202 protein-coding genes and 3 tRNA genes (1 of these 205 running past the window's edge) are annotated in these 230,686 nt (G+C 33.3%); 90 read left to right on the top strand and 115 right to left on the bottom strand.

The genetic code is table 11. From position 1 onward, the window contains the following. Window positions 1-389: the 3' end of a hypothetical protein gene (locus B8963_RS03265; protein ID WP_084059964.1), read on the top strand. The gene continues 1,273 nt to the left of window position 1, outside the view; only the last 389 of its 1,662 coding nucleotides appear in the window; its start codon lies beyond the left edge, outside the window; it ends in the stop codon at window positions 387-389. A gap of 96 nt (window positions 390-485) precedes the next feature. On the opposite strand, the gene B8963_RS03260 is transcribed toward B8963_RS03265, so the two are convergent. Further along, the gene (locus B8963_RS03260; RefSeq protein ID WP_084059963.1) at window positions 486-3,992 is read right to left on the bottom strand and encodes a TraB/GumN family protein; all 3,507 of its coding nucleotides are present in this window, start codon (window positions 3,990-3,992) and stop codon (window positions 486-488) included. Window positions 3,993-4,306: 314 nt separating this feature from the next. Here B8963_RS03260 and hemH point away from each other — a divergent pair, with 314 nt between their 5' ends. Both hemH and B8963_RS03250 read left to right on the top strand, forming a co-directional pair. Further along, window positions 4,307-5,338 (top strand): ferrochelatase, encoded by a 1,032-nt coding sequence (gene hemH, locus B8963_RS03255; protein WP_084059962.1) that lies wholly within the window; start codon window positions 4,307-4,309, stop codon window positions 5,336-5,338. After that, window positions 5,338-6,723, top strand: a complete 1,386-nt coding sequence (locus tag B8963_RS03250) for an MATE family efflux transporter (protein ID WP_084059961.1) — start codon at window positions 5,338-5,340, stop codon at window positions 6,721-6,723. Before hemH ends, B8963_RS03250 begins: the two co-directional genes overlap by 1 nt. Here B8963_RS03250 and B8963_RS03245 read toward each other — a convergent pair. Then, complete coding sequence (locus B8963_RS03245; RefSeq protein ID WP_234989601.1) at window positions 6,720-7,556, bottom strand: EcsC family protein; 837 nt, start codon at window positions 7,554-7,556, stop codon at window positions 6,720-6,722. The two genes, B8963_RS03250 and B8963_RS03245, sit on opposite strands and share 4 nt — an antisense overlap. Window positions 7,557-7,656: 100 nt before the next feature. On the opposite strand from B8963_RS03245, the gene B8963_RS03240 reads away from it, so the two are divergent. From B8963_RS03240 to B8963_RS03210, 7 genes are all read left to right on the top strand, one after another. Continuing rightward, complete coding sequence (locus B8963_RS03240) at window positions 7,657-10,797, top strand: WD40/YVTN/BNR-like repeat-containing protein (protein ID WP_084059960.1); 3,141 nt, start codon at window positions 7,657-7,659, stop codon at window positions 10,795-10,797. Further along, entirely contained in the window at window positions 10,797-11,348 is a 552-nt protein-coding gene (locus tag B8963_RS03235; protein ID WP_084059959.1) for a CopD family protein, read from the top strand. The genes B8963_RS03240 and B8963_RS03235 overlap by 1 nt, the downstream gene beginning before the upstream one ends. Before the next feature lie 129 nt (window positions 11,349-11,477). Further along, a complete protein-coding gene (locus tag B8963_RS03230; protein WP_084059958.1) occupies window positions 11,478-12,893 on the top strand; it encodes a sensor histidine kinase in 1,416 nt (471 codons plus the stop codon). A gap of 96 nt (window positions 12,894-12,989) precedes the next feature. Beyond that, window positions 12,990-13,763, top strand: coding sequence for an enoyl-CoA hydratase/isomerase family protein (locus tag B8963_RS03225; RefSeq protein ID WP_084059957.1), 774 nt, complete (start codon window positions 12,990-12,992; stop codon window positions 13,761-13,763). Between the two features lie 36 nt (window positions 13,764-13,799). Continuing rightward, entirely contained in the window at window positions 13,800-15,350 is a 1,551-nt protein-coding gene (locus B8963_RS03220; protein WP_084059956.1) for a hypothetical protein, read from the top strand. A 30-nt stretch (window positions 15,351-15,380) separates the two neighbouring features. Continuing rightward, window positions 15,381-16,505 carry a PA0069 family radical SAM protein gene (locus B8963_RS03215; protein WP_084059955.1) on the top strand — a complete coding sequence of 375 codons (1,125 nt, stop codon included), beginning with the start codon at window positions 15,381-15,383 and terminating at the stop codon, window positions 16,503-16,505. Between the two features lie 79 nt (window positions 16,506-16,584). Further along, window positions 16,585-17,292 carry a DsbA family oxidoreductase gene (locus B8963_RS03210; RefSeq protein WP_084059954.1) on the top strand — a complete coding sequence of 236 codons (708 nt, stop codon included), beginning with the start codon at window positions 16,585-16,587 and terminating at the stop codon, window positions 17,290-17,292. A 61-nt stretch (window positions 17,293-17,353) separates the two neighbouring features. Here the strand turns inward: B8963_RS03210 and B8963_RS03205 are convergent, their stop codons facing one another. The 4 genes from B8963_RS03205 to B8963_RS03190 all read right to left on the bottom strand — a co-directional run bounded on the left by B8963_RS03205 (window position 17,354) and on the right by B8963_RS03190 (window position 20,760). Next, window positions 17,354-18,778: a Gfo/Idh/MocA family protein gene (locus tag B8963_RS03205; protein ID WP_084059953.1), complete on the bottom strand. Its 1,425-nt coding sequence runs from the start codon at window positions 18,776-18,778 to the stop codon at window positions 17,354-17,356. A gap of 68 nt (window positions 18,779-18,846) precedes the next feature. Then, window positions 18,847-19,524 carry an HD domain-containing protein gene (locus B8963_RS03200; RefSeq protein WP_084059952.1) on the bottom strand — a complete coding sequence of 226 codons (678 nt, stop codon included), beginning with the start codon at window positions 19,522-19,524 and terminating at the stop codon, window positions 18,847-18,849. Further along, window positions 19,521-20,258 (bottom strand): lysophospholipid acyltransferase family protein, encoded by a 738-nt coding sequence (locus B8963_RS03195; RefSeq protein ID WP_084059951.1) that lies wholly within the window; start codon window positions 20,256-20,258, stop codon window positions 19,521-19,523. The genes B8963_RS03200 and B8963_RS03195 overlap by 4 nt, the downstream gene beginning before the upstream one ends. Before the next feature lie 88 nt (window positions 20,259-20,346). After that, window positions 20,347-20,760, bottom strand: coding sequence for a BrxA/BrxB family bacilliredoxin (locus B8963_RS03190; protein WP_084059950.1), 414 nt, complete (start codon window positions 20,758-20,760; stop codon window positions 20,347-20,349). Between the two features lie 134 nt (window positions 20,761-20,894). Here B8963_RS03190 and B8963_RS03185 point away from each other — a divergent pair, with 134 nt between their 5' ends. The 4 genes from B8963_RS03185 to B8963_RS03170 all read left to right on the top strand — a co-directional run bounded on the left by B8963_RS03185 (window position 20,895) and on the right by B8963_RS03170 (window position 24,382). Beyond that, window positions 20,895-21,575, top strand: coding sequence for a tellurite resistance TerB family protein (locus B8963_RS03185; RefSeq protein WP_084059949.1), 681 nt, complete (start codon window positions 20,895-20,897; stop codon window positions 21,573-21,575). 34 nt (window positions 21,576-21,609) lie between these two features. Beyond that, window positions 21,610-22,194, top strand: a complete 585-nt coding sequence (locus B8963_RS03180; protein WP_084059948.1) for a HupE/UreJ family protein — start codon at window positions 21,610-21,612, stop codon at window positions 22,192-22,194. Between the two features lie 100 nt (window positions 22,195-22,294). After that, window positions 22,295-22,732, top strand: coding sequence for a deoxycytidylate deaminase (locus B8963_RS03175; protein WP_084059947.1), 438 nt, complete (start codon window positions 22,295-22,297; stop codon window positions 22,730-22,732). 15 nt (window positions 22,733-22,747) lie between these two features. Further along, window positions 22,748-24,382, top strand: a complete 1,635-nt coding sequence (locus tag B8963_RS03170; protein ID WP_084059946.1) for a S41 family peptidase — start codon at window positions 22,748-22,750, stop codon at window positions 24,380-24,382. Here B8963_RS03170 and B8963_RS03165 read toward each other — a convergent pair. Then, window positions 24,379-24,582, bottom strand: a complete 204-nt coding sequence (locus tag B8963_RS03165) for a hypothetical protein (protein WP_084059945.1) — start codon at window positions 24,580-24,582, stop codon at window positions 24,379-24,381. The genes B8963_RS03170 and B8963_RS03165 overlap by 4 nt on opposite strands. 29 nt (window positions 24,583-24,611) lie before the next feature. Continuing rightward, window positions 24,612-25,190 carry a MarC family protein gene (locus B8963_RS03160; RefSeq protein WP_084059944.1) on the bottom strand — a complete coding sequence of 193 codons (579 nt, stop codon included), beginning with the start codon at window positions 25,188-25,190 and terminating at the stop codon, window positions 24,612-24,614. A 102-nt stretch (window positions 25,191-25,292) separates the two neighbouring features. Here B8963_RS03160 and B8963_RS03155 point away from each other — a divergent pair, with 102 nt between their 5' ends. After that, window positions 25,293-25,862 carry a DUF3109 family protein gene (locus tag B8963_RS03155; RefSeq protein ID WP_084059943.1) on the top strand — a complete coding sequence of 190 codons (570 nt, stop codon included), beginning with the start codon at window positions 25,293-25,295 and terminating at the stop codon, window positions 25,860-25,862. On the opposite strand, the gene B8963_RS03150 is transcribed toward B8963_RS03155, so the two are convergent. Both B8963_RS03150 and B8963_RS03145 read right to left on the bottom strand, forming a co-directional pair. Further along, entirely contained in the window at window positions 25,855-27,825 is a 1,971-nt protein-coding gene (locus tag B8963_RS03150) for a tetratricopeptide repeat-containing sensor histidine kinase (protein ID WP_084059942.1), read from the bottom strand. The two genes, B8963_RS03155 and B8963_RS03150, sit on opposite strands and share 8 nt — an antisense overlap. An 8-nt stretch (window positions 27,826-27,833) precedes the next feature. Further along, window positions 27,834-28,574, bottom strand: a complete 741-nt coding sequence (locus B8963_RS03145) for a LytR/AlgR family response regulator transcription factor (protein ID WP_084059941.1) — start codon at window positions 28,572-28,574, stop codon at window positions 27,834-27,836. Between the two features lie 331 nt (window positions 28,575-28,905). On the opposite strand from B8963_RS03145, the gene B8963_RS16145 reads away from it, so the two are divergent. The 4 genes from B8963_RS16145 (at window position 28,906) to B8963_RS03130 (ending at window position 33,731) form a co-directional block, all read left to right on the top strand. Further along, window positions 28,906-29,031: a hypothetical protein gene (locus B8963_RS16145; protein ID WP_262487887.1), complete on the top strand. Its 126-nt coding sequence runs from the start codon at window positions 28,906-28,908 to the stop codon at window positions 29,029-29,031. A gap of 80 nt (window positions 29,032-29,111) precedes the next feature. Beyond that, window positions 29,112-29,603, top strand: a complete 492-nt coding sequence (locus B8963_RS03140; protein ID WP_159447271.1) for a hypothetical protein — start codon at window positions 29,112-29,114, stop codon at window positions 29,601-29,603. Window positions 29,604-30,144: 541 nt separating this feature from the next. Then, window positions 30,145-31,128 carry a ribonucleotide-diphosphate reductase subunit beta gene (locus tag B8963_RS03135; protein ID WP_084060704.1) on the top strand — a complete coding sequence of 328 codons (984 nt, stop codon included), beginning with the start codon at window positions 30,145-30,147 and terminating at the stop codon, window positions 31,126-31,128. Between the two features lie 122 nt (window positions 31,129-31,250). Then, window positions 31,251-33,731, top strand: a complete 2,481-nt coding sequence (locus B8963_RS03130) for a ribonucleoside-diphosphate reductase subunit alpha (protein WP_084059939.1) — start codon at window positions 31,251-31,253, stop codon at window positions 33,729-33,731. 314 nt (window positions 33,732-34,045) lie between these two features. On the opposite strand, the gene B8963_RS03125 is transcribed toward B8963_RS03130, so the two are convergent. After that, window positions 34,046-34,693: a gluconate 2-dehydrogenase subunit 3 family protein gene (locus B8963_RS03125; protein ID WP_084059938.1), complete on the bottom strand. Its 648-nt coding sequence runs from the start codon at window positions 34,691-34,693 to the stop codon at window positions 34,046-34,048. Next, a complete protein-coding gene (locus tag B8963_RS03120) occupies window positions 34,693-36,405 on the bottom strand; it encodes a GMC oxidoreductase (protein ID WP_084059937.1) in 1,713 nt (570 codons plus the stop codon). The genes B8963_RS03125 and B8963_RS03120 overlap by 1 nt, the downstream gene beginning before the upstream one ends. 135 nt (window positions 36,406-36,540) lie before the next feature. On the opposite strand from B8963_RS03120, the gene B8963_RS03115 reads away from it, so the two are divergent. From B8963_RS03115 to B8963_RS03100, 4 genes are all read left to right on the top strand, one after another. Next, entirely contained in the window at window positions 36,541-37,542 is a 1,002-nt protein-coding gene (locus B8963_RS03115) for a sugar phosphate isomerase/epimerase family protein (RefSeq protein ID WP_084059936.1), read from the top strand. A 17-nt stretch (window positions 37,543-37,559) separates the two neighbouring features. After that, window positions 37,560-38,006, top strand: coding sequence for a DinB family protein (locus B8963_RS03110; protein ID WP_084059935.1), 447 nt, complete (start codon window positions 37,560-37,562; stop codon window positions 38,004-38,006). A 28-nt stretch (window positions 38,007-38,034) separates the two neighbouring features. Next, a complete protein-coding gene (locus B8963_RS03105) occupies window positions 38,035-39,273 on the top strand; it encodes an MFS transporter (RefSeq protein WP_084059934.1) in 1,239 nt (412 codons plus the stop codon). Between the two features lie 182 nt (window positions 39,274-39,455). Further along, window positions 39,456-40,592 (top strand): Gfo/Idh/MocA family protein, encoded by a 1,137-nt coding sequence (locus B8963_RS03100; RefSeq protein WP_084059933.1) that lies wholly within the window; start codon window positions 39,456-39,458, stop codon window positions 40,590-40,592. A gap of 47 nt (window positions 40,593-40,639) precedes the next feature. Here the strand turns inward: B8963_RS03100 and B8963_RS03095 are convergent, their stop codons facing one another. Continuing rightward, window positions 40,640-41,101 (bottom strand): ASCH domain-containing protein, encoded by a 462-nt coding sequence (locus tag B8963_RS03095; protein WP_084059932.1) that lies wholly within the window; start codon window positions 41,099-41,101, stop codon window positions 40,640-40,642. Window positions 41,102-41,118: 17 nt separating this feature from the next. After that, window positions 41,119-42,822, bottom strand: coding sequence for a GMC oxidoreductase (locus tag B8963_RS03090; protein WP_084059931.1), 1,704 nt, complete (start codon window positions 42,820-42,822; stop codon window positions 41,119-41,121). 161 nt (window positions 42,823-42,983) lie between these two features. Between B8963_RS03090 and B8963_RS03085 the strand changes: the two genes are divergently transcribed. The 7 genes from B8963_RS03085 to nadD are packed head-to-tail and all read left to right on the top strand — an operon-like array spanning window position 42,984 to window position 48,056. Continuing rightward, window positions 42,984-44,036, top strand: coding sequence for a sugar phosphate isomerase/epimerase family protein (locus tag B8963_RS03085; RefSeq protein ID WP_084059930.1), 1,053 nt, complete (start codon window positions 42,984-42,986; stop codon window positions 44,034-44,036). A gap of 4 nt (window positions 44,037-44,040) precedes the next feature. Beyond that, a complete protein-coding gene (locus B8963_RS03080; protein ID WP_084059929.1) occupies window positions 44,041-44,793 on the top strand; it encodes a 3-keto-disaccharide hydrolase in 753 nt (250 codons plus the stop codon). 30 nt (window positions 44,794-44,823) lie between these two features. Continuing rightward, window positions 44,824-45,633: a 3-keto-disaccharide hydrolase gene (locus B8963_RS03075; RefSeq protein WP_084059928.1), complete on the top strand. Its 810-nt coding sequence runs from the start codon at window positions 44,824-44,826 to the stop codon at window positions 45,631-45,633. Window positions 45,634-45,643: 10 nt separating this feature from the next. Continuing rightward, window positions 45,644-45,991 carry an SdpI family protein gene (locus B8963_RS03070; RefSeq protein WP_084059927.1) on the top strand — a complete coding sequence of 116 codons (348 nt, stop codon included), beginning with the start codon at window positions 45,644-45,646 and terminating at the stop codon, window positions 45,989-45,991. Between the two features lie 40 nt (window positions 45,992-46,031). Next, the gene (locus B8963_RS03065) at window positions 46,032-46,889 is read left to right on the top strand and encodes a YicC/YloC family endoribonuclease (RefSeq protein ID WP_084059926.1); all 858 of its coding nucleotides are present in this window, start codon (window positions 46,032-46,034) and stop codon (window positions 46,887-46,889) included. After that, a complete protein-coding gene (gmk, locus tag B8963_RS03060; protein WP_084059925.1) occupies window positions 46,889-47,467 on the top strand; it encodes a guanylate kinase in 579 nt (192 codons plus the stop codon). The genes B8963_RS03065 and gmk overlap by 1 nt, the downstream gene beginning before the upstream one ends. Before the next feature lies 1 nt (window position 47,468). Continuing rightward, on the top strand, window positions 47,469-48,056 hold the full coding sequence (gene nadD / locus B8963_RS03055) for a nicotinate (nicotinamide) nucleotide adenylyltransferase (protein ID WP_084059924.1): 588 nt from the start codon (window positions 47,469-47,471) through the stop codon (window positions 48,054-48,056). Here nadD and B8963_RS03050 read toward each other — a convergent pair. The 3 genes from B8963_RS03050 to B8963_RS03040 form a co-directional block, all read right to left on the bottom strand. Next, entirely contained in the window at window positions 48,053-48,454 is a 402-nt protein-coding gene (locus tag B8963_RS03050) for a hypothetical protein (RefSeq protein WP_084059923.1), read from the bottom strand. The genes nadD and B8963_RS03050 overlap by 4 nt on opposite strands. A gap of 217 nt (window positions 48,455-48,671) precedes the next feature. Further along, complete coding sequence (locus B8963_RS03045) at window positions 48,672-50,951, bottom strand: inorganic phosphate transporter (protein ID WP_084059922.1); 2,280 nt, start codon at window positions 50,949-50,951, stop codon at window positions 48,672-48,674. A gap of 223 nt (window positions 50,952-51,174) precedes the next feature. Beyond that, window positions 51,175-51,558, bottom strand: a complete 384-nt coding sequence (locus tag B8963_RS03040; protein WP_159447270.1) for a carboxypeptidase-like regulatory domain-containing protein — start codon at window positions 51,556-51,558, stop codon at window positions 51,175-51,177. 165 nt (window positions 51,559-51,723) lie between these two features. Between B8963_RS03040 and dgt the strand changes: the two genes are divergently transcribed. Next, the gene (gene dgt, locus B8963_RS03035; RefSeq protein ID WP_084060703.1) at window positions 51,724-53,067 is read left to right on the top strand and encodes a dGTP triphosphohydrolase; all 1,344 of its coding nucleotides are present in this window, start codon (window positions 51,724-51,726) and stop codon (window positions 53,065-53,067) included. 8 nt (window positions 53,068-53,075) lie between these two features. Here dgt and B8963_RS03030 read toward each other — a convergent pair whose 3' ends face one another. Next, window positions 53,076-54,182: a DUF3078 domain-containing protein gene (locus tag B8963_RS03030; RefSeq protein ID WP_084059920.1), complete on the bottom strand. Its 1,107-nt coding sequence runs from the start codon at window positions 54,180-54,182 to the stop codon at window positions 53,076-53,078. Further along, on the bottom strand, window positions 54,172-55,950 hold the full coding sequence (locus B8963_RS03025) for a 1-deoxy-D-xylulose-5-phosphate synthase (protein WP_084059919.1): 1,779 nt from the start codon (window positions 55,948-55,950) through the stop codon (window positions 54,172-54,174). The genes B8963_RS03030 and B8963_RS03025 overlap by 11 nt, the downstream gene beginning before the upstream one ends. A 141-nt stretch (window positions 55,951-56,091) precedes the next feature. Here B8963_RS03025 and B8963_RS03020 point away from each other — a divergent pair, with 141 nt between their 5' ends. Then, entirely contained in the window at window positions 56,092-56,541 is a 450-nt protein-coding gene (locus B8963_RS03020) for a nucleoside deaminase (RefSeq protein ID WP_084059918.1), read from the top strand. 80 nt (window positions 56,542-56,621) lie between these two features. On the opposite strand, the gene B8963_RS03015 is transcribed toward B8963_RS03020, so the two are convergent. The 4 genes from B8963_RS03015 to aspS all read right to left on the bottom strand — a co-directional run bounded on the left by B8963_RS03015 (window position 56,622) and on the right by aspS (window position 60,757). Next, complete coding sequence (locus B8963_RS03015; protein ID WP_084059917.1) at window positions 56,622-56,816, bottom strand: cold-shock protein; 195 nt, start codon at window positions 56,814-56,816, stop codon at window positions 56,622-56,624. 87 nt (window positions 56,817-56,903) lie between these two features. Further along, window positions 56,904-57,161, bottom strand: coding sequence for a hypothetical protein (locus tag B8963_RS03010; RefSeq protein WP_084059916.1), 258 nt, complete (start codon window positions 57,159-57,161; stop codon window positions 56,904-56,906). 11 nt (window positions 57,162-57,172) lie between these two features. Further along, on the bottom strand, window positions 57,173-58,966 hold the full coding sequence (locus B8963_RS03005; RefSeq protein WP_084059915.1) for a chloride channel protein: 1,794 nt from the start codon (window positions 58,964-58,966) through the stop codon (window positions 57,173-57,175). Window positions 58,967-59,002: 36 nt separating this feature from the next. Then, window positions 59,003-60,757: an aspartate--tRNA ligase gene (gene aspS / locus B8963_RS03000; protein WP_084059914.1), complete on the bottom strand. Its 1,755-nt coding sequence runs from the start codon at window positions 60,755-60,757 to the stop codon at window positions 59,003-59,005. Between the two features lie 165 nt (window positions 60,758-60,922). On the opposite strand from aspS, the gene B8963_RS02995 reads away from it, so the two are divergent. The 3 genes from B8963_RS02995 to B8963_RS02985 all read left to right on the top strand — a co-directional run bounded on the left by B8963_RS02995 (window position 60,923) and on the right by B8963_RS02985 (window position 65,758). Further along, window positions 60,923-63,895: a SusC/RagA family TonB-linked outer membrane protein gene (locus B8963_RS02995; protein WP_234989600.1), complete on the top strand. Its 2,973-nt coding sequence runs from the start codon at window positions 60,923-60,925 to the stop codon at window positions 63,893-63,895. A gap of 18 nt (window positions 63,896-63,913) precedes the next feature. After that, on the top strand, window positions 63,914-65,221 hold the full coding sequence (locus B8963_RS02990; RefSeq protein ID WP_084059912.1) for a RagB/SusD family nutrient uptake outer membrane protein: 1,308 nt from the start codon (window positions 63,914-63,916) through the stop codon (window positions 65,219-65,221). A gap of 189 nt (window positions 65,222-65,410) precedes the next feature. Then, the gene (locus B8963_RS02985) at window positions 65,411-65,758 is read left to right on the top strand and encodes a toxin-antitoxin system YwqK family antitoxin (protein ID WP_084059911.1); all 348 of its coding nucleotides are present in this window, start codon (window positions 65,411-65,413) and stop codon (window positions 65,756-65,758) included. Between the two features lie 81 nt (window positions 65,759-65,839). Here the strand turns inward: B8963_RS02985 and B8963_RS02980 are convergent, their stop codons facing one another. The 4 genes from B8963_RS02980 to B8963_RS02965 are packed head-to-tail and all read right to left on the bottom strand — an operon-like array spanning window position 65,840 to window position 72,505. Further along, window positions 65,840-69,337 (bottom strand): efflux RND transporter permease subunit, encoded by a 3,498-nt coding sequence (locus tag B8963_RS02980; RefSeq protein ID WP_084059910.1) that lies wholly within the window; start codon window positions 69,335-69,337, stop codon window positions 65,840-65,842. Between the two features lie 12 nt (window positions 69,338-69,349). Beyond that, window positions 69,350-70,519, bottom strand: coding sequence for an efflux RND transporter periplasmic adaptor subunit (locus tag B8963_RS02975; protein WP_084059909.1), 1,170 nt, complete (start codon window positions 70,517-70,519; stop codon window positions 69,350-69,352). Between the two features lie 44 nt (window positions 70,520-70,563). Continuing rightward, window positions 70,564-71,898, bottom strand: coding sequence for a TolC family protein (locus B8963_RS02970; protein ID WP_084059908.1), 1,335 nt, complete (start codon window positions 71,896-71,898; stop codon window positions 70,564-70,566). 1 nt (window position 71,899) lies between these two features. Beyond that, window positions 71,900-72,505, bottom strand: a complete 606-nt coding sequence (locus tag B8963_RS02965) for a TetR/AcrR family transcriptional regulator (protein ID WP_084059907.1) — start codon at window positions 72,503-72,505, stop codon at window positions 71,900-71,902. 149 nt (window positions 72,506-72,654) lie between these two features. Between B8963_RS02965 and B8963_RS02960 the strand changes: the two genes are divergently transcribed. After that, window positions 72,655-73,629: a polyprenyl synthetase family protein gene (locus tag B8963_RS02960; RefSeq protein ID WP_084059906.1), complete on the top strand. Its 975-nt coding sequence runs from the start codon at window positions 72,655-72,657 to the stop codon at window positions 73,627-73,629. Window positions 73,630-73,650: 21 nt separating this feature from the next. Here the strand turns inward: B8963_RS02960 and B8963_RS02955 are convergent, their stop codons facing one another. From B8963_RS02955 to B8963_RS02945, 3 genes are all read right to left on the bottom strand, one after another. Next, window positions 73,651-74,793 carry a lycopene cyclase family protein gene (locus B8963_RS02955; protein WP_084059905.1) on the bottom strand — a complete coding sequence of 381 codons (1,143 nt, stop codon included), beginning with the start codon at window positions 74,791-74,793 and terminating at the stop codon, window positions 73,651-73,653. Next, window positions 74,793-75,788 (bottom strand): hypothetical protein, encoded by a 996-nt coding sequence (locus tag B8963_RS02950; protein ID WP_084059904.1) that lies wholly within the window; start codon window positions 75,786-75,788, stop codon window positions 74,793-74,795. Before B8963_RS02950 ends, B8963_RS02955 begins: the two co-directional genes overlap by 1 nt. Window positions 75,789-75,947: 159 nt before the next feature. Further along, window positions 75,948-78,230 (bottom strand): TonB-dependent receptor, encoded by a 2,283-nt coding sequence (locus B8963_RS02945; protein ID WP_084059903.1) that lies wholly within the window; start codon window positions 78,228-78,230, stop codon window positions 75,948-75,950. 83 nt (window positions 78,231-78,313) lie between these two features. Here B8963_RS02945 and B8963_RS02940 point away from each other — a divergent pair, with 83 nt between their 5' ends. From B8963_RS02940 to B8963_RS02925, 4 genes are all read left to right on the top strand, one after another. After that, window positions 78,314-78,967 (top strand): metal-dependent transcriptional regulator, encoded by a 654-nt coding sequence (locus B8963_RS02940; RefSeq protein WP_084059902.1) that lies wholly within the window; start codon window positions 78,314-78,316, stop codon window positions 78,965-78,967. 51 nt (window positions 78,968-79,018) lie between these two features. Beyond that, window positions 79,019-79,840, top strand: coding sequence for a ZIP family metal transporter (locus tag B8963_RS02935; RefSeq protein WP_084059901.1), 822 nt, complete (start codon window positions 79,019-79,021; stop codon window positions 79,838-79,840). A 66-nt stretch (window positions 79,841-79,906) separates the two neighbouring features. Beyond that, entirely contained in the window at window positions 79,907-80,308 is a 402-nt protein-coding gene (locus tag B8963_RS02930) for a DUF2141 domain-containing protein (protein WP_234989599.1), read from the top strand. A gap of 54 nt (window positions 80,309-80,362) precedes the next feature. Next, window positions 80,363-80,749 carry a DUF423 domain-containing protein gene (locus B8963_RS02925; RefSeq protein ID WP_084059899.1) on the top strand — a complete coding sequence of 129 codons (387 nt, stop codon included), beginning with the start codon at window positions 80,363-80,365 and terminating at the stop codon, window positions 80,747-80,749. Here B8963_RS02925 and B8963_RS02920 read toward each other — a convergent pair. The 5 genes from B8963_RS02920 to B8963_RS02900 form a co-directional block, all read right to left on the bottom strand. Beyond that, window positions 80,744-83,392 (bottom strand): DUF5916 domain-containing protein, encoded by a 2,649-nt coding sequence (locus B8963_RS02920; RefSeq protein ID WP_084059898.1) that lies wholly within the window; start codon window positions 83,390-83,392, stop codon window positions 80,744-80,746. The genes B8963_RS02925 and B8963_RS02920 overlap by 6 nt on opposite strands. A gap of 91 nt (window positions 83,393-83,483) precedes the next feature. Further along, window positions 83,484-85,019 (bottom strand): carboxypeptidase-like regulatory domain-containing protein, encoded by a 1,536-nt coding sequence (locus B8963_RS02915; protein WP_084059897.1) that lies wholly within the window; start codon window positions 85,017-85,019, stop codon window positions 83,484-83,486. A 364-nt stretch (window positions 85,020-85,383) separates the two neighbouring features. Beyond that, window positions 85,384-87,621, bottom strand: a complete 2,238-nt coding sequence (feoB, locus tag B8963_RS02910) for a ferrous iron transport protein B (protein ID WP_084059896.1) — start codon at window positions 87,619-87,621, stop codon at window positions 85,384-85,386. Further along, window positions 87,618-87,863: a FeoA family protein gene (locus B8963_RS02905; protein ID WP_084059895.1), complete on the bottom strand. Its 246-nt coding sequence runs from the start codon at window positions 87,861-87,863 to the stop codon at window positions 87,618-87,620. Before B8963_RS02905 ends, feoB begins: the two co-directional genes overlap by 4 nt. Window positions 87,864-87,950: 87 nt before the next feature. Next, the gene (locus B8963_RS02900) at window positions 87,951-88,625 is read right to left on the bottom strand and encodes an SCO family protein (protein WP_084059894.1); all 675 of its coding nucleotides are present in this window, start codon (window positions 88,623-88,625) and stop codon (window positions 87,951-87,953) included. Between the two features lie 162 nt (window positions 88,626-88,787). Between B8963_RS02900 and rseP the strand changes: the two genes are divergently transcribed. Continuing rightward, window positions 88,788-90,113 carry an RIP metalloprotease RseP gene (gene rseP / locus B8963_RS02895; protein ID WP_084059893.1) on the top strand — a complete coding sequence of 442 codons (1,326 nt, stop codon included), beginning with the start codon at window positions 88,788-88,790 and terminating at the stop codon, window positions 90,111-90,113. 93 nt (window positions 90,114-90,206) lie between these two features. Further along, a tRNA-Asn gene (locus B8963_RS02890) sits at window positions 90,207-90,280 on the top strand. 173 nt (window positions 90,281-90,453) lie between these two features. Here B8963_RS02890 and B8963_RS02885 read toward each other — a convergent pair. The 4 genes from B8963_RS02885 to B8963_RS02870 form a co-directional block, all read right to left on the bottom strand. Continuing rightward, entirely contained in the window at window positions 90,454-90,882 is a 429-nt protein-coding gene (locus B8963_RS02885) for a DUF6526 family protein (protein ID WP_084059892.1), read from the bottom strand. A gap of 235 nt (window positions 90,883-91,117) precedes the next feature. Continuing rightward, window positions 91,118-93,280, bottom strand: coding sequence for a cation:proton antiporter (locus B8963_RS02880; protein ID WP_234989598.1), 2,163 nt, complete (start codon window positions 93,278-93,280; stop codon window positions 91,118-91,120). A 176-nt stretch (window positions 93,281-93,456) separates the two neighbouring features. Then, on the bottom strand, window positions 93,457-94,998 hold the full coding sequence (locus tag B8963_RS02875; protein WP_084059891.1) for a vanadium-dependent haloperoxidase: 1,542 nt from the start codon (window positions 94,996-94,998) through the stop codon (window positions 93,457-93,459). After that, window positions 94,988-95,854 carry a transporter gene (locus B8963_RS02870; RefSeq protein WP_200810817.1) on the bottom strand — a complete coding sequence of 289 codons (867 nt, stop codon included), beginning with the start codon at window positions 95,852-95,854 and terminating at the stop codon, window positions 94,988-94,990. Before B8963_RS02870 ends, B8963_RS02875 begins: the two co-directional genes overlap by 11 nt. Before the next feature lie 398 nt (window positions 95,855-96,252). On the opposite strand from B8963_RS02870, the gene B8963_RS02865 reads away from it, so the two are divergent. The 3 genes from B8963_RS02865 to B8963_RS02855 all read left to right on the top strand — a co-directional run bounded on the left by B8963_RS02865 (window position 96,253) and on the right by B8963_RS02855 (window position 99,650). Next, a complete protein-coding gene (locus B8963_RS02865) occupies window positions 96,253-97,164 on the top strand; it encodes a sugar phosphate isomerase/epimerase family protein (RefSeq protein WP_084059890.1) in 912 nt (303 codons plus the stop codon). 304 nt (window positions 97,165-97,468) lie between these two features. Next, window positions 97,469-98,032 (top strand): type 1 glutamine amidotransferase domain-containing protein, encoded by a 564-nt coding sequence (locus B8963_RS02860; RefSeq protein ID WP_084059889.1) that lies wholly within the window; start codon window positions 97,469-97,471, stop codon window positions 98,030-98,032. A 94-nt stretch (window positions 98,033-98,126) separates the two neighbouring features. After that, entirely contained in the window at window positions 98,127-99,650 is a 1,524-nt protein-coding gene (locus tag B8963_RS02855; RefSeq protein ID WP_084059888.1) for a GH3 family acyl-acid amido synthetase, read from the top strand. A gap of 3 nt (window positions 99,651-99,653) precedes the next feature. Here the strand turns inward: B8963_RS02855 and B8963_RS02850 are convergent, their stop codons facing one another. The 3 genes from B8963_RS02850 to cls all read right to left on the bottom strand — a co-directional run bounded on the left by B8963_RS02850 (window position 99,654) and on the right by cls (window position 102,295). After that, window positions 99,654-100,304, bottom strand: coding sequence for a hypothetical protein (locus B8963_RS02850; protein ID WP_143312455.1), 651 nt, complete (start codon window positions 100,302-100,304; stop codon window positions 99,654-99,656). A gap of 4 nt (window positions 100,305-100,308) precedes the next feature. Further along, window positions 100,309-100,782 carry a hypothetical protein gene (locus B8963_RS02845; RefSeq protein WP_084059886.1) on the bottom strand — a complete coding sequence of 158 codons (474 nt, stop codon included), beginning with the start codon at window positions 100,780-100,782 and terminating at the stop codon, window positions 100,309-100,311. 91 nt (window positions 100,783-100,873) lie between these two features. After that, window positions 100,874-102,295, bottom strand: coding sequence for a cardiolipin synthase (gene cls, locus B8963_RS02840; RefSeq protein ID WP_084059885.1), 1,422 nt, complete (start codon window positions 102,293-102,295; stop codon window positions 100,874-100,876). Window positions 102,296-102,430: 135 nt separating this feature from the next. On the opposite strand from cls, the gene B8963_RS02835 reads away from it, so the two are divergent. From B8963_RS02835 to B8963_RS02820, 4 genes are all read left to right on the top strand, one after another. Continuing rightward, entirely contained in the window at window positions 102,431-103,999 is a 1,569-nt protein-coding gene (locus tag B8963_RS02835; RefSeq protein WP_084059884.1) for an AsmA family protein, read from the top strand. Window positions 104,000-104,083: 84 nt separating this feature from the next. Then, complete coding sequence (locus B8963_RS02830; protein WP_234989597.1) at window positions 104,084-104,467, top strand: arsenate reductase family protein; 384 nt, start codon at window positions 104,084-104,086, stop codon at window positions 104,465-104,467. Window positions 104,468-104,514: 47 nt separating this feature from the next. After that, window positions 104,515-105,618, top strand: a complete 1,104-nt coding sequence (locus tag B8963_RS02825; RefSeq protein WP_084059883.1) for a DUF748 domain-containing protein — start codon at window positions 104,515-104,517, stop codon at window positions 105,616-105,618. A gap of 110 nt (window positions 105,619-105,728) precedes the next feature. After that, window positions 105,729-106,217: a Dps family protein gene (locus B8963_RS02820; protein ID WP_084059882.1), complete on the top strand. Its 489-nt coding sequence runs from the start codon at window positions 105,729-105,731 to the stop codon at window positions 106,215-106,217. A 180-nt stretch (window positions 106,218-106,397) separates the two neighbouring features. Here B8963_RS02820 and B8963_RS02815 read toward each other — a convergent pair whose 3' ends face one another. From B8963_RS02815 to B8963_RS02780, 10 genes are all read right to left on the bottom strand, one after another. Next, window positions 106,398-107,426, bottom strand: coding sequence for a helix-turn-helix domain-containing protein (locus tag B8963_RS02815; RefSeq protein WP_084060699.1), 1,029 nt, complete (start codon window positions 107,424-107,426; stop codon window positions 106,398-106,400). Window positions 107,427-107,449: 23 nt separating this feature from the next. Continuing rightward, window positions 107,450-107,596 (bottom strand): lmo0937 family membrane protein, encoded by a 147-nt coding sequence (locus B8963_RS16225; protein WP_143312453.1) that lies wholly within the window; start codon window positions 107,594-107,596, stop codon window positions 107,450-107,452. A 2-nt stretch (window positions 107,597-107,598) separates the two neighbouring features. Next, complete coding sequence (locus tag B8963_RS15915; RefSeq protein ID WP_159447269.1) at window positions 107,599-107,748, bottom strand: hypothetical protein; 150 nt, start codon at window positions 107,746-107,748, stop codon at window positions 107,599-107,601. Window positions 107,749-108,000: 252 nt separating this feature from the next. Then, window positions 108,001-110,586, bottom strand: a complete 2,586-nt coding sequence (locus B8963_RS02810; RefSeq protein ID WP_084059881.1) for an ATP-binding protein — start codon at window positions 110,584-110,586, stop codon at window positions 108,001-108,003. A 14-nt stretch (window positions 110,587-110,600) separates the two neighbouring features. Continuing rightward, complete coding sequence (locus tag B8963_RS02805) at window positions 110,601-111,047, bottom strand: response regulator (RefSeq protein ID WP_084059880.1); 447 nt, start codon at window positions 111,045-111,047, stop codon at window positions 110,601-110,603. A gap of 7 nt (window positions 111,048-111,054) precedes the next feature. Next, window positions 111,055-111,618 carry a helix-turn-helix domain-containing protein gene (locus B8963_RS02800; protein WP_084059879.1) on the bottom strand — a complete coding sequence of 188 codons (564 nt, stop codon included), beginning with the start codon at window positions 111,616-111,618 and terminating at the stop codon, window positions 111,055-111,057. 98 nt (window positions 111,619-111,716) lie between these two features. Next, entirely contained in the window at window positions 111,717-112,040 is a 324-nt protein-coding gene (locus tag B8963_RS02795) for a hypothetical protein (RefSeq protein WP_084059878.1), read from the bottom strand. 85 nt (window positions 112,041-112,125) lie between these two features. After that, entirely contained in the window at window positions 112,126-112,308 is a 183-nt protein-coding gene (locus tag B8963_RS02790; RefSeq protein ID WP_084059877.1) for a hypothetical protein, read from the bottom strand. 40 nt (window positions 112,309-112,348) lie between these two features. After that, on the bottom strand, window positions 112,349-112,510 hold the full coding sequence (locus tag B8963_RS02785; RefSeq protein ID WP_084059876.1) for a DUF1328 family protein: 162 nt from the start codon (window positions 112,508-112,510) through the stop codon (window positions 112,349-112,351). A gap of 192 nt (window positions 112,511-112,702) precedes the next feature. Next, window positions 112,703-113,152, bottom strand: a complete 450-nt coding sequence (locus B8963_RS02780; RefSeq protein ID WP_084059875.1) for a ferritin-like domain-containing protein — start codon at window positions 113,150-113,152, stop codon at window positions 112,703-112,705. 409 nt (window positions 113,153-113,561) lie between these two features. Between B8963_RS02780 and B8963_RS02775 the strand changes: the two genes are divergently transcribed. Continuing rightward, window positions 113,562-114,836: a DUF2254 domain-containing protein gene (locus tag B8963_RS02775; protein WP_084059874.1), complete on the top strand. Its 1,275-nt coding sequence runs from the start codon at window positions 113,562-113,564 to the stop codon at window positions 114,834-114,836. A gap of 66 nt (window positions 114,837-114,902) precedes the next feature. Here B8963_RS02775 and B8963_RS02770 read toward each other — a convergent pair whose 3' ends face one another. Genes B8963_RS02770 through B8963_RS02760 form a run of 3 tightly spaced genes read right to left on the bottom strand, consistent with a single transcriptional unit; the run spans window position 114,903 to window position 115,792 of the window. Beyond that, window positions 114,903-115,109 (bottom strand): DUF6327 family protein, encoded by a 207-nt coding sequence (locus B8963_RS02770; protein WP_084059873.1) that lies wholly within the window; start codon window positions 115,107-115,109, stop codon window positions 114,903-114,905. Beyond that, a complete protein-coding gene (locus tag B8963_RS02765) occupies window positions 115,106-115,456 on the bottom strand; it encodes a hypothetical protein (protein ID WP_084059872.1) in 351 nt (116 codons plus the stop codon). Before B8963_RS02765 ends, B8963_RS02770 begins: the two co-directional genes overlap by 4 nt. Window positions 115,457-115,462: 6 nt before the next feature. Beyond that, the gene (locus tag B8963_RS02760; protein ID WP_084060698.1) at window positions 115,463-115,792 is read right to left on the bottom strand and encodes a YtxH domain-containing protein; all 330 of its coding nucleotides are present in this window, start codon (window positions 115,790-115,792) and stop codon (window positions 115,463-115,465) included. A 211-nt stretch (window positions 115,793-116,003) separates the two neighbouring features. On the opposite strand from B8963_RS02760, the gene B8963_RS02755 reads away from it, so the two are divergent. Beyond that, the gene (locus B8963_RS02755) at window positions 116,004-116,186 is read left to right on the top strand and encodes a hypothetical protein (protein ID WP_084059871.1); all 183 of its coding nucleotides are present in this window, start codon (window positions 116,004-116,006) and stop codon (window positions 116,184-116,186) included. A 75-nt stretch (window positions 116,187-116,261) separates the two neighbouring features. Here the strand turns inward: B8963_RS02755 and B8963_RS02750 are convergent, their stop codons facing one another. The 3 genes from B8963_RS02750 to B8963_RS02740 form a co-directional block, all read right to left on the bottom strand. After that, entirely contained in the window at window positions 116,262-116,867 is a 606-nt protein-coding gene (locus B8963_RS02750; RefSeq protein ID WP_084059870.1) for a nitroreductase family protein, read from the bottom strand. 121 nt (window positions 116,868-116,988) lie between these two features. Beyond that, window positions 116,989-118,017 carry an AI-2E family transporter gene (locus tag B8963_RS02745; protein ID WP_084059869.1) on the bottom strand — a complete coding sequence of 343 codons (1,029 nt, stop codon included), beginning with the start codon at window positions 118,015-118,017 and terminating at the stop codon, window positions 116,989-116,991. Between the two features lie 29 nt (window positions 118,018-118,046). Then, complete coding sequence (locus B8963_RS02740) at window positions 118,047-118,958, bottom strand: YihY/virulence factor BrkB family protein (RefSeq protein ID WP_084059868.1); 912 nt, start codon at window positions 118,956-118,958, stop codon at window positions 118,047-118,049. Between the two features lie 168 nt (window positions 118,959-119,126). Here B8963_RS02740 and B8963_RS02735 point away from each other — a divergent pair, with 168 nt between their 5' ends. Next, a complete protein-coding gene (locus tag B8963_RS02735) occupies window positions 119,127-119,759 on the top strand; it encodes a hypothetical protein (RefSeq protein WP_084059867.1) in 633 nt (210 codons plus the stop codon). A 40-nt stretch (window positions 119,760-119,799) separates the two neighbouring features. Here B8963_RS02735 and B8963_RS02730 read toward each other — a convergent pair whose 3' ends face one another. Together B8963_RS02730 and B8963_RS02725 are read right to left on the bottom strand one after the other, a co-directional pair. Then, window positions 119,800-121,401 (bottom strand): M56 family metallopeptidase, encoded by a 1,602-nt coding sequence (locus B8963_RS02730; RefSeq protein WP_084059866.1) that lies wholly within the window; start codon window positions 121,399-121,401, stop codon window positions 119,800-119,802. Next, on the bottom strand, window positions 121,401-121,760 hold the full coding sequence (locus B8963_RS02725; protein ID WP_084059865.1) for a BlaI/MecI/CopY family transcriptional regulator: 360 nt from the start codon (window positions 121,758-121,760) through the stop codon (window positions 121,401-121,403). Before B8963_RS02725 ends, B8963_RS02730 begins: the two co-directional genes overlap by 1 nt. A gap of 916 nt (window positions 121,761-122,676) precedes the next feature. On the opposite strand from B8963_RS02725, the gene B8963_RS02720 reads away from it, so the two are divergent. The 6 genes from B8963_RS02720 to rimK are packed head-to-tail and all read left to right on the top strand — an operon-like array spanning window position 122,677 to window position 128,487. Continuing rightward, on the top strand, window positions 122,677-124,077 hold the full coding sequence (locus B8963_RS02720) for a type III PLP-dependent enzyme domain-containing protein (protein ID WP_084059864.1): 1,401 nt from the start codon (window positions 122,677-122,679) through the stop codon (window positions 124,075-124,077). Further along, a complete protein-coding gene (gene speB, locus B8963_RS02715) occupies window positions 124,064-125,008 on the top strand; it encodes an agmatinase (RefSeq protein ID WP_084059863.1) in 945 nt (314 codons plus the stop codon). The genes B8963_RS02720 and speB overlap by 14 nt, the downstream gene beginning before the upstream one ends. After that, window positions 124,995-125,975 (top strand): deoxyhypusine synthase family protein, encoded by a 981-nt coding sequence (locus tag B8963_RS02710; RefSeq protein ID WP_084059862.1) that lies wholly within the window; start codon window positions 124,995-124,997, stop codon window positions 125,973-125,975. The genes speB and B8963_RS02710 overlap by 14 nt, the downstream gene beginning before the upstream one ends. A 4-nt stretch (window positions 125,976-125,979) precedes the next feature. Beyond that, a complete protein-coding gene (locus B8963_RS02705) occupies window positions 125,980-126,297 on the top strand; it encodes a hypothetical protein (protein ID WP_084059861.1) in 318 nt (105 codons plus the stop codon). Between the two features lie 5 nt (window positions 126,298-126,302). Continuing rightward, a complete protein-coding gene (locus B8963_RS02700; RefSeq protein WP_084059860.1) occupies window positions 126,303-127,088 on the top strand; it encodes an RMD1 family protein in 786 nt (261 codons plus the stop codon). Window positions 127,089-127,104: 16 nt separating this feature from the next. Continuing rightward, window positions 127,105-128,487: a 30S ribosomal protein S6--L-glutamate ligase gene (rimK, locus tag B8963_RS02695; RefSeq protein WP_084059859.1), complete on the top strand. Its 1,383-nt coding sequence runs from the start codon at window positions 127,105-127,107 to the stop codon at window positions 128,485-128,487. Between the two features lie 53 nt (window positions 128,488-128,540). Here the strand turns inward: rimK and B8963_RS02690 are convergent, their stop codons facing one another. Then, on the bottom strand, window positions 128,541-129,482 hold the full coding sequence (locus tag B8963_RS02690; protein WP_084059858.1) for an NAD-dependent epimerase/dehydratase family protein: 942 nt from the start codon (window positions 129,480-129,482) through the stop codon (window positions 128,541-128,543). A 251-nt stretch (window positions 129,483-129,733) separates the two neighbouring features. Here B8963_RS02690 and B8963_RS02685 point away from each other — a divergent pair, with 251 nt between their 5' ends. Both B8963_RS02685 and B8963_RS02680 read left to right on the top strand, forming a co-directional pair. Then, on the top strand, window positions 129,734-130,228 hold the full coding sequence (locus B8963_RS02685) for a hypothetical protein (RefSeq protein ID WP_084059857.1): 495 nt from the start codon (window positions 129,734-129,736) through the stop codon (window positions 130,226-130,228). Next, window positions 130,221-130,715, top strand: a complete 495-nt coding sequence (locus B8963_RS02680; protein ID WP_084059856.1) for a nuclear transport factor 2 family protein — start codon at window positions 130,221-130,223, stop codon at window positions 130,713-130,715. The genes B8963_RS02685 and B8963_RS02680 overlap by 8 nt, the downstream gene beginning before the upstream one ends. 54 nt (window positions 130,716-130,769) lie before the next feature. On the opposite strand, the gene B8963_RS02675 is transcribed toward B8963_RS02680, so the two are convergent. The 4 genes from B8963_RS02675 to B8963_RS02660 all read right to left on the bottom strand — a co-directional run bounded on the left by B8963_RS02675 (window position 130,770) and on the right by B8963_RS02660 (window position 135,246). Beyond that, window positions 130,770-131,504 (bottom strand): tetratricopeptide repeat protein, encoded by a 735-nt coding sequence (locus B8963_RS02675; RefSeq protein ID WP_084059855.1) that lies wholly within the window; start codon window positions 131,502-131,504, stop codon window positions 130,770-130,772. Window positions 131,505-131,672: 168 nt separating this feature from the next. Continuing rightward, the gene (locus tag B8963_RS02670; RefSeq protein ID WP_084059854.1) at window positions 131,673-132,047 is read right to left on the bottom strand and encodes a hypothetical protein; all 375 of its coding nucleotides are present in this window, start codon (window positions 132,045-132,047) and stop codon (window positions 131,673-131,675) included. A 111-nt stretch (window positions 132,048-132,158) separates the two neighbouring features. Further along, entirely contained in the window at window positions 132,159-132,968 is an 810-nt protein-coding gene (locus B8963_RS02665; RefSeq protein WP_084059853.1) for an NAD(P)H-binding protein, read from the bottom strand. Then, window positions 132,961-135,246: a M28 family peptidase gene (locus B8963_RS02660; RefSeq protein ID WP_084059852.1), complete on the bottom strand. Its 2,286-nt coding sequence runs from the start codon at window positions 135,244-135,246 to the stop codon at window positions 132,961-132,963. The genes B8963_RS02665 and B8963_RS02660 overlap by 8 nt, the downstream gene beginning before the upstream one ends. A 210-nt stretch (window positions 135,247-135,456) precedes the next feature. Here B8963_RS02660 and B8963_RS02655 point away from each other — a divergent pair, with 210 nt between their 5' ends. Next, window positions 135,457-135,918: a CBS domain-containing protein gene (locus B8963_RS02655; RefSeq protein WP_084059851.1), complete on the top strand. Its 462-nt coding sequence runs from the start codon at window positions 135,457-135,459 to the stop codon at window positions 135,916-135,918. Window positions 135,919-135,972: 54 nt separating this feature from the next. Here B8963_RS02655 and B8963_RS02650 read toward each other — a convergent pair whose 3' ends face one another. The 6 genes from B8963_RS02650 to B8963_RS02625 form a co-directional block, all read right to left on the bottom strand. Further along, complete coding sequence (locus B8963_RS02650; RefSeq protein WP_084059850.1) at window positions 135,973-136,323, bottom strand: hypothetical protein; 351 nt, start codon at window positions 136,321-136,323, stop codon at window positions 135,973-135,975. 2 nt (window positions 136,324-136,325) lie between these two features. Then, window positions 136,326-136,814, bottom strand: coding sequence for a DUF6265 family protein (locus B8963_RS02645; RefSeq protein WP_084059849.1), 489 nt, complete (start codon window positions 136,812-136,814; stop codon window positions 136,326-136,328). Between the two features lie 44 nt (window positions 136,815-136,858). Further along, entirely contained in the window at window positions 136,859-137,431 is a 573-nt protein-coding gene (locus B8963_RS02640) for a pentapeptide repeat-containing protein (protein WP_084059848.1), read from the bottom strand. A gap of 7 nt (window positions 137,432-137,438) precedes the next feature. Then, entirely contained in the window at window positions 137,439-139,061 is a 1,623-nt protein-coding gene (locus B8963_RS02635; protein ID WP_084059847.1) for a M28 family metallopeptidase, read from the bottom strand. A 178-nt stretch (window positions 139,062-139,239) separates the two neighbouring features. Beyond that, complete coding sequence (locus B8963_RS02630; protein WP_084059846.1) at window positions 139,240-139,452, bottom strand: YgaP family membrane protein; 213 nt, start codon at window positions 139,450-139,452, stop codon at window positions 139,240-139,242. A 116-nt stretch (window positions 139,453-139,568) separates the two neighbouring features. After that, entirely contained in the window at window positions 139,569-140,702 is a 1,134-nt protein-coding gene (locus B8963_RS02625) for an MBL fold metallo-hydrolase (protein WP_234989596.1), read from the bottom strand. A 178-nt stretch (window positions 140,703-140,880) separates the two neighbouring features. Here B8963_RS02625 and B8963_RS02620 point away from each other — a divergent pair, with 178 nt between their 5' ends. Continuing rightward, window positions 140,881-141,321, top strand: coding sequence for a hypothetical protein (locus B8963_RS02620; protein ID WP_084060696.1), 441 nt, complete (start codon window positions 140,881-140,883; stop codon window positions 141,319-141,321). 57 nt (window positions 141,322-141,378) lie between these two features. On the opposite strand, the gene B8963_RS02615 is transcribed toward B8963_RS02620, so the two are convergent. The 7 genes from B8963_RS02615 to B8963_RS02585 all read right to left on the bottom strand — a co-directional run bounded on the left by B8963_RS02615 (window position 141,379) and on the right by B8963_RS02585 (window position 152,399). Then, window positions 141,379-142,938, bottom strand: a complete 1,560-nt coding sequence (locus B8963_RS02615; RefSeq protein ID WP_084060695.1) for a M20/M25/M40 family metallo-hydrolase — start codon at window positions 142,936-142,938, stop codon at window positions 141,379-141,381. A gap of 79 nt (window positions 142,939-143,017) precedes the next feature. Further along, a complete protein-coding gene (locus B8963_RS02610) occupies window positions 143,018-143,920 on the bottom strand; it encodes a histone deacetylase family protein (protein ID WP_084059845.1) in 903 nt (300 codons plus the stop codon). Window positions 143,921-143,925: 5 nt separating this feature from the next. Continuing rightward, window positions 143,926-146,049: a Tex family protein gene (locus B8963_RS02605; protein WP_084059844.1), complete on the bottom strand. Its 2,124-nt coding sequence runs from the start codon at window positions 146,047-146,049 to the stop codon at window positions 143,926-143,928. Between the two features lie 319 nt (window positions 146,050-146,368). Next, window positions 146,369-146,887, bottom strand: a complete 519-nt coding sequence (locus tag B8963_RS02600) for a ferritin (RefSeq protein ID WP_084059843.1) — start codon at window positions 146,885-146,887, stop codon at window positions 146,369-146,371. A 21-nt stretch (window positions 146,888-146,908) separates the two neighbouring features. Continuing rightward, entirely contained in the window at window positions 146,909-148,993 is a 2,085-nt protein-coding gene (gene metG, locus B8963_RS02595; protein WP_084059842.1) for a methionine--tRNA ligase, read from the bottom strand. A gap of 175 nt (window positions 148,994-149,168) precedes the next feature. Beyond that, window positions 149,169-150,878 (bottom strand): DUF1501 domain-containing protein, encoded by a 1,710-nt coding sequence (locus tag B8963_RS02590; protein ID WP_084059841.1) that lies wholly within the window; start codon window positions 150,876-150,878, stop codon window positions 149,169-149,171. Between the two features lie 12 nt (window positions 150,879-150,890). Beyond that, complete coding sequence (locus B8963_RS02585) at window positions 150,891-152,399, bottom strand: DUF1800 domain-containing protein (RefSeq protein ID WP_084059840.1); 1,509 nt, start codon at window positions 152,397-152,399, stop codon at window positions 150,891-150,893. 196 nt (window positions 152,400-152,595) lie between these two features. On the opposite strand from B8963_RS02585, the gene B8963_RS02580 reads away from it, so the two are divergent. Together B8963_RS02580 and B8963_RS02575 are read left to right on the top strand one after the other, a co-directional pair. Continuing rightward, on the top strand, window positions 152,596-152,955 hold the full coding sequence (locus tag B8963_RS02580) for a YraN family protein (protein WP_084059839.1): 360 nt from the start codon (window positions 152,596-152,598) through the stop codon (window positions 152,953-152,955). 53 nt (window positions 152,956-153,008) lie between these two features. After that, window positions 153,009-153,668, top strand: a complete 660-nt coding sequence (locus B8963_RS02575) for an aspartate kinase (protein ID WP_084059838.1) — start codon at window positions 153,009-153,011, stop codon at window positions 153,666-153,668. 28 nt (window positions 153,669-153,696) lie between these two features. On the opposite strand, the gene B8963_RS02570 is transcribed toward B8963_RS02575, so the two are convergent. From B8963_RS02570 to B8963_RS02545, 6 genes are all read right to left on the bottom strand, one after another. Then, on the bottom strand, window positions 153,697-155,022 hold the full coding sequence (locus B8963_RS02570; protein ID WP_084059837.1) for a TlpA disulfide reductase family protein: 1,326 nt from the start codon (window positions 155,020-155,022) through the stop codon (window positions 153,697-153,699). A gap of 31 nt (window positions 155,023-155,053) precedes the next feature. After that, a complete protein-coding gene (gene mfd, locus B8963_RS02565; RefSeq protein ID WP_084059836.1) occupies window positions 155,054-158,437 on the bottom strand; it encodes a transcription-repair coupling factor in 3,384 nt (1,127 codons plus the stop codon). A gap of 83 nt (window positions 158,438-158,520) precedes the next feature. Then, window positions 158,521-159,153 carry a ligase-associated DNA damage response endonuclease PdeM gene (gene pdeM, locus B8963_RS02560; protein ID WP_084059835.1) on the bottom strand — a complete coding sequence of 211 codons (633 nt, stop codon included), beginning with the start codon at window positions 159,151-159,153 and terminating at the stop codon, window positions 158,521-158,523. A gap of 32 nt (window positions 159,154-159,185) precedes the next feature. Then, window positions 159,186-161,663, bottom strand: a complete 2,478-nt coding sequence (locus tag B8963_RS02555) for a ligase-associated DNA damage response DEXH box helicase (protein ID WP_084059834.1) — start codon at window positions 161,661-161,663, stop codon at window positions 159,186-159,188. Window positions 161,664-161,684: 21 nt separating this feature from the next. After that, window positions 161,685-163,313 carry an ATP-dependent DNA ligase gene (locus B8963_RS02550; RefSeq protein WP_084059833.1) on the bottom strand — a complete coding sequence of 543 codons (1,629 nt, stop codon included), beginning with the start codon at window positions 163,311-163,313 and terminating at the stop codon, window positions 161,685-161,687. A gap of 25 nt (window positions 163,314-163,338) precedes the next feature. Further along, a complete protein-coding gene (locus B8963_RS02545; protein WP_084059832.1) occupies window positions 163,339-164,355 on the bottom strand; it encodes a ligase-associated DNA damage response exonuclease in 1,017 nt (338 codons plus the stop codon). 174 nt (window positions 164,356-164,529) lie between these two features. Between B8963_RS02545 and B8963_RS02540 the strand changes: the two genes are divergently transcribed. Next, the gene (locus B8963_RS02540) at window positions 164,530-164,952 is read left to right on the top strand and encodes a tellurite resistance TerB family protein (RefSeq protein WP_084059831.1); all 423 of its coding nucleotides are present in this window, start codon (window positions 164,530-164,532) and stop codon (window positions 164,950-164,952) included. A gap of 74 nt (window positions 164,953-165,026) precedes the next feature. On the opposite strand, the gene fbp is transcribed toward B8963_RS02540, so the two are convergent. Then, window positions 165,027-166,034, bottom strand: coding sequence for a class 1 fructose-bisphosphatase (gene fbp / locus B8963_RS02535; RefSeq protein ID WP_084059830.1), 1,008 nt, complete (start codon window positions 166,032-166,034; stop codon window positions 165,027-165,029). A 187-nt stretch (window positions 166,035-166,221) separates the two neighbouring features. On the opposite strand from fbp, the gene B8963_RS02530 reads away from it, so the two are divergent. From B8963_RS02530 to B8963_RS02515, 4 genes are all read left to right on the top strand, one after another. After that, a complete protein-coding gene (locus B8963_RS02530) occupies window positions 166,222-166,701 on the top strand; it encodes a GNAT family N-acetyltransferase (protein ID WP_084059829.1) in 480 nt (159 codons plus the stop codon). Next, on the top strand, window positions 166,698-167,948 hold the full coding sequence (locus B8963_RS02525) for an aspartate kinase (protein WP_084059828.1): 1,251 nt from the start codon (window positions 166,698-166,700) through the stop codon (window positions 167,946-167,948). Before B8963_RS02530 ends, B8963_RS02525 begins: the two co-directional genes overlap by 4 nt. 98 nt (window positions 167,949-168,046) lie before the next feature. After that, window positions 168,047-169,876 carry a GNAT family N-acyltransferase gene (locus B8963_RS02520; RefSeq protein WP_084059827.1) on the top strand — a complete coding sequence of 610 codons (1,830 nt, stop codon included), beginning with the start codon at window positions 168,047-168,049 and terminating at the stop codon, window positions 169,874-169,876. Next, window positions 169,869-170,882, top strand: a complete 1,014-nt coding sequence (locus B8963_RS02515) for a carboxypeptidase-like regulatory domain-containing protein (RefSeq protein ID WP_084059826.1) — start codon at window positions 169,869-169,871, stop codon at window positions 170,880-170,882. Before B8963_RS02520 ends, B8963_RS02515 begins: the two co-directional genes overlap by 8 nt. 83 nt (window positions 170,883-170,965) lie before the next feature. On the opposite strand, the gene B8963_RS02510 is transcribed toward B8963_RS02515, so the two are convergent. The 11 genes from B8963_RS02510 to B8963_RS02460 all read right to left on the bottom strand — a co-directional run bounded on the left by B8963_RS02510 (window position 170,966) and on the right by B8963_RS02460 (window position 180,113). After that, window positions 170,966-171,412 carry an NINE protein gene (locus tag B8963_RS02510; protein WP_084059825.1) on the bottom strand — a complete coding sequence of 149 codons (447 nt, stop codon included), beginning with the start codon at window positions 171,410-171,412 and terminating at the stop codon, window positions 170,966-170,968. A 57-nt stretch (window positions 171,413-171,469) separates the two neighbouring features. Then, window positions 171,470-171,856: a VOC family protein gene (locus tag B8963_RS02505; RefSeq protein ID WP_084059824.1), complete on the bottom strand. Its 387-nt coding sequence runs from the start codon at window positions 171,854-171,856 to the stop codon at window positions 171,470-171,472. A gap of 3 nt (window positions 171,857-171,859) precedes the next feature. Next, window positions 171,860-172,318 carry a DUF1801 domain-containing protein gene (locus B8963_RS02500; RefSeq protein WP_084059823.1) on the bottom strand — a complete coding sequence of 153 codons (459 nt, stop codon included), beginning with the start codon at window positions 172,316-172,318 and terminating at the stop codon, window positions 171,860-171,862. Next, entirely contained in the window at window positions 172,319-173,260 is a 942-nt protein-coding gene (locus B8963_RS02495; RefSeq protein ID WP_084059822.1) for a 2-hydroxyacid dehydrogenase, read from the bottom strand. Window positions 173,261-173,268: 8 nt separating this feature from the next. Then, window positions 173,269-173,634 (bottom strand): cupin domain-containing protein, encoded by a 366-nt coding sequence (locus tag B8963_RS02490; protein WP_084059821.1) that lies wholly within the window; start codon window positions 173,632-173,634, stop codon window positions 173,269-173,271. Window positions 173,635-173,718: 84 nt separating this feature from the next. Further along, complete coding sequence (locus B8963_RS02485; protein WP_084059820.1) at window positions 173,719-175,242, bottom strand: carbon-nitrogen hydrolase family protein; 1,524 nt, start codon at window positions 175,240-175,242, stop codon at window positions 173,719-173,721. A 133-nt stretch (window positions 175,243-175,375) separates the two neighbouring features. Then, window positions 175,376-176,731 (bottom strand): magnesium transporter, encoded by a 1,356-nt coding sequence (gene mgtE / locus B8963_RS02480; RefSeq protein ID WP_084059819.1) that lies wholly within the window; start codon window positions 176,729-176,731, stop codon window positions 175,376-175,378. Beyond that, window positions 176,718-177,581 carry a 16S rRNA (adenine(1518)-N(6)/adenine(1519)-N(6))-dimethyltransferase RsmA gene (gene rsmA / locus B8963_RS02475; RefSeq protein ID WP_084059818.1) on the bottom strand — a complete coding sequence of 288 codons (864 nt, stop codon included), beginning with the start codon at window positions 177,579-177,581 and terminating at the stop codon, window positions 176,718-176,720. The genes mgtE and rsmA overlap by 14 nt, the downstream gene beginning before the upstream one ends. Before the next feature lie 18 nt (window positions 177,582-177,599). Then, entirely contained in the window at window positions 177,600-177,908 is a 309-nt protein-coding gene (locus B8963_RS02470; RefSeq protein ID WP_084059817.1) for a gamma-glutamylcyclotransferase family protein, read from the bottom strand. After that, the gene (locus tag B8963_RS02465; RefSeq protein WP_084059816.1) at window positions 177,898-178,209 is read right to left on the bottom strand and encodes a DUF4286 family protein; all 312 of its coding nucleotides are present in this window, start codon (window positions 178,207-178,209) and stop codon (window positions 177,898-177,900) included. The genes B8963_RS02470 and B8963_RS02465 overlap by 11 nt, the downstream gene beginning before the upstream one ends. Window positions 178,210-178,325: 116 nt before the next feature. Beyond that, window positions 178,326-180,113: a tetratricopeptide repeat protein gene (locus B8963_RS02460; protein ID WP_084059815.1), complete on the bottom strand. Its 1,788-nt coding sequence runs from the start codon at window positions 180,111-180,113 to the stop codon at window positions 178,326-178,328. Between the two features lie 335 nt (window positions 180,114-180,448). Here B8963_RS02460 and B8963_RS02455 point away from each other — a divergent pair, with 335 nt between their 5' ends. The 3 genes from B8963_RS02455 to B8963_RS02445 all read left to right on the top strand — a co-directional run bounded on the left by B8963_RS02455 (window position 180,449) and on the right by B8963_RS02445 (window position 184,204). Continuing rightward, window positions 180,449-180,706, top strand: coding sequence for a hypothetical protein (locus tag B8963_RS02455; RefSeq protein ID WP_143312451.1), 258 nt, complete (start codon window positions 180,449-180,451; stop codon window positions 180,704-180,706). Window positions 180,707-180,781: 75 nt separating this feature from the next. Continuing rightward, on the top strand, window positions 180,782-181,528 hold the full coding sequence (locus tag B8963_RS02450) for a GLPGLI family protein (protein WP_084059813.1): 747 nt from the start codon (window positions 180,782-180,784) through the stop codon (window positions 181,526-181,528). 6 nt (window positions 181,529-181,534) lie between these two features. Next, the gene (locus B8963_RS02445; protein WP_084059812.1) at window positions 181,535-184,204 is read left to right on the top strand and encodes a carboxypeptidase-like regulatory domain-containing protein; all 2,670 of its coding nucleotides are present in this window, start codon (window positions 181,535-181,537) and stop codon (window positions 184,202-184,204) included. 33 nt (window positions 184,205-184,237) lie between these two features. Here B8963_RS02445 and serS read toward each other — a convergent pair whose 3' ends face one another. Both serS and B8963_RS02435 read right to left on the bottom strand, forming a co-directional pair. Beyond that, window positions 184,238-185,509: a serine--tRNA ligase gene (serS, locus tag B8963_RS02440; RefSeq protein WP_084059811.1), complete on the bottom strand. Its 1,272-nt coding sequence runs from the start codon at window positions 185,507-185,509 to the stop codon at window positions 184,238-184,240. 46 nt (window positions 185,510-185,555) lie between these two features. Continuing rightward, entirely contained in the window at window positions 185,556-186,482 is a 927-nt protein-coding gene (locus tag B8963_RS02435; RefSeq protein ID WP_084060694.1) for a bifunctional riboflavin kinase/FAD synthetase, read from the bottom strand. 53 nt (window positions 186,483-186,535) lie between these two features. On the opposite strand from B8963_RS02435, the gene B8963_RS02430 reads away from it, so the two are divergent. Next, complete coding sequence (locus B8963_RS02430; protein WP_084059810.1) at window positions 186,536-190,306, top strand: reprolysin-like metallopeptidase; 3,771 nt, start codon at window positions 186,536-186,538, stop codon at window positions 190,304-190,306. Next, window positions 190,303-190,980: a hypothetical protein gene (locus B8963_RS02425; protein WP_084059809.1), complete on the top strand. Its 678-nt coding sequence runs from the start codon at window positions 190,303-190,305 to the stop codon at window positions 190,978-190,980. Before B8963_RS02430 ends, B8963_RS02425 begins: the two co-directional genes overlap by 4 nt. Here the strand turns inward: B8963_RS02425 and pth are convergent, their stop codons facing one another. The 3 genes from pth to B8963_RS02410 all read right to left on the bottom strand — a co-directional run bounded on the left by pth (window position 190,981) and on the right by B8963_RS02410 (window position 193,335). Beyond that, a complete protein-coding gene (gene pth / locus B8963_RS02420; RefSeq protein WP_084059808.1) occupies window positions 190,981-191,610 on the bottom strand; it encodes an aminoacyl-tRNA hydrolase in 630 nt (209 codons plus the stop codon). Between the two features lie 82 nt (window positions 191,611-191,692). After that, window positions 191,693-192,319 carry a 50S ribosomal protein L25/general stress protein Ctc gene (locus B8963_RS02415; protein WP_084059807.1) on the bottom strand — a complete coding sequence of 209 codons (627 nt, stop codon included), beginning with the start codon at window positions 192,317-192,319 and terminating at the stop codon, window positions 191,693-191,695. A 74-nt stretch (window positions 192,320-192,393) separates the two neighbouring features. After that, a complete protein-coding gene (locus B8963_RS02410; protein WP_084059806.1) occupies window positions 192,394-193,335 on the bottom strand; it encodes a ribose-phosphate pyrophosphokinase in 942 nt (313 codons plus the stop codon). A 144-nt stretch (window positions 193,336-193,479) separates the two neighbouring features. Here B8963_RS02410 and B8963_RS02405 point away from each other — a divergent pair. Continuing rightward, window positions 193,480-193,559 (top strand) — tRNA-Leu (locus B8963_RS02405). Between the two features lie 114 nt (window positions 193,560-193,673). Here the strand turns inward: B8963_RS02405 and B8963_RS02400 are convergent. The 3 genes from B8963_RS02400 to B8963_RS02390 form a co-directional block, all read right to left on the bottom strand. Beyond that, a complete protein-coding gene (locus tag B8963_RS02400; RefSeq protein WP_084059805.1) occupies window positions 193,674-194,585 on the bottom strand; it encodes a sensor histidine kinase in 912 nt (303 codons plus the stop codon). 300 nt (window positions 194,586-194,885) lie between these two features. Continuing rightward, a complete protein-coding gene (locus B8963_RS02395) occupies window positions 194,886-195,827 on the bottom strand; it encodes a DUF4382 domain-containing protein (RefSeq protein ID WP_084059804.1) in 942 nt (313 codons plus the stop codon). 127 nt (window positions 195,828-195,954) lie between these two features. After that, window positions 195,955-196,599: a hypothetical protein gene (locus B8963_RS02390; protein WP_084059803.1), complete on the bottom strand. Its 645-nt coding sequence runs from the start codon at window positions 196,597-196,599 to the stop codon at window positions 195,955-195,957. Window positions 196,600-196,788: 189 nt separating this feature from the next. Here B8963_RS02390 and B8963_RS02385 point away from each other — a divergent pair, with 189 nt between their 5' ends. The 4 genes from B8963_RS02385 to B8963_RS02370 all read left to right on the top strand — a co-directional run bounded on the left by B8963_RS02385 (window position 196,789) and on the right by B8963_RS02370 (window position 202,207). After that, the gene (locus B8963_RS02385) at window positions 196,789-197,310 is read left to right on the top strand and encodes an RNA polymerase sigma factor (RefSeq protein WP_084059802.1); all 522 of its coding nucleotides are present in this window, start codon (window positions 196,789-196,791) and stop codon (window positions 197,308-197,310) included. A gap of 49 nt (window positions 197,311-197,359) precedes the next feature. Next, window positions 197,360-198,259 carry a FecR family protein gene (locus tag B8963_RS02380; RefSeq protein WP_084059801.1) on the top strand — a complete coding sequence of 300 codons (900 nt, stop codon included), beginning with the start codon at window positions 197,360-197,362 and terminating at the stop codon, window positions 198,257-198,259. After that, window positions 198,252-200,789: a TonB-dependent receptor gene (locus B8963_RS02375; protein ID WP_084059800.1), complete on the top strand. Its 2,538-nt coding sequence runs from the start codon at window positions 198,252-198,254 to the stop codon at window positions 200,787-200,789. The genes B8963_RS02380 and B8963_RS02375 overlap by 8 nt, the downstream gene beginning before the upstream one ends. Window positions 200,790-200,902: 113 nt before the next feature. Next, window positions 200,903-202,207, top strand: coding sequence for a ComEC/Rec2 family competence protein (locus B8963_RS02370; protein ID WP_084059799.1), 1,305 nt, complete (start codon window positions 200,903-200,905; stop codon window positions 202,205-202,207). Window positions 202,208-202,380: 173 nt separating this feature from the next. On the opposite strand, the gene treF is transcribed toward B8963_RS02370, so the two are convergent. Then, window positions 202,381-203,973: an alpha,alpha-trehalase TreF gene (gene treF, locus B8963_RS02365; RefSeq protein WP_084059798.1), complete on the bottom strand. Its 1,593-nt coding sequence runs from the start codon at window positions 203,971-203,973 to the stop codon at window positions 202,381-202,383. A 157-nt stretch (window positions 203,974-204,130) separates the two neighbouring features. On the opposite strand from treF, the gene B8963_RS02360 reads away from it, so the two are divergent. Beyond that, entirely contained in the window at window positions 204,131-206,428 is a 2,298-nt protein-coding gene (locus B8963_RS02360; protein ID WP_084059797.1) for an FdhF/YdeP family oxidoreductase, read from the top strand. 22 nt (window positions 206,429-206,450) lie between these two features. Then, window positions 206,451-207,842, top strand: a complete 1,392-nt coding sequence (locus tag B8963_RS02355; protein ID WP_143312449.1) for a hypothetical protein — start codon at window positions 206,451-206,453, stop codon at window positions 207,840-207,842. 53 nt (window positions 207,843-207,895) lie between these two features. On the opposite strand, the gene B8963_RS02350 is transcribed toward B8963_RS02355, so the two are convergent. The 8 genes from B8963_RS02350 to B8963_RS02315 form a co-directional block, all read right to left on the bottom strand. Next, window positions 207,896-208,426, bottom strand: coding sequence for a lipid-binding SYLF domain-containing protein (locus B8963_RS02350; protein ID WP_084059795.1), 531 nt, complete (start codon window positions 208,424-208,426; stop codon window positions 207,896-207,898). Between the two features lie 94 nt (window positions 208,427-208,520). Then, window positions 208,521-209,699, bottom strand: a complete 1,179-nt coding sequence (locus tag B8963_RS02345; protein WP_084059794.1) for an acyl-CoA dehydrogenase family protein — start codon at window positions 209,697-209,699, stop codon at window positions 208,521-208,523. A gap of 57 nt (window positions 209,700-209,756) precedes the next feature. Further along, a complete protein-coding gene (locus B8963_RS02340; protein WP_200810820.1) occupies window positions 209,757-210,491 on the bottom strand; it encodes a tRNA1(Val) (adenine(37)-N6)-methyltransferase in 735 nt (244 codons plus the stop codon). Then, the gene (gene rimM, locus B8963_RS02335) at window positions 210,491-211,021 is read right to left on the bottom strand and encodes a ribosome maturation factor RimM (protein ID WP_084059792.1); all 531 of its coding nucleotides are present in this window, start codon (window positions 211,019-211,021) and stop codon (window positions 210,491-210,493) included. The genes B8963_RS02340 and rimM overlap by 1 nt, the downstream gene beginning before the upstream one ends. 16 nt (window positions 211,022-211,037) lie before the next feature. Beyond that, complete coding sequence (locus B8963_RS02330; protein ID WP_084059791.1) at window positions 211,038-211,601, bottom strand: 30S ribosomal protein S16; 564 nt, start codon at window positions 211,599-211,601, stop codon at window positions 211,038-211,040. Window positions 211,602-211,744: 143 nt separating this feature from the next. Next, complete coding sequence (locus B8963_RS02325; RefSeq protein WP_084059790.1) at window positions 211,745-212,368, bottom strand: hypothetical protein; 624 nt, start codon at window positions 212,366-212,368, stop codon at window positions 211,745-211,747. Window positions 212,369-212,418: 50 nt separating this feature from the next. Continuing rightward, window positions 212,419-213,366 (bottom strand): hypothetical protein, encoded by a 948-nt coding sequence (locus B8963_RS02320; protein WP_143312447.1) that lies wholly within the window; start codon window positions 213,364-213,366, stop codon window positions 212,419-212,421. A 12-nt stretch (window positions 213,367-213,378) separates the two neighbouring features. Continuing rightward, window positions 213,379-213,591 carry a hypothetical protein gene (locus B8963_RS02315; RefSeq protein ID WP_084059788.1) on the bottom strand — a complete coding sequence of 71 codons (213 nt, stop codon included), beginning with the start codon at window positions 213,589-213,591 and terminating at the stop codon, window positions 213,379-213,381. Between the two features lie 359 nt (window positions 213,592-213,950). Here B8963_RS02315 and dnaE point away from each other — a divergent pair, with 359 nt between their 5' ends. The 7 genes from dnaE (at window position 213,951) to B8963_RS02280 (ending at window position 223,561) form a co-directional block, all read left to right on the top strand. Continuing rightward, complete coding sequence (dnaE, locus tag B8963_RS02310; protein WP_084059787.1) at window positions 213,951-218,336, top strand: DNA polymerase III subunit alpha; 4,386 nt, start codon at window positions 213,951-213,953, stop codon at window positions 218,334-218,336. An 81-nt stretch (window positions 218,337-218,417) separates the two neighbouring features. Continuing rightward, window positions 218,418-219,287 (top strand): hypothetical protein, encoded by an 870-nt coding sequence (locus B8963_RS02305; RefSeq protein WP_084059786.1) that lies wholly within the window; start codon window positions 218,418-218,420, stop codon window positions 219,285-219,287. Window positions 219,288-219,446: 159 nt separating this feature from the next. After that, window positions 219,447-219,764, top strand: a complete 318-nt coding sequence (trxA, locus tag B8963_RS02300) for a thioredoxin (RefSeq protein ID WP_084059785.1) — start codon at window positions 219,447-219,449, stop codon at window positions 219,762-219,764. 138 nt (window positions 219,765-219,902) lie between these two features. Continuing rightward, entirely contained in the window at window positions 219,903-220,832 is a 930-nt protein-coding gene (locus tag B8963_RS02295; protein ID WP_084059784.1) for a DUF58 domain-containing protein, read from the top strand. 21 nt (window positions 220,833-220,853) lie between these two features. Next, on the top strand, window positions 220,854-221,873 hold the full coding sequence (locus B8963_RS02290; protein WP_084059783.1) for a glycoside hydrolase family 26 protein: 1,020 nt from the start codon (window positions 220,854-220,856) through the stop codon (window positions 221,871-221,873). A gap of 155 nt (window positions 221,874-222,028) precedes the next feature. Beyond that, window positions 222,029-222,102 (top strand) — tRNA-Asp (locus B8963_RS02285). Between the two features lie 283 nt (window positions 222,103-222,385). Continuing rightward, window positions 222,386-223,561: a site-specific integrase gene (locus B8963_RS02280; protein ID WP_234989595.1), complete on the top strand. Its 1,176-nt coding sequence runs from the start codon at window positions 222,386-222,388 to the stop codon at window positions 223,559-223,561. Between the two features lie 846 nt (window positions 223,562-224,407). Here the strand turns inward: B8963_RS02280 and B8963_RS02275 are convergent. Both B8963_RS02275 and B8963_RS02270 read right to left on the bottom strand, forming a co-directional pair. Continuing rightward, on the bottom strand, window positions 224,408-224,716 hold the full coding sequence (locus tag B8963_RS02275; protein ID WP_084059781.1) for a helix-turn-helix domain-containing protein: 309 nt from the start codon (window positions 224,714-224,716) through the stop codon (window positions 224,408-224,410). Window positions 224,717-224,765: 49 nt separating this feature from the next. Continuing rightward, a complete protein-coding gene (locus tag B8963_RS02270; RefSeq protein ID WP_084059780.1) occupies window positions 224,766-225,869 on the bottom strand; it encodes a Fic family protein in 1,104 nt (367 codons plus the stop codon). A gap of 181 nt (window positions 225,870-226,050) precedes the next feature. Between B8963_RS02270 and B8963_RS02265 the strand changes: the two genes are divergently transcribed. Together B8963_RS02265 and cas9 are read left to right on the top strand one after the other, a co-directional pair. Next, window positions 226,051-226,863, top strand: coding sequence for an endonuclease/exonuclease/phosphatase family protein (locus B8963_RS02265; protein WP_084059779.1), 813 nt, complete (start codon window positions 226,051-226,053; stop codon window positions 226,861-226,863). Between the two features lie 198 nt (window positions 226,864-227,061). Beyond that, window positions 227,062-230,436 carry a type II CRISPR RNA-guided endonuclease Cas9 gene (cas9, locus tag B8963_RS02260; protein WP_084059778.1) on the top strand — a complete coding sequence of 1,125 codons (3,375 nt, stop codon included), beginning with the start codon at window positions 227,062-227,064 and terminating at the stop codon, window positions 230,434-230,436. The last annotated feature ends 250 nt before the right edge of the window (window positions 230,437-230,686 follow it).

The following is a 230,686-nucleotide window of genomic DNA, read 5'->3' as shown; positions in this document are numbered from 1 at the left end:
GAAAAGAATACGATTGGTCTGCTAATAAACCAGTTGAATTCAGGCCTTTTATTAAAAAAATCGCAGGGCGTAAACGCATGTTTGTTATTGGAACTATTGCTGCAGTAAAAGAGGATAGTAAAAAGTTTGATGGAGCTGCAACTCCAGATTTAGCATTGGTTGATGCAGAATACCGCGATGTTATTTGGATAGATGCTAAACATCCATCTCGATGGACGAGTACCATTTTAAATCAGTTAGGGGAAACCTGGAAAGCATCGGAAAGACTAACCGATGATGATTTGTATCCAAACAGGTTAAAAACGGATGTACCCAGAGATACCATAATACTTGTGGATTCTATTCAAAAGGCGAAACCTGTGGAAGTAGTTTTGGATAGTGTGGAGTAGGTATTGTTGTTGTATATAAGAAGCCAAATCTTAATATATAAAAGTCTTAGTTTGGGACTTGGGAGGATAACGCAAAAACACTTGACATGTATTATTTTAATAATCATAATACCCAAAATCGAGTCCTTGATTTTCTCGAGTAACTTCAGCGCGTTCGCGGTCTTTTAGCATAAATTCTTCAATAACCATATCTAAAACTTCATCATCGGTATCTGTGTCTTCTATTCTAAATCCACTGTTGTTATAAAACGGTTTAGATTTTAAAGGTTTTGTATCTTCATATACCGCTAAGTACATTTTAAAATTTTTGTCATAATCACCGCCATCCCTGTACTTAAACACATAACCGTTGTATTTTTTATCGCGATAGGTAATGGTTTTTGATATTACAAAAGCAATTGAATCTTGTTCTTTATCATAATTTTTACGATCAAACAACTGTGCTTCTGCAAGTTGTTTTTGAGTTTTGTATTCCGAAGGAAACTGATTTAGTTTATTGGCTTCTTTTAATTTTTGAAATAATAAGTTTCTAGTATTAATATCGGCTGCTAACTCGTTTAATTCTGTAATATTTATGGTAGCTTCAGAAGATGCTAATAATGCTGCTTTGGTAGTTTGAATATTAGGGTCTTTTAACAAGTCTAATTTCTTAAAGAATACTTGCACCTCTTTTTCATTAATAAAAGGGTGTAATAGTTGAATATAATCTTCTAAAACAGATGCTTTTTTATTTACTGAAAAGTTATTGTACAGATAGTTATTTTGCTTAGAAGTTTTGCCGAGTTCTCTCTTTAATTGAATTTTAGCATCATTCAGCATTTGCTTGCGATACTTTCTGTAACTAGTTGCTTTTACTAAGCCTTCTGATTTTAATTTAGCCAACAACGAAAATATCGGCGATTTATATTCTTCAATAGCGCTGTAATCTAAAATTTCTGGATATAATTTTTTTGCCAATGGAAGACTGTCCATGTAAGGTTTAAAAATCTGATAGATTTCGAAACTGCTCGAAACTAATGGCAAATCTTTAGACATAAGATCTAAAAGTTGCTTAACCGAAGCTTGAGTTTCTTTTTTAGATATGGCTTGCAGAATTTTTGTTTGCGCAGAGGAGTTGTTATAAGATTCTTGATAAAAAGAGGTGTAAAAATCTATGGTTTCGGAATCATCAATCTGCGCTAAACGCTGTATTAGGTAGCTTTGAATGTTTTTTTGATTTTCTTTAAACTCAAATTCCGAAATGTAATACTTCAACGAATCTATATGTTTTTTATTGAAATTAATAAACTGATATCCATTTATAACAATGCTATCATTGGCTTTTAAAGCTTTAAAAAATTCACTAGTCTTATCCACCAGAATACTTTTGCTAATAGTGGTGTCTAAGGGTTTAAAATTATCGAAAAACTCCATTACAAACCTACTTGGTTTGTTAACGGTGTCAATAACCGCCTTAATTTCGTACAACAGACCATCTTTAAGCACATTTTTAATTAAAATACCTCTAGTGCTTGCTGTATCGGTAAGTGTTATCTGAAGCTCCTCAACACCTTCGGGTGTGGTATTTTGGCTTTCATTCTTTATTTGAAATTTTTTATTGGCATAGAGTTTTTTACGCAAAGTCCAGATAGAATCTATGCTAGGGAACATCAAAAGGTCGTGCGATTTGTTTAGTTGCACGGCAACAGCTTCGTTATTTTTATTTTGATACACCGTTTTCTTAGTATAGCCATTATATGATTTTTCATCTTTTTTGCTGTAAGTGTTGCTGTTTACAACAAACTTTGGGGGCTTTACAGAAGAGACTGTAGAAAAAAACAGTGCGGTATCTTTTACAACACTAAAGCTTTCATTATACTGAGGTGTTTTTATTTTAAACGAGTTGAAATACGCATCCGCTTTTTCATCGGTTTCCGAGACTATACCTAATAAGTAATAATCTTCACCTTTTAAATTGGTATATAAATGTAGTTTTTTAGCACTTAAAGTATCGATTTTAGCAAAGGATCTTAAGCTATTGTTTTTAAAATCATTATAATTCCCTTTTAGTTTTAAACTTTTGTAGAATTTTACTTGTATTTGTTTTAGTTCAAAAGTGTCTTCTTCAATAAAATTATAATCATGTAGTGTTACTTTTTTTAAAAACCGATAGGTATTATCTGTAGAATCGTAGCTTTGAATAATTCTATTTCCGCTTCTAGATTTGTTTGTAAAAGTATAGTTTGAAGGAAAATCTACTTCAAAATCTTCATAGCTAGATGTAACAGATTCCAGTTTATCCGTTGTAGATTTAAATTGAATACTATTAAAAATGGTATCGGAGTACTGACTAACAAAAGTGTCATGCCCGCCCATTTTAAAGATAATAATTTCTAAAGGGGTTATGTAAATTTGATACCGTTGGTATTCACCATTTTTAAGCAGATTTTTAATGTCTATACCTTCATGGCCATTTCTGGCAATTCTAGTTTTTTCGATAATCTTACCAGGAATATTTTCAAATAATAAATTATCTATAGCATCTAGGGTATACACATCATCTTTTTTCAAAAAGGCGTACGTTGGAATACGGTTTGCCGTAAAAAAACTACCATTGGCAAGATCTGGCGAAATGTAAAATGTGTTCGAAAATTCCGCAATAGGATACAATTTATTGGGTAACAACAACGAGAAAAAATTGTCATCAACAGATTCTCTGTTATAATTGTTTTCTTTTACTTTCCCCTCAAACTTTTCCTTTAATTCTGTTCCTTTATTGGTGGTTTTAGAGGTAAGAGCTTTAACGGTATAGCCTTTAGCTCGTAATAACGCAATTACACCATTTTTTCCTGGTAAATGAGCAGCGCCAATTCCACAAAACACTTTGGAATGTTGCATTACAGAGTCTAGTTTGGTAACCATATTCTGGTTTCGGATATACAACATGTTTTTTAAGTAATGCTCCGTATACATCCCTTGGTCTAAAGAATCTAATAAATTTATATTGCGCTCTCTATACGCATCTTGCAACAACTGTAACGGGTCCTGTTGTTGCATCTTTTTTTGCAACCATTCAGCGGGTTTTTCTCTAGTGCTGTTAAAACTTGCACGCCCTACAAGCGCGGTAGATTCTTCAATATCTTCTAAAGCAACAATAGGTTTGCCGTATTTTTTACCAGCTTGGTAAATAAACATATCTAGATAGGTGTCTTCTTCAAAATTTTGAGAGTATTCATTGGTACGATAAAGAATACTATTAATCATTTGATCTTCAAAACCTAGGTATGCAGCTATTTCTTCTTTTTTTGGGTTAGCAACAGAAAATGCACGAGAATAAAACCCCTTAGTCATAAAGCTTTCCCCATAGCCAAAACCCATAGCGTCATCACTATCTAACCATGTATTTGGGTCAGATTCTAAAGCAATTACTTCACTTTTTTCTAAAGCTTCATAAAACACATCGTCTAAACGAAAGGCGATTTTCTTGCTGACATGCATGGTGCCATAGAGATAAGAACTTTGATTTAATCCATTTCCAGATATTTCCCAAAGAAGGCTATTTTTTTCTTGTGCGTTTGTTTGCGTAATGGCAAAGATTAGGATAACAGTAAAGAATAATCTCATTAGCGGTTTTGGGTTTGAAATTCGTTTGGGAAACCTTGGTTTTAGTTTCTATAACGGTTGCAATGTAAATGTATTTTTTAAATATCGATTTTTTTCAAATATGAAGGCTATAATTTAATCATAAAATGTGTTCTTTTCTACTGAATTAAGCGCGACTAGAAAATAGGTAAAGTAGAAAAGTTAGCTTTTAGGTACCTTTTTTAATGGAATATTGAATTTAACTATTCAATCATAAATAAACTAATTGCTGCTTTTAAAGATTATAAATTCCGCATGTCTTATTTTTGTAGTTGAAAAAGAAAATTTAAACACTTATGAAAGGAGTTTTATTAGTTAATCTTGGTTCCCCTGAAAGTCCAACTGCTAAAGATGTAAAACCGTATTTAGACGAGTTTTTAATGGATGAACGCGTGATTGATGTAAATAAAGTTTTAAGAAATATAATTGTAAGAGGAATTATTCTTCAAACACGTCCTAAAAAATCTGCCGAAGCTTATGCTAAAATTTGGTGGGAAGAAGGTTCTCCGTTAGTGGTGATTTCAGAACGATTTACGAACAAAGTGCGCCAACAAACCAACTTGCCTGTAGCTTTAGGCATGCGTTATGGTAAAATGACGATAAAAAATGCACTACAAGAATTAAAAGATAAAGGTGTAGATGATGTTCTATTGGTGCCTTTATATCCGCATTACGCCATGTCATCGTTTGAAACTGTTGTGGTAAAAGCAATGGAAGTAAAGGATGAATTCTTCTCAAACATTAAGATTACTACGCTTCCGCCATTTTATAAAAACCCAGAGTATATAAAAGTACTTTCTGAAAGTATAGCTGAAGGCTTAAAGAATTTTGATTACGATCATATTTTATTTTCATATCATGGTATTCCAGAAAGGCATATCCGTAAGTCCGATCCCACAAAATTCCATTGTAAAATAGATGGAAATTGTTGCTCAACCAATTCTGTTGCGCATCATACGTGTTATCGTCATCAATGTTATGAAATGACCGAAAGAATTAAAGCATTTTTACAACTTCCAGAAGATAAAGTAAGTTTATCATTCCAATCAAGATTGCCAAATGATCCTTGGCTAAAACCTTATACCGATTTTGAATTTGAACGTTTTCCAAAAGAAGGAAAGAAGAAACTAGCCGTAATTACTCCCGCTTTTGTATCGGATTGTCTAGAGACTTTAGAAGAAATTGCTATGGAAGGAAAGCATCAATTTCAAGAAGCTGGCGGTGAAGATTACATACATATTCCATGCTTAAATGATAATGATGCTTGGGTGCAAGTAATGGCCGATTGGATTAAAGATTGGGATGCTTCTGAAAAATTGCCGGCGTAATGACAAAAGTTTCTATGAACCACTTAGGTTCAGAGGCTATTAGTAAATTGCTTATAAAGCAAGCTGTTCCAGCTTCTATAGGCATACTGGTCATGTCCCTTAATATTCTAGTAGATTCCATTTTTGTAGGAAACTGGATAGGTTCTATTGCGATAGCTGCAATTAACGTTGTTTTGCCCGTTTCTTTCTTTATAGGCGCATTAGGTATGTCTGTTGGTATTGGCGGATCGAGTATTATATCAAGAGCCTTAGGGGCAAATAATCACGAAAAAGCATTAAAAACATTTGGTAATCAATTAGCGCTAACACTAGCCATTACTATTGCAATGGCAGTTTTAGGACTGGTGTATGTGGATAGTATTATACCTGCTTTTGGTGGAAAAGGTAGAATTTTTGAACCTGCTAAAATTTATTATACTATTGTTTTGTATGGAGTTCCATTTCTCGCTCTTTGCATGATGGGAAACACCGTTATACGAGCGGAAGGCAAACCAAAATTCGCCATGATCGCTATGATTATTCCTTCAGTTGGAAATCTTATAATGGATTATATTTTCATATATATTTTTGATTGGGGAATGGCTGGAGCTGCTTGGGCTACTACAATAGGGTATGTTTTATGTTTTGGATATATTTTATATTTCTTTATTTCTAAAAATTCAGAACTAAAAATAAACTTATCTCATTTGCGGTTTGACTTATCTATTTTAAAAGAAATAAGTTCTCTAGGTTTTGTGACAATGGCAAGGCAGGCCACTACAAGTATAGTTTATTTACTAATGAATAATATACTGTTCGGTCTGGGCGGTGAAGCGATGGTTGCTGTATATGCCATTATTGGAAGAATGCTCATGTTCGCTTTGTTTCCAGTTTTTGGTGTCACCCAAGGTTTTCTTCCAATAGCAGGATATAATTATGGAGCCGAAAAATACCAAAGGGTACGAGAAAGTATTAATACAGCAATAAAATATGCTGCAATAATAGCAACCATTGTGTTTATTGGCTTGATGATTTTTCCAGAAGAAATTGCCTCTTTGTTTTTGAGCTCAAAAGAAGGTATTTCAGCTAATGAATTAGCGATAAATACGTATGTTTTGGAGCATACACCATTTGCGATGCGATTGGTATTTGCGGCGACACCAATTATTGCATTACAATTAATAGGCGCTGCATATTTTCAGGCTATTGGCAAAGCGATTCCCGCATTGCTATTAACATTAACTAGGCAGGGTTTCTTTTTTATACCATTAATTTTAATTTTACCCTTGTACTTTAATGAAATTGGTGTTTGGATGGCATTTCCAATAGCCGATGTATTAGCAACTATCGTTACAGGGTATTATTTGCGAAAGGAAATTAAAAATGATTTAATTTTAAAAAGTTAAGCAATCGTAATGCCTTCATAAGCTTTCCGCACGGCATCTTCGCCATAGGTTCGTTCTAATTTACGAATGGTAAAATGCGCTTGCGCCATATTCTGAAAATGATGAATAAAAGCAAGATTAATTGCACCTCCTCCGGCAGTACCCAGAATAGGAATTGCCTGGGCAACAAATTTTTCTGATACTTGTATGCTAAATCTTGAAGCCACGGCTCCTAGTACTTGCATAATAGGATTTGAGCTTCCTTTTAAAAGTCCACTTACCATTATGCTTGCACTTTTTGTTGCTCCTCTTACGGTAGTGTTTAGTGTAATTCTAGTGGCGTAGTATCCAGTTTCTAAGTTGTCATCATGTTTAGATTTTCCTCCTAAGGCAAATACTTGTAGGCAGGCTAGTTGCGTATCTAGTTCTTGCAAATCTTCTCCCTCACTACGAGCAATATCCATAATGGAACGCATCATTAATTTAGTGGTTAGTGCTAAATCTGCAGTAAAAGCGGCAACACCAAAAGTTCCGCCTAAAATACCAGACGAAGTTACCACCGCCTTATAGGTTTTGTTTAAAGGACTGGTGTTTTTTTTGGCACTTTTCATGGAAAATAAATTGGTCTTCACCACTTTTAGCAAAATATCATAACTTATTTTCTGAAGCCATTTTTGTTGTTTTTCTGGGAGTAGTTCAATTTTGTTTTGCAGCACATTCCCAACACTATTAATTCCTTTCATGGCCCAACCAATATCTTCCATTTGTTGTTTGGCTTTGGTAAGTAGTATCAAATCGTTATTAGAAAATGTGGTTGTTGTATTGTCTGGAAGCATTGATGTTATTTCTATCATTTAAAGATAAGTAGTTGAATATCATTAATTGTTACAATTCTTTTATTTTAAAAATAGAATAATTCACCTTATTTTAGAGGAGACTAATTACAACTAACTCATGAAAAAACTAAACTACCTCAAAGGCGGTATTTTATTATTGGCAATTTCCATGTTGCCATTTACTGCTACATCGCAAAAAAGAAAAAAATCAAATCAAGCAACTGAAGCTCCTCAAAAGGAACTGTATTCTAGTTTAGAATACCGATTAATAGGTCCTTTTCGTGGAGGTCGTTCGGCAGCAGTTACTGGGGTGCCTAATCAGCCAAACTTATTTTATTTTGGTGCTACGGGTGGTGGTGTATGGAAAACCATAGATGGTGGTCGGGAATGGGAAAATATTTCTGATGGTTTTTTTGGGGGAAGTATTGGCGCTATTGAAGTTTCAAAAAGCGATCCAAACGTGATATATGTTGGAGGTGGAGAAAAAACACTTCGTGGTAATGTGTCTTCGGGGTATGGCGTTTGGAAAAGTGAAAATGCTGGTAAAACGTGGGTTTCAATGGGTCTGGATAATAGCCGACATATTCCTAGGTTAAGAATTCACCCTACAAATTCAGACATTGTTTATGCAGCTGTTTTAGGAAATATTTATAAACCAACACAAGATCGAGGTGTTTACAAGAGTACAGATGGTGGCAAAAATTGGAAGAAAACATTATTTGTCAATGATCAAGCAGGTGCTGTAGATTTAGTTTTTGACCCTAATAATCCTAGAATATTATACGCTTCTACATGGCGCGCGCAACGTACGCCGTATAGTTTAAGTAGTGGTGGAGATGGTTCTGCATTATGGAAAAGTACGGATAGCGGAGAAACATGGACTGAAATTTCTAAAAACGAAGGCTTTCCTAAAGATACATTAGGAATTATAGGTGTTACTGTTTCGCCTAAAAATTCTGAACGTTTATGGGCCATAGTTGAGCATAAGGAAAAAGGAGGATTGTACCGAAGTGATGATGGAGGTAAAAAATGGACTCAAGTTAATGATGAACGTAAACTAAGACAGCGAGCATGGTATTACACGCGTGTTTACGCTGATACCGAAGATGAAGATGTGGTTTATGTATTAAATGTAAACTACCACAAATCTACAGATGGAGGAAAGAGTTTTAGCACTTTTAATGCGCCACATGGAGATCATCACGATTTATGGATTGCTCCTGAAAACGGCAATAGAATGATTATAGGTGATGATGGAGGAGCGCAAATTTCAAATGATGGTGGCGAAACTTGGAGTACCTATTACAACCAACCAACAGCACAGTTTTACCGCGTTACTACAGATAATTCGTTCCCGTATAGAATATATGCAGCTCAGCAAGATAATTCTACTATACGTATTAACCATCGTAGTGATGGGTATGCAATTTCTGATGGTGATTGGGAAGAAACGGCAGGCGGAGAATCGGCTCACATTGCAGTAGACCCTAATGACAATGATATTGTTTACGGTGGAAGTTATGATGGATTTTTAACCCGTGTAAATCATAAAACAAAAACGGTTAGAGGCATTAATGTTTGGCCAGATAATCCAATGGGTGCTGGTGCAGAAGCTATGAAATATCGTTTTCAATGGAATTTTCCAATAATCTTTAGCAGACATAACCCTAAGAAACTATATACTTTTTCTAATCATGTTCATGTTTCTGAAAATGAAGGTCAAAGTTGGGAACTGTTAAGTGGCGATTTAACACGAAACGATCCAACTAAATTAGTTTCGAGTGGCGGACCAATAACACAAGACAATACCAGTGTGGAGTATTACTGTACTATTTTTGCTGCAAATGAAAGTCCATTAAAAGAAGGCTTACTTTGGGTGGGTAGTGATGATGGATTAATTCACGTTTCTAAAGATGGTGGCGCAAATTGGCAAAATGTTACCCCAGCGAATATGCCAGAATGGTCAATGGTAAACAGTATAGAACCATCGGCTTATGATGAAGGTACGTGCTATGTTGCTGCAACGCGATATAAATTAGGAGATTTTACGCCTTACCTTTATAAAACTACAGATTATGGTAAAACATGGACCAAAATCATCAATGGCATAAAAAATGAGCATTTTACACGAGTGCTTAGAGAAGATCCAAAAAGAAAAGGATTGTTGTATGCTGGCACAGAAACTGGTATGTATATATCTTTTGATGATGGTGCTAATTGGGATTCTTTTCAAATGAATTTACCTATTGTTCCTATTACAGATTTAGCCATTAAAAATGATAATTTAATAGTGGCAACACAAGGGCGCAGTCTTTGGATTATAGATGACTTAACGGTACTTCATCAATTAGATGCAAATACTAAAAACCAGAGTGTTGTATTATTTCAACCAAAAGACAGCTATAGAACCAAAGGAGGGGCAAGAAAAGAACCATCTAAAACCGAAGGACAAAATCATCCAAATGGCGTGGTAACTAATTTCTATTTGAAAAATGTAAATGAAAAAGATTCCATTGCTTTAACCTACTTAAATATGATAGGTGATACGTTGGCTACTTTTTCAAATACAGCAAAGGAAAAAGACAAAAAGTTAACTGTAAAACAAGGAGGCAATTCACATGTTTGGGATACTCAAGGTAAAGGGGCCGAAAAACTTGATGGAATGATTCTTTGGTGGGCAAGTTTAGAGGGGCCAAAAGCTGTTCCAGGGGAATATCAAGTGCGTTTAAATGTAAATGGGACAAATAGTTCTAAAACGTTTAAAATTCTTGCAGACCCAAGGGCAGAAGCTACAATAACAGATATGCAAAAACAGTATGATTTTATTACTGATGTAAATACAACTATTGAAAAAGCGCATAACTCAATTAAGAATATTAGAAAAATTACGGCACAATTAGATGCGTTTAACAAGCAATACAAAGATAATGCTGAGACAAAAGATTTGGTGAAAAAAGCTAAAGATATGAAGGAGAAGTTTGAGGCTGTGGAAAAAGCTTTGTATCAAACTCAAAATAGAAGTGGACAAGATCCTTTAAATTTTCCAATAAAATTAACCAACAAATTGGGGCATTTAAATAGCTTGGTAGGAATAGATGATTTTCCTCCAACTGATCAAGATATTGCGGTTAAAAATGAATTAACAATGAAAATAAATGAACAATTAAGTACTTTTGATGCGCTGATTAGTAAAGAAATTCAAGATTTTAATACGGAATTTAATCAGTTAAAACTTAATTATTTATTTGTAGAAGAGTAATGGGAGAGCTTTATGGGTATGTTAAGGCGTTGCATTTAATTTTTGTAATCACATGGTTTGCAGGGCTGTTTTATGTGCCGCGCTTATTTATTAACCAAATTGAGGCGTCATTAAAACCATCACCAGATAAAGAAATTTTAACCAAAGAATTTAAATTAATGACCAGAAGGCTGTGGTATATTATTACCTGGCCTTCTGCAATTTTAGCAACATTATTTGCCGTTTGGCTACTTATTTTATTCCCAGCATGGTTACAACAACCTTGGATGCATGTAAAACTTGGTTTTGTTTTTTTATTGATTTTATATCACTTAAAAAATCATCAAATGTTTAAGCAACTTCAGCGTGATGACATAAAATATACCTCCAATTTTATGCGTATTTGGAATGAAGGAGCAACTATTATACTCTTTGCGGTAGTTTTCTTGGTAATTTTAAAAAGTGCCTTTAGTTGGGTTTATGGCGTTGTCGGAATAATTACCTTGGGGATTTTGCTTATGCTAGGAATTAAACTCTATAAACGAATTAGAGATAAAAATCCGGAAGCATAGTTTTTCAAACCCTCCATAAAAGATGGGAGTATTTTTTTGGTTCGATTATTGTTATCTTTAATCCCATATTTTTCAAATTAAAAATTCTTGTTCGAAAAACTATCCCTTAGATCGCGAATATTTGTTTCCATGATATTATTGGTGCTGTTGGCATCGGTATTAATCGCGGGAGTAACTATTTATCAATACGGAGAACAATCTAGAGATTACCATGAAGATCGCTTATTGCGTAAAGAAGAGCAAATCAAAGAAAATATCCGTTATACTTTAATTCGCACAACCTATGCAACAACGGCCGAGAATTTAGAATTGATATTTAAAGACGAAATCTATCAAATTGCGGATGTATTAAATGTAAATTTTAATATTTATGATTTAGAAGGTGGACTAATAAAAAGTTCACGCCCTAAACTGGAGAAAGATTCTATTTCTATGTGTTTGTCTCCTGAGGTTTTAAACAACCTTGCAAAGAGTGTTGATTCTCGTTATTTGGAGGAGAAATCTACTGCTGGCGACAAGTATCAAGCTTCTTACACGTATATCACCGATGGTAAGTTTAAACCTATTGGGATTCTTAATTTACCTTATTTTGAAGATAATTCGTTTAATGATAATGAGTTAAAAGAGTTTTTACTGCGCTTAGGTGGGGTTTATCTTTTTATGCTATTTATAGCCATTCTGTTGTCGTATATAATTTCAAAATATATAACAAGGTCGTTGCAGACAATTTCTGACAAAATGAACGCCACTTATTTAACCAAACGGAATGAGAAAATCATTGTTCAGAACCCTACGGAAGAAATAGGGAAGCTTATAAATGCTTATAATGCCATGATTGATGAATTGGAAATTAGCGCGGTAAAATTAGCTAAAAGCGAGCGTGAGCAAGCTTGGCGAGAAATGGCTAAACAAGTAGCACACGAAATTAAAAATCCATTGACCCCAATGCGATTAACGGTGCAGAGTTTTGAACGTAAGTTCGATCCTCAAGATCCAGATGTTAAAAATAAGTTAGCAGAATATTCCAAAACCTTAATTCAGCAAATAGATACCATGAGTAGTATTGCAGGTGCATTCTCCAATTTTGCCGAAATGCCAGCGCAGCAAAACGAGACTTTAAATGTGGTAAAAATTGTAAAATTAGGCTTAGATATTTTTAATGAAAGTTATATTCATTTTATAGCAGATGAAGAAGAAATTATTGCCAAGTTAGACCGTACACAATTAATTAGAGTGGTAACTAATTTAGTAAAAAATGCCATTCAGGCTGTTCCTGATATAGCATCTCCAAGAATTTTGGTTACAGTTTCGTCAGAGGGTAAATACGTTAAAATCTCAGTGGCGGATAATGGCGTGGGGATTGATGATGAATTTAAAGACAAAATTTTTGAACCCAAATTCACTACAAAATCAAGCGGTATGGGTCTTGGTTTGGGCATGGTGAAAACCATTGTCGAAACCTACAATGGCACTATTGGTTTTACCTCTCAAGTTGGAAAAGGGACTGTGTTTACCGTAAAGTTTCCTAGATTAATGGCAGAATAGGTCTTGTTTTCTACCAAAAATCTTACTTTGGTGTAGTGGCCGGTTTTCTATAAATGTTTGCTAAATTTGTTAGTATATTCATAGAAAAATAAAATCATGAAATTCAACAATATTCAAGTTCAAGAGGGGAAAACTACAATAGTAACTATTAATCGCCCAACAAAACTAAATGCACTAAATCGTGAAACTATTCAAGAGTTACACGATGCTTTTAAAACGCTAGATAAAGATAAATCTGTAAAAGTAATTATCATTACCGGAAGTGGTGAAAAGGCCTTTGTTGCAGGTGCAGATATAGCAGAATTTTCAGATTTTTCAGAGAAAGAAGGTGGCAAATTAGCTGCTAAAGGACAAAAATTGTTATTCAATTTTGTTGAGAATATGAAAACCCCTGTCATCGCTGCTATCAACGGCTTTGCTTTGGGTGGTGGATTAGAATTAGCCATGGCCTGTCATTTTAGAGTGGCAAGTGATAATGCAAAAATGGGCTTGCCCGAAGTTTCCTTAGGCGTTATACCAGGTTATGGTGGTACACAACGTTTACCGCAATTGGTAGGTAAAGGCATAGCTTTTGAAATGATTATGACCGCCGGTATGATCGATGCTGAAAAAGCACTTGCCCATGGTTTGGTGAATTACGTAGTACCACAAGCAGAATTATTGCCTTTGTGCGAGAAATTAGCAGGTAAGATATCGAATAATTCGTCAGTTGCGATTGCTTATGCAATAAAAGCGGTAAATGCTGGTTTTAGTACTAATGGAGATGGTTTTAAAGAAGAAATAAAGGCTTTTGGAGAATGCTTTGGTACTAATGATTTTAAAGAAGGTACTACAGCGTTTTTAGAAAAAAGAAAAGCAAACTTCGAATAAACCGCTGTTTTTTTAATCAAAATAACCAACCTTTACATGCGTACAAATAATATTCTAGTCGTGTTTTTTTTCGCTTTCTTATGCTACGCTCAGGCACAAGAAATGCCAGTTAAGTATTCTTTTGGAGAAAAGTTTAACGATAGATACAAGTACTCTAATTTATTAACTATTGCGCCCGATGGCAATGGCGGAAGTATTTTAGTTAGGTCCTATTACACGGGTATAATTCTTAAACCTAAGGGGTATTATATAGAGCATTACAACAGTAATCTTGAGCTTATTTCAGAGTTTAATTACAAACTTAAAAATGCCAATTATGTAGATGCTTTTGTAAAAAACGGACAAGTATATCTTTTATTTTTGGAGTATAACTATGGTTCAAAAGCTTATGAATATTTAATTCATAAAAGCTCTTATGAAAATTTTGATTTTAAAACTCAAAAAATACTATCTGTAGATTCCGATCCGGTTGAGGAACCTCTAGATCGTAATTATTACAACCGTAATTTCTCTTCAGGGTTTACCACTACAGTTTTATTTGATAAAGAAAAAACTGCCTTTGCTATAAGCGCACATCATAAAAAAGGAAAAGACAACAAACACAATATTTACGTTTTTGATACCAGCTTAAATGCTTTAATGCAATACGATTTTTCTGAGGAAATAGAGGAAAAAAACTATGCCTTTGAAAACTTTGTAATTTCTAAAAACAGACAAGAAGTGTATTTAACAGCTAAGGCATATTTTAAAAAGAAACGTTTTGAAGCTACAGAACGAAAATTCCAATATGAACTTTTGCAAGTAACTAATGATGGGGGAAAAGTACAGACCTTTGTTGATCCTGGAAAATATCCTGAAGCACTAAATCCTTTATTAGTTGGTAATAAATTGGTTTGTGTTGGTTTTTACTCAAACAGAAGAGACAACCGATATAATGGCATTGTTTATTTTGATATTGACCCGAGCAATATGCAGATTAAAAAGAGTAAATATCAGGAATTTACCGAGCAATTTATGTTAGATAAATTTGGTCGTGATGAAGAAAAGGATGTCAAAAATTTAGTTTTTAAAGAGGTTGTTGTGACCTCGGATGAAACCATTTTGTTTAATGCAGAGGAGTATTTTGTTACTTCTAGCATACAAAGAGATCCAACAGGATCAAGCGTTAAAATAGATAGATACCATTACAACGATATTGTAAGTGTAAAGCTTAATGCTGAAGGTGATATGGTTTGGGCTCGAAATATTAATAAGTCGGAAGTTACTCAAGGTGATGCTGCTTATACCTCGTATTGTTCTTTTACAAAAGATAGCGACACTTATTTTTTTATTAGCACTGCCAGTGAAAACCCGCAGTTATTAGGTGATCAGCGAATAGTTTTTAAACAAGGACTTGGACGTAATAGAAATATTTTTCTAATTAAGTTAAACGCAGACGGTAACATGAATTACGAAAAAGTAATTGACGATAGTGAAGCTAGATTGCCATTTATGGTATCTATGCCTTTAATTAACAAGGCTCAAGACAATTTACTTTTCTATGCTAAACGCGGAACAAAAAAACAGTTGGTTAAAGTAAACTTCTAATAAGAAACTAAAATCCAATTTTAACATCAAATGAATCTTTTTAATGGATTTATTCCATTATTTTGGAATAAATCCATTAAATTGAATTCAGAAGAATTTATCAAAGGGCGTGGCGCTCAACAGAATAAAACCAATAAGTTTTCCGAGTTCTCTTATGAAATGCGGGATGACTTTTTGGAATTTTGCCGTTTGGAAGGTGAAGAGGCCGACAAAAACAAAACGCAATACCTGCCAATTTTTCCTAAAACCATAGTCAACAAAGTAACCAGTATCGACGTTGGAATGCAGTATAGCATGAATCCCTATCAAGGGTGCGAACATGGGTGTATTTATTGCTATGCGCGTAATACACATGAATTTTGGGGCTATAGTCCTGGATTAGATTTTGAACGTAAAATTTTAATTAAGCAAAATGCTCGTCTACTTTTAGAAGAGAAAATACGGAGTAAAAGATGGCAAGCACGAACCATTGTGCTCTCAGGAAACACGGATTGTTATCAACCAGCGGAAAATCAATTTAAAATAACGCAGGCTTGTTTAAAAGTGTTTTTAAAATACAAACATCCTGTGGGCATAATTACTAAAAATGCCCTAATACTTCGCGATCTAGAATTACTTAAGGAGCTTTCCAAGGATAATCTTATAGGTGTTAACATATCGGTGACTACTTTATCTGAAAAAACCAGGCGCATTTTGGAACCACGTACCACTACAATTAAAAAAAGACTGGAAACTATTCGTATTTTAAGTGAAAATGGTATTCCTGTTAATGCGATGTTGGCTCCAATAATTCCAGGGATTAATAGTCATGAAGTTTTAAATTTGGCTAAAGCCGTTGCAGATAACGGTGCATTATCTTTTGCATTTACTGTAGTGCGATTAAATGGAGCAATAGGTCAAATTTTCACCGATTGGATTAAAAAGACTATGCCAGATAAGGCCGATAAAGTTTTGCATCAGATTGCAGAGTGCCATGGTGGGACTTTAAATGATAGTCGTTTTGGTATACGCAGTAGAGGTGAAGGTCACCTAGCGAAACAAATACACGATTTAATGAAATTAGCTAAACGCACTTATTTTAAAGACAGGGTTTTCCCCAAGCTAAATACCAATCTACACGAAGGCTATAAAGATGGTCAAATGCGATTATTTTAAGCAAAAAAGGGTTTGTAGATAAACAGAAAGGTTTTTAGTTTAAACGCGACTAACGTGAAGCAAATAAAGAAATAAAACTATGAAAGTAAGTATTTGGTCAGATATAAGATGTCCATTTTGTTACATCGGAAAAAGAAAGTTCGAAGCAGCTTTGGCAAATTTTCCACATAAAGATAAAATTACGGTAGAATGGAAGAGTTTTGAATTAGACCCCTATTTAGAAACACAACCAGAGGTAGATTACACGGAGTATTTTATGGAAAATAAAAATGTAGATAGGGATACTGCATTGGGTATGTTTGATCGTGTTTCCAAAATGGCTAGTGAAGTTGGTTTACACTTTAATGTAGAACAAGGGGTAATAGCAAACTCCTTAAACGCACATCGATTGTTATATTATTCGAAAACCGAAGATTTAGCGGATAAAACAAAAGAAACCTTATTAAAAGCACAGTTAGAACAAGGCAAAAATATAGACGATGCATCTGTGCTCCTTGATTTAGCTGTTCAAGTAGGTTTAAATAAAGAGAAAGTAGCTGCTTTATTGGCTTCTGATGAATATACTTATGAAGTTAGGCAAGATGAATTGGAAGCTAGGAATTTGGGTATTTCTGGGGTGCCCTTTTTTGTTTTAGATCATAAATTTGGCATATCTGGAGCACAGCCTACCGAGGTATTTGCAGAGGCTCTTGAAAAAGCATGGAAAAATTATACCAATGAAAAATTAACATTGCTAACTGTTGATAAAGCAGGCGAATCATGTGATGTAGATGGAAATTGTAATTAAATAATGCAAAAAAGGCTTGGCAATTACGCCAAGCCTTTTTAAGTATTTTAAAATCTATATTTTATTTAAGTTCCCATCCTTTTCTGTAATTTCCTTTTACCCAATCATTGGCTTTATCGTAATTGGTGACACGCATGTTTTCTCCATCCCATAAAATTTTACGTCTACCAGGGTAAGCATATGGCTCCCAATCTCCAATTTTTTTACCAGGGATTAGTTCTTTGTATTGGTAGGCTTTTATGGCTAAATTCCCCATAAGTACCGCTTCTGTTAAAGGCCCAGATTTAGCAAAATCTGATGAGGTTGGAGTGCCATTTAAACATCCATTTACAAAATTCATGGCGTGGCCAGAGGTATCACCTTCTATTCTTGTTAATGTTGGTTTTGGCGGATTGAAAAGTGCCATGGTTTCTGAAGGTAATAAACGTGCATTTCTAGAGTAGGTATCGGTTACCAATATACCTTTGGTACCATAAAAAATACTACCACCACCAGAGTCACCAATAGTTTCATCATTTTTTAATTCATCTGGCAGATCTGGTTTAAGTCCACCATCATACCAATTCAATGCAATATCGCCATGTTCTTTGGTATTAAATTTTAATCGCACTATGGATGATGCTGGGCAGGATTCTGGGTAATCTGCCTCCACAAAATCGCCAACCCAATTGGTTGTACAACTTGCTTCTGCTTCTGTAGGATACCCTAAACCAAGGGTGCTAAAAGGTGTTTCCATAATATGGCATCCCATATCACCTAGCGCGCCCGTACCAAAATCCCACCAGCCACGCCATTTAAAAGGCAAATAACCAGCATAATAAGGTCTGTCTTTAGCAGGGCCTAACCATAGGTCCCAATCTAACTCTTTTGGAATAGGATCGCCACCATTTGGCAAAGGAATTCCTTGCGGCCATACAGGTCTGTTTGTCCAACAATCTACTTTATATATTTTTCCGATGATACCAGAATCTATCCATTCTTTTGCTTGTCGGCTACCATCGCTAGAAGCACCTTGATTTCCCATTTGGGTAACAATGCCGTTTTCTTTCGCAACATTGGTCATTAGTCGAGCTTCGTGAATATTGTGCGTTAAGGGTTTTTCAACATAAGCATGTTTTTTGGCGCGCATAAATGGTAATGCAATTGTCGCATGAGTGTGGTCTGGTGTGGCGACCATAATGGCATCAATTTCACTTAAATGTTTATCGTAAATCGTTCTAAAATCTTTATATAGTTTGGCATTTGGGTGTAATTTTTGACTAGGAACAACCTGTCTATAATCCACATCACAATACGCTACAAATTTTACTTTTTTCGTATTCGTTAAGTCATTAATAACGCCGCCTCCACGACCTCCAATTCCAAATCCAGCCATATAAAGTGTATCACTTGGTGGAACATGATTTTTACCTAAAACAAAACTGGGGACAATCGAGAATGCTGCTGTTGCAGCGGCAGCATTTTTAATGAATTTTCTTCTTTGCATGATTAAGATGAGTTAGTTGAATTATCTCAATCAAGTTACAAAAATTATTTAAGTTAAGTTCATTGTATTTAGCTATTCCTTTCTAATGGAGTGCCATTCCATTCGCTATAAAATTGCTCTAAATAGTTCATCATAAATTGATGTCTTTCAGCTGCTAATTTTTTACCAGTTTTGGTGTTCATTTTGTCTTTTAAAAGTAGTAGCTTTTCATAAAAATGATTAATTGTAGGCGCAGAAGATTTTTTATATTCTTCTTTAGTCATTTTTAAATTTGGCGCAATATTAGGGTCGTAAAGTGCTCTATTTTTAAAGCCTCCGTAATTAAATGCTCTTGCGATACCTATGGCGCCAATGGCATCTAAGCGATCAGCGTCTTGAATTACTTGGAGCTCAATGGAATTAAAATTAGGAGTAGTTTTCTCTAGTGATTTTTTAAATGAGATATTCTCAATTATTTGAATTACCTGGGCAATTACATCCGCATTAACCTGAATTGAAGTTAAGAACGTATGGGCCAATTTAGGACCAACTGTTTCATCGCCATTATGAAATTTTGCATCGGCAATATCATGTAATAATGCCCCTAAACTAACTACAAGAATATTGATATTTTTCTCGTCTTTGGCGATTAAAAGAGAGGTTTTAAAAACACGTTGAATATGGAACCAATCGTGACCACCTTCAGCACCTTGCAATGTTTCTTTTACAAAGGCAATGGTTTCTTCTACAATTTCGGTATTGGTCATTTAAATGATGTTACGCCTTTAGTGACAATTTCTTCTACCTTTGCTATTAATTCTTCACTATTTCCAGTGTTTTCAAGCGGTTCATGAACCTTAAAAGTAATATGATTCCCGAGACCATTTGGAAACTTACCGTAGCGCAGCATTTTCCAAGAATTATTAATGCTAATAGGTACAATTAATGCTGATGGTGCCTGTTTCATTAAAACTTTAAGCCCTGTAGTTTGGAAAGGTTTCGGGTGGCCTGTTCTACTTCTTGTTCCTTCAGGAAAAATTACAGCACTTCTATTATGTTCCTCAATATATTTCCCTAATTTCATTATTTGCCCTAACGCCTGTTTGCTATCTTTTCTGTCGATTAACACAGAACCCCCATGAACAAGATTATAAGATACGCTAGGAATACCTTTACCTAATTCTATTTTGCTTACGAACTTTGGATGATGTTTGTGCATCCACCAGATTATAGGTGGAATATCATGCATGCTTTGATGATTTGCTACAATTATTAATGGCCTATTTGTTGGAATAGTATGGGGATTATCAAATGTATAAGTTGTACCTAATATATGGGAACAACGTATTAGACATAGATTTAAAATACTAACAGCCTTTTTTAGGGTGTTGTAACCAAAAACGTTAAATGAAATCCATTGTATTGGATGAAAAACCAATAAACACAACCCAAAACAAGTCAGGTAAATGGCGCTAAGCGGATATGCGAGTATTTTTTGCATGCTACAAAAATAAAAAACCGCTCTTTTAAAGAACGGTTTTATGAAAGAATTTTTAAGGTCTATTTTTCAATAAACGATTAAGCTTGGCTTATGAACAGAATTCGTTATAAGCAGCCATTAAATTTTCTGCGATTACTTCTGCTGGTCTTCCTTCAATATGATGACGTTCAATCATATGAACTAACTCTCCATCTTTAAACAAAGCCATACTTGGCGATGAAGGAGGAAAAGGTACCATTAAACTTCTTGCTTTATCTACAGCTTCAAAATCTACTCCAGCAAAAACCGTAACAATATGATCAGGTTTTTTGCTATTTGTTAAGCTAAATTTAGCAGCAGGTCTTGCATTTGCAGCAGCACAGCCACAAACAGAATTTACTACAACTAATGTTGTGCCTTCAGCATTTATTGCTTTTTCTACGGCTTCAGCGGTATGTAATTCTTCAAACCCAGCAGATGCTAGGTCTTCTCTCATCGGTTTTACTAATTCTGCAGGATACATAATTTTATTTTTATCAATTTATAAAAGTTTTCAAAGATAACCATTTTGTCGTAGTTCTTCTTTACGCCTTAACTTTTCATTACACTATTTTTTGCATTTGAAAATTATATCTTTGGCGCAAAATTGTGTAAAACATGAAATGGATATTTTTTATTCTAATATTTTATTTAATTCAGAAAATATTTAGTGGAACTAGATCGGTAATCGCTACGCAAAAGAGTGGTTCGGTGAGTCCTGCTGATTTTGAGCTAAATCTATTGTCATTATGTTCTGTAGTTATTAAAGCAGATGGTAAAGTTTCGCAAAGCGAAATGGACTATGTTCAGCGCTATTTTGTGAGTACCTATGGCAAAGATAAAGCGAACGCCATTTTTAGAACTTTTAATGAAGTAATCAAGAAAAGAGAAATATCTACGCAAAGAATTTGTGATTATATGAACCTACGTACACGCGTTGAGGTTCGATTACAATTAGTTCATTTTTTATTTGGTATTGCTCAAGCAGATGGTTCTGTGAGTCCTGCAGAGATTAATAAGATTCAAGAAATTGCTGGTTACTTAAGAATTGGAATGCAAGATTTTGAAAGTATTAAAGCCATGTTTATAAAATCTGCAGACAATGCGTACAAGATTTTAGAGATCGAAAAATCAGCATCTGATGATGAGGTTAAAAAGGCCTATAGAACTATGGCTAAAAAATACCATCCGGACCGTGTTAATAATGAAGATGAAGCTATTAAGAAAGGTGCTGAGGAAAAGTTTAAAGAAGTGCAAATAGCTTATGAAACCATTCAAAAAGAGCGAGGAATTAACTAATAAAATTAGTACAACTACATAAGGAGATTTTAATATGGAAGATTTTGTTTTTTATATACAACTAGGTTTAGAGCATGTGCTCGATTTTTCTGCTTATGACCATATTTTGTTTTTAACAGCATTAGTAATTCCATTTACGTTTAAAAGTTGGCAAAAAGTGCTTGTTTTAGCTACAATTTTCACCTTAACACATTGTCTTTCTTTGGCCTTGTCTACTTACAATGTTTTTACGGTAGATGTAAGTTTAATTGAGTTTTTAATACCAGTAACCATATTTTTTACGGCGGTATTTAATATACTCTATGTAAATGCTAAAATAGATCGTAAAAGTGTATTATTACATGGCTTAGCTACGGCATTTTTTGGTTTAATACACGGCTTCGGATTTTCAAATTATTTTAAAATGTTAATGGCTGAAGAAGAGGATAAAGTAACACCTCTGATAGGGTTCGCTACAGGTATTGAAATCTCGCAACTAATTATAGTTCTTGCAGGACTTCTTTTGGCCTATGTAGTACAGACTATGGCAAAAATAAAACAGCCACTTTATATCATAATTGCTTCAGTAATCGTTTTATTAATAACTATACCCTTACTAATCAATACCTTTCCCAATTAATTTTTCACTTAAAATTAACCATTAGCGGTTGTAAGGGTAGTGTAAAGCAGGTATCTTAGTAGCTTAATTAAAAAATTGCATTACTACCATTGGCGTGTTTATGAAAGATATTAAGCAAAAAAAGTATGATAAGGCCTATTTAAGAATGGCCAGTGAGTGGGGAAAGTTATCTTTTTGTAAAAGAAAGCAGGTTGGCGCAATTATTGTAAAAGATAGAATGATTATTTCCGATGGTTACAACGGTACTCCAACAGGTTTTGAAAATCATTGTGAAGATGAAGAGGGATATACAAAATGGTATGTTTTGCACGCAGAAGCTAACGCAATATCTAAAGTAGCATCTTCTACACAATCGTGTAATGGCGCAACTCTATATATTACTTTATCACCATGCAAAGAGTGCAGTAAATTAATACATCAATCTGGAATAAAACGCGTGGTATACCAAAACGCATATAAAGATGATTCGGGATTACAGTTTCTAGAAAAGGCTGGTGTTGTATTGGTGCATATGCCAGACATTAAAGAAAATTCTTAGGTACACACGTTATAAATGAAGAAGAAACAACAGTATTTATGGCCAACTATTCTTGCGGCAACTTTAGCCGTGGGTGTCTTTATTGGTGGGAAGCTTCATTTTAATGATTCGCCCGAAAAATTGTTTACGACCAATTCTAAAAAGGACAAACTAAATCGACTTATTGACTACATAGATTATGAATATGTAGACGAGATTAATACGGATAGTATTGTTGATGTTGCGGTGAATAATATTTTAGACAAATTAGACCCACATTCAGTTTATATTCCTAAAAAAGATATGGCCAAAGTTTCCGAAAATATGAAAGGAGATTTTGTGGGAATTGGTATTAGTTTTTTTATGGAAAATGATACTATTTCTGTGGTGCGCACCATAGAAGATGGTCCTAGTTATAATAAAGGAATAGAACCAGGAGATCGTATTTTAATGGCAGATAATGTGGCACTATTTGGTCAAAAATTGCCTAACGATGTAATAATAGATAAGTTAAAAGGTAAAAAAGGTACTCCTGTAAAACTAAAAATTTACCGTAAAAAAGATGACAAAACCTTTACAGTAACAATTACAAGAGACAATGTGCCTTTAAAAAGTGTAGAAGCATCATATATGCTCACACGGGATATGGGATATATAAAGGTGAACCGGTTTGCCGAATCTACGTATAAAGAATTTAAAACAGCACTTACCAATTTACAAAAGCAAGGTGCTTTAAAACTTACCTTAGATTTAAGAGATAATCCTGGTGGATACTTAGGTATTGCTGAGCAAATGGCAGATGAGTTTCTAAAAGATCACCAATTAATTTTGTTTACAAAAAATAAAAAAGGGCAAATAGATAGTACATATGCTACTAAAAAAGGAAGCTTTGAAAACAAGCCAATATATGTGCTAATTAATGAACGTTCGGCCTCAGCAAGTGAAATTATCGCTGGCGCTCTACAGGATAATGATATAGGTACCATTGTGGGAAGACGATCTTTTGGCAAAGGTTTGGTACAGCGCGAAATGGAACTTGGTGATGGATCAGCAGTAAGACTAACCATTGCAAGGTATTATACGCCAACAGGCAGATCTATTCAAAAAGATTATGCCAAAGGAAATAAAGATTACTATCAGAAATTTACGGATAGATATACGACTGGTGAGTTAGTCTCGGTAGATAGTATTAAAGTTGCCGACTCGTTAAAATTTAAAACACCTAAAGGAAAAGTAGTTTATGGTGGCGGTGGAATAATTCCCGATATTTTTGTGCCTATTCAAGGTTATGGCGAAGAAGCTATTAGCTTTTTAGAGAGTGGAGGTATCATGTCGAGATTTATATTTAACCATTTAGAGGAAGATAGAAATAGGTATAATGATTATTCAGAAAAAGATTTTGTTGGAAAATTTAAAGTTGATGATATTTTGTTTGAAAAGTTCATTAACTACATGCAGTTATTTAGTAATCAAGAGGAATCTTCGATGAACTATTATGAATATGAAGACAAGATTAAACTTTATTTAAAAGCATCAATCGCAGAACAGATTTACAATCCAAATGCGTATGCTATAATAAAAGGACAAGATGACCCTATGCTAATTAAAGTTCAAGAACTTGAACGCCCTATAATTAGGCAAAAAGACGAAAAGAAGGAGGACAATAATTAATTGTCATCCATCTTTTTTTGGATCTTTTTTGAAAGCATAAAAATAACCAAGAGAACAATTGCACATAAGGCAGCAACGATGCCTATCAATGCAATAATACTATCCCCTTTAAATAAGTTGTTAAAGTCTAAAAGCGTAGCATTATAGGTGATTAATGCTAGGGCTATTAGTATTAAAATAATACTTACAATTTTATTCATACTGTAATATTCATGGTTTGTTTAATCACCTAAAAAAGCTGATTTATATTTGATGTAAATAATTTTACGGCTATAGCTAATAGAATAACGCCAAATACTTTTCTTATAACACTCAAACCTGTTTTGCCGAGTGCTTTTTCTATTTTTTTGGATGATTTTAATACCAAATAAACAAAAATAATATTTATGATAATGGCTACTATTATATTTTCTACGTAGTATTCGGCACGTAATGATAAAATAGAAGTCATAGTACCTGCACCAGCAATTAAGGGAAAGGCAATAGGCACAATAGAGGCGCTTTCTGGGGCGTCATCTCTATAAAGGCTAATTCCTAAGATCATTTCAATAGCAAGAAAAAAGATGATAAAAGCACCTGCTACAGCAAATGAATTTACATCAATGCCAATTAATTTCAATATTTCTTCACCAACAAATAAAAAGGCGACCATTATAATAGCTGCAACAATAGAAGCTTTTTCTGAATGAATGTGCCCAACTTTATTACGTAATCCAATAATAATTGGAATACTACCAAGAATATCAATTACCGCAAATAATACCATTGAGGCGGTTGCAATTTCCTTAATATTAAAATGTAACTCCATAGTAAAAATTTCTTTGCAAATTTACGGTTAAATTCAAGTATTAGATGTTTTAAGCTAAATTAAAATCAATAAAAAGTATCTTTGCCAAACTTAAAAAATCATATGTTTCAGATAGGTAAAACTTTAATCTCTGAGGAGATAATAGAAAACGACTTTGTTTGCAATTTAACAGCATGCAAAGGTGCTTGTTGTATTGATGGTGACGCAGGGGCTCCTCTGGAAGATAAAGAAACAGAAATATTAGTAGATATTTATAAAGATGTAAAACCCTTTTTAAGACCAGAAGGAATTGCCGTGATTGAAAAGGAAGGGGCATTTGTTAAAGGCGAAGACGGAGAATGGGAAACGCCATTGGTTAATGGGAGTGAATGTGCTTATGTGGTTTTTTCGGATAATGGCACAGCTAAGTGCGGATTAGAAGATGCCTATAATGCGGGCGTTACCAAATGGAAAAAACCGGTTTCTTGTCATTTATATCCAGTACGGATTCGTGAGTATACAGAATTCACCGCTGTAAATTATCATAAATGGGAAATTTGTGATCCTGCCTGTAGTTTGGGTGCTGAACTTAAAGTGCCTATTTACAAGTTTGTAAAAGATGCGCTAATTAGAAAGTTTGGAAAAAAATGGTATGCTGAGTTAGAAAGCGTAGCAACTGATATGACTAAATAGTAGGGATGTGAATGGTTACTTTTGTGCCATTCGGGTTGTTATTATCATCAAATAAATCTACCATTTTAAAATCAAAAGAGTTTTCGTAATCTTTAGAGAAATTAGCAAGACGTTCTTTGGTAATATCAATACCTATAGATTTTCTTTTTAATACTTTATTTTCTTTAATAACTTCGGCGGCTGCTCTACCTATACCGTTATCATAAATGGATATGGCGGTAAAATAATCATTCTCTTTTTTTACCTCAATCCATATGCTTTTATCACCTTCTTTTGATGACAAACCATGCCATATTGCATTTTCTAAAAATGGTTGCAAAATTAGTGATGGTATTTTTATTAACTCCGTATCTATACCTTCCTCAATTTCTATTTTAAACTTTATTTCATTGGAAAACCTAATATTTTCAATATTCATGTAAAGTTCTATGGTTTCTAGTTCTTCGGATAAGGAAATTTCTTTTAAGGAAGAGGCTTCTAAAATTTTACGAACCAATTTGGAAAACTTATTTAAGTAATAAACAGCGTTCTTTTTTTCATTGTTTATTATGTAAAGTTTAATGGAGTTTAAGGAATTGAAAAGAAAATGTGGATTCATTTGACTTCTAAGCATGCTCTGTTCTAGTGTCAATAATTTCTTTTCGTTTTTTAGTTGGTACTGCCGGTAAAGAATATATAAAATCAACGCTAATAATGCCAAAAGAAGCGTACTCACAAGAAAGGTGTTTTCGTTTTTTCTAAGTTTAAGTCGCACTAATTCATTTTCACGGGCAAGAGCCTGTATTTGATTGTTTTTTTTCTCAGTATCGTACTTAAATAGAATGTCATTTACATACCTAACATTGGTTTCGTTCATAAGAACTTCGTCAATAGTTTTTGCCTTTTTATAATATTCTAAAGACTTTGCAAAATCTTCTTGTTTGGCAAAAAGATCTGATAATAGTTTATATCCCGTGGCTTGCGACCCGTTTAAATTATGCTTTACAGCCAGCCGAATACCTTCAAGAAGATTTTTTTCAGAGGCCTCAAATTGTTCAAGTTCCATTAAAACCCATCCTAGATTTATGTACACAGACGAGGTAAAATATTTGTCACCTAAAGCTATAGATTGTTTTAAAGTAGATTCTAAGATTCGTAATGCAGGCTGTAATTTTTTTTGTTTAATATAAACTTGGGCAATACTGTTATTGCAAATAACCCTACCCATATTATTATCAATCTCTTCGTTAAATGCTAAAGATTTTCTAAAGTAATTTAAGGCTAAGTTTAATTGCCCCAACTCTTCATAGCATTCTCCAATATTTTGATTGTTAATGGCTAGTCCTAACTTATTGTTGAGTTTTTCTTCAAAAGATAAAGATTTTTTAAATGTTTCAATAGCAACAGTATATTGTTTTAAAGTTTGATATATATTTCCAATACCATTTAGCGAAACATTTATACTTCTTTTTAAGCCTTCAGATGGGTTTTCTACTGTTTCAGCTAATTCTAGTGCTTCTTGAGCGTAGTCTAATGCAGTTTTTATAGCATCCATTCTACGATATACAACGCTAAGCATGTTTAAGCTAAAAACTTTTAATTCAAGATTATTTGCCTTTGTTGCTGCGTCTAGAGCTTCTTTATGCAGCATTATGGCTGCACTGTATTGCGATGTATTTCGGTATTTTGTTCCTAGTTGATTTAATGCATACGATTGTCCAGGGAAATAGTTTTTTTTTGCTGACAAATTTGCAAACGAGCGCATTAAAATGGTGTCCGATCTATAAGGTCTTAAGACTATGTCTATTTCAGCGTAAATTACTGGAGCCTTAAGAATTAGGTCATCTGCTGTTTTTCTAAAAGATTCAGAGATTTTTTGTTCTTGAGAAAAAGCCAAAAAAGCACAGAACAATGCCAGAAGCGCAAATGTTTTTTTTGCAATAGGATTATAAAGCTTTATGTTTCTTATAATTCGATATCGCATAGGCTTTTTTAAAGCAGATCTAAAAAGTCAGATTTTTTTTGACGGGACACCGGTATTTTATGGTTGGTTTCCAAAACAATGTATCCATCGGTTTTAATAAATTCTTTTATTTTGTTAAGATTTATTATGTATGAATTATGAATTCTGTAGAACGTATCCGATGGCAGAATTTCATTAACTTCTTTTAATTTTTTAGTAAGTACTATTTTGTGTCCATCTGTTAAAAAAATGGTGCTGTAGTTCCCATCAGATTCAACATAGAGTATTTCATCGCTTTGCAGAAAAACCAGTTTACCATCAGTATTAATGGTTATTTTTTTCTGAATAGATGCAGTGTTAAAGTTAAGAAGAATTTTTTCTAAGCGCTCTGCAGTAACGGTTCTAGAATTAAATTTCTTGATTTTTAAAATAGTGTCATTTAAATCATCAGAATCAATTGGTTTCAACAAATAGTCAATAGCTTCATTCTTTAATGCTTTTATGGCGTATTGATTATATGCTGTGGTAATTACCACAGGAAAATCTTTGTTTTTTAGTTTTTGAATAAATTGAAATCCATCCATTGTTGGCATTTCAATATCTAGAAAAAGACAATCTGGGGTGTTTTCACTATTATCTAGATAAGCTAAAGCTTCTAAAGGGTTGGTAAATGATGCAACAACCTTGATCTCATCACTGAAATTGGTAAGTTCCCAAGTTAAACTTTGGAGGGCTTTGGTTTCGTCGTCTACGATTACTGCTTCTAACATAGGGGAATAAATGTAATCAAAAATACTAGTTCTAAGTTTTTAAATAAAATGTTATGTATCAATGGTTAGATTTTAAGTGCAATTGGGTAAAAATCAATATAATTAATGAAATAGACTCTTTTGTTATTGAATTATCATTTTTTAAGAAAATTTAACTCTTTTACCATTTATACAGTTTTCTTCACCATTGGCACATTACGAAATTATTACCGCTAGTTTTCTTATAATTTAGTCTCGGTAAAATTTTTAATGGAACGTTAAACCCCGAAAGGCATTTTTGAAAAAATTGAATTTAGGTATTAAACTATATTAATAATTTTAAAATAAGGTCATGCAAAAATCATTTATTTTATTTATCGTTTTGATAATTGTTATAACGATTGCTGTTCTTACCGATAACAATACGGAACACCAAAACACAAAAGCATTAATTGCTTTAAGTGAAACACAAAATTAATAGCATTTGAGTTGGGGATTATGACTAACAAGAAAATTATAATTTTTATTCTGAATTTTTTTGGCTGTGCTTTGGTATTTATGAGCCTTACTTCATATTTTCCTTCATCTAGCTTTTTAAATAGTAATAGTTCAGGGCCAAATCCGTATAACCTTCAATTTTCTGGAGCATTAAATACTAATATTAATGGAGTTATGCACTTTGCTACTTCAGTGGAAACTACCAATAGGGGTAGTTCTTATGCTACTTTAAATCTAGTATTGGATAATAATCTAGACAATAAGTTCGAAATTATAATTTCTAAAGATAACAGTGAAAACTTTGAAGTTGGTACTTATAAAGTTAAGCTCAAGAATGAAGATGACGATGAGTTTGCTAAAATAAGTGGTGTTTTTGGGTATTTGAATATGATAAAATCTAAAGAATTACCTTATTATGTTGAAAAGGGTAAAGTAAAGATTACTAAAATAAATAATGAATTGGCAACTGGTTATATAGATTTAAAATTGGAAGATTATAATGGGGAATCTATTATTGTTCAAGGAGATTTTATAGCTAGTGCTAACAAATAAATGTAATATATAATTTTTTTGCAAAGAAAACTGTCAAGCCTATACTACCGTTCTATAGATGCATATTAATAGTTAGGATATGTGTCGCTAGCATTAGCGGAACGATATTTATAGAATAACAATTAACTAAACACCTGAATTTTTAAATTCTGTTACGTTTGGTTTTTAGGTTTCGGGGGGAACTTCCTAAACCAATAAGTTTGTTAATTGGTATGAAAAATCAATATCTGAAGAATGGTATGGTTTGGCAGGATTGCAAAGAATTTTCTTAAATTATAGTGGTTCTTAAAAAAGACCAAGGAGTATTTAAAAACATACTTTTTGGTCTTTTTTTTATTATAAAAATTATGTTGAATTTTATATTTATACCTAAGGTCAACAAACATCACTTCTAAGGTTAGATTTCAACAATCCGTGTTAAAAACTTTGTGTTATAAAAGGGTAATTGGGCTTTATTTACCCGCGATATTTTCTAATCTTTGTTAGCCCATCTAGAGAGTTTTTCAACTCGAACATGATAATTATAAAACAGAACAAGAATATGTCAGCAGTAGAACCAATTTTACAAGAAAACAAGGATAGATTTGTTATTTTTCCAATTCAACATAACGATTTGTGGGAATGGTATAAAAAGCAAGAAGCTTGTATTTGGACTGCTGAAGAAATAGATTTGCATGAAGATTTGAATGACTGGAATAATAAGCTAAATGATGATGAAAAATACTTTATTAAGCATATTTTGGCATTCTTTGCAGCATCAGACGGAATAGTAAATGAAAATTTGGCTGAAAATTTTGTAAATGAAGTACAATACTCCGAAGCAAAATTTTTCTATGGTTTCCAAATTATGATGGAGAACATCCATTCAGAAACCTATTCATTGTTAATCGATACCTATGTAAAAGATGAGAAAGAGAAAACAATTCTTTTTCAAGCCATAGAAAATTTCCCTGCAATTAAGAAAAAAGCAGATTGGGCTTTAAAATGGATAGAATCTCCAAGTTTTGCAGAACGTCTAATCGCCTTTGCAGCAGTTGAAGGTATTTTCTTTTCGGGTTCTTTTTGTTCTATTTTCTGGTTAAAGAAGAGAGGTCTTATGCCTGGTCTTACATTTTCAAATGAGTTAATTTCTCGTGATGAAGGTATGCATTGTGATTTTGCTGTTCATCTTCATAAAAATCATATTGTAAATAAAGTATCTAAAGAGCGTATTACCGAAATTATCGTTGATGCACTAAACATAGAAAGAGAATTTATAACAGAATCATTGCCTGCCAGTCTTATTGGAATGAATGCCAAATTAATGACGCAGTATCTGGAGTTTGTTACCGATAGATTACTAGTTGAATTAGAATGTGATAAAGTTTATAATTCAACAAATCCTTTCGATTTTATGGATATGATTTCTTTACAAGGGAAAACCAATTTCTTTGAAAAGAGAGTTTCAGAATATCAAAAAGCAGGAGTCTTAAATTCTGATAAAGATTCTGATTCTCAGAAGATCAGTTTTGACGCAGACTTCTAAAAAATAATAAAATTTCGCATTATTTCTTTCAGATTATCCGAAAGAAAACTTTAATAAACACTAATTGTTATGTTTTGCAAAAGACATGACCTAACCAACGTATCACTAAAAATTTGTAGCACATGTATGTATTAAAAAGAGACGGAAGAAAAGAACCGATGATGTTTGACAAGATTACGGCTAGAGTTCGTAAGCTTTGTTACGGTCTTAATGAACTTGTTGACCCTATTAAGGTTTCAATGAGGGTTATAGAAGGTTTATATGATGGTGTTACAACTTCTGAACTGGATAATCTTGCTGCGGAAATTGCTGCTACAATGACCACTACGCATCCTGATTATGCAAAATTGGCAGCTAGAATATCAGTCTCTAATTTACATAAAAACACAAAAAAATCTTTCACAGAAACAATGAAAGATTTGTATGAATATGTAAACCCAAGAACTACCAAAAAATCTCCATTGATTTCTGATGAAGTAATGAATGTAATAGAGGAAAATGCGGAGGTTCTAGACTCAACAATAATTTACAACCGCGATTTTGGCTACGATTATTTCGGTTTTAAAACGTTGGAGCGTTCTTACTTACTTAAAATTAATGGTAAAATAGCAGAACGTCCACAGCATATGTTAATGCGTGTTTCGGTTGGTATACATTTAAATGACATAGATGCTGCGATAGAAACGTACGAGTTAATGTCGAAGAAGTATTTTACACATGCTACACCAACCTTATTTAATGCTGGCACACCAAAGCCTCAAATGTCTTCTTGCTTTTTATTAGCAATGAAAGATGATAGTATTGATGGTATTTACGACACCTTAAAGCAAACTGCTAAAATTTCGCAATCTGCAGGAGGTATTGGGTTATCTATACATAATGTTAGAGCAACAGGATCGTACATAGCGGGTACCAACGGAACTTCTAATGGAATTGTGCCAATGTTACAAGTCTTTAATGACACTGCAAGATATGTAGATCAAGGAGGAGGAAAACGTAAAGGTAGCTTTGCTATTTATGTAGAGCCATGGCATGCAGATATTTATGAGTTTTTAGATCTTAAAAAGAACCATGGTAAAGAAGAAATGCGTGCTCGCGATTTGTTCTACGCTATGTGGATTCCAGATTTATTCATGAAAAGGGTGGAGGCCAATGAAGATTGGACCCTAATGTGCCCTAATGAATGCCCTAACTTATTTAATAACCATAGTGAGGCATTTGAGGCATTGTATTTAAAATACGAAGCAGAGAAAAAAGGTCGTAAAACGGTAAAAGCAAGAGAGCTGTGGGAGAAAATCTTAGAATCCCAAATAGAGACAGGCACACCTTACATGTTGTATAAAGATGCGGCTAACCGTAAGAGCAATCAAAAAAATCTTGGTACCATACGTTCATCAAACTTATGTACTGAAATTATGGAGTATACTTCTCCAGATGAAGTTGCGGTGTGTAATTTGGCATCAATTGCTTTGCCAATGTTTGTAAAGAATGGAGAATTTGATCATAAAGAATTATTCAGAGTTACAAAGCGTGTTACTAGAAACTTAAATAAAGTAATTGATCGTAATTATTATCCTGTAAAGGAAGCTGAGAATTCTAACATGCGCCATAGACCTATAGGATTAGGTGTGCAGGGACTTGCTGATGCTTTTATAATGATGCGTTTACCTTTTACAAGTGATGAAGCTAAAGCATTGAATCAAGAAATTTTCGAAACGTTATACTTTGCTGCTGTTACTGCATCTATGGAAATGGCCAAAGAAGAAGGTCCGTATTCAACTTATAAAGGTTCGCCAATTTCTCAAGGGGAATTCCAGTATAATTTATGGGGAATAAAAGATGAAGAACTATCAGGAAGATGGGATTGGTCTAAATTACGTAAAGAGGTAAAGAAAAATGGCGTAAGAAACTCGTTATTGGTGGCTCCAATGCCAACAGCATCAACTTCACAAATTTTAGGTAATAATGAGTGCTTTGAACCATATACTTCAAACATTTATACCAGGAGAGTACTTTCTGGGGAGTTTATTGTAGTAAATAAACACTTGCTTGAAGATTTAGTAGAATTAGGACTATGGAACGAGAGTTTGAAGCAAGAACTAATGCGAGCGAATGGTTCGGTACAGCATATTGATGTAATTCCACAAGATATTAAAGAACTTTATAAAACAGTTTGGGAGTTGAGCATGAAAGATATTATCGACATGTCTAGACAAAGAGGATATTTCATAGATCAGAGTCAGTCTCTTAACCTATTTATGGAGGGGGCAAATTACTCAAAATTAACATCAATGCATTTTTATGCATGGAAGAGTGGTTTAAAAACTGGTATGTATTATTTAAGAACAAAATCTGCAGTAGATGCTATTAAATTTACATTAGATAATACACAAAAGAAAGAAGTGCCTGTAAGTGTTGCTGCCGATGCTGAAGTTATAGCAGCAGTAGCTACAGCTCCTCAAAAGGAGATAAAAGCAGAAGCAACTCCAATTGCAGATCAAGAAGTAGATATACAGCCTATGACAGCGGCTGAAATGAAGGAAATGATTGCGAGAGCTAAAGAAGGTCAAGCTGACGACGATTGTTTAATGTGTGGCTCTTAATTGGTCTTTAAATAAAAACAAAAATGCCCTAGAAATTTTTCTAGGGCATTTTTAGTTTAAGACGTATCGTAAACTTACTTTTTAATATAAGGTTTTAATGCAATGGAGGCAATGCATGCAACAATATATATAGTTAAAATAATAAAATGATTTTCCATTTTAAAATACTTTCGGGGTTTCTATATCTACGTGCTTTAAATGTATTTTAGATTTTTTAAAAAAGTTAAAATTTTCAAAAACACAAAAAAACAACCCTTTAATTATGAATTAACTATAATTAAAGGGTTGTTTTGGAAAATCGGTAATTTAACTGTCTATATAGACCAAGCTTTGCCTTCTGTAAGTGTTTGTAAGTCTCCACAGCCAATATATTCACCTGGAACTGGTAAATAAGCTAAAACTTCTTCTCCAACTTTTTCTGAGGTTTTATAGCTCCAAATAGCTAAACCTCTTAGATTTGTAGCAAAAGCAAATCTAGACACGCCTTCTTCTAGTTCAGGGGTCTCTCCAGCTTCAATCGCTGTATTGTAGTCATTTATTACTTTAAAATTCTTCAATTCATCTTCCTTGGTATATTTTAAAGCATCGGCTAAAACAGCTTCTAAATTTTCAACACCAAGGTCTTCTAGTTTTTCTTTTCCAGAATCTTTTAGTGCTTTTGAGGTAAATTTGTTCATTGCCATTTTAAAGAAAGCCTGTTGTTTAGGCTCCATAATTTCTTGGGCATATTTATCAATAAAAACGTGTACGTTTACTTCAGTTGCCGAAGGCGTATCTGTTTTTGGAAGTATAATATCTACCAGTTTATATAACACAGATCCTTCTTCTTTAGTTAAAAAACTAGGTGTCCATTCTACTACATTCTGGTCTTTACAACTTTGAACTAAGCTTATAATTGTTGGAGTAGCTACAATGTAACCAAAAGATAAACCTATATTTTTGAGAGCGATTCTTCTATCCATTATATATTTCCTTTTTTAAGTTGTTCTGCGGCATGGTTTGCTGCTCTAGCGGTGAATGCCATATATGTTAATGATGGGTTTACGCAACTTGCTGAGGTCATAAAAGCCCCATCTGTAACGTATACATTTGGTACTGCATGTATTTGGTTATTACCATTCAATACAGATGTTTTTGGGTCTCTACCCATTCTAGCAGTACCCATTTCATGAATTCCCAATCCTAATGCGCCAGGGTTATCGAAAGATTCTACATCTCTAAATCCGGCTTTTTCTAACATTTCAACAGCTTGCTGCTTAATGTCCTCACGCATTTTCCATTCGTTTTCTTTAAACTCTGCATCAAAGGTAACGGTTGGTAAGCCCCAACTATCTAATTTGTCATAGTCTAAGGTCATTCTGTTTTCTTGATAAGGTAAAACTTCACCAAATCCCATGATTCCCATGGTCCAACCTCCAGGTTTAAGAATACTATCTTTTAATTCTTTACCAAAAGATAATTCGGCTATAGATTCTTCCCAGTTTCCTCTACTTGCGCCACCTTGATACCCATAACCACGAATATAATCTTTTCGATCTGTATCGCCACCTAAATTTCTAAAACGAGGAATATATACACCGTTAGGTTTACGACCTTTATAATATTTATCTTCAAAACCATCAAATTTACCATTGGCACCTACACCTAATTGATGATCCATGATGTTTCTACCTAATTGGTCAGAATCATTACCTAAACCATTAGGAAAACGGTCAGATTTAGATTGCATTAATATTTGAGTGGATGCTATTGATGAAGCACATAAGAAAATTACCTTAGCATTAAAAACTAATTCTTCTTTGGTTAATCTATCAATTACTTTTACTCCTGAGGCTTTTTTGGTTTTAGGGTCGTAAATGACTTCTGCCACGATGGAATCAGGTCGAAGCGTTAAATTCCCTGTGCGTTCAGCAGCTGGTAATGTAGAAGAATTACTACTAAAATAAGCTCCAAAAGGACAACCTCTAATACAACGGTTTCTGAACTGACATTTGCTTCTTCCATCAAATTGTTTGTCTCCAGTAATATGTGCAACTCTACCAGCGGTTACCACTCTTCCATCAAAATTTTCAGCAACTTTTTCTCTAAGTGTTTGTTCAACACAGTTTAGTTCCATCATAGGCCCAAATTGACCGTCAGGTAGTTGTTCTAATCCTAAATTTTCACCACTTACACCAATATAAGATTCTACCTTATCATACCAAGGTGCTATATCTTTATAACGTACTGGCCAATCTACAGCAATACCATCTTTTTTATTTGCTTCAAAATCTATATCACTCCAACGGTAACTATGACGACCCCACATAATAGATCTTCCGCCTACGTGATAGCCACGCATCCAGTCAAATCTTTTAATCTCATTGTAAGGATGTTCTAAATCGTTTACAAACCAAAAATTGTGAGGCGCTTTAACCGTATATCCTGTTCTTGCTTGTTTAAGTTGTTTGTCGGCTTCTGCTTTTGGTAATTCTCCATTATTCGGAAAATCCCAATCATCTAAATTTGCAGTAGGGTAATCTTTTATGTGGGTTACCATTCTTCCACGTTCTAAAACCAAAGTTTTAAGTCCGTTTTCACATAGTTCTTTAGCAGCCCATCCACCACTTATACCTGTTCCAACAACAATCGCATCATAGGATTCTTGTTCTTCATTATATAAAAATTTGCTCATGCGGTAAAATTGTTTATTTCGTAAATTTATTAAATATAAAATTAATTTTTTACATTTAAACGCGTAAAATACGACGATATCTCACTACAACGTTGTAGTTTGGTGTTAAATTAATAAAATCAAAAATTGAACCATATGAAACACAATTCAATTATTAAAAAGGGATTAGTTTTAACCGGTATGTGTGTTTTTTTGTTGTTCAATTCTTGTAAAGAGGATAAGCAATCAAAACAAGAAAAAGAGGTAGAAAAAGAAGTATCCGTAAAAAGTGAGCCTTTTTTCGAATTGTCTTTGGCACAATGGTCTATGCATAAAATGATTTTTGAGCAAAATGTAGATCCATATACCTTTGCAGAAAAGGCTAAAGGCTGGGGTTTTACAGGTTTGGAATATGTTAGTGGATTATATAATAAGGAACTAGAAAAATCTAATTTTTCCAAAGAAGCAATTGATTTATTTGTAGCTAAAAGTAATGCGGAGAGTAAAAAACACGGCATGAAAAATCTACTAATTATGATCGATGGCCAAGGAGATTTAGCGGCTAGTGATAAAAAAGAACGTCAATCGGCTGTTGAAAATCATTACAAATGGGTAGATGCCGCGGCGGCTATGGGCTGTCATTCTATTAGAGTTAATTTGGCAGGGAGCAAAACCCCTGAAGATTGGATTGCTAATTCAGTTGATGGATTAACGCAACTAGCTAACTATGCTAAAGCAAAGAATATAAATATTATTGTTGAAAACCATGGGGGATTATCTTCTAATGGGGCTAAATTGGCTGAAATTATGGAAAAGGTAAATATGCCAAATTGCGGCACATTACCTGATTTTGGTAATTTTTGTCTAAGACGCGCAGATGGTTCAGTGTATAATGGCCCATGTGCAGAGGAATACGATATTTACCAGGGGATAAAAGAATTGATGCCTTTTGCAAAGGGAGTAAGCGCAAAATCATATAACTTTGATTCTTCAGGAAATGAAACCAAAATAGATTATACCAAAATGCTTCAAATTGTACATGATGCTGGATACAAAGGTTTTGTAGGTGTTGAATATGAAGGAGATATTTTAAGTGAAGAGGAAGGCATTTTAGCAACTAAACAGTTATTACTAAAAGCAGCAGAAGGCATAAAATAATCAAACCAATCGTTTTTATGAATAGTTACTTCAATGAGTTATTTGATTATAATTTTTACTGCAATAAAAAGTTAATTGACCAATTTAACTTACCAGAAATTAAGCAAACTGAAAAAAATAGTATGCTCTTTAGTCACATTCTAAATGCACATCATATTTGGAATGCTAGAATTCTTGGTATTCCAGAAAAGATCAGTGTTTTTCAATTACACCAAACTAGCGAATTTGCAGATTTACATTATGATAATCAACGAAATTCATTTGAAATAGTAACAAATACCGGGGATTTTGAGAAACGAATTGAATATATAAATTCTGAAAATCGTCAGTTTAGCAATACTATTCAAGATATTTTATTTCATATTATTAACCATTCTACCTATCATAGAGGTCAAATTGCAATGGAATCTAGATTAAATACTATCGAGCCATTGTCATTAGATTACATTGTATATAAACGTTAAAACAAACAACCAAAACAACTACTAAATTATGGAACAAGTAAACAAAAATAAGGTATTCTTTTTAGCATGTATAGCGCTGATCGTTACCTCAATGACCTTTGCAATTAGAGCTGGAATCTTAACGCAACTTGGTGTGGATTTCGAGATATCTAATAAAGAATTAGGCTGGATCAATAGTATGGCCTTTTTAGGATTTCCTTTGGCTATGTTAATTGGAGGGTTGTTGTATAATACGCTTGGCGCCAAAAAATTAATGACGATTGCTTTTATTTGTCATCTTTTAGGGCTTGTGCTTACTATTTATGCCGATGGATTTTGGACCTTAATTATTTCAACATTTTTTATTGGTTTTGCTAACGGATCAGTTGAAGCTGCCTGTAATCCTATGATTGCTGATATGTATACAAACAACAGAACAGCAATGTTAAATAAATTTCATGTGTGGTTTCCAGGCGGTTTAGTTATTGGATCTTTAGTATCAAAGTTTATGACAGATGGTGGCTTAAGCTGGCAATTGCAAATAGCTACTATGTTGATACCTACATTAATATACGGCTTTTTAGTATTCACTCAGAAATTTCCTAAAAGTGAGAATATTGAGTCTAATACATCGTCTAATATTAAAGCCTTGGCAAATCCTTTGTTTTTATTCATGATGGTTTGTATGACTTTAACTGCAACCTCCGAATTTATTCCGCAACAGTGGGTAGAAACTATTTTAGGAAGTTCGGGTGCTAGTCCTATGCTTGTATTAGCATTAGTTACAGGAATTATGGCATTAGGAAGGTTTTTTGCTGGCCCAATTGTACATAAACTAAACCCGATAGGCGTATTATTTATGTCGGCCATTATCACTGCTTCTGCAATTTATTTTATGAGTATTGCGGAAGGTTCTATGATATATGTTGCTGCAGCATTATTTGCACTTGGTGTTTGTTATTTCTGGCCAACTATGATTGGTTTTATTTCAGAATACACCTCAAAAACAGGGGCGTTAGGAATGTCACTGGTAGGTGGTGCAGGTATGTTTGCCACGTCAATTTGGAACCCGATAATAGGATCACGTCTTGATACCGAAAAGGCTACAGCGGTTGCTTCTGGTTTAACGGGTAGCGATGCAGATATTGAGGCAGGAAGAGCTGTGCTTGGCTTTATGGTATATTTTCCAGTAACTCTAATTATCTTATTCGGAATCTTATTTATTATTCGTAAAAAAATAGAGAAAAACAGAATCCATCATCATGCTGATGCGTTAAAATCGGCATAGCCAGAAGATAGTATATAGTAAAAAATGAATTTTAAATAGTGTTTTAATCGTCCTATGAACTTAAAAGTAAAGTTTCAGTTGTCTTTTATGATGTTCCTTGAATTTTTGCTTTGGGAGTTCTAGTATTGTTCGTGTTATTGTTTAAAAATGAGAAAATAGAGTATAAAGAATAAAAATAAAATATGGCAAAGAAAATTAGATTAGGAATTTTAGGTGGTGGAGGCGATTCACTTATAGGTATTTTACATCGAGTAGCGTCGCAGATTAATGATAATTACGAAATTGTAGGTGCAGTTTTTAACCCAAAATTTGAAGATAATTTGGCATTTGCAAAAGAAATTGATGTGCCAACAGATAGAATCTATAAAGATTTTGATACGTTTATAGCTGAAGAAATGAAATTGCCTGCTGATAAACGTATTCAGGTTTGTTCTGTACTTACACCAAATTTTCTTCATTTTCCTATGGCTAAGAAGCTTTTGGAAAATGGGTTTAGTGTAATTTGTGAAAAACCTATGACAACAACTTACAACGAGGCTAAGATATTACAAGCAACATTAGAAAAAGCAAGAACAGTGTTCGCTGTTACACATACCTATACGGGCTATCCTATGGTGCGTCAAATGCGGGAGATGATTAAATCTGGTGCCTTAGGGAATATTCAAAAAGTAGATGTGCGGTATTATCAAGGGTGGTTAAATCCTGTAATTCATGATAAAGCAAAAAGAGCTTCTACTTGGCGTTTAGATCCAGAAAAAGCGGGAATTAGCTGTTGTATGGGTGATATTGGGGTGCATGCTTTTAATATGATTGAGTTTACTACTGGAATGAAAGTAAAATCTATTTTGGCGGACCTTAACTATTTATATGAGGACAATAAAATGGATATAGATGGTACCGTTTTGGTGCGTTTTGATGGCAATGCAAAAGGTGTTTTACGTTCTAGTCAGATAGCGACAGGAGAAGAAAACGGATTGGCAATTGCTATTTATGGCGATAAAGGTGGCTTTAGATGGGAGCAAGAAAACCCTAATTATTTATATGTAATGTCCGATGATAAACCTTTGCAGGTATACAAACCAGGTCATGCCTATAATTCGGAATTATCATTAAGTGGAACAAAACTTCCTCCAGGACACCCAGAAGGTATTTTTGATTCTATGGCCAATATTTATTTAGGAGTTGCTAAAGCAATAAGAGGTCAAAAGTATAACGATGGTGAGTTTCCTACAATGATGGATGGCGTAAGAGGACTTAATTTTATAGAAAGCACTGTGGCTTCTCATAAAAATGGAAATACTTGGATTAAGTTAGATTAATCTGCTGTTAAACCTAATAAAAAAAGGCCGCAATTTGCGGCCTTTTTTTATCCGTAAACTTTTTCAAATTCTTGACAAACAATGATCATACTTTCACGAGGTTCTCTATTAAATTCTGACAGTTCTCTTTGGTAATAATCCCAATGTGTTTTTTTCCAATAAGCTAAACTTTTATCACCTTCGCCTTCTTTTTTAGCATATTCTTCATCAATACTAAAATAGGGTTTTAGTTTTACTGCTGTAGTTTTTACAATGCATTTAGCTTTGCCAGACCAGTCTGTAATAACCATAAAATCGCCAATTTTTGGTAGGGGTTCATTTCTTAATTGAAGCCCTAAAAGCGAGGGTGAAGTTGCTTTTTTAATTCCGTTTACTACTAGGTTAACGCATTCATTTGCATCGTGTTCATTGTCGCAAAAATGGATAGTTTTAGGAGCATTAACGAAAGCATCTTCTAAGTGTTTATCTAAATAATCGCCCCACATATTGCGGGCTGAAGCATTGTCCATATTTTATATTCTATTACTTAAGCAAATTTACCTAATTTAAATTGTTCTGCCGCATGGTTAGCTGCTCTAGCTGTAAAAGCCATATAAGTTAATGATGGATTTACACAACTTGATGACGACATAAATGCCCCATCAGTGACATAAACATTAGGAACGCTGTGTATTTGATTATTATTATTTACAATAGAAGTTTTTGGATCTTTTCCCATACGAGCTCCACCCATTTCGTGAATGCCTAATCCAGGACCAGTTGCCTTATCGTAAACAGCAATGTCCTTAAATCCTGCTGCTTCAAATATAGCTGCTATTTCTTTTTTAATGTCTTCGCGCATGTTATATTCATTCTCTTTAAATTCAACATCAAAATCTAATTGTGGTAAACCCCATTTATCTTTTTCAGTTTTACTCAAAGTAACTCTATTGTCATCATATGGCAAGAATTCTCCAAATCCAGTTGCGCCTATTTGCCATTCACCAGGCTTTAATATGGACTCTTTTAAATTCGCGCCATAACCCATTTCTGCAATAGCATTGGTCCAGTTTTCTCGTGATGCCGATCCTTGATAGCCAAAACCTCTAATATAATCTTTACGTTTTGTCTTTTCATCAAGGTTTACAAATCTAGGGATGTAGAATCCATTAGGTCTTCTACCTTTATAATACCTATCTAAATGACCATCTACTTTGGCACTTGCTCCTAATTGATAATGATGGTCCATTATTCCTCGCCCTAAAGCATCAGAATCATTGCCTAACCCATTTGGAAAACGTTCCGATTTAGATTGCAACAAAATACCTACTGAAGCCATTGCTGAGGCACAAAGGAAAATAATTTTTGCGTTTAACTCCAATTTTTCATTGGTAACAGCATCAATTATTTTTACGCCAGTAGCTTTTTTGGCTACATCATCATAAATTACTTCATAAACAATGGAGTTTGGCCTTAGTGTCATGTTTCCAGTACGTTCGGCTGCTGGTAGTGTTGAAGAATTACTGCTAAAGTATCCGCCAAACGGACAACCTCTCCAACATCTATTTCTATACTGACAGGGTTGTCTACCTTCAATATTCGCTTTGTTATCTGTGATATGCGCTACTCTGCCTATGGTTAAGAGTCTGCCATCATCAAATTTTTCTGGAATAACCTTTTGTAATTCTTGTTCTACACAATTAAGTTCCATAGGAGGCTGAAATTTACCATCGGGCAAATGTTTCAACCCAAGGTTTTGGCCACTAACGCCTATATACTCTTCAACCTTGTCATACCATGGAGAAATATCTTTATATCTTACTGGCCAATCTACACCAATACCGTCTTTTTTATTGGCTTCAAAATCAAGATCGCTCCATCGGTAACTTTGTCTCCCCCAAGTAAGTGATCTGCCACCAATATGGTAGCCTCTAATCCAGTCAAAACGTTTGGTTTCAACATATGGGTGGTCTAAATCATTTACAAAAAAATGTTTTACATCTTCCTTTGGTGCCCAGCCTATTCTGCTCTGTTTGTGATATTTTTTCTTATCTTCTTTAGAAAGCTCTCCCTTTAGTTCATAATCCCATACGTCATCATTCATGGTTTTATAATCCTTTATATGCTCAACCATTGGGCCTCGTTCTAAGACTAACGTCTTTAATCCATTCTCACATAGTTCTTTCGCAGCCCATCCTCCAGTGATTCCTGTTCCTACAACGATTGCGTCGTATTCTTGATTTAGATTCATGCAGTATTTTTTAATTAATTGTATTCTTATTGCTATATTTAGACCTATTCACGGGTATTTTTTTACAGGTTGAATGAACCATAAATATAGGATTTAAATCTTAAAATTTTAATCCTCAGTAAATTCAATAAATAAATTGATTTAAAAATTTAAAACATCACATGAAAACTATTAAAGGACCAGCAGTTTTTCTTGCACAATTTGTAGATAGTAAGGCACCATTTAACACGTTAGACGGAATGTGTAAATGGGCAGCCGATTTGGGTTACAAGGGAATCCAAATTCCGACTTGGGAAAACTTTTTAATTGATTTGGATAAAGCAGCTGAAAGTCAGGTTTATTGTGATGAGTTAAAAGGAAAAATAAATTCTTACGGACTTGAAATTACGGAGCTCTCTACGCATCTACAAGGGCAATTGGTGGCAGTAAACCCAGCGTACGATTTAATGTTTGATAATTTTGCTCCAGATAAAGTAAAGAACAATCCAAAGGCAAGAACAGAATGGGCGGTAGAAACTGTTAAAAAAGCAGCTACTGCAAGTAGAAGATTAGGTCTAAATGCGCATGCTACATTTTCTGGTGCATTACTTTGGCATACGATGCATCCTTGGCCACAAAGACCAGCAGGTTTGGTAGAAATGGGGTTTGAAGAATTGGCGAAACGTTGGTTACCAATTTTAAATCATTTTGATAAAGAAGGTGTTGATGTTTGTTATGAAATTCATCCTGGTGAAGATTTGCACGATGGTGATACGTTTGAACGTTTTTTAGAAGCAACAAATAACCACAAAAGAGTAAATATACTTTATGACCCAAGCCATTTTGTTTTGCAACAATTGGATTACATCAGTTATATAGATCATTATCATGAATTTATAAAAGCGTTTCATGTGAAAGATTCTGAGTTTAACCCAACTGGAAAAAAAGGAGCATTTGGTGGCTATAATGATTGGGGTAATAGAGCTGGACGTTATAGATCTTTGGGAGACGGACAAATAGATTTTAAAACTATTTTTTCCAAATTAACCCAATATGGTTGTGATGTTTGGGCGGTAATGGAATGGGAATGTTGTATAAAAAGTCCTGAGCAAGGAGCGCGAGAAGGTGCTAAATTTATACAAAATCATATTATCGAGGCAACAGAAAAAACATTTGACGATTTTGCAGGTGCTGCAATTGACAAAACAGTATTAAAGAAGATTTTAGGGATATAAAACGATGAAAAAAATACTATCAGTTTTAGCAATATCAATGCTCCTATTAGGATGTAAAGACGATTCGAAAAACATACAAAAAGAAACAACTGAATCAGAACAAGAGCGTGAAGTAACTTCTGATGCAGAAGATTGGACGGTACTGTTTGATGGCGCTTCATTTGAAAATTGGAAAGAATACTTAAATGAAGGCGTATCTGATAATTGGAAAATAGAAGATAATGCAATGGTTTTTTATCCTCCAAAAGACAGAGAGAACGGTCAAGCCTTTAATTTAGTAACAAAAAATGAGTACACAGATTTCGTCTTGACTTTAGATTGGAAAATATCAGAAGGAGGAAATAGTGGAATATTTTGGGGAGTTAAAGAAGATCCAAGCTTGCCAGAGGCCTATCAAACTGGTCCAGAAATTCAAGTTTTAGATAACGAAAAGCATCCAGATGCTAAAGCAGGTACAACGCACCAAGCAGGTTCGCTATACGATATGGTTTCCCCTGTTAAGGATGTTACCAAACCTATAGGTGAGTGGAACACTTGTGTGCTAACTATAAACCATAAAACAAATAAAGGTAGCGTAGTTTTAAATAATGTAGAAATAGTAACTTTTTCAGTAAATAATCCCGAATGGAGCGCGATGGTTGCAAAATCTAAATTTGCTGATTGGGCTGATTTTGGCAAATATCCTACAGGAAAAATAGGACTTCAAGATCATGGTGACATGGTTTCTTATAGAAATATAAAAATAAGAGAGTTATAATTAATAATACCCCCCGTAAAAACAAAAACAATGAAGTACGTTTATTTGGTTCTAATTTTTGTATTGTTTTCTTGTAAAGAAAATAGTAAAAATAATTCTACCGTTGAAGAGATTAATGAAGGCATTGTATATGAAGAGTATTCAGGTGAAGAACCAACTAAACCGGAAGATACCGAAGTTTATCAACCGGTTCCTCCAGTGGTTCGCCCTATAAATGATAAAGGCGTGCCTAGTGATGCTAAAATTCTTTTTAATAACAATAGTTTAAATGAATGGGTGAGTGTAAAAAACCCAAACAGAATTGCTGAATGGACTATTAATGCGGATAGCAGTTTCACTGTAAAAGATAAAGCTGGCGACATAAGAACAAAATATGAATTTGGCGATGTCCAGTTGCATATAGAATGGCGTTCTCCAGAAAAAATTGAAGGCGAAGGCCAGAGCCGCGGTAATAGCGGAGTATTTCTACAGGGACGTTATGAAGTGCAGATATTAGATAATAACGATAATGACACCTATGTAAATGGTCAAGTAGCCTCTATTTACAAACAGCATATTCCTTTAGTAAAAGCTTCCGTACCTAGTGGCCAATGGAATGCATACGATATTATTTATCGTGCTCCAGAATTTGATAAAAGAGGAAACAAAACTAAATCAGGTACCATAACAGTATTGCAAAATGGAATTTTGGTACAAGATCATGTGGAAATAAAAGGAACAACGCCTTATATAGGATGGCCAAAAAATGAACCACACGGTAAAGGTCCAATCATTCTTCAAGACCATGGAGACAACAGCAGAGTGAGTTTCCGTAATATTTGGGTAAGGGAATTAAATTGATTTTCGTCTAGTGGCCAATATTTTTAGCACCATATTTACAAGTATTTTATTTATTGGTATAGGCTTTTATTGGTTTAAATATCCACCTAAAAACATTAATAATTTATATGGCTATAGAACCAGAAGGAGTATGGCAAACCAACAAATTTGGGACTATGCTAATAAAATTGGAGCCAAGATGTTATTAGTTTTAGGAGTGGTAACGTTAGTTCTAGGTGTATTTCTAGTTTTAGTTCTACCATTAATGAGTATATTTTTAACTATAGTTTTGATCTTAATTGGTCTTGGCGTAGGAATGTATTGGTGCGAAACTAAATTAAATCGCCATTTTGATAAGAATGGAAAACCAAAAGAGTAAAACTGAATTTTAACTACCTTTGCCAAAATTAAAATGATTTATGATTCAGTCAATGACGGGTTTTGGGAAGCATGTTATACAACTTCCAAGTAAAAAAATAACCATTGAAATTAAATCTCTAAACAGTAAAAGTTTAGATTTAAATGCACGAATGCCTTCTGCATACAAAGAAAAAGAACTAGAATTACGTAAAACCATTGCAAGCGAATTAGTTCGTGGCAAAGTAGATTTTAGTCTTTATGTAGAAAATACAGGCAGTGAAACTTCATCGGTTATTAATGAAGTAGTGGTTCGTCAGTATATGAAACAATTAGGAGCTATTGCAAAAGTAGATGAAGCCCAGTTGTTAGAAATGGCAATTCGTATGCCAGATGCTATGAAGACTGAGCGTGAAGATATTGATGAAGATGAATTTATAGCTATCGAAAAAGCACTTGAAGAGGCTTTAAAAGAAATCAATATTTTTAGGTCTGAAGAAGGACAAGTTCTTGATAACGATTTTGTAGCTCGAATAGGCACTATAAAAACGTTATTAAGTGAAGTAGAAGTACTAGATATCGATAGGCTTCAAACCATAAGAGAACGACTGGAAAAAGCGGTTGCTGATTTAAAAGTTGATCTTGATGCCAACCGTTTTGAACAGGAACTTATTTATTATTTAGAAAAATACGATATCACAGAAGAGAAAGTTCGTCTAAACAATCATTTAGATTATTTTTTAGCTACCCTGAAATCAGAAGATTCTAATGGACGTAAATTAGGTTTTATTTGTCAAGAAATTGGCAGAGAAATAAACACCATTGGCTCAAAGGCTAATTTTGCTCCGTTGCAGCAAGTTGTAGTTCAAATGAAAGATGAACTAGAAAAGATTAAAGAACAAATGCTAAATGTTTTATAATGAAAGGTGGTAAACTAATAATTTTTTCGGCTCCATCGGGTAGTGGTAAAACTACTATAGTTAGACACTTATTGGAACAAAGCGATCTTAATTTAGCTTTTTCTATTTCTGCTACTTCTAGACCTAGAAGAGGTAAAGAAAAACATGGAGAGCATTATTATTTTATGTCACTTTCCGAGTTTAAAAAACACATAAAGAATGATGATTTTTTGGAATGGGAAGAAGTGTATAGAGATAATTTTTATGGCACGCTAAAAAGTGAAGTGGAACGATTATGGGCTGAGGGCAAAAATGTTATTTTCGATATTGATGTGGTAGGTGGTTTACGAATAAAAAAGAAATTTCCAGACCAAACATTAGCAGTTTTTGTAAAACCACCAAGTGTAGATGAGCTAAAGATTAGATTAAAGAAGCGAAGCACAGAGAGTGATGATAAAATTAATATGAGAATTGCAAAAGCTTCTGTTGAATTAGCAACCGCTCCACAGTTCGATAGAATAATTAAGAATTATGATCTGGATACTGCTTTGAAAGAAGCACATGATTTAGTTGCAGATTTTTTAAAGACAAAAGCATAAATTGAAAAAAGTAGGGCTTTACTTCGGCACTTTCAACCCCATACATATTGGTCATTTGGTAATAGCCAATCATATGGTGGAATTCTCTGATTTGGATGAGGTTTGGTTTGTTGTTACACCACAAAGTCCTTTTAAAACAAAAAAAACTCTTTTAGATAATCACCATAGGTATCAGATGGTTGCTGAGGCGACTTATGATTATGATAAATTAAAGCCAAGTAATATAGAATTTAACTTGCCACAACCTAATTATACTATTAATACTTTGGTTTATTTAAAAGAAAAATATCCAACTGGTTATAATTTTTCTTTAATTATGGGAGAAGATAATTTGAAGGGTTTTCATAAATGGAAAAATTATGACGTTATTCTTGAAGATTACGAGCTTTTTGTGTATCCACGAGTTTCTGATGGCAAAGTTGAGCAAAAGTTTCTTAAACACGCTAAAATACATCGTGTAGACGCTCCCATTATGGAAATCTCTTCTACATTTATTAGAACACAACATAAAAAGGGTAAAAACATTAAACCATTGCTGCCGCAAGAAGTTTGGAAGTATATGGATGAAATGAATTTTTATCGTAATTAATCCGCTAGGATTAATTTTTCCACCCAATTAATCGCATTTTCAAGAGAGTTAAAAATATTTGCTGGTATAGTGAAAAAGGATTGCTCCATTTCTGCAATTTCTCTATTCATTTTGTCATAAACTACCACTGCATAACCTTTTAGATTTGGGAACATTGCCGTGGTTTTAAAATGTGCTGTGGGGTTAAAAGAATAAGAGTTTATTCGATTAGAAATATAGACAAAAGGGGTAAGTTTACCAAAGTGCATTTTTGCCAATGCTAACATTTCTTGGGCAGATTCAAATGATACTGCTACGTTTTCTTTAGCTTCAGAAACTATAAAATTTTCATAGAAATAAAAAGTTCCGACTTCTAAGTCGTATTTCTTAATAAGTATTCTATTTAATTTTGAAGCCATTTTTTTAGTGTTTAAGTATATGTAAGATAATATTTACATTGATAAAAGTCAAGATAGTTGTAACTATTTGTTTCATAAACAGCGATATAATTCCATATTTACTAGAAATTGTATTGTTTGATTAATAATTACGGTTACTAAAATAGGATATAATAAACTAAAAAAGGTGTTCCTAATTTAATAGGAACACCTTTTTTTATTTACCTAAATAGGTCATTTATTTTTCAGACATATCTATTTTTGCTGGCTTCACGGAACTATCATGTTCGTTATAATATAGTTCTAGTAAATTCATAGTTGCCACCAGTAGATCTTTTGTTTCTTGTAATAAAGAAAAATAAAGCGTGGTGTTTTTTGGGCTAGATTCCTCAGTTCTTGTTCTTGCTACTTGTTTTTCTATTTTCAATGAAACTAAATCAAAAGCTTCATGTTTATTTTTTAAAATAACACCTATTTGTTCAAATGACCTAGATTCAAAAGCTTTTCTCATGGCATTGAAAACACTCTCTAACTTTTCATCAATCTCTTTAAGTTCTTTAATTTGGTTGTATTTTAACTTTTTATGATTGTTATGAATATGTTTGTGACTTACTTTGTTTATGTATTCTAAAGACTGTGCCATGTCTTGTAAATATCCTAGAATACTAATGTAAAAATTACTAGCGCCTAAACTAGATTCGTCAAGATTTTTAATAAAATAAAAAATATTATCTCTTAGTTCATCTATTTCTTTCGTGAGTTTAGCTACTTGTTTTTTATTCTTTTTGAGTGCGTCTAAATCTTGTCTTGAAAGGCCATCAATAGCAGTGGTATATATTTTATTACTTCTTTTTACAACGCTAGAAATATTGTTTGCACTTTCTTCAATAACCCCTTGGATGGAGCTACTTTCCGATTTTCTTAGACTATCTTCTGCTTTTATTTCTTTAGCTTTTTTGTTTTGTTTAAAATAGTTTCTAAAAATCATTAAAAACGCCAAAACCAAAAATGCACCCATTACCAAAGTTCCTCCATAATGGATCGAAATGGCTATAAATGCCGAAGCTACAAAGGCAATAATTGCGGTGAAGAACCAACCTCCAATAACATTTAACACGCCAGCAACTCTGTATACAGCACTTTCTGCACCCCAAGCCTTATCGGCAAGAGACGACCCCATAGCTACCATAAATGTTACATAAGTTGTAGATAATGGTAATTTCATTGATGTTGCTAATGATATTAAAACACTGGCAACCATAAGGTTTACAGCGGCTCTGACTAAATCAAAAGCAGGTTTGTCTTGTTCTTTAACTTTTAAAACAGGTGGTGCTGTTTTTTCAAATCTTGTGTTTATACGATCGTGTACCACTTGCGGTAATAAAGACGAAAAAGATTCCGATGCTTTAATGGAAAAACGTACTATCTGCCGTGATAAAAAATTTGGTTCAAAACGCTCTTCACCTTCATCTTGTCTGGAAAGGTCAACACTAGTTTTTACAACATTTTTAGCCTTTGTAGAAAACCAAATAGTAAGGATCATTATAATGCCTGAAACTAAAAGAAGATAGACAGGAGTTTGGACAGCATTGGTTAAACCAGACATTTTATAATCTGCGGCTAAAACCCCTGAAGTGCTCCAGTCTTGGTAGGATTGTAGCGCAGCTATTGGCACACCAATAAAGTTCACAAGATCATTGCCCGCAAAGGCCATGGCTAATGCAAAAGTTCCTAAGAGTATAATTAATTTGTAAATATTAGTTTTGAAAAAGACCGATAATATCCAAGAAATTAAGGTCCAAAAAATTATATTTAGCACTATAAAAAGATTGGTCTGATTGGTAATAAAATCTGATATTGGACCGTCTAATATTGAAGCGCTTTTTAATCCTTTAACGATTATAAAATAAATAATTCCTGTTATAGCTAAACCACCAAAAATAGAGCTTACCCATTTTGGTTTTTCTTCAAATTTAAACGTGATTAATAATCTTGAAAAAAATTGAACAATAGCGCCAACACTAAATGCGATTATCACTGAAAGCAAAATTCCAATGATAATTTCTGTTGCTTTGTCTGTATTTATATAAGCTCCAATATTTACAAGACTATCATCTAATGCAAATATTTTAATCACGGATATAGCTACAGCAGCGCCCAAAAGTTCAAATACAATGGAAACCGTCGTAGAAGTTGGCATCCCTAGGGTATTAAAAAAATCTAGTAAAAGAATATCAGTAATCATTACCGCCATGAAAATGATCATGACTTCTGAGAACACAAAATTATTAGGATTAAAAATTCCTGTTTTGGCAATATCCATCATGCCACTAGACGAAATTGCCCCTAAAGCAATTCCAACGCTAGCAACGATCATTATGGTTTTAAAAGAAACAGCCTTGGAGCCAATGGCGGAATTTAAAAAATTAACAGCGTCATTACTAACACCTACAACTAAATCTGTTACTGCTAAGATTGCTAAAGCAGCAATCATAAAAAGGTAAATATTTTCGCCCATTAATTGTTAAATATAAAAGCAAAAGTGCTATTAAAATCTGTGATTAAGGTTAATATAAGGTTATGAATTAACTTTGTAGTTTTTCATAAACTGTGCGTAATATACGAATACAATTTTTATTGATTTTTATTCATCAAAAAATAATACACAAACATGCTAATCAAGAATATTTTTTTAGAACAAAATAGTGTAGCTAAGAAGCTAAGAAATTTGGTAGATTTTCTTACTTAGACTTGTTGCTTTGCATTTTTTCTGCAACAGCAACATCTGCAACAGGAATAGTGTTGTAATCTAATTTTTTAGATTTTAAAGCACCATTAACTAAGGTTACTTCATTATTCTTTACCAATACAGGCACTTCTAAAGAATCATATCCTAAAAAACTAAAAACTAAAGTGTATTCTCCTGATTCAATATCTTTTAACTCAAAATTGCCATGAAAATTGGTTTGAGCTATTTTTGAAGTATTTTTTATTTGGACAGAAGCAAATAATAAGGGTTCATTGCTCAACTCTAAATCCGAAACGTTACCAGTAATAGCGCCTTTGTTTTGTGAAAATGCATTTGCGAAAACAAAAAGCATAGATATTAAAAGTAATTTTTTCATCAACAGTTTCATTAATTTTATTAACGGTACAAAATAAGTGTATGAATGTAAATCTAATGTTATGCACAAGTTAAAAATACATGATTATTTAACAGTTGAATTAGCCACTATTTAGACTTTTAAATGGATGCAAAAAATGTATCTTGCATAAAAATTAGAGCAGATATGAACTGGGAGCAGTTACTTTCGTTAAAACGACAAGGAGATACGCATAAAAGATTACGAATAGAACAGGATGAAACTCGTTTGGGTTTTGAGGTAGATTATGATCGTATTATTTTTTCATCTGCATTTAGAAGCTTACAAGATAAAACCCAAGTTATTCCGCTCTCTAAAACCGATTTTGTTCACACAAGGCTTACGCACAGTTTAGAAGTTTCGGTTGTGGGTAGAAGTCTAGGTAGAATAGCAGGAAAAAAAATTTTGGAAAAACATCCATATTTAAAAGAAGTACACGGTTATCAAATAAATGATTTTGGTGCCATAGTAGCTGCTGCTGCATTGTCACACGATATTGGTAATCCACCTTTTGGTCATAGCGGAGAAAAAGCAATAGGAGAGTTTTTTAAGACGGGAAAAGGGCAAAAGTACAAAGCAACACTTTCAGAAAAAGAGTATCAAGATATTATAGATTTTGAAGGTAATGCAAATGGTTTTCGTTTGTTAACAGCCTCAAAAGAAGGTGTTGAAGGCGGTCTGCGATTAAGTTATGGAACATTAGGTGCTTTTATGAAATACCCTAAAGAGTCGCTACCTAAAAAACCATCAACACATATAGCAGATAAGAAATTTGGATTTTTTCAATCTGACAAAAATAGTTTTCAAGAAGTGGCTGGTGAACTTGGTTTAGTGCAAACTAGAACTGGTGAAGATATTGGCTTTTCAAGGCATCCATTAACTTTTTTGGTTGAAGCAGCAGATGATATTTGCTATACGATTATTGATTTTGAAGACGGTATTAATCTGGGATTGATTTCGGAAGATTACGCTTTGGAATACTTAATTAAATTGGTAAAAGATACCATCAACACAAAAAAGTATAACGCTATGATACATATGGAGGATCGTTTGAGTTATTTAAGGGCTCTGGCTATAAATACTTTAATAACGGATGCTGTAAAAGTATTTTTGGATAACGAAGACGCTATTTTAAAAGGAGATTTTAATACTTCATTACTAGATAAAAGTAAGTATCAAGCGCAAATTGCTGATATCATCAAAATCAGTGTTGAGAAAATATACCAATCTCACGAAGTGATAGAAAAAGAAATAGCAGGCTATAAGATTATTTCAGATATTTTAGAGGTGTTTACTACTGCATTGATGAATAAAAAAGTGGGAAAAGCATCGAATTATGATTTGCTTTTATTGCAAATATTACCAAAACATTATGGAGAAACGGCTATTTCTGACTACGCTATTTTATTAAATACATGCTGTTTCGTGGCTAGTTTATCAGACAGTGCGGCAGTGCATATTCATAATAAAATAATGGGTAAACAATTATAGTTATTGGCTTAAAAGTCAAAGGCGATACCAATTCCTAAAATTTGTTTAAACTGTATTTTAGGAATGCCGTTTGTAGTGACAACGCCATTGGCATCAACCACTTCGTCAAACAAGATATCATCATCAAAAATAACTTGTGTGCCTATGTTAGTTTTAATGTACTTATTTACAATAAGCTTAAAATTAAGCTCCCAATCCACATCAATATTTCCAAAACTTTGTAAATAATCAGTATACAAACTTAATCGGTGATTCATAATTACATTTTTCATAATTTCTTTCTCCCAAGTGTTTGTAACTAAAAACCCTAGTTCAATATATACATTTTTCCCTTCTTCTAATATAGTGCCATCAGTGTCTTTTACCGCTTTTTCTACTCCAAAGGCACCTGCATTTGCTAAATCTTGATCTAAAACGAAAGTAGCTTTTTGAGTTAATGGCGATATGTATAAATTAAATTTTTTGCCTTCAGGAATGTATGACGCTCCACCACCTATAAATAAATAGCCAGGAGCCATAAATGTCGAGATTGGATTTTCGGTATTTGGATATTTAAATCCGTCATTAAACTGAGTATTAAAATTAGTTTTCACAGAGTAGTACCAATTGGTTATAGTGTCTTTTCTATAGCCAAAAGTGGAACTAAAACGAATAACATCTTCGGTTTTTCGGAGTTTTCTGCCTTCTTGAGCATTTAATCCGTAGCGCATTTCAAGGTCACTATTCCATTGTATATATCGAAATTTGTAGTTTCTAACAAATTTTGAATATGCTAATCCTGATACCGCATTATCACCACCAGCATTCCAATTTATAAATGCTACTTCGTTTAAGTTTAGACCTATTTTGTTTTCAATGTCCCAAAATGAAGGAATTCTGAAACTGTGGAATTTGTTTTTTAGTGGTTTTGTTTTTTTAAAAGAAACAACTGGGTTGGTTAAATTGGCTCCCCTTGGTATGTTTTTTATTCTGTTTTGAATAGTTCTTATTACTATGGTATCTACAATAACAGTATCTATTTCTTGATTGGTTGGGATACTATCTTGGGCAAAGGCTGTAACGCTTAGAAAAAAAAGAACAGCACCCAATACTAATTTTGTTTTATTAAAATGCATTGATAAGGTTGTTTATTTTTGATTTTAATGATAAATGGTCAATTTTACTAATTTTATGTAGTTCTTCGGTTGTTCCATGTTCTATAAAAACATCTTCTATGCCCAATATGGATATTGGTATTTGAGATTCTATTTCATTGGCGAATTCTAAAATAGCACTGCCGAATCCTCCAATTTTACAGCCATCTTCTATGGTTAGAATATACTCGTATGAATTAAATATTTTCACTAATTGTTTTTTATCTAAAGGCTTTATAAATCGCATATTATAATGACCAATTTTATCTTTCTCCGCAATTTCGCTGATAACATTGGAAACCATATTACTAATATGACCGATGGAAAGCACCGCAATTTTCGTTCCACTTTTCAATTCTTCTGAGGAACCAATTTCTATTTTTTTAAATGGTAGTTTCCATTCTTTAAGCACTCCTTTGCCTCTTGGGTAGCGAATAGCGATAGGATTTTTTAAACCTAACTGCGCGGTGTAAAGGATATTTCTTAACTCAATTTCATTCATTGGTGCAAATAAAATTAAATTGGGAACACAACGTAAATAGGCAATATCATAAACACCATGATGCGTAGCACCATCTTGACCAACTAACCCAGCTCTATCTAAACAAAAAATTACTGGTAAATTTTGAATAGCCACATCATGAATTACTTGGTCATAAGCTCTTTGTAAAAAGGTAGAATATATGTTGCAGAAAGGAATTAGGCCTTCAGTAGCCATACCTGCTGCTAAAGTTACGGCATGTTGCTCTGCAATACCTACATCAAATGCACGTTCAGGAATTTCTTCCATCATAAATTTAAGCGAACTACCCGTGGGCATAGCGGGAGTTATGCCAATGATATTTTTGTTTTTACGTGCTAATTCTACTATGGTTTCACCAAAAACATCTTGATATTTAGCGGGTTCAGAAATATTTGATTTAGGTAATAAGTCTCCCGTTTTTTTGTTAAATTTTCCCGGAGCGTGGTAAGTAACCTGGTTTTCCTCTGCCTGTTGTAACCCTTTTCCTTTTGTCGTTATGATGTGTAATAGTTTAGGCCCTTTCCTTGTCTTTAAAGTCTGAAAAGTTTCCAACAGTAATTCAATATCATGACCATCAATAGGACCTGAATAGTCAAAGTTTAAACACTCGAAAATATTTTCTTCTTTTGCGGTACCTTTTTTAACGTTGGTAAGGTATTTTTTTAAAGCGCCAACGCTTGGATCGATACCTATAGCATTATCATTTAAAATAATCAATACATTGGCATTTGTTGCCCCTGCGTGATTTAATGCCTCAAAGGCCATTCCACTGGCAATTGATGCATCGCCAATTACTGCTATATGTTGCTTTTCTTCTTCGCCTTTTAATTGCGAAGCCATTGCCATCCCTAAAATTGCAGAAATAGAGGTAGAGCTGTGGCCTGTTCCAAAAGCATCGTATTTGCTCTCTTGCATTTTAGGAAACCCGCTAATGCCGCCTAATTGCCTATTAGTCTCAAAAATTTCTTTTCGTCCAGTAAGTATTTTGTGCCCATATGCTTGGTGTCCTACATCCCAAATAAGTTTGTCATAAGGTGTATTAAAAGCATAATGCAAAGCTATGGTAAGTTCTACAACACCCAAACTAGCGCCTAAATGTCCTTCTTTTGTTGCAACAATATCTATAATAAAATCGCGTAACTCTTGTGCAAGTTTAGGCAACTGCTCTAATGGGAGCTTTTTTAGATCCTTTGGAGAATTAATATCTGCTAATAGTATATCTGCCATAACTATAAATATCTGCAAAAGTACTTATTTTGACCTAGTTTTTTCAAATACAAGGAGTAAGGTTTAAAAGTAAAAATCACTTTTAAATTTTATTAATAAATCAATTAGGGTTTTGAGGCTATCTTTTAATATTTTTGGAAAATGATTTTACCATACGACGACACTTATTTTATGAAAAAGGCCTTGCAAGAAGCCGAAATTGCTTTTGAAAAAGGAGAAGTGCCTGTCGGTGCTGTTATTGTAATTCAAGATAGAATTATTGCCAGAGCACATAATTTAACAGAGCAACTTAATGACGTAACTGCGCATGCAGAAATGCAAGCGATAACAGCCGCAGCTAATTTTCTGGGCGGAAAATATTTAAAAGATTGTACACTCTACGTTACTTTAGAGCCTTGCCAAATGTGCGCTGGTGCTCTATATTGGAGTCAAATATCTAAAATCGTATATGCTGCAAAAGATCCGGAGCGTGGCTGTGGCGTAATGGGTACAACGTTACATCCTAAAACTGTAATTAATCGAGGCGTTTTAGAAGCTGAAGCTTCGGAATTATTAAAACGATTTTTTATCCAAAAACGTAATTTAAACTAGCGGTATAGTTAAAAAAAAAGCAACCCTCTCCATTAGCTGGGGGGTTGCTTTTAAAATATTATGGAATAAATTGTATATAACTAGCCTATAACTTTCACTTGTGCGGCAACTATACCTTTTCTGCCTTCTTCTTCTGCATATTCTACTTTGTCGCCTTCGTTTAGTTCTGTTCCGTTTAATGATGTTGCGTGAACGAAAATGTCTTTTCCTGTAGTGTCGTTGGTAATGAATCCGTAGCCTTTAGATACATTATAAAATTTTACTGTTCCGGTCATTTGAATAAAAATTAAAGTAATTAGTATTACAAATGTATAATTTTTTGCTTATTTCTTAATAAATAGCAGAAAAAAAAGCAATACACCTTACTGGTTATCAGTCTTTTCGGGTTTCTTGCCTTGCATTTTCATTATATTTTCTTCATTGAGCATGTAGTCTTTTAGTTTTTTTCCTTTACTCTCTTTTATTAAAAAAAGAGGCATGGCCAAAAGAAAAATGCCTGCAGTTCCAAAACCAATACATTTATTGGCAAAAGCTAATTGTTCTTCTTTTATAGTAAAGCCGTAGATTATTGAAATAACTGATGCTATAAGTATAATGGTTATAAAATATTTTAATTTCATGTGGGTACAATTTACTTTGTAAAATTTATTAATCTTCTTCGGTAAGCAGTTAGTAATTTAGATTTGGAAATAAAGCCAACGTATATTCCGTTTTTAATAACGGGCAAGTTCCAAGCGCCACTATCCTGAAATTTACGCATAATTTCGGTCATTTTATCCTTATCAAACTCAATTATATCTGGTGGTGTATGCATTACATCGCTTACCAATACCTCGTTATATAAACTTTGGTTAAACATGATGGCTCGGATATCATCTAATAAAATAATACCCAAAAGTGTTTTATCATCAGGGTCCACCACAGGAAAGATATTTCTATTAGATTTTACCACTGCATTATGTACCATATCGCCTAAGGTCATTTTTGGATGTACAATTGCAAAATTATCTTCTATAACCTTATCAATATCCATTAAGGTTAAAACGGCATGATCTTTATCGTGGGTGATTAGTTCTCCTCGTCTACCTAATTCCATATTATATACCGAATGTGGATGAACATATTTTGTAATGGAATAGGCAATTGCAGCAGTTATCATTAAGGGAATAAATAACTCATACCCTCCGGTAACTTCTGCAATTAAGAAAATAGCCGTTAAAGGGGCGTGAAGTACACCCGCCATTAAACCAGCCATACCAACTAGGGTGAAATTACTTTCAGAGACTTTAGTTCCAAAAACACCAATATTATTTATGATTTTAGCAACTATATTCCCCATTATACTGCCCATAAAAAGGGTAGGTGCAAAAATCCCTCCAACACCACCGGCTCCAAAAGTTAATGCACTTGCAATAATTTTAAACAATACTAATCCGGTTAATAAAATAATAACCATCCAAACATTGGTTAAATCTAGCTCAAGAATATTATTGGTTAATACTTTTTCTGGATTTCCTTGAACTAAACTGTTTATTACATCAAAACCTTCACCATACAATGGTGGAATTAGGTATACCAGAATTCCTATGCTAATTCCGCCAATGAAAAGGCGTTTTATCGGGGAACTTATTCTATCGAAAAGCTTCTGTACTCTTTCATAAACCTCAGTAAAATAAATAGAAGTTAAGCCTGCAAACAATCCAAGAATAACAAAAAATGGAACGTCACTAATTTTAAACGTGTCTTCTATTTTAAATGGAAGCAATATATCATCTCCAAAGAAAAAATAAGACGTAATTACAGCAGATATTGATGCCAATAATAGAGGGAGCATAGAGGCAATGGTAAGATCCAGACTAAATACTTCGATGGCAAATATGATTGCGGCAATTGGAGCTTTAAATATAGAAGACATTGCTCCAGCAGCTGCACAACCAATTAATAAATTTCGATTGTTCTGATTCATATGAAACATTCGCGAAATATTGGAACTTATTGCTGCTCCTGTTGCAACGGTTGGGCCTTCTAGTCCAACAGAACCACCAAAACCAACAGTAATTGGAGCGGTTAAAAGAGACCCAAACATTTGATATTTTCGCATGATACCCTTGTGCTTAGATATTGCATACAGGGTAGAAGGTATGCCATGGCTCAGTTTATGTCGGATGACATATTTAATAACTAGATAAACCAATATTAAGCCAATAATAGGAAATGCAAAGTAGAAGGCCTGATGGTAATATTTTACCAAATTTCCTTCTAATAAATGCTGAAAAAAGTGTGTTAAGTTTTTTAATATTAGGGCAGCAACACCAGAGGTAAAACCTACTAGAATGCTCAGAATATAAATGAATTTACGCTCTGAAATATGCTTAACTCTCCAAATAAGAAATTTTGTAAACCAAGATTTTTTAGATGCTGCCATATTAAAAAGAATCCCGAAATAGTTCGGGATTATAATTTACGCTTTTAAATCTAGTTTTAGATGTAATTCTTTTAATTGCTCGTTGTCTATAAAAGCAGGAGCATCAATCATAACATCTCTTCCACTATTGTTTTTGGGGAAGGCTATAAAATCTCGAATGGTTTCTTGTCCTCCTATAATAGAAACTAGTCTGTCTAGTCCAAAAGCTAATCCACCATGTGGTGGCGCACCAAATTGGAAAGCATCCATTAAGAATCCAAATTGTGCTTTGGCTTCTTCAGGGGTAAAACCTAAATGTTTAAACATTGTAGCTTGCATTTCTTTATCATGAATACGGATAGATCCACCACCAATTTCGTTTCCGTTTAAAACTAAGTCGTAGGCATTTGCTTTTACCGCTCCAGGATCTGTATCTAACATTTCTAGTTGTCCTGGTTTAGGTGAAGTAAATGGATGGTGCATGGCATGGTAATTTCCAGTTTCTTCATCTAACTCAAGCAAAGGAAAATCTATTACCCATAAAGGTGCAAATTCTTCAGGATTTCTTAATCCTAAACGTTGTGCTAACTCCATTCGTAATGCACTTAGTTGTGATCTTGTTTTATTAGCATCGCCAGATAATACACAGATTAAATCTCCTGGTTTAGCATTAGTTACTTCTGCCCATTTTGCTAAATCCGCTTCATCATAAAATTTATCTACAGATGATTTGTAAGTACCATCTTCATTAAAGCGAACATAAACCATTCCTTTAGCACCAATTTGTGGTCTTCTTACCCAATCTACTAAAGCGTCAATTTCTTTTCTTGTGTATGCTGCTCCGCCTGGAACGGCTATTCCTACAACAAGTTCTGCATCGTTAAAAATGGAAAAATCTTTATGTTGCGCAATAGCATTTAATTCGCCAAACTCCATTCCAAATCTAATGTCTGGTTTATCGTTTCCATATTTGCGCATAGCATCATCATAGGTCATTCTTGGAAAATTCTCTATGTTGATTCCTTTAATTTCTTTTAATAGATATTTAGTTAATCCTTCAAAAACATTTAAGATATCTTCTTGTTCAACAAAGGCCATTTCGCAATCTATTTGCGTAAACTCGGGCTGTCTATCGGCGCGCAAATCTTCGTCTCTAAAACATTTTACAATCTGAAAATACTTATCCATACCGCCAACCATAAGCAATTGCTTAAAAGTTTGCGGAGATTGTGGCAAGGCATAAAATTGCCCTTCATTCATTCTACTAGGTACCACAAAATCTCTAGCACCTTCTGGTGTAGACTTAATTAAATATGGAGTTTCCACTTCAATAAAACCTTCGTTAGATAAAAACTTACGAACTTCCATTGAAACCTTATGACGGAATATTAGATTATTTTTTACGGGGTTTCTTCTAATATCAAGGTAACGATATTTCATTCTTAAATCTTCTCCACCATCAGTCTTATCCTCTATAGTAAAAGGTGGTACAAGTGCTTTATTTAGTATTGTTAGCTCCTTTACCAATAATTCTATATCACCAGTTGGCATATTTGGGTTCTTAGAAGCTCTTTCAATTACGGTGCCTTTAACTTGGATTACAAATTCGCGACCTAAAGAACGCGCCTGTTCCAATAAAGACTTAGAAGTGCGTTCTTCATCAAAAATTAATTGTGTAACTCCGTAACGATCTCTTAAATCTACCCAAATTACAAATCCTTTGTCTCTAGATTTTTGTACCCAACCTGATAATGTTACTTCTTGATTGTTGTGAGATGCTCTTAAATCGCCACAAGTATGACTTCTGTACATGTTTAATGTGTTTAATTGGCAAATGTAATAAGTATACGCTTAAGCCTGAAAAAAATAAAACACAATATTGTAAAATTCCTTAAATGTTAATTTTTTGAATTATTTAATATAAATTTAAGAATTAGCTTAATTTAGTTTTAAATTCTTAAATAAATCTTAATGAAAATGAAACACAATTTAATTAAAAGGAGTGTCTTTTTGATCTTTATTACTATGCCTTTTGTCTTACTGGCGCAGTCAGTGGTTAAAGGTACAATTGAAGATGCAAGTTACGGAGGCCCTGTTGCTGGTGCCAACGTTATTATTAAGGGAACAACTGTTGGAGCAATTTCTGATTTCGACGGAAATTATGAAATAACTGTCGATAGTTTTCCTGCAACACTTATTTTTTCTTCGTTAGGTTATGGAACCAAAGAAGTACAAGTAACAAGCGCAGGCACAATTAATGTGTCTTTAGCAGAGGCGGCAACTGGACTAGATGAAATAGTTGTTTCAGGTTTAGCTACTTCCATTAAGAGAACAAATTTAGCAAATGCCGTTGCTACAGTTAGTGCAACAGAATTGGCTGGGACTACTCCTCCAAAAACCTTAGATGGTGCTTTGGCAGGTAAGTTTACAGGTGCAATCGTAAGCGCAAACTCAGGTGCGCCGGGTGGGGGAATGTCAATTAAATTTAGAGGTGTAACTTCTATTAATGGTAACTCTCAGCCACTTTATATTATTGATGGTGTTTATCTAGATAACAGTAGTATTTCTTCAGGAGGATTAAATGCTGTTTCACAGGCTTCTGGAGGTGGAAATGCATCTTCACAAGATAACGCAACAAACAGAATTGCGGATATCAATCCTGATGATATTCAAACAATTGAGATTTTAAAAGGAGCTTCTGCAGCTGCAATCTATGGATCACGAGGTGCTGCTGGGGTTGTAATTATCACAACAAAAAAAGGTAAATCTGGCAAAACTAAAGTCAATTTTTCACAAGGATTTGGTTTCAATGAAGCTATCAGATTACAAGGTCAAAGAGACTGGACGGCTGCTTTAGCTGAAAGTCAGTATGGTGAAGGTGCTTTATATACTGCTGCTGAAGCTGCGGGTACTTTAAGAGACTATGAGAAAGAAATATTTGGAGAAAAAGGTCTAATTTCAAACACTAGCATAAGTGCTTCTGGAGGATCAGATAAAACCACTTTCTTTACTGGTTTTTCTAGAAATGATGAAGATGGTATTGTAAAGAATACTGGATATAAGAAATCTTCATTTAGATTAAATGTTGATCATAGATTTACCGAGAATGTTAAGTTAGCTTTAAATACTAACTACATAACTTCTAATGCAGATCGTGGGTTTTTTAATAATGATAACACAGGAACTACTTTAGGTGTAGCTTTAACAGCTACAAGGCCTTGGGATTTTTTATTGCCAGATGCAAATGGTAATTACCCTGATCATCCTAATAACTCTTCTAACCCACTTCAGACGAGAGATTTAATGAAGAACAATGAAAGAGTAAACAGATTCATTGTCGGAGGATCACTGGATATAAATGTTTATCGCAATGAGAATTCTAGTTTAAAATTAGTTAGTAAAGCGGGTATTGATACCTACACTTTAGCGGCTACAGTAATTTTCCCTAAAGAACTACAATTTCAAAGACCAGATCAAGGTGGTTTAAATGGTGTATCTGCTGTTTCTACAACAACAAACAAAAATGCAAACTACTCTACCTTCTTAGTTCATGATTGGAATTTAGAAAACGATTTGTCATTCAATACGCAATTAGGAGCAACTAACGAGCAATTTTCTAGAAATACTGTTCGAGTAGTAGCAACAGATTTGATTGCATCAGAAACAAATGTTGATCAGGGAGCGAACCAAACGGTTACTCAAGATAGATTAGAACAAGAAGATTTTGGATTTTTTGTACAAGAGTCTATTAATTACCAAGATAAATTAATTGGTACAATTGGCTTAAGAGGTGATAAATCTACCAATAATGGCGATGTGAACAAATTATTCTATTACCCTAAAGCATCTTTAGCGGTGAATTTAAATAATTTTGATTTTTGGAATGAAGATAGTTTCTTAAGCAGACTTAAATTACGAGCAGCTTATGGTGAGGCAGGTACGTTTGCTGTATTTGGTTCTCTTTATACTATTTACGCTAGTACGTTAATTGATAGCAATGTAGGTATTGCTGTGCCATTAACAAGAGGTAATCCGAATATTTTACCTGAAAGACAAAAAGAGCTTGAATTAGGTTTTGATTTAGGTCTTATTGAAAATCGTTTGTCATTAGAATTTACAATGTATAAAAAGAATGTTGACGATTTATTACTTTTAGCAAACACACAACCATCATCTGGGTTTTCAACAAAATGGGAAAATGCTGGTGAGTTAGAGAATAAAGGGATTGAGATTGCATTAAATGCAAGTATAGTTCAAAATGATGATTTTGATTGGAACGCTGGTTTAAACTGGTGGAAAAATAAATCTGAAATGGTAAGAATGGATGTGCCAGCTTATAATACTGGTGGATTTGGTACTAGTTTAGGAACATTTAGAATCGAAGAAGGTAAAAGTGTTACCCAAATTGTTGGGAACAATGTAGATGGTGATTTGGTACAATTAGGAAACGCAGAACCAGATTTTCAAATGTCGCTTTCAAATAATTTAAATTACAAAGATTTTTCATTGTCTTTCTTATGGCATTGGAAAAAAGGAGGAGACAATGTTAACTTAACTAAGTTATTGTCCGATTTTGGTGGTACTAGTGCAGACTATGATGACTTCACAGTTGATCCAAATGGCCAAATTAAAAATGGAGACTATCGTATTAATAATGGTATTTTTGCAGGTAACGCTACACCATTTGTGGAAGATGCATCTTACTTAAGATTAAGAGAGATTGGACTTTATTACAGCGTGCCATCAAGTACTTTAAATCAATGGTTTGGCGAGGCAATTTCAAATGTGAAAATTGGTTTCTCAGGGAATAACTTAATCAATATTTTCGATTATAATAGTTATGATCCTGAAGTATCTAATTTTGGTGGAAATGGTTTATCTACAGGTGTTGAAGTAACACCATTCCCTTCATCAAAAAGATATATGTTTCACTTATCAGCTCAATTTTAATAACTAAAAAAATAGCAAATGAAAATTTTAAAGCAATATAGCATAATAGTTCTTTTCGTTACTGCTTTGGTAGTTACTTCATGTGAACTTGATGGAGGAGAAAGCTTAAATGGAGCGAGTACTTCATCTATTTCCGATGATCTTTCTAGAGGTGAACTTACTCAAGCATTATCAGGAGTACTTTCGGATATGAGAGTAGGATTGGCTACCCATACTGATGTGCAAAGTATTTTTGGAAGAGAATACTACTATTTTACATCATCTGACCCTAGATTTGAAGGTGACGTGGTCGTTGGTAATCTTGATAACAATACTTTTTATACCACCACACCATGGGGTGCCAGATATGCAACAATTAAGGATATTAACCTAATACTTGAAGGGTTAGCTAATACCACTGCAGATTTTTCTGCTGAGGAAATAGCAGCAACTAAAGGTGTTTTAAATACGTTAAAAGCTCATGAGCTTTTGATGTTGTCTGATAACCAAAATGATAATGGTATACGTGTTGACGTAGCGGATCCAGAAAATTTAGGAGGATTTTTAAATAGAAGTGCTGCGTTAACTGCCATTTCAGAAATTTTAGCCACTGCAGCTACTGACTTAGCGGCTGGAGGAACAGAATTACCATTTAATTTAACTTCTGGGTATGATGGCTTTGATACTCCTTCGGATTTTTTAAAATTTAATAAGGGTCTTCATGCACGAGTAGAAATGTATAGAGGAAATTCGGCAGCAGTTTTAACCTTGTTAGATGATTCATTTTTAGAATTATCTACAACAAGTATAAACAATGGTATTTACCATACATTTTCTTTGAGTGGAGCAGATTTGTCAAATCCTTTATTCATCGCGCCAAATCAAGAAGCCAACGTTAGAGTAGCGCATTCAAGTTTTGTAGCCGATGCTGAAAGTGGAGACAACAGATTAAATAAAGTTTTGTTGAGAACTACACCAAGACAAGCATCTGGTTTAGTTGGCGCATATGATGTGGCTATTTATGGCTCAAATACAGATGATGTGCCAGTAATGAGAAACGAAGAGTTAATACTTCTTTATGCCGAGGCAAACATTACTACTAGTCCGTCAACTGCAGTTTCTGCTATAAATATTATTAGATCAGCAGCTGGATTATTACCGTATGTAGGAGCAACAACCCCTGAGGCATTAACCAATGAAATTTTAAAGCAAAGAAGATATTCTTTATTTGGTGAAGCACATAGATGGGTAGATATGAGAAGATTTGGTAGATTAAGTGAATTACCTAATGATAGAGCAACAGATAACGTGCCTAGTGCTGTTCCTGTGCCAGCTAATGAAAACTAGTTTTTTAAATAATAAATACAAATAAATTAGAACTGCAGACATTTGTCTGCAGTTTTTTTATGGGTTGAAAATAAGTTGGTTAGCGTTTCAATGTAAATTTAATGTTAACTAAAAGTGATTTAAAAGTAAAATATTTGTATATTTGTTACGTTAAGGTAAATAAAGTATATAATATTAAAATATAATCCCATGAAAACTATCACCCTATTTTTAGCACTTTTTATGACCGTTGCACTGTCAGCGCAAGATAATACACCTACTTTTACTAAAGATGGGAATAAGGTAATTGCAACTTATTTTCATGCCAATGGTGAAATTGCTCAAACTGGTGAATTTTTAAAAGGAAAACTTCATGGAGAGTGGAATATGTTCGATGAAGCTGGAAAAAAGATTGCTAGTGGAGAATATTTAAATGGTAGAAAAACTGGTAAATGGTTTTTCTGGCAAGGAGAAGAATTAAAAGAAGTAGATTTTGAAGATAGTAGAATAGTTGGTGTAACTCAACGTGATTCTAAAGGAGCAGTTGTTGTAAACTAACTTTTGAAAATACTGTATTAAAAAATCCCTGACAACTCGTTGTCAGGGATTTTTTTTTAATGTATGATCTTCTAAGTAAGATTAGCTTATTTCTTTAGCTATAGGCTCCGGTTCGCTCGCAAATTTGCTGCGTAACCACATTTTAAACTGCATAACTAAAAAGAATAGTACTGGAACCAATATTAAAGTTAAGAAGGTTGCGATTAGTAAACCATAAATTACTGTCCAAGCCAATGGACCCCAGAATACTACGTTATCTCCACCCATATAAATATTAGGATTAAAATCGGAAAAAAGCGTAAAGAAGTTTATGTTTAAACCAATTGCCAATGGCACTAATCCAAGAATTGTAGTGATTGCAGTTAAAAGAACTGGTCTTAAACGTGCTTTACCTGCTTTTACAATACTTTCATATAAATCTTCTTTTACTAGATATTCCGATTCATCTAAATCTAAATCGTTCTTTTTACGATCAATTAATAACTGCGCGTAATCTAATAATACAACACCATTGTTCACAACAATACCTGCTAGAGATATAATCCCAACCATGGTCATCATAATTACGAACGCACTTCCTGTAATTACAATTCCACCAAATACACCAATAAAGCTTAAGAAAATTGCCAACATGATGATACCGGGTTTGGAAACGGAATTAAATTGAAAAATTAGTATGAAAAATATCAATAGCAATCCTGTAAAAAATGCACCCATTAAAAAGGCCATTTGCTTGTTCTGTTCTTCAATCTGACCTGTATAATCAATTTTCACATTAGCAGGTAAGTCTTCATAGCTTTTCATTTCGTTCTGAATTTGAGAAACTATAGCACTTGCATCTGTAAAGCCTGGTGATAACGCAGAGTATATGGTAACCACTCGATGAGTAGCTTTGTGTTTTATAGCACTAAAACCAGAATTGTTACCTTGTTTTGCTACTGTAGATAAAGGAATATTCTTAATCTTTCCGGTATTATCTCTAAAAGTTATATTCTGATTAAATAAAGCACTTGTATTGTATCTATTGTCTTCGTTAAAACGAACATAAATGTCGTAATCTTCACCATTTTCTTTGTAAATACCTGCTTTAGATCCAAAAATAGAATTACGTAATTGTTGCCCAATTTGAGAAGCACTAATGCCCAATTCACCAGCTTTTTCACGGTCAATTTCAACACGCATGGTAGGCTTATCTTTATTGACATCTATTTTTAATTCATCAATACCGCCAATGTTTTTAGTATTGATAAATTCACGCATTTTCTCTGCAGTATTTATCAATTCATTGTAATCATCACCTTGAATTTCAATGTTAATAGGCGCGCCAGCAGGAGGTCCGTTCGCATCTTTTTCAACAGATATTAAAACACCTGGATAAATACCAACTAAGGCAGTTTGTACTTTTTGACGCAAAAGCTCACTATCCTCACCTTTACGGTATTTATACTCTCGCATTGATGCGGTAATTTTTCCTTTATGAGGCATTTCTGCTGAAGAACCACCGTCTGTCTGTGGGTTTCCTGCACCTTCACCAACTTGCGATACGGCACTTTCTACTAAAAAGTTATGGTTACCATCTTTGTACTGACTATCATCTAAAACTTTGTAAACGCGCTCTTCAATTTCTTTAGTAATCGCATTGGTTTTTTGGATATCCGTTCCTTGCGGATACTCTATATAAACGATAATCTGATTTGGCTTGTTATCAGGGAAAAATTCAACTTTAGTTCTTTGTGTGGCCAACGATGCTCCAAACGCAACAAAAGAAAGAATTAACAACACAAATGTGCCTATAGTTAAAATAATAGGCATTCTACCAGATAATGCGCCTCGCAACCTGTTTTCATACCAGTTTTCTAATCTAACAAGAGTTTTCTCTTGGAAATTGTTCGCCCATTTTCTAATGAACCAACGATACATCCATAACATGATAGCTGTAAATATCATAACGGTTCCTAGACCGCGATACGTACCTCCAAAGATTAAAATTAATAAACCAAAGACAGCAACAATGCTGGTTATTCTTATGATTTGTTTTAGAGGCATATCTTTGTCTTGTATGGTCATGTATCTAGATACCAATACGGAGTTGAAAAATATGGCCACAAATAATGATGAACCTAATACAACAGATAAAGTAATAGGTAGAATTTTCATGAACTCTCCCATTATCCCTGGCCATAAACCTAATGGAATAAATGCTGCTACAGTCGTTGCTGTAGAAATAATGATTGGGAAGGCAATTTCACTAATACCTTTTTTAGCGGCTGTGAACCTGTCCATTCCCTCGTCTTCCATTAAACGATACACGTTTTCAACAACCACAATACCATTATCTACGAGCATACCTAGACCCATGATAAGGCCGAATAAAACCATGGTATTTAAGCTATAGCCCAGCATGTTTAAAATCATTAATGACATAAACATGGACATTGGTATTGCAAAACCTACAAATAGGGCATTTTTAAATCCTAAAAAGAACATTAACACGGTTACAACAAGAATAACCCCGAAGATTATATTGTTTACCAAATCATCTACCTGACCAATGGTAACAGAAGATTGATCGTTGGTTACAGTAACTTTTAAATCTTGTGGAAACTTATTTGCAATCGCATCATCAACAATTACTCTAATTTGTTCTACTGCAGCAACCATGTTTTTACCTGCTCTTTTTTTAACATCAAGCATCACTACAGGCTCACCATACTCGCGGGCAAAAGTTGTTTTATCTTCGTCTTTAAAGCTTACAGTAGCCACGTCTTTTAAATAAACTGGGTTACCGTTTTCAGATTTTACTACAAAATTTTCAAGCTCTTTCGGGTTTTCAATTTCACCTAAAATTCTAATAGTACGTCTCTGCCCACTTGAAATTAAGTTTCCGGCAGACATGGTTACGTTACCACTATTTATGGTTCCAATAATATCGTTAAAAGTAACTTCTGCCGCCATCATTTTATAAATGTCTACAGCAACTTCTACTTCTTTTTCTTGAGCACCACGAATGTCTACCTTTTTAATTTCTATAAGGTTTTCAATTTCATCTTGAAGGTACTCTCCGTATTCTTTTAATTTTTCAATAGGATAATCTCCAGTAATGTTAATATTTAGAATAGGCATTTCTTCAGATAAACTTAGCTCAAAAACATCTGGCTCTACTTTAGCGCCGTTAAAAGTTGGCCAGTCTTCACTCGATGTTTCTGTGTCTATTTCATCTTTTACCTTCTGTTTTGCTTGCTCAACAGTTAAATGTTCGTCAAACTCAACAATAACCATCCCATAATCTTCTTGAGATGTTGAAGTTATTTCTACAACATTACTTACTGTTTTAAGCTTGTCCTCTAGCGGATCAATAATAAGTTTTTCAATATCTTCGGCTGTGTTTCCTGGGAATACAGAGCTTACATAAATTTTAGTTTCATTTACCTCAGGGAAATTTTCTCTTGGCATGTTGAAAAATGCAACAATTCCTAGATAAAAAATTACCGCAATAAGCACATACATTGTTGTCTTATTGTTTATTGCCCAAGATGATAAACCAAATTCTTTATCGACTTGTTTTTTTTGTTTCGTCATTATAATTTTGGTTTAAAGGTTAATTACTTTTACAGCCTGACCATCTTCCACACTACGAGCACCTTCTTTTATAATTTCAGTACCATTGGTTACGCCTTCTAAAACTTCAATAACATCACCCTGAGTTTTACCAGTTTTTATAATAACTTTTTTAGCAACACCCTCGTTCGTATCGTTTTTATCCGTTACTATGTAAATATATTGTTCACCGTCAGCATTTTCAGATATAATACTCTGAGGTATTAATACGGCATTATCATTGGTATAATCATTAATTTTTAATCGAGCGGTTAAGTTTGGTTTAATGCCAGATTCTTTAGAAGGGATGCCCACTTCTACCTTAAATGTTCTGTTAGCAGGATTGATAAAATCTCCTGCCTGACGTATTTTGCTTTCAATTGTTTTTCCTAAAATTGGAAATTCGATAGCTACACTTTTACCTTTTGATACATTGGCAATGTAACCTTCTGGAACATCGGTTTCTATATACATGTTGTCTAAGTTTACAATGCGCATTAGTTGCGTTTGACCAGCGGCAACAACACTACCTTGTTCGGTAATCACATCGTCAATAGTACCCGAAAATGGAGCTCTAATTACTGTTTTTGCAATTTGTTGTTGTAATTGTGAAACGGCTCTAGATTGTGCTTCGTAGTTAGATTTTGCTTGTAAATACTGGATTTCGCTACCAATTTGTTGTTCCCACAAACGTTTTTGACGTTCGAAGGTTGTTTTCGCTAACTCCGCTTGTATTTGTAGTTGAGCAACTTGTTGACCTAGACCACCATCATCAATTCTACCTAAAATTTGGCCTTTGCTAACTTTTTGACCTTCTTTTACATATACATTGGTTAAAATGCCATTATACTCTGGAGTAATTACTAAAAGGTTTTTGGTAGTAACATTTCCTTGTAGTTCAAGAAAATGATTAAAAACTTCATTTTTAGCAGTAATTGTAGTAATTAATGGAACTTTCTTAACGGTATCATATTGCGATAATGCTTCGTCTAAAAGCTTAATTTGGTCATGAAGCGTTTGTTGTTCTGCAACAAGGTTTTCTCTTTTAGTTTTAATATTTTCTAGGTTTGCCGTTGCAATAACCTCTTCTACTGTTTGTTTTTTGTCGCCTCCACACGATATCAATAGCAAAGCGAATGTGGATAGTATTAAAAGATTTTTCATTGTATATATTTTGTAGTTGATTGTTATAATTGTTAATTAACTAATTAGTTGTTAAGTACTATTTCAAGTTCTGTTTTTGTGTTAATTACATCTACCATAGCTTGTAGATAGGTGTTTTGAGCATCATATAACTGCAATTGAGCTTGTCTTAACTCAAAGCTACTGGCAATACCTTCGGTATATTTAGTCTGATTTTTTTTCTCGATACGTTCTGCAAGCTTTAGATTTTCTTTGTTTGTGGCATATTGTTCAATAGCTAGCATATAGTCGCTTTGTGCTTTTTTCAATTGCAACTTAATTTGTTGCTCTGCTTCATTTAATTGTGTTTTAGCTTTTTCTAAAGCAATTTTTGCACGTTGTGTACTAGCACTTCTTTTTAGAGAACTAAAAATAGGAATGTTTAAATCCAGGCCTAAAACAGAAGAATCGAACCATTGTTGGTCACTTTTAAAGAAACTAAAAGAATCACTAAAAGCAGAACTACCATAATTTACAAAAGCATTAAGTGAAGGCAATGCTCTACTTTTTGCTAGTTTTAGTTCTAAGGCGCGTTGTTCGTTTAAATTAACAGCCATTTTATAATCAACATTATTAGTAATGTTGAATTCTGATTCTACAAAGGCCAAACTAGTTTCGCGTTGTGCTAAATCGTCTAGGTTATCGGTTAATATTGTTGGAGAATCCGTAGCAATACCCAAAGTAATGTTTAACATTTGTAGGGTGATATCTTTTAACCGAGTAGCATTTTTTAATTGATTTTTGATGGTAGATAAAGTTATCTGCAATTGCTCAACACTTTCTTCATCTGTTAATCCATTTTCAAAAGTTGTTTTAGTTTCAAAAAGATTTTTCTCTAAAGTGGCTGCGTTTTTTTCCAATATTTTAACGCTTTCCTCTGCTAAAAGTACATTTCCGTATGCTTGTACAACGGCTTTTTTTACGTCTAGCGCAGTTTTTTCTTTATTGTTTTTGCTGTAATCAATAAAAGTTTTTGTGGCTTGAACACCTACTATATACGAACCATCAAAAATTTGCTGCGTTAATGTGGCTGTTGCAGTCATGCTTTGTGGTTGACCAAAAACAATTGGAATAAAAGTGCCTGGTTCTCCACCAGCTAATTCTCCTGGTAATAACGAAACCGGTTGTTTTAACTGGTTTTGATAACCTACAGATCCATTAATTTGTGGTAATCCGGCAGCTATTGTTTCCCATTTTTGTTTTTGAGCGTCTTGTAGATCTCTACTTGCATTTATTGCACTGTAATTGTTTTCAAGTGCAAAATTAATAGCTTCTTCAAGCGTATAACTATTGGACTGTTCTTGCGAAAATCCTTGTAGTATACTAAAAAAACTAAAGATTAGTATTAGTTTATATTTCATATTAAGATTGGTTTAGTTTTATAAATTTATTTAATATTTGTAATCCCTTTTCAGTACATATTGCTCTTAAATGGTATTCTAAATAGCTCTCCATTAGATAATCCATTGTGAATAATTCTTTTGGAAAAATATTTTCATCTTTTATTCCTGACATACCGTTAAAATACATTCTCGAAATAAAATCCACATCGATATTTGATCTAAATAGATTTGTATCAACACCTTTTTGAATGCTATCCTTTACAGATACATGCATTTTTTCAAATTGTTTTATATGCAGACGTTGGTATATTTGAGGATAGTATTTTTTAAGTTGGAATTGCGGCGATGTTTTTTCATTTTTTAAATAATTCATCACGTACATTTTTATCTCGTACAATTCTTCAATCGGGTTTATTGATGCATTACATATACAATCAATCCCCTCACAAACAGTATCGAAAATGCTAAACGTAACTGCCTCTACGAGCTTAGTTTTGTTTTCAAAATGCACATATATCGTTTTTTTTGATATCCCTAAATCATTAGAGATATCATCCATAGTAACGCTTTTAAAACCTAAGGTTAAAAAGAGTTCAGCGGCTTTATGTATAATTTTTTCTCTCATATTGAGGCGCAAATGTAAGACGGAAACTATGAAAACAAAAAAAGTTTCCTAAGTATTTACAATTATTTAACATTTGAATGCTTTTTTCAATCCATTTTCTAAGTAGAAATATTAATGGGATTAATGTATTTTTGAAAAAAAATGGCTGAATGCAATCAATTGAACAGTATAGTAAAGAATTTGTAACCTATTTAGAAGAGAAAATAAGTGTTAAGGAGCCCATAAATTTGTATGAGCCAATTGCCTACATTCTTTCTTTAGGAGGTAAACGTTTACGACCTGTATTAACTTTAATGACCGCTGATATTTTTGATTGCAATTATAAAAAGGCACTAGATGCAGCACTGGCTGTTGAGGTTTTTCATAATTTTTCTTTGGTACATGATGATATTATGGATGATGCTCCATTACGTAGAGGAAAAACAACCGTACACGAAAAATGGGATATAAATACAGGTATTTTATCTGGCGATGCTATGTTGATTAATGCCTACCAATTATTTGAAAATTACGAAGGCGATGTTTTTAGAAAATTGGCACAATTATTTAGCAAAACAGCAATAGAGGTTTGCGAAGGTCAACAATACGATGTGGATTTTGAAACACGTGATGATGTTACGATTCCGGAATATCTAAAAATGATCGAATACAAAACTGCCGTTTTAGTAGGTGCAGCTATGAAAATGGGTGCTATAATCGCCAACGTATCTCAAGAAGAACAAAATAATATTTACGAATTTGGTAAAAATTTAGGGATTGCGTTTCAATTACAAGATGATTATTTAGATGCTTTTGGAGATCCAAAAACCTTTGGAAAACAAGTAGGAGGAGATATAATTGAAAATAAGAAGACATTTCTTTACTTAAAAGCCTTGGAATTTGCTAACCAAGATCAAGTGAAAGAATTAGAACATCTTTTTTCTATACAACCAAAAGATACAAGTGACAAAATTATCACAGTAAAAAATGTTTTTGTCGAAAGTGGAGCCGCTCAAAGAACTAAAGAGGAAATTGCCTTATACACGCAAAAAGCATTTATCACTTTAGAAAAATTAACCATCTCCGACGATAAAAAGGGTTTGCTTAAAAAATTTGGCGAAAGTTTAATGCAAAGAGAAGTATAGTAAAGCCTAAGCTTATCTACATTAGAAAATTCTTCTAACTAAAGCATTAATAAATGGCATTGGAGACAATGCGCTAATAAATTTTACATCTTCCCAAAGACTAGTTTCTTCATCTAGAAATTTAAAGATAAGTTGTGGTTTTCTATTTTTAAAAAGTGCTTCGAAAATGGATTGTCCTTTTTCGTTATTTTTATATAGAATATCTAACAACAGCAGATCATAAAACCAAAATTTATCCCTTTTGCTAAAAGAACTAAGTTGTTTTCCCTGTTTTATATGCTCAATTAGCACGTTTACTTTTTTGCTTGTTTTATTAAATGTATATCCGGTGCTTGCTTTTGTCCAACCTCCAGCAGTGCCAATATAAACTAAAGCATTCCTGTTTTTATCAGCAAAATTATAGCTCGTCATGGGAATACTGCCATGTTCTTTTTCTATAATTTTATAGTTTTCAATTCCTAAATTATTTGTGATGTAACTTTTTATAGCTGTTTCATATTCTTGCTTCTCTAGTAGTTTTTCTGAAAATAGGGTATACTCGATTAAGGCTTCTTTTTTAGAAGTTGGGAGTACGTACATAAACCGGGTATTTCCTTTTTGAGGGATGGAAAAATCCATAAAAGTTGCTGTTGTATCATCAAAAACAGCTTGTTCGGTTTGAATAAACCAACCAATAAAATGTTGCTGTAAAACAGGGTATTTTATTTGTTTTAGGGGCTCATTAGGGTTATAAATGCTATTGAAAACTGTTTTTGCTTTATAGCTTTGTAAATGAGTTGTAATGATAACTTCGTTGCTAGAATATTCTAAATTTATTACTTCATCTTGCAAAAATGTAATGTTTTCATACTGAGCAATGCGCTTTAAAAATGTAGTATAGAAATCTATACCACGAATCATTTTATAAGAGTAGGGAGCTATAGGATAAGTTTTGTTTATTTGTTTGCCGGCGAAACTAATTTGTGTCCATTCTTTGTGCAGTATTTCATCAAAATGCCCAGCTTTTTTTTCCCAAAAACACCATGTTCTATTATTACTGTTTTTGGCATCTTTATCTAATAGCAGTATCGATTTATCTTTAAAATAGTCATCCTTGCCAAAAGCATCTGCAAGCATTAAACCTGCAGCGCCTGCTCCAATAATAATGTAATCAAAGTTTGTCATTATTCTATAAAGTAAGGAACTTGATAGCTAGTAATTATGGGTATGTTCACTTTTTCTTTAACCTGCTCTGTCTTTTCAACAATAGCAATAATCTCCATCGCTATATGGATACCATATAAATTATCAGGGTTTCTAATACCTAAGTAACTTTTGTTGGCTCCAGTAACCTTAACAATACCAGATTTAAAATTTTCTCGCGAACCGTCTAAACTAGATTTGTAATCTTCTTTTACTTTAAATAATTCAGCGTTAGCTTCATCATTTATCATATAAATATCGCAAATATTGGCTCCTGGCGGAGGACTTAAATTGCTTACCGCATTTTGTATGGAAGCATCATCTTTTATAAACTTGGTAAGTTGTGATGCAAGATTAAATGAAGAAAGGGTGTTTTTAATATCATTTTCCTCTCTTGCTGCACTAAAAACGTAATACCATTCTTTCGTATTTTCCGGTAAATTTACAGGGATGATAATTCTATTTTTTCCACCTTTTAAAAACGCATTGGAGGTGCTGTTTAAATAAAATTTTTCATTTTGAATGGTAGTGGTTTCAAGCTTAATTTTATCGACCAACTGCTCTGTTTCAAATCCATAAGTAGTATCTTTTTGAACTTTGTAACCTATTTGTGGTTTTTTCTTGCGTGTAGACTTTACATCGTAGATTACTTTATAATCAACACTCTTAGAGTTTTCATTTTTTAAAAGTAATTTGTAAATACCATCATTTGCAGTAACTATATTCTTATCTAGATCTTTGGCGCTTTCTGTTTTTAGCAGGAGTTTGTTTGGGTATTCGTATAAAAAAAAGGAATTGTTTTTGGCTCTTTTCGTTTTATAAACTTCAACTTTCAAAAAGATTGAATCTTCACCATAAGCGGGGATTAATATTTCTTTTTCTTCATTTGGGGCAAGACTAACTATTTCATTGCTTGAAGATTGCGATTGAAGATTAATAAAAGTTAGAAATAGAATTAAGTAAAAAGTAGGTTTCATTTAGTACTATTTAATTTTAATTAGGTTTAGATGTTAGTTAAATCGCACAATATTGACAACTGACAAGTTTGTAAATGAATATTTTCAGCATCTAATTTTTCAAAGATACCAATTTATACTATCCCTATTAAGCATACAAAGGCATTGGCGAATCAATTTTTAGTCTAAACGATACCGTACTCCTAAAAAACCTCTAATGCCTTGATTTGGAGCATAAACATAAGTAGGGTCAAATGTAAGTCCGTAAGGATTATCTTGAGTCACTTGTGCATTACCATTGTTATCAAAAGTTACATTTTTATCAAAAGGATCGTTTGCACGTGCTATGATAAATGGGTTACCACGATTTGGAGTCCAGTTTAATAAATTTTTTACTCCACCATATAATTCCACATTTTTAATTCCGTCATAAGTAAACTGAATATTTTGAATACTCCATGTTGGAGAATATGCTCTTCGGGGATCATTTTCACCTAAAAGAGGAAGGCGCATTGGGCCATAAAAATTTCCTGTATAATCAATACCTAAGTTTAAAGTTTTAATAGGGTATGAAATATTCCAAGTGCCTGAAAACTTTTCGGTAAGAATTTGCTTTTTGGTAATGCCATTTTCTGTGGAACTTACATCCTGAAACGTGGTTCCTAATGTTGCTTTTAAACCATTAGCAAATACAAAATCTAAATTAGTGCTAATCCCTTTTGCAATGGATTTGCCGTTTAAATTATCATAAATTATTTGGTTGGGATTGGTGTCATAATCCGGAATAATGGCATTACTAAAATGGGTGTAAAATGCGGAAAAATCAATTCCAATAAAAAGACCGTTATTGCTATAAATTTTCTTTAAATAATTAAGATTTACATTCACAGATTGCTCTGGTTTTAAGGCTTCAGCAATAATCACATTACGCGAACCTGTTAATGAGGCATGTTCTTCAGTAAAAAGATTTACTACCCGAAAACCTGTTCCAACATTCAAGCGAAGAATATCATTAGCTGTCATTTTCCAACGATAGGCCGTTCTTGGGGTATAAATGGCTCCATGTCGTTTATCATAGTCGTAACGCATGCCCAATAGTAAGGAATGCTTTTCCGAGAATGTTATTTCGTCTTGAAGAAAAATACTCGGAATTACTACTTCGTCCGCGTTATTTTGGTTTTGAAAGGTAGTAGCAGGCGTATTATCATCGTAATAATTATATCTAAGCGCCGATCCTATTAAAAAATCATGACCTTTTACGTCAAAGTTCCAAGTTAATTGAGAAAAACCAATACGTTGTTTAGCTAAGTAGGTACTATTTCCATACACTGAATTCTGATCGTGATCAGTATAGGAGAAAGACAGCATCATTTTTTCTTTTATGGGGAGTTGGTATTTTCCTAACAACTCAAATCTACGAGTGTAGATGCTTTCCCCATAAATGGAATCTCCACTCCTAAAAGCAGGAGTCCATTGTAATTCTCCACCCCAACGGTCTTCATAGAAAAAGCGCCCGGCTATAGATAATTCTCGATCATTGGTTCTTTGGAAATTCCATTTTTGAAAAACAGAAATCCGATCTTGTAAAGTTAAATCTGTAAAATTATCATTGTTATTATCAATCCTATTGCTAAAGTTAAAATAGTTTATGCCAAGTAAAACATTAGTTTTGGAACCAAAATTTATTTTGGTGGCCAAATCTAAATTGTATTCCCCCCAACTAGTTGCAAAACCGTCTATTGCTAAATGGGGAGCAGTATTATTTTTTTTAGTGATAATGTTAATTAGTCCGCCAACCGCTTCACTACCATACAGGCTAGAAGCAGGTCCTTTTACAATTTCTATTTGTTCTATTAGTGAGTTTGGAATACCAGATAAACCATAAACGGTACTTAAACCACTAACAATTGGCATTCCATCAATCAAAACTAATGTGTATGGGCCTTCTAAACCATTAATATGTATATCACCAGTATTGCAAACATTACAATTTATTTGTGGCCGAACGCCATTTACATTCTGTAAGGCTTCAAAAATATTTGCCGTTGGGTTTTGTTTTAAAAAAGTGGGACTGTAAACTTCTACAGGAACAGGACTTTCGGATCGGCTTACCGCTTTTAATGTACCCGTAACAACCATTTCTTCTAGTTGTTCAGAAGCTTCAATTAAATTGATGGTAATGTAGTTTGTGTTCGTATGCGTAATTTCAATTGTTTTAGTGGATTTGTAGAACCCAATCGCAGAAACTAAAATAGTGTATTTGCCAGGTGAGCTTAAATTAATTGTAAAACGCCCATTTTCATCTGTGGCGGTGCCTTTAGTCGTGCCTGATATTAGAACATTGGCAAATGGCACCGGAATATTATCATCCAAGACCATTCCTGATAGTTTGTATTCTTGGCTAGTAGCCAAAAATGAAAGTCCGCATAAGAATAAAGCAAGTAATTTTTTTAGGATTTTCATTTAACTTGTCTAAAATAAAATTTAGACAAATCTAAAAATATGTTTTTAGTAATAAAAATGTATTTTTGTTTAAATTTTTATTCATGACACATTCCGAAGAAGATTATATCAAAGCAATTTACCATTTAGGAGTATTGAATAATTCTACTGTGGCTACAAATGCGATTGCTGAACAGATGGATACCAAGCCATCTTCGGTAACCGATATGATTCGTAAACTGTCCGAAAAGGGTTTTGTGTCTTATAAAAAATACCAAGGTGTGAGCTTAACAGATTTAGGTACGCAAAAGGCCTTGACTATTGTTCGAAAACACAGATTGTGGGAAGTTTTTTTAGTAGATAAGTTAGATTTTTCGTGGGATGAAGTCCATGAAATTGCGGAGCAATTAGAGCATATAAAAAGTGAAAAACTTACAGATAGTTTAGATAAACATTTAGGTTATCCAAAATTTGATCCGCATGGAGATCCAATTCCTTCAAAAGCAGGAGTGTTTACGAACACCACAAAAAAGTTATTGAACGAAGTGGCAATAAATAATAGTGGTATTTGCGTAGGTGTAAAAGATTCTTCTGCACCATTTTTAAAATTTTTAGATAAGCATGAAATTGCTTTGGGCGATTATATTACCGTTTTAGATAAAGAAGATTTTGATGGGTCGCTTCAGATAAAAATCAATGAAAAGATTATTCTTATTTCACACCAGATTGCCTCTAATTTATATGTAAAATCTACCTAAAGTAGAAAACAAAAATAAAAGAATATGGATAAGTAAATTTAAGTTTTAATGATGGAACAAATTATACAGTATTTTGAATCTATAGATCCGGTTTTGGCCGCTTTTTATGCCACATTGTTTACTTGGGCTCTTACAGCGTTAGGCGCAAGTTTGGTGTTTTTCTTTAAAACATTAAATAGAGCTGTTTTAGACGGTATGCTTGGATTTACCGGAGGAGTAATGGTGGCCGCCAGTTTTTGGAGTCTATTAGCTCCGGGTATCGAGATGAGTCCTGGAGAAGGTTTTGTAAAAGTAATTCCAGCTGCAGTTGGCTTTTTATTCGGGGCATTATTTCTTTTTGGTTTGGACAAGGTATTACCACATTTGCATATCAATTTTAAAGAAAGTGAAAAAGAAGGGATAAAAACACCTTGGCATAAAACTACACTTTTAACACTGGCTATAACCTTACATAATATTCCAGAAGGATTGGCAGTAGGTGTTTTATTTGGTGGTGTTGCAGCGGGTTTTGAAGGGGCTAGCATTGGAGGTGCAGTTGCTCTTGCTTTAGGTATAGGGCTTCAAAATTTTCCTGAAGGTTTTGCAGTAGCCATGCCTTTGCGAAGACAAGGATTAAGCAGAACCAAAAGTTTTATGTATGGTCAGGCTTCTGCACTTGTGGAACCCATTGCGGCAGTAATTGGGGCGTGGGCCGTTATGTCTTTTCAACCAATTTTACCTTACGCATTATCATTTGCAGCGGGCGCTATGATTTTTGTTGTGGTCGAAGAAGTAATTCCAGAAACGCAGCAAGATAAACATACTGATATTGCGGTAATGGGCTTTATTGGAGGCTTTATTGTGATGATGACCTTAGATGTTGGGTTGGGATAACTAATATGGCAAGAAAATTGCTTAGGTTTGATGATGTAAATTTGAAAATCATTTATAATGAAGCGAATGCTTTTTCTCCTAGTGTTTTTGCCTATGACACTTTTGGCACAAAACAGTCTTAAAGTTAAGGTGAAGAATGTTGCCCATTCCACAGGTAAAATAAATATAGCTGTTTACAATTCTTCCAATGATTTTTTGTCGTTTAATCATGCATATAAAGTTGAAAGTGGTCAAGCAGTAAAGGAGGAGACAATGGTAGAATTTACTGATTTACCTTCCGGAACTTATGCATTTGCTGTGTTTCATGATGAAAATGCCAATGGAGTATTAGATACCAATTTTCTAGGAATACCAAAAGAACCAGTAGGTTTTTCTATTGGTAAAATGAAAACTTTTGGGCCGCCAAGTTTTCAAGAATGTTCTTTTCAAATCAATACCAATAAGGAGATCACAGTTAGTCTAAAGTAGCGCCTTGTATCTTCTTTTAGTAAACATATTATCTTTACATAAAATTAAAAAATGATGATTCTTTTAACCCAAGTTATTGGCGCACTTTACGGAATGTTGGCTGTTATTTTTGGTGCCTTTGGAGCGCATGCTTTGAAAAAAACGTTTACAGAAGACCAATTAAAAAGTTTTGAAACAGGGGTAAAATATCAGATGTATCATGCCATTGTTCTTATTGTTATTGGCTATAATTTTAATTTTTCAACGGCACTCGAAACCTATATTGCGTATTGTTTTATTATAGGAACTTTATTGTTTTCATTCAGTATTTACTGGCTTTGTTTAAATGCTTCTAAAAATAAGAAAAGTAAAATTGTAGGTCCAATAACCCCTATTGGAGGCTTACTTTTAGTAATAGGTTGGGGTCTTTTGATGTACTCATTTTTAAAAAATATTTTATAGCACAAAACGGTAGGTGGCCTTAAGTAAAAAAATATTTTTTGGCTTAATATCACCTAATAAATTATTCTCTAATGTTTTAAATAAACCTTCTGATGGGTTGCTACTACTAGATAAATCTTGCGACCAAACTAAAAATATTTCTGAACCAGGTTTGTATTCCCATCTAACAACAAGGTTAGATCTAAATTGGGTAAATGAAAAATCTGGATTATTAAAGCTATAATCTGTTGTGCCATCAAGATCTTCATCTACTGCATAAATGTCATTTGCAAAGGATATTTGATTTGGTGCATAGGTATCAATTCTAGCATTAAATGTTTTGGCAAGAGGGTCTACTACTTGTTTAAAATCAGTGTAAACTCCTTTGGAAATAAAAGGTTGCCCCCAATACTGAATGGTTAAATTAGGGTTAATGGTATAATTAAGTCGAAAAGACATGCTTAAGGTTTCCTGCGCAACGGTACCATTAATGTATTTGGTAGCACCATTAAAATCTAGGTTATCTACAAATTGCAACTGATCATTATTGGTGCTATATCCTGGATAAGCCGATATACTTAATGCGTTTATAGGTTGATAGCGTACGCCAAATTCAATGTTGTAGTTAGTATAAGAATTATCAGTGCCTTTGCTACCGGAATGGAACATGCTATACTGCAATTTTTTTCTTCCATCAGATTCAACGCCATTAAAAAATCCTATTTCGGGGGTAAGTCTTAGTCTTGGTCCACCACGAAGCGCAAAATTGGAATATTGTTTTGGGGCATAATTAAAGCCTAAATTACTAAACCAATTGTTTTTCCAGTTTTGCCAACTATTGGTATTAAAACGTAGACTATTATGATTTCCGCCAAAATCCCATACACTCCAATGATTGTAATTGATGCCTACTTGTCTAAAAGTATTATCAGGCTTTAAGGTTTGATAGCCCACCCATGTATAATGCCGAATATCATCTGCTTGTCTTTGAAAACCGAGATCATTTAACTCCAACTCAGGAGAACGCCAAGTGCCTCCTGTTTCAAATTTCCAATGGCCATTACCTACTTTTCCTATTTGAATATTACCGCCAGTACCAGTTAATGATGTTTTATTTGGGTCTAAATCTAAATAATCGGCACCTACACGTTGAAATAAATGAGTTATAGATTCTTGAGTATTTAAAATAGCTGTTGTGCTTCCATTAACCCTACTAAAAATAATATTCCCAGCTGCATACCAATCTCGGTCATTCCATTGATGCCTTACATCTAAACCGCCTGTATAGGCAGACTCATGTAAGAAGTTTAAATTAGGCGTGAGATCATTTCTATTGGTGGCTGTAAAAACGCCGCCTATAAAGGTGTTACGATCATTAAAATCTTTTTGTAATCTACCAACAAAATAATTGGTTAAAGGCTCAACAACCTCTTTTCTGCGCTGCCCATTATTGTCTATAGTCGCGTATTTTTTGGCGGTAACACTTTCTAATATCCCTATAGACCATCCGTCTTTAGTTTTACCGCTGAATTTAGCTGCTCCTAAAATTTCTGTATTTTCAGGTTGATCTACAAATTCTCCTGTATTAGAGTTTGGATAACCCTGCGGGCTTCTTCCTATTCGCCTTGAATAAAACACATTATCAGAACCAAAAGTGTTACCAGCTTCCGAATTGGAAACTCGATAATCAAATATATTTTTGTTTTCTACGAAAAATGGGCGTTGTTCTTGAAAGAAAATTTGAAAACCATCGAGAGCAATGGCAGAGGGGTCCGCTTCAACTTGACCAAAATCGGGATTAATAGTAAGGTCTAAGGTTAAATCATTCGTGATACCAATTTTAGCATCTAAACCAACAGTAAACTTACTGTCATTACCATCTTTAAAAGGATTGCCTGGTTCTGCCTCGTAGGTTTCTAATTTGGAGATGCCGTAAGGCTGAATTTCCAGCTGTTTTTGTGGTTTTATATGTAATAAACCTTTTAATAAACCAAATTCGCTCGCCCAACCCGGCGTATCGCGAGGTATGCGTTGCCAAACAGATCTTTCTTCTTCGCGGAACAGTTTTCGCATTACCTGCAAACCCCATGTTTGTTCATCAGATTTGCCGAATTTTAATTGACTCAATGGAATTTTCATTTCGGCAGTCCAGCCTTCATCGTCAATATTTGTTTTGGTATACCATATAGGATTCCAGCTTTCGTCTGAATTATTGCCATTGTTAGACGAAAATTCGTCACCTTTTACACCTGCTGCCGTAACTATAAAATTAAAAGTTGTTCGCTTGTCATAATAACTATCAAAAAATACGGCTACCCAATCCCCTTCAAAACCATCTCGACGAGATAAACGCTTTACAATTTTATCTGGTTCGCTATCAAAACAACGAAAGCTTACGTAAATGTAATTTTCGTCGTATAAAATTTTAAATTTTGTTTGATGATTTGGTGGCGTATTTTCATCTGGTCGTGATTCAATAAAATCACTTTCCCATTCTACAAGCTCCCATGAAACATCATCAATAAGGCCATCAATAATTGGTGGTGGATTATTTAACAATGGTTGTGTTGTATAGGTTCTTTGTGGAACTACTGCTGTAGAATCCTGCGCGAATATAGTTTGATGGTATAAAACTAAACTAATTGCAATTAGTAGTGCTTTCATACTGTTGGTTATGTTTGAAAGACTATTGGCAAAAAGAATCGTTACACTAAGGGCTCTATTTTATAGTTTTATTAACATTTACTTACCTAATTTACTCTGTTATTTCCTCTGTAGCAGTAAAGGCTTTAATAGCTTTGTTGGGTTCAATTATGGTGTGTCCTTTCCAAAATTCAGGATCGTAATTAGCTAAATACGTTGGTATAATGGTATTGTCTTCTTTTAAACCATCAAACTTTGAATTGTCGATATCTTGAGTATCGTAGATTACAATTTCATATTTATTAATATTTGTGGCAGCAGCATCAAATTTTAATGATAACTCATTCTGTCTGTTTTTACCTTTTACCACTTTATTAAACTCTATAATTTTTAAAGGTCTTTTTGCTCCTGCCATACCACCATGCTCTTTTTCAAGATACCTTAAGTTGTACTTACCTTTGGCATCTTTATAGAAAATCATTTTTCCTTTATCTAAATATTCGTTCATGAAAACACCTAATAATTTAAAGGTTTTTAAAGATTTTACATTTTCATAGTCTACACGCATTATGGCAAAATCATCGGCATTAATGTAAAGGGTTCCTTTGTAATCGGCGCCTCCGTCTGGTTTAAAATTTACTACGTAGACCACATCATTACCCAAATAAGTTAATTCTTGTATTGCGAAATCGTATTTTCTAGATTTAGAAATAAAATTTAGGTTGGAGTCATCCATGAAAAAAAGATCTTCAAGTAAATTTGAAATTCTTCTTTTTCTGCCATTGGCAAAGTATAATTTTTCATTCTCTTTTCTTTTTTTCTCTTCCTCCAATTTTTTGTTCAACGCATCAACATCAGTAGAATCTATTTGGTTTCCAAAAAGTTCATCATTGTCTATTTTAGTTCCGAAAATACCAGATTTAACTTTTAGGTATGAGTCTGGTTTTACATTATCATGCAGAATTTTTTCTAATTTCTTTTCCAATATTTCAAAATCGAGCTCTTTGTTTTTATCATACATTTTTGATGCTTTTATCACCGAAATCTTTTGCTTGTCTTTGGTGAAATCTCCATATAAATCAGCAAGTGTTTCTGTATAATAATCACTGCTCTTAGGTACGGAATTTAGTAAGTTATCTACAAATTTCTTATCAAAGGCTTCAATAGTAGATTCAAAATCGGAGTAATTGGTTCTATTGATGTATTGATGATAATGATCTCGAAAAAACAATCGTTTTTGGGTTAAAGAGGTGTTGTAATTTTTATCCATATTATCTTTAACCAAATCTATTAATTCTTCAGCGCTATAATTTTTATTGGTTACAACAACGTTTTTAAGTGTTATGTTTTGAGGGGACAAATGCACTACGCTATCCTTAAATTGTTTAAGTAGTGTTTTATAAGTTTTGTATCCCATACATGAAATAATCAATGAATCGGTAGCTACTTTCGGAGCGTTTAGTATAACACTAAACATCCCTTCACTATTCGAAATTACGCCACTATTTTCTGCAAATTGTATGGTTGCAAAAGGCACAGGCTCTTTGGAAATGGAATCTAGAATTCTTGCACTTACCGTTTGCCCGTATTGATTTGTAAAATTTAAAATAGATGCTAAAAGAAAAAAGAAAGTAGTTTTAGTATTCATACAAATAGATTTGTTGATTGTTCTTAGCAAAAAAAGAATGTGCAAAGAACAAAAAGGGTGTGTTTTAGTTTTTGTTATGATGTATTTAATACTTATTTAACTGTTTGATTATGCAAAACAGAAAAAATAGTAACATTGTCTTGTTTGTAGAATAAGACGTATTTGAGAAGTAAAAGGTTGCCTAAAAGTTAATTTTATTTAAATAAAAGGGTATTGACTTTAATGGCACCCGCAATCACTAGAACCACAACTTTTTTGTTTTTTGGTAACGCTGAATTTTTTTGGCAAGAAGAATTTTTTAACTATATATCCTACAGCAATGCCTAAAGTGATAAAGAGCAATATGTTTTGTAGTGTATCCATTTTACTTTAAAATTTGATAAGCGATAAAAGCTATAATATACGCAAAAACACTCATAAAAACTAGTTGACCTAAAGGCCATTTCCAAGAATTTGTCTCTCTTTTTACAATGGCTAAAGTACTGGCACATTGCATAGCAAAAGCATAAAATAATAACAATGAAATTCCTGAGGCCAAATTAAATAAAGGTTTCTGAGTTTTTGGGTTAACCTCGGCTGCCATTCTATTAGTTATCGTATCTTCTTCATCACTACCTACACTATAAATGGTAGCCAATGTGCCTACAAATACTTCTCTCGCAGCAAAAGATGTTAATACCGCTATGCCTATTTTCCAATCATAGCCTAAGGGCTCAACAATTGGAGTTATTGCCTTTCCCATATAACCCATATAGGAGTTTTCTAATTTATAACTTGCTATTTCCTGCCTTTTTGCACGTTCGAATAATTCGGTGTATTTTTTAGCAACAGAGTCTTGTATTGCCAAGTTAGATATTGTATTGGTTTTATTTGCAACACTATCTTTTAAAGCAAGTTCATAGTTTGCCATATCTATTTCCAAAGCATCGGAATTGAACTTCGTTAAGCCTTGATTTGTAATTCTGTTTTCTACAATTTGTTCAGCATTTTTAAAATCATCAGAAATACCATTAGAGCCTAAAAACCATAAAATTATTGAAATGGCTAAGATTATTTTACCGGCTCCAAACACAAAACTTTTGGTTTTTTCAAGTACGGTATAGGCTACATTTTTTACTAAAGGAAGCTTATAGTTAGGCATTTCTACCACAAAAAATGTTTTGCTTTTGATTTTAAGAATCTTATTTAAAATCATTGCGGAAAAAATTGCTGTAAAGAACCCAATAAGATACAGTAACATTAAAGTTAATGCTTGATAGCTAAGACCAATAAAACGACCTTCTGGAATAACAAGACCAATGATAATTAAATAAACGGGTAAACGAGCGGAGCAAGTAGTAAAAGGCGTTACTAATATGGTTATTAATCTTTCTTTCCAGTTTTCTATAGTTCTGGTCGCCATAATTGCTGGAATTGCACATGCGGTTCCTGAAATTAAGGGAACAATACTTTTGCCACTTAAACCAAATTGACGCATAATGCGATCCATTAAAAAAACCACACGGCTCATATAGCCAGTTTCTTCTAACAAGGCAATAAATAGAAATAAGAAAGCAATTTGCGGAATAAATATAACAATACCTCCAATGCCAGCAAGAATTCCTTCAGCTATTAAATTGGTGAAAACACCGGGTGGTAAAGTGTTTTTAACTAGCTCGCTTGCATTGGCAAAAAAGCTCTCGATCATATCCATAGGATATTCACTCCAAACATAAATAGCTTGAAAAATTGTAAGCAGTATTAAAAAGAAAATAAGATACCCAAAAACTTTATGTGTTAATATTTTATCCAATGTAGCTCTAAGTCCTTTTGCAGCATTAAGATCTATTTTATGGGCTTGCTTTAAAATGCCATTAATAAATTGATACCTTAAAATGGTTTCTTTTTGTTGTAGGCGTTTTAACTCTGGTTTGGACTTTGTAGCAAAAGAGGTCGCGTTTTGAAAAAGATTCTTTTCAATCGGCATAAAGTTTACATCTTGTGTAATAACCAACCACAGTTTATAAAGATCTTCTTTGGGGAACGTGGTTTTTAAACGTTCAAAATATTCAGGGGCAATAACGGTCGTATCTATATTAGGGCTAATAGAAAGACTTTTGTAATCAGAAATAAGTTCTTTTAGATGGTCAATACCTACATTTTTTCTAGTACTAACTAGTGCTATCTTGGTATTTAGCTTTTCTTCTAGTAGCTCAATATCTATAGAAATACCTTTCCGAGACATTCTATCTGCCATATTTATGACCAAGATTGTGGGTATTCTAAGGTCTTTAATTTGGGTAAAAAGTAAAAGATTACGTTTAAGGTTTTCAACATCAGCAATTACAACGGCAACATCTGGGTAATCCTTATCGTTTTTATTTAAAAGCAACTCTACCGCAACACTTTCATCTAGTGAGGTGGTGTTAAGACTGTAAGTCCCAGGTAAATCTATAATATGCGCTTTTACACCACGTGGGAGCTTGCAGATACCTTCTTTTTTTTCAACAGTAATGCCTGGGTAATTTCCAACTTTTTGATTCAGACCTGTAAGTTGGTTAAAAACAGAAGTCTTTCCCGTATTGGGGTTTCCTATAAGTGCTACGTTAATTTGCTTGCTCATAGTAAATGCGCGTCTTCGATTATTTCTAATTCAATCAATTTTGCCATTGATCGGCGAATAGCAATATGAGAGCCATTTACATTAATATAAATAGGATCTTTTAAGGGTGCAATTTGCACTAACTCAATCTCATTACCAGGCAAGCAACCAAGTTCTAGTAGCTTTATAGGTAGAATATCATCAGCAAATTCTTTGATAATTCCCTTTTCTCCACGCTTTAATTCTGCAACCGTTTTTATCAATTTTTATTTAGATTGATTTTAAGTAAGAGCAAAAGTAAAAGAAAAAGAACAAACAGGCGAGGTATTCATCAAATTAAATTTTAAAAATTATTTAATATATGATGCTTTTAAAATCTTTAAGTCTTCAAGCAGTTTTTTAATTTCTTCCGGATTGGTTCCGTCATAAGTACCTCGAATTCTACGTTGTTTGTCTACCAAAATAAAATTTTCCGTATGGATCATATCGTAAGGGCCACCATCGCCATCAGTTTTTACTGCCATATACGATTTGCGGGCTAAATCATATATTTCTTTTTTATCGCCAGTAACTAAATTCCATTTACTATCTACGACTCCTTTTTCCAAGGCATATTTTTTTAATTGAGCAACAGAATCTATTTGCGGTGTTACCGAATGCGATAGGAGCATTACATCGTCATCATTTATTATTTCTTTTTGAATAAGTCCCATGTTATCCGTCATTATAGGGCAAATGGTTGGACAGGTTGTAAAAAAGAAATCAGCAATATAGATTTTATCTTGGTAATCAGCATTCGTAATTGTTTTGCCATTCTGATTAATTAATGAAAAATCAGCTATGGTATGGTATTTTTTAACATGTAAAAGAGTGGAATCTACTAGCTCTGGGTTAAAATTAACAGGCTGTAAAATTGGAAGCAGTTTTTTAGGCTTTAAGGCATTATAAAATAAATACATTATCACAATGGATAATCCTAAAAGTACCAATCCAAAAAATTTATATTTGGCAAAAAAAGAGCGCATATTTTTATTGCAAAGGTACTAAGCTTGGAGCTATCATTCAAATGATTAAGGGGTGTAGCTGCTAATTATTTCTTAAAAATTTATGGTGAGTTACACTTTACTTTTTTTACACCTTGTAAAAGCTTACTTTTGGCGCTTTAAAAGCTAATACTAAATTATTTAATGGATTATTTCACAAAGCTACTGACCTTTATTTTAATTATATCTATCCTAGTAATTCTTCATGAATTAGGTCATTTTATACCAGCAAAATATTTCAAAACTAAGGTGGAAAAATTCTACTTATTTTTTGATGTTAAGTTTTCACTCTTTAAGAAAAAAATTGGAGACACAGAATATGGTGTAGGCTGGTTACCACTTGGTGGGTATGTTAAGATTGCCGGTATGATTGATGAAAGCATGGATACCGAGCAAATGAAACAAGAACCACAACCATGGGAGTTTCGATCCAAACCAGCTTGGCAACGACTAATTATTATGTTAGGTGGTGTTACCGTTAATTTTTTCTTGGCGTGGATTATTTATTCAGGATTGTTTTATACCGTCGGGGATAACTATATTCCTGCAGATCATATAAAATATGGAATACAAGTAGATTCTATTGGCGAGCGTATAGGTTTAAAAACTGGTGATAAAATTTTAGCTATCGATGGCATAAAAACTAAAAAGTTTGATGATGCCATGTTAGATATTCTTTTGGGGGATAACATTACCGTAGATAGAAATGGCGAAAAAGTTACTTTTCCTATTCCAGATGAAGGTATAAGAGATGTGCTTGGAGCTAAAGGAAAACGATTTTTATCGTACCGTTACAAAGCTATTATAGATACACTTTTGCCTAATAAACCAGCAATTAAAGCAGGGTTAATGCCTGGCGATCAAATAAAAGCAGTAAATGGAGAAAGCCTTGTTTACTGGGATGAATTTGTTGATGAAATTATTTCAAAAAAAGGACAACCAATATCGATTACCGTTTTTAGAGATGGAGCTTCTAAAACATTAGATATGACCGTAGGTAATGATGCTACTATTGGAGTTGGCCCTATGATTGAAGATATAAGTGTTACAGACCATTATAGCTTTTTGGCAGCGATACCTGCGGGTTTTGAAGAAACAATACATGTATTGACCAAACAAATAAAACAATTCAAAATTATTTTAAAACCAAAAACTGAAGCTTATAAATCGGTAAGAGGACCTATAGGTATTGTAGATATGATGCCTAAATCCTTTGATTGGATGTTCTTCTGGAACTTTTTAGCCATGTTTTCTGTTTGGTTGGCTTTTGTAAACTTGTTACCTATCCCGGCATTAGATGGTGGTCACGTTATGTTTTTACTGTATGAAATGATTTCTGGTAGAGCGCCAAGTGAGAAAGTTTTAGAACGTGGACAAATTATTGGATTTGTAATTATTATGAGTTTAATGGCGGTTATTTTTGGACATGATATCTGGGTTGTTATCCAAGAAAAAATCTTAAATAAATAGGCAGATTAAAATTTTTTTAAATTTCCATATTTTTTTGTTTGGCTAATTTGAAAAAACAATTATATTTGCAGCCGCTAACGCGATAAAGTACACTCCTCCTTAGCTCAGCTGGTTAGAGCATCTGACTGTTAATCAGAGGGTCCTTGGTTCGAGCCCAAGAGGGGGAGCTTTTAAACAGAAAACCGTTCAAGAAATTGAGCGGTTTTTTTGTTGCTATATGTTTGTGGGCGAGAAGCCTGTGCCGAGCGTAGTCGAGGTAAGCCCAAGAGGGGGAGCAGAGCGATAAAAAGCCTTCAACGAAAGTTGAGGGCTTTTGTGCTTTTATTGTAGTAGTAAGTAATTATACTCTATTAAAATCTGCCTTCCAATTTTTAATTGCCATTTTTATTTCTTTAGCAGATAGTTTTTCTTTCAATGCTTTATCTAACAATGGTAAAAACTCTTCATCACTTGCAAAACGTAATGCTATAATTTGAGACATTCTCAATTCTTTAGGCAATAATTTTCCTGTCATTACATAGTATCTTAAATTTTCTTCCGCTCTTATAGCTCTGTCTTGGGCCTTTAAAGGAAACATTCTAATGTACCATGCCATTATAATCAAGATTATTGCTATTAACACAACTAAGGATGCCAGATATAGGTTTTCTGATGTGGTTCTAAAAAGATGATAAACTGCGCCAATTAACAATGCCAAAAGCGCTAAAAAGAGTACACCGTGAAACCCTACTACTAACCTTCCGTGATTTTTAAAATTCTGTTCTTTCATTAGATTTAATTTATGCTAAAGTTATTTTTATAAATATGATTTTTTTTAAAGCAATTTGCATTATGGTTCAAACTTTGATTATACGAGGTAAAAGTAGGTAACATTTTTCTTAATTTTTGTATGTAAGTGAATAACACATAAAAATGATAATTATGGATACCTTATTAGTGCTTTTGATGTATGCTTTATGCTATGCAATTGTAAGATATATAGCTAAAATATCGAGATGAATATTTTATCTATTTTTGAATACTTTCGCAATGTTTTTTCCAATAAGATCAAGTTTCTCAATAGGTTCAATAAAGCTTGGGTTCATCAAGTTTATTTTTGAGGTGTCCGATACCCCTTCCTGCATTGGATAAATTAAAATAAACGAATGGTTTTGAAAGTTGGAATTTAGATATTCAGGAATATTTAGCATGCTACTTAGGTAAGAAGGGCCTTCTTTTCTGCTAAGCACAAAAATTAAATTATCAGACTTGCTAATGTCTTTTGTAAGACTCAAAAGATTTTCCCAATCATTAAAAGAAATAAATTCGCACTCCACGGGATATTTGCCATGTATCTCTTTTATATACTCTAAGGTCGCCTTTGCAGCATAAAATTTTAGATTGGTACCGGTATTTTGAGCAATATTCCAGATTTTAATTAGCCAGAATGCAAATCCTAGTTCTTTTTCAGCATTGGCAGGTATAAAAATAACATGCCTTTTAATAGTAGATAGGGGTTGGGTAGATTTGTAAATTAGTGTTGTGGTATTACATTTTGATAAAATTCCTTCTGTTAAATCCCCTAAGAAAGAATCGCTTAATCGTTTTTTAGCGTGTAAGCCTAAAATAAGATCTGTGATATTATTTTCCCGTACAATACTATTTATACCATTAATGATACTCAGATCATAACGCAATATTGTTTTTAAATTAGTGTCGGTCGCCGATGCAATAATTTCGGCTTTATCAAGAATTTTTCTTGCCAACTTATCTGCACTTCCGTCATTCGTATTATTGTCAACAATATTCATGGCAAATAATCCCTCTTTGTTTCTTTTAGATTTTACTGCCAATGCAAGCGTAATAAGCTCTTCTGTATTTTCAATATTGCTAATTGGAATTAATATCTTTTCTTGATTTTCTTCGTGTCCCAAATCCATATGGGTAGTTTGGGATAGCACCAAATTCTTGGCACCCTTTTGTGCAACAAAAGAAGCGATAGTACAAGTTACAAGTATCATTAAAATAGTGCCGTTAAGAATAGTTTCATCAAAAAGGCGAATAGGTTCTCCAGAAGTTGTGGTAGCTAAAACAGTGTTGTAGCCCACCAATACAGCGGCAAGTGTTGCTGCAGCTTGCGCATTGCTTAACCCAAAAATTAATCTTCTTTCATCTGCTGAAAAATTGTAGGTTTTCTGAGTTAACCACGCAGCTAAAAATTTTGAAAGCGTTGCCGTTACAATCATTACTAGTGCAACTATGATTGTTTTAGAATCTGTAATAAAAATATGAAAGTCGATTAACATACCAACCCCTAATAAAAAAAATGGAATGAAAATGGCATTTCCAACAAACCCAATCCTATTCATTAAAGGTGAGGTATGGGGAATTAGAGGATTTAATGATAAACCCGCAAGAAAAGCTCCAATAATAGGTTCGATACTTGCCATTTCAGCGAGTACAGCACCTAGAAATACCATTGTTAATACAAAAATGTACTGAGAAATATTATCATCAAACCGCTTAAGAAACCACTTGGCTATAATTGGAAAAAGAAAAGTTACTATTAATCCAAAAATTATAATTCCGAATACTAATTGTAGCCAAAATGCCGTATCTACGTTTCCTTTAGCCATACCTACAATTATTGCTAACACAAGTAGGGCAAGCGTGTCAGTGATCATAGTGCCACCAACCGTAATATTTACAGCTCTATTTTTTGCAATGCCCAGTTTGCTTATTATTGGATAGGCAATTAAGGTATGGGAAGCAAACATACTTGCTAAAAGAAGCGACGAGGCTATGCTAATTTTTAAAATATAAAGACCCACCAAAGTGCCTAAAAACATGGGAATAAGAAACGTATACAAGCCAAAAACAAGGCTTTTTTTACCATTTTTTTTAAAGTCTGCTAAATCTATCTCCAAACCTGCGAGAAACATTATATACAATAACCCTGCAGTTCCTGACAGAATGATTCCATTATCTCGCTCAATTAAATTTAGTCCGTTTGGACCAATTAAGGCTCCAGCAATGATTAACCCAAGCAAGTGGGGAATTTTTATTTTGTTCAGGAGAATAGGAGAAAATAGTATGATTAACAGTATTATAAAAAACTTTAATACGGGATTGGTCAAAGGCAAATTTAACTCTAAGGCATTTAGAATGAGTAAAGTTTGTTGTATCACAATTGTTACGGTTGCCGATGTAATTAAATAATTTATTCAGATAAATTATGGGATAAAATTAAGTTATTAATCTTATTCCTTAGTTTATTTTGGGAGTAATAAATTCTTATTTACGAAAGTGCCCTTGTTGAAGCCACAACAGCAAACTTTATGGTTGGCGAAACTGTTTGAAATGCTTAATCAGATCCATCTAATTTTGCTTTATCTATTGCCAATTGCGCAATTTTTTTACCTTGTTCTGTTCCAATTTTTGCATCAAATGTCCAATGAAGTCCTCCATAAACTCTAGAGATGGCTGCTTCTTCAGCCCAACCACGTACTAAAGTGGCCTTTTCAGGGAAAATATAAGCAAGCACTTCGGCCCCGGTAGCAGAAAAGACACTATGACCAGAGGTGTAGCTTGGAAAATTTGGAGTTCCAGCGATGGTTTTAAAACCTTCAATCATTTGTATAGGTCTCGGATAATGATAATAGTATTTGGTATCCCAACAGCTTATTCCTGCATCCATCATTGCCATGTTTAAATATGCCATTGTTCTTGCAGATCGCAGTGGATTCATATGATATTCCACAATAAATTCATTAGCAAATCTGTTCCAATGTCCGGGTGGAGTATAGGTGCCAGTGCCGTCTTGCCAGAAATTAGAAATTCTTCTTTTTTCTGAAGTCATATTATTGGCGTGATTTTTTAAAATTGCCACATCTTCCAAAAATTCAGCTGAATCAAATTTTGGCGGAGCAACGGGTCTTACGCTTGCAATATTTTCAATATTCCAAGGCGTTACTTTTCCAAAAAGAGGAGTTAACCCAACAGGGCGAACAGGAATCTCTAGATTTTCCCACTGCCAACCAAATCTTTCAAATGCAGCCGCTTTTATGGAATCGGAAACAGCCTTAGTAGTTTGTGCTTTTTTCATGCCGTCGGTAGCAGCTCTGGTCAATGCAAGTTCAGAAATTTTGTCACCAATTGTTGTTCCCGCAGAAATATCACTCTCTACATAACTGCCGGAAAGTAAAAGGCTTTGCAAATGTTCATCTTCTAGTTCTTGTAAATAAGCTACTTCTAAAGGGAACATAGCGGATAGTATTTTTTTAGACACTCTTGCAATAACAGCACCATCTGATGGGTATGATGGAATATTGTTTTCTGGATATGCATGTACTATGCTGTTATCATAACGATATGGAGCAGCTCTATTAAAAAGATATTTATAATGCCAAGCAGAAATTAATCCATCATATTGCGCTACAGAAAGGTAAGCTAATGCTCTACTTGCATATGGCGGATGCGCAAACGGAAATGCAGGAGGCCCTTCTGGATTATTTGCATTTGGCAAAGTATAGGAGCCATCCTCATTGGGTCCGGGAATTAAATTGTATTTAGCAATGAGTTCTAAAGTAATCTCATTCCATCTAACTAATGGGTTGTTGGTCCAGTAATTAATGGCTTTTTGTTGATTAGGCTGTATACTTGTTATTGCTTCCTTAAGTTTAGATACTTCATTTTTGTACGTATCTGAATCAACATTATCTGGAGATTTAATGATTAAAGCTGAACCATTTTCAATTAAAATAGGCTTCCAGTTTCCACCATTTTCATCAACGGTAGAAAATTCGTATTCCTCGTAGCTTAAATAGGTAGGGATGTCTTTTTCACATGATATACTTAGTATACCAATTGCGAAAAGCAATGATTTTATATACTTTTTACTTTTCATTTGGTTCTGCATTTATATTTTTAGCGTAATTAAACTGGTAATTTAATCCAAGCCCCGAATTACTAAATTTTCCAGTATTTAAACCATTTACCACATTGTTATGGTAAGCTAATACACCCAATCCTTTTATACCTTTAAAGTAATATTGTGCGCTAAGTGCTATTCGGTCTATGTTTACCCTATTGGTAGGTTGAGGTGCGTTATATGCTCGTATATTGTCGCCACTAGTAGATCTAATCCCGATATAACTTGCTTCTATTTTTAATCGGTTATCTATAAGCCATACCCCTAGTCCTCCTTCAAAATTCCATGCGTTAGGAACATCCATGATGTTAGAGTAAAAACTTCCATTATTGTAATAGTAATCACGTTCCGCTTCTGTATATCCTCGCCAAAAGTAACCGACCATAGCTTGTGCGTAAAATCCATTTTTAAATTGAAATTTTGCAATCTCACGAATTCCAAATTCGGAAGTGCCTAATCCAATGCTATAGGGCATGTAATCGGATAAATAATCGCTAGATGGAGTTGCAAAAGATAATGTGGTGAATAGGCTCAAATCACCAGAATCTAAGGTTTTTTCTGTGGTACGATATTTAAACGCGATAGCAATATCTTGTAACCCTTTAGCACCAGCAAAATGTCCACCATTGGGTTCTGATGATGCTGTTTTTATGTAAGGAAGGCTAATATATGCGTTGAGGTCTTTAATAATGCCAATGGCCGCCATTGTAGTAATGGTTTTTCTCGATAAGGTACCAATCGAGGCATTTTTTCTTAAATAATTACCTTCCCAATATTGGTTGAAGTTTCCAGATTCATAACTAACAAGAATACAAATGTTCTTACTCGGCATAAGTAGTGCATCTGAGGGTGATTGGCTAAATGCTGAAAGACTATTTAGTGAAATTAAAAGGATGAGTCCAACGTTGAAAATTACTTTATTTTTTGACCTAATAAGGCAAAATAATCGTAAAAGTTGAATATTAGTTTTACAAATCAAATTAGAATAATTAAGATATTATCGACCAAATTAATTCTAAATAGCATTGCTAAAGATTAACGATAAATTAATGATAATTATCAAAAAGTTAATAGTATAAATAACAAGATAACTGAGCTATTAAATGTCTATCCTTATTTTCAAACGTTATAGTAAATTTTGTTTCAGATTAGTCCGTTCTTTTCTACAAATTCTCTTTGTAATATTTTACCTTAGACTTTCAACTTAATAAATAATTCAAAATTTATATCATGAAAAAACTATCGATGTATTCGGTTTTTATAGTAGTACTTGTGCTTGGTATTTCTTGCAAAGAGAACAAGAAGGAAGAGACTACAAAAGATACCACTGATGAAATTGTAACAGAAACCAATTTTGGGGGCTTGGCTTTGTATACCCTTCGAGATGATATGGGTGTAGACCCAAAAGCAGTACTGCAGGAAGTCGCAAATGATGGTTACGCATATATTGAGGCTGCTGGGTATAATGAGGGCAAATTCTATAATATGTCTCCAGAAGATTTCGCTAATTTATTAAAAGAACTAGAATTAACACCTGTTAGCACCCATCATTCTGATGTAACCCTGGAAAACGCTGATGCCATGATGAAAGATGTTAAAACTGCTGGTTTTGAGTATTTTGTTGTACCTATTCCACCAATGGGGTTATTTCATTTTGATGATGCAACTATGACTATGAGTATGAGTGGTGGAGCAGAGAATTTATCGAATATTGTAAATACATTAGGTGAAAAGGCTCATGCCGCAGGTCTTAAATTGTTATATCATAATCACGATTTTGAATTTAAGAAAGATGCTGATGGGATTGTGCCAATAGAATATTTACTAGAGCATTCAGATCCTAAATATGTTAACTTTCAAATGGATTTATTTTGGGTAACTAAAGCGGGTGCGGATCCAATAGCATATTTTAAAAAATATCCAGGACGTTTTAAAATATGGCATGTAAAAGATATGGATAAAGAGGGTAGGTTTGCTCCTGTAGGCAACGGTACTATAGATTTTGCTACAATATTGGCAAATAAGGAACTTTCAGGTATGGAATATTATATGGTAGAACAAGACATGACATTTGACGGAATGAAACCCTTAGAAGCTATTAAAATAAGCCATGAAGGGTTAAAAAATATTGGATTTAAATAACTTATTCAAGATAATTTCGGAATAATAAAGACCAACACAAATCTATGTTGGTCTTTTTTTTGTAGAATAGTCAAAATTAGTCATAACTATCACTAACAGCTTTTCAAAATGGAACTTAAGTATATACATAAGTTTAAGAAATAAATTTTTCATAAAAAATAACATTCTAAAGTTAAAACATTTGTAATACAGTTCATTAAATACGTATTTGAGCAAAACTCTTCATAGTGTCATTTGTAATTTTATATCAAATATCATTCTAGATATTTTATGAAAAGGATTATTGAATTTTAAAAATTACACTATGAAATTACAAAACAAAAAAGTAGCTATTCTTGCTACAGACGGATTTGAAAAATCTGAATTATTCGAACCCTTAGAAGCATTAAAAAAAGAGGGTGCAATGGTTGATATAATCTCTATAAAAGAAGGTGAAATAAAAAGTTGGGATGATAAAAATTGGGGAAAATCTATCACTGTAAATAAGTTGGTAAAAGATACTAAGGAGTCTGATTATAACGCTCTGGTTTTACCTGGTGGTGTTGCTAATCCGGATACGTTGCGAACCGACGAAAATGCTTTACAATTTATCCGCAGTTTTTTTAAGAGCCATAAGCCAGTTGCGGCCATATGCCATGCTCCTTGGCTGTTAATTAGCGCAGGAGTTATTCAAAATAGAGAAGTAACGTCGTATAAGAGTATAAAAGACGATATTTTAAATGCTGGCGCGACTTGGATGGATAAAGAAGTTGTTGTTGATAACGGTCTAGTAACGAGTAGAAATCCAAACGATTTACCTGCTTTTATTAGCAAAATTATTGAAGAAATCCGCGAAGGTAAACACGAAGAACAAGTAGCGAATGCATAATCTTTTGTCCATTAAATTTTAAAACTGAATTTAAAAAAATCGGTAAAGAAAAATCACTCTTTCCGATTTTTTTATAAACTAAACACTAATTAATATGGCTATTCTAGGTGAAATAATAAAAGGCGTTATTGATTTAACAGATAAATTTTCAACAGAATCTAATCCTGTTGAGGAACAAAAAGAGGTATTGAAAAGTCTATTAAACTCAGCTAAAAATACGGCTTTTGGCAGGCGTTATAATTTTGAAAAAATCTTGAATGAACAGGAGCCATCAACACTATTTGCGCAGACGATACCCTACTACGATTATAATAAAATAAATAAAGAATGGTGGTCTAAATTGCACGATGGAGAAAAAGATATTACTTGGCCAGGGAGACCAGATTATTTTGCCCTAAGCTCTGGAACCACAGGAAAAACGAGTAAGAGAATCCCTGTTACAAATGATATGATCACCGCCATACGTAGCGCTGGTATTTCTCAGGTAGCCGCTTTGGCCAATTTTGATTTACCCGCTGCATTTTTTGAAAAAGGAATTTTAATGTTAGGTAGTTCTACTGATTTAACGGAAAAAGATGATCATTTAGAAGGAGAAATTAGTGGTATAAGTGCTAGTAAAATTCCGTTTTGGTTTAGAAGCTATTATAAGCCAGGAGAAGAAATTTCTCAAATTGATGATTGGGATGAGCGTGTTCAGAAAATTTCAGATAATGCCAAGAATTGGGATATTGGAGCACTAAGTGGAATACCATCATGGCTAGAGTTAATGTTGCAAAAAGTAATTAAAGACCATAACGTAAAAAACATACATGAAATTTGGCCAAATTTACAAGTATACACCTCTGGAGGAGTGGCTTTTGGGCCATATGAAAAGAGTTTTAATGCGCTTATGGGTAAGCCAATTACAGTGATTGATACTTATTTGGCATCTGAAGGTTTTATCGCCTTTCAAGAACGCCCAGAAACCCATGCTATGAAATTAGTAACTAATAATGGAATTTATTTTGAATTTGTACCATTTAAACCAGAATACATACAATCAGATGGTTCGCTTACAGACGATGCCCCAGCATTAACATTAGCCGAAGTAGAAAAAAATCAAGATTATGCATTGGTTATTAGCACCGTATCTGGAGCGTGGCGCTACTTAATAGGCGATACAATAGAGTTTATAGATATTGAACGTGCTGAAATTAAAATAACAGGCCGAACAAAATTCTTTTTAAACACTGTTGGCTCTCAATTATCGGTAAATAAATTGGATGATGCAGTTAAACATTTGGAAACTGTTTTTAAGGTAAAAATTCCTGAATATACTTTATGTGCAAAGCGTTTTGATGATGATTTTTATCATAGTTGGTATTTGGGTTGCGAGAATAATTTAGATATTGAAAAGGTAGTTGACGAACTAGATTCGTATTTAAAGGATGCTAATAAAAACTACAAAGTTGCCAGATCAAAGGCATTGAAAGGTGTAAAAGTGAATTTGGTAGCTCCTAATGTTTTTCACGAGTGGAATGGTGCCAATAAGAAAAAGGGTGGGCAAGTAAAAATGGAACGTGTAATGGGAGAAGAAAAATTTAAGGAGTGGGAAGACTTTGTGCTAAAACTAGCTTAAGGCTTAGTTGTTTTTTGACTGATCTCTTTTTTCTACGAGAATCATAATTTCATCGGGCGATAAGTAATACTTTTTTATTCGGTTTTTGTAACTATCAGATAAATCAGTATTATTTAAAATAAAATTTTTCGTTTCCAAAATATAGGCATCCATGTTCTTATCCACCGCATAAGTATCTGCTGCTCTTTCTGCAGTTTTAATAGCATTATCGGAAAAAAAGTATCGTGCACCAAACCATATAAGGTTTAAACTACTCCGATCTCTGTAGTCCATAATATGCCCTAGTTCATGACCAAGCCAACCAATCATAACATTTTCGGGAATATTTTCCGTAGAGAATTTTTTTCCTTCAATTTCAAAAGTTCTACTAATTAAAATTTTGTATTTTCTATTTGATTTGGATTTAAATAAACTCAAAAAATCTGGTTGCGCCTGCATTATAGATTTATCAATATGTTCTTTAAATTTAAATTCAATTGCAGTGTTTTTTAGTTCCGGATAATAGGAAAGGGCAGTTAATGCTTCATGTGTTATAGATTCTGGTATAATGTGCTGCTTTTTATTTTCTTGCATCTGTAGGGCTAAAAATAAGAGTATTAAAACACAAAAAGTGGCATAGTGCCACTTTTTGATGTTGATTTTCTTTGTTTTCAAATTCTTAAAATTGGTATCTAATACCCAAAGCTATATCTAAATCTAAGTCATCAGAATAACTATCGTTAAAACCTAATTCAGGTCGTACGTCTAATGATAAAATAAGCGGAATATCAAAATTATACTCAATTCCTATATCTCCTGCAACCAATGCAAAAGTGCCATCATTATTATTGCCAGCATCAAAAGATCCAACACCTGCACCTACGCCAACAAACCAATTAAAATTACCTTCTATAGGCATAACCCATTGGTATAGACCTACAAGTTTAAAGGCATCAAAGTTTTTTGAACTTCTCCAACCTAAATCAAATTCTAATCTATTATTCTCTTTTAAATAGTGCTGATAAGAAACTTCTCCACCAAACCCATCGTTATCTCCAACACGAATACCTAAGGCATTTTTAGAGATAGATTGTGCTTGTACAGCCACAGTCGTTAAAATAAATATTGCAATTACTCCTACTATTTTTTTCATATTATAAAATTAATTTAGTTGAGGGTCAAAGATAATTCTAAACCTTGTTAAAATTTACTCTATTTGATTTAATAATTGATTCTTTTGCGTTTTATAAAAGTGGACTAAAAAATTTGGCTATCCCTTCTAAAAATTTATTCAATATAGACCGTTCTTTAAATGTACTATAGTCAATAGAGATGTTTGTTGAGCAATAAGATTTAAACTCATCGCTAATGGTTTTGGTTACTTTTTCGTTATAAATAAGTGCATTAGCTTCAAAGTTGTGTTCAAAGCTGCGGTAATCAAAATTTCCAGAACCTACAGAAGCTAGTTTTTCATCAATAATGATGACTTTACTATGTGAGAAATCTTCACGTAAAAAAATTTGCACGCCAATAGCTAGTAATTCTTCAAACCTAGAAAACATACTATATTTTGCCATTAAAGAATCGGAATGTTTCGGAACGAGCAAGTATATTTTTATTCCGCTTAAGGCGGCAATTTTTAATGCTTGTAGAACAGTGGTGCCTGGAATAAAATATGGATTTGCTATGTAAATAGATTCTACTGCACTATTAATCATAGCAATATATTGCTGCATGATAACGGGTTGCTTGGAGTCGGGTCCTCCAGAAACAATTTGCACTACACTATCTCCTTTGGATTGTGATGATGGTAAATATTTTTCGTTTAAAAGCATTTCTTCATTACTGGCAAAATGATAATCTTTAATAAATACGCGATGTAGGCTATTCACTACTGGTCCTTCAATTTTTAAGTGTAAATCATTCCAAACGCCCAATTCGGAAATTGCTTTTATATATTTATCGGAAACGTTTACACCGCCAATAAAACCTATGGTTCCGTCAACGATAACAATTTTTCTATGATTACGATAATTAAGCGTAAAAAGTAGATTTCCAAATCGTAAAGGCATCATAGGATAAGCTTTAACACCTATATCTTTAAATTTCTTAATTGTTTTTCCTCTAAATCCAAAGCTTCCTACTGAATCATAAATAAGTCGGACTTCTACTCCTTCTTTAATTTTTCTTTTAAAAATTTCATAGAAACGTTCGGTAAGTTCCCCTTCTTTAAAAATATAATATTGTAAGTGTATAAACACTTTGGATTCTTCTATGGCTTTAAAAATAGCATCAAAAGTTTCAATGCCGTCGTTTAAAACTTTTACATCATTACCTCCATAAGGTAGAAAAAAAGTGTTGTTTTTAATTAGCTTTCCAAGCTTTGGATAGTCGAATGAATTAAGGCTTATCGAATTTTTAGTATTCTTTAATTCATTATAGGTTTCATTGTAAAGTTTACGTTTTTGAGTTTGCCGGAGCGTAAAAAATTTAAACTTTCGCCTGTTTACACCAAACAAGTAATATAATATAGGCCCTGCAAATGGTAATGCTAGTATGGCTAATAACCAACTTAAAGATTTTGTAGGTCTAGAGCCATAAAAAATAATACTTAACGCAGACCACAAGGTAACAATCAAGTAAACAATTAATAAAAAAGTTTTCATAATAATAGGGCACTAGTTATAAGTTCCAAATTAAGGATTTCTAACTAGAATAGTTTGGTTTTTAATCATTCAGGTTAAACTTAAAATGGATTGAGTATTTGAACACCATTAAAAAATTAGAAGTTTATCACTACAATGAAAAATAGAATAATTACGTATCGGTACAAAAAGTCAATGCTAATAGTAGGTGTTGTATTTGCATTGGCTATAATTGCCTATTTGGCGCTACAATCTTTTGTCTCCACAAAAATTCAAGATGCTATTAAGCAGGACTTAGGTGAAAAGGTGATAATTAATTATAAAGATATTAAGGTAAACCTTTTTACTAGTCAGGTAAGCTTACATGACGTTCATGTACTACTTAAAGATGCTGATACTCCAAATCATGAATTTGCAATTACAAAAATTGCTGTGAAAGGATTAAGTTATTTTCAACTATTAAATTCGGGTGCTATTGAAATAAGTAATGTGGTTATTGAAAATATAAAGTCTACTATATATTTTAATAAAGAGCAATCATCAAATAAAACCAATATAAAAACAACAATAGAAAAAGCTATAAAAATTAATAATCTAGATATTAATAATGCATTTTTTACTATAAAAACCTCAAAACAAGATAGTACTTTTTGCCAAGTGGATAATTTTACACTAAAAATTAAAAACTTTAGCTTGACTAATGATGTTATCGCTTCTCAAATACCTTTTTTATTTGACTCTTTTGCGCTAAAAACAGGAAATGTGTTTTTAGTTATGAATGAATTTGAAAATATAAACATAGCAAGTATAGCTCTTGATAATGATTTAACTATTCAGAATTTTTTACTTAAAACAAAGTTTACTAAAAAACTATTATCGCAAAAAATTACAACAGAACGCGATTATATAGATTTGAAAATTCCTTTGATCAACGCGTCTAATTTTAATTTTAAAGGGCCTGAAAACAATTTTCATCTTGAAGCATTAACTGTTTTATTTGAAAATTTTAATTTAGATATCTACCGGAATAAATTGGAGGCAGATGATGTAACGATAAAACAGTTTTTCAGTAAAAAATTAAAGCAACTTTCTTTTCCAATCCATTTTCCATCAATAAAAATTACTAATGGCCTTGTTAAATATTCCGAATTAGTTACAGAGCAAGCGGTACCTGGAGAAATTGTTTTTACGGAGCTAAATTCCGAAATTTTGAATGTTTCTAACAAGGCTTCAGAACCTATAATTTTTACGAATACAGCAAAACTTATGGGAGCGGCACCAATTAAAGTAGATTGGACTTTTTATACTGAAAATGAGGTGGACTTATTTAAAGCATCTGGAGTAATTAAAAATTTTGAAACTACCGCAATAAATTCTTTTTTAGAACCTAATCTGCGAGCTAAAGCCAAGGGCACTATAAATGAATTGTATTTTACTTTTAGCGGCGATTCTTATGTTTCTAATGGCGATATGAAGATGAAGTATCAAGATTTTGAGTTTTTAATACTAAAAAAAGATAGGTTAGGAGTAAGCAAGATACTTACCGCTATAGGTAATCTTTTTACTAACGATGGTTCTAATACCGACGATAATGGCTATCGCTATGGTGCGATTAGCGTTAATCGAGATGCTACAAAATCGTTTTTTAATTATTTATGGATTAATGTGCAAGATGGCATTATCTCCACATTAACAGGTAATGGTAAAAAAGACAAAAGAGATTAGTATCGTAAAAGGATTAATAATAAAATGGAATGTGCCAATGGTTTGATTTTTAGCATAGTAATTTCGTTGTAAAACTAAGTTATTATGGCTATGGGAGTAATTTCAACAAACAAAAATAAAATCACTTTATATTACAATTCTGAAAACTCAATTGGGCAACAATGTTATGCCTATGTGCAATCTTCAGACAAAAAAGTTTTAGGAATAGATGTGTCTAAAACGAAGGTTACTGGAACACAATGGTCCGAAATAGCCGAAAAAGTTGGAATTCCGATTATCGATTTGATAAACGTTGAGCATCCTGATTTTATAAATGAATTTGGAAAAAGTAAGGTAGATTTAGAACCACAGGATTGGTTAAAAATTATCGATAAAAATCCAAAACTATTCCATTATCCGATAGTTATACATGGTGAAGCCTTTCACCAATTAAAATCAGGTTCCGATTTTAAAAAGTACTTAGAATAAGATAGCGCGGGAATCGAAAATAGTTAATTTCCAACTCATAACTTTGTATGGAGCCAAAAACCAAAAGAAAAATTTATAAGAAAAAAAGGTTGACTGTACCTTTAATAATCCTGGCAATACTGCTGGTGGCAAGATTACTTTTGCCCTATTTTGTTAAGAATTATGTAAACAAGGTTTTGTCGGACATCCCTGGTTATTATGGCCACATAGAGGATATAGATATTTCATTAATACGAGGTGCTTATGTAATAAATAAGCTGTATTTAAATAAAATAAATGCTGGTTCTGAGGTTCCATTTTTAGATTTTGAAAAAACGGATATTTCAATAGAATGGAAATCACTTTTAAAGGGTAGTGTGGTAAGTGAAATTATCATGACCAACCCTAAAATAATTTATGTTTTTGAAGACCAACAAAAAAACGATACTGAAGATCCAAATTTTGATGATTGGACTAAAGCACTGACCGATTTGGTGCCGATTGATGTGAACAATTTTCAAATTTTAAATGGAAAAATTGCATTTGTGCAAATTACTGCTGATCCAACAATTGATTTAAATCTGGATCAGGTAAATCTACAAGCTACAAATTTGCGCAACGTAGTACAAAAAGAAAGAACACTCCCTTCAGATCTGCATGCTACAGCCATATCTATTGGTAATGGAAAATTAAATTTACAAGGTAAAATGAATTTAGTGAAGCAAATTCCAGATATGGATATTTCGTTTTCACTAGAAAATGCCTCCGTTACTGCTTTAAATGACTTTACCAATCATTATGCTGGAATAGATTTTGCTGAAGGCGATTTTAATGTTTTTAGTGAAATTGCCATTGCAGATGGTTATTTAAAAGGTTATATAAAACCATTACTCAAAGATTCTAAACTAATAAGCAAAGAACAAGACAAGTTCTTTAATGCCTTATGGGAAGGATTTGTGGGGTTCTTTAAGTTTGTTTTAAAGAACAAAGGCAATAACACCTTGGCAACCAAAGTGCCATTGGAGGGCAATTTAAACAATGTATCTACTAAAGTTTGGCCAACTATTTGGAACGTTTTTAAAAATGGCTGGATCAAAGCATTTAAAGGTGTTGTAGATGATGATATTAAATTTGAAGATGCTGAGAAAGCCGCTGATAAGCGCAAAAAATAACAATTATTTTTCTGATTTTATTTGAGCTAATTTATCATTTGTTTACAGCAAGTGAAATGGTGGTATCTGATTAATTTAGAGGTAGATAATAATATAAAAACATACCTATTATGAAATCAGAACAAGCAGAAATTGGAATAAAAAAAAATAATAGAAAAGCAGTAACAGAAATGTTACAGCAAGTACTTTCCGATGAGTTTATTTTATATACCAAATATAGAAATGCGCATTGGAATGTGGAAGGTCATGATTTTCATACCAAGCACGTTTTCTTTGAAGAAGAATATGGAAAATTAGAATTAATAGTAGATGAGGTTGCTGAACGTATACGAATGCTAGGTTTTTACGCTCCAGGAACAATGCGAGAATTTTTAGAATTAACGCAACTCGAAGAAAATACTCCAAAACAGAATGACAGTATAAGCTTTATGAAGATTTTGTTGGAAGACCATCAGAAAATGATTGCTTTTATTAGAAAAAGTATAAGTGAGAATGCAGAGGAGCATAATGATGAAGGAACAGCCGATTTTATTACAGGCTTAATGCAGAAACATGAAGAAATGGCTTGGATGTTAAGAGCTTCCGTTAAAACGTTCTAGTTAAATCACCCCTTAATTTAAAGGTGATAAGATTATTCTTATCACCTTTTTTATATCCATTTATATACCTTTTTAGTTGCAGATTATTAAATTAGGTAAATACTATTAAATTACGTGAAATTATAAACAAGTAAAGCCAGCTGAGAAGCTGGCTTTAGTACTTAGTTATAGGTATATATATTAGGCTGTTACAGCTAACGTATGTTGATTGTCTTGATAGTATTTTGGGCTACAATCATATTTTTCTTTGAATATTTTAGAGAAATAACTTCTGCTTGTTAACCCTACCGTATATACGATCTCTGAAATATTTAAATCGGTTGTTTTAATCAAATTTTCGGCAGCTTCTACGCGTGTATTTCTAATAAAATCTGTAACGGTTCTATTATGTAAAAGTTTAAATCCTTCTTGTAATTTTGAAGGCGATAACCCAGATTTTTTGCTTAAATACTTTAAACTATATTGTATTTCTGGATAGTTTTGAATGAAGGTTGAAATTTCTTTTACATCCTCCATTTCACTTTTAGTTAATGAGCCAAAGTTGTTTTTTAAATTTTTTAAATCTTCTTTGTGTTGCTGAATTTCCATAGCAAGTATTACATGTACAGTTCCATTAATTAAAAGGTTACGTACGATACCTTTCTGCGAAATTGCATCAAGCTGTTGAATTTTTTCACCAATTTTTAAATTAAAAGAACCTACGTATGCAAAGGTTTCTTCTCCATTCTTTGGCATAAATGTTTTTACAAGCTGGTTTCTTAATAAATCAATGCTTTCCGCATTCTTATCTTCTAAGGCATCAACTATTATGTTCGAAAATTTTATGCTGTTATCTTTCTTAAAAAACATAATAGCATCTTTATTTGGATCACTAGAAAATATTCCCGTTTGAAATTGTTTTAAAACTTTTTTGGTTCCACTTTCACTAAATCCATAAGATAACTGCCCTTTTGAACAGTACATAAAATTTATAGGATTTGTTGCAGTGGTCTGATTTTTTAATATGATATCTTCTTTAAACGTAACATCATATTTCATGAAAGAAATGTTATTATCTAATGAAATACCTGAAATATTTCCTTCCACCAAGGTGTTATCTAAAACAAGATTAAATTCTTGATGCGACACGTTTAATTTTCCACCTAATTCAGTTTGTAATGAATTAAATATTTGAGAAATAGTGTTTGTGTTAATATGTACAGTTTTCATAGTTGTGTTTTTAATGTTAATAATCATTTTTCGTAAACTACACCTAGTATTAATACTATTGTGGCTGCTACTAATGCTAGGTGAACAATAAATCCAAGTTCAAAAAAGAAAAATCCTATAATCCATAGAAAAAATATAATAGCTGATAGAATTTTTAATTTACTCTTCATCTTTACTCTTTTATATCTATTCCGTCGAAGTTCATTTTGTGTAATAAAACTTCACTTAGTAATTCTTCAGTAAAAGTTCCTAAACTTTTTACTTTAGGTCTTATAGCACCTACTCTAGAATTTGTCTGGTATTTAAATATGTTCTGGTTCATGGTGTTTTAATTTTAATAGTACACGTTATCTTGTGTTATCTTTTGTTCAAAACAAAGATCGGGAGCGCATAGCCTTATTTTGTTATACAATTATTTGGTAGTGTTATATAATTCCTCGGAAACGGCTATTTTTTAGCCATGCAGATTAGGTGCTAAGCGTTTTCAAAGCATTTTTGTGCCTTTTTACACAAAAGCCTGTGTATAAAAAAAGACGCCAAGAAAGCGTCTTATATTAAGTTGAGGTTTGTATTGTTATGCAGGTAAGTATATGCAGAATGATGAACCTTTACCAGGTTCACTTTCCGCTAAAATATGACCATTATGGTTCTGAACAATTTTTTTACAGATGGCTAATCCTATACCTGTTCCAGAATACTCATTGTTTTGATGCAGTCTTTGGAACAGTTCAAAAATCTTCTCGGCATGTTCCTGATCAAAGCCAATACCATTGTCTAAAACCGAAATGCGATAATAAGATTTACTTTTTTTGATAAAATCATCTGTGATTTCACTTCGTTTTAATTTTTTACAATCAATGATAATTTTTGGATCCTCAGTATTTCTATATTTTATGGCATTAGATAATAGGTTATTAAATAATTGCTCCATTTGAAAAGGGATAGCATTTAATGTTGGTAGGTTATCCATTATTATGCTTATGCCCGATTCTTTAATTCTTGTATCTAAATCTTCTTGAACTTTTTCGATTATTTCGGTAAGGTTTACAATATTAAAATCTTTACTGGATTTGTTTATTCTAGAATAAGATAAAAGATACCTGATTAACATTCTCATGCGTTCCGATGAACTGCTTATTTTTTCAAAATAATCTTTACTCTTATCAGATAATTTATCTAGGTCCGTTTCTGCAATTCTAGAGATAAACATCTGAATTTTTCTTATTGGTTCTTGTAAATCATGACTTGCAACCCTGTTGAAAGATTCTAGTTCTTCATTAGATCGTTTAAGTTCTTGATTTTTTTCTTTTAGCTTTTGAGCCCCTTTTACTTGGCTCGTTACATCTTGGGTTACACCCAATAAATCATTTTCTTGAAAATTACCAATGGTTCTAAAATGTTTTATTTTATTATTTTTTGTAATGACACGGTATGTAAAGTCAACAGATGTTTGGTTTTCAAATGACTCTTTCAAATTACTATTGTAATGGATAAGGTCATCTGGGTGAATAAATTTTTTAAAATTTTCATGGGTAGGTTTAAATTCATCTGGGGTACAACCAAGTAGCACGTATAAGTTTTCTGATATCGTAGACAACTCCAACTCGTTTTCTAAAACATTCCAACGATAACTACCAATTTTAGCAATTGTTTTGGCATCTTTCAAAATTTGATTTTGAATTTTTAATTGGTCATTAACCTCTAGTAGTTTTTGTTCATTAAGTTTTAGTGTAGAAACATTTCTTGACGTTACACAAATACCATTACCGGTTTTTATTACATAAGATGAGAACCACATTTTTATACCATTAAATACATAATCCCTATCAAATTCAATGGGCTTATTTTTTTCAATACATTCCACAAATATTTCAAATACGCCATTATCCATTAAAAACGGATACACTTTTGATATGTGTTTGTGTAGAATTTCATTGGGATCGTCTCCAGTGGTATTACTTATTTCTTCATTGGTATATAAAATTTCAAAGTCAATAATTTTATTAGCATTATTAAAGATGGGTTCAAAATAACTTATAACATTGTTTGTACTCTTAATTACATTTTGTAAAAACTCATCTGTTTCTTTAAGTTCTGCATATTGCGTTTGGAGCTGGTCATTAAGTGAGTTCAGCTTAACAACGGATTCTTTTTCATAGGTAATATTTTTGGCGATGACCAAAATCCCATCAGATAAGGGTCTGATGATAGATTCTAACCAAATCTTTTTACCATTTACAAGAACTTGTCTACTTAATTTATGAACTACCTTTTCATTGTATGATGAGGCTAGTTTTTCGTATTCCCCATTTAAAAGTACAAAAGGGAATATTTTTGAAATAGGTTTGCCAATAATATCTTTGACTTTCACTTCAAAATCCACCTCATTTCGTTCATTGGCATATACCAGGTTGAAATCAACAATTTCATCTTCTTTATAAATTGGCTCGTAGTAATTAATGATGTTTTCGGTGTTGGCCATTACACTTTCCAAAAAGGCCTCAGCTTTTGATCTATTTTTACGTTCTGTGTTAATTTTTATAAACGATACGATAAAAACAAACATGGCAAATATGCCTAAAAGTAAAATCATTAATGGCGTAAAAAATGCGTAGGAATTATAGGTTTCTTTCCGCTCTTTAAGTAGCATTTCTTCTTTAGTAAGCATAAAGTTTTTACGCTGATTAAGTTCGGCCATGATATACCCCACAGAATCTATTTTACTACGCTCCTCACTAGAAAATTTAAGTCTTGTTTTAGGTGACTCCGCAATTGATTTAAGAGAACTAATGAGATCTTTTTGTAACTCCCTAATCCGAGTAAGATGCGTTTGTTGCACACTATTATCACTTACAAGTATTTGTAATGAATCTAATGAAGTGTTTGCTTTTTGTATGTATTTTTCAAAGGTTGATGCATATACAACAGTATCTTTTCGTAATAAATTTTTAAGTTGGGCAGATTCCATCTGAGCGTAAATAGAGAATAGAATATTTATCTCTTTTTCAACCTCCATGGTATGCGTTACTAAATTACCTGCTTTTTTAAATTCAGTTATTTGCTTGTAACTAATGCTGCCAATAAAAATTAGTAATGCTGTAGCAAAAATCAGTAAAACCACATAAAGTTTAGGGGATGATACTATTTTTTTAAATGCCATAGTGATATTGCTTTCTATATTCTTAGTAAAAAATTATCTCTGTTAAGCGCTGAGGTTTGGTATTGCCAGTTAAGTTGTAATACCTTTTCAATTGCAGATTTTAAATCGCCAAAACTATTAGGTTTATTAATGTAAATATTTGCGCCAGAAATGAACGTTTCTTCAATATCTTTTTCAGAGGAAGAGGTAGAATAAATGGCAACAGATAAATCTCTTAATTTAGAATTATTTCTAATTTCTTTTAAACATTCCATTCCATTTTTAACCGGCATATTTAAATCTAAAAAAATTACCTCTGGTAGAATTATATTTGGCAACATTAGATAATCCATGAGCTCTTTACCATTAGTAAATAATGAAAGTTTTGTCTTTATTTTTATCTCTTCAATTGCATCTTTAAACAAAAGTCGATCATCTTCATCATCATCAGCTAATGCTATATTTAATGTGTGTAATGCCATATTTAAATTATTGCTGCGCTAAAATTCTTTCTTTTCTTTTTTGAATAATCTTTTGAAAAGTAGAAGGGGTTAGGCCAGTTGTTTTTTTAAATTGTGCCGATAAATGTGCTACACTGCTGTAGTTTAATTTATAGGCAATTTCTGTAAGCGTAAGGTCTTTGTTAATTATTAATGCTTTAGCAACATCAATCTTTTTTAAGATTACAAAATTTTCTATTGATGTATGGGTTACCTCAGAAAAAAGATTAGAAAGGTATGCGTATGAATAATCTAATTTTTCCGATAAATAGGTAGAAACATTATATTTCTGTGCATCTTCATCACCATTAACTAAAAGCGTTATGGCATCTTTAATGCGCTGTACTAAAGCCGTTTGTTGATCGCTAATTATTTCAATACCGAAATCAGATAAATTTTCGGCAATACTTAGCAATTGCTGTTTGTCTGGAGTTGTTTTGAGCTCAATTTCTCCAATTCCTCTAAGTGTATACGCTAAACCCATAGCATCTAGCTGCTGGCATAGAATTTTTTTACACAAGGCATTAAAATTAAATTTTACATTAATAATCATAGCTCCTCACCAGTTAAAGACATTTGCCTAACTTACAAATATGGCATTTTTTTAGATTTAAATCTTGAGACTTTTGGTTTTTTTAGCAATTAATACAATTAAACATTCTCTTGTGTTTTGTTGTTTTCCTTTGGTATTGCATTAAAAAATTCAGCGATTTCTGTTGCACTAGACGGACTATAATTTGCCAATACAGTTCCTTTATTACCATCTTTAGTTTCGATAATATAAAGTATCGACATGTCTGACGGGTTACTCATGCCTTCAAATCTAATTTCATTTTCTATGACAACTTCATCTGGAGCATACTGTTTTTTAGATGCTAAATCTATTAAGTTGTTGTTTTTAGTGCTATAATTTCTGGTATATCCTAGCTTTTGATACTTGGTAATATACTCCTTTTCACTTTTTGCATATTTCATAATTGTTTTTTTAAATTTATCGTATATAAATGCGAGCAATATCTAAAAGACCTTGCTCGCATTTTAATATTTAGATGTTTAAGAATTACTTATTATCGTCCGTATGATCATCGATTTCATCTTCTATTTCTTCTACACCTTCTTCAATATCATCTCCAACTTCTTCGATTTTATCTTTTGTTGTTTTTTCTTCCCTACAACTTGTAAAAGTTAATAGCGATAAACTAAAAAATAGGGCTAAAAATGAGTATATAAATGACTTTTTCATTGTTCTAAAATTTTAAGGTTAAACTTGTTTTAGGTTGCAATTAAATCTTTTTTCTTCCGGTTATTAGTGATATTACAAATAGCACTAAAAATATAAAGAATAAGACTTTTGCTATACTTGCTGCACCTGCAGCTATTCCGCCAAAACCAAATATTGCGGCTATTATGGCTAAAATTATAAAAGTGACTGTCCAACGTAACATAATGTTTGTTTTTAAAGGTTAAATGGAAGAAGGCACGTTGCCAACTCTCTATACAAATTTGGGTTTTATTATTTGCTTGAATTAACGTAATCCAGTAATATGTTGACCCATAAAGACTTGGGTGGAAGAATTTACAAAAAAAAAGAGATGCAGGTTTTGCATCTCTTTCTCTTAGAAAAATAAAGGAAAACTTTATTTGATACTTTCCATTATTTTCTCCTTTGACAAATCCATTTCGATCTGATTTTTTTGCTGCATTAAAATTGCTGAAGTACTTTGAGGCAAAGTAGTATCTGATAATACCTCATTGTATTCTTCCACAGCTGCTTTCTCACCTCTTATAGCTTCTTGTAACATTGCCTCACCGCTATCAGATGTTAAGACTGATTTTATGTCCATCCATGCTCTGTGGGTAGCTCCTGTTAAGCTGCCACCTTTTTCAATTTTTTGACCAAAGCTATTTAGCTCTGCTTTTAATTGATGCCCAAAGTCATAACGCTGCTTGCTTTTATTATTAAAAAAGGTTTTTAAAACCATATTATCGGTGTTTTCTGCGGCTTTTTTATATCCTTTTTCAGCATCATAAGTTTTTTCTAATAATGCATTTAATTTGTTTCCGACTTTATCTGTGTATGTGTTCATATGAAAAGTGTTTTTAATGATAGAGATAATTTTAAATATGCTATCTCCTTAGCATTACTTCAAAATTAGAAATTGCACTTGTAGTTGATTGATGCAAAAAGTGGAAGATTTGCCCTATTTGCTTTTCAAATGTTAAAGAGTATTAAAACTTAAGTATACCTGTATACATTGAAAAGTTTTTAAAATTAAAATGGTTCCAATGTTTTTTATGCATTGAAACCATCTTAAAAACAACCAACCAAATCTTTATATCCTAAAAGTAACATCACAATTTGTTTTGTATTAGCGCTATCGGAAGATTTATTAACTACATTGCTATCTATGCATAATGGTTAATAATACTTTTGATTGTTACTGTTATTTGCTCTAGGAATTAACAATTTTGTAGATTAACAAAAAAGTTAAGGTTATGGTAAGGTCATTATTTAAGTATTTGAAAATTACTTATTTCAGAATATTGGAGAGTATAGCTTTTTATCCAGTATTATTATGCGTTATATTTTTGCTACTAGCTGGAGTAACCACAAGAATAGAAAATGTAGCATTTATTCTTAAAATTAAAAGTAAATTACCTCATTTGTTTATATCTGATTATGAAACTTCGCGGTCTATATTAACCACGCTGGTAGGAGGAATTCTATCGTTAACGGTATTTAGTTTTTCTATGGTAATGGTTGTGCTAAACCAAGCATCAACCAATTATTCTCCTCGATTGTTACCTAGTTTAATCGCAAATAAAAAGCATCAGATTATTCTAGGTTTTTATATCGGCACCTTATTATACTGCATTTTTGTTTTAATTATTTTAGGAGCAAATGGATCTGATTCGGTAGGCCTGTCTACTATGCTTGCCGCCTTATTTGGAGTTTTTTGTATTGGATTGTTCGTGTATTTTATTCACAATATATCTACAACAATCCAAATAAATAATATTATTGATGGCATCTACAATTCCAGTAAAAAAAGTTTAGAGAATAGGTTTAAAGCGCAAAAATTAAAAACTGGATTAAAAGTCGTAGATGCTTCAGATTTTAAGTTGATTCACAGTGCTAAATCTGGTTATTTTATAAATTTTGATTCCTCTTTATTAACCGATGATTTTAAAAATCAACAATTACAAATACACATACTGCCCTATCTAAATCAGCATATTTGGCAAGGCGATGTAATTGCAAAAGTATCTAAACAGTTATCAGATGAAGCTATTAATGCATTATTATTTTGCTTTAATATTTCTAAAAATCGCCATTCTGGTAATGAAGGTATTAGTGGCTTAATAAAACTAATGGAAATTGCTGTAAAAGCTATGTCGCCAGGAATAAATGATCCAGGTACATCTATTGAGGCCATTAACAGTTTAGGAAAATTAATGTATAAAATTGTGGATTTTCCTGAGGTGAATTCTAGTATTGACGAGAACTCCGATTTAATCATTGTTACACATAATGTAAGATTTGATGAGTTGTTGAGAGTTGTAGTACAGCCCATTCGCTTTTATGCTAAAGAAGACTGCTCGGTCTTGTATCAATTAATAAAATCTTTAAAATTCATTGCAACCAATCCTAATATTTCCCTAGAAAACAAAAAATGTATAATTACAACCTTAGATTTAATTAGGGCTGATAGTGAAAAATATATTCAAAATAGCAATGATAAATTAGCCTTATTTAAAGCCTTTGAGTAAATCTATTTAAAATTAAAAAAGCCTTAATAAATACACATTAAGGCTTTTGCTTTGCTACTTTTTTTGTTATTTAAAAATTTTCTTTAAGATCATAAGAGTGCTAAATTTTTTAGCAATTTTAAAACCTGACTGTATCCAATTTAATGGTTGTAAATCTTCTTGAAATTGATGTTTTAAGCTAGACAATTCTTCAACGGCAATTTGTCTTTGCAAGGACAAAAGTTTTAAGTCCATTTCAATTTCTTCAAATGATTGATATTTTTTATTTTTCATGAATCGAAATACGTTTTAGATAATTTCTGAATAATAAACTTATCTATGATTTTTCTACCGATTAAAACAAGGACACCCAGTAATAAAAAGATCACTCCTACCAATAAATATCCTAAAGGCATGTTATCAAAATATTGACCAATCGCAGAAGCGCCTGCAATTGCCATAAAAATTAAACCTAAGACAATTAAACTACCAAGTATAGCAAACTGGACCACATAAGATGATAATAAGGAGACCATCTGGAAAACTTTTAATTCGTAATATTTTCTAGTGGTACTAATATAATCCTGCCCAACTTTAGCAGCATTACTTGAAGTTTCGTCTAAAGATTTAAGTATGCTCATAATAGGTTATGATTTTTGTAATTTCTTGTTTTTAGTTTTTAATTCTGCAAGCTTTTTTTCTAAAGATGTGATAACATCCTCTGTCTTATGGCTTACATCAGAAACAATACTTTCTAATTGTGTATCTAGATTTTCTCTTTTAGTTGCCACAGTTTGTGCAGCTCTATCTCTTAAATCTAAAGCAGTTTCTGTAAGTGAGTCTCTAGTAGCCGCAGCTTTATCGGCAATTTTTTGCCTTGTATTTGATCCCCTGTCTGGAGCAAATAGAATTCCTAATGTGGCTCCAATGGCTGTTCCTGCTAAAATTCCTAATAATGTATTACTGTTATTATTCATAGTGTTTGTCTTTTGTATTAAAATGATGATAGTATTTCTATCATTCATTCCAAAAGTAGTACTGTTTTAAGCGAAGTATTAGCTTAAATCGGGTTAATATTAACGCTAACGGTTATTGTGAAAAGCGTTAACAATATGATGGAATGAACTAATGTAAGTAGGTATTCTTCCCTATATTGAGCGTATATTAATTAATCTAAAAAAGTAGAATATGAAAAAGCAAATAAATGATCCAAAGACTAAGTTTATTAAAGACTCAGACGAAGAGACTAGAGAATATATTTTACAGAAAAACAAGAAAACAAAAACAGCGGCAATTATAATAGGTTCGTTTTTAATTCTACTAATTATAGGAATAATAGTTTCTGGAGTTTCGTTCGATTTTATAGGATAAGCTTTTAAATACATATAGTTAATTAAAAAGCCCTCAAATTGAGGGCTTTTTAATTCGTTTTTTTTTAACCTTTAATTAGTCTGGCCATTTATTCATAAAAGCAAATTCAGATTGTTGCATTCTCTTGCGTTCCTTCATTTCCTCTATTTGTAATTCTTCCGAAAGTTTATCCAATTCTCCACCATAATATCCAACGGCAATAGCTGTAGTTACATGATAGTCATTAGAAATATGAAATAGTTCTTGTGCTTTTTTCCAATCTACTCCTGCCATATGGTGTAATGCTATACCCATATATTGTGCCTGCATTGTCATGTTACCCAGTGATAAACCTAAATCGTGCAAGGCATGAAAATTTTCCTTACCATCAGGATTAGTTTGTTTAAAAATACTTAGCATTAATAGCGGAGCTTTTGAGGCCCATTTTTTATTTTCTTCACTTAGGCAAGACACAATTTTTTCATAAGCGTCTGTATTTTGCTCAGCATAAAGAAAGCGCCAAGGTTGTAGGTTATTAGAACTTGCTGCCCATCTAGCTGCTTCAAATAACTGATTTAAATGTTGCTTTTTTATCTTTTCTTCTTTAAACGTTCTAGGGCTATATCGTTGTTTTAAAAGTGCAAAAATCTCGTAATCACAATCGGCTATATTCTCTAGTTGAACTTGTTCTGGTGCTGTCATAATCTTTTTCTTTTTTTAGCTTTTTAATTACCTAACAAGATTACAAGAAAGTGCCGATTTTATTTAACGCTAATCCATATTAGATTAATGCATTTAATGGTAAGTATGTTAAAATCAATGATTATAACTGCTCTTTATTACTAATTTCCTGACCGTATTCTTGCTTATAAATTCTTAAAACAATAAGAAAAAGGCTTATTAGTAAAGGGCCAAAAATAAGTCCGATAAATCCGAACAGAGGCACGCCTACAATTACACCAAATAAGGTTATTAGTGGGTGTACGTTATCTAGTTTTTTTAGTATAAATAGACGTAGTAAATTATCTGTAGAGCCTATAACAATGATACCGTATAATAAAATACCCCATGCCTTAAAATCATCACCGGCAGCAAGAGTCAACACAAAAACAGGTAATGTGCCTATAAAAGTGCCTATAAACGGAATCATGGAGCCTACAAACACTATTACTGCCCAAAAAAAAGGCTGTTCTATATTAAAAATTAAAAAGCCTATCAGAGCTACTATTCCTTGAGCTGCTGCAACTAGGGGAATACCCAAAGCGTTGGAGCGCACCATAGTTTGAATGTCGTTACCAATAATTTTTAAATTATCATTTCCAATAGGAATGTATTCAAAAAGAGATTCACGTAATTGTCTGCGGTTAGTAAGCATATAATACAACATAAAGTACATTAACCCTAAAGCAATAATTATATTAAAGGTACCACCAGCAAAATTGGTGAGCCCCTCAGATAACCATTCGGAAAAACCTGCAGCATCAATCTGTGAGGTTAAGTCGTAGCCAAGTCTTTGTTCCCAATTACTCAATTGTAGTTTTCCTGCAGTAATGACCTCTTCGGAGTTTTCTACAGTGTTTTCTAATTTACTGGCAAGCATCATAATAATTCCTGCTACTGGTATCAGTATACCAATAACCGATAAAAAAAGAAGTAAGCTAACTGCTACGTCCGGATTCCATCCTCTTTTTACTAATTTACTCATAGGCTTACGCAATAAAACGTATATTGTAATTGCTCCGAGAACACCAGATAAATAAGGCAGCATTTTCTCAAAAATTAAGCTACCCATTAATAAGATTAGAAGAATAATAAACAATTGCCGAATAACTCTAGGATTAATTGCTGTCATTTTATGTGTTGTTAGGTTGTTTAATAGGTTTAACTTTTAGTACTATCGATGGTAGCTATTTTAGAAGGTTCAGTTCCAAATCCGTATTTTTTTGCATAGACAAAAGTGAATTCAGCTCCAAAAAATAAAATTAGGCATGAGTAAGAAACCCATAGCAATATTAAAACAATAGTACCTGCTGCGCCATAGGTTGATCCAGGATTTGCAGCGCCAAAGTATAGGCCTAATAATGATTTTCCAATTACAAAAAGTATAGCAGTTATCAGGGCGCCTTTCCAGACGGTCTTCCATTGAATTTTAGCATCGGGTAAATAGCGAAACATTAGCGCAAAAAGCACGGTAATTATTCCAATAGATAGCGTAAAATCTAATAAATAGGCAAAATACAGTAGTATGTCTGGGAGAACCTTTTTTATATAGTCGTTTAATGCGGAAATTCCTGCAGTTACCACAAAGCTCACAAGCAATAAAAAGCCTATCACCAGAATAAAAGCAAAACTTCGAGCACGATCAGTAACTAATTTCCAAAACGAAGCATTGGGATTGGGTTTAACTTTCCAAATTTCATTTAAAGAAATTTTTAATTGATAAAACACTCCAGTTGCCCCAAAAAGTAAGGTGGCGATTCCTACAATTGTCGATATTAAACTTTTTTCTTCATTTTGTGTTTCTGCAATAATTACTTGTATAGATTCGGCTGCATCACTGCCTAAAGCTGAGGAAATTTCATTGGTGAGTCTCCCTTGCACAATTTCTGCACCCCAAACTGCACCCACAATATTTATGATTATAACCAGTAATGCAGGAAGCGATAATACTGCATAGTAAGCCACAACGGCACTAAGCCGCCAAGGATTAGCTTCATCCCAAGCTTTATAGGTTTCTGTTATTAAAGAGGGCAGATCTTTAATGCTAAAATTTTTCTTTGGAACCAAGGTTATTGTCGTTTTAAAATATGAGGTGAAAGTATAGCAGTTGCCTAGAATATATTAACTGTATCGAAAAAATTACTTCTCCAAAGCGTATCGCTAGCTAAAAGTGATATTCATCATAGTGTAAAGGTTAAAGTAGTCGTAATTTTGAAGCGCTCCATCAAAAATTAAATTTTTATGAAAAAAATACTTTTGTTATTCATAGTGTTATTAGGTTTAAGTTGTAAATCTACCAAGTTAGTGGATAGTTATAAAAATCCGGATAATGTACTATTTACCGCCTATAAAGTACTCTTAGTTGGAATGACAGCTAATGAAGAGCATAAGGTTACGTTTGAATCTAAATTAAAAGAGGAATTCGATAAAAGAAATATCGAAGCTATGCGCAGTATAGATTTGTTCGATGTAAATTTTACAGCGGCAGCAAAGACCGATGATGAACTTGCAGCTGTGGAACGTCAATTATTAGATAAAGATTTTGATGCTATTTTGTTTGCTAAAGTTATAGGTTCTGAAAGCAAGCAAACTTTAAAAAAGAGTATTGCCGATTGGAATAATTATACAGGTAATTTTAGAGAAGATTATATTAGAAGTCAAAGTATTTACAATGAAACAGATTATGACTTGTTTAAAGTATACCATACCGAAACCACTATCTATTGTATTTGTGAAGGTAAAGAACGTTCGTTAGTTTGGCGCGGAAGCATAGACCTAATGGATCCAAGTGATATTAATAAGTCAATTGGCGAATATGTAAAACTTTTGGTGGGTACAATGGAAGAACAAGATATAATTTTCAGAAAAAAATAAGCCTCTAAAGAAATTAGAGGCTGTTTTAGATAAATTTGGATTATTTCTTTTTGGTGATTATTTCAATAACTCCATTTTGTGCTTTTGCGCCATATTTTGAGATGGCACTGGCATCTTTTAAAACATTTATGCTTGCTATGTTATCTGGGTCTACCGTATCTAAATTAAAACCCGGACTAGCTTCCTTGCCGTCAATAATAACTAAAGGATTTGGGTCGTTTTTCTCATTAATTTCAATCTCAATTTTTCCTCCTTTACCATTTTTGTTTTTATTGATATTGATTTTCTTTATGGTAGAAACATCAATGTTTTTAAATATAGAATCATTTTCAATATTATCGGAATCTATAGTTATGGTATTGGTGGTTACTGTTTGAAAAGAACTAGTACTTTCGGTTTCATTGGAATCCACATCTGTAGAGAACACAAAGCTATTCTGATCTTCAATAGAATTTTTTTTAAATCCAATAGCCTTTATGGTTTTGTCTTTATTCATAACAACAGAAAAGTTAAAGGGCTCTATTGGATCATCGCTTGCAATATTGTAGGTGCCACTTTGACCATTCTCACTTTTGTAAGTAGCTTTTATGGCAATAATTTCTCCTAGTTTATTGCGTTTAATTCTACTGAATTTTAAATCTACATCAGTTTTATCTAAAACGTACTTGGCATCTATGGTCAAATTTTCATCACTTGAATTTTTGTCTATACTAATTTCAATCTGACTAAGGTTTATTTGAAAGTCTTGATCAGTGCTTGTACTAGCGGTTTCCTTTACTTGAGCAATTGTTTTGGTATTAAAAAAGATTAAAAAAGCTGCCAATAAAGGCGTGATAAGTGCATACTTAATTAAATTAAACTGTTTTGATTTTGATTGATTTAACATGACGATTCGTTTTTTGATTAATGAATTAAAAAAAGGGTTTATAATAGTGGTTTTGGGCTGATATTGCCCAGATTGATGTAATAGTAAGTACTGATAATCTCTTTTGTTTTCTAATATTGCTACGCTGTTTTTATCAGCAATAAATTCTAAATTCTGTACAATATCTTTTTTATACCACCAGGCAAACGGATTAATCCATTGTACAATACACAGGAGATTTGCAATAATGCTATCAATAGAATGTTTTTGGTCAACGTGTACTTTTTCGTGTATTAATATGGCCTTAATAGCTGCATCATCATACATTTTTGGATTGTAAACAATAGTATTGAAAAAAGAAAACGGATTTACGGTTTCTGCTGTGGTTGCAATGGTATATTTTCCATCTTTCGCCATTTCGCATTTTCTTAATAGTCTTTTAAGGGAAATCAATTGTATAATAAACCTAAAGGTTAATAGGGTAACACCTAAGGTATAGATAACAATAAAGACCTGGAACCAATTTATAGATTCTTCAACAATAGGTGCACTATTAGACGCAATTAAAAAGTTGAGGTTTTGTGATGGCTGGGGCGCAACCAAAATTATTTTTTTTAGCTGAAAGAGAGGCAATAAAAAGGAGGTAAATACTCCAAATAAAAGAAAAACTCTATGATGCTGAAAAAAGGTTTCGCGTTTAAGAAAAATGCGAAAACATAACCAAAAAGCTACTAATAGTCCTGAGCTTTTTAAAAAATAGATAAAGAAATTTTCCATTATTTTTTATTTTCAATTCGGTCAATAATCTCTTTTAAATCGTCTACACTAATTTTTTCTTCAGCAGCAAAAAACGAAACCAAATTCTTATAAGAATTACTAAAATAATCTTCAATTGCCTGGTTCATAAAGCGTTTGCGGTAAACTTCTTTTGTGACAATAGGGTAATATTGGTGTGTATTGCCAAAAGCATGGTGTGCTACATATCCTTTTTCTTCTAGATTTCTAATCATAGTAGAAAGTGTATTGTAATGCGGTTTATCTTCTTTAAACTCTGCCAATACATCTTTTACAAAGGCTTGTTTTAAATCCCAAAGGATTATCATGACCTCTTCTTCTCTGTTCGTTAATTTTTTCATGATTTCAGCAACTGTTTCTGTTCATCAAATCAAAGTTAACTAAAAAAGTAGTTACAAAACTAAAAAAATAGTTAAATAACTAAAATAATAGTTTTGTAAAAAATTATAATATTGATATTCAATAGATTATAATTTTTAATGCCATTTTATTGTAGTAAATTAAAAATATAGTAGAGGAGTAAACTTAAATTAAGGAAGGAGAAAAAAATTTAATCGAATATTGTTTTGTTTACAGAAAAGCACCAATAAGCTTGCTAAGTAGGGTAACCAGTATAAAGAAACATAAGGTATAGATTATACTCAAAATAAGATATTTAACTTTTTTTATACGATCGGTTCCATTAGCCATTTCTTTTTGCATTTTAGATAGTGTTTTCAATAGTTCGTAGTAAAAGTAGTCATGCTTAGTATTTAAGAAATGCAATCGTGGTTTAATAACAGTTTTCTATAGATGAATTTTTCATTACTATCGATAAACAAAATAGCATATTTAAAGAGGTAGGAGAACATGTAGAATTTGGAATCTATTGACAGCAAATTTTATTTTCTAGAAAAAATGGTAAAATTTTATAAAAGCCTTGTTTTTTCAATTTTTTTGTTTTCATTTGTTCTATGAAACCAGTATAAAAAAACAACTGGAAATAAAGCTATTAGCTATTTAAAATGAGTAATTTTTTTTTGTTTGCTGCGTTGGATAGAAGGAATGTGGAGCCTATGAATGTCAATAGAAAAAAACGCCAAATCTATTTCTTTAACAGTAATAGATCTTCAATTGTGAAATCTCAGCACGATTACTTTTTTATTCCTACAACTGAAACTCAAATTATTATCTAGGGGATTGGATTAATTTTTTTCTCGAAAACCGTCAAGTTTTTAAAACCGTTTATTAGTTTTAACAAAAACAATCCATTATTCAATGAATACTAAATATATTAACTTAATTGATCAAACATATTATTTTCCACAAGAAGAATTTACCTTAAGTGGAGAAAACTTAAATTTTCATGGGATCCATTTAATGGATTTGGTAGAAAAATATGGTAGCCCGTTAAAGTTTACATATCTCCCTAAAATATCCGACAATATAAATAGAGCAAAAGAATGGTTTAAAATAGCTATGGAAAAGAATAACTATAAAGGTAAATACCATTACTGTTATTGTACAAAAAGTTCGCACTTTCAGCCTGTTTTAAACGAAGTTTTGAACAATCATGTTCATATAGAAACCTCTTCTGCTTACGATATAAATATTATAGAGAAGCTTAAAAAGAAAGGTAAAATTAAAGACGATACCTATGTAATTTGCAATGGCTTTAAACGAGATGAATATATAGATAATATTGGTCGTTTAATTAATGAAGGTCATAGAAATTGCATTCCAATTATTGATAATTACGAAGAAATAGACCTATTATCAGATGTTATTAATGATACGTTTAAAGTAGGTATACGTATTGCTTCAGAAGAAGAACCAAAATTTGAATTTTATACCTCTAGATTAGGAATAGGGTATAAAAATATTGTTCCGTTTTACGAAAATCAAATAAAAGATAACGACAAGGTAGAGCTAAAAATGCTTCACTTTTTTATCAATACTGGTATTCGTGATAACGCCTATTACTGGAACGAGCTTGTTAAATGTTTGAAGGTTTATATTCGTCTTAAAAAAATATGTCCTTCATTAGACAGTCTTAATATTGGTGGAGGCTTTCCTATAAAAAACTCCTTAGCATTTGATTATGATTATCAATATATGATTGACGAGATCATTAATCAAATTAATATTGCCTGCCAAGAGGCAGATGTTCCTGTGCCACATATTTTTACTGAATTTGGTAGCTTTACTGTAGGGGAAAGTGGAGGAGCTATTTACGAGATTTTATATCAGAAGCAACAAAACGATCGTGAAAAATGGAATATGATCGATTCATCTTTTATAACAACACTACCAGATACCTGGGCAATAAATAAACGATTTGTTATGTTACCTATAAATCGTTGGGAAGATGAGTACGAACGTGTTTTATTAGGTGGTTTAACTTGTGATAGTGATGATTATTATAATAGCGAGCAAAACATGAACGCTATTTATTTGCCAAAATACAGAAGAGATAAGCCGTTGTTTATAGGCTTTTTTAATACAGGAGCGTATCAAGAATCTATTGGAGGGTATGGAGGTTTGCAGCATTGTTTAATTCCGCAGCCAAAACATATTTTAATAGACCGAGATGCTAAAGGGAATATAAAAACTAAATTATTTAACGAACAACAAAAGGCAGAAGATCTGCTAAAAATTTTAGGCTATGACGACAACTAGCAATTTCGCGGGAATACCAGATAAATTTGCGCAATTGGAAACGGCAAAGGTAGTTTTAATACCAGTGCCTTATGATGGAACAAGTACATGGGGAAAAGGAGCCGATAAAGGCCCGCAAGCTTTTTTAAATGCTTGTGAAAACATGGAAACCTATGATATTGAAACAGACACTGAGGTTTATCAACAAGGTATTTATATTGCTAATGCCATAACAGAAAAGAGCTCACCAGAAGCAGTAGTAAAAGCTGTACATGCTACCACAAAAGATTTTATAAAGCGAAATAAATTTGTGACGCTTTTTGGCGGAGAACACTCCATTTCTATTGGATCTATTAGAGCATTTAATGAATGCTTCGATAATCTAACTGTTTTACATATTGATGCTCATGCGGATCTCCGTGATTCGTATAATGGCAGCAAGTTTAATCACGCCTGTGCAGTTCATGAAGCTAGCCAAACAACCAATTTAATACAAGTGGGTATTAGAAGTATGGATGTTATTGAGAAAACCTATATGGATGAAGAAAAAACTTTCTTCGCCCACGATATGGTAAGTGATGAATATTGGATGGATAAGGTAATTGAACTTATGTCTGACAATGTTTTTATTACCTTTGATCTTGATGCATTGGACCCTAGTATTATGCCAGCAACAGGAACCCCTGAGCCAGGAGGTTTGTTTTGGTACGAAACACTAGAATTTTTAAAGCAAGTTTTTGAAGAAAAAAATGTAGTTGGGTTTGATATTGTAGAACTATGCCCAAATGAAAATGATAAGACATCAGATTTTCTTGCTGCAAAATTATATTATAAAATGTTAAGCTATAAATTTATGAATGAAGCTGCTGAAGACTCATACGATAATACGTATGATGTTGATTATAAAGCAGGATCATCCAATAACTCAAAATTCGAAGATGACGAAGACTAAAGGACCAATTTCTAATTTTATTGAAAAAAACTATTTGCATTTTAATGCGGCTGCATTGGTCGATGCTGCAAAAGGGTACGAAACTCATTTGCTAGAAAATGGAAAAATGCTAGTTTCTCTTGCAGGCGCTATGAGTACTGCAGAATTAGGAAAATCGTTAGCAGAAATGATTCGCCAAGATAAAATTCATATTATTTCTTGTACTGGAGCAAATCTTGAAGAAGATATCATGAATTTGGTAGCACACAATTCCTATAAGCGCGTACCTAATTACAGAGATTTATCACCACAAGAAGAATGGGATTTATTAGAAAACCATTACAACCGTGTAACGGATACTTGTATTCCAGAAGAGGAAGCTTTCAGAAGATTACAATCACATTTATACGATATTTGGAATAAAGCAGACAAAGCTGGAGAGCGTTATTTTCCGCACGAGTTTATGTATCAAATGTTAAATTCAGGTGTTTTGGAACAATATTATGAAATAGATCCTAAAGATTCTTGGATGATTGCAGCAGCTGAAAAAAACCTACCAATAGTGGTTCCAGGTTGGGAAGACAGCACTATGGGAAATATTTTTGCTTCCTACTGTATTAAAGGAGAATTTAAAGCATCAACCACCAAAAGTGGAATTGAGTATATGATGTGGTTGGCAGATTGGTATCCAAAAAACTCAGGAGGTAAAGGTCTAGGTTTTTTCCAAATAGGAGGAGGAATTGCTGGAGATTTTCCAATTTGTGTAGTGCCAATGCTTTATCAAGACATGGAGATGCATGATATTCCTTTTTGGAGTTATTTTTGCCAAATAAGTGATTCTACCACAAGTTATGGTTCTTATTCAGGAGCAGTGCCTAATGAGAAAATAACATGGGGAAAGTTAGATATACATACCCCGAAATTTATAATTGAAAGTGATGCTACGATTGTAGCTCCATTAATTTTTGCATACTTATTAGACCAATAGTTTTATGGACAATTTAAAAAGAGTTATTGTTGATTTTAAAAAACTTACACCAGAAGTTTTAAAACTTTTGGTTGAGAAATACCCAGATGGGTATGATGATTTAAACATCATATCATTTAAAAATGCACAAGGTGAGCGTATTGAAGCGGTTGAGGTAACTACTGAAGACACCAAGTATTTGGTGAAAATTAGTGCCAAATTGGAAACAACCATGGCTAATTACGACGAGGATGATTATGAAGATTTTGATGATGATGATCCAGATGCAATAGTAGATCCAGACATTATCCCTGAGGATGGTGATATGGATGACGAAGATTAGATGAAATGGTGTTTGAGGTCGTTGCTTTTCAGATAGCAGGTACGTTAGATATTAGGCAATGTAGAAATTTATTGCCTATAAAGGTTTTATTTGCCAGTAGCGACGAACTTTATCTGAAAAGCGGCCCTCAAAAATTTGTGTATATTTTCCAATATGGAATGGTTTCATTTTTTAATCATAATGAAACCGAAATGCACAATATTTTGCAAAAATTAGATCCTGTTACTAGTAAACAGACGCAAGCCGAACTTTCGGAAAAAATCCAAGTAGAAATACTTACAGATCAAAGAAAAGTAAGTTTTAATAAAGTAATCTTACCAGATTTTGATAAAGAAGCCATAAGAATGGTAATGCTAAATGCCTCTCAATCCGTAGCGCTAGATCGCTATTCTTATGTTACAGAGCAACTTTTAGAAGAAACCAATGAGCATACTAAGTATTTAGAACAACATGGTAAGCTAGATATTGGAGGAAATAAACTAAAACGTTTTATTGGTCGTGTTTTAAATATAAAAAATCAAATTTCAGAGAATCTCTATATTTTTGATGAACCAGATATTACTTGGGACGATGAAAATTTAAACAAGCTAAATCTTGAATTAAAGCAAACTTTCGATTTAAAAAATAGATATCGCAACATCTATGAACGAATCGAAATTATTAAAGAAAATTTAAGTTTGTTTAAAGATATCATGGAGCACCGAGAAAGTAGCAGATTAGAATGGATAATCATTATTCTAATTTTGGTTGAAGTTGTAGATCTTTTTGTTTTACGACTTTTTAAATTATAATTAAATTAAAAATACATTGGAAGAATTAACAGTAATAGGTAGTGAGGAGTGGTGCGTATTTGAAACCTTAGGTATTCCTGCCATAAAAGCAAGAGTAGATTCAGGCGCAAAAACATCATCTATACAAGCCACAAACATGAAGGTTTTTGTTCGTGGCGCAAAAGAATGGGTAAAGTTCGAGGTAAATCCAATACAAGACAATAGAAGTATCGCCATTGAGTGCGAGGCTAAACTCGTAGATAGGAGAACCGTGAAAAGTTCATCTGGTATATCGGAAGAACGTTATGTTATAAAAGCACCAGTTACTTTAGGTAATCAAACTTTTGAAATTGAGTTGACTTTAGCAAATAGGGATACTATGGAGTTTCGAATGCTTTTAGGGCGAGAAGCTTTAAATAATAGATACATAGTTAATCCTGCAAAAAACTATATAGTTCAAGACTTTAGTACTATTGAGATTACAGGAAAATATTCCACTCATTTTAAAGAAAAAACGGGACTAAAAATTGCAATTCTTGCTAGTAATCCAGAATTATATAGCAACAAAAGGTTAATGGAGGCTGGTGAAGCTAGAGGTCATGAGATGGTGTTTTTAAATGTGGAACATGCCTATATGAAATTAGATGCTAATTCACCAGAAATACGCTATCGTGGAGGAAATATTTTAAATGAGTTTGATGCCATCATTCCAAGAATTAAGCCTGCGGTTACCTTTTATGGGTGTGCACTAATTCGTCAATTTGATAATTTGGGGGTGTATTGTTTAAATTCTGCGGAAGCAATTACACAGTCTAGAGATAAACTTTTTGCATCGCAATTATTCTCTAAAAATGATATTCATATTCCTATAACTGGGTTTGCAAAATCGCCAATGGATACCAAAGATCTTATTCGAATGGTTAATGGTGCGCCGCTAATTATAAAACTTTTAGAAAGTACACAAGGTAAAGGTGTTGTTTTGGCAGAAACAAATAAAGCTGCGGAGAGTGTAATAAATGCTTTTAAAAGCGTGCAAACTAATATTTTAGTCCAAGAGTTCATTAAAGAAGCAAACGGTCAGGATATTCGTTGTTTTGTAGTAAACGGAAAAGTAATAGCTTCTATGCAGCGCCAAGCTGAAAAAGGAGAGTTTAGAGCTAATCTTCATCAAGGTGGAAAAGCTTCGGTTATTAAAATTACCCAAGAGGAGAAAAAATTGGCACTAAAGGCGGCTAAGGTTTTAAATTTGGCGGTTGCAGGTGTCGATATTATTAGATCTAATAAGGGACCTTTGTTGTTAGAAGTTAATTCTTCACCAGGGCTAGAAGGAATAGAAAATGCGACCGGGAAAGATATTGCAAACAGCATGATTATGGCCATTGAGAACAAAATAAAATTTAAAAATGCACTTATTAATTAGGTGCTATAGTAGATAAACAAAAAACCCTTTGAAATTTTCAAAGGGTTTTTTGTTTATGATCTTAATTGTTTTAGCATCTCTTTGGTGGTTTTATCCAGATCAAATTTCGGTTTCCAGCCCCAATCCTTTTGTGCATCAGCATCATTTATACTCGATGGCCAAGAATCGGCAATGTGTTGCCTAAAATCTGGTTCATAGCTTATTTCAAATTCTGGTATGTGCTTTCGAATACTATTGGCAATTTCAGCAGGATCAAAACTCATAGCAGCTAAATTATAAGATGACCTAATTTTTATTTGCTCTGGTTTAGAATCCATAATATCAATGGTTGCTCTAATGGCATCATCCATAAACATCATGGGTAGTACGGTATCTTCTTTTAAAAAACAGTTGTATTTTTTATCCGATAATGCTTTGTGATAAATTTCAACAGCGTAGTCGGTAGTGCCTCCACCAGGTAATGTTTTCCAACTAATTAATCCAGGATAACGAACGCTTCTTACATCAACTCCATATTTTTTAAAGTAATACTCACACCAGCGCTCACCAGATTGTTTGCTTATGCCATATACGGTACTAGGTTCCATAATTGTGTTCTGCTCCGTATTTATTTTTGGCGTATTCGGACCAAAAACTGCTATAGAAGAAGGCCAGAATATTTTACTTATCTTCTTTTCTTTTGCAAGGTTTAAAACATTGAAAAGGGAATTCATATTAAGGTTCCAAGCACGCATAGGAAATTTCTCTGCGGTTGCGCTAAGCATTGCCGCCATTAAATACACTTCATCTATTTCATAATGCATTACTACATCTTCAATCGCTTCATAATTTGTTGCGTCTAATAGTTCAAAAGGTCCAGATGCCATAAGTTCAGAATTACCTTCACGTATATCACTTGCGATAACGCTATCCTTACCATATTTGTCTCTTAAAGCTAAAGTTAATTCGGTTCCTATTTGCCCACACGCTCCAATTATTAAAATAGATTTATGCATTAGTTTTAATTTGTTGTATTACAATATTTGCGTCTAATTATTGGTGCAAAAATCGGGAGAATTTTTAGAATTATTTTAATTCGTTTTAAGTATTTTTTAATTAAGATGGCGATTTATTAAATATTAACTAAAAAATGTCTTTAAAATGGGCAAGTATTTGGATGATTCGCAACTAGCTTTTACATTGTAATAAAAAGATTGCTTTGCGTTTGAGCAGCTCCACGAACTACTAAAATTTGTACCTTAGCTTTATGAAGAAAAATTTTGTTATCGCACTTCTCCTTTTGGGATTTTTGGCTTGCGGAGAAAAAAAAGTTGAAGAAGTAAAGGAAGATCCAGCACTGGCTTTGGTAGATTTAAAAAAACTTCCTAAAATGGTAGAACCTAGTTTTGAAGCAATGGAAGTGCTTAAAAATTGGACAGAATATAATGCTCTTAACTCAGCCGTAAAAAAAATATATACTACTGAAACTAAAGAGGATCTGGTAGTAGTGCTTGAAGATTTAATAGAAAAGCAAAAATTATTGGAAGCCTCTGCATATCCTGAGGTTTTTGATAAGCCAGCTATAAAAAGTAGACAAAAAGTATTTAAAACGTATTTACTTAAAATTAAATCTAACTTAGTTTACGACATTAACCCAAGAGTTGCTGTAATTGAAATGGTGAAAGCCTATAGTGCATTAAATAATCAATTTTCAATTGTAATTTCGAGTACCATAGACCCTAAAATTTTGTTTGATGAATAAACTGATAATAACTGTTGTTTGCCTTTTCACTTTCATTTGCCATGGGCAAGATGCTAAGTCAAATATAGAATTGGTGTTGAATAATTGGCATAAAGCTGCTGCGGAAGCAGAGTTTGATACCTATTTTGATCTAATGACTAAAGATGGTGTTTTTATTGGAACTGATGCCACAGAGAATTGGCAAAATCAAGCCTTTAAAGATTTTTCAAAACCTTATTTCGATGCCGGTAAGGCCTGGAATTTTAAACCATTGGAGCGTAATATATATGTAAATGAAGCCGGTGATTTTGCTTGGTTTGATGAATTACTAGATACACAGATGAAAATTTGCCGTGGATCTGGAGTATTAAAGAAGATAAATGGAGATTGGAAAATAGCCCATTATGTCTTGTCCATTGCGGTGCCTAATGAGCATGTAGATGCACTAGTTTTGCTGAAAAAGGAAAAGGATAGTTTGCTTACGCAGCAGTTGAAAGCTAAGAATTAATAAAAGTATTGGAATAAAAAAGGGAGCATTGCTCCCTTTTTTATTTTGTAGTACTTATTGCTTTTTCTTCTTACCAGTAGTTGGCGCTACTTCTTTGGCTTCGGCAGCAGGAGGATTTTTTCTTGCCTCTAATGCTTGCTTGCTTAAACTAGCTAAGTTAAAATTTGGATCTAATTGTAACGCTTCATTAATAGAGGCCAATGCAATATCTATATTATCTTTATTAAGATTATAAGACACCAAACCTTTTAAATGTAAAAATGCTGCTTTTAAAGGCACCTCATACGGTTGCTGGCGTTCGTAAAATGCATATTTCATATCATCGGTGGCATTAGCAATTCCGTAATCTATATTTATTAATGCACCATTAGGCTCACCAGTTTGAATTTTTAAATCGGCTAGTTCATATGCCAAATACGGATTTTGATGTCTGCTATAGAGCACTTCAAATTGTTCTAATGCCCTTTTTGGTTGGTTTAATGCTTTTAAAGAAATTGCTTTAACTTGTACAGCTAGATCAGAGTCAGTATCATTTTTTTCAATACCAATCGTGTTTAAAGCCTGCATATGTTGATTGTCGTTAGCATATACATAAGCAAGAGTGTCTCTACGCTCTGTGGATGGCGAAAGTACATTTAAATGTGTTAGCGCATTAATAATGCCAATTACATCTCCTTGCACGCGCATTTCATTATAAAAGGCTTCATAGTGCTTTTGTAGTTCTGTTTTAGTTTGAGCGGTTCCAATAAAACTTACACTTATTATTAGAGCAAATACTATTTTTTTCATTTTACTTCTGGTTATTTTTTTGGATTGCTAAACTATAAAATTTATTCGTAGCATGCTGTTAAGGAAATCATTAAAACATTGATATTCATTTGAAGAAGAATTTACTCAAGATAGGAAATGAAAAAAGATGCTATAGAGCATCTTTTTTATAAATAATTGATTTAAAAATTAAACAGCCATAAGCGTTACGTCTTTATTTGCATAAGAACGTAATAGACTGGCATAAAATGCTATACTCTTATTGTCACTCTCTATAGAAGCTTTTAAAAAATCTTTAAGATTTTTAAATAATAAGTTGGTATGTAAGGTTGGAAGATACGTGTTAATCCGTTTAGGATTGTAATGGTTATCATCCAAAATAATTTCCATTTCTACCCGTTTTCGATGGTAATCAATGGATACATCAGAAGCGTTGTAGTATTTTTTTAAAATTGCTACATGTAGGTTTTTAAACTTCTGTGGAACGTTACGATTTGGACAACTTCGCGAAATAAGAGCTTCAAATTCTGAAATTACTCTACTTTTTAAACTTGAATTTTCCATGTTAATCGATTTAAAATTATATCTTAAAGTTATAATTTAATCGATGAAATGCACGGAGTATTAACAGTTTAGGCGGTTATTTGTTGTGAAATAAGGGAAATTTGTTGTAAGTCAATTCTCAATTGATGTAAGAAAATTGAAATTTTTAACATTTAAAAGGTATTCAGGTGTAATAATTTTGCCATTTATTGTTGAATCTTCAATATAAACGGGTGGTTTTAAGTCTCTTAATATTGCCTCTCTTTTATAATACTCCTTTTTAGTGGGGTGTTTTGGATAAACGCCATTAATTATTACGTTACATGTACCCTCTTTCAATATCAGCTCTATAATTCTAATACAGTCATTTCTGTGGATTAAATTTACCGGCATATTCCCATTATGTAAATTATCTTTTTTCGAAAGCATAGTTACTGGATGCCTGTCTTCACTAATTAATCCTCCAAACCTAATTATAGTGGTTTGCAGTAAAGGGTCGTTTTTAAATATGTTTTCTGATGCTAAAAGTTGTTTTCCAGATGCTGTAGTGGGCGATGGAATAGTTTTTTCTGTTACTTCACCATCAATATCTCCATATACCGAGGTACTACTTACAAATACAATATTTTTTACTTCTGATTTTTTTATGGCAAAGTAAAGTACTTGCATTTTTGCAACGTAATTTTCTGAATTGGTTCCACGAAGTTTTGGTGGTACATTTAAGACTAAAGTTTTTACCCCGTTTAAAAAATTGGTTATGTCTCCCTCGATACTGTTTTCCGATAGCGAAATTAGATAAGGTGCAATACCAGCATTATTTAAAATACTCAGTTTATTTTCCGCTGTTGTGCTGCCTTTTACATTAAAACCATCAAGAACCAAAGCTTCAGCTAGAGGTAGGCCTAGCCAACCACAGCCAATAATACCAATATAATTATTCAAAACGTATTGTTTTAGTAATTACAACTGCATCATTTAAAACAAAAGGCATAGGAATAGTAGTATTTGGTCTTTCTGGTACAGTAAACTGTTCATTAACTAGTAAATCATTAGATGCTTCATAGATAGTTAATTGTAGTTTTTCGTGTTGCGGAATTACTAAATCTAATTCGGTATAATCATTATCAGATATATAATGGGTGATCAGTTTTCCATTTTTTCTGTTTTTTAAAAAGAATTCTGAAAGCTCCAAAGAATTTATAGTTGCTTTACTTATGATTGCATTATTTGTAAAAACATCTAGTCGATTAACATTTCGTTGTGGTGTAATGCATATTTGAAGATGGCGCTCGTTGTTAATAATGGTATCTTTTGTTTGCTGAATCTTTGGCGATGCAAGGTTTTTTAATGGGGCATCGGCTACGTATGTAAATCCAGAATTGTATTTACTGCTAATGGTATTTTCGTTAAGTGCTTTTGGTGCTTTTTTATTAGCTCCAATAAATTGGGAAGTCCAATTGGATAATACCTTTTCATAAGTTGCCCATTCAGCGGTATTCGTATCAGTGTTTAAAACATACAATAAGCTAGTAGGTTTTGCATTGTATTCATTAAAGCTTGAATTAAAATGTGCAACGAGCATGCTAATAATGAACATGACAAAAGTTAAAAAAGACAAGTATTTTTTGTTTCTGAAATAGCCGAAAATTGGTAACAAAAGCATAAAAACTAAAGTACTCAACACTGTAGATGCCACCATCATTTTTAAACCTAATCCTACAGGAAACATTTTAATAAATGGCGTGAAAATCCATAATGCTGGTAAGGCTAGAAAAACTAGTAGTAATGCATTTGGTTTATCTTGATTTATAGCTACCATAAAAGAGGCCAATAAGGCAAAAACTGGAATAATAAAAAAGTTGGCGCCAGGTAAATAGACTGTTATCGCGCCACAGAGAATTAACCAAATAATAATGGGAGCCACTAAAAGATTAGCGGTTTTTATGGCTTTAAACTTTGAATACGTATAAAAACAAACGGAAACCGAAAAAAGTACAAAAGCCAAAATATAGGTGTAGCCATTATACGTAAATCCGTGTAAAATATCTTGATATTCTGGATAGATCCATTTTAATACATTCCAGCTGAAATAACCCACCACTCCATTAATTATTAGTATTATAAAAACAGGTAAAAAACTCTTTAAACTATCTTTTAGGTTTAATGAACTCTTTTTAAAACCAAATATTAGTAATGCAATAAATAGTATAACAGCTAACACAAATAACGGCCAAACCCATTCAAAAGGATAAGAAACAAGTTTAAAAAAAGGCACATTAAAATAATTATAATCATCTAGACTTTTTAAATTAGTTAAATCTGAATTACTAAAATACTTAAGCAAAGGCATAAGATAACTGCCTTGATGGGCTAACGTGTTTTTATCGAGTCTTTTGTAATTATCACGAACCGTATGATAATCGAAATGATCGTCTATAAATGCAAAGTTTAGACCTTCTATATCAGCATCTTCTCTAAACACGGTTAAATCTGTGTCATTTGGTAGCATTTTGTAGATGCTATACACCAAGGAGTTGGCCACAGGATAATCAGGATTTGCTTTAGTAAACTCTTTGATTAAATTGCCATTTCCTCTATTGGTTTCAATGAGCATATACGATGGTCCGCCACTTCCACGCGCTTCAAAATTTAGTACTAATCCTACATCTTGAATCCACGGATGTTTATTTACAAAAAGATCTGCACCATTAAGCCCTAATTCTTCAGCGTCTGAAATAAGGATTATAATATCATTTTTTGGCGTTTTATTTTCTGTCAAAAAGGCTCTAACGCCTTCTAAGATGGTTGCAACTCCACTAGCAGCATCACTGGCACCTAATGATGAATGTGGATTGCTATCATAGTGCGAAAGTAGCAGTAAAGCTTTTCCATTATCCAAACCCTTAATTCGCGCTAAAATATTAGTGGCTTTGCTATAATTAGCCCAATCGCCAACTGTGTATCCTTCTTGCAGTGAAGTTTCCAATCCCATTTTCTCAAGTTCAGATACAATATATTGTCTCACTTCTGAATGAGCAGAAAACCCTACTGCATGAGGTTTTTTCGACATATTTTTTACATGCACCAAAGCTCTGTCTGTAGAAAAATTAGATTGGGGAATAGTAGTATCCACCGAGTAACTAGGCATAGATAATTTAAACACTAAATAAATCGATAATATTATAAGAAGAATGGATAGGGTAGCTGTGCTGTTTTTCATTTGTTCGGGCCTATTTGGTTATGCGTAGTTACTTTTTTATAAAAGTATAAAAATCTAACCGGATAATTATCGGTATATAATTCAATTAATTTATCACAATTAGTCACTTAAATTCTTAAAGCACTGATAATTATATCGAAATTATCAAACAAATTTGAGGTTTTCTTAAAAATAATGCTATCTTTAAAATCAACCTAAAAATTAAAATATATGGGAATCAAAAGTTTTCAAGGAGCACGTAAAGTTGTAAAAAAGGAATTTGATGCACCCATTTTGGTCGAAGATTACATGACCAAAAAGCTCGTTTCTTTTAAGCCAGACCAGTCCATTTTAGAAGTTATGGAACTTTTTACAAAATATAATATTTCTGGTGGTCCAGTTTTAGATGATAACGGATTTTTAGTAGGAATTATATCGGAAGCAGATTGTATGAAGACTATTTCTGAAAGCAGATATTTTAATCAACCTATTTTAGAAAAAAGAGTAGATAATTATATGACTAAAAATGTGGAAACAATTTCTAATGATATAAGCATTTTTGATGCTGCTGGGATTTTCCATAAAAATAACCGACGCAGATTACCTGTATTGAAAAATGGATTATTAGTGGGGCAAATAAGTCGTAAAGATATTGTGGTTGCTGCATTAAAGCTTAGTGGCCAAAATTGGTAAAAAATTTATTAAAGCCTTTTATAAAATTTAAACCTTGCTAATTGCAAGGTTTTTTTATTCTCTTTTTACAATCATATAATAGTCATTGTCTAAGGGCAAATAACCTAAATCGTACACGAAAAAATACATGGTGCCTTTTTTAGTGGTATAAATACTTGTGAAATTTTCAAAATCAAAACCCTTGTCTAGAAGTTTATATCTGGTAGTTTTTGTTTTGCCATCTGTTAAAGGAAAACTTTCTAGAATTCGGTAATTCTTACGCAAGCGGTTATTAACATTCCGGATTAAATTTTTATTGTCTTTATTAATTTTGTTATTAAAGGCATTGCGACAGTAATCGGAACAGAATTTTTTATCTATACGTCCAATAATTTTGGCGCCACATTCGGGGCATTTTTTATCCAAGGTTATTGTTTTTTAAAGTTGAACTCCATTTCCTGTGCAGTACCTTCATTATTTGACACTAAAACATAGGCCGTAAGCTCCGTGTCACTTTTACGCTCATACGTTAACCCACTAAAATAAAGTTTGTTTTTATCTTTTTTTACTAATTTAAAATCTTCTGTTTCGTCTTTTTCTTCCCAGCCTTTTAAATTGCCACTAAAATGCTTTAATTGCAATTTAATGGTACCAGCTTCTTCAATAATATGACCAATTTCATAAAAATCTACTTTACCATCTATGACCAATCTAAAGGAGAATAGCATAGAATTTCCATTTCCTTCGGTCCATATTTCCTCTGTAGTACCACCAAAATCTTGGCCAATCCAATGTCCAGTCATAAAACTGGCATCTGCAAGAGTGGCACTTGGTGATTTTTCGTTTTCAGCAAGTTGCAAGGTGTTTTGAGCGGTACTTACTATGGTAAACAATAAAAAAATGAGTGTAGACTTCATATTTTTTCTAGTTAAGATTCTAATATACAAATAATTAAAATAATTTATTTAATAACTAACTTATACTGGCAGAGCAAGCCTGCTAAATTTTCTTTGGAAAACTTCGCTTTCTGAATTTTATTTTCTTCAGGATTTATGGTGAAATTGTAGGAAGTGCTAAAATCAGCTTTTTCCAAATTTGTGCTATTAAAAAAGGCATTTTCCAAATCACAGTCGGTAAAAATTGCTTCAGACAAATCCGCTTCAGTAAATTCTACTTTAATCATTTTACAAGAATTAAAATGAATCTTCTTTAGTTTCATTTGATAAAAAGAAGAAAAATTAAGGATGCACTTTTCAAAATTAAAGGATAGTAAAAAGGGATTACAACTTTGGAAATTAACACCTAGAATTTTACAGTTTTTAAACTCGGTTTCTTTAATAGTTGCTTCGGAAAAATTAGCGTTACTTAAATCACAATCTATAAAGATACATTCTGAAAAGGTGGTATTCGTTATGTCCGAATGGGAAAATTGACAGGTATCAAAAATACAATTTTCATATTCTGCTTTAGGTAACCTAATTTTGGTATAGTCTTGACCTTTAAAGGTTTTATCAAAAACTAAAGATTCATTCATTTACGTTTTATTTTTCTCGTGCTGCTTTAAATTCGCTTGTATCATACCATTTTGGGAAATATTTTTCGTTAGATAATAATAACCCAACTTCAAATAATAATTGCGCATCAAACTGAATCCCACTCAGTTCTGTTTTCCCAGGCTCATATTCGTCTGCTGGTTGATGGTATTTATTATTTTGATAATCTTCTTTCATTTTTTGCACATAGGCAACACCATGTTTAAAATCTTCATGACTACCACTTGCATATAAAGCAGGAATACCAATTTTAGCAAAATTAAAATGATCTGATCTAAAGAAATAGCCTTTCTCAGCTTCAGGATCAGGAATGATATATCTACCTTGTTTATCGGCAGCTTTTTTAGCATATTCATCCATTTCCGATTGTCCGTAACCTGTTATCGTTAAATCTTTCATAGGTCCAGGACTTTCAATAGCATCCATATTTATATTCGCCACAGTTTTTTTTGGGTCGTAAATAGGATTTTCTGAATAGTAAGCAGAACCTAATAATCCTTGCTCCTCAGCAGTTACAGCAATAAAAACAATAGATCGTTTTTGAGGTCCAGATTTTTTAAATGCTTCTGCAATTGCTAGTAGACAAGCCGTTCCCGATGCATTGTCCACTGCTCCGTTGTATATGGAGTCATTATTAACTGGTCTGCCAACCCCTAAATGATCCCAATGGGCTGAATAAATTATATATTCATCTTTTTGATCCGTACCTGGTATTAATGCAACAACATTTTTAGATGCATCTTTCTTTATGGTATTAGTGATTTTTACGGACGCTTTTAATCCTAATAGTATAGGTTTAAAATTTTTCTGTTTTGCTAGTTCATTATAGTTTTTATTGGCAATAGAAGAGGCTTCAAATAATTTTTGTGCGCTTTCCATGCTAATCCAACCTTGTACATCGCATAATGGAGCATTACTCTCTAAATTCATACGTGCACCACTCCAACTAGATTGTACTACATTCCAACCATAGGAAGCTGGTTCTGTTTCGTGAATTATAAGTACACCAGCTGCACCTTGTCGAGCGGCTTCTTCATATTTATAAGTCCATCTGCCATAATAAGTCATTGCATTCCCTTTGAATAAAGTAGAATCACCAGATTTAAAACCCGGATCATTAACTAAAACTACGGCAGTCTTTCCTTTCCAATCTATACCTTCATAATCATTCCAATTATATTCAGGAGCTACAATTCCGTAACCAGCAAATACAAGTTCCGAGTTATCTAAGCTAACCTCAGGACTAATTTTTTGTGTAAGCGCTACAAAATCTTCGTAATATTTTAAATCGATTTTTTTTTGTCCTCCAGATATCACCATTTTTTCTGATGGTTTTCCTGTAATTTCAACCATTGGGACATTTTGAAAATAGCTGTCGCCATTTCCAGGTTCAAGGCCTAGTTTTACAAATTCATCTTTTAGGTAATTAACAGTCTTTGTTTCACCTTCAGTAAAAGGCATTCTTCCTTGAAAATCATCAGAAGCTAAACGCTCTATGCTATTACCAATGGTGGTAATAGCTACTTCAATGGTTTTGGTATTTTCCTTTTCTTCAGGTTTACAGCTAAATATTAGAAGTAATAAAACTGGTATGAGATGAAGTTTTTTCATAATCTTAAAGTAAAATTAGAGAAAGGTTTATTTTTCTGATTTACTCAAAGATAGCGAAATATAGAAGATTCTTGTAAAGATGTATCTATCCATTACATCTTTGAATTATAATTAAAAAGAGGTTTATTTATTCAAAGCATTATGCATAATGAAACAAACCCTTTTGAAATTTTATGTTTTATTCTTTAGGCTTTACAGGGCATGAAGAAAAGCCAAATAATGTATAAAGTGGACAAAAACTTACTAAACTGGTAAGTACAAAAACACCTGCAAGTACAAGTAGCACTATTCCTAAAGTACCCGTAACTGTATTGGTGAAATATAAAATAACAAAAATTGCAGCAATAATAAATCTAATAATTTTGTCGGTTGATCCCATGTTGTTTTTCATGATCTTTGATGTTATTGGTTATTATAGTAACAAATATCAGAAATACTAATATCATTAAATGTGACAAAAGTCACATATGAGTTAATTTTATAATTCTTGGTTTAAATTATTAGTAATTACAGACCTTCCCACCAGTTAATGTAATTATTTAGTGAATCTTTAACTACTATATTTTCTCCTATTATTGGGGTAATTACGTTTAGGTTCAATTCTAAAGCTTTTGCCTTAACCCGTATAATTGGATCAGTCCAAGAATGCAAAGCTAATTTAAAACCAGCCCAATGTATTGGCATAATTTTATTGGCCTTAAGATCTAATCCTGCTTGTGCCGTTTCTTCAGGCATCATATGAATATCGGACCACATTTGGTTGTATTGTCCGCATTCCAGTAAAGCTAAATCAAACGGCCCATATTTGTTTCCAATTTCCTTAAAATGTGATGCATAACCACTATCGCCACTAAAGTATATATTTTCGTTAGGAGATTTTATAACCCAAGAACTCCACAACGTACTTTGTCTATTATTAAATTTTCTGCCAGAAAAATGCTGAGCAGGAGTACAGACAAATTTTAATTCATTTAACGAAGTTTCTTCCCACCAATCTAATTCAGTGATTTTGTCTGAAGCAACTCCCCATGCCTCTAAATGTGCACCTACTCCTAAGGGCACAAAGTAGTGATTAACTTTATCTTTTATTTTTAAAATAGTTTCGTAATCTAGATGATCATAATGGTCATGTGAAAAAATTACGGCATCAATTTGCGGTAGTTTTTCAACTGCTATTGGCATTTCTTTGTTAAATCGTTCAGCGCCTAATAAATTATGTGGTGCAGCAACCTTACCAAACATAGGGTCTATTAATATATTCAACCCCTCTATTTGCAAAAGAAATGAGGAATGGCCAAACCAGACCATTCTTGTTTTGTTATTGTAATCTGCAACAGCCGTAGAATCTAATTTGCGCACTGCTAAATCAGCTTTTGGCCTCCCATTGGGCACATTGGTAGTGAAAAATTTGTAAGCTAAACTTAGCGTTTCTGTAAAACTTAAGTCTTTAGGGACTGGCTTTTTATTTTTAAAAGCTCCATTTTCAAATTGCTCAGATTTTGTGTAGCTTTTTTGGCGTTCTTTAGAAATATCTCCTCCAAAACTGGGGTAGTAGCTTGTAAATATAAGATAGGCTACAATAAGAACTCCAATACTAATTAATACGCCAATCATCATTTTTTTAAGTATTTTTTTCAACATTTTAATCCATCAAGGTTAGCGCAAATTTACTATTAATTGAACGGATATTTTATTGGCTGGAGCGACTTTAAAATAAATAATCATGTAAAAAAAATAGACAAGGGTAGGGTATTTCATTTTAGGCGTGTCTAATTAGAAACCAATGGTATTTTTTAAACCATTTTTAAATATTGAAATCATGAAAAAAGTAAATTTAATTGTACTTGTAAATTTAATGTTTACTGTGGCAGTGATGGCACAAGTAGAAGATTCGAAAAAAATAGATTCTAAAACGTATTACGAACAACGCGCAGAAGAAGATGCTAAATTTGAGCAATCATTTGTAGCTGAGGATGAAAAATCGGATGAAGAATTCTGGGAAACTCAAAAGCAATATGAGAATGATTTAAAAAAGCGCGATCGAAAGGCGTATAAGGCTTATATGAAAGGAAAAAAAGATGCCTATGCGGAGCATTACAATCATTGCGATGATCACTGCCATCATAGTCATCATTATTACAGTCATGCTACTTTTTACTATTATGGCTATAATCGTAATTATTACAGGCCTACAAACCGAACAACTGTGAGAACCAATGTTGGTTTAAACACGTCACGCATACGAGTTGGTTTATTTTAATGTTGTTTTTCCCCCAAATTTAAAAAAGCGGTCTATAAAGACCGCTTTTTGTATATATTACTTTTCATCAACACCGCCATTGCGCTCTGGAGAACGAGGCTCAGGCCATGTACGTTGTTCTCCTGTTCTTGAGTTTATCGGTAAAACCGATTTTTCACGTGATGTTTTACTGGCATCTTCACTAGCTTCATAGGCCATAATTGCCGTCAAAATTGCATTGTTTCTTACGTCATCAAAAACTATTTTGTCATACGTGTCTAAGTTCGTATGCCAAGTATAATTCCAATAACTCCAGCTTAAAGAGCTTAAAGAAAAAGCAGGTGCACCAGCTGCAACAAAAGAAGCATAATCTGAACCTCCACCGCCTGGTGTGCCAGGAAAATTGGTTTCAATATGTTTGGTGATATCTTCTGGAACAGAATTTAGCCATCTGCCAATGTAATCATAAGCATGTAAAAATCCTTGCCCTGATATATTTACTACACGACCAGTACCATTATCTTGATTAAATACAGCTTGAATGCCTGCAACTATTTCAGGATGATCTTCAACAAATGCACGAGAACCATTTAATCCTTGTTCTTCACTTCCCCAGTTTCCTATTAAAATGGTTCGTTTTGGGTTAGGATATACTTTCTTTAAAATTCTGGCAGCTTCCATCATGGTAATAGTTCCGGTACCATTATCTGTTGCGCCAGTAGCGCCATCCCAAGAATCGAAATGCGCTGAAAGTATTACATATTCATCAGGCAGTTCTGTTCCTTTTATTTCAGCAATGGTATTAAAGGTAGGTACTTTGCCTAATTCTTTAGATTCTGCAACAACCTTAATTTTTGGATTATCGCCATTTTCTGTCATGCGATATAGTAATCCATAATCTTCCAAAGACAAATCCACTACAGGGATTTTTTTAGTATCGGCACTAAATATTTTATTGGCACCAAATCCGTTAGACCATCTAGATTGAACAATACCGATGGCTCCGGCTTTTTCTAATTCTTTATTAATTGTTCTAGAAGTAAAACCTGTTTTTTTCATTCTAGAACTCCAAGCTTCCTCTAAAGCATCACGATCTTTTTTCATTTTTTCAAAAGACTCTGGAGTAGCAAATTCTTCCCAATTATAATCTGGTCTTCCAGTTGGTTGGTTCATAGAAACCAATACAATTTTACCTTTTACGTTTGGCAACCATTTTTGAAAAGCAATAGAATCTGTTACTTCTGGAATGATGATTAGGTCAGCAGTTATTCCCTTTTTGCCTGTACTTGGGCTCCATGCCAATTGCATGCCGCTTAAACTCACTACTCTTGGATACACTAAATCTACATGAGTAATACCACGTTCCCAGCCTCGCCATGTTCCGTATTCTTCCATTCGCGCTTCTATTCCCCATTTTTTATAGGTGGCAATAGCCCAATCACTTGCTTTTTTCATTTGTGGAGTACCCACTAATCGTGGCCCTACAACATCCATAAGTTCATGAGCAAGTACTTCTAATTGAGAATTATTGTTCGCTTCTGCAACAATTTTATCCACAACATCTTTACTAGTTTGTGCTATACTAAATGTTAGCGAAAGGAGTAACAGCAGTGCTGTTAGTAGTTTGTTTGTTTTCATTATGTTCATGTTAATTAGTTCGGAAACTAATATACCCATTTCAAAGAGGTATTCTGCATAATAAAATCTAAATAGAATGTTAAAAATAAATGGCTTGGGCTAATCGGAAAGTATTTGCATGTGCTTCAATAATAGTTTTTATATCTGGGGAATAACCGCCTCCCATACTACATTGCACTGGAATTTTATTATTGAAACAAGTTTTTAAAACGATCTCATCTCGATTTTTGCAGCCGTTTAGCGTCAAAGCCAATGTGCCAAGTTTATCTGTTGAAATTACATCCACACCAGAAAGATAGAATATAAAATCGGGCTTAGCTTTTGTGATAAGCTCTGGGAGCGTTTTTATTAAAATAGATAAATATTCATCATCTTCAATTCCCTTTTTTAAAGGAATATCTAAATCTGATTTTTCTTTTTTAAAGGGATAGTTGCTTTCCCCGTGCATAGAAAATGTAAATACAGAAGCATCATTCTTAAAAATTTCAGCGGTGCCATTTCCTTGATGCACATCGAGATCTATGATCAATACTCTTTCTGCTAATTTCTTCTCCTGTAAATATCTAGTACCAATGGCTTGATCGTTAAGCATGCAAAATGCCTCTCCATGATCTGAATATGCATGGTGGGTTCCGCCAGCAATATTCATGGCTATACCATACTGCAAGGCATACTCGCACGCCTTCATAGTACCATCGGCAATAATCCGCTCTCGTTCTACTAAATCTTCAGAAAGTGGAAATCCTATTTTTCGAGCTTCTTTTGGATTTATTTTTATATTCAATAAATCATAAAAATATTCTGCATCATGAACAGCAAGAATATATTTGTCATTCGGAATTTCAGGCTCAAAAAAATTAGCTTCAACACAGGTTCCTTCATAAAGTAATTGCTTTGGTAATAGATCATATTTTTCCATTGGAAAACGATGCCCCTCGGGTAAAGGATGTTTATAAATGGGATGGTATGCTATTTTGAGCATAGTATTTAGTTGTGCAATTTCAATTGAATACGTTTGCGGGCCACATCAACCTCTAAAACTTTTACGATTATTTGTTGCTGTAAGCTTACATGTTCATTAACATCTTTTACAAATGTATCGGATAGGTTAGAAATATGAATCAATCCACTTTCTTTGATGCCAATATCTACAAAACAACCAAAATTGGTAATATTGTTGACAATCCCTGGTAACAGCTGTCCTTCATGCAAATCGGTAATCGATTTTATATTCTGATTAAAAGTGAAAACTTTTGCTTTTTCACGCGTATCTAATCCTGGTTTTTCAAGCTCTTTAATAATATCTTTTAAAGTTGGCAGACCAATGTCATCATTACAATATTGATCTAGATTGATGCTTTCCAATGCTTTTTTATTACCAATAATTTCTTGAATAGTAACGCCTTTATCCTTCGCAATCTGTTTAATTAATTCATAACGTTCTGGGTGGACAGCAGAATCATCCAATGGGTTTTTTGCTCCTTTTATGCGCAAAAACGCAGCTCCTTGTTCAAAGGCTTTTCCCCCCAAACGAGGCACTTTCTTAATATCGGTTCTACTGGTAAATGCACCATTTTCGTTGCGGTAAGAAACGATATTTTCTGCCAATTTAGGGCCAATGCCCGACACATAGCTCAATAAAGGCACACTGGCAGTATTGATGTTAACTCCTACAGCATTTACACAACTTTCTACAACAGTATCTAAAGATGTTTTTAATTTGGTCTGATCCACATCGTGTTGATATTGACCTACACCTATAGATTTTGGATCTATTTTTACCAATTCTGCCAAAGGATCTGCTAATCTTCTCCCTATAGAAACTGATCCACGAACCGTAACGTCGTAATTTGGAAATTCATCACGGGCAATTTTTGATGCAGAATAGATGGATGCTCCTGCTTCACTAACCACAAAAACCTCTATCGGATTTTTAAAATGTATTCGTTTAATTAAATGTTCTGTTTCTCTAGATGCTGTTCCGTTGCCAATGGAAATGGCTTCAATCTTATAGGCATCAGTTAAAGTGCTAATTTTTTTAATGGCGCCAATGCTATCATTTTGCGGTTCATGGGGATAAATAGTTTCATTATGGAGTAGATCGCCTTGTTCGTTTAAACAAACTACTTTACAACCGGATCTAAAACCGGGGTCTATAGCTAAAATTCGTTTTTCACCTAAAGGAGCCCCTAATAAAAGCTGTTTTAAGTTTTTAGAAAATACTTGAATCGCTTCTTCGTCAGCTTTTTCTTTTGCTAATTTTAAAGTTTCGTTAGCTAACGAAGGGAATAACAATCGTTTATAAGCATCTTCAATAGCTGCTTTAATGTACTTAGCACTTGAACTTCGTGTTTTTATAATGCGCTCTTCAATTTTTTCAATAGCCCTGTCATCTTCAATTTCTATTTTAACTCGAATAAACTTTTCATTCTCTGCGCGTAAAATAGCTAACAAACGGTGCGATGGACATCTATTTAAAGTCTCACTCCAATCGAAATAATCACGAAATTTTTGTGCTTTTTCATCCTCTTTTTTAGTACCAACAACCTTAGTCGTTATTTGTGCAAATTTCTCTAATTGATGTCTAATTTGGTTTCTTACATCCGTACGCTCATTAATCCATTCTGCAATAATATGTTGTGCACCCTCAATTGCTTCATCTTCATTAACTACTTCATCATTTAAATACTGCGATGCAATAAAGTCTATATCATCATTATTCTGAGCCATGATGATTTTGGCCAATGGCTCTAAACCATTTTTTATAGCGACTTCTGATTTGGTATTTCTTTTTTTCTTGAAGGGTAAGTATAAATCTTCAAGACTAGTTATATCTGAAGCCTCCTCTAATTTTTTCTTTAATTCAGAAGTCAATACACCTTGCTCTTCAACCGATTTTATAATGGCTAATTTTCGTTTTTCTAAAACTTCAAATTGGTCTTTGAATTTTACGATTTCACCAATTTGTACTTCATCTAAATCTCCCGTTTTCTCTTTTCGGTAGCGTGAAATAAAGGGTATAGTACAATCTTCATTTAAAAGCTCAACGGTATTTTGGATGCTTTTTTCAGGTAGTTGGGTATGCTTAAGAATATAGGGGATAAGCTGCATTGTAGTCTATAAATTTAAAAACCTATGCAAGATAAACAACTGCATAGGTTTTTAGTAATTTTTATAAGTAGATTAAGCAACTTTTTTTATCAAATCAAAACAAGGACATTTACTGCAACGTTTGCTCTCAGATTTCTTATATTTAGAACAGCATTTACTTTTTACTTTATCGGCTTTTACCTTAATGGTTTTCGATAACTTTTTTAATGCCTTTTCTTCCTTCTTTTTTTGCTTTTTTTTGCCCACAACAAATGCTATAAGATATTGCGTGGCAAACTTAAGTTATTTTTACTTAATCTAAATAAGATTAAATGTTAAATTATTTTGGTGCTTCTATTGATGCAGAAGTAATTGTAAGCTGCTGAATATCTCTATCAAATAAATAAAGTCCACCTTTATCGTCGCCAATTAGGTTTATTTTATCCAGAATGGTGCGTGCCATTGCTTCTTCTTCTATCTGTTCTGCCACATACCATTGTAAAAAGTTATGTGTGGCATAATCTTTTTCTTGAAGGCTAATATGAACTAACTCGTTTATACTGCTTGAAACAAAAACCTCGTGTTCAAATAATTTTTCAAACATTGCTTTAAATGAATTGAAGGTGACATTCGGTGCACTCAATTCTGATATTTGTGCATGGCCACCACGTTCGTTTACAAACTTTACCAGTTTTAGCATATGATCACGTTCTTCTTGTGATTGGTCATACATAAAACCAGCCACACCTTCAAGTCCTTTAACTTCGGCCCAACATGCCATTGCCAGATAAATTTGCGAAGACTCAGCTTCAATTTTTATCTGGTTGTTAAGTGCCTTTTCTATAGTTTTTGATAACATATTTTTTATTAAAGTTACAAATTAATTTATTGTCTCACCATTAGAAACACCTTCTGTATCAGGATTTACAAAAACTAATTTACCATCTGCATTTTCAGTCATTAATATCATTCCCTCACTATCTACACCGCGTAAAGCTCTTGGAGCTAAATTTACTAAAACGGTCACTTTTTTACCAACCACTTCTTCTGGAGTAAAGCTTTCTGCAATTCCTGAAACTATGGTTCTTACATCAAGTCCAGTATCAACCTTCAGGACCAGTAATTTTTTGGCTTTTGGCATTTTTTCTGCCTCAATGATGGTTCCAACACGAATGTCTAATTTCGAAAAATCCTCAAAGGTGATAGTATCCTTTTGCGGTGTAACTTCTTTATTTGCCATTTCATTTGCTTTTTTAGTAGCCTGCAGTTTGTCTAACTGCGCTTGTATAGTTTCATCTTCTACTTTAGAAAATAATAATTCAGCTTGACCTATTTTGTGGCCGGAAGGGATTAAAATTTCTTTAGAAGAAACATCATTCCAATTTGCACCGCTTGCGGTATTACTTGAGCTGTTATTCAGTATTTGCTTAAGTTTATCTGATGTAAATGGTAAAAATGGTTCGCTTAATATGGCTAATGCTGAAGCGATTTGTAATGCCACAAACATAATGGTTTTTACGCGTTCTTCGTCTTGTTTTATTACCTTCCAAGGCTCTTCATCAGCTAAGTATTTATTCCCTAAGCGAGCTAAATTCATTAGTTCTTGACCTGCCTCTCTAAAACGGTAGCGCTCAATAGAACTCGATATAATTTCAGGATATTTTTTAAGCTCTGCCAAAGTTTCTAAGTCAATTTCGGAAAACTGATTAGGCACAGGGATGATGCCTTCATAATATTTATTAGAAAGTACTACCACACGGTTGATGAAGTTGCCAAAAACAGCGACTAATTCATTATTATTTCTTGCCTGAAAATCTTTCCAAGTAAAATCATTATCCTTAGATTCTGGTGCATTTGCGGTTAATGTATAGCGCAATACATCTTGCATATTTGGAAAATCTATTAAATACTCGTGCAGCCAAACTGCCCAGTTTTTTGAAGTAGAAAGCTTATTGCCTTCTAAATTTAAAAATTCATTCGCAGGTACATTATCCGGCAAAATGTATCCACCATGTGCTTTAAGTATGCTTGGGAAAATTATACAGTGGAATACAATATTATCTTTGCCAATAAAATGCACTAATTTGGTGTTTTCATCTTTCCAATAAGGTTCCCAATCTTTTCCTTCTCTTGCAGCCCATTCTTTTGTGGATGATATATAACCAATAGGAGCATCAAACCAAACATAAAGTACTTTGCCTTCACCACCAGGTACAGGAACTGGAATTCCCCAATCTAAATCGCGTGTTACTGCTCTTGGTTTTAATCCATCATCTATCCACGATTTACATTGGCCGTATACATTGGGTTTCCAATCGTTTTTATGACCATCTAAAATCCATTCTTTTAAAAATGCTTCATGACGGTCTAAGGGTAAAAACCAGTGTTTTGTTTCTTTTACTGTTGGTACAGCACCAGAAATGGTAGATTTAGGGCTGATTAAATCTGTTGCATTGAGTGTAGAACCACAATTTTCGCATTGGTCTCCGTAAGCTTCCTCGTTACCACATTTTGGGCACGTACCTATTACGAAACGGTCTGCTAAAAATTGATGTGCTTCTGGATCGTATAATTGTTCCGTAGTTTCTTCAATAAAATCACCTTGCTCATACATAGTTTTGAAAAACTCGGATGCGGTTTCATGATGAATTTCAGCAGATGTTCTAGAGTAATTATCAAATGTAATTCCGAAATCTTCGAATGATTTTTTTATGATAGTATGGTATTTATCAATAACCTCTTTGGGAGAAATACCTTCTTTCTTTGCTTTCATGGAGATAGCTACTCCATGTTCATCACTTCCACAAACAAAGGCAACATCTTTGCCAATTAAACGTAAATACCTGCTATAGATATCTGCAGGCACATATACACCAGCTAAATGACCAATATGAATTGGACCGTTGGTATAAGGTAAAGCAGCTGTGATGGTATATCTAGCTGGATTTTTAAGACTTTCGGACATTATTTTTGTAATTAGCTCACAAAAATAAAGATTTTTATGGGAGAGCTCTATATTACTTTCAAAAAGTAGAAATTAATAGTAACCAAATAGTGTTAAAAATGACAAGGCCATTTCACCTGTGTAAAAACAAGTGAAATGGCTGCCATAGTAAGTAAATGTTAATAGAAACTAGTGTTTAAGCTACCATAACTGATTTACTCATTTTTTTATCTTGTACTCTAATTCTATAAATATATTTTCCGGTAGCTATAAATTTAGACATACGCTCTCTAATATTAATCTCAATAGAACCTTGAGTCATGATTTCGTTATAGATAGTACCTAAATTCTGCCCCATTATATTAAACAATTGAATATCTACATGAGCCGTAAAAGGCATTTCTAGATATATATGTGGTGTTTTTTCTGTTGGGTAAAATGGTTTATGAACTATTGCCTCTAACAATTCTGGTGTTGGATCAATGGCAATAGGGTCTCTTGGATCTAAAGGAGTTGGTGGTGTTGGATCACCATCACTATAAGCAATATCATCAAAAGTCTCGCCACTACAGTTAAATCCTAAGTTAATTGCCTTATAAGGGTGTCCTAAAAGATGTCGTTCAACTAAAGTACGGTCCACACATAGCCATTCAGCCAAAACAGTTCCATATAAATCTCGGAAATCCATGGTATATTCTAAATTCCCTCTTTCATTAGGGTCTTCCAATGATGGATGCTCACCAACAAAGGCGCTACCATTTAATCCAGAACCAAAGAATAGCGTAGGTGAAGCTTTCCCATGATCGGTTCCATTAGAACCATTTTCGAAAATTCGTCTTCCGAATTCAGAGAATGTCATGCTTAATACCTTTTCATCTTGATTTGTAAAAGCAATATCTTCGTAGAAGTTATTTACAGCAACAGATAGGTTGGTCATTAAACGTTCGTGTGCTAATGGTTGATTTCCATGCGTATCAAAACCTCCCATGGAAATCATATATACTTTAGTTCCTAAATTACCCTTTATTAATCTTGCAAGTAATTTAAGCTGTCTAGCAAAGTCGTTATTCTGATATTCAACTTGATTTTGACCTCTTTGTGCCGCATCATAAATTTTCCCAGCATATTCTAGAGTAGTATTAGACATGCCTCTTAAAAAACGTAATTGATCGCCATACATACATTGATCAAACAATGCTTGGTCTAAACTGTATTGTAACCCAGTATCTGCAATTTGCTCCAGTTGATTTATATTATTGGTAACGAAAGCATAATTGGTTTCATTTCCTTCAAAAACTAAACTTCCAAAATTTCCTATTTGAATTGCTGCAGGAGCTTCCGGAGGAGTAATTAAATAATCTGGGTAAAGATCTTCAAAATGGCGACCCATCCAACCTGTGGGCTCACCTGAGAATCCTGTAGTATCTAAATCTGTATTGGCAAAAATATCTGATCCCGTAAAGTGCGATAAACTCTGACCTTCGTAACCTACACCATGCACAGCTTTAAACTGACCTTCTCCCCACAATGGTTCTAAATTTTTCATATAAGTAGGAACTCCGAATTCATCTGTAAGTTTTAAAATCTTACTTTCCGGAAGGTATATATTTGGTCTTGCATTGGCATATAAATCATACTGCTCGATAGGAATAACAGTACTTAGACCATCGTTTCCGCCTGATAAACGAATTAGTATTAAAATATTATCTGTTTCAGCCATACTTATTGCGGCTGTTAAAGGTGATGGAGCAGAGGCAGTTAAGTATTGACTACCTAACAACATACTTCCTGAACCTGCTATTCCTAATGCTTGTAAAAATGAACGTCGGCTCCATGCTTTATGTTCTAAATCATGACCTTCATGATCTTTTCCTTTATGGGGTGATGTATGATGAGTATCGCACATAATAGTAGGTTTTTATTTTAGTTGAAATTCAGGTTGTCTTACAATATGTCTTAATAGAAGATGTACTTGTTTAGGCACTTCTTGACTAATGCTTAAGATCCATAAGCTTAATCCACCAGGAGTGTGATCGGGTGAATAGTAATTCTCAGGAACATCCTCAATTTTAAAGGCCGACATCGCATTTTGGAAATCTGCTTCTGTAAGCATTCCTTTTGGAGTAAATTTGTTAACTAGCGCTCTTACTACAATTTCTGGGTTACTGGTGTTACTGTCAGCAGCCCCTACAGCGTCCATGGCTAGAGTTCTAAATTGTTCTTGATTTTGTGCAAAGTAGTCATCTAAAAATGACTCTGAAGATAACCACCTTCCGATTAGGAAGTTTGTGTTTATCCAAGATCTATTTCGTTGCCAACCAGCAACATCAATAGGATTAAACAATTCTTGACTTAACATCCCAGAATAGTTAACCGCGGTTGCTACGGTTGTGTCTGTGTAAGTAAAATCGGTTTCTGTAATAAGATTGAAAAAACAATCAAACGGACTTTTAATAATCACACCAATGGCTTCATTGTCAAAAAAGTGCTGACTTTTAAATAGTTGTCTAAGGACAGGAGCAATTTCAAAATTATTTGAAATAAAGGTAGCTGCCATACTATCTATTACAGTTTTTGCATTTCCTGCTTGATCGTTAGAATCAGGATGCACAAAAAATTCATATAATTTAGTGCAAATAAATCCAGCGATTTCATTAGGTCTTTGAGCGAAAAGAATGTTTATCACATCATCATACCCCCAATTTCCTGTTTGACCTAAAATTGTTTTACTCCCTGGATCATGACGGTCTGCTCTAAAAGTAACTGGAGTCCACTGAATTTCACCTCTTTCTACATAGCCGGTTAAAGCCTTTGCTGTTTCAATAATATCTTGCTCAGTATAATTATTCCCCTCTCCTAAACAAAACAGCTCGTAGATTTCACGTGCATAATTTTCGTTTGGATTGTTGCCATTATTGTAAACTCCATCTAAATAATAAAGCATTGCACTAGTTAATCCAATTTCACTAGTGAAGGTTTTAAAATTTCCAATAGCATTACGTTGTAGGCAATTTATGTAGTGGTAAAGAAAAGGAGGAGAATCGTAAATTTGTAATTCTGTTACAAAATGATTGCTCCAAAAAAAACTTAAACGATCTCTTAAATTATTGGTTAGTATTGATTTACCGTAAGATAGTCGCCATTCGGCAACTTGTGCATTGATCATGTCACCACGAAGATCATCATCCGTTGGATAGTTTGCTCCTGTCCAATTTGCCCATGCTGGCGCAGCTGTTAAGGGTTTTGCTAAAGCTTCGTCAATTAAGGAATCTACTAAAGCACTTGCCGATTGCCCCAATGCCTGATTGATAGTGGTAACAGAGCTACCAAACCCAATACGTCTATATAGGTGTTCTACTTTTTGTTTGTCTAGAGGTGCCGTAAATGGCGCTAATGACGAAGTATTACAATTGATAAAATATTCCATACTATTTGGTCCTTAAGTTCAATTTTAGGTTTATTTGGGGGTAATCTTCTACTTTAAAATAGTGTTTATTAAGTTATTAGATTTATATTATAACTCAATAACCGCAATAAAATTACGTAAGTATGCTTATTTTAGACGTTAAAACACTAATATTTTCGATGAACTGCGTAATATGCGCAAATTTTAATTTAAAATAATGGCAGATCATAATGATTTAGGTTCTATCGGAGAGCAATTTGCGGTCGATTATCTACTCAAAAAAGGATATAAAATACGGTATAGAAATTATCGATATTTAAAAGCTGAAATTGACATTATAGCGCAAAAAAATAATAAAGTAATAGTACTAGAGGTTAAAACTAGAAGTACTGATTTTATTGGGGAATTGAGTGATATGATACCACCTAAGAAGATTAAACTTTTGGTGATGGCGGCAAATCATTACATAGTGGATAATGATTTAGATTTTGAAGTACAATTTGATATTGTACTAGTACATAAAGAAAAAGGAGCCTTAAAATTGAATCATATTGAAAATGCATTTTATCATTTTTAAAGATTTGTTTTATTTATAACAAATTGTTATATTTGCAGCTCACAACCAAAATCATGAAAACAATTTCATCTGTAGTTGAAAACTACATTAAAAAGAAACCTTTTTTGCAAAGCGCTTTAGCACAGGGAATTATTAACCTTACATCGCTTTCTAGAATCGTAAAACCTGAGATTGAAGCAGAACTCGGGAAGGACATCCGAAACGGTGCCATTGTTATGGCGCTAAAACGATTATCGGATGATTTAGAATTTAGAGCAACACATAAAATCATCAAAGTTTTGAAGAATATAGGTGAAATTACTGTGCGTTCTTCATTAACAGACTTCACTTTTCTTTTGTCTGATACATTATTGGAAAATCAACGCTTATTATTAAAGGAAATAAATAAAGACAAAGAAGTTTTTTACACCTCATCTAGAGGGGTAAATGAACTAAACATTGTTGTTAGTAATAGTTTAGATAAAACAGTCGAAGCATTATTTGAAGGAGAACGTTGTACTCAAAAAGCAGAAAACCTTTCTTCAATTACTGTAAAATTGCCATCTGAGAATGTAACCGTACCAGGAATTTATTATTTTATTTTCCAAAGATTAGCTTGGGAAGGTATTGTACTATATGAAGTTATTTCTACTACGAATGAATTTACCATACTTGTTGATGACGAGCATGTAGATATTGCCTTTAAAACAATAAAAGATTTAAAAACTCTTTAATTACTTTATTATATATATTGCAGAGCAGTTAGTAGATTTTTTCTAAAAATTCTACAACTGCTTTGTCGTTTTCAGGCTTAGCAATAATTCGCTTTTCATTATCGAGAATAAAATAGGTGGGAGTGGCATGAATATCATATAAATCGGCATATTCACTATCCCATTTGCCAAGAGATATAGCATGCTCAAAACTTGTTAGATTTTTAGATTCTTGTTTCCAATTTTCAGTATCATCTTCTAATCCAATCGCAAGAACTTTTATTTTATTCTTACCTGATAATTCTTTATGTAAGGCAGGTAGTTCCTTTAAGCAATGCCCGCAGGTACTACTCCAAAAAACGAGCACATAATTTGTGGCTCCATTTAAATCACTTAATTTTAGTAATTCAGTTCCCTTTTTCCAGATTATTTCAGGAGCAACCTCTCCTAAACGCAATCTGTTGTGTGCTTCAATTGCATTTTTAATTTCTATATTATTGGTTTCTTTAGCAAGCTCATTTAAGTACGTATTATAAATGAAATCTGAAACAGAATTGTAGCCATATGCCACGGCGTAATTCCATAAATCATTATAAATATGAAATTTAAAAGATGCGCTTAGTTGCTCTATATGCGAATTGATTAGTACAATATTTTTATTAATTTCAGTTTCTTTTAGATCAACCTTATCAGCGGTCAATGGCAAAGCTGTAAATACAAAATTTGCTAATTTATCCTTAAGGAATCCTGAGCTTTGTAGTACGGTATTATTAAAATCAATCGCATCAAAATAATGTTCTTTTTTATGTTGCACATAGTCTTGAACCGACTCTAATTTTGTTGGCATGTAAGGTTTATTCGCCTTAATAAAATGATAAGCCAATAATCCGTTTGATTTTTCTTCATAACGCTCTTGTATGTTCAAAATCTCCTGAATTAAATTCTGATAAAGCAGTTCATCTTGCTCCTGATTGGTGTAATAACTTATAAAGTTTTGTTCTGCAGTAGCAATAGCGGCTTCGTATTCATTTAAAATAGTATTTTCTGTAGATGATTTAAATGAAGCACCATCATCGGAATTGAAATTAAAAATAATATCTTCTTTTCCATTGTAAATAATGTCAAAATTGTACTCCTCTTGAGGTACAGCATAAACCAATCTATACGTGCCAGGTTCTGCATTCTCTGGCAATGTCATGGTAAACGCACCATTTTTTATCGCAGTATCGGCGGCATATACTTGGGTGCCTGGTTTTAATCTATAAGCGATTAACCATGTATAATCTTCGGCAGGGGTAAAAGTGCCTGAAATAGTATGTTGTGCATTTAAATTGAATGCACAAATGGAAACAAGAAAGAAGATGAATTTTTTCATAAATAATATTTTACAAAAACCACTCCAAATTTTATTTTGAAACAGATTTCTTTTCTAATTCAAACGGTTCGAGTGCTAAATAGGCTTGATCAACAGATTTTATATGGTCAAAAACCAATAACAAACGCAATCCATTTCTAGTTTGCTTTTCTTTTATTTTACAAATACTAGAAAATGCTTGTACAAATTGTAAAACTTTGGTGAATTGCGGACTTTGATAAAATGCGGATTGCTGATCAGCAATAAAATACCCAATCATTTTACCTTGCTTCATTACTATTTTTTCTAATCCCATGGCATTAGCAATCCACTTTATGCGCACTGAATTTAATAAATCTTCAGCTTCAATAGGTAGTTCACCAAATCTATCTATTAAATCAGTTTCATATTTCTTTAAAGCAACTTCATCCTTAATCTCGTTTAAAGCGGTGTAAAGATTTAATCGTTCCGTAATGCTATTTATGTAATCATCAGGGAAAAGCAATTCAAAATCGGCATCAATTTGAGTATCTTTTACAAATATTTTTTCATGATGACCTTCTATTTCTTCGTATAAATCCTTGAATTCATTCTCTTTTAATTCATCAACAGCTTCCACTAATATTTTCTGATAAGCATCAAAGCCTATATCATTAATAAATCCGCTTTGTTCGCCTCCTAACAAATCACCCGCACCTCTAATTTCAAGATCTTTCATGGCAATATTAAAACCACTACCGAGTTCCGAAAATTGTTCTAAAGCTTGTATCCTTTTTCGCGCATCGTTGGTCATAACATCATAAGGTGGTGTTATAAAATAGCAGAATGCTTTTTTATTGCTACGCCCAACGCGTCCACGCATTTGATGCAAATCGCTCAAACCAAAATTATTGGCATTATTTATAAAAATAGTATTGGCATTGGTAACATCTAATCCACTTTCCACAATGGTAGTAGATACCAATACATCAAATTCGCCATTAATAAAGGCAAGCATCAAAGTTTCTAATTTTTTGCCTTCCATTTGCCCATGCCCAATACCAATTTTAGCATCAGGTACCAAGCGTTGAATCATTCCGGCTACTTCTTTTATGTTTTCTATTCGGTTATGAATAAAAAACACCTGTCCGCCTCTTTGAATTTCATAACTAATGGCATCTCGTATGGTTTCTTCTGAAAAACGAATAACAGCACTCTCAATCGGGTAGCGATTTGGTGGGGGAGTTGTAATGACCGACAAATCTCGGGCGGCCATTAGACTAAATTGTAAGGTTCTAGGTATTGGAGTGGCGGTTAATGTTAAAACATCAACATTTTCCTTAATAGATTTTAATTTGTCTTTAACGGCAACACCAAACTTTTGTTCTTCATCAACAATTAATAAGCCTAAATCTTTAAATTGTACATTTTTATTGACCAATTGGTGGGTGCCTATAATGATATCGACCTTACCAAGTGCCAGATTTTCTAGTGTTTCTTTCTTTTCTTTTGCCGTTCTAAATCGGTTTAAATAATCTACCGTTACAGGCATATCTTTCAATCGCTCGCTAAACGTTCTGCTGTGCTGAAAAGCAAGAATTGTTGTAGGCACAAGAACCGCTACTTGTTTGCCATCGGTTACTGCTTTAAAGGCTGCTCTAATGGCTACTTCAGTTTTTCCAAAGCCAACATCGCCGCAAATAAGTCGATCCATAGGACGCTCACTTTCCATATCGCGCTTAATGTCGTCAGTTGCTTTACTTTGATCTGGAGTGTCCTCGTATATAAAAGAAGCTTCAAGTTCATTTTGTAAATAACCGTCTGGGCTATATTGAAAGCCTTTTTCGAGTCTTCTTTTTGCGTAAATTTTAATTAAATCAAAAGCAATTTTCTTAACGCGCGATTTTGCTTTGTCTTTTACCTTTTTCCAAGCTCCAGACCCTAATTTGTATATTTTGGGTGGAGCACCGTCTTTACCATTAAATTTTGATATTTTATGAAGTGAATGAATACTCACGTATAAAATATCTCGCTCGCCATAGACGAGTTTTATCGCTTCTTGCTTTTTGCCTTCGACATCTATTTTTTGCAATCCGCCGAATTTCCCAATCCCATGATCCATATGGGTAACATAATCGCCGAGTTCTAATCTGTTTAGTTCTTTTAGCGTTATGGCTTGCTTTTTGGCGTATCCGTTTTTAATATGAAATTTATGATACCGCTCAAATATCTGATGATCGGTATAACAAACAATTTTTAAGTCGTCATCTATAAAACCTTCATGCAGTGGAAAAACCACGGTTTTGTAATGCACTTTATTGGAACTAGGCGATGCAGCTATTAATTCTTCAAAAATATCGTAAAAACGTTTTGCTTGTTGTTCCGTAGCGCAAAATAGATAGTTGGTATAACCTTTTTCAAAGTTCTCGTTTAGATTTTCTATCAGTAAATCAAACTTTTTATTAAATGAAGGTTGCGGTTTTGTTTCAAATGTAATTTTTGAAGTTTCGGAGAGCGATTTTGAATTTCCGCTAGTAATTAATTTAAAATCTTTAAGTTGAGATTTTAACGAATTAGAATTTACAAAAAGTGCTTCTGGTTCGGCATGCTTAATTTCAGTAGATAGTTTTTTAAAAGCCTCTTCAGCCTTCTCAAAAAAGGAATCTAAACGATCGAATAATAAATCTAAATCTGAACTAAAAACAATAGTATTTGCTGATATATATTTTAAAAAACTTTCTCTAGTTTCATTAAGAAACTTATTCTCAACATTAGGGATGATGGTTATTTTGGTAACCTTTTCTTTTGATAATTGGGTTTCAACATCAAAAGTACGTATGCTATCTACCTCGTCTCCAAAAAATTCCAGACGGTAAGGTTCATCATTCGAAAAAGAAAATACATCTACAATACCACCACGCACCGAAAATTCTCCAGGTTCCGTAACAAAGTCTACACGTTTAAACTTGTATTCAAATAAAACTTCATTCAAAAAATCTAACGATAGTGAATCTTCTAGTTTTATTTTAAGTGTGTTCTTTTCTAAGTCTTTTCGGGTAACCACTTTTTCAAAAAGTGCATCAGGATAGGTGACTATTAAAGCAGGTTTTTTTCTTGAATTTATGCGATTTAATACCTCGGCACGCAAAAGAACATTTGCATTATCGGTTTCCTCAATTTGGTAAGGTCTCCGATAGCTTCCTGGATAAAAAAGAACATCTTTATCACCAATCAGTTGTTCTAAATCATTCAAATAATAGGCAGCTTCTTCTTTGTCATTAAAAATTAATAAAAAAGGGTTGTCTGCTTTCTTAAAAATAGCACTAAGAACAAAGGATAATGAAGAACCTATTAATCCTTTTAAATTAGTTTTTGATTCAGAATTGGCAATAGCATTTTGCAGTTTCTGCAATTGCGGAGACTGTGCATAGTTTTGTTGAATAAGATCTTGGCTCAACTTTTAGCTTTTGTGCAAATATACTATGGTCCTCTAAATATTTACTAGAGGAATACGTTATTTTCATATTTTTATGTGGGTAGCTAAACTCTAAGAACTTGATCTTTAGTGATAACATATACCTCATTATCTTTAGCAGGTTGTAATGAATATGTTCCTGTAAATTCACCAAAGGCAGGGAGAATCATTTGGTGGTTTGATTTAAAAAAGCAAGCTAATTTTAAAAATTGTTTTCCACTACCTTTTAGTTTTACGGAAGGGTGAATATGCCCTGCAAAATTAAATAGTCCTTCGCGTTCTTCTGGGTGATGCGTGAATAGAAAACCTTGAGTTACAATTTCACTAATTACTACAATGCCTAAAGCTTCATATTTTAATGGTGATATAATATCATGGTTCCCTGCAATTAAGAATAGTTTTGCATCTGTTTTGGTTACCCAAGTTTCAAATAAATGCCATTCTGAATTGATAGATGAATGAAACAAATCACCCAAAAAACAGATAGTTTTAGGTTTAAATTGATGAACGATATTCTCTAAAAGATCAAAGTTTTTCTGAATGGCCTTTTGTGGTACTGCTGCGCCGTGTTTTCTAAAATGTGATACTTTTCCAAAGTGAATATCACTGACCACTAGCGTACTTTTTTCTTCCCAAAAAAGTGCACCAGAACAATGCATTGTAAATGTCTGATGGTTTAAAACTATAACTTCTGTCATTCACTACAAAAATAAGAAAAAGCAAAAGGTTTTTACTTTTTAGTAAGAATCGCAGTCATACGTTTAATACGATCTGCTAATTTTTCACTAGATAGTTTTTCTCGCAATCTATCGGTGATTATTGGAAATGAAAATGGTGTTGCTTTCTGGCATGCTTTCCAAACAATTTCTTGTTGTTCAATGCGCTCTAATGCCAGTCGCAAACGCCCTTCTTCTAATTGGTGTTCAAATGTTTCAGTGAAAGCCTGTTGAAAAAGCAGATTATCGGCTTCGTAATCCCTAAAAACATCAAAAAGAAGTTGTGAGCTACTTTGTAAATGCTTCATTTTTATACCCTTATTTGGATATCCTGTAAACACCAATCCACTAATTACTGCAATGTCACGAAATTTTCTACGCGCCATCTCAGTGGCATTTAAGCTTTTTTGCAAGTCACTCAACATAAAGTCTGTAGAAAACAAATCATTATCTAAAACCTGCTGTATGTTTATCTCTTGGTCAGAAAGTAACTCAAATCCGTAATCATTAAAAGCTAAAGAAAAAGTTATTGGTGAAAGTAAACTTATACGATAGCCTAAAAGGCTTCCCATGGCTTCATGAACTCCTCGACCTTCAAACGGATAAAATATATGATGAAAACCATCACGTGTTTTGAAGGTTTCAATTAAAAGTTCATTGGGTTTTGGCACGATACTTTCTTCTTGTTGCTTGTCAAAAATGTGCTTTAAAGATTTGAGTTCGACACTTAACTCCCCTCCTTTGGAGGGGTTGGGGGAGGCCACTTTATATAATTCCTCACGCAACAATTCTGACATTTGTGCAGAAAACGTAAGTCGTCCGCCCATCCAACTAGGAACTTTGTTAGTTTTTTTGCTGGAATTCCGAACATGTACTTGCATGTCTTTTATCCGAATAAACTCTAGATTTCTACCAGCAAATGTAAAAATATCTCCAGGAGATAATTTTGAAACAAAGAACTCTTCTATTGATCCAATAAAACCTCCTTTTTGATAGCGTACTGTTAAATTTGCGTCGCCAACAATAGTTCCTATTTGAAAACGGTGTCGCATAGCAATACCTTTATTATAGACTTTAAACTTGCCGTCTTCTTCAATATCTACTTTCTTATATTCATCATAACTTTGCAAACTCTGACTGCCCATGACTAAAAAGTTTAATAACCACTGCCATTGTTGTTTAGAGAGGGCTTGGTAGCAAAAGGTTTTAATAACCTCTTGGTATATTTCATCAGGATAGAAACCATCGGAAATAGCGAGGGTGGTGAGGTATTGCAGTAGCACATCATAACTATTCAAATACGGAATGCGGTCTTCAACTACGGTGTGTTTTACAGCTTCCTGCAAAGCAGAAGCTTCAATAAGTTCTATAGCATGCGTGGGTAAAAAGTAAATAACACTTTCTTTGCCTGGTCGGTGGCCACTGCGCCCAGCACGCTGTAGAAAGCGGGCGACACCTTTTGGCCCTCCAATTTGTATGACTGTTTCTACCGGAGCAAAATCTACCCCTAAATCTAAACTAGAGGTGCACACTACAGCCTTTAAGTTTGCATTACGGATAGCCTGTTCTACCCACAAGCGGGTTTCTTTATTTATACTCCCATGGTGCATGGCAATTTCGCCAGCATACTCAGGATGTTTTTCTAAAATTTTTTGAAACCAAATTTCACACTGACTTCTGGTATTGGTAAATAGTAAGGTGGTTTTACTATTGTTAATTATGGGAATAATATCTTCTAATAAATGCAATCCTAAATGTCCGCGCCACGGAAAGGTTTCCATTTTTTTAGGGATGATACTTTTTACGGTTATTTTCTTATTCAGTTTAGCTTTTATTAAAACTGAATTTTCAAGTGCCTTAGAATCGGTGCCCAATAGCACTTCTCGTGCCTGTTCTAGATTGCCTATTGTTGCTGATATTCCCCATATTCTAAGTTTTTTAGAAACAGTTTTTAAACGAGAAAGAGCAAGTTCCATCTGTACACCTCTTTTAGTGCCTAACAACTCGTGCCATTCATCTACAACAATGGCGCTGCAATCTTTAAATTGTTTTTCGTAACCTTTAGAGGCTAAAAGTAATTGCAGACTTTCGGGAGTGGTTATTAACAAATCGGGCATTTGCTTTTTCTGCGCAGTTCGTTCTTTTGTACTAGTGTCTCCTGATCTAATCCCTACTGTCATTTGGGTACCTAAATCAGTAGCAACTCGTTCTGCAGATTGTCTAATCTCATCAGATAAAGCTCGCAGGGGAGTAATCCATATTGCTTTTAAGCCTTTTTTGTGCTTAGTTTTGTACTCCGGATTAGACTTTATGTAATTTAGAATTATAGGAAACCAAAGGGCATAGGTTTTTCCACTTCCTGTGGGAGCGTTTAACAATCCGTTTTTACCCTGTAAAAAAGCCTTCCAAGTATCCTTTTGGAATTTAAATGGTTTCCAATTATTTTCTTGAAACCAATTTTCGGCTAGGGTATATAATTCGTCTCTATTCATAGTACGGTTAGGGTACTGTAATTATTCGGTAGTTGTTATACTTGTGCTTGGGATTAAGCTTTTTAAATCTTCAATAGTATTGGCATCTTCTATTTTTTTGTCATGTCGCCAGCGTATAATTCTAGGGAATCGCGTTGCAATTCCACTTTTATGTCTTTTAGATAAAGCAATACCTTCAAAAGCAATTTCGAAAACGTAATACGGGGTAACACTCCGCACGGGACCAAAACGTTCAAGGGTATTCTTTTTAATCCAAGCATCTACTTTACGGAACTCGGCATCAGTAAGTCCGGAATACGCTTTTGCAAAAGTGACCAGTTCGTTTTCTCCTTCCTCGTTTGTATTCCAGAGCGCAAAAGTATAATCGGTAAATAAATTACTTCTTCTTCCATGTCCGCGCATAGCATAGGTTAATACGGCGTCAATAGTAAGTGGGTCTACTTTCCATTTCCACCAATCGCCTTTTTTTCTACCAACTAAATAAGGAGAATCTTTTCTTTTTAGCATTAAACCTTCGCTATACATTTCGCGTGCCCGTTCTCTTTCTTTGGCAACCTCTTCCCAAGAATTGAAATGAATAGTTTCAGAAATTTGAATTGGTAGGTGCTCCGTAGCTGAAATAGTTTCAAATAATTTCTCTAATAGCTCCCTTCGTTCTATAAAAGGAAGATGCCGAATATCATTCCCTTCCCATTCTAAAATATCATAGGCTTTAAGGATTATGGGTGTTTTTTTTAGCAGTGCTTTAGAAACCGTTTTTCTTCCAATCCTAGTTTGCAAATCATTGAAAGTACCTATGGTATTATTTGCATAAGGCAAAATTTCCGCATCAATGACGGTTCCGTTTGGAATAATGCCCACCAGTTTTTCTAATTCGGGATACTTATCGGTTACTAATTCTTCACCACGACTCCATACAAATAATTCATCATTTCTAAATATGGTTTGTGAGCGTATACCATCCCATTTATGCTCTGCAGACCATTCTTGCACATCACCTAAATCGTTCACTTCATTTTCAATAGCGTAAGCTAAATAAAAAGGATATGGTTTTGATAGGTAATCATTTTCATTCTCCTCTAAAATCAGTTCTTGAAAAGTAATCGTTTTTGGGTCCCAATTCCCCATCAATTTATAGGCTAATATATCTTCGTTTATTTCAGTAGCTTTAGATAAGGCCTTTGTCATTAATTTTTGACTTACACCAATTCGGAAACCTCCAGTAATTAATTTGGTAAAAACAAAACGTTCATAATAATCTAATGCTTTCCAATTGTTGTAGAGGTATTCTTTTTTCTTTTCTTCTGGTTTCTTTTTTAAAAGAATCATCTCTTCTAAAAATTCCGTGAGCGATTTGTCAGTTTGTAACGGATTAGATGGAATTACTAATGCTATAGTTTCTGCTAAATCACCCACAATATGGTAGCTCTCTTCAAAAAGCCATAATGGAATGTTAGATAATTCAGAAGCCCATTGCCGTAATAAAGTAGTGTTCACAGGTCTTGGAGGTCTTCGATGTGATAAGATTGCGATGGTCCACACCTTATCTGTATCACTGGCCTTTGCAAAATACTCCGCTAGGGCAGCAACCTTTGTATTTGTTTTGGTTGTGCTGTCTAGGGTTTTAATAAGTGAAGCAAAGTTCTTCATGCGGTAAAATTCAAGATAAGGTGTTCTATGTAATTATTTTTTCTTCTATTTCTGTGGTTTCTTCTTCTCCGTATTGTGTTTCTTCGGTTCTGGCATCATACCCTTGTTCGCGTAAGTATCTTGAAAAAATATCAGAATAGCCATGTGTGCAAATTACCTTTTCCGCACCAGTAGCTTTTATACTTTCTAATAAGCCTGTCCAGTCGCAATGATCGCTTAATACAAAGCCTTTATCAATAGCTCTTCTTCGTCTTGCACCTCTAAATGTCATCCAACCGCTGGCAGATCCTGTAACGTAAGGCACCATTTTTTTAATCCAAGTGCTGCCATGTGCACTAGGTGGAGCGAGTACCATATTACCCAATAAATCTTGTTTTTTGGTTTCCTTGGTAATTAGTGTTGTTTCCGGAAAATCAACGAGTGGACGCAACACTTTGGTCATGTTTTCTATGGCGCCGTGGGTGTATATCTTACCTATTTCAGGATTTAAACATTTTAGTAAGCGTTGTGCTTTTCCCAAACTATATCCAAAAAGTATGGATGTTTTTCCTTCCGCTTTGTTTTCAAGCCACCAGTTGTTAATAGATTCCATCACTTCGTGTTGAGGTGTCCATTTAAAGGCTGGTAATCCAAAGGTGCATTCTGTAATAAAAGTGTCACATTGTACTACTTCATAAGGCGTAGAAATTCCGTCGTTCTCAGTTTTATAATCCCCAGTAAAAACCCAAACATCTCCTTTATGTTCAACGCGTATTTGTGATGATCCAATAATATGCCCTGCAGGATGAAGGCTAAACTTTACGTTATTTATAGTAAAGGTTTTGCCCCATTCTATTCCCGTTACATTAATTTCGCCAAGCCTGTGGCATATAATCGGTACATTTCTATGATGAGTAATGTAGCTTTTATGGCCATAGCGACTATGATCGGCATGACCGTGTGTAATGATAGCCTTATCAACAGGTTTCCAAGGGTCTAAATATACCTTAGCAGCACTGCAATAAATACCTTTTTCGGTAAATTGAAGTAATGGTTTTTTCATAGCATGCTGAATTTACAAAATTCAAGAATCAAATGACACTTCTTTTGGTATTTGATGAAAATAATTCAATTGAAAATGTTGTTCAATTGTTTTGGTAACACTAAAATAATCTAGTCTAAGAGGAATAAAGAACTCGAAAAAAATTATATTTGCTCCTATAAAAAAATAGAAATTATGTCTTTTGTAGATTTATATAGTAGTGGTGAACATAGAAGAAATTTAGCACATTTTGCATCAATTGCTTCTTTAGCTGCTATTGATGGGGCGGTTAACCCTCAAGAAAAAGTATTATTAGATCGTTTTGCTAGAAAATTAGATATTACCGATGCAGAATATGCTGAAGTGATGAAAACTGAAAATAAGTATCCAATTAATCCTCCATCGACTTCTGAAGAACGTTTAGAGCGTTTATATGATTTATTTAGAATTATTTTCGCCGATCACGAGATTGATGAAGAAGAAATGATTTTAATTAAAAAGTATGCATTAGGTTTAGGTTATAAGAGCGATGCAGCTGACAAATTAATTAAAAGATCAGTTGAGATTTTTGGAGGTAGAATAGATTTTGATGATTATTTGTATTTAATCAAGCATTAAAAAACAAACAAAGGCTACTGAAAAGTAGCCTTTGTTTGTTTCATATTTGAAGCGTTGTTTTATAATGCTATAAATCAATTGTACTTTCTTATAAATTCTTCGGCTTTTTCTACCATTTTACGACTTCCGCAGAAGAAAGGCACACGTTGATGTAATTCTGTTGGATTAATCTCCATTATTCTGCCTTTGCCATCACTGGCTATACCGTTTGCTTGTTCTGCTATAAATGCCATTGGATTGCATTCGTAAAGCAACCTTAATTTCCCTTCAGAAGCAACACTACTTTTTGGGTACATATAAATTCCGCCTTTAATCATGTTTCTATGAAAATCAGAAACTAACGAACCTATATATCGAGAAGTATATGGTCTATCATCTTCTTCTTTTTGACAATATTTAATATAGTCTTTTACACCTTGAGGAAAGTGAACATAGTTTCCTTCATTAACAGAATAAATTTTACCTGTCTCTGGAAATTTCATATTCGGATGCGATAAATAGAATGTACCTAACGCTGGGTTTAACGTAAATCCGTTTACGCCATCACCTGTGGTATAAACTAACATGGTACTAGTTCCGTAAACAATATAACCTGCTGCAATTTGATTGATACCTGGCTGTAAAAAATCTTCTAATGACACAGGAGTTCCAACAGGAGTAATTCGTCTGTATATAGAAAAAATAGTTCCTACCGAAACATTAACATCAATATTAGATGAGCCATCTAGCGGATCAATTAAAACCACATATTTGTTTTGATGATTATTATCAAAACTATTGATGCTTATAAAATCATCTTCTTCCTCCGAAGCAATTCCACAAACTATTTCGCGCTTTTTTAAGGTTTGGATAAATTTTTCGTTAGCAAGTACGTCAAGTTTTTGCTGATTTTCACCCTGGATATTAGTATCGCCTGCTTCTCCGATAATGTCAACTAATCCTGCTTTGTTAACTTCATGGTTTACCACCTTTGCAGCTAACCTAATTCCATTTAAAAGTCTTGATAATTCACCTGAGGAATATTTGAACGAATCTTGATTTTCAATTATAAATTCTCCAAGGGTTTTGTATTGCCTGGTCATGTAAAGAGTGTTTATTTAGGTACAAATATCGCCTTTTTTGTGAAACTACAACGTTTTCGTACTTTTTATATTTTTTAAATTTATAACTTCATGTTATATTTGTAACAATTATTTTTATATGAAGCTTGAGATTGTATTTTTATAAACTAATTAAGCAATTAAGTATAAAAATCGTAAAAAAAGGACCATGAATTTTTCAATAAGAGATGCCGAAAAAAGTGACATGAATCAAGTTTTAAAGCTGATTCAAGAATTAGCAATCTTTGAAAAGGAAGAAAATGCCGTTGAAGTGACCGAGGCAGATTTAATTAGAGATGGTTTTGGGAGTAAAGTATTGTTTAAATGTTTTGTTGCAGAGGTAGATGGGATTATTAAAGGAATGGCACTGGTCTACCCTAGATATTCCACATGGAAAGGACCAATAATTCATTTAGAAGATTTAATTGTTACCGAAAAAATGCGTGGTACCGGAATGGGAACAGCACTTTTAAACGAGGTAGTAAAATATGGAGCAAGTTTAGGTGTTAGAAGAATAAATTGGGAGGTGCTGGATTGGAATGAACCAGCTATTAAATTTTATGAAAGTAAGGGCGCTAACGTAATGCGCGATTGGGATGTTGTTCAATTAAATGAGAATGGCATTAAAAATTATATTAAAAGCATATGAGAATTTTCAAATTTGGAGGAGCTTCTGTTAAAGATGCAGAGGGTGTAAAAAATGTAGTAAATGTATTGCATCAGGTTGGGTATGAAAATACCTTGTTAGTGGTTTCTGCTATGGGCAAAACAACCAATGCCATGGAGACAGTAATCAATAATTATTTTAGCGATAAAACAACAGTTTCTTATGCAATTCAAGAGGTGTTAAAGTATCACAATGATATTTTAATGGATCTTTTTGAGAATGATAAACATCCTATTTTTAAGCAGGTTAAATCGCTTTTCGAGGAAGTTCAAGGTTTTTTAGCATGGAATAAATCGCCAAAATACAGTTTTGTTTATGATCAGGTTATTGGTTATGGCGAATTGGTTTCTTCTACTATATTGAGCGCTTATTTAAACAAAGTTGGTATTGAAAATATTTGGCTGGATGTTCGTAATTTTATAAAAACCGATGATAATTATCGCGATGCTACTGTAAATTGGGAAAAAACGCAAGACAGTATCTCCAAAGGCATCAATAAAAATAAATTGAATATTACTCAAGGTTTTATTGGAAGCGATGACAATAACTTTACCACAACCTTGGGTAGAGAAGGTTCTGATTATTCCGCTGCAATTTTGGCTTATTGTTTAAATGCATCAGATGTTACTATTTGGAAAGATGTACCAGGTGTACTAAATGCAGATCCTAGATACTTTGAAAAAGCACAATTATTAAATCAAATTTCTTATTTAGAAGCTATAGAACTTGCTTTTTATGGGGCATCGGTAATACATCCAAAAACATTACAACCGCTTCAGCGAAAAGAAATTCCATTACATGTAAAATCATTCATTGCGCCAAAAGATCCAGGCACAACTGTAGGGAAAGGAAAAGGTATTGAGCCGAATGTTCCTTGTTTTATTGTAAAGAAAAATCAGGTATTAATGAAATTGTCTTCTTTAGATTTTTCATTCATTGTAGAAGATAATATAAGCGAGCTTTTTAAATTATTGCACGATTATAAAATGAAGGTAGATTTAATTCAGAATTCTGCTATTAGTTTCTCTGTTTGTGTAGATAATAAATTTGGACGTTTAAATGAGTTGCTTGAAACCTTAAAAGGAAAATTTAAAGTGCAGCACCATGAAGGGGTATCGCTTTATACCATTAGGCATTTTGATGCTGAAGCAATAAATTCATTGCAAAATGGAAAAGAAATTCTTTTAGAGCAACGAGGTAAAGAAACGGTTCAACTAGTGGTAAAATAAGGAGGGAGTCATTTTTCTTTTACATAAAAAAGTTAAAAAGCATCAAAGCCATGTAACGATTTTCCTATATTAGCGTTCTAGGAAAATGTGTAGAAATTATGGGTTTAGTTACCGCTAAGGAAGTTGCAAAGGCAATTAATCTAGATAAATATGGATTTTTAGGGACTTTTATAAGCTGGTTTCTGATGAAGATTACCAGAATATCTAGTATTAATACCTTTTACGATTCTATACAACATTTAGAGGGTAAGGCCTATGCTGATGCAATTTTAGCGCATTTTGAGATAGACTTTGAAATACCCGAAGAAGATTTTAAAAGAATTCCTAAAGAAGGTCCTTTTATTACCATTTCTAATCATCCGCTTGGAGCAATAGATGGCATAATATTAATGAAATTAATGGCAGAACATCGTCCAGATTTCAAAATTATGGCTAATTTTCTGTTGCAGCGAATGAAACCTATGGAGCCATTTATTATTCCTGTAAACCCCTTTGAAACGCATAAAAATGTTAAAAGTAGTGTCTCTGGTTTTAAAGCTGCATTGCAACATTTAAAAGATGGGCATCCGTTAAGTATTTTTCCAGCGGGTGAAGTATCAACTTATAGGGATGATAAATTAATTGTAGATAAACCTTGGGAAGAAGCTGCATTAAAGCTTATCAGAAAGGCCGAAGTTCCTGTAGTTCCTATTTATTTTCATGCAAAAAACAGCCGACTATTTTATCGTTTGGCAAAGCTTAACGATGTTTTTAGAACGGCAAAAATCCCTTCCGAAGTATTTACACAAAAAAGCCGACCTATTAAGGTAAGAATAGGACAGCCAATTTCAATTGCCTCGCAGAAGGAACAAAATGGTTTGGAAGAATTTACCGATTTGCTTCGTAGAAAAACCTATATGCTTTCTAATGCCTATGAAAAAGAGCCTTTTGCAGAGCGTATACGTGAACAAATTCCTAATCCGCTTAAAATACCTAAGGCTCCTAAAAAAATTGCATCTGCAATAAGACCTGAGTTAATTGAAGAGGAAATTATTAAGCTTAGAGAAAAAGAGTGTAGACTTTTACAAAGTAAAAATTACGAGGTGTTTTTGGCGGTTGAAAAAGATATGCCATACATACTTCAAGAAATAGGTAGGCAAAGAGAGGTTACTTTTAGAGCTATTGGAGAAGGAACTAATAACGCTATAGATTTAGATAAATTCGATACCTATTACCATCATTTATTTTTGTGGGATGACAATGATAAATCTATTGTTGGTGCTTACAGAATGGGAATGGGTTCTCAAATATTTGATGCCTATGGTATAGATGGTTTTTATGTGCAAGATTTATTCCGGGTAGAACCAGAATTGTATCCTATGATGAAAAACTCTATTGAAATGGGGAGGGCGTACATCATTAAAGAATATCAACAAAAACCAATGCCTTTGTTTTTATTATGGAAAGGTATTGTGCATACCACATTACGTTTTCCAGAACATAAATATTTAATAGGTGGCGTAAGTATAAGTAACCAGTTTTCTAATTTCTCAAAATCTTTAATGATTGAGTTTATGAAATCGCACTATTGGGATCCTTATGTGGCGCAATATATACATCCGAAAAAGGAATTTAAGGTAAAATTAAAAGATGCCGATAAAGAATTTGTTTTTGACGAAACACAAGCCGATTTAAATAAGTTTGATAGATTAATTGATGAGGTAGAACCAGGAAGCTTACGATTGCCTGTATTAATTAAAAAGTACATTAAGCAAAATGCCAAAGTGGTAGCTTTTAATGTAGACCCACTGTTTAATAATTCCGTAGACGGATTAATGTATATAAAAATTGCAGATTTACCAGAGGATACCGTTAGACCTGTTATGGAAGAATTTCAAGCGGAATTGGAGCGTAAATTAGCTGCAGACCAGGAGTTAAATAATGAGTAAGCAGGTCTTATTATTTTGTTTTCTTTTTTGTTCCAGTGTCTTACTATCTGCACAATATAAAGTAGAGGGCACTGTATTCGATTTTTCTACGAAACTACCTTTAGAAGGTGTGTCTGTCTTTTATGACGGCACCAGTATAGGCACTATTACCAATCAAAAAGGGAAGTTTACTTTGGTGTCCGATAAGCAAATATCGGCACTACTCGTAATAAGTTATATTGGGTATAAAACACAAATGTTTAGTAAGCCTTCTAATGATTTAGGGCTTGTGTATTTAATAGAAAACGCTGTGCAACTTGATGAAGTGGTTATGGAGCCTGACACATGGAGTCGAGAAAAAAAATTGAATATATTTAGACAGGAATTTTTAGGCACCACCATGCCAGCACTTCAATGTAAAATAAAAAACGAAAAAGATATTCGGCTTTATTATAACAAAGCAAAAAACACCTTATTTGCCTATGCTGAGGTTCCTATACAGATTCAAAACAACTATTTGGGTTATAAAATCGAATATAATCTAATGGATTTTGAGGTGAATTTCGGGAATTTTATTGGTGATGATAAAAAGCCTGGATATACATACACGGCAGGAACCTTATTTTTTTCAGAGCTAAATACTAAAAAAGTAAAGAAGAAATATTTAGAGAACAGGTCAAAAACATATTTGGGATCAACACTACATTTTATGAGGGCTTTAGCCAATAAAAGATTAGATGAGGAAAAGTTTCAAATATTTAAAGACAAATTTCAGATACATCCTTATGTTGAATTTGATATACATTTTAACGGACAATTATCAGAAGTAAATCAAAAAACGAAACTCCTGTCTATCTTGTATGATGGACGCGAACAATCTAGTATTGAAGTTCATGTAGATACTTTTTATATTGATTATTACGGAAATCATTCTCCTTCAAAAGATATTTTTTTCGGAGGTGTACAAGGAGGTCAAAGAGTAGGGAATTTATTGCCTTTAGATTATTTAATTAACTCTATGGATTAATTGCATATGCTTAGGTATAGAACAAGAAAAAAGCCAAATCTAATTTATGATTTGGCTTTTTAAAATTTATAAGTATCCTTTAATTAAAACCAAGGTTTTTTGCCTACTTGGTATGTATTATAAAATTCTTCATCGGTTTTGGTTAGGTATATAATACCTTCAATAATACCTATTACCCATACAGCCATTAATATAAAACTACCAACAACTAAACAAACTGTTGCGTACCCAATAACTGAAGTTACAAGAAGAATAATACCTTCTTTTTGGTAGCCTAAAATAAATTTATGAATGCCTAATGACCCTAAAAATATAGCTAGTAAACCAGCAAGCATTTTTTTGTTATCACCACCAGCTCCGCTAAAGGCCTCTTTTGCACCTTCAGTAAATTCATTAGCAGTTTTTTTTGCATCATCAGCAAAGTCCCCTGCTTTTTCTTTTGCATCATGAGCAAATTCACTTGCTTTTTCTTTTGCGTTATCAAAGGCTTCTTCTGCTTTGTCGCCTAAATCTTTGTGTTCTTCTGACATGGTTGTATACTGTGTTAATTGTTATATGTAGCGATAAATGTAATAATTATTTAGCTATCAGAGAAATGCAGTATCAATTGGTTCCCATAATTCTAGCTTATTTCCATCAGGATCTAAAATCCAAGCAAATTTTCCGTAGTCAAATTCTTGAATTTCCCCAACTACTGTAACGCCTTCTTCTTTGAGCGCTTTTAGTAATTCTACTAAATTCTCTACTCTAAAATTCATCATAAAGGGCGATTTACTGGGCTCAAAATAGGAGGTATCATCCTTCATTGGGCTCCACTGTGTAGAACAATCTTTGCCTTCTTTGTCTTTCCACCAAAAGGTGCAGCCATATTGGTCTGTATTTAATCCTAAGTGATTTTTATACCATGTTTTTGAAGCATCTGGATCTTTAGTTTTAAAGAAAAATCCACCTAAGCCTGTGACTCTATTTTTCATATGTTATTTTTTCATTATGTTTTTTTCGTATAAAGATATCCATGACTCAGGAGTCATTTTCTGGCATAAATTCCCTATTAAATCATAAGGAATGGCATCTATATTTTTAAAACGAATACAGCTTTTCCCCATATCTAATTTACGATTACTATGTTTAGGATACTCGCTTACGAACCAATCGGATAAGTTTTTATCGGCATAAATTCCGGAATGGTATAAGGCAATAAAATTTTTCTGAGAGGCTAAATTTATAAAAGGTAGGGGTAATTTAGGGTCGCAATGATAGCCATTTGGATACCTCTCCTTAGGAACTACATAAGCAATCATGCCGTAACCCATGGTTTCTAAAAAACCCAACGGAAGGTTTTGTTTAATGGTATTTCTTAATTTAGAAATGGCTTCTTTCCGCTCTTCAGGAAGCTGTGCTATGTATGCGTCTGGTGTTTTGGCATCTGAGGTCATTTAATTACAAAATTTCTGTTTTACTTTATCTACCACTGTTTGAGCTAGTTTAATTTTACTTTCAAAGGTCCAGCCTGCAACATGTGGCGTAAGAATAACATTTTCTGCTTCAATTAAATATTGAAAAGCTTCAGGTAGTTCTTTTTCAGTAAACATATTTTCAAATGAGGCTTTTTCATATTCCAAAACATCTAATCCTGCGCCTAAAATTTTTCCACTTTTTAAACCATCAACTAAATCTTTAGTAACCACACATTTACCTCTCGCGGTATTTAAAAGCCAGATATTTTTCTTAAAATCGTTGATAAATTCTGATGTTATCATGTTTATAGTGGATTCTGTTTGCGGCACATGCAAACTCAGCACATCGCACTTTTGTTTCAGTTCCATTATTCCAACTTGGCGGGCATTGTCATCACTAACTCCGCCTTTAATATCATAACAGAGTACTTCCACATCAAAACCTTTTAATTTTTTAGCAAAAGCCTTTCCCATATTTCCGTAGCCAATAATACCTACAGTTTTACCGTCTAATTCAATTCCTCTATTGCCTTCTCTGTCCCATTTTCCATGACGAACTTCTTGGTCTGCCTTATTTAGTTTGTTAAATAAGGATAACAACATTCCTAAGGTGTGTTCACCTACAGCATTTCTGTTTCCTTCAGGTGCTGCGGCTAAAAACACGCCATTGCTTTTGGCAAATTCAGTGTCAATATTTTCTAAGCCTGCCCCTAGGCGACCAATAAATTTTAAGTTTTTAGCCTTGCTTAAAAAATCTTGATCAAGTGTAAATCGGCTTCTTATAATAATACCGTCGTACGTATGTATTTTAGCTTCTACTTCTTCTTTGGATGAGATGTAATCTTCGTCATTAGTAAAACCTAGCTCGTTAAATTGTTCTATAATTAAGGGGTGATTTTTATCTAAATGTAAAATGTGCATAGGGGGAATTATATTTTAGGATATTGATTTTGTGTTACTTCATGAACAGTATTACCTGTATGTGATGTTGTTTGTTTTTCAAATAATAAGAGTTCTACAATTTCATTGTTTTTAGTAAGAGGACAATGTTCTAATCCTTTTGGCACCACAATAATTTCACCTTGCTTAACAATTTCAGTTCGATCTCTAAACTGCATATACAAAGTACCTTTTAGCACTTGAAAAAGTTCGTCTTCATCTTCATGTGCGTGCCAAACAAACTCTCCTTGAATTTTAGCCAGAAGCACTTGCATATTATCCACTGTTGCAATTTGATGTGGATGCCATTTTTTTTCAAAAAGTGAATGTTTTTGTGCTAAATTGATGGGTTTCATTAAGAATAAAGAATAATTGACTTAAATATACCAAAAAAGCACCAACCTTTTAGATTGATGCTTTTCAAAAGTTATAAGAATGATTTATTTTTTTCGCAGTTCAAACAAATCTTTTCTACGATCTTTTAAGTTTTTTACGCTACCAAATTGGTTCAATTCACGTAATAAATCAATATCTACATCACAGATTAAAATCATTTCAGTATTTGGTGTGGCTTCTGCTTTTATTCCATTGGCTGGGAATGAAAAATCACACGGTGTAAATACCATAGATTGCGAATATTGTATGTCCATATTATTTACACGAGGTAGGTTTCCTACGCTACCGGCAATCGCAACATAACACTCGTTTTCGATTGCTCTGGCCTGCGCGCAATAGCGAACTCTAGAATACCCATTTTGCGTATCGGTTAAGAATGGAACAAATAAAATATCCATACCATCGTCAGCCAATATTCTACTTAATTCTGGGAATTCAGAATCGTAACAAATTAAAATTCCAATTTTACCACAATCGGTATCAAAAGTACGCAGTTCTGAACCTCCTTGCATACCCCAAACTTTTGCTTCGTCTGGTGTTACATGTAATTTTTCATAGCGTTCCGTAGATCCATCACGCTTACATAAATAACCAACATTATACAGCAGGTCATTTTTAATCTCGGGCATACTGCCTGTAATAATATTGATGTTGTACGAAATGGCTAATTCTGAGAATTTTTGAACAATTTCCGCAGTATGTTTCGCTAGTTCTCTAATAGCGTCAGACTCTTTTAAATGGTTATTCTCTGCCATTAAAGGGGCGTTGAAAAACTCAGGAAACAATGCAAAATCTGATCTATAACCAGAAACCGAGTCAATAAAAAACTCTGCTTGTTGCATTAGATCATCAAGGTTTTTGTAGCTACGCATTTGCCATTGGATAAGGCCTAAGCGAACCACTCGTTTTTCATTGCTAGCTTTTGCTACTGTTTTTTGGTAGTAGATATTATCCCACTCTAAAAGTACAGCATATTCGTTAGAAGCGGCATCGCCTTCTAAATACCCTTTCATAATTTTAGAAGGGTGAAAATCATTGGAAATCTGAAAATTTAAAACAGGATCATGAATCTCTTTACGCTTTACTTTTTCTATATATTCTTTTGGAGAAATTTTATCGGCGTATTTATGGTAATTAGGAATTCTTCCACCAAAAATGATTCCTCTTAAATTATCTCGTTCACAAAGTTCTTTTCTAAAATCATATAATCTGCGACCTAAACGTAAGCCTCTAAATTCAGATTTTATAAAAACTTCTATACCGTAAAGAACATCGCCATCTAGTTTTAACGTGCTAAAAGTATAGTCACCTGTTACTTCGCGGAAGGTATGTGGCCTATCAAATTGTGCGTAATCCACTTTTAATGATAATGCGCAACCTGCTAATTTTCCGTTAACTTTTATAACCGCTTGACCTTGTGGAAATTCATTAATTAATTTCTGAATTAACTCTTCCTTCCAATAGGCATTTTCCATATTGGGGTAGGTTTCAATCATGGCCGATTTAAGGGCTTCATAATCATCAACTGTTAAATAGGCTAACTCTATATTTTCAATACTCTTTATCATTTTGTACAACTAAATATTATGCAAATATTAAAACTTTTTAATTACAAATAGCAAAAGATTTCATAATTAAAAACACCAGACAAATGTATGTAATTATGCTAAAATATTGCTGATTTTCAGTTTTTTGGAAGAATTAAAATCCAAGTATTACTTTGGCAATCGAAAAATAAATTAAGATACCCAAAACATCATTACTGGTAGTAATAAACGGACCCGTAGCAATGGCTGGATCAATACCTCTTTTATTTAAAAAAATAGGAATAAATGTACCAATAACTGCGGCATTTACTACTACGGTAACAAGGGCAATTCCAACAGCAACAGAGACTAAATACGAAGTATTAAAACCAAAGTGGCTTATCAATAGAAAAACAAATGCCAACGCCAAGCCATTTACTAAACCTAAAAGCAACTCTTTTCCTAATCTACCCCATATGGCACCTTTTATAGTGTCATTAGCTAAACCTTGTACTACAATTGCTGATGATTGTACACCAACATTTCCCGCAGTTGCTTGCATTAAAGGAATAAATATTAACAATACAGGAAACCTTGTTAAAGCATCTTGAAATCCACTAATAATACTTGCAGCTCCTATTCCACCCATCATTCCAATTAAAAGCCAAGGTAAACGTGCTTTTGTTAAATCCCATATGCTATCATCTGCCTCTACGTCTTGCGAGATACCCGCAGCCATTTGGTAATCTTTCTCGGCTTCTTCCTTGATAACATCCACAATATCATCAATAGTAATTCTACCTACCAAACGACCAATTTCATCAATTACAGGGATGGCTTCTAAATCGTACTTAGACATTATTTTTGCAACTTCCTCCGGTTTCTCGTTTACACGAACGGAGTCTACATTGGGAATATAAACGTCTTTTATATGTGTTTTTGTTGATGTGGTGAGCAAATCTTTTAAAGACAAACGGCCTTTAAGTTTATCTTCATCATCTACCACATAAATGGAGTGTACACGCGTTACATTTTCTGCCTGTGCGCGCATTTCTTTTACACATGTAAGCACATTCCAGTTTTCATTAACCTTCACAAGCTCTTTCGCCATTAAACCACCTGCCGAGTTTTCATCATAACGAAGAAGATCAACAATATCTTTGGCGTGCTCCTTATCTTCGATTTCAGAAATTACTTTCTGAGCCATTTCTTTAGTAAGCTCAGCTATAATATCCGCAGCATCATCCGTATCTAATTCTTCTAATTCCTCGGCAATTTCTTTAGCCGATAAATTTCCAAGAATACTCTCACGAATATCTTCATCTAACTCTGTAAGAATATCAGAAGTTTTGTCACTATCTAATAATTTTATTAAATAGGTAGCTTCTTGTTCATTTAACTCATTGATAATTTCTGCGATATCCGCATAGTGAATTTCGTTTAAGAGCGATTGTAACTCATTATCGTTTTTAGTTTCGATAAGGGTTTCAATCTCTTCTATTAGCTCTTTGGTGAGTTTAAACGGTATCATTATCAATTTTGTTAGTCAGTGCTATAAAGTCTATAACAGACAGTTGTTCTGGTCGCTTGTCAAAGATAGTATCTTCTTTGAGACTATCGGAAAGATTGAATGTTTTTAAACTGTTACGAATGGTTTTTCTGCGTTGTCCAAAGGCGGCTTTTACTACTTTGTACAAGGATTTTTCATTGCAATCGATTTCTATTTTTTCTTTACGTTTTAATCTTAGCACACCAGAATCTACTTTTGGAGGCGGATTAAAAACACTTGGTGGTACGGTAAATAAATATTCAGCATCATAAAAGGCCTGTACTAAAACAGAGAGAATTCCGTAGGTTTTGCTACCTTCTTTTTCGCAGATGCGCTGTGCAACTTCTTTTTGGAACATTCCTGTAAACTCGGGTACAAACTCTTTTAATTCTAACAGTTTAAATACTATTTGAGTAGAAATATTATACGGGAAATTGCCCGTTATGGCAAATTGTTCGCCTTTAAATATAGGTGCAATATCGTATTTTAAAAAATCGGCCTCAATTACCTTAAAAGTGGATTTTCTACCAATGAATTGCGGGTGTTCTAAAAGAAAACTTTGATGGAGATATAGAATAGATTCAGCATCTAAATCCATTGCTACAAGAGCTACCTCTTGCTCTAATAGATATTTGGTTAAAACGCCAGTTCCAGGGCCTATTTCAATAAGATTGGTATAGCCATTAAAAGTAAGTGTTTCCGCAATTTTACGGGCAATAGTTTCATCTTTTAAAAAATGCTGCCCTAAATGCTTTTTAGCCTTTACTGGACTACTATCTTTAGCTGCGTTTTTAGATTTAAATTTATTCTTGCTATAATCTTTCTTGGCCATTATGACGCTCTTTTAATACTACATTACATAACACCAAGCTTCTCGCCCAGATTCTAATTTTACTTGTATTCTTCTATAATGCTCACCTTCGTATTCATCAGTAAACTTTAATTCTTTGAGTGTAATTTCAAAAACAAATCCTGAAATAAGATCGGTATTATCTTTAGTTTCAATAATGATTGGATATTGATCATAAAGGAGTTTTTTAGCTAATTTAAAACCTTTTAATTGGTCTTCATTTCCTTTTAAAACTCTTTTATAAAGCGATAACTGAACTTCTTGTTTTTGAAGACTGCCATAACTAAATAGTACTATTTTATTGCTCACTTATAACTTCTAATTCGGTTCTAAAAGCGATCATTTTATCTGCAAATAGCTTCAATCCTTCTTGGCGTAGGCGAGGAGCATCTTCTTTGTAATAAAGTTCTAACATTTCTTTGGAGGCAGCAGTATATTGTACAGAATAAGTTTTACCTCCCATTTCTTCGGTTACTAAAACACGACACATTTTTGCAGCACTAAATTTACCTGTTGCCATCATTGCTGGTATATGTTCTTCTTGCATCCATTTAATCCATTTGTCGTGAACTAAATCATCAATATTGGTGGTAACATTATAAATGTACATCTAAAACGGTGTTAAAGGTTGAGCGTTTTTATTTTCTAGTAGTGCAAAGGTAGTAGTAAAAATGGTCAAGTTCAAGAATCAGGAGGCGGAATGTAGAGAGTTGGAGTGAATACATCTCATTCAATAGCATCGCCTCTTAAAATTCGGAAATTTTTTCGGGCAATAGGAAAGTAATAGCTGTCTTGGTAGTTGTAGATTATTTTTTCATAATGCTCTTTAGCCTTTTCATTTTCATTAAATTGATGTTCATACAATTGCGCCAATGCAAAATAGGCGTCATCGGCAAGAATATCATTAGCATAGAATTCTATAATTTTTTGATAGTTGAATTTAGCAGCATCGTAATCTTTAATTTTCTCTAATAATTCGCCTTGCTTTAAAAGTGCTTCGTCTTCTATTTTCTCACCTTTATGATCTTTTAAAATCTGCTCTAAAGTTTCAATCGCATCTTTGGTTTTATTTTGATAAGCTAATAAATCGGCTTTCGCGTAAATTTTTAATGCCGTTTGTGTAGAATCTTCAAGTGAATTGTCTGAAATTAAAAGACTCAGTTGCATGGCATCATTGGCAATTAGTTGTGAAGTAGAACTCCGTAAAACCTTTAATTGTGTTAACGCCCAATCAAAATCGCCTTTATAAAAACTCGTTTGGGCTACTTTAAAACGGGCATTTTGCCCTAATACATCATTCTTTAATTCTTGTTGTATTTGAGAAAAATAAATTAAGGCCTGATTAAATTTTTGGTCGTACACCAAAATGTCTCCCAATGCCATTTTTAAGGTGGCAATGCCATAATTGTTTAAAGGTAATTCTAGAGCTTTTTTTAGAATACTAACCGCATATTCTGGATTGTTCTTTTGAAAGGTTAAAAAGTTTGCATACGCTATTTGTAATTGGAGCGTATTGCTTCTGTAGCCATATTCCGTTAAGAGGTTGTCAAAGGTGGTTTCTATCTTATTTAGTGCTGTTATATCTGCATTCAATAACTGTATATCAATACTATGTAATTGTGCATTTAATTTTAAAATGGCATCATTACTGTTGCTTATAATGAACTCAAAAAGTTCTTGAGCTATTTCGTAATCTTTATTTTCCAGTGCTTGTAAACCTAAATCTTCTATTCTAGAAAGGGAACTTTCGTCCGTTCTCTTATAAATAGCTTTTTCTTGTGTAAATGCACTTTTAAATTGTTTCTGACGCACAAATAACCAACTTAACAGCTCGTTCCAAAGAATATTGGGGTCTTTTTGGGCGTTTTTCAGAAGAACTCTTTTTAAGATGATGTTGTTCTCAGCTTCAGCATCGCTAGTAATAAAATCATCAATATTTCGGAGGATGCTTTCTTTAGATGCATTACCATTTTGAAGAAGGGCCAAATAAGAAACATACATTTCCTCAATTTTTCCTTGTTCACCATAAATACGCGCAAGCGGAAAATTAAAGTCGAGTTCGGGTTTTACTTCCATACCTTTTTTAAACGCCTGTTCCGCATAATCTAGCAAGGTAAATTTTTGGAATCTACTACCAATACTATACGCAAAATTTGGATTTTTTTCTATAACATCAAGTGCTTGCTTGTAATAATCTGCTGCAGCATCTGGCTTATTTTGAAGCGTGTAATTATAACCAATTTCTACCAAAAGTATAGGGTGAGCTCGATCGCTAGTTAATTTTTGCTGTAATAATTTCTCAGCATCATCATAACGCTCTAATTGCTGGTAGCAAACAATTAAGTCTTCGGCATAATCATTACGTGTAGGATTGTCTTTGGTTAGTTTTTCAAAAAAAATGACTGCTTTATCAAAATCACCATCATTCAAGTATTGCTTCCCCAAAAAATAATCGTCTTGGCAAAGTGCTATTTGAAAACAGAAAAAGCTAATTAAGAATAAAACGACCTTCAAAACTCTTTTTTCTCAAAGATAAGCAGAAAGCATAAAAAACAATTGGTTCTTTTCTTAAAAGCAAACCAAAGAAAAATTAGGCCAAAAAATAAAAACCATAGAAAGTGTATGGTTTTTATATAGTCTGTTGTAGAATATTTCCTATATCTTGTTCAAAGTATTAACAAAAAACCTCTGGTTGGCTGTATAGTAACTAAAATCTCTTAAAAAATTAATCCTAAAACCAAATTGCCTATGACATAGACAAAAGTACCAAACCAGAGGAATGTATTGCAAAGGTAATATACCTCGTAGCTTTTAAAAATTATTTAACAAAAATGAAAATTTTAAAAATTATGAAAAAATTATTTTTTACCCTAGCGTTTGTATTTGTAGCAAGTTTTGGATTTGCAAGTACACAATTAGAAAATGTAGTAACAGATAAAATAGTTTATGAATATGGGACTTGCACTATAATTATTACTGCTTACAATTCTGACGGTGAAGTAGTTGATTCTAGAATACATACTTTTCCTGCGGATACACAAAGTGAGTGCAATACTATTGCTAATAATGTACTTACCCTATATAAAATTGGGACATTGAAAATGTAAATAAAAGGTGGTTATACCTATTATAACCACCAATTTTAATATTTAAAAATTCGATAGATAAATTTATAACAGCATATGAAAAAGATTATTAACATTATATTTCTGTTACTTTTAATAAAAGTGTTTCCACAATCAAAAAAAAATAGTTTTGTTAGAGTAGAATATGATATTTTTTATAATACAGAACTGCCAAATACAAAAAAAGGTATTTTAGAAATAGATTTGAATTTAAATAATTCAGTATTTTTTCTATCCGAAAGCAGTCTAGAATCAGGCTTAAAAAAAGATGACGATAAAATAACCTTAATCGGTAAAAATGGTAATCGTTATATGAAAACTGATAGAGCTAAAAAATTGATTCAGTATTCAGAATTTATTAAAAATGAAACTTACCTAGTGAATGACTCAATATTTGAGTTGAATTGGGATATTAATCATACTGAGATAAAGAAAATAGGTGAAATTGTTTGTAATAAAGCTACACTTTATTTTAGGGGAAGAAATTATATAGCTTGGTACGATATTAAAAACCCAATTAATTTTGGGCCGTGGAAATTTAACAATCTGCCAGGACTAATTTTAGAAATATATGATGAAACAAATAGATATAATTGGAAGGCAAGTACTATAGTTTTCTCTAATAAATCAGAAATTGAAATACCTAAAGAAGATATTCAAGTAATTTCAATTCAAGAATTTGTTGACTTAAGATATTCTCAAAATAATTCAAAAATTTATTCTAAAATGCCAAGGGGGGTACAAACAGAAATAATAAATGTAGGTAGGTCCGGTATTGAAATTAAATTTGAATGGGAAGAATAAAATTAAATGAAGAAAACTCAAATTCTACTTTTAATACTCTTAGTTGCTTTTTTTGAATCTTATTCACAAACTATCTTAAAGGGTCAAATTTTAGATGAATTGAATAAAGCAATACCTTATGGGAGCATTTTACTTAAAAACACATCTGACGCATCTATAATTGCCTATAGTTTTACTAAAGAAGACGGTTCATACACCTTAAAAACTTTAGAGACAGGGAATTTTATATTAATATTTTCAGCATTAGGTTATAGAACTAAAACCACAGAGTTAGCTATTTCGGATTCCTCTTCAGAAATTATTACTAATGTAATCCTAATTGAAGAAGCTTTTGCCTTAAACGAAGTAATTGTAAGTTCAGAAAAACCTATCACCATAAGTAATGACACCATTAATTTTAAAACTAATTTTTTCACCAATGGTACAGAACAAAATGTGGAGGATTTGTTAAAAAAAATACCTGGTTTATCAGTAGATAGTCAAGGTACTATAAAAGTGGGCAATCAAGAGATAGAAAAACTAATGGTAGATGGCGATGATTTGTTTGAACGTGGCTATAAAGTACTCTCCAAAAACATGCCAGCCTATCCTATTGAAGAAGTAGAAATTTTAAAAAACTACTCGAACAATCGCTTATTAAAAGGTATTGAAGAAAGTAATAAAGTGGCACTTAATTTAAAACTCAACGAAAAATCTAAACGCATTTGGTTTGGTAATTTCACATTAGGGTATGGTTTAGTTAGTGAAAACCGTTACGAATTGAAAGGTAATCTAATGAATTTTGGCAAGAAAAATAAATATTATTTTTTAACCAATTTGAACAATACAGGTTCCGATGCTATTGGCGATGTGCAAAACTTAGTACGCCCCTTTAGATTTAACGAACCAGGTGTTATTGGTGATAATGTATCGATAACTAATTTAATAGGCTTAAATGGTGGAATCTCCAATTTTAAACGTGAACGTTCAAATTTTAATAATGCTGAGTTACTTTCGCTAAATGCTATTTTTAGCCCTACAGAAAAATTAAAAATAAAAACCTTAGCTTTTTTGAATACCGATGAAACCATTTTTTTTAGAAATGCTACCGAAACGGTTAATGTAAATACTATAGATTTTACGAATTCAGAAGACTTTAAGTTGCGTAATAAAACTATTTTGGGTTTTGGTAAGCTAGATTTTAATTACACTATATCAAAAACAAAATCGCTAGAAGCTACTACTAAATATAACTCAGGAAACGATCATAACAGCGCAAATTTAGTGTTTAACGGACTCTCAACTATTCAAAGTTTAAAAAACAATAATACGCTTTTTGATCAAAAAATCACCTATTCCAATAAGTTTAAAGACAAAAAAGTGTTTCTACTAACCGCGAGGTATATTCAAGAAGAAAGCCCTCAAAATTATGTAGTAAATCAGTTTTTATTTGAAGAACTTTTTACATCTTCGACAAACGCAAACAATGTAAAGCAGTTTATTGAAAATAAAATGCAGTATATTGGTATCAATGCTCATCTCTTAGATCGTCGAGAAAATGATGATTTAGTAGAAATACAAGTGGGCAATGAATACTGCAACGATAAACTAAATACAGCTTTTGAACTATTTGAAGATGATAATAGCCTTGATTTTCCTTTAGGGTATCAAAATCAAATTCAGTATCGTGTTAATGATGTATATGTAAAAAGCAAGTACCGTTTAAAAATAAATGATTTTGCCCTTTCAGGAATTTTAGATCTACATCAATTATACAACAGTCTAGATAATAATGAAAATAATAAAAGTGAAACGCCATTTTTTATAAACCCTAGTTTTGGCGCAGAATGGAAAATAAATGGTAAAAATAAACTAATAACTACATATTCGTATAATACCACAAACGCTAAAATTTTAGACCTTCATGATAATTATGTGCTTACCAGTTTTCGCTCATTTCAAAAAGGGTTAAATACCTTTAATCAGTTGAATAATAGTAGTGTAGTTTTAAATTATGAGTTGGGGAACTGGAGCGATCGCTTTTTTGCAAATACTTTTATGATGTATAGCAAAAATCATGACTTTTTCTCTTCAAATACTTTTTTAAATCAGAATTACACGTTATCAGATAAAATAAGAATAGAAGACAGGGAATTTTTAAGCATCAATTCTAAAATAGATTATTATTTTAAAGCCATATCGTCTAATTTAAAGTTAGATGTTGGCTATTCAAAATCAAATTATAAGAACAGTATTAATAATGCTGCATTAAGAGAAGTGAAAACCGCAAATTTTAATTACGGATTAGAATTACGTTCTGGTTTTCGAGGATTTTTTAATTACCACCTAGGCACAAAATGGTTGACCAACACCATTGAAACTACTATTAGTAATAATTTTACAGATAATACAAGTTTCTTAGACTTGTCGTTTTTATTTGATAAAAAGCTGGATATTCAGCTGCAAAGTGAACGTTATTATTTTGGAAATTTAACCACAGACAACACCTATTATTTTCTCGATTTTGATGCACGCTATAAAATGCCAGAGCAAAATGTAACCATTACATTAACAGGTAAAAATTTATTTAACACTGAAACATTTAGACAAGTGTCTATTAGTGATATAGGTAGCGCTACAACTGAATTTAGATTACTGCCAAGATTTGTTTTGCTAAAATTAGAGTATCGGTTTTAAAGTTTAATTCACCCATAGGAGGCTAGGAGGCTTTTAATCTATCCTATCAAACCCACAATACGGTATTAATACTTCTGGAATTCGAATGCCATCTTCTGTTTGGTAATTTTCTAAAATACCAGCTAAAACACGCGGTAAAGCTAAAGAACTACCATTTAGCGTGTGTGCTAGTTGGCTTTTGCCCTCTTCATCTTTATAACGCAATTTTAAACGATTAGCTTGAAAGGTTTCAAAATTAGAAACAGAACTTATCTCTAGCCAACGGTCTTGAGCGGTAGAAAATACCTCGAAATCAAAAGTCAGGGCAGAGGTAAAGCCTAAATCGCCACCACAAAGGCGTAGTATTCTATACGGTAGTTTTAGTTCTCTTAAAATATCTTTTACATGCTCCACCATGCCGTTTAAAGCTTCATACGATTTATCTGGGTGTTCTACACGAACAATCTCTACTTTATCAAACTGATGTAATCTATTTAGTCCACGAACATGTGCGCCATAGCTACCTGCTTCTCTTCTAAAACAAGGGGTGTATGCAGTGTGTGTAATCGGGAAATCTTTTTCGTTTAAAATTACATCTCTAAAAATGTTGGTTACTGGAACTTCTGCCGTTGGAATCATGTATAAATCATCTGCAGGCATATAATACATTTGCCCTTCTTTATCAGGCAATTGCCCTGTGCCGTAACCAGAGGCTTCATTCACCACATGTGGCACTTGAATTTCATTATAACCAGCTGCGGTGTTCTTGTCTAAAAAGTAATTGATTAAAGCGCGTTGCAAACGAGCACCCTTGCCTTTATATACCGGAAAACCTGCACCAGCAATTTTTACGCCTAACTCAAAATCGATGATATCATATTTTTTAGCTAGTTCCCAATGCGGTAATGCGCCATCAAAAAGTACGGGAACAGTCCCTTCTTTATAAACTTCTTCGTTGTCTTCTTCAGATTTTCCTGCAGGAACCGAATCATGCGGTACATTCGGAATTTGATATAAAGCGTTTTGTAATGCAGTCGCTGTATCGTTTAAATCGTCAGTCAGTTGTTTTGAAACTTCTTTTAAATTAGCAGTTTCTTCTTTTAAGGCATTAGCTTCTTGGGCTTTTCCTGTTTTGTAAAGTGCGCCAATTTCTTTGGAAAGCCTGTTAGATTCTGCTAACGTATTATCTAAATTAGTCTGTAATGACCTGCGTTTTTCGTCAAGATCTAAAACAGTAGCAATAAGGGATGCAGCATCTAAATTTCTCTTCTTTAGTGCTTCAATAATAGCATCTTTATTTTCTCTAATAGCGTTTAGCTGTAACATGGCTTTATTTTAAGTCGACAAATTTAATGGTTTTTAAGCGAAATTTCTATGCAGAGATGATAGATAACGATGTTTTTTTATCGATCTCTAATTGTGCTTTTAATTGATCTACAGAATCAAATTTATGCTCGTCTCTAATGCGGTCTAAAATATCAATTTGTAGTTTTTGGTCGTATAAATTCTGATCAAAATCGAAAAAATGAATTTCAATACTTTTTTCGGTTCCTGAAACGGTTGGGTTAAAACCAATATTCATCATTCCATAAACCACTGTATTGTTAATTTCACTTTTAACTACATAAACTCCGTTTTGAGGAATTAGTTTATAAGATTCTTCTATGTGTAAATTAGCTGTCGGAAATTTAAGTTGGCGACCTAATCCTTTTCCTTTTTTTACCCTTCCGGTAAGCATGTATTCATAGCCTAAATACAAATTTGCCGTTGCAATATCGCCGGTTTCAAGTGCTTTTCTAATTTTAGTAGAACTCACTGAAACTTCATCAATTTCTTGAGCGGGTATTTCATCTACTTTAAATCCAAAAGTTTTACCAAAGGCAATAAGGTCTTTTATATCTGCATTTCTGTTTCTGCCAAATCTATGATCGTAACCAATAATAATTTTTTTACTATTTAGGCCATTCACCAATATTTTTTGCACAAATTCTGTAGCAGATAGCCTAGAAAATTCTTGAGTAAAAGGGTAAATAATTAAATTATCTAAGCCTATTTTTTCTAAGATTTTTATCTTTTCTTCAATGGTATTTAGGAGCTTAATATCAGCATCCTGTTGTAAAACCATTCGTGGGTGCGGAAAAAAAGTAAGTACGGTCGCTTTTAAATTTAACAGTTTGGCATCATTTATGAGCCTATCTAGTAATTTTCGATGCCCAATATGTACGCCATCAAAAGTGCCTATGGTAACTACACTTGGCTGTTGGTTGTCGAATTTAGTTGTGTTTTGAATACTTATCACGAAAATAAAATAATAAAAAGCCTTACTTTTATAATCTTTATTAATCTGTTTTAATGACAACAAACTTACGCCTACTTTTTGCAATTCCCATATTTTTTCTAAGCTTTTGTGGGTTTAGTCAAGTTAGCTATTGGCAAGAGGCCAGTTTATCCAACTCAAATGTATCAAAATCAATAGAAAAGTTGTCCGTTAAAAAGGCTAAAGTTTTTAAACTTCAGGGGGCTTTATTGGATGAGAAATTGAAGTCAATTACATCTAGCGCAAAGAATAGTGATATCGTATATTTTCCAGATGAGTATGGAGCGTTAGTGGCTTTTAGTATACAGGAAGCCTCGGTATTATCTCCGGAATTAGCTCAGAAATACCCTCAAATAAAATCGTATAAAGGAGTCGCAGTCAATGATCCATTAAAAAAAATAAGATTTAGTATTGCACCAAATGGCATACAAACGATGCTTTTAGATAAGAAAAGTTCCGAGGCCACGTTTATGGAAAAGGCATCAAACGGTGATTATTTATTGTATACCAGAAAAGCTTCAGATGCTGTAGCTAATGATTTTGTTTGTGAAACAAATGAAGCCATTCAGAGTAGCATCGAGGCTCCTCAGCCAAGTCTTGTAGATACCCAAGTTTTAAAAAAGTATAGGGTTGCTATTTCAGCTACAGGAGAATATACACAGTATCATGGAGGAACAAAAGCAAGTGCTTTGGCTGCGATTAATGCTACTTTGACCAGGATAAATATGGTTTACGAAACGGATTTGGGCATTACTCTTGAACTAGTTGCCAATACAGATTTAGTTATTTATACTGATGCTGCTACAGATCCTTACAATGGAAATTTAAACACACAAGTGCAAAGCACTCTCAATTCAGTACTAGGCGCTGCTAATTACGATATTGGGCATTTATTGACCAAGGCAAATAACACTGGAGATGCAGGTTTTGTGGGTGCTGTTTGCGACGATAATAAAAAAGGAAGTGCGTATTCTTCTGGGGTGAATCCGTCTGGAGATTTGTTCGATATTGATTTTGTTGCCCATGAAATGGGACATCAATTAGGTGCAAACCATACGTGGTCTTTTGAATCTGAAGGAACACAAGTACAAGCAGAACCAGGCAGTGGATCTACCATTATGGGTTATGCAGGTATTTCAGGGGCTAACAATGTGGCATCGAACGGTCAAGATTATTTTCATTATTACAGTATAAAACAAATTACGGAGTATTTGGCAACAACAACTTGTGCTACGGAAATTATGCTAGCCAATAATCCTCCTGTTATAACGGCTTCTCCAGATTACACCATTCCAAAAGGCACTGCTTTTGTGTTAACTGGCAATGCTACTGATGCCGATGCTGCGGATGTGCTAACTTATACATGGGAACAAGTAGATGATGGTGTTGTCACCAATACTACTTTCGGCCCTAACAACCCAAGTGGAGCAAATTTCAGGTCGCAATTACCGAGTACAAATCCAAGCAGATATTTTCCAAAACTGTCGAGGGTATTACAGGGGAATTTAACACAGACAAATCCTACGATTAATACAGCTTGGGAGACCGTATCTAATGTGGAACGTGAAATGAATTTTGCGTTGACAGTTCGAGATAATAATAGTGAAGGTGGTCAGGTTGTTTCTGATCTTCTTAAAATTGATGTAGTAAACAGTGCAGGTCCCTTTGTAGTATTGTCGCAAAATACAAATGTGAGTTATGAAGCGGGGAGTATACAACTGGTAACTTGGAATGTTGCCAATACAACTAATGCATTAGTAGATGCGCAAAAGGTTGATATTTTGCTGTCTACAGATGGCGGGGCAACTTTCCCATATTTGGTTGCGGATAACGTGCCCAATGATGGTGCACAAAATATTCTAATTCCTAGCGAAATAACAAATCAGGCTAGAATAATGATTAAGGCTAGCGATAATGTCTTTTTTGCTGTAAATAGCAGCAATTTTACAATAGCTAATTCTTTAGTGGTATTGAATTTTTCTGCTTTGGAATTTACGGTTTGCCAGCCTTCAGATTTGGTGCTGCCATTTACTTATGAAACCAATTCAGGTTTTTCTGAAACTTCAACTTTTAGTGTTTCCGGAATGCCAACAGGTCTAACGGCAAGTTTTTCCCAACCAACCGCAAATTTAGATAATACAGCTGTGTCTATAACTTTTTCTAATACAGGTGCCGCGGCAATAGGCGTCTATCCAATAACAATAACATCAACTGCCGCGAGTGTTACTAAAGAGATTACCATCAATTTAAACATTAACAGTACTACTTTTTCATCAGTAAATTTAACTTCGCCAGCAGATAATCTTGTTGATGCGGAAATTAATCCTACTTTTCAGTGGACGGTTGAGCCTGCAAGTACCTCATACGATATTCAGATAGCATCAGATGTGGCTTTTGCGAACATTGTTGAATCTTCAACAGTATTATTTAACAGCTACACTTCTATAGGTTTGTTGCCAAACACCACTTATTATTGGCATGTAAAGCCTAAGAATGAATGCGGGGAAGGGGTTTACAGTGCTCCTTTTAGTTTTACCACAACAAGTGTAGATTGTGCGTTAAGAACTGCGCCAAATTTGCCTATATCAATATCATCAGCGGGAACTCCGACTATAGTTTCTACCATTACTTTTACCGAAGATTTGCCCATTGCAGATGTTAATGTTATTTTGAATGTATCTCATAGTTATCTTGCTGATTTAACTATAAAATTAACTTCTCCACAAGGTACATCTGTTGTGCTTGTTGCAAATTCATGTGGTGATAAACGAAATATAAATGCCACTTTTGACGCTAGTGCTACTAGCTTTGTATGTGGTAATAATCCAGCAATTACTGGCATGGTAAAACCATTGGGGTCATTAAATTCTTTTATCGGAGAATCTTCATTAGGAGATTGGGTTTTAGAAATAAAAGATAATGCCGGAGGTGATGGTGGATCACTTAATAACTTTGCATTAGAATTATGTGTAGAAGGGTTTTTTAGACCAGATGATGATAATGATGGAGTTTATGATGACGGAGATGATTTGTGTTTAGGAACACCTGCAGGACAAGAAGTAAATGCAGATGGTTGTCCGGTGTATCGTTTTACTAATACTAATTTTTCTATAAATATTGATAGCGAGTCTTGTAGAGCTAGCGATGATGGAGCTATCCACATTAGTGCGGCTATGGGTCTTAATTACACCGCCACCATTACTGGAAATGGAGTAAATAACACAGGTACTTTTACCAATACCTATTCTTTAGACGGATTACAGGCTGGTAATTATATGGTTTGTATTACAGGAACCGATGGGGTGATAAATTACGAGGAATATTGTTTTGATGTGGTGTTATCTCAACCTGATGAATTACTTGTTTCTTCTAATTTAACAACAAATGGTAAGAGTGTGCTTTTAAATCTTAGTGGTGCTCAGAGTTATACTGTTACCTTAAACGGAAGGACTACTCAAGTAACTAGTACAACGGCTTTATTTGAACTAAAAAACGGAATTAATACCTTAAAAGTGGTTACTGACTTACCCTGTCAGGGCGTTTATGAAGAAACAATAATTGTTGCTGATACGCCTTTTATATATCCAAATCCTACCTACAATAATGCGAAAATATTTACTGGAATCGAGCAGTTGAATTGTGATGTTTGGATCTATGCAATGAATGGAAAATTGGTAAAACAATTTCAATACCAGAACACCGCAATAGAGCTAGATTTAGAAGTTTCGGATTTGCCACAAGGGATGTATATTGTAAAATTAAAAGGAGAAAATTTAAAAGGAACTTTTAAATTAATGAAAAAGTGAAGAAACTAATTTTAATCAGTATTCTAATTGTGATATTAGGTTGTTCTAAGGACGATCCAAAGCCACCGTCTAGTGCTTTGTTGATTTTTCCGTTGGAAAATTCGGAGTGTACAGTAGGTCAAAATATTAATCAAACTACGCGCTTAATTAATTTTCAGTGGGAGGCATCGGCTAATACCGATGGTTATGAACTTACAGTAACAAATTTAAACACAAATGTACCGCAAGTAGTTACTACTAATGAAACATCAGTACAATTGCAGGTTAAAAAAGGAGTGCCATTCTCTTGGAGTGTAACTTCAGAAAATAATAAAGTAAATCAAACCGCTACGAGCGAATTGTGGTATTTTTTTAATGCAGGAACTATAACAACACGTGCGCCTTTTCCTGCGAAAATTAATACGCCAAAATCTGGCGAAACGGTATTAAGAGATCTGAATAATCAAGTGGAATTATCATGGACAGGTACTGATTTAGATCTAGATATGGATGTGTATGAAGTGTATTTTAGTACAACAAACCCACCATTGACTTTGGAAACATCTGTAAATGCGTTAACTCAAAGTATTGCTGTAGATGTGCAAGTCAATACTGTTTATTATTGGAGTGTTAAATCTAAAGACAAGGAAGGAAACACCTCTAGTTCTGGAGTCTATAGTTTTAGAGTGCTGTAATTAGCTTCCATTAAATTGGTTCATGGTATTGGTAATTCCAGAAAGAATAAAAGATTTTATTACCTCAGTGGATTTTTCAAGACGTTCTACAAGGGCTTTCTTTTCGTCATCGTTCCATTTTCCAAGTACATAATCTACTTGTCGTCCTTTGCCAAAATCGGCTCCTACGCCAAATCTAAAACGATTATAGTTTACTGTATTTAAGGTGTTTTGAATGTCTTTTAATCCATTATGACCTCCGTTGCTACCTTTAGTTTTTACCCGAATAACTCCAAATTCAAGATTAATGTCATCAGTGATTACTAATACGTTTTCTAAAGGAATATTCTCTTTTTCCATCCAGTAATGTAGCGCCTTACCGCTTAAATTCATATAGGTAGATGGTTTTAATAATAGCGCACTTCTACCTTTGATCTTAAATGTGGTTATGTCACCAAGTTTGGCAGTTTCAAAAGATAGGTTCTCTTGGTTTGCCAAAGCATCAAGAATTTTGAAACCAATATTATGTCTGGTTTGGGCATATTCAGGACCAATATTTCCTAGTCCTACGATTAAATATTTCTTCATGGAATCTAATTCTTCTAAATGAGATTTTTTAGTTTCGAAAATCGATTTAAAAAAGCTGAACATTTTTAACGGATTACAATAGTGTAAAAATACAAAAGCATCCTAATAGAAATATTAGGATGCTTTTTAATTGTATTAAAAAAGATTATTCTGCTGCAGTTTCTTCTGTAGAAGCTTCTGCACCTTCAGTTCCTTCTTCTTCATCTTCATCATCCGTAACAATTGCATTACGTGCTGCTTTTACTTGAACAACAACAGTATTGTCTGGGTGTAAAATGGTGAATTCGTCTTTCAATAAGGTAGAAACAGCAATGTTGCCACCAATTTTTAATTTAGAAATATCAATATCAAAGAAATCTGGCAAGTTAGCCGGTAAAGCTTTGATTGTTAATTTACGTTTTCTGAATAACAAACGACCACCGTTTCTTACCCCTGGAGAGTTACCTACTAAACGAACAGGAATGTCCATAGTAACTTCTTTGTCAGCAAATAACTGATAGAAATCGATATGTAAAATAGCATCAGTAACTGGGTGAAACTGAATATCTTGTAATACCGCATCGAATTTTTTTCCACCTTCAATTTCAATCACTGCAGTGTGAGCGTTTGGGGTGTACACTAAATTTTTGAATGCTGGTTCATCCGCTGAAAAGTGTAATGGTTTATTCCCTCCGTACAGTACGCAAGGAACCTTTCCAGCATTACGTAAGGCTTTTGTTGCTTTCTTGCCTACGCTTTCTCTTTTAGATCCTGAGATTGTAATTGACTTCATTATTTATATTTAACTATTAATTATTCTTTTTTTAAGCGCTTAAATGCTATTTTAAAATAGTGGCTTATTATACACTACATTAAAAATTTTGAACTAATTGAGGTGTTGTTATGTACACGTTCCATAACATCGGCAAATAAATCTGCACAACTCAACACTTTTACTTTTTTACTATCTTTTCTTGTTGGTATAGAATCAGTAATTATCAATTCTGATAATTTAGATTTTTCTATTTTTTCGTAAGCATCACCAGAAAGTAATCCGTGCGTAGTTATTGCTCGTACACTTATCGCACCACGCTCTATCATTAAATCAGCAGCCTTGGTTAATGTGCCAGCAGTATCTACCATATCATCTACTAATACCACATTTTTACCTTGAACATCACCAATTAATTCCATATGTGAAATAACATTGGCTTTTTCTCTTTGTTTATAACAGATAACTACATCGCATTCTAATGCTTTTGAATAAGCATAGGCTCTTTTAGAACCACCCATATCTGGAGAAGCAATAGTTAAATTATCAAGATTTAATTTCTTTAAGTATGGTAAAAATAGTGTTGATGCAAATAAATGATCTACAGGTTTTTCAAAAAATCCCTGAATTTGATCAGCATGCAAATCCATAGTAATTATACGAGTTGCACCAGCAGCTTCTAACATTTTAGCTACTAATTTTGCAGCAATAGGTACTCTTGGTTTGTCTTTTCTGTCTTGTCTTGCCCAACCAAAGTAAGGCATTACAGCGGTAATATGCCTTGCTGACGCGCGTTTTGCAGCATCTAACATTAAAAGCATTTCCATTAAATTTTCAGAACTAGGATTGGTAGATCCTATAATAAACACACGTGTTCCACGAACAGATTCTTCGAAAGAAGGTTGGAATTCACCATCACTGTATCTAGAAAATATAACTTTACCTAATTCAGCACCATAAGATTTTGCAATCTTCTCTGCTAATGCTGTACTTTGTGTACAAGCAAATATTTTAGGCTCTGGTACTTGATACGCCATGGTTAATCTCTTGTTTTTTAGTTTATTGGGTTCCGATTTCTTTAAGGAGTGCAAATTTAGAAATTTATTTGTCTTGCTAAAGGATAATTGTTTAAATTTTTGTCAAATAAAGAAAATTATTTTATAATTTTGCACTCCTTTAATGCTCGAGTGGCGGAATTGGTAGACGCGCTGGATTCAAAATCCAGTTCTTCGGAGTGTGGGTTCGATTCCCACCTCGAGTACAAAAGCACAAAACCTCTGTGAAAACAGGGGTTTTTTTATGCTGAAAAATTGTGTGGGTTCTCCCGAGGCTTCGGGATTACTTCGATAACAGACTTGATGTCTATGAATTAGGTTCAAAGCTTTGCTTCTGGTAAAATAATAGTCATCTTAGTACCTTTATTCAATTCACTTTCAATTAAGATTTTTCCATTATTCTTTTTTAAGTAATATATACACGTTCGTAGCCCAAAGCCCGAACCCCTTTCTTGTAAAGTTCCCTCTGTCGTATACCAATTATCGCCTTCAAGAATTTTTTTTATTTCTTTTTCAGAAATACCCACACCTGAATCTAATATTGAAGTATAGATATGCCCATCTCTTTTAATGGTGTCAATTTGAATAGTACCATGTTTAGGGGTGAATTTTATAGCATTATGTAATACATTTCGCAAGACAAATGAGTAGCTCTCCATATCTGCATAAATGATATTATTAAGATTTTTTGTAGAAATAGTAATTTCTTTACTTAAAGCAATTGGCTCTAATAAATTATAGATTGGTTTTATAGCCTCTGCACTATTAAATGAAGTAAACTCTATAGGTTTATCTTGAGTTTGTCTTTTAGACCAATCTAATAAGCCATCCAAAAAACTGTTTACATGCTCAAATTTAATTGAAAGTTGTTTAAGGTATAATTTGCTTTCTTGGCTATCAATAACATCGTTAGTAATTAAATCAATCATTCCTTTTAAAGTATTCAGTGGTGCTCTAACGTCATGTGATATTAACAAAAAAAGCTTTTTATTGATTGAGTCTAAACGTTCTAATTCTATTTTTTGTTTATTTATTTTTTTAAAATAACCATCCATAATAACGGCAATAGGACATGAAACAACAAAAGGTATAAGCGCACTCAAAAAAAATCCTACCCAAAAATCTTCCCAGTAAATAAAATAATGTGCGATTACATAGGATATAATGGATAATAAAACGGATATGGTTACAACAAAAAAAGGATGATATAATCTTTGTTTAATAGGTATCATTGATTTGGGTTTGAATTAGTACTACACGATTAATGAAGCATTATCTACAATTACTTTAAAACAAAATTAAATCGAAAAAGAAAGAATTATCTTACAGTTTATATGAATTGCATATTTTCGTAGACGAATAGCAATTTTATACAGACCAAAGTTTAAAAGTTCTGGTTTGTATAAATTGTATTAAAAAATAATTTATTCATTTTTTTACTATTAATTACAAAAAAGCTTTCAATAATTAAATTGAAAGCTTTTTATTTATAGCAATAGTTAATACCAGTTTATATGGCTTTACGTCTATAATTATGATTTTCCTGTTACTTTAACACTTAAGTTTAAATTAATCTTAGAGCTAACTTTTATAGCATTTAATTTCACATTTGTTAACGACTCAACACTCAACATTCCTTCATATTCAAATTTACCATCGTTGTCAGTATCAGAATAAGAAGCAAAATGGAATTCATAATCACCTTCTTTTAAAAAGTTAACTTGGTAAGCTCCTGAAAAAGAATTTACTGTCGCGCTGGTTACTGCATTTGCGAAAATTATCCCACTAGCTCCTTGAGATTGTGATTCTGAAGCAGTATAAGTTCCTTTTTTATAAGCATATACAATAATTTTTTCAGAGGTATTTTCATTGTCACTTACAGTACCAGAAATGCTCCCTGCCTTTGCATTATTTACTAATCTTAATCCTGATGATAATTCTGTAGCTGAGGCAAAATCGTATTGATCATTTGCAGAACTACCACTAGCAATTATAGTTTTGCGTAAATCAAAGTCAATAACAATTTCATTTGCTGTGTTGGTAATGATATCTACCTTATCGTTTATTTTAATCTCACTCACTGTTGATATTAATTCGTGCTTTGTTCCGTTAATAGTTTGCACATAACAACCAGGAGCATTGCCGTTTTGATCTTGCGCATAATCTAATACTAAGGTTATGTTAGACACTGCACCAACATTTAGATCTAAATTACCTAATGATAATTTTTTGCCGTTTTGAAGTTTTAATAAATCTACCGTTGTGGTGTTAAAACCTTCGATAGATACACCGTCTATTTTTACATCAGCTATTGTTACGAAAGCTGCAGAAACGTTGGCATTATCAATAGGTGCATCTGTAATAGACACTTCTGTATTTTGTTTTTCTGTATTCGTATCCATTTTGTCTTTTTCGCAAGATCCTAAAGCCAATACTAATGCTAACATTCCGATTTTAAAGATTGATTTTTTCATAATTCTAAATTTTAATTTGGGTTATATTAATTTTTAAATTTTGCGTGAGTTATCCCTGCTTAAGAAGTCGCCACTCCTTAAGAGATTAAATATTAATATGTTATTTGATAATTTTAAAGAAGCACTATCATAAACAAATACCTAAATAGGTGTCTAATGCTGTATTATTTTCAATGGTAATATTACCTAGATTGGGTTCTAAGATTTGCAATGGAAACTGAAAGCTGTAAAGCGTATTGCTATCTAAATTAGTGATAAAGGTATAGAGCTCTTGATTGCTAGTTATCTCAAATATCTCTTGAGATTGGTTTTTTGTAGCTGTAAATATGCTTAATGGATATATAAAATCAATACAATCAATTGGGCCATTTCCGCTTGCAACTAAACTTTGGCATGAACTAATAGCGGTATTAAACTCCTGCTGATTAGTGATGGTAGTTTCTGTATAATCATAATTTGTTAGTACTATCGGGTAAGATATTTCAATAATATCTGTTGCAGTAAAAATGCCTAAATCTGTTTGAGAATTTAATGTTGTTGGAATGGTATTCAATAATATATTAATTGGATACTGAATTGCGAAACAAGGAGACCCATCAAGAATATCATCAAAAGCGCCGTTAAACATAGATGTTCTCCTTACTTTTGAGGTAAATACAGAATCACTATTATTTGTGTCGTTATTAGAAGTGTCAATATCTATATCATTTTGACAACTTGTAATTATTGTTATAACTAGTAAGATGTTTATTAAGGTTGACATTGCTTTCATAAATTTTGGTTTACAGTGATAAGACACGCTTGTTATTTTTTACCCTACTTTTATTTTTTGAAATTTACATTTATTCCTATTGAATTAAAAATAGCAGCTGTCTTTCATGTATTAGACACGCCATTTATTAGATACCCTACCCAGCATACTATTTTTTTTTACTTTTACATCACTTAAGAAATATATGGAATGTTAGACCCCCAAGCAGAACTTTGTAAAGACAGTGTTTTTAATTCATTTTATAAAGAGCATTCCGACTCCTTATATCGCTTTATGTATTATCGTTGCGGTAACAAAGACAGGTCATTAGATTTAGTTCAAGAGGCGTTTTTAAAAATTTGGAATAAATGTAGTGAGGTAACTTTTGAAAAAGCAAAGAGCTATCTTTTTTCGGCAGCAAATAATTTATTTTTAAATGAAGTTCGGCATGATAAAGTGGTTTTGGAATATGCCAAAATAAAACCAATTTCAGATACTACTAATGAGAGTCCCGAATATATCATGGAAGAAAATGAATATATGGATAAACTTCAAAAAGCCATTGCAAACTTAACCGATGGTCAACGAGAAGTATTCTTGTTAAGTAGAATGGAGGATAAAAAGTATTCAGAAATAGCTGAAATGCTTACCATTTCTGTAAAAGCTGTAGAAAAGAGAATGATGGGTGCATTGAATGCATTACGTGAGGAATTTGAATATTTTAGAAAATAAAGTAGGGAGATTGGCAACTAAAGTGTCCTAATAGTATAATGCAGAAATTATGCAACACGAAAAAGAAATTTTAAAATGGATTGATGGAACGATATCGGATTCGGAATTAGCCGAATTGCGAAAAACGCCAGAATATGCGCAGCTCAAACCAATAATTGAGAAAACATCCAATTTTAAGAAACCAGATTTTAATGTAGAACAAGCCTTAGAAGGGTTTACTAAATTAAAACAACCAAAAAATAAAGTTGTTACTTTAACTTCTTGGAAAAAATATGCTTCCATTGCGGCAGCAATTATCTTAATGGTCTCGCTTTATTTTGTTTTTGCAAATACAAATACAACGGTAAATACTGATTACGCCGAGACTACTATTTTTAACCTTCCAGATGCTTCTGAAGTAGTTTTGAATAGCGGATCAGAAATAGTTTATTCTAAAAAAAATTGGGAGAAAAAACGTGAATTAACTTTAAGCGGAGAAGCTTTTTTTAAAGTTAGTAAAGGTAAAACGTTCGATGTAATTACAGACCAAGGTACGGTTACCGTTGTTGGCACCCAGTTTAATGTAAATGAAAGAGATGGGTACTTTGAAGTTGCCTGTTTTGAAGGTAAAGTGCAGGTTACAACCAACAATAATGTGGTTATGCTTACTCCTGGTAAGGCCATAAGAATGATCCAAGGAAATCTAGGTGATGTAACAGAATTTAATGCTGCAACACCAGATTGGATGAATAATCAAAGTGATTTTAATGAGGTGCCTTTTGCACTTGTTGTTGAAGAATTAGAACGTGAATTTAATGTGAAAATTAATTATGATAAATCATTGGCTGACAAGCAATTTACGGGTGGTTTTGATCATGGTGATTTAAATGAAGCAGTCCAGTCTATTGCCTTCCCATTAAATTTAAAGGTTACTATAAAAGATCAAAACCTTATTGAGCTTAATGAATAGCAAACAAAAATCATTACTTGTTTTTGTATTTCTTTTCTTCGGAATTGTAATGCAAAGTCATGCACAAAATAAGCTTCCTGCCAAGGAAGCTTTTGAGGTTTTAAAAGAACGCTATTCGGTTACATTTTCTTTTATAGAGGAAGATATTTCGTCCGTTTTCGTTACGATTCCTGATGCTAATTTAGAGTTAGATGAAGTTTTGCAAATATTGCAAAAACATCCTATGTTAACCTTTAAAAAAATTGGGAAAGACCGAATAGCAGTGGCTGTAGAAACCAATAATTTAACAATTTGTGGAACCATAATTGACGCCGATACAAAAGAAGTACTTGTTGGCTCATTAGCAATAGTAGTTGATAAAAAGGGTACAATTTCAGATTTGAATGGCTCCTTCCGCTTAATAGGTTTAAAAAACAATGATCAGCTTACCATTAGTTTTTTAGGTTATGAACCGCAAAAATTTTCCGTTCTAGAATATTTGTCATTAACAGATGATTGTCCGATAGTGGCGTTGGTTCCTCAGCAATTTCAATTACAAGAAGTTGTAGTGCGCAATTTATTTACTACAGGTTTTAATCAAAAAAGAGATGGTAGTATTGATTTTTCAACAGGTAATTATGGTATTCTGCCCGGTTTAGTAGAATCAGATGTTTTGCAAATGATACAAGTATTGCCTGGGGTGCAAAGTGTAAATGAATCTATTGCAGACATTAACGTTCGTGGCGGAAGTCATGATCAGAATTTAATACATTGGGATCATATTAAAATGTATCATTCAGGACATTTTTTTGGTTTAATTTCGGCCTTTAATCCAGAAATAACCAATCAAGTAACTGTAGTTAAGAATGGCACAAGTGCAGAATATACAGACGGAGTTTCGGGCAGTATTTTCATGAGTTCAAACAATGAAATAGATGCTAAATTAAATGGTTCTGTTTCAAGTAATTTGTTGAGCGCCAATGCCGTTTTACAGGTGCCAATAAATAAAAAAATGGCAATACACATTTCCGGAAGAAGATCATTGACAGATTTTTATAACTCACCAACCTATAATCAATATTTTGAACGTAGTTTTCAAGATTCTCGTGTAGCTACGTCATCAGATAAAAATGTGAATTCAGAATCAGATTTCTACTTTTATGATTTTAGCGGAAAATTTCTTTACAATGTTAATGAAAAGCATAAACTAAGGATTAGCTTATTGAGTGTTAATAATCAACTTTCTTATACAGAGTCTAGCGCTGATACTACAAATCCAGAAGCTAGAAGAAGTAACTTAAACCAAGAAAATTTTGCTTTAGGTGGGACCCTTAGTAGTGATTGGAGCACTATTTTTAATACGGAATTACAAGCTTATTATAGCAATTATAATTTATCTGCTTCAGATTTAAGAATCGATATGGATCAAAGCATACTGCAACTTAATCAAGTTTTAGAAACGGGGATTAAGCTTAATACAAATACTATTATTTCAGAAAATTTCTCTTGGTTAAATGGCTATAGCTATTCAGAAACTGGAACACAAAATTCTAGCGATTTGCAAAATCCTACCTATCAAATTATTAAAAAAAGAGTTCAGCGCAATCACGGCTTCTTTTCAGAATTAAGTATTAAAAATAACAAAACTTTCATTAGAGCAGGAGCACGACTCAATTATTTTGAACGGTTAGGAACCTTTTTGGTAGAACCTCGATTAAATATTAATCATAAATTGTCCAATACATTTTCTCTTAATTTACAGGGCGAGTTTAAGAACCAAACCATTACTCAATTTGTAGATCTGAATGATGATTTTTTAGGGGTTGAAAATAGACGGTGGATTGTTAGTGATGGAACAACAATTCCTATAATAAAAAGCAAGCAGGTTTCTTTAGGTTTTCAATACAAAAATAGCGGTTGGTTTATAGAGTTAAATCCGTATTATAAAAAAGTAGAAGGGATTATTACGGAAAGCCAAGGGTTTACCTCTCAAAACCAGTTCGATGGATTTATAGGTTCGTCAACGGCTAAGGGAATGGAGTTTTTAGTAAATAAAAGAATAAACAACTCCAATGTTTGGGCAAGTTATACCTATGGCAGGCAAAACTATATATTTAAAGCTATTTCCAGTGAAGATTTTCCATCTAATTTTGATATTACTCACACACTTAATGTGGCAACAAGTATAACAGTATTAGAAAATTGGAAATTAGCATCGGGAATTCAATTTAGAACGGGGAGACCTTATACGAAACCTGTTGAAGGACAGGAAACCTATCAAGAAGGTAATTTTACGAGAGTAAATTATGGTGATTTAAATGTTGAAAGATTACCAAGTTATATGCGATTGGATGCCAGTACTTCTTATGATTTTAAATTTGGAGATACTAGAGAATTATCTATAAGTCTTGGTGTTTTAAATATCTTGAATAAGAACAATATTTTACTAAGATATTATGAAGTATCACCGGAAAATAGCAATGAAGCAATTCAAATTGAAAAAACGTCACTTGCCTTGACACCTAATATTTCGTGTACCTATAAGTTTTAAAACTTTACTTAAAACATTAAAATATAAGAAGTTTCTGCCTTTTAAGCTGAATTTCTTCTTAATTTTAGTAACAGATCCTCCCGCTAATAGTAATAAAATTAAAATTTAGTATTATGGCTACACGATATATAAACGCAAAAACAGCTAGACTTTATAAATCAACTATAGGGAGTTCTTATGAACAAATATTAATTTATGGAGAAGAGGTAAAAACAACAGGTTCTCCTATAAATGGCAGAATAGCGGCTGTCTATAGAAGTAAATATCAAGGGTTTGTTTCCGTACATCAAATTACTGAAAAATCCGCTTTAGAGATTTATTATATAGATGTGGGGCAAGGTGACGCCGCCCTTGTGGTAACGCCTAACAAGAAAAAAATACTTATTGATGGTGGGTTTAATAATCAAGCAAAGGGATTTTTACAATGGAAATACCAGTTGGCAGACTTAACAGCACCAAAATTAGAAATAGACCTCTTGGTGTTGAGCCATGCAGATCAAGACCATTTAAAAGGCTTAATTGATATTCTTCAGCATGATCGTATTGTAATTAAAAAAATTATTCATAATGGTATTGGTATGTTCGAGGGAACCGATGAAAAATCTGGAGATTTAAGTACAGATAAAAAACACCTTATTTCTTATCATTCCACTATTGGGGATCTTCAAGGCTTACAGCTAAGAGGAACGTTTGATAAATGGATTGCATTGGTAAAACAATTAAATATACCCTATGCAGCAGTTAGTTCTGAAACAGGAATATTTGATATTGGGGATCCTAAAATAAGCTTAGAAATAATAGGCCCAATAGTTGAACGCTCTTCAATAGGGAAAAAGCAATTAAAATGGTTTGGGAATCATGCCCATACTATAAACGGACATTCTGTGGTTTTTTCTATTACCTATGATAAAGTGCGAATGCTTTTTTCTGGTGATGTCAATATTGAAGGTAGTGCGTATTTGTTGGCACACCCTGAAGCGGCTGAAAAATTAAAAGCGCATGTTTTAAAAACACCACATCACGGAAGTCATGAATTTCATCCTCCCTTTTTAGCAGCTGTTAGACCACAAATCTCTGTGGTTTCTTCTGGTGATTCTCCCGATCATGGACATCCAAGAGCTAATTTTATTGGTGCAATTGGTTTAGCATCTAGATCCAAAGAGCCCTTAGTGTTTTCAACTGAAATTGCTAGTACATTCACGGATGCAAACGAGGTGGATTTAAAATCTATTGTTCCAAATCATGTATTAAATAACGCCGATATTCGTGGTGCACGTTTGTTTAAAAAACGACTTAATGGAATGATAAATGTACGAACGGATGGTAAAAATCTTTATGCAATGCGTAGAGTCACCGCAGGATATTGGTGGGAATCATATGGCCCTATTATAGCGGAAGACTATCCAAGTGTATTGTAAAATAAAAAAGAGCTCAATCAACTAAGACCAAGCTCTTTTACGAGAACACTATATGAAAATGAAAAAATTTACTCTTAAATAACTAATTCATTTCAAATGTATAACCTCTTTATACTTTTCAAAAACAATTGATGTGTAGCACTCAAAAGTTGTGGTAAACTATCAAATTATATTTATTTACTGGTTTTTAGGTAGTTTTTTAATGCTAAATAAACACCATTACTCCATCCAAATCCATCCTGTACAGGGTATTCACCGCCGCCTGCGTCTAAAGTCATATCTTCAACATTATATTTTTCTACAAATTTTCCAGTATTAGCATAAACTTTTTCGTTTAAAGTTACCCAGCGCTCCGCAATAGTTTTAGCTAATAGGTGGTGTCCATAATTTTCAAGTCCTTTTATGGTCATCCATTGTAATGGTGCCCAGCCATTAGGAGCGTCCCATTGCTGACCAGTATAATTTGTAGTTGTAACTACTCCTCCAGCTTTTAACAGGTTTTTTTCAATAAACTCAGCAACTTTATCTGCTTGTTCTTGACTAGCCATTTTAAAAAATAATGGGTAAACAGTGGCTAAAGATTTTATTCCTGTTTGTTTTTTAGTTACCCAATTATAATCTTCATAAAAACCATCAGTTTTATTAAAACAAAAGTCGTTTAAAAAGGTTTTCCTGTTCTTCATACTGGTTTGTAATGCCGAAACAAAATCTTGATCATCGCTAGAAATAGCAACTAATATTTCTTCAAGTCCGTATAATAAGGCATTTAAATCTACGGGAATTATATCCGTTGTTTCAATAGTTTCAATTGAGTTGCCATCAGCAAACCATCTCGATGAATAATCCCAACCAGATTCAGCACCAGAACGTAAATCGCGATACATTTTTTTGCCGCCACCTAATTTTTCTACTTGTGTATAATCTTCTCGATAAGATTCCTGCCGTGGGGTATCTCCTTGATCGTAATACCTGTTCATTGTTCCCACTGAGGTTGGCACACAATGTTCCATGGGTTCACTTGTAATCTTATTGCCTGACATCCAAAACTCATATTCTTTTCTTAAGGCAGATTTGTACTTGCTATAAACCTCGTCTCCTTTATGATCTGCCAAAAGCTTTACCATCTGTGAGAAAAAAGGTGGCTGAGATCTCGTAATATAATAGGTTCGGTTTCCATTGGGGATATGACCAACAGTATCAATTAAATAGGCAAAATTATCCAAGATATTTTCAATGAGATCAAATTCACCACTTTCAACTAATCCTAACATGGTAAAATAACTATCCCAATAATAGACTTCTCTAAAACGACCACCAGGAACAACATAAGCTTTGGGTAATGGAATTAAGGTGCTACCTTCATGAGCAATATCCGAATCACGCTTTAATACCGGCCAAAGGGCAGTTAGATGCTCCGTTGCAGATTTGTTAGGATCCGATTTAAAATCTGAAGAAATAGATATGGGCACCTCAAAATTTTCTAAAACAAAGGTTTTTAATTCAAAATCAGGTTTATTTTTTTCCTGCTCGTATTTTACACGTATTTCATCGTAAGGGAATTTGGCGGTACAGTCTACAAAAGTTTTCCCATCAGGAAATACCTGTGCAAGTTGAACATGTGCAAATAATTCTCCTAACAGCTTATCTGGAGTTTGTAAAGGCTCCTGCTTTGTAATTTGCGTATGGTTTTCTAGAGTTGCTTTTTTATCTTTTTCACCTTTGCAACCTAGTAGCACTAATGCCGCAAGTAAATAGTAGTATTTCATAAGTAATAGTTTGAGTCAATTGCCTTAAAAGTACTATAATTTCATGAAATTTAATTTGTCAATACTGTTGTTCAGATCTAAATAACTAAGAGTTTAGAAAAAAATAAAAGCTAACTTTAAAGTGTTTAAAATCATCAAACAATATTAAAATTAAAGAATGAAAGAAGTATTTAAACGAAATGTTTCTATATCCGGAAGTCAAGAATTTTCAGCAATAAGAGTGGAGAAACCTGTGACGATTGCCGCTGGAGCTTTAGGAGTTAAAGAAGCATTGCGACATGGATTTAAAGAAATGGGTGTTTTAAGATCTATGCAAGCACTTCTAAAAATGAACCAAGAAGACGGATTCGAATGTCCGAGTTGTGCATGGCCAGACCCAGAAAAAGCATCTAAGTTTGCAGAATACTGCGAGAATGGCGCAAAAGCATTGGCGGATGAAGCTACTACTAATAAAATCGATGCTTCTTTTTTTGAGAAAAACTCCATTGAAGATTTATCGCAACTCACCGATTATGAGTTAAATAAATTTGGCAGATTAACAGAACCCTTAGTTTTATTACCAGATAGCATTCATTATAAAGCGATAAGTTGGGAAGATGCTTATAAATTAATTTCTCGGGAATTGGCATCTTTAGCATCTCCTAACGAAGCTATTTTTTACACCTCAGGAAGATCAAGTAATGAAGCTGCTTTTTTGTATGGAATGTTTGCTAGAGCAATAGGCACTAATAATATGCCCGATTGTTCCAATATGTGCCATGAATCTAGTGGTGTTGCCTTGGGAGAAACTCTTGGTATAGGTAAGGGATCTATTAAATTAGAAGATTTATATGAAGCTGAGGTGGTTATTGTTGCGGGTCAAAATCCCGGAACAAATCATCCAAGAATGCTTTCGGCTTTAGAAAAATGCAAGGCTAATGGTGGAAAGATAATTAGTATAAACCCACTGGAAGAATCGGGTTTGGTGAATTTTAAAAATCCCCAGCACGTAAAAGGTTGGATTGGTCCAGCAGTGGATATTGCAGATTTACATTTGCCTGTGCGTATCAATCAAGATATACCTTTAATGAAGGCGATAATTAAAAAATTAGCAGATCTTGATCAATTAGATAATTCAGTTTTTGATCATCAATTTATTAAAACCTACTCCCAAGGCTATGAAGCTTTACTCGCAGATATTCAAAATTATGATGTAAATGATTTAATTAAGCGCACCGGTGTTCAAGAAGCATTGATAGATGCTACCGTAGCACTTCTTGCTAAAAAATCTAAAATAGTCGTTTGTTGGGCTATGGGCTTAACCCAGCATAAAAATGGCGTAGAAACCATACGCGAGTTTATTAATCTTTTATTACTAAAAGGCGCTATAGGTAAGCCTAATGCGGGAACATGCCCAGTGCGGGGCCATTCTAATGTACAAGGGGATCGAAGTGTTGGTATTATGCATTTTGTTGATAAAGGTTTGAACCAAAGAATAAAAACACATTTAGGTTTTACACCTCCAGACCAAGAAGGGCTAGATGTGGTTGCCTCAATGAAAGCTATGCATGATGGTGAAGCCAAAGTATTTATGTGTTTAGGTGGAAATTTTTTAATGGCAGCTTCGGATACAGCATATACAGCAAAAGCAATTCAGAATTGTAATTTAACCGTTCAAGTCAGCACCAAATTAAATCGAAGTCATTTGGTAACGGGCAAGACAGCTTTGATATTACCAACTTATGGTCGTTCTGAAAAAGATATGAAAGATGGAAAGCTCCGATTTATTACAGTAGAGAATAGTATGGGTAGAGTGCGCCAATCTAAAGGATTGTTAAAGCCTACTTCCGACAATATTAAAAGTGAACCTGATATCATTGCTGAGTTGGCAGATACTTATTTTAAAGGTAATCACCCTATGGATTGGAAGGCTTTAGGGGCAGACTACAATTTAATTCGCGATAAAATGGATAAGGTGGTAAAAGGGTTTGAAAAAACTAATGAGCAATCTAAAGGAGTTGGATATTATTTGCCTAACAATGTGCGTAATTTAGATTTTAGTATGCTCCCTAACGGAAAAGCACAACTAACCATAAATAAACTGCCAAATCATCAGTTAAAGAAAAATGAGTATATGTTGATGACCATACGCTCACATGATCAGTTTAATACCACCATTTACGGCTTAGACGATCGTTATAGAGGCGTTTATAATGAGCGACGGGTTGTTTTTATGAATGAAGAAGATATGAAATCTCATGGGTTAAAAAAGCTTGAGGTTATAAATATCAGAAGTAATTATGATGATACGGTACGTGTAGCTTTTAATTTTAAAGTAGTGCCTTATGCCATACCTAAAGGAGATATTGCAGCATACTATCCTGAGACAAATGTATTAGTACCGTACAACCATTTTGCAGAGCGTAGTTATACGCCGATTAGCAAATCGGTTATTGTTACTATTGAAAAAGTTTAACGAATACCATAAAATGTAAAATATGAACACCAGATTTAAATTAGGTTCACTACTCTGTAGTATGCTTATTTCGACAATGATTTTTGGTCAGGCCAAAGAAACTTTAGTTTATGCGGGAAGAAGTTTTACTTGGGGAATGAATATGGGAAGTTATGATCTTGTTGTTTTACTTCGACCTGATGGCACGTTTTGTGAAGATTTAGAAGAACCAGATTGGCAAACTAAAATAACAGGAAACTACAGAAAAATAAAAGAAGGGTATTTTTTGGAATATCTTGATAAATCTATTGAAAACGACACCATAACTTTTGAGAAGGATACAGAAGGGTATGAATTTATTTATTACGGCGGCGCCCAAATGGTTAAGATGGAAGTTGGGAATAAAGTGCCAGCTGGTTATTATAGATTTTCTAGCGCTAGTAGTTCTGGAGGTATGGGAACAGGAATGATTTATGTAGGCACACAACATCATGAAGGTTATAACTTTTATGATGATGGTACTTTTGATAGAAGTAGTTCTGGAGGTGTAATGGTTAGTGGTGATAATATTGGAGGTGGTTCTAGTAGCGATAGTGCGGCTAGAGGAAAATATACTATAGAAAACGGACTTTTAACCTTAACGAATGATGATGGAACCATTGAAAAACATAGTTTTTTTTACCAAAATAATGGTGAGAAAGAATTTTTAGTAGCTATCGATGGATCAATATTTTTCTATGGTGATGAAGATAGTACCTCCGAAGATACAACAGCATCAAATGAAGTTGTAGCTAAGTCCGACGATAATTTGGCTGAAACATTAAAATCATCAGGTTTTACATTTTTAAATGCGGTGAAGCAAACCCATGGAGGTTTAGAAATTGATAAAATAAATACAGTACAAGCAACATTTACCGTTTCTGGTTTGCGTTTTAAGTTATTGATGGATTATGAAAGCAAATTGCTACGATTAGAATCCTTAGAACCTAGTTTTGCATATGTTGAGCAAATACAAGACAAACAAGGTTGGGTATATCAAAATGGGGCATTAAGAGAACTTGATACTGCAAGAATTAACGAATTGCGACAAAGTTTTATCAGCGGTGTATTTGGATTAAAAGAATCTGTTCTAGAGCAAACTAAAATTCTTGATATTCGTGAAACCGAAGACGGGATTATATTAGTTAGTGTTCTTATTGATAATAATACCATGGGGTACATCATCAACAAAAAAGAAAATTCTTTAATTGGAAATTTTATACTAAAAAATGGTGAAAACGAAATTACATATTATTCAAACTTAAAAAAGCAGAATACTATTTTATTGCCATTTACCGAAACCACAGAATCTAGTACTGGAACTATTGAAGTAAATTATCAAAATATTATTTTCAATCCTATTTTTGCTAAGAAAGATTGGGTGAAGCCTATGTAAATTAAAAGGGAGCCAATCGGCTCCCTAAAATAATTTAACTCAACTACTCAAAATTATTCAAATGAGTGGTATTTAAATTTTTGGCCACCTACCGATGCATCAGCCATTAAACCTGCTTTAGGTAAAGCAAATACGGCCACACCATCTTTATATTTGGCATTAAAAGCTAAGCCAGAGCGTACTGCAACCGCAGAGGCCTCTGCGGCAAAAGAAAATTTACCTTCCTTAAAGTCATTCAGAGCGTTTTTGGTTTCAAAAAAAATGACTTCAATAATAGCTTGGCCCCCAGCTTGAAAACCAATGTTAAGTTTTTTCAGATCTGCCATGCCAACTTTTTTTCCACCCTCGAAAACTACGCCGTTTCCAGAAGCGGCTCCAACTATAAATCCGCCTTTACCAACATTCGGAAAAATAACATATCCTGCAGATTCATCAAAGAAGGTTTTTAGGCCTTCATCTGCTTTTAATAACATTACTTTTGCTTCTGCTGCGTCATCAATTATCTTTTGATCTTTTACTGTTTGTGCCTGTCCTGCAAAAACAAAAAGCATCGTAAAAATTGTAATATATTTTATTGCTTTCATATAGGTTTAATTTTTAGTTCTAAATAATATACGCACAAAATTACCCTCTTGATTTTTGAAGTGTACTAAGTTTTTGTTAAAGGTGTAGCGCAACTTATTGGAAGGCTGGATACCCCGTTATATCTGCGCCAGTAATTAATAAATGAATATCATGTGTGCCTTCATAAGTAATAACACTTTCAAGATTCATCATGTGGCGCATAATGCTATATTCACCTGTAATTCCCATGCCACCAAGTACCTGTCTTGCCTCTCGTGCTATTTTGATAGCCATTTCAACATTATTACGTTTGGCCATAGAAATTTGAGCTGTTGTGGCTCTGCCTTCATTTTTAAGTTGGCCTAAGCGAAATGCTAGTAATTGTGCTTTTGTGATTTCGGTAATCATTTCGGCCAGTTTCTTTTGCTGTAGTTGTGTAGCGGCAATAGGCTTTCCAAACTGAATGCGTTCTTTGGCATAACGTAGGGCGGTATCATAACAATCCATGGCAGCGCCTATTGCACCCCATGCAATACCGTATCGTGCAGAATCTAAGCACCCAAGTGGCGCACCAAGTCCAGTTTTACCCAGTAATATATTTTCTTTGGGCACTTTTACATTGTCAAATATTAATTCTCCTGTAGCGGATGCTCGTAACGACCATTTGTTGTGCGTTTCTGGAGTAGTAAACCCTTCCATACCACGTTCAACAATTAATCCGTGAATTCTACCTTCTTCATTTTTTGCCCAAACAACGGCAATATCTGCAAATGGCGAATTGGAGATCCAGAGTTTAGCCCCGTTTAAAAGGTAATGGTCGCCCATGTCTTTATACTTGGTTTCCATACCACTCGGATTAGATCCGTGATTTGGTTCAGTTAGACCAAAGCATCCCATAAATTCTCCTGATGCTAATTTAGGTAAGTATTTTTTACGTTGCGCTTCATTACCATAGGTGTAGATAGGATACATTACTAATGAAGATTGTACCGATGCCGTAGAGCGAACACCACTATCTCCACGTTCAATTTCTTGCATGATTAACCCATAGCTAATCTGGTCTAATCCCGCGCCACCATACTGTTCTGGAATGTAAGGTCCAAATGCACCTATTTCTGCTAAACCTCCAATGATTTCTGTAGGAAATTCAGCTTTTTGCGCATACTCTTCAATGATTGGAGAAACAGATCGCTTTACCCATTGGCGGGCAGCATCGCGTACCAGTTTATGTTCTTCACTTAAAAGATCATCAATGTTGTAGTAATCAGGAGCTTCAAATAAATCTGGTCGCATATATATCTGTTTTTATCAAAGATATATAAAGATTTATAACATTACAACGACCTAATGTTACATTTTAAGATAGAAGTCTTTGGTAAGATTTATGTAGTCTTGAGTGTACATATTGCGTTCCTTTTCTATGACCAACTCAGTGCTTGTAATTTCTTTTTTTACAAAAGTGAATTCTAAAAGACTTCGCTTTATTTCTGTATTAGCGGAACCTCGTACTCTTGTGATGCGATTTGGGTAGAGCTGGTTTTTATGTGCTAATTGTATAAATTGCTTTTCTTCTTTAAACGGAATTATAGTAGCGAAGCTACCTTGTTTTGCTAATAACTTGGCTACGCCAGAAACTAATTCATCAAATGGGAGGGAAGTGTTTTGGCGCGCATTATCACGTGCTAAATCGCCACTAGAAACTTCTTCTGTATAAAACGGAGGGTTAGAAACAATTAAATCGTACAGCTCCATTTCATCAGGTTCTTCACTAGTATATTCATCAACAAATTCATCAAAACCAGCATGAAAACAAAACAAACGATCCGCCCAATCCGATGCTTCAAAATTTTCTATGCATTGTTCAAAAGCATCATCATCCAATTCTATTGCTTCAATATTTTCCGCATTACTTCGTTGCGCAAGCATTAAGGCAATAACTCCAGTTCCTGCGCCAATATCAAGTATGGAATACGTATTTTCATGTACTGAAGCCCAAGCGCCTAATAAAACACCATCTGTACCTATTTTCATGGCACATTTATCTTGGTTTATGGAGAATTGTTTGAATTTGAAGGGCTTCATGATTAATTATTCAAATACAAATCTACCAAACCTAAAGGGGTAGTAACGTAAATAGTTTTATTATCACGATCTACTTTGGTAATGATTTCATCATTGATGGGTATCAATAATTGCGTGCCATCCTTTAAAACTTCAAATAGCGCTTGCGATGTAGTGTCGTTTACACTTTCTATAATGCCTATATCGCCATGAACACTATCGATAAGTGTAAAACCAATTACCTCATGAAAATAAAATTTATTGCCAGTAAGCTTGGGTAACATGGTAAGCGGCAAATAAATTTCTGAACCCATTATGCGGTCGGCATCAGATTCATCAGCAATTTCTTCAAAACGAACACGAAGTAGTGTTGATTTATGAAGGCTAGATTTTTTAATAAAAAATGGAACCAGATTATTTCCTAAAGAAATAAATACTGATTCCAAGTTTTCGTATTCTTCGGGCTCATCGGTATCTAATTTTATTAGCACCTCACCCTTAAAGCTATATTTTGAAACGATTTTACCTAAGTAGAAACAATCTGACTTTAGCATATCGTTTTAAAAATAATTACTCTTTTGTTTCTGTATCAGCTGCTGGAGCTTCTTCAGCTGCTGGAGCAGTGTCTTCTGCAACTACTTCAGGAGCAGCTTCTTCAGCTACTTCTTCTACTTCAGGAGCAGCGGCAGCGGCAGCATCAGCAATACGTTTAGCATTTACTTCTTTTTCAGCTTTTAGTGCTAAAGCTTTAGCCTCAGCTTTTGCTTTATCAAGAGTGCTTAATTTAGAATTTACTATTTGTGCTTTTTCTTCTAACCAAGCATTAAATTTTGCTTCGGCTTGCTCTTCAGTTAAAGCTCCTTTACGAACACCACCTAATAAATGGTGCTTTAATAGTATTCCTTTGTATGATAATAAACGACTTGCAGTTTCAGTTGGTTGTGCACCATTCTGTAACCAAGTTACTGTGTTATCAACATTAATATCAATTGTTGCTGGGTTGGTGTTAGGATTGTAGGTTCCTAATTTTTCTAAGAATTTACCATCTCTTTTAGCTCTTGCATCTGCAGCAACTACCCAATAGAATGGTTTTCCTTTTTTACCGTGTCTTTGTAATCTAATTTTTACTGGCATATCACATTAATTTGTAGGGTGCCCGACCCTTGATTATTAATTCTAAATTTTTGTTTTCATTTCCGTAATGACAGAAATCCAAAACTCACTTATACTTAAGCGGGTGCAAATATACTCTTTTTTTGATTTCAAGCAATTCAATATTAGAATTTTCTACTAACTGAAATAAAATAAGAGCCAATTGTATCTCCATTGGTGTCTATTTGAAAAGAACCCCCTGTTCCGATAGTATATTTATCGGATACCTTGTAACCATAATATAATTTCAAAGAACCTCCAACGGCAAAAGTTCTATAGGGACTTTCGGTAATAAAAACTCTTACAGGATAAGGTAAACCTGTTATTGCAGGGTATTCAACTATTGTTACATCTGGAAGAGAGGTAACTTGGTATCTAAAAATACTAGATAAGCCAAATCCAAATAAATGCCACCTAGTGTGAGCAATGTTGAATCGTACACCTGCGCCTAATTGTAGGCCTGATGTTACATTGTGTAAGGTGCTATTGTATAATGGATCCCACTCGTCTGAATAAAAAAGAGGTGTGTCTGGTTCGTCATGTAAAGAACCTTCAAAAGACAGAGTCCAATCCAATTTTTTTGAAAAAGATTGTGCAAATAAAATTCCATATTGAAATCCAGTAATGTCGCCACTACCATGAACTCCTTTTGCAAAATTTAATTCTAAATAGGAGTTATTTGAATTTTGAGAAAACACATTAATGTAGCTTAATAAAAACATTAAAATTAATAATAATTTATAGGGCATTTTTTTTTGAATTAAAACGGCAACCTTTTTTAGAGGCTGCCGTTTATTAGTTATTGTCTTAAAATATTTGCTCTGCCAAGTGGATATTCTTGACTGATATTATCAGTAAATTGTATAAGGCTAGAGCCCAAATCATCATCATCCTTTTGGATATTCAATGTTAAAGTGGCTCCAGGAAATGCGTTGATTTCTGGAGTTGTTGATGTTGCTGGTTTGTATGCTGTTGATGGCATTGTAATAGAGAAAGTCCCTTTAGGCCCGCCATCACGCTCAATCCATTTCTCAATATTGTAATCACCTAAAACGGATAAATTCCAATTGAATAAAAAAGTGCCGTAATCAAACCACTTTTTATCTTTAAAATGTTTCCGTTTAGTTTTTTGAAAAGGAATGTCTCTTAAAACTGTTGCTCCACTTTTGACGCCAGTTACTATCATGCGTAATTCTAATTTTCCTGAAAACCAGTGTTCAACATCGTTTAAGTCTAGAATTTGAATTTTACCTCCATTTTCGGTCCTACCATCAATTCTTAAATCAGAATTTATTGGAATTGGATTAGGGACTGGGTCAACTGCTTGAATACACTCAGAACAATCAATTAGCTCTTCTTCGCCAATTACATATACATCATTTTCCCATGCAAATTCTTCTGTTATGTTTCTGTTGTAAACTAAATTTCCAGAACTATTTAAGGTGTATCCAGGGGCGGAGTAATCGTCATAGTAAGCACCTTTTAAAACCGCAATAGGTTCTAATAATTCTTTTGCAACACTAAAGCCTTTTTTTGTTTTTAAATTGTCTTCTAAAGTTTCTGCTTTTGGGAAAAAAACCATTGGTTTTTTTCCATTATTTAAACTTTGAACTTTTGCAGAAAGTACTTCCAATTTAGATGTTGATTTAGCAAATTTAGCACTAGATTTAAATTTACGAGTAACATTGTCTAAATATACTACATAATCTCCTCCTTCATTACTTAGTTGCTCGGCACTTTCATACATAAACATTTTAAATTATTGATCTTGAGCCATGTGCAATACCTCTTTCATAATTTCGGAATAGGCAGTTATGATTTCTTTGCTTTCAAGAGTGTTATTTGGCACTTGTAGCATTTGTTCTTCAAAGCTAAGCGACAAATCTACTGCGTTTGGTTCTAAAATAGTTGTGGTCTCCTTATTGCAGCCAATAAAAACCAATAATAAAGCCACGGTAAAAATATATTTCATAATCTTAAGTTTTTTGCTTTTTGTTAAATATTTTTTTTGTTCTACGAGGCATATTACATTTGTACTACATTCCTCTGGTTCGGTGCTTTTGTCTATGTCATAAGCATTATTTTTTTAGGGTTAATTTTTTAAGAGATTTTAGTCACTATACAAATCAGCCAGAGGTTTTTTTGTAAGAACTTTCGGAAAAATACAAAAACAAAAAAACGAATGGACTACATAAAAACCATACAATTTCTATGGTTTTTATTTTTCTAACTCTTTTGTTAAGTTAATAACTCATTACAACTATCCTATTTCAAAAGTTGGGTTTTTAGTATTTTTACAAACTACTTTTTTTATAAAGAAAACGCTAATTTATGTACCTAATTTTCGATACAGAAACTACTGGATTACCTAAACGTTGGGATGTGCCATTTACCGATACGGATAACTGGCCACGTTGCATTCAAATAGCATGGCAATTGCATGATGCTATGGGTAATTTAATAGAGCATCAAGATTATTTGGTACAGCCAGATGGTTTTAATATTCCTTTTGATGCGGAAAAAATACATGGAATTTCTACTGCTTTGGCGGAGCAAAAAGGGGTGCCGCTTGCGGTTGTTTTAGAAAAGTTTAATCAGGCCATGGCCAAAACAAAGTTTATTGTTGGTCAGAATGTGGGTTTTGATTTAAACATCATGGGTGCAGAATTCCACCGTTTGGGAGTGGAAAATCCGTTACAGGAATTGCCAGTTTTAGATACTTGTACAGAGCACACTGCTGAACTTTGTCAAATTCCAGGGGGTCGTGGTGGTAAGTTTAAATTGCCAACACTAACAGAATTGCATCAATATTTATTTGGTGAGCCTTTTGGAGAAGCGCATAATGCAACGGCCGATGTGGAGGCAACTACACGTTGTTTTTTAGAGTTAGTGCGTAAGCAACAATATTCTTCAGAGCAATTAGATGTTCAACCGGATTACTTTAAGAATTTCTCTGAAGCTAATCCTCAGGAAATACAATTAATTGGTTTAAAGCACATTAATTTAAAAAAAGCATCAAAAAAAATAGCAGATGCCCTTTGGGAAAAAGATACCGGTGGTGTTTCTCAAGCTGAAATTAAAGAAAATGTAAAAACACTAGCGGATGCTGAATTTGCTCATTTGCATAATCATAGTCAGTTTTCGGTTTTACAATCTACTATTGCTGTTGCTGATTTGGTGAAAGCTGCCGCCGATGCTAAAATGCCAGCGGTTGCGATTACAGATCATGCGAATATGATGGGGGCTTTTCATTTTGTAAAAGCAATCAAAGCAAATAATAGTAGCGTTAAAGAGCGAAATGCTAAAGCTTTAGAAAACGGAGAAGAACCAACCGAAAAAGAAATCAAACCTATTATTGGTTGCGAATTTTTTGTATGTGATGATCATACCAATAAAAATGTAAAAGACTACGGCTACCAAATAGTATTGCTGGCAAAAAATAAAAAAGGATACCATAATCTAGCGAAACTTTCCTCTATAGCCTATACCGATGGTTTTTATTATGTGCCTAGAGTAGATCGTAAATTAATAGAAAAGTATAAAGAAGATATTATTGTGCTTACTGGAAACCTGTATGGTGAAGTTCCGGGAAAAGTGCTAAATGTTGGTGAAAATCAGGCTGAAGAGGCTTTGCTTTGGTGGAAAGAGCAATTTGGCGATGACTTGTATTTAGAGATAATGCGTCACAACCAAGAAGACGAAAATCGAGTAAATCAAGTGTTGTTAGAGTTCGCGAAAAAGCACAATGTAAAATTAGTTGCAACCAATAACACCTATTACTGCGCTAAGGAAGATGCTGATGCGCATGATATTTTATTGTGTGTAAAGGATGGCGAGAAGCAGGCAACTCCAATTGGTAGAGGTCGCGGATATCGTTACGGATTGCCTAATCAAGAGTATTATTTTAAATCTCAAGAAGAGATGAAAGAACTCTTTAAGGATATTCCTGAGGCTATTTTAAACATTCAAGAAGTTGTAGATAAAATTGAGCCGTTTGAATTGGCGCGTGATGTATTATTACCAAAATTTGATATTCCTGAAGCCTTTAAAGTGGCTGAAGATGCAGCGGATGGCGGTAAAAGAGGGGAGAATGCCTATTTACGACATATTACGTATCAAGGAGCAGAAAGAAGGTATGGCGAAATTACAGATGAAATACGTGAGCGTATCGATTTTGAACTACAAACGATAGAGAATTCTGGTTATCCCGGATACTTTTTAATTGTAGAAGATTTTATCCGAGAGGCACGTAATATGGATGTTTCTGTGGGTCCTGGTCGTGGTTCTGCAGCAGGTTCTGTGGTGGCATACTGCCTAAAAATTACCAATATAGACCCTTTAAAATACGATTTGCTTTTTGAGCGTTTCTTGAATCCAGATCGTGTGTCCATGCCCGATATTGATATTGATTTTGATGACGAGGGCCGTGGTCGTGTTATGGATTATGTAATTAAAAAATATGGAGCCAATCAAGTAGCTCAGATTATTACATATGGTACTATGGCGGCGAAATCTTCTATTCGCGATACCGCGCGGGTGCTCGATTTACCATTAGGTGATGCTGATAGGATTGCAAAACTGATTCCGACGATGTCGAAATTAGGTAAGATTTTTGGCGTTTCTGAAGCCGATTTAAAAAAGAAATTTAGAGCTGAGGATTTAGAAAAAGTTAATGAATTGCTGAATATCGCTGAAGGGGATAATTTAGAAGGGCAAACCCTGAAAATGGCGCGGGTGTTGGAGGGTTCTGTTCGAAATACAGGTATTCATGCTTGTGGGGTGATTATTACACCTGATGATATAACAAATTTCGTTCCTGTAGCTACTGCGAAAGATTCTGATTTATATGTTACGCAATTTGATAACTCAGTTGTGGAAAGTGCAGGTCTTTTAAAAATGGATTTCTTGGGATTAAAGACCCTAACATTAATAAAAGATACTGTAAAAATTGTTAAAGCGAAGCATGGAATAGAATTAGTACCTGATGATTTTCCTTTAGACGATGAAAAAACTTACGAATTATTCCAAAAAGGAGAAACTGTTGGGGTTTTTCAGTACGAATCTCCTGGAATGCAAAAGCATTTAAAAGATCTTAAACCAACGGTTTTCGATGATTTAATTGCGATGAATGCCTTGTATCGTCCGGGTCCAATGGAATATATTCCTGACTTTATTCAGCGTAAAAATGGATTGGCAGAGATAAAATATGATCTTCCAGATATGGAGGATAATCTTAAAGAAACTTACGGAATTACGGTGTACCAAGAGCAAGTGATGCTTTTGTCGCAGCGTTTGGCAAGTTTTTCAAAAGGTGATGCCGATGTTTTGCGAAAAGCAATGGGAAAAAAGATTTTTGCGCTTCTGGAAAAATTAAAACCTCAATTTTTAGATGGTGGAGAGAAAAACGGACATCCTAGAGAGGTTTTAGAGAAAATTTGGAAAGATTGGGAGGCTTTTGCCGCCTATGCATTTAATAAAAGTCACTCTACTTGCTATGCCTATATTGCTTATCAAACAGCATATTTAAAAGCACATTACCCAGCGGAATATATGGCCGCTGTTTTGAGTAATAATATGAATGATATTAAGCAAGTAACGTTCTTCATGGAAGAGTGTAAACGTATGGGTCTAGAAGTATTGGGTCCAGATGTTAACGAATCGTATTATAAGTTTGCTGTTAATGCTGCTGGTGCGGTGCGTTTTGGAATGGGTGCTGTAAAAGGGGTTGGTAGGGCTGCTGTGGAAACCATTGTGGAGCATAGAAAAAAAGACGGTCCTTTTAAATCTGTTTTCGATGTATCTAAACGAATAGATTTACGAGCAGCAAATAAAAAGGCATTCGAAAATTTAGCAGTTGCTGGCGGATTTGATTCTCTTGGAAGCACGCATAGGGCACAATTTTTTCATGATGACGGAGACGGAATTACCTTTTTAGAAAAAGCAATAAAATATGGCGCTAAGTTTCAAGAAAATGAAAATTCTAGTCAGGTAAGTCTTTTTGGAGAAGCGAGCGAAGTACAAATTCCTGAGCCTATTGTTCCACCTTGTGAAGAATGGGGAACCATGGAAAAACTTCGTCGTGAAAAAGAAGTAGTAGGGATTTATATTTCCGGGCATCCTTTGGATGATTTTAAATCGGAAATAAAGTCGTTCTGTAATGCGGGACTATCCCATTTAAACGATTTAGAAAGCATTGTAAATAGAGAAGTGTCCTTTGCAGGTGTAATTACCGATGTGCAACATCGTATTTCAAAAAATGGAAAAGGATGGGCGGCGTTCACTATGGAAGATTATACAGATACCTATGAATTCCGGATTTTTGGAGAAGAATACCTAAAATTCAGACACTTTTTAATGATCAATTCTTTTGCTTACGTAAAAGTATATGTGAAGGAAGGTTGGGTAAATAGGGATACTGGCAAAAAAGGAGATCCAAGAATGCAATTCAATAGTTTTATGTTATTGCAAGAGGTAATGGAGACCTATGCTAAAAAATTAACCATTAAACTAAATATAGATCAGCTAAAAGAGGAAGGTATTTATACGCTTAAAGAAACCATTAATATGCATCGAGGCGATCATTCATTAAATTTTGTGGTTTATGAAATGGATGAAGAAATTAAAGTGAATTTGGTTAGTAGAAAACAAAAAGTTCAAATTTCTAGTGAGCTTTTAACCTGTTTGGAGGAGCAAGAAGTGCTGTATAAATTAAATTGATGATTTTCTTAAAAAAAATAGTAGGGTTATTTGGAGTTAAGTTGTTTAGTTAAAAAGAACAAATTTTAAATCCCTTATTTTATGAAAAAAATTAATTTTTTTGCTGGTTTAGCCTTCATTTTACTTAGTGCATGGTCGTGTCAAAAAGGAGAAACAACAGATACTCCGTTTAATGAGTTAAGTACAACAGAATCTTTGGCATTAGTTGCTTCTGTGGATGAAGTAGATGCTATTATCGATGATAATATTTTTTACTCTGATGATTTTTTTAATGAATCAGATTTTACAGGTAAAGGCAATCATTATGATCGTTCAGGGTACTTTTCTGACTGTGCCTTTTTTGAAATAACTTCAAATGAAAATACAGTAACAGTTATAATTAGTTTTGAGGAAGGATGTAAAGATCGTCGTGGCAACGAATTGTCTGGTACCATTACCATGACGCGTACAAAAGAATCTGGAAATTACGAGGCGTCTGTAGCGTTTACTGATTTTACTATTAATGGATATATTGTTAATGGAAGTAAAACGTATTCAAAAATAATTGAGAATAGCAATGGTAATCCAGAGAGAACAATAACAATAAATATCACTGTAGAAACGGATGGTGGTACAATTACAAAAACTGGAACTAGAACTAGAGAGGTTACAGCTGGTGGTGATACAGATACTTATCAAGACGATGAGATAACTATAACAGGTTCTGGCTCTTATACATCAGCCGATGGAATTGTTATAACTGCTGAAATTACCACACCTTTGGTTAGACCAGCTGGGTGTAAATTTATTGCACAGGGTGTAAAACAATATACAAATGCAGGAGTAATTTCTGTATTGGATTATGGTGATGGAACTTGTGATAACCTAGCAACATTAACCGCAGCAGATGGTTCGGTTACAGAAATAGAATTAAGACGAGGGAGAAAAGATTGCAAAGCAAGTCATGATTAAATAATGACATTAATAAATACACAGCCATTCAAGTTAATTGAATGGCTTTTTTTATAACCATCAAGTTTATTGATAGTATAATAATTAAAACGAATATATCGTTAGTAAGGAAAAAGTCTAATAATTGACTAAATTTGCATAATTATAAATACAAACAAAATGGCATTAGAAATAACAGACGCAACTTTTGACGAAGTAGTCTTAAAAAGTGATAAACCAGTAGTAGTTGATTTTTGGGCAGCATGGTGCGGACCTTGTAGAATGGTTGGACCAATCATCGACGAAGTGAGTAATGAATACGAAGGTAAAGCTGTAGTTGGTAAAGTAGATGTTGATGCTAATCAAGAATTTGCTGCAAAATACGGTGTGCGTAACATACCTACAGTATTAGTGTTTAAAGGTGGAGAAATTGTTAGTAGACAAGTAGGAGTATCTCCAAAGAAAGTCTATACCGATGCAATTGATGCTGCTTTATAATAAAAAGCAATTTCCTTTTTAGGAATTTAGAATATAAAAAAAATCCTGCTTTATGCAGGATTTTTTTGTTGCTTATAACTTAAAATAAGTAAGGGTTCTTATTTTAATTACTTCCTAAGATTTAATTATCTTTAAACTATGAATATTCAGTCAGAGCTTTATAAATCTACATTATTCCAAAACTTGGAGTTAATGGCAAATCAAGTTGTTGAAGGCTTTATAAGTGGAATTCATAAAAGCCCCTTTCATGGTTTTTCTGCAGAATTTGCTGAGCATAAAATTTATAATAATGGAGAAAGTACCAAACATATAGATTGGAAACTTTTTGCAAAAACCGATAAATTATATACCAAAAGATACGAGGAAGAAACCAATCTTCGTTGTCATATGATTTTAGATAATTCGGCATCGATGTATTATCCGGAAGTTAAAAATTTAAACATAGCTAATCTTAATAAAATAGGATTTGGTGTTTTGGCTATAGCGGCTTTAATGGCGATTTTAAAGCGTCAACGTGATGCGGTAGGGCTTAGTGTGTATTCTGATACTTATGATTATTATAGTGCGGAGAAGGGTAGTGAGCGGCATCATCAAATGCTGTTGGCTAAACTAAATGAAATAGGACAATCACAGCGGCCTAAAAGCAGAACAGAAACCTATACGTATTTACATTTAATTGCAGAAAAAATAAAGCGTCGCAGTCTTATCTTTTTATTTTCAGATATGTTGCAAACAGAGACTGAGGATGAAAAGCTTTTTGAAGCCTTACGCCATTTAAAATATAACAAGCACGAAGTGGTATTATTTCATTTAATGGATGAAAAATATGAAGTGAATTTTGATTTTGAAAATACACCACAGCGCTTCATAGATGTGGAAACAGGGGAAGCTATAAATTTATATGCAGATACTGTAAAAGATGCGTATCAAAAAAGCGTATTAAACTATAAAGAGGAATTAAAATTAAAATGCGCACAATATAAAATTAAATACTTGCCAGTTGATGTACGCAGAGATTTTTCTGGTATATTAAATACTTACATGACCGAAAGGCAAAAATTTCTATAAATAAAATCATATAATTAAGCTATGTCTCTTGCTAATAAAAATGCATTGCCTCAGGTGATTGCACTTAAGTCTAGAATAGAAAATATTACTAGCAAAGGCTATGCTTTTGGGCATCAAGACACCACCTCTTATGGTATTGGTTGGAGAAATGATGCAGTAAATTATCAAAGTGATGTTTACAGCGTTGCGGGTGATTTTCCATTAGTATACGGGTTTGATCTTGGGCGATTAGAGCATGGTAATTCACTTAATCTTGATGGCGTTCCTTTTGATGAAATGAAAATGCTTATACAAAAAGCACATCGCGATGGAGGAATAATAACGATTAGTTGGCATGCTGATAATCCTGTTTCGAAAGGCGATAGTTGGGATACAACTCCGGCGGTAAAACAGTTACTGGATGGGGGAGATTATGCGCTTATCTACAAAAGCTGGATAAAAAGAATTGCCGATTTTATGTTAAGTCTAAAAGATGACGAAGGCGAGTTAATACCCATTGCTTTTAGGCCCTTACATGAAATGAATGGATTTTGGTTCTGGTGGGGAAACCATAATTGTAGTCCAGAAGAATTTAAAGCCTTATGGAGGCATACTTTTAATCTGTTGACAAAAGATTTCATGGCAAGTAATTTGCTCTTTATATATGCTCCAAATATGATTGGCAACGCTGAAGAGTATTTGGTCAATTATCCTGGAGATGAATATGTAGATATGTTGGGTTTAGATATGTATCAACATGGAGCTGCTAAAGAATTTAAGAAAGACTTAAAGAAAAATATAGAGGTGTTAAAGCAAGTGGCAGATGAAAAAATGTTGCCTTTTGCGCTTACCGAAGTTGGATTGGAAAAAGTAGAGGATGCTAATTGGTGGACTGTTGTGTTGGATGAAATTCTTGAAAATTCGGGAATTAGCTGGGTGTTGCTATGGCGTAATCACACCACAAGTCATTTTTATGTGCCATACCCTAATCAATTAAGTGTAGCAGATTTTATAGCTTTTAAAAATAAAAGTCATGTTCTTTTTTTAAATGATGTAAAATAATATAAGATAGATGAATTTGTAATCTATTGATATTGAATGATTAGCAATCAATAAAAGTTGCTTTTGATATTATTTTAAGTTTTAAGTGTATTTTTTGATGAAAATAATTTGCGCAATTAAATAAGCGATGTATATTTGCAACCGCTTAAAGCAACGGTTCGGTAGTTCAGTTGGTTAGAATACCTGCCTGTCACGCAGGGGGTCGCGGGTTCGAGTCCCGTCCGGACCGCTAAAATTTTTTCAAATTTTAGTAAAAGCCCACAAACATTAGGTTTGTGGGCTTTTTTATTTTCAAATAATACCATTTAATATCAAAAAAAATGACCCTCGCGGTGAGTGTGGCGGTGAGTAATTTATTTGAAAAAAGTTACTCACCAGTTAGTGCTAAACGCCTGTATTTGTAGGACTTACAATTTTTTTTATTGCATAATTTGTGTACCTTTAAAAAGGTAACAAGGTGAGTAATTATGCTAAATCAGTTTTCAGTCTTATTTTATCCGAAAAGAAGGGATATGGACAAGCAAGGGAAAATACCCCTTTATGTTCGTATTACTGTTTCTGGTAAGCGTAGTGAAAGTTATATCCAAAGACGTATAGAACCTGATAATTGGAATTCTGATGCTGGAAAAGCATTTGGGGCTACAACAAATATGCGAGAACTGAATCGCTATATGGATGGAATTCGCAGCAGCATTTATAAAATTCACAGTAGATTTATTGAAAAGGATATTTTTTTTACGGCTAAAGACATTCGAGATGTCTATACTGGCAGAGATGAAAAGCTTAAAATGGTAGTTGAATTATTTCAAGAGCATAACGATGATCTTTCTCGATTAGTAGGAAAAGAATATTCAGCAGGCACATTGCAACGTTATAAAACTTGTAAAGCACATATTGAGAATTACCTTAAAAAAGAATACAAGAAATCTGATATTCCAGTACAAGATATAGATCATAAATTTATAACTGGGTTTGAATATTATTTAAAGTCGCAAAAGAAGTGCGTCCATAATACGGCAATTAAATACATCATAAATTTTAAAAAAATTATACGTATTGCTTTTGCCAATGATTGGATTTCCAAAGATCCATTTGTGCATTGGAAGGCGAGTTGGAAACGAATAGAACGAGAATTTTTAACTCAAAGGGAACTTAATACACTGGAGAAGAAAACTTTTACAATTCACCGTTTAGAGCAAGTCAAAGATATTTTTCTTTTTTGTTGCTATACAGGATTGGCTTATGCAGATGTAGAGAAGCTCAAAACAGATGATATTTTATTGGGAATGGATGGGCGTAGATGGATAAAAACTAAACGGAAGAAAACAAATACCCGTAGTAGCATTCCTTTATTGCCAGCTGCGGAGTCTATTTTGGAGAAATATGAAGCGCATCCATTGGTATTGGATAAATTGAATATGCTTCCAGTATTGAGCAATCAAAAATCCAATGCCTATTTAAAGGAGATTGCACTTTTATGTGGAATTACTAAAAACCTCACAACACATTTAGCACGCCATACCTTTGCCACAACGGTTACGCTTTCAAATGGCGTTCCTATAGAGTCAGTAAGTAAAATGTTAGGTCATACTTCTATTAAAACCACCCAACATTATGCTAAGGTTTTGGATAAAAAAATTGGTGAGGACATGGAAGGGCTTATGGAGCGATATACAAATAATGCTTAAAGATTTGTCTGCATTTACAAATTGAGCTACTAATTCAAGTTTGGTATTTATCCTTTAAAAATTCATTTACTTTTTTTAACCAAGAGCATTTTCCTTTTTTAAAGTCTCAATAGAGCGCAAAAAAAGATCAAATGAAATAGGATTTGTCCTGTAGTTTATTTACTTCTTTCAGAGCCAATCGCATTCCCTTTTTGATATAGATTATATAAAGGATTTAAAATTAGGAAAGGGCTATAAATAGGAGGGCAGCGCCATCTGTTTTATGCGCCCGCTAATTTTAAATACTGTTCATTTAGAATCAAAAAGGGAAGGGACTCAAAGAATACTAAGCGACAAGTTATTGAAATGCAAAACGTATAAAGTTCACTAAAAAGTTGAACAAGCGAACGTAAGTCAAAAAGGAATTTTCCAGAAAAAACATATAAACTCAAATTACTTTTTGGCTTGTGTTCAAGACTTTTAGACGAACCTTTTTTCCTGTAATGTAATGAAAGGAAATAGGGTGAGGATTAAAACGGTTTATAGTTTTGGACTTGCTTAATAAGCCTATACTGTTATGGTTAAAAATGTGTTACAATTACATGATTTGTCGCAAATAATTGCCATTTTACTGAGGTTTTAAGCTGATTTGTCGCAAACTGTGAGAAATTGAGGATTTGAATAATTTGTAAAATGCTGTATATGAGGGAATTGAAAACTAGTGACATCGCGCAGCGTGTCACCCTCTTGCTATTCCCTCCTTAGCTTAATATCAATAAAATTAGAGATATTTTTAGTTAGAATAAATAAGTCTTTTAATTTGATTCTTTAGTTGGGAATACTTCTTTTCAGATTAAATAATTAAAATTAATTTTTTCTGTTAATATTATAGGATATGGTTTGTTTTTCAATAAGATTTAATATGGATTGCTTTTTAAAATATATGCGATTTCCTATTCGAATTGGGTTAATAATTCCATCTTTAGCCCATTGGTATAATGTTGGTAAACTTACCTTGAAATAGTTTGCCGTTTCTTGCCTAGTTAATAAAATATCTGGATCCGATTTAGTTACTTGATTCAAATAATCTTCAATTTTAACAAGTAGCTTTTCGGCAATTATTTCTGTTAATTCATCCGCAGAAATTTCTGTAATTTGTATTGTTTTTGTTTCCATCGTAAGTTTAGGTTTCTATATCTTTCGCCAAATAAATTAATGTACGACTCTAAATCAATATTTGATAACGTGAACTTCTTCCGCCACCAATAGGAATAAAAATATTTTGTTCAACCAAATTTTGTAAATCTCTTGTTGCAGTAGCTTTTGAAGTTCCTGTTATACCCATATATTTTGTTGCATTCATTCCGCCTTCAAAACCATCAGGACCTTCTTCTAACATTCTTCGGATTACTTTTAATTGACGTTCATTAAGTGCTGTTTCAAATTGGTCGAAAAATTTAGCTTTTTTTAAGGTAAATTCAATTTCTTTCTCTGTTTGTATTTGAGCCTTTAAAACTGTTTTGGCAAAATAGATGATCCAGGGTGTAATTTCATTAGAACGCTGAGCAGATTGTAGGGCATTATAATACGCTTTTTTATCTTGTTCAATAGTTCTTGATAAACTTAATAAAATTGGTCTTTGAATGCTTTGTGATAATGCTTTTTCAGAAATTGCTCTACCAATTCTTCCATTACCATCCTCAAATGGATGGATAGATTCAAAATAGAGGTGCGCAATTGCAGCTCTAATAATTGGTTTTTTAATGGCATTTCTACCGACTAGTGACGTATCATTAAACCAAGTTATAAAAGCATTCATTTCCGCAGCTACTTTTTTCGAGGGTGGAGCTTCAAAATGTACAAGTTCTCTACCTAATGCACCGGAAACAATTTGCATGGGTTCTTCATGATTTCGCCATATTCCAATTGCAATATTTTTTGAGCCCTTCATCAACATCGAATGCCATGAAAATAAAGTTTGAGTGTTTATAGGCTCCATAAAACTATCTCGAACAGCAATCATAAGCTCAGAAATGCCTTCCGCTTTTTTATCTTTGGATTGTGGTAATTCTGTTTGTAATCCTAAATTTCTCTTGATGGAAGACATCACATCCTTACGACTTAAATATTCCCCCTCGATTTCGGAGGTTTTTATAGCCTCAGAAACCATCATATTAATCATAGTTTCAGTTTGCATAGCTTCTGGGAGCCCCTCTAGAATACCACTTATGCGTCCAGTACGTTCTGCAAATTCAAAGAGTAAGCCTTCAATAGACGTAGTTTCATATTGAAATTTTCTCCAATCTTTTTGTTGCCAATTGTACTTCATGAGCCGATTAAATGTCTTATTCGGCTCAAATATACGATTTAATTGAGCTAATAAGTGATTTTATTTGGCTCAAAATGATTTAAAACCTTTTTTCTAATAAGGCAAGTTATACTTGTATTATAGATTCACGTAATGTTTATGACCACTTTTTATTTATTTTTAGGACTTAAATAAAAATGGAATGCTAAAAAAAATACTCCTTATACTTCTTATTTTCAGTGCTTTCAAGGGATACTCGCAAGATGTTAAAATCAGTTTAGCGTCATGGAATATTAAAGATTTTGGACAAACAAAAAGTAGAGAAGAATTAGATGAAATTGCTGAAATTCTTCGTGATGTAGATATTATTGCAATACAAGAAGTTGTTGCAGGTTATGGTGGCGCGCAAGCAGTAGCGAAATTGACAGATATATTAAATAGAAAAGGGAGTAAGTGGGATTATGTAATTAGTAGCCCTACTAATAGTTCAAAGTATGTAACGGAGCGCTATGCATTTGTTTGGAAAACAAGGGATATTAAAATAAAAAACAGAGGTAGATTAATAAAGGAGTTAGATTCTCTAATAGATAGAGAGCCTTTTTTATTAGATTTCTATTTGGGCACAAAAAAGTTTACTGTGCTTAATTTTCATTCAAGACCTTTTGATAAAGACCCTGAAAGTGAAATAAAAGCACTTACAGAGTATGTTAAAAATTCTTCGAATTCTTCAATGCTCATTGCTGGGGATTTTAACGTAGATCAGAATAAAGCTGTTTTTAACGACCTAAAAAAAAGTGGCTTTAAAGCTGCAGTAACTGGCAAGAAAACAACTATAAAAAGAACTTGCGACCAGAATGACTATTTAAATTATGCTATTGATAATATTTTCTATTCTAAGAATATTAACAAACAAGAAGCAAAGGTTATAGATTTTGTAGGAGTTTGCGGAAATCTAGATAAAGCTAGAAAGTTATCGGATCATTTACCTGTTTATTTGAGGTTTTCTATTGAATGAATCACAAAAAAAAGTCCCACCGAAGCAGGACAAAAGGTTTTCACCTACGGCATATAGCCTTATTGTGATAAGATTAAAGATTAGAAGTTTTAATCTAGTAACGAAGATAGTTAAATACTTTTAAAAAAAAGTACGCTTTTCTGTAAAGGACTACAACAATTTATTTATAAGTTTATTTTTTATAAAGTGTAGGGCAAAATGGCAAAAATTTTAGGTTTAGATTTAGGGACAAATAGTATTGGCTGGGCCTTAATAGACGATGTTCAAAATAAAATTTTAGGTATTGGAAGTAGAATATTTCCAATGGGTGTTGAGAATTTGGGTGATGGGGAGAATGAGATGTCTAAAAATGCAAGCAGAACAGGTGCACGAGGTATTAGGAGACAATTTTTCAGAAAAAGACTTAGAAAAAAAATATTGCTAAAAGCACTTTCGGAGAATAATATGTGTCCGTTGGTTGAAATGGATTTTATAGATTGGAAAAAGACAAAACAATTTCCTTCAGAAAAATTAGCTGTATGGTTTGCACTAAATCCTTATGAACTTAGACAAAAAGCTTTAATAGAAAAACTTAGTCTAGAAGAAATCGGTAGAATTTTTTATCATTTAATTCAAAGACGTGGGTTTTTAAGCAATAGCAGGAAAGGTGGTAGTGAGGATGGAGCAATTTTTAAGGGTAACGTAAAAGATGGCAAAATAGGTATAACAGAAACTCAGGAAAAAATCGAGAATAAAACATTAGGTGCTTATTTATTTGATATTTACCCCAAAGAAAATGAACTTTTTCAAGATGGTTTAGAACGTATTCGGAATAGATATACAACCCGTAAAATGTATGTTGATGAATTTGAAGTGATTTGGGAAAGCCAAAAACAGTACCATTCTAGCTTAAATGAAAATTTAAAAACCTTGCTGGGAGGGAGGAAGATAGATGGCTATAAAGAAGATGGTATTATTTTTCATCAACGCCCTTTGCGCTCTCAAAAGCATTTAGTTGGCAATTGTTCATTTGAAACTTCAAAAACCAAATCACCAATTAGTGCAATTGCTTTTGAACAATTTCGAGTTTGGCAATGGGTAAATACTGTAGAATATAATGGAAGCAAAATATCCCAAGAACAAAAAGAAATAGTAGTAGGTTTTCTGTATGCTAATGAAAAGATTGATTTTAAAAAGATTAGAAAAGTACTAGGAAAAGAAAGTGCGGAATTCAAATTTAATTATAAGGATGATGATAAAATTGTTGGCACACATACCATCTCAAACCTATCCAATAAAAAATTCTTTGGTAAAAAATGGTTCGAATTTTCAGAAAAGAAACAAGATGATATTTGGCATGTTTTATACTTTTTTGATAGCAAATCTAACGTTAAAGAATATGCAATAAAAAAATGGAATTTCACAGCAGAACAAGCTGAAGCAATCTCGAAATTTAATGTAAAAGATGGTTATGCGAATTTAAGTAAAAAAGCAATAAATAATATATTACCCTTTCTGCAAATTGGTTTCACTTATGATGTTGCAGTTGTTATGGGTGGTATTAAAAATACTTTTGGTGCAGATTGGGAAAAAATATCACATGAAAAAAGAAACTTTTTGATTGATAATATTGAAGGTATAGTTCGCTCAAAAACTAAAGGCGGATTTATTACTATAATCAAGGATATTCTTCTAAATGATTACAATCTGACAGAAAATCAAATGAAGAAATTGTACCATCATTCAGCAACAATCGATGTTTCAAAACTTCTTGAAAAACTTCCATTGGGCAAAGATGCTGATAAAGAAATACAAGCTATTCGTAATCCTATTGTTATAACTGCATTATTTGAACTGCGAAAATTAGTAAACGAATTAATCGACGATAACGGCCAGATTGATCAGATTAAAGTAGAAATGGCTCGTGATTTAAAAATATCGAAATCTCAGCGCAACAAAATCCGAAGAGACCAAAAGCGCTTAGAAAAAGAAAATGATAGAGTAAAAACGGAAGTTTTAAAATATACCAATTTATCACATGATAATATTTTAAAATTTAAACTTTGGGAAGAATGTAAAAAAACATGTCCCTATACAGGTAATGCAATATCTGTGAAACAACTTTTTTCAGGCGAAATACAAATTGAACATATACATCCTTGGAGTCGTTCGTTAAATGATAGTTTTTCAAATAAAACATTATGCTATGCTGACGAAAATAGAGAAAAAGCAAACAAAACACCTTTTGAATTTTATGGTTCTGATGAGAACAACTGGTCAGCTATAAAAGAACGTGCATTAAAATTGTTTTCAGACACTAAAGAATATCCAACAGCGTACCAAAAATTCAAGCGATTTATACAGCAAAAATTCGATGATGATTTTACTTCTAGGCAACTAAATGACACACGTTATATAAGTAAAGAAGCAAAAAATTACCTCACAAAAGTTTGTAAAAAAATAATTGTTTCCCCTGGTCAAGCAACTTCAAATCTTCGACATAAATGGGGGTTGAATACTATTTTGAATGATGAAAATATAAAATCGAGAGAAGACCATAGACACCATGCTATTGATGCTTTAGTAATGGCTTGTACTAAAACCGCCTATGTTCAAGAATTATCAAACTGGAATAGGTATAATAGAAACTCAGTATTAAAAGAATTTCCAATGCCTTGGGAGACCTTTAGATATGATGCAGAAAAAGCAATTAACAGTATTTTGGTTTCCCATAAAAGAATATCAAATGATATTACGGTAAGGACTCATATTTCAGAGAAAAATGGTGCTAAATATAAAAATGTAGGTATTGCAGCAAGAGGTCAATTGCATAAAGAAACTGTTTTTGGAAAAAGGAATTTTAATGGAGAAGAAGCATTTCATGTAAGAAAATCGATTGATAGTTTAGAAACTGCCAAACAAATTGATAAAGTAGTAGATAAAACCACACGTTTTTTAATATTAAAACGAGTTCAAGAATTAGGTGGTTTTGTAAAAGGTAAAGTTCCTGTAAATACATTTTTTGTTGTTGACGAGAACGGAATAAATCAGCCTCAAATATTTTTGCCAAACAAAAATGGAGATCCAGTTCCAATTTTGAAAGTAAGAGTGAAAGAAAATATCGGAGGGGCAGAAAAACTAAAAGAAAATATAAATCAATGGGTGAATCCTAGAAATAATCATCATGTATTAATTTACAAAGATGAAAAAGAAAATTTAAAAGAAGAAGTTGTGACATTTTGGACAGTTGTTGAACGCAAAAGGACTGGTGAATCAGCATACAAGTTGCCAACAGACGGAAAAGAAATTGTCACTACTCTCCATATTAATGATATGTTTTTACTAGGTTTAAATGATGATGAGATTAATTGGGAAAATCCTAATAATGAAATTTTTAAAGAGCATTTATATAGAATTCAAAAGTTATCGTCAAAATTCTACGAATTTAGGCTATGTTCACAGTCTTCGTTGGATAATAATTATCAACCATATTATAATAGTATTAGAGGCTTTGGTGCAGGAAAAACAGGATGGTTTACTTTTAACCCTATAAAAGTAAAGATTTCGGTTTCAGGAAAAATAACAAAAATTTAATTTTATAGAGTTGTAAAAATTAACAAAAACTCAAATTGATTAAATTATTACCAAAAATCAAAAAAAGCTGAGAAAAGTGTTCTCACAAAAAATAAAACTCAATTTAAAGTAATTTTTGAAACTAAAAAGTTCATTGACATAAGATTTTCATTTTCTCAAACAGCCGAAACACAATGAAAAATCTTCTGATTTTCAGTTACATATTTTACGTTGTACTTTGATTAAAGATTAGAAGACACGATATTGACAC

It is taken from the genome of Cellulophaga tyrosinoxydans (assembly GCF_900176415.1).
Taxonomy (GTDB): Bacteria; Bacteroidota; Bacteroidia; order Flavobacteriales; family Flavobacteriaceae; genus Cellulophaga; species Cellulophaga tyrosinoxydans.
This window is presented reverse-complemented; position numbering and strand designations above follow the sequence as displayed.

Coding starts and splice junctions, on each gene's coding strand:
- B8963_RS03260 (WP_084059963.1), bottom strand. CDS start 3,992: ATGAGATTATTCTTTACTGTTATCCTAATCTTTGCCATTACGCAAACA.
- hemH (WP_084059962.1), top strand. CDS start 4,307: ATGAAAGGAGTTTTATTAGTTAATCTTGGTTCCCCTGAAAGTCCAACT.
- B8963_RS03250 (WP_084059961.1), top strand. CDS start 5,338: ATGACAAAAGTTTCTATGAACCACTTAGGTTCAGAGGCTATTAGTAAA.
- B8963_RS03245 (WP_234989601.1), bottom strand. CDS start 7,556: ATGATAGAAATAACATCAATGCTTCCAGACAATACAACAACCACATTT.
- B8963_RS03240 (WP_084059960.1), top strand. CDS start 7,657: ATGAAAAAACTAAACTACCTCAAAGGCGGTATTTTATTATTGGCAATT.
- B8963_RS03235 (WP_084059959.1), top strand. CDS start 10,797: ATGGGAGAGCTTTATGGGTATGTTAAGGCGTTGCATTTAATTTTTGTA.
- B8963_RS03230 (WP_084059958.1), top strand. CDS start 11,478: ATGATATTATTGGTGCTGTTGGCATCGGTATTAATCGCGGGAGTAACT.
- B8963_RS03225 (WP_084059957.1), top strand. CDS start 12,990: ATGAAATTCAACAATATTCAAGTTCAAGAGGGGAAAACTACAATAGTA.
- B8963_RS03220 (WP_084059956.1), top strand. CDS start 13,800: ATGCGTACAAATAATATTCTAGTCGTGTTTTTTTTCGCTTTCTTATGC.
- B8963_RS03215 (WP_084059955.1), top strand. CDS start 15,381: ATGAATCTTTTTAATGGATTTATTCCATTATTTTGGAATAAATCCATT.
- B8963_RS03210 (WP_084059954.1), top strand. CDS start 16,585: ATGAAAGTAAGTATTTGGTCAGATATAAGATGTCCATTTTGTTACATC.
- B8963_RS03205 (WP_084059953.1), bottom strand. CDS start 18,778: ATGCAAAGAAGAAAATTCATTAAAAATGCTGCCGCTGCAACAGCAGCA.
- B8963_RS03200 (WP_084059952.1), bottom strand. CDS start 19,524: ATGACCAATACCGAAATTGTAGAAGAAACCATTGCCTTTGTAAAAGAA.
- B8963_RS03195 (WP_084059951.1), bottom strand. CDS start 20,258: ATGCAAAAAATACTCGCATATCCGCTTAGCGCCATTTACCTGACTTGT.
- B8963_RS03190 (WP_084059950.1), bottom strand. CDS start 20,760: ATGTATCCTGCAGAATTAGTAAAACCGATGAGAGAAGACCTAGCATCT.
- B8963_RS03185 (WP_084059949.1), top strand. CDS start 20,895: ATGAAATGGATATTTTTTATTCTAATATTTTATTTAATTCAGAAAATA.
- B8963_RS03180 (WP_084059948.1), top strand. CDS start 21,610: ATGGAAGATTTTGTTTTTTATATACAACTAGGTTTAGAGCATGTGCTC.
- B8963_RS03175 (WP_084059947.1), top strand. CDS start 22,295: ATGAAAGATATTAAGCAAAAAAAGTATGATAAGGCCTATTTAAGAATG.
- B8963_RS03170 (WP_084059946.1), top strand. CDS start 22,748: ATGAAGAAGAAACAACAGTATTTATGGCCAACTATTCTTGCGGCAACT.
- B8963_RS03165 (WP_084059945.1), bottom strand. CDS start 24,582: ATGAATAAAATTGTAAGTATTATTTTAATACTAATAGCCCTAGCATTA.
- B8963_RS03160 (WP_084059944.1), bottom strand. CDS start 25,190: ATGGAGTTACATTTTAATATTAAGGAAATTGCAACCGCCTCAATGGTA.
- B8963_RS03155 (WP_084059943.1), top strand. CDS start 25,293: ATGTTTCAGATAGGTAAAACTTTAATCTCTGAGGAGATAATAGAAAAC.
- B8963_RS03150 (WP_084059942.1), bottom strand. CDS start 27,825: ATGCGATATCGAATTATAAGAAACATAAAGCTTTATAATCCTATTGCA.
- B8963_RS03145 (WP_084059941.1), bottom strand. CDS start 28,574: ATGTTAGAAGCAGTAATCGTAGACGACGAAACCAAAGCCCTCCAAAGT.
- B8963_RS16145 (WP_262487887.1), top strand. CDS start 28,906: ATGCAAAAATCATTTATTTTATTTATCGTTTTGATAATTGTTATAACG.
- B8963_RS03140 (WP_159447271.1), top strand. CDS start 29,112: ATGAGCCTTACTTCATATTTTCCTTCATCTAGCTTTTTAAATAGTAAT.
- B8963_RS03135 (WP_084060704.1), top strand. CDS start 30,145: ATGTCAGCAGTAGAACCAATTTTACAAGAAAACAAGGATAGATTTGTT.
- B8963_RS03130 (WP_084059939.1), top strand. CDS start 31,251: ATGTATGTATTAAAAAGAGACGGAAGAAAAGAACCGATGATGTTTGAC.
- B8963_RS03125 (WP_084059938.1), bottom strand. CDS start 34,693: ATGGATAGAAGAATCGCTCTCAAAAATATAGGTTTATCTTTTGGTTAC.
- B8963_RS03120 (WP_084059937.1), bottom strand. CDS start 36,405: ATGAGCAAATTTTTATATAATGAAGAACAAGAATCCTATGATGCGATT.
- B8963_RS03115 (WP_084059936.1), top strand. CDS start 36,541: ATGAAACACAATTCAATTATTAAAAAGGGATTAGTTTTAACCGGTATG.
- B8963_RS03110 (WP_084059935.1), top strand. CDS start 37,560: ATGAATAGTTACTTCAATGAGTTATTTGATTATAATTTTTACTGCAAT.
- B8963_RS03105 (WP_084059934.1), top strand. CDS start 38,035: ATGGAACAAGTAAACAAAAATAAGGTATTCTTTTTAGCATGTATAGCG.
- B8963_RS03100 (WP_084059933.1), top strand. CDS start 39,456: ATGGCAAAGAAAATTAGATTAGGAATTTTAGGTGGTGGAGGCGATTCA.
- B8963_RS03095 (WP_084059932.1), bottom strand. CDS start 41,101: ATGGACAATGCTTCAGCCCGCAATATGTGGGGCGATTATTTAGATAAA.
- B8963_RS03090 (WP_084059931.1), bottom strand. CDS start 42,822: ATGAATCTAAATCAAGAATACGACGCAATCGTTGTAGGAACAGGAATC.
- B8963_RS03085 (WP_084059930.1), top strand. CDS start 42,984: ATGAAAACTATTAAAGGACCAGCAGTTTTTCTTGCACAATTTGTAGAT.
- B8963_RS03080 (WP_084059929.1), top strand. CDS start 44,041: ATGAAAAAAATACTATCAGTTTTAGCAATATCAATGCTCCTATTAGGA.
- B8963_RS03075 (WP_084059928.1), top strand. CDS start 44,824: ATGAAGTACGTTTATTTGGTTCTAATTTTTGTATTGTTTTCTTGTAAA.
- B8963_RS03065 (WP_084059926.1), top strand. CDS start 46,032: ATGATTCAGTCAATGACGGGTTTTGGGAAGCATGTTATACAACTTCCA.
- gmk (WP_084059925.1), top strand. CDS start 46,889: ATGAAAGGTGGTAAACTAATAATTTTTTCGGCTCCATCGGGTAGTGGT.
- B8963_RS03050 (WP_084059923.1), bottom strand. CDS start 48,454: ATGGCTTCAAAATTAAATAGAATACTTATTAAGAAATACGACTTAGAA.
- B8963_RS03045 (WP_084059922.1), bottom strand. CDS start 50,951: ATGGGCGAAAATATTTACCTTTTTATGATTGCTGCTTTAGCAATCTTA.
- B8963_RS03040 (WP_159447270.1), bottom strand. CDS start 51,558: ATGAAAAAATTACTTTTAATATCTATGCTTTTTGTTTTCGCAAATGCA.
- dgt (WP_084060703.1), top strand. CDS start 51,724: ATGAACTGGGAGCAGTTACTTTCGTTAAAACGACAAGGAGATACGCAT.
- B8963_RS03030 (WP_084059920.1), bottom strand. CDS start 54,182: ATGCATTTTAATAAAACAAAATTAGTATTGGGTGCTGTTCTTTTTTTT.
- B8963_RS03025 (WP_084059919.1), bottom strand. CDS start 55,950: ATGGCAGATATACTATTAGCAGATATTAATTCTCCAAAGGATCTAAAA.
- B8963_RS03020 (WP_084059918.1), top strand. CDS start 56,092: ATGATTTTACCATACGACGACACTTATTTTATGAAAAAGGCCTTGCAA.
- B8963_RS03015 (WP_084059917.1), bottom strand. CDS start 56,816: ATGACCGGAACAGTAAAATTTTATAATGTATCTAAAGGCTACGGATTC.
- B8963_RS03010 (WP_084059916.1), bottom strand. CDS start 57,161: ATGAAATTAAAATATTTTATAACCATTATACTTATAGCATCAGTTATT.
- B8963_RS03005 (WP_084059915.1), bottom strand. CDS start 58,966: ATGGCAGCATCTAAAAAATCTTGGTTTACAAAATTTCTTATTTGGAGA.
- aspS (WP_084059914.1), bottom strand. CDS start 60,757: ATGTACAGAAGTCATACTTGTGGCGATTTAAGAGCATCTCACAACAAT.
- B8963_RS02995 (WP_234989600.1), top strand. CDS start 60,923: ATGAAACACAATTTAATTAAAAGGAGTGTCTTTTTGATCTTTATTACT.
- B8963_RS02990 (WP_084059912.1), top strand. CDS start 63,914: ATGAAAATTTTAAAGCAATATAGCATAATAGTTCTTTTCGTTACTGCT.
- B8963_RS02985 (WP_084059911.1), top strand. CDS start 65,411: ATGAAAACTATCACCCTATTTTTAGCACTTTTTATGACCGTTGCACTG.
- B8963_RS02980 (WP_084059910.1), bottom strand. CDS start 69,337: ATGACGAAACAAAAAAAACAAGTCGATAAAGAATTTGGTTTATCATCT.
- B8963_RS02975 (WP_084059909.1), bottom strand. CDS start 70,519: ATGAAAAATCTTTTAATACTATCCACATTCGCTTTGCTATTGATATCG.
- B8963_RS02970 (WP_084059908.1), bottom strand. CDS start 71,898: ATGAAATATAAACTAATACTAATCTTTAGTTTTTTTAGTATACTACAA.
- B8963_RS02965 (WP_084059907.1), bottom strand. CDS start 72,505: ATGAGAGAAAAAATTATACATAAAGCCGCTGAACTCTTTTTAACCTTA.
- B8963_RS02960 (WP_084059906.1), top strand. CDS start 72,655: ATGCAATCAATTGAACAGTATAGTAAAGAATTTGTAACCTATTTAGAA.
- B8963_RS02955 (WP_084059905.1), bottom strand. CDS start 74,793: ATGACAAACTTTGATTACATTATTATTGGAGCAGGCGCTGCAGGTTTA.
- B8963_RS02950 (WP_084059904.1), bottom strand. CDS start 75,788: ATGAAACCTACTTTTTACTTAATTCTATTTCTAACTTTTATTAATCTT.
- B8963_RS02945 (WP_084059903.1), bottom strand. CDS start 78,230: ATGAAAATCCTAAAAAAATTACTTGCTTTATTCTTATGCGGACTTTCA.
- B8963_RS02940 (WP_084059902.1), top strand. CDS start 78,314: ATGACACATTCCGAAGAAGATTATATCAAAGCAATTTACCATTTAGGA.
- B8963_RS02935 (WP_084059901.1), top strand. CDS start 79,019: ATGGAACAAATTATACAGTATTTTGAATCTATAGATCCGGTTTTGGCC.
- B8963_RS02930 (WP_234989599.1), top strand. CDS start 79,907: ATGCTTTTTCTCCTAGTGTTTTTGCCTATGACACTTTTGGCACAAAAC.
- B8963_RS02925 (WP_084059899.1), top strand. CDS start 80,363: ATGATTCTTTTAACCCAAGTTATTGGCGCACTTTACGGAATGTTGGCT.
- B8963_RS02920 (WP_084059898.1), bottom strand. CDS start 83,392: ATGAAAGCACTACTAATTGCAATTAGTTTAGTTTTATACCATCAAACT.
- B8963_RS02915 (WP_084059897.1), bottom strand. CDS start 85,019: ATGAATACTAAAACTACTTTCTTTTTTCTTTTAGCATCTATTTTAAAT.
- feoB (WP_084059896.1), bottom strand. CDS start 87,621: ATGAGCAAGCAAATTAACGTAGCACTTATAGGAAACCCCAATACGGGA.
- B8963_RS02900 (WP_084059894.1), bottom strand. CDS start 88,625: ATGCGCTCTTTTTTTGCCAAATATAAATTTTTTGGATTGGTACTTTTA.
- rseP (WP_084059893.1), top strand. CDS start 88,788: ATGGATTATTTCACAAAGCTACTGACCTTTATTTTAATTATATCTATC.
- B8963_RS02885 (WP_084059892.1), bottom strand. CDS start 90,882: ATGAAAGAACAGAATTTTAAAAATCACGGAAGGTTAGTAGTAGGGTTT.
- B8963_RS02875 (WP_084059891.1), bottom strand. CDS start 94,998: ATGAAAAGTAAAAAGTATATAAAATCATTGCTTTTCGCAATTGGTATA.
- B8963_RS02870 (WP_200810817.1), bottom strand. CDS start 95,854: ATGCCGAGTAAGAACATTTGTATTCTTGTTAGTTATGAATCTGGAAAC.
- B8963_RS02865 (WP_084059890.1), top strand. CDS start 96,253: ATGAAAAAACTATCGATGTATTCGGTTTTTATAGTAGTACTTGTGCTT.
- B8963_RS02860 (WP_084059889.1), top strand. CDS start 97,469: ATGAAATTACAAAACAAAAAAGTAGCTATTCTTGCTACAGACGGATTT.
- B8963_RS02855 (WP_084059888.1), top strand. CDS start 98,127: ATGGCTATTCTAGGTGAAATAATAAAAGGCGTTATTGATTTAACAGAT.
- B8963_RS02845 (WP_084059886.1), bottom strand. CDS start 100,782: ATGAAAAAAATAGTAGGAGTAATTGCAATATTTATTTTAACGACTGTG.
- cls (WP_084059885.1), bottom strand. CDS start 102,295: ATGAAAACTTTTTTATTAATTGTTTACTTGATTGTTACCTTGTGGTCT.
- B8963_RS02835 (WP_084059884.1), top strand. CDS start 102,431: ATGAAAAATAGAATAATTACGTATCGGTACAAAAAGTCAATGCTAATA.
- B8963_RS02830 (WP_234989597.1), top strand. CDS start 104,084: ATGGCTATGGGAGTAATTTCAACAAACAAAAATAAAATCACTTTATAT.
- B8963_RS02825 (WP_084059883.1), top strand. CDS start 104,515: ATGGAGCCAAAAACCAAAAGAAAAATTTATAAGAAAAAAAGGTTGACT.
- B8963_RS02820 (WP_084059882.1), top strand. CDS start 105,729: ATGAAATCAGAACAAGCAGAAATTGGAATAAAAAAAAATAATAGAAAA.
- B8963_RS02815 (WP_084060699.1), bottom strand. CDS start 107,426: ATGAAAACTGTACATATTAACACAAACACTATTTCTCAAATATTTAAT.
- B8963_RS16225 (WP_143312453.1), bottom strand. CDS start 107,596: ATGAAGAGTAAATTAAAAATTCTATCAGCTATTATATTTTTTCTATGG.
- B8963_RS15915 (WP_159447269.1), bottom strand. CDS start 107,748: ATGAACCAGAACATATTTAAATACCAGACAAATTCTAGAGTAGGTGCT.
- B8963_RS02810 (WP_084059881.1), bottom strand. CDS start 110,586: ATGGCATTTAAAAAAATAGTATCATCCCCTAAACTTTATGTGGTTTTA.
- B8963_RS02805 (WP_084059880.1), bottom strand. CDS start 111,047: ATGGCATTACACACATTAAATATAGCATTAGCTGATGATGATGAAGAT.
- B8963_RS02800 (WP_084059879.1), bottom strand. CDS start 111,618: ATGATTATTAATGTAAAATTTAATTTTAATGCCTTGTGTAAAAAAATT.
- B8963_RS02795 (WP_084059878.1), bottom strand. CDS start 112,040: ATGAAATATGCAAAAAGTGAAAAGGAGTATATTACCAAGTATCAAAAG.
- B8963_RS02790 (WP_084059877.1), bottom strand. CDS start 112,308: ATGAAAAAGTCATTTATATACTCATTTTTAGCCCTATTTTTTAGTTTA.
- B8963_RS02785 (WP_084059876.1), bottom strand. CDS start 112,510: ATGTTACGTTGGACAGTCACTTTTATAATTTTAGCCATAATAGCCGCA.
- B8963_RS02780 (WP_084059875.1), bottom strand. CDS start 113,152: ATGAACACATACACAGATAAAGTCGGAAACAAATTAAATGCATTATTA.
- B8963_RS02775 (WP_084059874.1), top strand. CDS start 113,562: ATGGTAAGGTCATTATTTAAGTATTTGAAAATTACTTATTTCAGAATA.
- B8963_RS02770 (WP_084059873.1), bottom strand. CDS start 115,109: ATGAAAAATAAAAAATATCAATCATTTGAAGAAATTGAAATGGACTTA.
- B8963_RS02765 (WP_084059872.1), bottom strand. CDS start 115,456: ATGAGCATACTTAAATCTTTAGACGAAACTTCAAGTAATGCTGCTAAA.
- B8963_RS02760 (WP_084060698.1), bottom strand. CDS start 115,792: ATGAATAATAACAGTAATACATTATTAGGAATTTTAGCAGGAACAGCC.
- B8963_RS02755 (WP_084059871.1), top strand. CDS start 116,004: ATGAAAAAGCAAATAAATGATCCAAAGACTAAGTTTATTAAAGACTCA.
- B8963_RS02750 (WP_084059870.1), bottom strand. CDS start 116,867: ATGACAGCACCAGAACAAGTTCAACTAGAGAATATAGCCGATTGTGAT.
- B8963_RS02745 (WP_084059869.1), bottom strand. CDS start 118,017: ATGACAGCAATTAATCCTAGAGTTATTCGGCAATTGTTTATTATTCTT.
- B8963_RS02735 (WP_084059867.1), top strand. CDS start 119,127: ATGAAAAAAATACTTTTGTTATTCATAGTGTTATTAGGTTTAAGTTGT.
- B8963_RS02730 (WP_084059866.1), bottom strand. CDS start 121,401: ATGGAAAATTTCTTTATCTATTTTTTAAAAAGCTCAGGACTATTAGTA.
- B8963_RS02725 (WP_084059865.1), bottom strand. CDS start 121,760: ATGAAAAAATTAACGAACAGAGAAGAAGAGGTCATGATAATCCTTTGG.
- B8963_RS02720 (WP_084059864.1), top strand. CDS start 122,677: ATGAATACTAAATATATTAACTTAATTGATCAAACATATTATTTTCCA.
- speB (WP_084059863.1), top strand. CDS start 124,064: ATGACGACAACTAGCAATTTCGCGGGAATACCAGATAAATTTGCGCAA.
- B8963_RS02710 (WP_084059862.1), top strand. CDS start 124,995: ATGACGAAGACTAAAGGACCAATTTCTAATTTTATTGAAAAAAACTAT.
- B8963_RS02705 (WP_084059861.1), top strand. CDS start 125,980: ATGGACAATTTAAAAAGAGTTATTGTTGATTTTAAAAAACTTACACCA.
- B8963_RS02700 (WP_084059860.1), top strand. CDS start 126,303: ATGGTGTTTGAGGTCGTTGCTTTTCAGATAGCAGGTACGTTAGATATT.
- B8963_RS02690 (WP_084059858.1), bottom strand. CDS start 129,482: ATGCATAAATCTATTTTAATAATTGGAGCGTGTGGGCAAATAGGAACC.
- B8963_RS02685 (WP_084059857.1), top strand. CDS start 129,734: ATGAAGAAAAATTTTGTTATCGCACTTCTCCTTTTGGGATTTTTGGCT.
- B8963_RS02680 (WP_084059856.1), top strand. CDS start 130,221: ATGAATAAACTGATAATAACTGTTGTTTGCCTTTTCACTTTCATTTGC.
- B8963_RS02675 (WP_084059855.1), bottom strand. CDS start 131,504: ATGAAAAAAATAGTATTTGCTCTAATAATAAGTGTAAGTTTTATTGGA.
- B8963_RS02670 (WP_084059854.1), bottom strand. CDS start 132,047: ATGGAAAATTCAAGTTTAAAAAGTAGAGTAATTTCAGAATTTGAAGCT.
- B8963_RS02660 (WP_084059852.1), bottom strand. CDS start 135,246: ATGAAAAACAGCACAGCTACCCTATCCATTCTTCTTATAATATTATCG.
- B8963_RS02655 (WP_084059851.1), top strand. CDS start 135,457: ATGGGAATCAAAAGTTTTCAAGGAGCACGTAAAGTTGTAAAAAAGGAA.
- B8963_RS02645 (WP_084059849.1), bottom strand. CDS start 136,814: ATGAAGTCTACACTCATTTTTTTATTGTTTACCATAGTAAGTACCGCT.
- B8963_RS02640 (WP_084059848.1), bottom strand. CDS start 137,431: ATGAATGAATCTTTAGTTTTTGATAAAACCTTTAAAGGTCAAGACTAT.
- B8963_RS02635 (WP_084059847.1), bottom strand. CDS start 139,061: ATGAAAAAACTTCATCTCATACCAGTTTTATTACTTCTAATATTTAGC.
- B8963_RS02630 (WP_084059846.1), bottom strand. CDS start 139,452: ATGAAAAACAACATGGGATCAACCGACAAAATTATTAGATTTATTATT.
- B8963_RS02625 (WP_234989596.1), bottom strand. CDS start 140,702: ATGTTGAAAAAAATACTTAAAAAAATGATGATTGGCGTATTAATTAGT.
- B8963_RS02620 (WP_084060696.1), top strand. CDS start 140,881: ATGAAAAAAGTAAATTTAATTGTACTTGTAAATTTAATGTTTACTGTG.
- B8963_RS02615 (WP_084060695.1), bottom strand. CDS start 142,938: ATGAAAACAAACAAACTACTAACAGCACTGCTGTTACTCCTTTCGCTA.
- B8963_RS02610 (WP_084059845.1), bottom strand. CDS start 143,920: ATGCTCAAAATAGCATACCATCCCATTTATAAACATCCTTTACCCGAG.
- B8963_RS02605 (WP_084059844.1), bottom strand. CDS start 146,049: ATGCAGCTTATCCCCTATATTCTTAAGCATACCCAACTACCTGAAAAA.
- B8963_RS02600 (WP_084059843.1), bottom strand. CDS start 146,887: ATGTTATCAAAAACTATAGAAAAGGCACTTAACAACCAGATAAAAATT.
- metG (WP_084059842.1), bottom strand. CDS start 148,993: ATGTCCGAAAGTCTTAAAAATCCAGCTAGATATACCATCACAGCTGCT.
- B8963_RS02590 (WP_084059841.1), bottom strand. CDS start 150,878: ATGTGCGATACTCATCATACATCACCCCATAAAGGAAAAGATCATGAA.
- B8963_RS02585 (WP_084059840.1), bottom strand. CDS start 152,399: ATGGAATATTTTATCAATTGTAATACTTCGTCATTAGCGCCATTTACG.
- B8963_RS02580 (WP_084059839.1), top strand. CDS start 152,596: ATGGCAGATCATAATGATTTAGGTTCTATCGGAGAGCAATTTGCGGTC.
- B8963_RS02575 (WP_084059838.1), top strand. CDS start 153,009: ATGAAAACAATTTCATCTGTAGTTGAAAACTACATTAAAAAGAAACCT.
- B8963_RS02570 (WP_084059837.1), bottom strand. CDS start 155,022: ATGAAAAAATTCATCTTCTTTCTTGTTTCCATTTGTGCATTCAATTTA.
- pdeM (WP_084059835.1), bottom strand. CDS start 159,153: ATGACAGAAGTTATAGTTTTAAACCATCAGACATTTACAATGCATTGT.
- B8963_RS02555 (WP_084059834.1), bottom strand. CDS start 161,663: ATGAATAGAGACGAATTATATACCCTAGCCGAAAATTGGTTTCAAGAA.
- B8963_RS02550 (WP_084059833.1), bottom strand. CDS start 163,313: ATGAAGAACTTTGCTTCACTTATTAAAACCCTAGACAGCACAACCAAA.
- B8963_RS02545 (WP_084059832.1), bottom strand. CDS start 164,355: ATGAAAAAACCATTACTTCAATTTACCGAAAAAGGTATTTATTGCAGT.
- B8963_RS02540 (WP_084059831.1), top strand. CDS start 164,530: ATGTCTTTTGTAGATTTATATAGTAGTGGTGAACATAGAAGAAATTTA.
- fbp (WP_084059830.1), bottom strand. CDS start 166,034: ATGACCAGGCAATACAAAACCCTTGGAGAATTTATAATTGAAAATCAA.
- B8963_RS02530 (WP_084059829.1), top strand. CDS start 166,222: ATGAATTTTTCAATAAGAGATGCCGAAAAAAGTGACATGAATCAAGTT.
- B8963_RS02525 (WP_084059828.1), top strand. CDS start 166,698: ATGAGAATTTTCAAATTTGGAGGAGCTTCTGTTAAAGATGCAGAGGGT.
- B8963_RS02520 (WP_084059827.1), top strand. CDS start 168,047: ATGGGTTTAGTTACCGCTAAGGAAGTTGCAAAGGCAATTAATCTAGAT.
- B8963_RS02515 (WP_084059826.1), top strand. CDS start 169,869: ATGAGTAAGCAGGTCTTATTATTTTGTTTTCTTTTTTGTTCCAGTGTC.
- B8963_RS02510 (WP_084059825.1), bottom strand. CDS start 171,412: ATGTCAGAAGAACACAAAGATTTAGGCGACAAAGCAGAAGAAGCCTTT.
- B8963_RS02505 (WP_084059824.1), bottom strand. CDS start 171,856: ATGAAAAATAGAGTCACAGGCTTAGGTGGATTTTTCTTTAAAACTAAA.
- B8963_RS02500 (WP_084059823.1), bottom strand. CDS start 172,318: ATGACCTCAGATGCCAAAACACCAGACGCATACATAGCACAGCTTCCT.
- B8963_RS02495 (WP_084059822.1), bottom strand. CDS start 173,260: ATGCACATTTTACATTTAGATAAAAATCACCCCTTAATTATAGAACAA.
- B8963_RS02490 (WP_084059821.1), bottom strand. CDS start 173,634: ATGAAACCCATCAATTTAGCACAAAAACATTCACTTTTTGAAAAAAAA.
- B8963_RS02485 (WP_084059820.1), bottom strand. CDS start 175,242: ATGATAAAGAGTATTGAAAATATAGAGTTAGCCTATTTAACAGTTGAT.
- mgtE (WP_084059819.1), bottom strand. CDS start 176,731: ATGATACCGTTTAAACTCACCAAAGAGCTAATAGAAGAGATTGAAACC.
- rsmA (WP_084059818.1), bottom strand. CDS start 177,581: ATGGCCAAGAAAGATTATAGCAAGAATAAATTTAAATCTAAAAACGCA.
- B8963_RS02465 (WP_084059816.1), bottom strand. CDS start 178,209: ATGTACATTTATAATGTTACCACCAATATTGATGATTTAGTTCACGAC.
- B8963_RS02455 (WP_143312451.1), top strand. CDS start 180,449: ATGAAAAAATTATTTTTTACCCTAGCGTTTGTATTTGTAGCAAGTTTT.
- B8963_RS02450 (WP_084059813.1), top strand. CDS start 180,782: ATGAAAAAGATTATTAACATTATATTTCTGTTACTTTTAATAAAAGTG.
- B8963_RS02445 (WP_084059812.1), top strand. CDS start 181,535: ATGAAGAAAACTCAAATTCTACTTTTAATACTCTTAGTTGCTTTTTTT.
- serS (WP_084059811.1), bottom strand. CDS start 185,509: ATGTTACAGCTAAACGCTATTAGAGAAAATAAAGATGCTATTATTGAA.
- B8963_RS02430 (WP_084059810.1), top strand. CDS start 186,536: ATGACAACAAACTTACGCCTACTTTTTGCAATTCCCATATTTTTTCTA.
- pth (WP_084059808.1), bottom strand. CDS start 191,610: ATGTTCAGCTTTTTTAAATCGATTTTCGAAACTAAAAAATCTCATTTA.
- B8963_RS02415 (WP_084059807.1), bottom strand. CDS start 192,319: ATGAAGTCAATTACAATCTCAGGATCTAAAAGAGAAAGCGTAGGCAAG.
- B8963_RS02410 (WP_084059806.1), bottom strand. CDS start 193,335: ATGGCGTATCAAGTACCAGAGCCTAAAATATTTGCTTGTACACAAAGT.
- B8963_RS02400 (WP_084059805.1), bottom strand. CDS start 194,585: ATGATACCTATTAAACAAAGATTATATCATCCTTTTTTTGTTGTAACC.
- B8963_RS02395 (WP_084059804.1), bottom strand. CDS start 195,827: ATGAAAAAATCAATCTTTAAAATCGGAATGTTAGCATTAGTATTGGCT.
- B8963_RS02390 (WP_084059803.1), bottom strand. CDS start 196,599: ATGAAAGCAATGTCAACCTTAATAAACATCTTACTAGTTATAACAATA.
- B8963_RS02385 (WP_084059802.1), top strand. CDS start 196,789: ATGTTAGACCCCCAAGCAGAACTTTGTAAAGACAGTGTTTTTAATTCA.
- B8963_RS02380 (WP_084059801.1), top strand. CDS start 197,360: ATGCAACACGAAAAAGAAATTTTAAAATGGATTGATGGAACGATATCG.
- B8963_RS02375 (WP_084059800.1), top strand. CDS start 198,252: ATGAATAGCAAACAAAAATCATTACTTGTTTTTGTATTTCTTTTCTTC.
- B8963_RS02370 (WP_084059799.1), top strand. CDS start 200,903: ATGGCTACACGATATATAAACGCAAAAACAGCTAGACTTTATAAATCA.
- treF (WP_084059798.1), bottom strand. CDS start 203,973: ATGAAATACTACTATTTACTTGCGGCATTAGTGCTACTAGGTTGCAAA.
- B8963_RS02360 (WP_084059797.1), top strand. CDS start 204,131: ATGAAAGAAGTATTTAAACGAAATGTTTCTATATCCGGAAGTCAAGAA.
- B8963_RS02355 (WP_143312449.1), top strand. CDS start 206,451: ATGAACACCAGATTTAAATTAGGTTCACTACTCTGTAGTATGCTTATT.
- B8963_RS02350 (WP_084059795.1), bottom strand. CDS start 208,426: ATGAAAGCAATAAAATATATTACAATTTTTACGATGCTTTTTGTTTTT.
- B8963_RS02345 (WP_084059794.1), bottom strand. CDS start 209,699: ATGCGACCAGATTTATTTGAAGCTCCTGATTACTACAACATTGATGAT.
- rimM (WP_084059792.1), bottom strand. CDS start 211,021: ATGCTAAAGTCAGATTGTTTCTACTTAGGTAAAATCGTTTCAAAATAT.
- B8963_RS02330 (WP_084059791.1), bottom strand. CDS start 211,601: ATGCCAGTAAAAATTAGATTACAAAGACACGGTAAAAAAGGAAAACCA.
- B8963_RS02325 (WP_084059790.1), bottom strand. CDS start 212,368: ATGCCCTATAAATTATTATTAATTTTAATGTTTTTATTAAGCTACATT.
- B8963_RS02320 (WP_143312447.1), bottom strand. CDS start 213,366: ATGTATGAAAGTGCCGAGCAACTAAGTAATGAAGGAGGAGATTATGTA.
- B8963_RS02315 (WP_084059788.1), bottom strand. CDS start 213,591: ATGAAATATATTTTTACCGTGGCTTTATTATTGGTTTTTATTGGCTGC.
- dnaE (WP_084059787.1), top strand. CDS start 213,951: ATGTACCTAATTTTCGATACAGAAACTACTGGATTACCTAAACGTTGG.
- B8963_RS02305 (WP_084059786.1), top strand. CDS start 218,418: ATGAAAAAAATTAATTTTTTTGCTGGTTTAGCCTTCATTTTACTTAGT.
- trxA (WP_084059785.1), top strand. CDS start 219,447: ATGGCATTAGAAATAACAGACGCAACTTTTGACGAAGTAGTCTTAAAA.
- B8963_RS02295 (WP_084059784.1), top strand. CDS start 219,903: ATGAATATTCAGTCAGAGCTTTATAAATCTACATTATTCCAAAACTTG.
- B8963_RS02290 (WP_084059783.1), top strand. CDS start 220,854: ATGTCTCTTGCTAATAAAAATGCATTGCCTCAGGTGATTGCACTTAAG.
- B8963_RS02280 (WP_234989595.1), top strand. CDS start 222,386: ATGGACAAGCAAGGGAAAATACCCCTTTATGTTCGTATTACTGTTTCT.
- B8963_RS02275 (WP_084059781.1), bottom strand. CDS start 224,716: ATGGAAACAAAAACAATACAAATTACAGAAATTTCTGCGGATGAATTA.
- B8963_RS02270 (WP_084059780.1), bottom strand. CDS start 225,869: ATGAAGTACAATTGGCAACAAAAAGATTGGAGAAAATTTCAATATGAA.
- B8963_RS02265 (WP_084059779.1), top strand. CDS start 226,051: ATGCTAAAAAAAATACTCCTTATACTTCTTATTTTCAGTGCTTTCAAG.
- cas9 (WP_084059778.1), top strand. CDS start 227,062: ATGGCAAAAATTTTAGGTTTAGATTTAGGGACAAATAGTATTGGCTGG.